Raw genomic sequence first — 230,686 nt, forward strand, 5'->3', positions numbered from 1 at the left:
GGCTACCAGGCCGTGGGCGAACACGGGAGCCACTGGCACCGGCTGCCCCTCCAATCCGGCTCCGCGCTCGACCCGTGCCAGGAGTTCGCGCGGGGCTCCTCGTAACGTGTTGTCGGCGTCAAAGAGCGCGTTCGCCCGGGCCCCCAGAATAAGGCGGAAGCGCCCGAGGGGTGCCGGTTGGGCGGGGACCGTGTTGAAGAGACGTAGGGAGGTGTCGCCGGTGGTGGCATCGACGTCGATCGCATAAAGTTCGATCCGCCGACTCGGATCAGTGGTGACACCTTCGATCTTCAGGCGATCTTGTGTCTCTTGGGGAAAGGTGACGCCCGGGTTCGCCGGATCGCGCGGCATAAGAGGTCCTTGAGTCCCGATGAGGGAACCCTCAACAAAGACATAGGCTGGATCGGCACCCGGTGCGGTGTAGATACCGACGTTGGCTTCGAGCGTGTGAACCGAGACATAGTCCCCAACCTGATCCCTCGCCAGCGTTCCGGAGAAGGTTACAAAATCACCATCTCTTAACGGTGCCTGCTTGCTAGGATCACAGGCGGGGCATGGCGGGATATCGAAGGCACCGGCCGGAGAACCAGGCAACCCGACGCCACCCATCACGAAGGTCGTAAGGGGTTTTCCGCCTCCACTGAGTGGACGGTTCGCGGCAGGACACTCAGTTGGAACCAAAGCCTGCTGGATGCACATGGGATACCCTGTTCCTGCATGAATCGTCGGATTGGCCTCATCGACCATGAAGCGCTCGTCTGCGTTGGGATCGGGCGGCGCATAGATGCCATGCGGGTCATTGATGCGAATTCGGGTGACGTTAGGGGGCGCAGCAGCGTCTGGATCGGCAACGAGATGAATCTCGCCCTGTGGGGTGATCTCCTTGATGAAGCCTGAGCCAGTGGCGAGGGAGTGCTGGGAAATCCAAACGAGCCCAGCGACGTATTGACCGTTCACGATATTCCCGACGACGGTCGCTTCGTACGAAGACAGCGGAGGCGGTGTGTCATTGAGCGCTAGACCGGAATTGGCACCAGGAGCTTTGGGATTGAGGTCGACGATGTCCTTTGCCGTCAGGTAACGCGCCGGCATCTGAATGATCAGGTTGGAGGGAAGGACCGCCTCCGCGCCATGAACTTTCATCTTGGCTGATGAAAGGGGATTGCTCATGTCGTCGACTGTGAAGCTCTCGATATGCCCAATTAGGGTGAACTGATGCGCCATCTGGGCCGAGGCAGCGCCGGACAGCAATGCGGTCGTTGCTGCGAGAACGAGCATCCTCATGGCGCTTCTCCTTGTGTGTCCGTCACATTTGGTGGCTCTGAGGGGGCGACTTTCAGGTAGATCGGGGGCTGGTCGGCCGCCTTGAGACGTCGCGATGCTACCTCGGTGCTGATCCCGTAGCGGCCGGGGCGCGGAAAGATCCACTCCGTTTCATAGCGGCCATCTCCGAGGTCAGCCGCCCATTTGCGAGCCTGCCACGATCCCGTCGACGAAAAAGCCAGAAGGCGCACGTCCTGCAGGTTACTCACCGGCTGATTGGTTTGCGCATCTATGATCCTGACAACAACCTTGCCGCGCTCCAGTGCTCGTGCGGATGGTGTGCCCACTATCTCGAGGCGGAGGTTCGGACTAAATCCCGGCTTAGCACCCGGCTCGGCCGGTTTTGCTTCGGCCGTAAAGCACGTCACAGCATCGGGCGTGTCGATCATCACAGGGACGTCGTACGTCCCGCCGAAGGGTAAAACGGCTGTCGTTTCATAGACGCCGGGCTCAGTCTCCCGAAAACCCCGCTCAAGGGTCAAGACTCCCTGGACGGTGGGTGAGTAGGTCGGAACCGTGCCCATCGGCGTGTTCATCCCCTCCATATAGTAGTAGGCGACTTTCTCCGCTGGATTAGCGATTAACGCACCATGGCCGTAGGATGTTACAAGACGTGCTCGCGCCGTCGCTTCCTGTCCGGTCATCGAACGCGAAGCCGACTGGACGTTCAGCGGCACGATCCTGCCACGGGTGAGTTCAGCGAGTTCAACCACTGTGAAATGGTCACCGGACAGACCGCGGATGTAGGCGTAATCGTGAGAGAACATAATTTCGACGGGCTGCCGCGCAACAGGCTTGCGGTCGACCAGAGCACCAGAGCCTGCTTCAATCAGCACCATTTCGTTGGCCTCCCGATCGAGGACCACGAGATGGGAACCGTCGGGCGTCGCCGCGAGCGAAAAGATGTGCCCACCTGTTTCAATACGTCCATGACGTTGCAGGCTTCCAGGCTCAAAAACCTCTATCGCCCCCGACCCGACCTTGGCTGCATAGAGGTTGTTGGCGGACCTCGAGTAGGTGAGCACATGCTCACCAGGTTCAAGACTTGTCTGGGCTTTCAAGCTCCGGTCAGCCAAATCTATGACCGACAGTGATTTATCCGATGTAGCCACATGGAGGTGCCTACCCTCCCTGATGCTCAGGGCGACCGGTCCCGATCCGACGGGAATAGGCGTGGGTGGCTCAGCATCTTGCGGGCCTGCGATCGCGACGGAGTTCGTTGCCGACAGGTAAACTGCAAAGCGCCCATCGGGAAGCGGCATAATGCTGGTCGGCAATGTCCCCTTGCCGAACTCCAGCAGGTTCACGACCTGAAAACTGCGCAAGTCAACGACAGCGACTGCACCGTAGATCGGGATACTGACAAAAAGCATTTGGCTGTCGGCTGAGAGCCCCCAATCCCCAGGCGCGCCAGGCAGCGGGATCACACTCTGCATCTGCGTGATCGTGAAATTCACCTGCGGATCAATGACGGCGATCGATCCGCTGCGATCAAGCACGAGGAGGCGGCTTGCGTTGAGATCGACATCCGGGCGGGCGGTAACGCGACCTTGCGTAAAGAGTTGCGCCTTCGCTTTACATGACATCTCTGCGGCAACCTGAGCATTACGCCTGAGCAGCATCCATCCGGCGACGGACTGCCCTGTGATCGGCTGGCCCGTTTTGGCATCAGTGATCCGCAGAACAGCCCGCGCCGGCCTGCCGGCGGTGACGCTCGAGCGATCATCCGAGATCAGATCGAACGATAACGTCATTCTCTCGACGCTTGCCGCTGACTTCGCCGCGTCGTGCGCTTCAGGGTCTATGCGGGATGTTGGGGCGTGACCACCATGTTCATGCGCACTCGGTTGGCTCGCGAGAACGATCTTAGCACCGGTCTCCCCGGCAATTTCCTGACCCGCTGTCACCCAAAGTTCCGCACCGATCAGATTGGAAAGGTCGGACTGGGCCGGGAGAGGAGCAAGCACAGGGCCGGCGGACAAGCCTGCCAGGATTGTCGCGATGATGGGGAGAGGAGAGAGCATTGGCCCACCTCACTCACATACCTGATAGCGCCCAGTTCGTTTATCCAGGACCAGGCCAGACACACACTGCGACGGGTTGAACACACGCATGATGCCCCACTGCCCGCCGCCGAAAGCGAATCCCATAGGCGTACGGTAGAGATAGTCGCCGCTTAGTTTTTGTTGCCCACCCGCACTCGCCAGCAACAAATTGTCGTGTCGCCCCGGCCCAACTGCATTAAGGACGCCAACGCGGTTTTGCGGGCCAGGATCGACCACCTGTACCGTCGAATCTTTGGCCCAGGGATAGTTGACCCAATCGTGGCCTGACACTGCAAAAGAGCCATTGCGCGGATGACCTGAGGGCTGTGCGATCCGGAATCGAACCGGGGTTCCGGTTGCTGCCGTGAAGAGAGGTGTTGAAGGATCACCATGGCCATGCTCGGGTTTGGATGACAGCACATTCACGAAGTTGTAATCCATCATGGATCCCGGATCAGCGGACGGATTCGCGTTCAGCCTCGACCAGAACGGCTCGAGCCGATAATTGAATGCTTTCTGGCCGGAATCCTCGGAATCATCGCCGTTGCGCAGGTTTCCGAGTGGCTCCCCACGATAGTGCACACTGACGTCGTTTTGGTAGAGCAGAACGAACTCTCGGAACGGGCGCTCGCTTGGTGTCGTAACGGTAGCCGCTGCATTGAGGCAGTTGCGCTTGCTGGCATCGTCAACTGTCGCTGCCCCTCGAAGAATATCGCAGTCCGTCCTCCAGATGGCCTCCTGTGGCTCGATGATCAGTGCGCCGATAGTGCCATGAGACGATCCCTTGATCACGTCAGCCAAGTTCTGCAGCCCAATCACACCGAATTCCACCGGTGTAAAAGTTGGTTTGCGGTCCTGCGGCTCCTTCTTCCAGTTGCCGGCGTACCACCGATAGGTAGCGCGGTTGTCCCACAGGTAGGTTCCGTCGGGAGCCGTGACGCTGGCATTGGAGCCGCAGAATTCAAGGCTAACGGATGCGTCACAGGGATAGGCTAAGCTCGACACGTTGGTTCCGACAGCAGAGCCGTCGTTGAGCACGGCGTTTCCTGCCACGAGTTGAGCATGTAAACCGACCGCACGGGATGTCCTGACATCGTTGAAGTTGAGCCCGTCGGTGATCGGAGGCATCATGTTCCAGCTCCAGTGAGCCGGATTTGACAAGTCCTCCTTATCCGCTCCGAGCATATTGGTCAGTTCGAGCTCGATGCATTCACCAGCCCGCGCCCGCAAGATCAGGGGCTCAGGGGTCTTAGCGCCCGATTTCAGGAGCACTAGGTCCGACTGATTTCGCGTCAGGACCGTTTGAGCTGGCGGCCGGGGAGCGTTGCCGATCGCAGGCTGCTGCAGGCTTTCGCTTGCAAGGACATAAATTATTGCACCCGGGTCATGAATATTGCGACGCTCGTGGTAGCGCAGAGAGCCATTCGAGGCGATGTCCCGCAGGCGCCATGCCTCGACTTGGAAAAAACGGCGCGGCAAGGTGGCATCACAGTTGCTCTGGCCGACATTGACCAAGCGATCGACTGCGCCGTTCGAAGGGAGCGGAGCCAGCGCGGGCAGTGGCTCGTCAGCGCCAACAACCCGCAGGATGCCCCATTGCCCATCCCACAAGTTATCACTCGCCGTCGTGCCGTAGAGGTGATCCTTCGTTCGTTGCGGTGACGGGTCTTCGATGTTGACGTTGAATTCAAAATGTTCGGAGATGCCGATGTGCTGTGCGGACCGGTAGCCGCTGTTTGTCGAACCCGGCACTGCAAGCCACTTCATGCCATTCATAAAGAAGATGTGGTTCTCTTCCTGTGCGCCTTGAATCAGTCGAACGTTAACGTCATCCCCTTCCTTCGCTGCCAAGATGGGCGTTGCCGGATCTCCATCCCTGCGAATGCCGGCCGGTTCGTTGCAATTATGGTCAGGCGTATCGACGCAATCGCGCTTGAGATACTGATCGAGGAAGATCCGACGGGTGTCATAGGGTAGATTGTCCGCAACGATCCGCTTGCGGATTTCAGAGTCATCGGCCGCATGGGCGTGGCTCGAAAACACATTCGCCAAGTCGGATCGATCGCAGAGTGTCGAGAGCACCCGGGTCGTGCAGGCATACTGCTCGCCATTTGGCTCCATGCCAGGTTCCGGCTGACACTCGTTTAAGCGTGGATCCCTTACGGCTCTCAGGGAGGCTTCGCAAGCGGCAATGCTTGCCCCATCGGAGGGATTGAAAGGCTTCAAGGACCACTTGCCCGGTGAGTTCTCGCGCCCGACCCGGAGAGGCACTGGCTCGTTGCGGTAGTTCATAAGCTGGCTGCCGGGATCGGAGACGGAGATCCCTTCAGGCCGTGGAAGCGATGAATTGAACACCATCTGAGGGAGGTCGTGATCGAGCCGTCCGGGGGGGTTGATTGGCTTGTTATGCGGCGGTGCCGTGTAGAGCAGCGAGTAGTCAGCGACCGCAACATTGTATTCGCGCGTTGAGACCGGGGGGCGCCCCGGCGCCGTCGGTTCGATGATATTGGCTGCGTACGATGTCGGGCCACCATCCGGACGACCGACAATTGGCTGGCCGTTCTCACCTTGCCCGCCGAACGGCTTGCCAGCGAGGGTCTGCCAGGCCGACCCGTTTGGTTCAACCACGAGAGCCGCATAGAGACCATGCTGCTGGTGGGAGCTCGGCCCGAAATGATCGTGGGTGAACACAGTGCGGATCGTGCGGTCGTGGCCGTCCTGGTTGAGAAGCGGATCCGCCCACCAGCGCTGAATGGTTGATTGAGCACCGCACCAGGGATGTGCGGCCAGTTCCTCTTCAGCCGTCTTCGGGTCAGCCGACAGCGTTTCCGGACATTGACCGCGGGTGTCGCCTGCAAGAGGTCCACCCGCACGGAAGAGGCGATGAGTGAGCGGCTTTAATTCCGCCGTGCCTTTGAACGCGTTGTTGGCGATGATACGTTCCCGGATTTCGTCAGGTGAGAACGTTCCGTCCTCGTAATTCCAGCCGTTTCCGGACCCGTCGGACGAGGTCACATCGAACTTCACGAGATGAATATGCTGGCCAATTGTGTCGGTCGGAGTGAACACTTGAAAATCATCAAGATTGAGGTTGGATGGAATCAGGTTCGTGGCTTCGAAGACAACGCATTCGCCTGAATTGGCCCGGAAGAAGAATGGTTCCGGCGCGCGTGTATGGTCGAGAATAGCCTTGGCATCCTGTTCCAGAGCAATGATGCGGGCCTGAGGATCGTGCCAGCCGTGCTTGTTTACCGGCATGTCGAACTGAAGATAGGTGGCACGATAACGTCGTTCTGGCGGCAGATCCATCCATTTCGATTGATCGTTCGGGTTGTCGTCCTTCCGACCGACATAGAAATTCTGCGGACAGGGATCGGCGAAGGGCGCCCCAGGCTTGGGAGCATACCCGTTCACCCGGAAAAGAATGCGGTTCTGTGGCGTGTCGCAGGTTCCATCGGCAAGGCACGTTGGATATCCCGTCTCAGGAACACCGAATTGGGATCGAGCTATCTTAACCGCATTTGACGCAATACCGTGATGAAAGTCCATCGCAGTCCGCTCTTCCGGCGTCCCGTCAAGGGGTAGCTTGCGAATCCAGGCCTTTGTCAATTTGGCGGCCAGAGAGAATAGTGATGGATCGGCGTTCTGCTCGCGGACACGCGATGCGACGCGATTCGTCTGCCCCATCGGATCGGCTTCTGGAATGCTCGTATCGAAGTATTTCCTTTCGAGGTCGGTTGGGTTTCCACTCGTGTCTTTTCCGAAGAGGGTGGTGCCGGTCTCACGCTCTCCTGCCATGACGACATGGCGCATGAGTGTTTGTGCAGGATCTCCGGCGTAAGCCGAGGGATCGATATCAAGCGGGGCCTGGGGAGGACGATGTCCCGCGATACCCGCGATATAGAACGGGTAACCCTGGAATCCGGAGGTCGGGAGAGGCGGGAGCGGGATGTCGGGCATCGGCACAACAGCTGGATTCGGCGTGCCGCCGGCAATCTCACCGTCTGGCAACCACCGGTCGCGAGTTCCTGCCTCGAAGACGTCGTGCGTGCGCCAGAGCTCCCACATGCCTTGGGCGAAGTGCGGATAGAGATGGCAGTGAAAGATGGAATCTCCCGGAGTCAGGTTCCGGTTGCCGGAACCGCCGTAATGAACTTCGTACGTAAAAGATGCTCCAGGAGAGATCGTTTGAGAGTCGAGATAAACCGAGTTGGGATCATGCCAGTCTTGCGTCCACTGGTGTGCGTGAAGATGAAAGACGTGGGTTTCCTTCGGTCCAGCGTGGAGGTTTCGGAACCGCACGGCGTCACCTAGATAGGAATGATGCACGTTGGACGGATCGTCCGGATACAGGGCACGAACAGCTCTATTGTTCTCATCTCGTTCGACAACAAGCGCAGGATCCCCCATAGCCCAGGAGGTGAGGAAGAACTCTTCAAGCTTGCACTCGGTGCAATTCCGAGCCGGACCCACACCAGCACGATTCGCAAGGACCATTGCTCCAAGACCGGCAGAGCCGTAATTGATGCCCATCCCGTCTTTGAGGGCGCTGATTGGGTTCTGTTCGTCATCAAGCTGATGAAAAGCCTGGATCGCCGTGATTTCGTCATGGAAGATGACTGTGAACTCGCGAAACGGAACACCGCAACTCGAGCCCGGGCTAGTGATGACACCGCAATTTTCGCCTTGCTCTCGCGGATCGATGATAGCGTTGATATCACTGTGGATCAGTTCCCACGCCGCATCCGGTGCGTCTGAAAGCTTAAGCATAGACAGGATCGGCACTCCCTGGGAATCGAGAGCACCATAGTTGATCTGAGGGGTACCATGCGCGGACGTGCCCGTGGTTGCCGACTTGAGTTGATCACCCGTCACTTGGGACCGATACCAGCTCGATCCTTGCGGTTCGACATTGATCGATCCAAATAGGCCCAGACCGAGCTGCCCGCCGTCTCCCTCCCCGCCGGCGGGTGCGGCCATTGAGTGGAGAAGGTAACCGCCCTCCTGTTTCGCGATCCAGGTATAGGTCCTGGTTTCCCCCGGTGCCGCGAGGGAGGAGAAATTGAAGCCCACATTCGTGCCATCGGACACCACTGAGCCGGACAGCTCCAAGCCATTGACGTGTATTGATGCTGAGCGCGTGGCAGGTTCGTCGGAGTCAATGGAGATGGTTCTGCCGGTTTCGGGATCAATGACATGCTCTTCCCCGTCCCGGCCGGGACTGAGGAGGTTCGTAAAGACAACCTTCAGGCAGTCTCCGGCATTCACGCGTAGAACGAGCGGTCTTGGGCGCTTGTCCGGTCGCAATCGGACATGACCGGCAAGACGGCGTTCATCGCTCGGGGAGCCAGGTTTCAGCGAAATTGGATCGCCGTCTCTGGGATGAGTGCTCCGCTCCATCTGGTCAGCGTTATCGGTCACTCGGGCTTCATCGTAGTCTTGACTTACAACAACATCGCGGCGCAGCGCGTAAAGCATGCCCCCAGGATTGAAGCTCCCAAACCTGTCATAGTAATAGACCTGCTCGAGTGCCACGACGTAGGCTGTGACAGTATTGTCGGGTTGGCAAACGACCTCGGACCGAGATGGGCCACTGGATACGCCTTTCTGAGATTGCCCAGCTGTAGCGGCGACCCCAGCTTCAAATGAGCTAAATCCAAATAGAAAGAGACTGCTGACAAGCAAAGGGAGAGAGCGACAGAACATGGAGAACTCTCCATTCTGGCCGAATAGCCCCGACGGAATCAGATTAATGATCTTGCGGTCCTATTTTGTGTATAGGGTCCGCTAAGTTATTGGTATTGTCAACGCGTGAATTAGCGCTTTTACTTTAGGATAGTTCCGGCAGGTGCGCGGCGGCACAGATGAGGGTCCTCGCGGGATCCGTTCCTCTTTGGACATCGGCATCACTAACCGAGCATAGCCATATCAGAGACGAGGTCAGTTGGCTTCGCAAACCCTCGCCATCGACAGAATTTCCGCGAGAGGGGCATGTAAACCCCTATACGGCGAGCCGATCAAACTGCTCGCCCAGCGACAGTTGAATCTTGCAGGCGTACTTCGCCTGCTGTTTGCGCATCATGTGCACCATCTCGATGCCGCCGAGGATCACACGGGCCGTGGCCGCGGATTGGAACCCGAGCATCGGCCGGATCCGCCGCTTGATCGCCCGGTGATCCTGCTCAATTCGATTGTTCAAGTAGCGGCTCTGCCGGACCCGGATCGGCTTCAGCTGGCGACTTGAGCGATCCTGCAGACGGCTCCCTGCATCACGCGACAGGATCTCCTCGCGATTGGTTTGACTGCTGTCGATCACAATCCTCTCAGGTCGGCCGTGCCGCTTAAGCGCCTTGCGCAGAAATCGCTTCGCGGCCGTGGGGCTGCGCCGCTCGCTGAACCAGAATTCGACAATATCGCCGTTGTTGCCGATTGCACGGTAGAGATACGGCCACTGGCCTCGGACTTCGCCGTAGTCTCATCAATGTGGCATCTGCCAGTCACGGCCCTTTTGCGCCGGTTAAAGCGCTCCAGCAATTCGGGCTAATAACGTATAACCCATCTGTGCACCGTCGCGTGGTCAACCGAGATGTCGCGCTCGGCACTCATCTCCTCGAGATTTCTCAGGCTCAGATTGTAGGCCAGATACCACCGCACACACAGCAGGATCACTGAGCGATCAAAATGTCTGCCCTTGAAGACGCTACTCTCCATCCCTAAAGCAAGGGAGCAGTAGGTAAAACTCTGTAACAAACGGTTCGCAACGAAACCGGAATGCCGCGTTGTCTTAACCAAGCGGATCGACGCCTTCGGTGATGTCACAATGCCTGGTACAAAAATCTGACACTAGCTAGGAGAGCTCGACTGTGGCGTTCTCCGACAAACCTCGCACGCGTCGGCCCCGATTCCATGATCTGCCAAAATCGCTTCGAAGGGCGCAGGCCTGTGGACTGCGTAGCCCTGGGCGAAAGTGATCCCTAAGGACGAGACCAATTCGAAGGCCGCCTGATCCTCGACAAACTCAGCAACCGTCTGCGCGCCGAGTTCTTGCGCAATCTGGTGAATGGATTTGACGATGTAGCGATCCACCGCATTCGTCGTCATGTTTCGAACGAAGCTTCCGTCGATTTTGACGATATCGACCGGGAATTGGCGCAGGTAGTTGAACGAACTCAGGCCAACGCCGAAATCATCCAGCGCAATCTGGCATCCCATCTCCCGCAGCCTACCGACTGTGGTGGCTGCCACGGCCATATTGCTGACCAAGGCCGTTTCCGTGATCTCGAAGACCAGGATCTCTGGCGCGACACCGGTATCTTCAAGAGTCTCAAGCACGTAAGCTACGAATGAAGTATCGCCGATCGAGGTTGCCGACAGGTTGAGGTGGATCTGGGTATCGCGCTCAAGGCAGCCTGCCCGTCCAATAAAGGTCAGCGCTTCCTGTACGACCCACCGGTCGATTGCCCCAATGAGATCATACCGTTCCGCTGCCGGTATAAAGACGGAGGGCGGGACGATCGACCCATCTCTGTCCACCATCCGCACCAGAACCTCATACCGTTCCTGGGTCGTATCCGCACACGCGACAATCCTCTGAGCAAACAGCCGCAACCGGCCCTCTTCTATGGCGAGTTTGATTCCGGCAGCGACAGCGATCTCGCGATGGCGTTCGACAGCTTCGCTCTGCTCGGGGCGGTATAGGCTGACCCGGTTCCGACCTGCCATCTTGGCCGTCAGGCAGGCGACATCCGCCTGAGCCAGGACAGCGCTTGGGGAAAGGGTGCTGGGCGTAATTTCGGTCACCCCGATGCTGGCCCCGACGCTATAGCTGCGACCATCCCAAGGGAACTGGATAGCACTGGCCGCGGTATGGAGGCCCTCAAGGATCACTGTCGCATCATCAAGGGAACAACCGAGCAGGATGATGCCAAACTCATCCCCGCCGAGCCGGCCGATGACATCGCCTTCGCGGAGGTAATTAGGCAAGGCTCCTGCCACACCCCGCAACAGGGCGTCACCGGCGACATGGCCGGCGGAATCGTTAATCATCTTCAGCCGGTCGAGATCCACAAAGGCCAGGGCATGCTTGACGCCGGTGTTACGGCTTTCCGCGAGAGCCTCTTCGAGCTTCTGCTCGAAGGCTGAGCGATTCAGAAGACCGGTTAGTTCGTCATGGGTTGCGTTGTATCTGAGCCGCTCCTCGGCCTCGCGCCGGGCTGTAATGTCCTGGTATTGCACGATCATGTAGGCGGGCTTGCCTGCCTCGTCCCGCAGGAGAGAGGCAGACCTGAGGACCCAGACTTCCGCACCATCTTTGCGCACCAAGCGCCGTTCGCTCTCGACGACGTCGATCTCTCCTCTCAAGAGCGGGCCATCATCTGGTGGATCGTCATCCGGAGGCGTCAGGTCGGCGGCCGTCTTGGACAGCATCTCCCCTTCGGAAAATCCGAACAGCCGACAAAAGGCCGAGTTGACCGTGAACACGGTTCCGTCGAGGTGCAGAAGCGCCGTTCCGATGCCCGCTCCCTTCATGGCCCCACGGAACAGTGCTTCGTTATGCAACGCCTCTTGGTGCGCGGCTCGCCTCCACCGGAACTCCCGCCGCAGGCTCAGAGCCAGGGCGATCATGGCCCCGGTCAAGGCTAGCACGATGCCGCCGATCGCCAGGGCTCGGCTCCACCAGGCGGCATAGACATCCTGCAGGGAGCGTCCTACGCTGATCGTCAAGGGGAAATCCCCGACTTGAGTGAACGTGTAGAGCCGCGGAACTCCATCGATTGGCGAGGAACTGGCCTCGAACGATCCTGAACGCACCTTCGGATAATGACGATAAAGCTCCGCCCCGCTCATATCCATGGCGAGATGCTTCTCGTTGAATGGCTCGCGCACGAGGACCTTTCTGTCCGCTCTCATGAGCGACATGGAGCCATTCGGTCCAAGGTCCATCCTACGGAACAGATCGATGAAGTAGTCCAGACCCAGGCCGACATACGCGACTCCAGCGAACCGGCCATCTGGGTAGGAGAGCCGCCGACTGAACACGAGGCCCCACCCAAGACCGACCGGGCTCTTGATGGGGAGCGAAATGTAGAGCCCTACATCCGGACGATCGCGATGAACGGTGAAGTACTGGTTCTGTGCGACGTTAATGATATCCGGATCCATGAAACGGGAGTGATACCGTAGCCTCCCGGTTTCATCGACGACGGCGATGGCGGCGAAGTATTGCGCCGTGGCAACCTGATCGAACAGCAACTGGCGCTGAAGATCAGAAGCCAGCCCAGCGAACCCGGGCTGATTGACCCGGTCGATAACCTTTTGGATCGTCAGATCGATGATCTCGATATTGCGGGAGATGTCGCGGCTCACCGACGCAACAAGATTGCCTGCAGCCGCCCTCGCCTGGTCAAAGGCGTTCCCCCGTTCATCGTAAACGAGGACCGCGCAGAACAAGTTGAAGACCGCGGCCAGAACCAGAACGTTCAGGACCGGGTTGCGAGCAAGCAGGTTCTTACACCAGGAAATGGAGATCACGAGGCAATTTCTTGGTGAGGGGCATCGGGCGGGACTTCAACGATATCTGTGTATTACAGGCCACAATCTGGCCCTGATCAGAATAAGCCAGAGAAGCCTCTGGAAATCCATTCGACAAAGGAACCGGGGTAGATGATCGTGCGAGGATCGCACCCGGTGAGAACCTAAGTCTGAATCCGCACCGAAGCTTTGACCCCTCGCAAGGGAAGCGCAACGCCTTGGTGAAGCGACACAAAACTGAAATCCGGCGGGGTCACAATCGGCGCCGATGATGACCCCGCCGACGCTACGAATTCGTTAGCAACATTGTGTGCGTGGCGGCAGTCGGCTCAAGGGTCCGTTTTCGATGCGGATTCACAGCAATCAACCGCGAACATCTCTTGGGGCAGACGGGGAGCGCCTTGATCGGCATCTCTGCCCGAGGCATAAATGACGGCACGATAGATGAGGACTGATATGTACCGCCGCCACCTTGCCGCACGAATGCGCAGGCCCGACCAGCAGGAGACTGGCCGGAGGGGGTAGCGTGCGCCTGATCGCCCGCGCGTAAGCGTCGGAACCCGAGCCCTCCCGCTGCTGGAGGGCTTTTTCGTGCCCCGGGACCCGACGCATTCACCGCGAACATACCCGAGGAGGGTACCATGGCGAAGGCACTCATCACCTCCGCATTGCCGTACATCAACGGCATCAAGCATCTCGGCAACCTGGCAGGCTCGCTGCTGCCCGCCGACATTCACGCCCGCTATCGCCGCCAGATCGGCGACGATGTCCTGTTCATCTGCGCCACCGACGAGCACGGCACCCCGGCCGAACTGGGGGCTGCCGAGGCCGGTCTCGAGGTCTGGGAATACTGTGATCGGCAGCATCTCATCCAGGCCGACATTTACCGCCGCCTGAACCTGTCGTTCGATCATTTCGGGCGCTCGTCCTCGCCTCAGAACCACGCTCTTACCCAGCATCTCTTCCAACGCCTTGAGGAGAATGGGTTTATCGAGGAGCGGGTTCTCCACCAGTTCTATTCGCACGAGGACGGCCGCTTCCTGCCGGACCGCTACGTCGTCGGCACCTGTCCGCACTGCGGATCCACGCGGGCGCGGGGAGACCAGTGCGAGAGCTGCACGAAGACCCTGGACCCGACCGATCTCATCAATCCCCGATCGGCCATTTCCGGCAGTACGGATCTCGAGGTTCGTCCCACTCGCCATCTCTTCCTGAATCAGACGGCCCTTGTTGAGGATCTCGAGCAATGGATCGCGACCAGGTCGGGGTGGCCAGCGCTCGTGACGTCAATCGCCCGGAAATGGCTCGACGAGGGTCTCCAGGACCGGTGCATCACCCGCGATCTCTCATGGGGTGTTCCGGTTCCGAAGCCCGGCTACGAGAGCAAGGTGTTCTATGTCTGGTTCGACGCGCCCATCGCCTACATTGCCACGGCCCAGGAATGGTCCGACTGCGATCCGGGGCAGCGCGACTGGCGGAAATGGTGGTGGCAGGCCGAGGATGTCGAGTATCTCCAATTCCTCGGCAAGGACAACGTGCCGTTCCATGCCGTGAGCTTTCCATGCACTCTGATCGGTTCAGGCGAGCCGTGGAAAACCGTCGATGTCATCAAGGGCGTGAACTGGCTCACCTTCGAAGGTGGCAAGTTCTCGACGAGCGAGCAGAGGGGCGTCTTCCTCGATCAGGCGCTCGATCTGCTGCCAGCGGACTACTGGCGCTGGTGGCTGGCGGCCAATGCTCCCGAGGGAACGACACGGACTTTGCCTTCGCCCGTTTCGTGCAGGACGTGAACAACGACCGTGCTGATAACTTCGGCAATCTGGTCAACCGGACGCTTGCCTTCGTCGTCTCCCGTTTCCAGGGGACGGTGCCCGAGGGCGGGGTCCCGTCCGAGCCGGAGAGCCGGTTGGAGCGGGAGTTGGAGCAGCATCTCAATGCCCTCAGGCACTACCACGCAAGCTGCTCCCTGCGGAAGGCGGCGGACGAGGTCCGGGCGATCTGGCGGCTTGCAAACGGCTATCTTGCGGCTCAGGCACCGTGGGTGACGTTCCGCACCGACCCCGAGCGGTGCCGGGTCGCGGTGAGGACGGCCATCAACCTCGTCGGGATCTGTGCCACGGTCGCTTGGCCATTCATTCCGAACGCGGCCGAGACGGTTCTGAGAGCCTTGGGCCGTCAACCAGGTGTTCCCGCTTGGCCCGAGCCGGTTGCCGCCTCTCTGCGTTCCGTCGGGACAGGACGTACGATCCAGGCGCCACCGCCCCTCTTCCGGAAGCTCACGCAGGACTGGGCCGAAGAGCAGCGGAACAGGTCCGGAGGAAGCGATAAAGATAGATAATGTCACGGGACTTCGTGCGCCCCGCGGTCCAATCAAAAGCCCGCTTCCGGCCCCAGGCTTGGCGTTGTGTCGGTCGGGTAGACGGGCTTGACGACGCAAAATCCCGTTCCTACCTTGATGAGCGCCAAGGCTCAGACGAGCTTGGCACACGGGCGCCGGCGGTGTCCGGCGCTCTCGGATCCATGTTGCTCTAAGAGGATGTGGCTATGAGAACTTTCGACTTCTCCCCCCTGTACCGCTCGACGGTCGGATTCGACCGCCTGTTTGACATGCTCGATCAGACCGCCCGGGTCGAGCCCATGACCAACTGGCCGCCTTACAATATCGAGAAAGTGGGCGACGACCAGTACCGGATCACCATGGCGGTGGCCGGTTTCTCCCCGGATGAGATCGAACTCACCCAGCACGGCTCCGCCCTCCGGGTGACGGGACACAAGGGTTCCGAGGAGGACAGGCAATATCTGCATCGCGGCATCGCCACCCGCGCCTTCAAGCAGACGTTCAACCTCGCTGACCACGTCAAGGTGACGGGCGCGAGCCTGGAGAACGGGCTGCTCACGGTCGACCTGGTGCGCGAGGTGCCGGAGGCCTTGAAGCCACGCCGGATCGAGATCGCCACGAACAATCAGCCTGTGATGGCGCAGGATAACGCGAAGCAGATCGAGCACGAACCACAGGGGACCAGGGCCGCGTAAGCGAGCTGGCAGCAAGAAGTAGCCTCGGGCGCCTCCTGCCCGAGGCTGGACTGTTGGCAGAACTCAGGAGGGATCGATGCAACAAACCTTCAGAGACGACATCGCGAGCGAGCTCACGTTTCCCCGTCACAGACCCAGCCGGTACTGTCAAGTTGGTGACGGGCGGGGTGTATGGCAGGATCGCGGGCATGAGCACGACACCCAATCCCTACCGCGGCTTCCGTTTTCTGGCCGAAATCATCAACCAGGCAGTTTGGCTCTATCACTGCTTCAGCCTGAGCCTGCGGGAGGTCGAGTTGATCCTCGCGGCACGAGGTATCGTAGTCAGCTACGAGACCATCCGCGAGTGGAGCCTGCGCTTTGGACGAGCCTATGCCAAGACCCTTAAGCGACGCCGGCCGAAGACCGGTGACAAATGGTTTCTGGACGAGGTGTTTGTCCGCATCCGAGGCAAACTGCACTACCTGTGGCGGGCGGTCGACCAGCACGGGAACGTGCTTGACGTTCTGGTCCAGAGCCGCCGTAACACGAGGGCGGCCAAGCGCTTCTTTCGAAAGCTGCTGAAGGGGTTGTGCTATGTGCCGAGGGTGATTGTGACGGATAAACTCGGATCCTATCGTGCCGCCAAACGCGAGATCCTGCCGGGCGTTGAACATCGGCAGAGCCGATACCAGAACAACCGTTGTGAGGTCTCGCACCAACCCACCCGACGGCGCGAACGTCACATGCGGCGGTTCAAGTCAGCCCGGCAGGCCCAGCAGTTTCTCTCTGTTCACACTCCGATCCACAATCACTTCCAACTCCGCCGCCATCGCCTCTCCGCCAGCGAGTATCGCGCTGCCCGGGATCGCGCCTTTGCCACATGGCGCGATGCGATGGGTGCTGCCCTGGCAGGCTAACGTAGGATGGCCTGACCGCAGTTCCCGGTAGCTTATTTCGTCAGCCTCAAGTTGACAGTACCGTGCTGCGGCAGGCAAATTAGATTTCAATGCCGCTTCATTGGGATCACCGGAGTCAGGTAACCCCAATGAGCCACCGATCGGGGCCCAATCCGCATGGAACGGAGAACCGCTGAGGCCGTAGTCTTCGGAAGGCGTGACAACTCCGAGCCGCAACCGTCTCCAAGGGTTCGCTCCGATGTGCTGGAGGGGTGCCGATGGCCCATCTTCCGAAGACGTTTCTGGCCGCGACAGGCCTTCTCGTGGTCACATGCACCCTTGCCGCGCTCTCCGATCCTCTACCGCCCGATGCCAGTTACCGACCACTTCCGGCGCTGCCCTTCTCGGCCGTGAAAACGGCGGACGAGGCGCAGAAGCCACAGGTCACGCAGCGGCAGAGCGATCTGCTCAACGAGCGCTACGATCTCTCCGATCGGCCCGTTCCGGGCATGATGATGTCCGGCGGCCGGAAGCCCGTCCAGGGCAGCGTGCGGGTTAAGCTTCCCGCCGGCGTCACGTGGGACAGCCTGGCCGGCATGGCCCCCGACCAGATCCGGCAGAGAGGCCTCCTGCCGGCGGGCTTCATGCCGCTGCCGCACGTCAAGCAGCCGACTGGCGGGCAGGTCTTCCCGCAGGCCCAGATCGATGAGATCGGCCGGCAGGAGGGGCGCAATCTGCGACGTTTCGACGTCGACTTCGACCTTCCGGATCGCTTCACGCCGGAGTTCCCGCCGCCGATCTTCCTCACGACGCATCCTGAGCTGGGCGACGTCTCACGGGGGCAATTGCTCACGATCAGGAACTACTATGAACTCATGGTCGGTGTGCTGACGCCGGTGCAGATCGAGGGGCTCCGTCTCCTGCTGACCCCATTCCCGCAGGAGGAGTTCAACCAGACCGAGGACCGCAAGGTCGCCGAGCAGAGTCTCGGCGTCACCTGTCTCGACTGCCATTCCAACTTCCACACCAACGCCGCATTCCATCAAACACCCGATGTCCGCCCGCAGGCGGCCCGCTTCCGCCTCGACACGGTCAGCCTTCGCGGGGTGTTCAACCAGCAGATCCACGGATCGAAGCGATCCTTGCGCTCGATCGAGGACTTCACCCAGTTCGAGCAGCGCACGGCCTACTTCAACGGCGACCATGTCAGCGCCCAACGCAAGGGGATCAACCGACCCGACCGTGTCGATCAGGTCCCGATGATGGCGCAGATGCAGAACATCATCGATTTTCCACCGGCCCCGAAGCTGGATCCGTTCGGGCGTCTCGATCCGGCCAAGGCGACCGAGCAGGAACTGGCGGGCGAGCAGGTCTTCTTCGGCAAGGGGCGTTGCGCCGAGTGCCATGTCGCCCAGACGTCGTTCATGGACAACAACATGCACGATCTCAAGCTGGAGCGGTTCTATCAAATCGGGCAGACGGTCAACGGCCTGGTGATGCTCCCCGATGGGCCGATCAAGACGATGACCCTGCGCGGTATCAAGGATTCCCCGCCGTATCTCCACGACGGGCGCTTGCCGACGCTCGCCGATACGGTCGAGTTCTTCAACCTGGTGCTCGGCGTGAAGCTGAGCCAGGCGGAAAAGGACAACCTGGTTGCCTATCTGATGACCTTGTGAGGGTCGGTGGCGATTACTGCCGACCGGCCGCGGCCCGCTCTTGCCTGGCCGAGCCTGGGAGAATCCCCGATGCGCCGTCTCGTTTCCGTCTCAATGCTCCTCCTGTTGCCCGTAGCTTCAGTCTGCGCTCAGACCGGCAATCCGGCCGGCATGCTGCCGGGTACGTCGCAGACGGCCCCGGGCACCCCTGCCCCTCGGCAGACCAACCAGCAGGATCGGCTGTTCGTCGATCAGGCATCCATCGGGGGCATGGTAGAGGTCGAGTTCGGCCGCATGGCGGAGCGCAAGAGCCAGAACGATGCCGTCAAGGACTTCGCCCGGCACATGGTCCAGGATCACATGAAGGCCAACGACCAACTGGCGGATCTCGCCAAACAGAGCGGTGTTCCTCGAGCCGGTTCGCTGGACGACGAGCACCGGGCGGTGCAGATGAACCTGGAGAAGCTGTCAGGCCATCCATTCGACCTCGCGTATGTCGACGGGCAGGTGCAGGACCATCAGAAAACCGCACAACTTCTCGAGTGGGAGATCGGGTCGGGAGAGGAGATGGCGCTCAAGCAATTTGCCTCCGAGACCCTGCCGATCATCCTCCATCATCTCCAGATGGCTCAGGATCTCAAGGCCCAGTTGGCAGGAGCCGGGTTGCAAGGGGTGTCTGCGAGCACCACGGATACGGGAGCACGTTCTGTTCAGCCGGGACAATAGCCAGCGGCCAAGTGACAGGCGTTCAAAGCAGCCATCGCGCGAACCAGTACGAGCCCCGGATTGGCACATTAATCCGGGCGGCGCGCCTGGTGCCGAACAACCACCAGAATAATAATTCTGAACATTAACGGCCTGAAGCGGTTGACGCGGTCATGGCGAGCCGGCCCGCAGGCCGGACCGTCGCATATGGCGCTAACGGAGAGCACCACGGACAAGGACGGCACCGTGGGCATCGCGAACCTTGCTGGCCGCACGCCGCCGCGTTGCCGCGATGCAACCCGGCCCCGTCCCTGACCAGATCCTTCCTGCACTCCATCGCCTGCAAAGGACTCCGACATGACCGACATCCATCACCCCGACACGCCGCGAAATCGCGGCGACCACGTGGCTCCCCACACGAGCCCGGTCACGCCGTCCGAGGACGCCCGCACCATCATGCTGGTGATGTCACGGTAACTTTTGGTCAGAGGCTTCTGCCCTACGAGCTGTGGCATGACCAAGCCCATCAGCTACAAGCGCCATCGTTTTCCACCCCAGATCATCGCCCATGCCGTTTGGTTGTACTTCCGGTTTCCTCTGAGCCTGCGGCTCGTGGAGGAAATGTTGCTGGAGCGCGGCATCGTCGTCTCCTATGAGACGATCCGGCGATGGGGCAAGAAGTTCGGTCCGGAGTATGCTCGGCGCCTCCGGCGCAAGCCGCCACGCCCGGCTGACATTTGGCACCTGGATGAAGTAGTCATCAGCATCGCGGGCAGGAAGCACTGGCTGTGGCGCGCCGTCGACCAGGACGGCTATGTCCTCGATGAAATTGTCCAGACGCGTCGGGACACCAAGGCGGCCAAGCGCCTGCTGACCCGGCTGATGAAGAAGCAGGGCATAGCGCCCAAGCGCATCATCACCGACAAGCTGTCCTCATACGGAGCGGCCAGGCGCCAAGTCATGCCGAGGGTCGAGCACCGATCCCACAAGGGCTTGAACAACAGGGCTGAGAATTCGCATCTCCCGCTGAGGAAGCGGGAGAGAATGATGCAGGGCTTTCGGTCTGTCGGAGGTTTGCAGCGGTTCACCTCGGTCTTTTCAGCTGCCAGAAACCTGTTCGTTCCGCCCCGCTCGCACCAGTCTGCCCTCGCCACCCACCTCCACCGCCTACAAGCCATGGCGGCATGGAAAGCCGTGGCGGGCGTGCTCGCCTGAAATCAACAACGCAGGGCTTATCGCGGGCTCCTCAGGTTACCGTGACATCACCCATGGCGCCGATGCATCGGGAGCGGTCCTGTTCCGCAAGAAGCTGCGGCGTCACCAGGTGCTCACCTTCTTTGCCGGCCAACCGTCCTGTACGGTGGCGATGGAGGCCTGCGGCAGCGCTCACCATTGGGCCCGCGAGATCGGCAAGCTGGGTCATCGTGTGCGACTGATCCCACCCGCTTATGTGAAGCCCTTTGTGAAGCGCCAGAAGAACGATGCGACGGATGCCGAGGCGATCTGCGAGGCGGCCCAGCGCCCGACCATGCGCTTTGTGGTGCCCAAGAGTGAGGAAGCCCAGGCTGCAGCTCTCGTGTTCCGGGCCCGCGATCTCCTATTGCGCCAGCAGACGCAGGTGATCAATGCCTTGCGTAGTCACTTAGCCGAGTTCGGCATCGTCGTAGCCAAAGGGCCGATCCATGTCGCTCAACTCGTGCAAGTTTTGGAGGATCCTGCCGAGCCGGTACCGGAGCTTGCTCGACCGAGACGGCAAGGTTGTTACTGAACGGTTACAGTGATGATGCGGCTGCAGTTGTAGCACTGCGGAGCTGAGCCGTATGAGGCGCATCCTCCTCGGACCTTGATCTGTCGCAAGAGGTTCGAGTATCCCATCGCCAAACGCTGAGGCAAAAGCCCATCGGTTGCGTGGCTGAGATTGAGATGGTGCCTGCTAGCTAAAAAGAGCGTCGATATCGTCCTGCGACTGGCGTTCCGGGTCGTCATCCATGGCGGGCCCATTCAAAAGTGCCTTGTCACCCTGTCTCTCTGGGAACGCGAACGCCCCCACGTCATGGAAGCTATCCAGGCCACCCCAGATCTGCACCATCTGGGTCACTCGCTCCTCGATGAAGCGCATCGAATGAACCACCTTGCTGATGCGCTGGCCGGTGATGTCCTGGAAGTTGCAGGCCTCAAAGATCGTGATCACCCTGTCATTGATTGCCTGGACCTTCTCGGCTGCGCCCTCTGACACGTGCGAAGCGAGAGCTCCGGACATTTCGAAGATCTCTTCGGCAGCGGTGAGAATGGTATTGGTCGCCGCTTCAGTGCCGCTGACCACGGCTCCGAGTTCGTCGGTGACGCTGGTCACTTCACCCACTCCGGGACTGACGGAGCGGAGGGTTGCGATTTCTTGCTTGGTACGCTGGATCGACTCGGAGATTGCATCCAGCTCTTCCTTCAGCTTGAGGGCCTCACGAAGGTCGCTCTTGATCTGATCGAGAAGCGCTTTGGATGCCCCGCTGTTCGGCTCAAGGGCTGCGTGAAGAGAGACAATGCCTCTCATGACCTCGGCATGCCGCCGGGCGGCGATCGATTCACGGGATTTGCCCAACTCGGCGACGGCTAACGGCTGGAACGAGGGACTGAGATTGGCTGACATAGGGTATTACTCGCCGAATACAGCGGAAATCTTGGCCTTGAGCGTCTCGGCGTTGAACGGCTTGACGATGTAGTTGTTGACGCCGGCCTGCTTGGCAGCAACCACGTTCTCCGTCTTGGCCTCGGCCGTGATCATGATGAACGGCAGGCTGTTCAACGCCTCGTCGGCCCGCACCTTCTGCAGCAGCTCGTAGCCGGTCATCGGGGCCATGTTCCAGTCGGAGATCACGAGGCCGTACTTCTTCTCCTTGAGCTTGTCAAAGGCTTCGGTCCCGTCCTTTGCCTCGTCGACATCGGTGAAGCCGATCTGCTTCAGGAGGTTTTTGATGATCCGGATCATCGTCTGGTAATCATCGACGACAAGCACGGGAATGGAAAGATCAAGCGCCACGATATCTGACCTTAAACCTTATTGAATTCGAGATTCGATTAGCTGGTTTCGCTAGGCGGCCTTCGCCTCTGTGGCGAAGTTCAGGGCTGCGTCGACATCCAGCACGATCAGCAGCCGGCCCTCGAGCTGGTAGACACCCTGTGATAGCTTGGCCCAGCGGGGCGAGAGATGGACCGGGTTGGGCTGCATGAGCGCGGGATCAAGCTTGAGCACCTCGCCGACATCGTCGACCAAGAGACCATAGGCTTCGCCCTTGTGCTCGAGGCCAACAGCCATGCGGCGCTCGCTGGCCAGGGCGTCCGGCAGTCCGAGACGGCGGCGCAGCGAGATGGCTGTCACAACTCGGCCGCGGAGGTTGAGGAGCCCCGCGATCTCTGGTGAGCCCAGCGGGACCGAGGCGATCTCGCTGGCGACGAACACATCATGGACGCGGTGAATCGGCAGGCCGAGCATCTGACCGGCCACCATGACCGTGGGGTACTCCATGCTCCCGAGAAGGGACGGTGAATCATCGGAGGCAGCGACTGTGGCGAGTTTCATGATCAGGCAGCCTTTGCAACAGCGTTGGTGAGTTCGGAGAGGGCCGAGAGCAGGCCACGGCGGTCGAACTTGGTGACGAGCTCCGCGACATCATGCTGACGGGCCAGGGCGATCTGCCGCGGATCCGGCTTCACGGTCAGGCCGATCACCGGAAGGTGCCCATAGCGGGAGGAGGCCCGGAGCTTGCCAATGAGATCGAACGCAGCGCCAGCCTCATCGATTTCGCTGACCATTACGTCGATCGCGACCCCGGAGGAGAGGACCTGCAGGGCTTCCGTCATCGTGCTTGCGGTATGCACCTTGTAGCCGGACGTCTTCAGGACAGGCACGAGCATATCGCGGAAGAACGCGGAGCCATCCATCAGCAGGAGGGATTGGGCCGCCCCCGAAGGCGCCGTTGAACGCAGCCAGGATTCCGTCACGAGCGGCAGGTAGTGGGCGACATTGACCACTTCGGTGGCACGGCCCCGGATCACGGCCGAGCCGATCAGGTCGGGACGGTCGGCAATAAGCTCGATGTTGAGGTGATCCTCGACAATGTCGACGATCTCCGCCACGGCTAGGCCAAGGGTGAGATCGCCGTCAGAGAACACGATCAGCGCCTGGGTGCCCTCGCGCTTGATCGACAGAGCCTCATCGCACGGGATGATCGGCATCAGCTTGCCGCGATACTGCAGCAAGGGCCGCCCGCCGTTCGACTCGATGGTCGTGGCATCGATGACTTCCAGACGGGTGACCAGGGACAAGGGCAGTGCCTTCAGAGCTGTACCGCCCCCCCGGAAGACGAGCATCGTTGTGGGTCCGTCTTCGTTTCGACCGCTTGAATCCTGGGCCACATCAATACCGAACTGGTCGCCGTCCTCACTCGAGCCGACCATTTTGGCGAGCCCGTTGGGATCGACGATCAGCACCACCGTTCCGTCGCCCAGGATGGTGTTGCCGGAGAACAGCTGGATGTGGCGCAGCTTCGAGGACATCGGCTTCACGACGATCTCCTCGGTGTGGAACACGCCATCGACCATGATGCCGAAGCGCTGACGCCCGACCTGGGTGACGACGATGAAGCCTTCGGTGGCGTCCTCGTCCGCGGCCAGTCCCATGACTTTCGCGAGCGGCACGATGGGCAGAAGGCGGTCACGCAGACGCAGGACGGGCGTGCCGTTGATGCGCTCAATCGCATTCTCGGAGCCGGTGCCGACCCGGACCAGTTCCTGCACGGCCACCTGGGGAATGGCGAAACGCTGGTCCGTGGAGGCGACGATCAGGGCCGCGACAATCGCCAGGGTCAGCGGGATCTTGATCGTGAAGGTGGTGCCCCTGCCCTGCTCCGAGCGGATGTCCACGGTCCCGCCGATCAATTCGATGTTGGTCTTGACCACATCCATGCCGACGCCGCGGCCGGACACCGCCGTCACCGCGGCCGCGGTGGAGAAGCCCGGATGGAAGATGAACCTGGCGACCTGGATGTCGCTCATGCGCTCCACTTCCGCCTCGCTGGCGATGCCACGCTCGACGGCCTTCTTGCGGATGGCCCCGTGATTGAGGCCCTTGCCATCGTCGGAGATCTCGATCGTGATCGAGCCGCCCTCGTGATAGGCGTTGAGGCGGATGGTGCCTTTCTCGGGCTTGCCAGCAGCCTTACGCTCGGCCGGGCTCTCGATGCCATGATCCGCCGAGTTGCGGACCATATGGGTGAGCGGGTCCTTGATGACCTCCAACACCTGCCGGTCGAGCTCGGTTTCGGCTCCCAGCATGACCAGATCGATCTTCTTATCGAGTTCGGTGGAGAGATCGCGCACCACGCGCGGCAGCTTCTGCCAGGCATTGCCGATCGGCTGCATGCGGGTCTTCATCACCCCGTCCTGCAACTCGGCGGTTACTTGTGACAGCCGCTGTAGCGGCACCTTGTAGCCGTGGTCCTCGGACGTCCGTCGGGAGATTTCGAGCAATTGGTTGCGGGTCAGCACCAGCTCGGACACCATAGTCATCAGGTGCTCGAGGGTGTCGACGCTGACGCGAATACTCTGTGCCTTGGCAGAGGCGTTCTCGCCCTCACTGGTCTCGGCGACATCGGTGGACGTCTTGGTGGCCACAGGCTGCTGGTCAGCCTGTGCGGGAGTGGGTTCAAGCTTCTTCGGGCCGGGCGCGTCCCGGAAGGCGCGTTCGAGTTCGTCCAGAGAGACTTCTCCGGGCTTCAGCGCCCGTTCCAAGACCTGATAGGTCATCGTGCCGACCGTCGAGACAGTTTCGGGACCAGGGGCCTCCTGGAAAGCGCGCTCCAGGTCATCAAGCGACACTTCGCCGGGTTTGAGTTCACGCTCCAGGACCTGAGAGGCCAGGGTGCCGACGCTCTGCGCCTTGGCGGCGACGGGAGTAGGATTAGGAGCACCCGGCTCCTGCGATGCCATCTTCTCCAGAGTGTTGATCAGATCGCGGTCTGACCCCTCCGGCTCGGTGCCATTCCGCTCCAGTTCGCCCAGGATTTCCTTGATGCGGTCGAGGGTGGCGAGGATCAGCGACACAGCCTCGGTCGTCACCGGCAGGCCATCCCGGAACTGGCCCATCAGGGTCTCGGCGGCGTGCGCCAGGGCTTCCAGGCGGGGCAGCCCCAGGAATCCGCAGGTTCCCTTGATGGTGTGGACCAGACGGAAGATGTTGCTCAGGATCGCCTGGTTGTTCGGGTCCTGCTCGAAGCGGACCATCTCCACGTCGACGGTTTCGAGGTGTTCGCTGGTCTCGGTGAGAAACTCAAGAAGGAGATCGTCCATAATAACGAGCAGCCTTTGTTACGCATGGTACCGGTTGGGGCACCGGGATACGGCGCCCCGTTGAATGGCTTAGGCGGCCTTGACGCCGGACAGGAAGGCATCGACCTCCTGGCCGAGGCTGTCCGAATGACGCGCCAGCTCCTGGGCGGCGCCAAGAACCTGTGAGGCCGCAGCCCCAGTCTCACCGGCCCCCTGACGCACATCGGCAATGTTGCCGGTGACCATCTCGGTGCCGCGGGCCGCCTCCTGCACGTTGCGGGCAATCTCGGAGGTGGCCGCGCCCTGCTCTTCCATGGCCGCCGCAATCACGGTCGAAATGTTCGACATCTCCGAGATTATCTTGGCGATGCTCTGAATCGCACCGACGGATTCGTGCGTGGCCTGCTGGATCGCGGCGATCTGGGCCGAGATCTCGTCGGTAGCCTTGGCGGTCTGGCTCGCCAGCTCCTTCACCTCTGATGCCACGACCGCGAAGCCCTTGCCGGCTTCACCGGCACGCGCCGCCTCAATGGTAGCATTGAGCGCCAGGAGATTGGTTTGACCGGCGATATTGTTGATCAGCTGGATCACGGTGCCGATCTTCTCGGCCGTGGAGGCGAGCGTCTGCACGGTGGTGTCGGTGCGCCGGGCCTCCTCGACCGCCTGGCTGGCAATCCGGGAGGATTCGGCCACCTGGCCGGCAATCTCGCGGATCGAGATGGACAACTCTTCCGTGGCAGCCGCCACGGTCTGCACGTTGGCCGAGGTCTGCTCGGCAGCCGAGGCCACGGTGACGGTCTGGCCGTTGGTCCGGTCGGCCACCTGCGCCATGGACTGTGCGGTCGCTTCCATTTCGGTCGCGGCAGAAGCCAGGCCTTGGGTGAGAGCCGAGACATTGGATTCGAACCGTTTGGTGAGTTGGTCGAGAACCTGAGCCCGGCGCATTTTTGCCTCAGCCTCCGTGGTGGCAGCTTCGTCGGCCGCCTTCTTGGCGATGAGCGCGTCCTTGAAGATCTGGACCGCACCGGCCATCGCGCCGATCTCGTCCTTGCGCTTGATGTCGGTGACTGCGACGCTCGTATCCCCCTGAGCAAGGGTCTTCATCGTTCCGGTCATGCGGACAATCGGAAGCGAGAGCGAGCGGGCAGCGAACCACGCTCCGATGAGCGCCAGGAGGAGAAAGCCCGCCCCCATCACCAGCATGAGCGTCCGCGCGTCCAGCGCCCCTGCAACCATGGCGTTACTCGGAACGGAGACCGACAGAACCCAATGGTCGGTCACACCGGGAAACGTGACCTTGATCACGGCCCGGTAGACATCTGCTCCCGACGCATCCTTCACGACCGTGTCCGCGATACCGTCCGCTCCCTCTCGCGAGAGCAGATCGGTGGTGATCTTGTCGTCAACCGGCTTGCTGACGAGGTTGGCGTCGGAGTTGGCGAGCCACCGATTTCCGGATCCGATCAGGCCAACGGTTCCGGCACCGAAGGGCCTCAGCTTCCCGATGACCTCGGAGATTTCCGTCAAGGCCATATCGGCCGTAATGACCCCGATCGGCTTATTGTGGCGGCGCACGACTGCGGCCACCGAGGACATCCGCACATCCTTTCCATTCACCGGAACCACGACGGCGGGGGTGATTACCGTGCGGTCTTCACGGAGAGTCTTGGTGTACCACTCCGCAATCGCGGCCAGGTCGGCCATCGAGGTGATTTCAAGGGCGACCTCGTGTTCCGACTTCCAGAAGAAATACGGAGCAAAACGTCCGGTCGCATCGGAGTATTTGTGGGTCTTGAACTCGTCGTCCCTGCCGTCGACGGCGTTCGGCTCGAAGACCAGCGTCATGCCGAGGAGGTTCGGCTGCGCCGCAACGGCTTTGGCCACGACCTCTCCGATCTGATCGCGATCAGGGTCGCCGCCGGAAGCTAGGGCCCCAATGGCCGCTGCCGAAACGGTCGCTGCCGAAACCGCGCGCCCAAACTGGGCCTGAATCTCGCCCTTGTATTGACGCAGGAGGGTACGGGCGGCTTCGGTCGCATCCGTCCGGCTCGAGTTCATCATGACCTGAGAACCGACGAATGTCAGCGTCGCGCAGGCTGCCACAAATCCCACGCCTGCCTGAAGTAGGACGCGGCTTCGAATTGAACGCAATGTGAGTGTCATTTTAAAATCTCCAAAGCCCGGTAGGGCAAATTCTTGATTAAGTGTCAGACGAGGAATTGGACGTCAGGATCGCCAACGCCCGGAATTCATCATCAGGCGGCCTTGACGCCGGACAGGAAGGCATCGACCTCCTGGCCGAGGCTGTCCGAATGACGCGCCAGCTCCTGGGCGGCGCCAAGAACCTGTGAGGCCGCAGCCCCAGTCTCACCGGCCCCCTGACGCACATCGGCAATGTTGCCGGTGACCATCTCGGTGCCGCGGGCCGCCTCCTGCACGTTGCGGGCAATCTCGGAGGTGGCCGCGCCCTGCTCTTCCATGGCCGCCGCAATCACGGTCGAAATGTTCGACATCTCCGAGATCGTCTTGGCGATGCTCTGAATCGCACCGACGGATTCGTGCGTGGCCTGCTGGATCGCGGCGATCTGGGCCGAGATCTCGTCGGTAGCCTTGGCGGTCTGGCTCGCCAGCTCCTTCACCTCTGATGCCACGACCGCGAAGCCCTTGCCGGCTTCACCGGCACGCGCCGCCTCAATGGTAGCATTGAGCGCCAGGAGATTGGTTTGACCGGCGATATTGTTGATCAGCTGGATCACGGTGCCGATCTTCTCGGCCGTGGAGGCGAGCGTCTGCACGGTGGTGTCGGTGCGCCGGGCTTCCTCGACCGCCTGGCTGGCAATCCGGGAGGATTCGGCCACCTGGCCGGCGATCTCGCGGATCGAGATCGAGAGCTCCTCAGTCGCGGCCGCCACGGTCTGCACGTTGGCCGAGGTCTGCTCCGCGGCAGAAGCCACGGTGACGGTCTGGTTGTTGGTCTGGTCGGCCACCTGCGCCATGGACTGTGCGGTCGCTTCCATTTCGGTCGCGGCAGAAGCCAGGCCTTGGGTGAGAGCCGAGACATTGGCCTCGAACCGCTTGGTGAGTTGGTCGAGAACCTGAGCCCGGCGCATTTTTGCCTCAGCCTCCGTGGTGGCAGCTTCGTCGGCAGCCTTCTTGGCGATCATGGCCTCTTTGAACACCTGAACGGCATCGGCAATGGTTCCAAGCTCGGTCTTCTCGCCGCGCATCGGAATGACCACAGAGAGGTCCCCTTCCGCGAGCCTGCCCATAGGGGTGGTGAGGAAGCTGATACCGGAGGAGATCGAACGGATAATCAGGAGGGCGATCCCAATAGATGCAAAGGCCGCAACAATGATGCCTCCGAGCACAAGCATACGGGTAAAGCTCTCCGTCTCCTCGGCCCGATCGCCGGCCGCCTCGGAGCCATTCACGTTCATGTCTACGATCTTAGCCAGTGTATCGGCTGCGGCGAACGCTAAGGGGCGAGCTTTCTGATTCCAGTATTCAATCGCCTTCTCAGTCTCGTTCTTACGCGAATGATTGAGCACAACCTGAGCTTCCGGGATAAAGCTCGCCCACTTCCGCGAGAACTCCTCGTAGAGGCTCTGCTCCTCTTTCGAGGCGGTTAACTTCTCGTAGGTTTGCCGGATCTCACTGATCGTTACAGTGAGTTTTTCAAGGTCAGCTTCGATCTGCGGGACGACCCTCTCGTCCGTGGTGGTAAGGTGGCGCAGAACAGCAGCACGGTAGTCGCTGGCTGCAGTGTTCAAAGCTCCCGCCCACCGTACGCTCGGGAGCCAACGATCCTTGATCTCGCTCATGCTGGCGCCCATGCCTTGAGTTCCATTGAGTGAGACGAGGCCAAGGACAAGGGTTACAATAGTGAGGAAGGAGAATGCTCCAATCAGCTTGGAGCGGATGGACAGGGAAGTGATGAGATTAGGATTGTTGGGAGTACGCATGGTTTTCTGTGGCCAGCCCGCAACGCCGCGGGAAGCTCATGTCCGACGACGTGAAGTATTCAGGCACGCCAGCAATCAGCCTTTAATATTAACAGATTGTAACCTTAGGAAAGCGCCTTCAGATGCTGAGCGGAATTAGCTCAATCACAAGCACAAGGACGACGCTCTCTGAGATTGTGAGCTGTTTTGGCTCAAGGCTAGTGCAGATCAGACTTATTGGCTAACCGAAGCCAGCCGGCAGGGTCGAACTCAACCCCTGCGGCAACCAAGGTCTTAGACAGCTTCGCGAGAGTCGATTCTGCTACATTGGAGCGGCCAGTGTTCTCCTCGATCCGCTTGATTGAGGACACTGAAACGCCGGACATCTCTGCCAGTTCACGGACCGACAAATTCAAGAGCCCTCGAGCAGCCCTCACCTGCGCTCCGGTAGGATAACCATTATGTGGGTGGCCTCCATTTGGATGATATCCCCCATTGCAGATGCCCGAGGTCGATCCAATCTCGCTCGAAACTCCAACCCACTCTCGTACGAGGCCATCTTCATCACGGACTGGAGCGGCGCGTGCCCGAAAAAACTTGTAGGTCGAATTTCTATCACGAATACGGTGGTCGCTGCTGAACTCCGTCGATGACTCAACCGCGCGCTGCCATGCCATGCGCGTGCGTTCCTGGTCTTCAGGATGAACCGCATTCAGCCAATTCAGCTCTGCTGCTTCCACAGCGGATCGTCCGACCCTTGAGCTCGGATTGCGACCACCAAGTCCGGTGACCTGTCCAAGAGCGTTAGCGAACCAGACCTTGCCTGAGATTAGTTCATACAGTGCCGTCTGACGCCGGAGCAGCTGCTCTAATTGCCCTCGAAGTAAGCGAGCTTCAGCTTCAACTTTCTTGTGCCGTCCGATTTCAAAGGAGACCCCGGTCAGGCTTACGGTACCGGTGAACGGATTGGGCACAAATGCTCCACGGATGCCAATCCAAGACGCCTGGCCGGATTTTCTCTTGAGCCGAAACTCATGTTCGAGTGGCGCCTTGTTTTCCGCAGCCAATTTCCACGTCGAAACGAGTTGCGCTCGGTCGTGAGGATGAACTTGGTCGAGCACATCTTTAAATGGAAGGACCTCAAGCCTGTAATCGGTCAAGCGGCCCATCCTGGTCAGGAGATCTGATTGTGGATCCCACTCCCAAATGGAAACATGCCCCGCTTCAAGAGCGGTCCGCAGCCGAGCTTCGCTTAGGCGCAGAGCGCGCTCGTGCTTACGTTGGTCGTCGATATCTGAGATTTTACCGACCCACTCCTTGATCGATCCATCCTCATTTCTCAATGGCACGCCAGCGGCATGAACCCAACGGTACTCGCCGTTGGTACGCCTGATGCGGAAACTGAGCTCTGCGGCGGTTCCGGCCCGAAGCGTTTCCTCCCAAACAGCTTTGACAGTTGCAATATCGTCCGCATGGATGGCATTGAGCCAACCAAAGCCCTGAATCTCATCCACGGTTTGACCCGTATATGACGACCAGAACGAGGCCTCTCTGATCGTACCATCAGGCGCAGCACTCCACTCCGCAACGGAAGTGGCACGGACGAGCGCGCTATATTTTTCCTCCCGATATCTGAGTTGACTCAGCGCTACGTACTTTTCGGTGACATCGATTGTCACTCCGGCAGCCCACGATGGCCGTCCGTCGGGAGCGGCAAAGATTTCTGCTTGGCAATATAACCAACGGGTCTCGCCATCGGCACGCAGGATCCGAAACTCCTGGTCCAGGTATTGTTCTGAATTTCGGTCGGGAGAATAGACAAGGCCGACGTGCGGACGATCCGCGGGATGAACCAAGCCCATAAAGAGCTGGAGATTAGGTTTGATGCTATGCGGCTCCAGTCCAAGCAGTCGGAAAATACCATCAGACCAAGTCATCAAGCCCGATTTGAAATCCCACTCCCAGTGGCCAATACGGCTATGCTTCACAATTCCAAGAATCCAACCAGCGATTCCGGCTGTGATTACATTCATAGTTGAATGGGAGCAATGGGGTGCGACGATAGGACTTGCCGCCCACAGTGTAGGCATTCGGGCTTAGGCTCAGGCATTGCCAAGTGATTGAGCGCAGAGGGCGTCAACGGCTCTGTGCTCTTATTCCGGCACTTCTCTATTCGGCGGTTTGAGGTCAAGCGCTTTCAGGCCTTCCACATTCCCGATGTTTGACGTCACTTGCGGGCCCTTGCTTCTCTTCGGGATCAGCTCTGTGGCTCTCCCAGTATGGGATCAGAAGAATGAGGCAGCCCAATCTGTTGCGCGTTCTGATCGCGCAAAACGCGACCGACACAAGGGTTCTGTTGCAGTTCCTGACGCAGGCTGATCGCGGTCCGGACGAGGTCTCAAGTTAGGCAGCGGCGCTGAACAGAGCAGCAATAAAGTCGTGCTGAGCGCCCATATCATTCGCTGGTGCGCTGACAACCTGTCCCTTGCGGATCATTGCCATAGCCTCATAGCCGGCAATCGTCCGCGAGGCGGACGTGAAGCTCTTGAAGCCCAGCCCTGGCCTGACGAGCCGCTTGATGCGCCGGTGATCCTGCTCGACGATATTATTCAGAAATTTCACCTGTCGGAGTTTGGCGAAACGCCAAAGCGTCCTCTCCTGCTTCATGGCTCTTGTCGCAATGGGGTAAGCGGCGTTCTTGTCGACCGTAATGGTCCGCGGATTAACCGTGTGGGGCTGCTTCAGCGCTTTCCGAAAGAAGCGTCTTGCCGCGGCGGCGTCCCGCTTAGGGGAGAGCAGGAAGTCGATGGTTTGTCCGCGAGCATCGACGGCGCGGTAGAGATACACCCACTTCCCCTTCACTCGGATATATGTTTCGTCGACCCGCCAGGAACCGTTCGTCATACGAAGATGCGGACGGATGCGCTTCTCCAACTCCGGTGCATAGGCCTGGATCCACCGAAACAGGGTGGTGTGATCGACCTGAACGCCTCGATCGGCGAACATGCGCTCCAGATCGCGGTAGCTGATCGGGAACTGCAGATACCAGCGCAGCGCCCACAGAATGATTTCCGCCGTAAACTGCCGACCCTTGAACGGGTTCTTGTTATTCTGCTTCACCGAAAACCCCCTCGCACCGCCCGCACGTCATAGTCCAGGCAAGAAGACCTTCAAAGCTGCAACAGAACCCTCTGGAGGCGGGCCGGGTGCACGGCCCCGCCTGGTGGTGGCCGCCCACATGATCAGCGCCACCGGCGGGCATGCGGACGCACCGGGCATGTTCCCCTGCCGCTGCCGCCTGGGCTTGTCGAGGGTCGCCGACTCGCCGGGCAGGATCCGAGAGCTCGTCCGCATGGAGCACGCGTTCGGCGGCGACTGGATCAAGACCATGAACACCGGCGGCTACATGAGTTTCGGCGATGACCCGGCCAAGGTGACGTGGTTCGAGGACGAGATGCAGTGCCTCGCGCAGACGGCCCAACAGCTCGATCTGCCCCTGGCTGTCCATACGGGCGCCGCGGAAGGGTGCAAGCAGGCCCTGCGCGCCGGGGCGCGCAGTGTGGAGCATTGCTACCTGATCGACGACGAGGGCATCGCGATGGCGGAGCAGGCCGGGGCGTTTCTCGTCCCCACCATGCAGATGACGCGCGAGGACAAGGAGCTGCTGCAAGCCGGGCAGTTGCCCCAACAGGCTGTCTGGAAGTTCCGCCGCGACGTGGATGCAATCGAGGCGGCGCAACAACGTATTGTCCGTAGCGCGGTGAAGGTCGCCTATGGCACGGACTGCGGCATGTTCCCGTTCAGCCATGGCATCCTCGAGTTTCAGGCGATGGTGGCCGCCGGGCTGTCGCCGGCGCGCGCGCTCAAGGCAGCGACCAGTGTTGCCGCCGAGCTTCTGCAGCGCGACGAGCTCGGGAGCCTCGCGCCGGGCAAGCAGGCGGACATTGTCGCCATGCCCGGTGATCCGCTGGCCGACATCTCGATCACGACGACGGTGGACTTCGTGATGAAGGCCAGCCGCGTCTATCGGCATGGATCCTACGACATCCTGCAATGAGCGTCCGGTGCTGAGCGCGACGTGGTCGAGGTGACGCAGGGCGCCTGCAGGAACTGCTCGGGCCGCCATCCGGCGCCGGCGATCCATCTATGGTCGCGCCGATAAGGTTATGCCGTATGGACAGTCGGAGGGAATAGCCGCGCTGAAGCAGGCGGGCGTTCCCGCCGTGTTGATCCTGCTTCCCAACGCCGGCCATAGCCCTGCCGACAAGTCAATCGGTGCTGGGCGGTGAGCGCCCGCCGTGAAGATGATGCGGCCCTACAGCAGAGGCGACAGAAGCCGGGCGACAGAGTCCCGCAATCGGAGCAACCCGGAGCGGCGCTGATACTCCGCCGGATCGAACTGCTAACAATCGCCGAGATCCCGTTCGAACGCAGCCTCCAGTTCCTGGGCGAGCCGCGCGTCGTAGATCACGGCGTTGAGCTCGTAGTTGATGCTGAAGCTGCGGATGTCGAGGTTGGCCGAGCCGATGGAGCAGACCTCGCCATCGATGCTGAGCGTCTTGGCATGCAGGTAGCCTTTCCCATACATGTGGACCCGGGCTCCGGCGGCCGCGACCTCGGCCAGGTAGGTGTTCGCGGCCCAGTACGGCGTCTGGTTCAGTCCTTCGCCGCGGTCGCTCACCATCACATCGACCACAATTCCGGCCAGTGCCGCCGCCCTGAGCGCCTCCGCGATGGTGGCATCAAGGATGAAGAAGGGCGTCTGCAGCCGCACGCGGTGCTGGGCCGCCATGATGATGGCGAAGTAGAGCTGGCGGATGGCGCGCCATTCCGAGTCCGGACCCGAGGTCAGGATCTGAACCGGCGCATAAGCGTCGCCTGCGCGTGGCTCCTCCGTTGTTGAGGGGGGCCCCTCATTCGCGAGCGATGGAAATCGGTCCGGCGTGAAGAGATCCTCGGCGGTCGCGTTGTACCAGTCGACGAGGAACACCACTTGCAGCACCGCCGCCGCCTCCCCCTCGAGGCGCACCTGGGTGTCGCGCCACCTGTCGAAGCTGGGGCCGCCGTCAAGATGCTCCTGACCGATGTTCATGCCGCCCGTGTAGCCGACCCGCCCGTCGATGACGGCAATCTTGCGGTGGTTGCGATAGGAGATCGTATGGAGCCAGTAAAGCGCCGACACGGGCGCCCATTGCACGCCGCCTCGGCTGAGCTCGCGTTTGTAGCGCCGGGTGAGGCGGAACAGGGATCCGAACGGGTCGTAGAGCAGGCGCACCTCGACGCCCTGGGCCACCCGCTCGATCAGGATCGCCTTGAGCTCGCGGGTGAACGCGTCGTCGGCCCAAGTGTAGAACTGCAGGTAGATGCTCCGCTGCGCCGTCCTCAGGTCCTCCATCAGGTGCGGGTAGAACGTAGACGCGTCCTGCTGGATGGCGACCCGGTTGCGCGTGGTCAGGACGGAATGGGAGTTGCGCCGCACTAGCGACATGAGCCGCCTGCGAACCGGGCTCTGCGTCTCGAGCCGGCTGATCTCGGCATCCTGCCCTGCGAGGAGCTGCTCGATCAGGGGAGCGGCGGTTCCGTGCAGGTTCTGACGCGCGAGCTTGCTCTGCCGACTGAACGCCTTGCGGTCGCGTCCGAACAGGACGTAGATGCCTAGTCCGATAATAGGCAAGGTCAGAAACAGCAGGATCCAGGCGAGTGTCGCCTGTGGGCGCCGGTTCTCCAGCAGGATGAAGATGCCGGTAAGAAGCGCATAGGCCGCGAAGAACCAGCCAATGGCCGCGGTCCAGGTCATTCCGTTCTCATTCTCCCACTGGGCAGCGGGCACAATCCCCTTTGCGGTCGCGGGTTGCCGGCGCAACGGGGCTTGCTCCAAGCAGCACGCGGAGACAACGCCGCGAACAAGGAAACGGTCGGAGCCGTTTCGACCGAGAGGACCCGGTGGTCGCCATCCGCCGCCCCGACGGCAAGGTCAAGCGGCTTCCTCAGCCTTGCGGCTTGTCCGGTTCGACAACCACGTTAGGCGGCTCGCCGCCAGGGTCGCTCCCGAGAACGTCGCGGAGCTCGCCCTCGGACGTTTCCGTGTGAAGCGTCCTGACCCGTGTCCTCGACCCGCCCTCGGCAGCCTCCTCGCTTGCGACGGTGGTGACCGCCGCCGGGTCAATGAGGCCGAGCTTGGCGGCATGATCCGCGATCGCCGAGCTGTCCGCGGCCAGAACGAGGCTGCTGCCGGCCGCCGCGACTGCCTTCGCCAGCTCCTCGATTTCCTTGATCCTCCTCGACCCGTGCGACACGTTGCGGATATAGACGGCAAGCACCCGGCCCGGGTTCTCGTCGACGACTTGGCGATAGCCCTCGGGATCCCGCTGCCCGCTGTCGCCGATTAGCACGAAGGGCAGCTCATGGTAGAGGGCGAGCATCCGACGGATCAACTCGCGCTTGTGGTCCTCGGCCCTGCGCGGCAGCGGACTCGTCCAGGAGACACCCCATTCGCGCAGGAACAGGATCGGGCCGACCGGAATGGCATGCCGGGTGAAGAACTCGTCGAGCACCTCGTAGATGCCCCATGGGGCACGCGAGACGTAAAGCATGGGGTTGGCCTCATCGCCGGAGGCGCCCGCGTGCAGGGCCCGGTAGAGGGCAGCAACCCCGGGGAAGGCCGTGCGGCTCTCGGCATCCTCGACGAACAGGCGCCAGAGCATCTTGAGCTTGTTCGCGACGCCCGTCTTCACGACAGTGTCGTCGATGTCGCTGATCACCACAAAGCGGTAGTGTTCCGGCGGAATGAACACCTGGCCCTCCGCCCGAACCGGAAGCGGGCGTTCGAGGATCAGATGCACGACGTGCCACAGACGGTTCGGGGGCGGCCGGTCACGGGGGCGAAGGTGGATGCGGAAGTAGCCATCTCGATCCGTAGAGACCTGCTGCTGCGTGCCGCCGAATTCAGCGGTGACGGCCACTCCGGGAACCGCACGGCGCGAGATGCGTCGGCCGATATCCCGCAGCTGATGGATCAGGGAATCGTCGGCGCCGCGATGGGGTCGGGACTGGCGGAATACACGGCCGATCATGAAGATCTCGTCTCGGGAGCCATAGCCCCGGTTGGTCTTCATCACGACGCCGTGCTCGCCCTGCGCAACGCGGACAGTCCGGGCGACGATCCTCAGGATCCGGGTGGCCGCCCGGTCCCACCTCGAGAACAGGCTATCCAGGCTCATGAGAGACGCCTTCCATCCGCACCGCCCCGGAGGGCCATAGTTCATCCGGCCGGTCCATGGCCGACCGCCCTCGCCTTTCGCCACCACTCCGCCCAGAGTTCCGGCATGACCTCGTCATTTCCACGGAAAAGAGCTGCGACGGTGTCCGCAACAGCGTCCTCCGCGTCCGACAAGACTGCGCGCCGGACCTCCAGCGCCCTGAGCGGATCCTCAGGGTTCTCGGGCACCAGCAGGGTCCGCCATCTCAGCCTCTCGGCAAGGTAGTCCCGGAAGATCGCCTCCGGGTCCCGCCCGCCGAAGTGTCCCGCCGGATAGGCAACGGCCAGGCCCGTCCACATCTCGACGAGAAGATCGATCATTCGTGCGATGGCCTCGTCGTGTTTATCCGCTGTGAGATTGTGAGGTTGCTTGCGCTCCTGCGCATAGGCGGCGGCAAGCCGCGTCGGCAGATCTCGCGCGAAGGCAGTGAGCTTGCTCCAGTCGATGACCTGTGAGTGTTCGGACGGTGAGCCTGGCATGGATTACTCCTGTTCGCGATGTTCAGCGGCCGGCGCCGTGCGGATCCAATCGGGCGAGGGTCTCACGGCCGCCGTCAGGAAGGCGGCACCCGCAGACAGCGCATCCTGACCGGGCGTGCCTCCCGAATCTCCTGCATCAGCCGCAGCCGGGGCGGCTACTTGGATCCCTGGTACGCGACCCGGAAGATCGTGCCGTTGGCGTCGTCGCTGACCAGCAGGGCGCCGTCACGCGCGACGGCGATACCGGCGGGCCGGCCCCAAACCGTTTTTGCATCCAGCACGAATCCGGTCATGAAGTCCTCGTACACGCCGGTCGGCTTTCCGTCCTTCATGCGGGCGCGGATTACCTTGTACCCGGTCCTTTCCTCCCGGTTCCAAGAGCCGTGCATCGTGGCGAAGGCATCGCCGCGGTACTCGGCCGGGAATGCGTCCGCGTCGTAGAAGACGAGCTGGAGCGTGGACGAATGCGCCTGGAGCAGGACATCGGGCACGAGCACCTTGTCCTTCAGGTCGGGGCGCTCACCGGCATGGGCCGGGTCCTCGTTGCCGCCCGTGTAGTACCACGGCCAGCCATAAAAGCCGCCCCTCTGCACGCTGGTCAGGAAATCGGGCACCAGATTGGCGCCGAGGTGATCGCGCTCATTGCCCGTGCACCACAAGGTGTCGCTGCCCGGCTGCACGGCCATGCCGGAGCAGTTGCGCAGGCCGGTCGCAAAATTGCGGACGCTCTCGCCTTCCGGGTCGAACACGCGCACCACGGCCCGGTTCTCTTCGTCGCCCCAGGCGGCGCCGACCCCGTGCGTCTTTTCGAACGCCTTGATCTCTTCAGGTGTCTTCTTCGGCATGTCGGGGGCGACATTGGTCGACGAGCCGATCGAAACGAAGAGGCGTTGGCCGTCGCGCGAGACCGCCAGGTCGCGCGTCCAGTGCCGCTTGGTCGGAATGTCGGGAATGATGACCTGGGCCGGCCCGGTCGCCCTGCGATCGCCGAGCCGGTACGGGAAGCGCACGACCTGGTTGGTCGCCCCCACATAGACATAGCGGGGCTCGGCCGGCGGATAGAACACGATGCCGAAGGGCTTCTGGATCCCCTCGGCGAAGACCTCGGGCTTTGCCGGCCCACCCTTGGCCGCGTCGGCAGAAAAGACCAGGACGCGTCCGCTGCCGCTCTCGGCCACGAAGATGTCGCCGTTTGGGGCGATCCGGATGACCCTGGGCTGGTTCAGATCCCGGGCGAACACCTGGACCTTGAAGCCCTCCGGCACGGCCGGCAGCTTGTCTTCCGGAGCCGGGACAACGTTGGCCATGTTCTCGAAGTCCGGTGCTTCGGGGTCGTTCTGGGCAAGGCTCGGCGGCGGCAGGTCGGTGGGCCTGATGTGCCGGCTGACGCCAGGGGCGTCCCTCTCCCAGGTGCCGAAGGCGTCGGCGCCGGTCCGCACCTCCTGGGCGTGTACAGGTGCCAGCAACGTGAACGCCAGTGGAAGACTCGTCAGGATCATCGGTGCGCGCATCACTGCCTCCCGAAAAGGCTCCCCGGCCCGGTGCTGACAAACGGGAACCATTAAACTTGGTTCCGCGATCGGCGCCACGCCATGAGGCCATCCCAGTTGGTAAGAACTGATATTTGGCGGCAGGTCCATTCTGGAACAGACCCTCTTCCGGCTTCGTTGACCGGTGGGCGTGGGAGATCAACTCACAGGCTCGATAGTGGCGGTTCCGCCGCTCCCCTTGCATGCCCTGGAGCATGACCATGAATCCGCACACAATTGCCAGGGCCGTGGTTCTTTGTGCAGTAGGCAGCTTTGCATATGCGCAGACCGCACCCACGACCACGTCTCCCGCCCAGCCCTCGACGGCTACGCAGCCGGGCGGGGCCTCGGGCATTCAGATGGGCGACGCCGCGCCTCCCGTGATTGTTCGTTTCGTGAGCATAAAGCCGGCCGATACTCTGTCCTCGAGGCTCGTCGGAACAACTGTCTACAACAATCAGAACGAATCGGTTGGTGAGATCGAGGATCTTGTCATCGAAAACGGAAAGACCATCACCGGGGTGGTTGTCAGCGCCGGCGGTTTCCTGGGGATGGGCGAGCACTACGTCCTGATCGAACCATCGAGCATTGTACTGAGCCAGAAGGACGGCTCGATGAAGGCTTTCATCAACACAACCAAAGAGACCCTGAAGGGCGCCCCGGCGTTCAACTATACGAAAAAGAAATCGTAAAGCTGGACGGGCCAGAGTGGCAGGCTGGCTCTATTCGTTTTCAACGGCGCCGTCGGCCCGCAAAGTCGAGGCGGCGCCGACGGCGGCGAGCTAAGATACCTATCGCTCCTCGGGCGCAACGAGCCGTCTGGTAAGCCACAAGCAGGCGCCGAAATAGACGACGCCTATGGGCGCCCACATAAGAAGTCCGGCGAGTTGCTGGTCATCGAGGGGGCAACTCCCATGGCGAAGTCTATGCACTTGCTGACCCGGCACCGGCTCAAGACGGTGCATGCGGTGCGGATGACCGCGGCGAGCCTCGCCGCCTTAGTCTTGGCCCACCCCCTTGGGCTTTCGGGAGGGCTCTGGGCCGTGATCACCGCGATCATTGTGACCCAGAGCAACGTCGGCAGCTCGCTCAAGGTCGCCTTCGACCAGTTTGTGGGATCGCTCATCAGTGCCGTTTACGCCACTGCCATCGTTCTCGCGATCGCACCGGATGATCTGCTCTCGAGCACGGTCGCATTGGTCCTCGCCCTGGCGCCAATGACAATCCTGGCGGCCTTCTCGGCGGGTTTTCGGATCGCGCCGATCACGGGTGCCATCATTCTCCTGGGGGGCGCGGGCTCGCCGGCGGGCCCGCTCGGGTTCGCGGCCGGCCGCATGATGGAGGTTGGCTTGGGGTGTGGGGTCGGGATCCTGGTCTCGGTCCTCATCGTACCCGCCCAGGCATCCCGCTTGGTTCTCGAGGCCGCCACCGAGATCGCAAATCTCATGGCCCGGGAACTCGAAGCGCTTGCGTCTGGGAGCAAGGCAAGCCAAGCGGAGGTCAGCCCTCTCGCCGTGAGGATCCGCGAAAGCTTACACCGCCTCGAGACATTGGTGGACGAGGCCACACGCGAAAGACGGAGTTTGCTGACCAATGCCCCTGACGAAGAGCCCCTGCTCCGGACGTTGGGACGATTGCGCCACGATCTTGGAATGCTTCGCCGCGCGGTGCGGGACTTGGGACGCGACCCGCTACCCGGGCGCGCGACCGAAGCCTGGCGATCCGCTGCGGAGGCCGGCGCCGCAAGCTTGAGGCAGGTCGGCCAGACGCTGACTGGCCCGCAACTCCCTGAGGACACCGGCAGTTTGGCCACGGCCGTGCGCGCCTACAGGGCCACTCTCGACGACATGCGACGGATAGGCCTGACGCGGTCATTGTCGACGGCGGCTCTCGGCCGACTCTTCGGGATCGGGTTCGCACTCGAGCAGTTTCGACGCGATTTGGACGACTTGATCGAGCGCTCCAGAGAGATTTCCGGCTCGCACAACGAGCCAGTACGGGATCGATGATCCGCAAGCGCGGCGCAATCCGTTTCACGGCCGGCCATCTCCGATCGGGACGGCTTCGGCCAGTGCCGCCTGGTGAGGGCGGCCCTCGGTGGGCACAATGAGCCGACTGGCGAGCCACAGGCAGGCGCCGAAATAGACGACGCCCATGGGCACCCACATCAGGAGCCCGGCGAGTTGCTGATCATCGAGGACGGTCAATCCCCACGGCTCCACCCGCCCTCCGTACCAGCCGTAGAGCGGCCGGGGTGCCAATGTGAGGAGAGCCCCCAGGAACGCGCCATGGATCAGCGTCGCGAAAGCCGCCGCCAGGGCGGCTCCGGCGCGCGTGCCTGACCGGGCGCCGAGAATGACGCGCCAGAACAGGAGCGCCGTGCCGAAGAACGAGGCGTGCTCCAGCGTGTGAAGCCATTCCCGCTCCACGGCCGCGTCGAACAGGGCCGGCGCATGCCAGATCCACAATGCCAGCCCGTGCAGTGTCGCCGCTGGAAGAGGATGCGAGAACCATTGCCCTGTCCTGGCGAGGGGTCGCCACGCCACGCTCGCCAGGTCTCCCCGGCTCCAGCCCGCCGGAAGCGCCCAGGCGAACGCCACCCCTGGCTTACCGAGGAGAAGGAGCAGCGGCGCGGCGGTGACCAGCAGGCCGTGCTGCATCATGTGCGCAGACAGTAGCGTTCCGCCGAGCCGGTCGAGCGGCGAGACAAGAGCAATGATGACGATTGCCTGACCGAGCATGAACGAGAGGACGTGCAGGCGCCCGATGCCGCGCCACCGGCCGGCTCGCGCCCAGAGCCGGCCCACGCCGCGTCCGTAAGCCCAGGACGAGGCGATCAGCAGCCCTACCACCAGCGGGTCGACGCTCCAAGAATGCCAGAAGGCCTCCGGTGGCACGGCGCCTGGGCCATGCGCCAGAACGGGACCGGCCCCTGCCGTGAGGACAAGAACGAGCACGGTCAAGCGCATACTGGCACCAGCAGGATCGGGAAGAACTGCAGCAGGACGGCGAACGACGCAATCGCGTCGCAGCCGATCGTGAACGACATCCGGAAGCGCTGAGCGGGTACGTCGCGCTGCTGTCGGTAGCGCCAGACCGCGTGCAGAACGAGGATGACGGCCGAGGCCGCCGTCACGAGTCCGAGGCCGGTGAGGAAGGCCGATTGGGCATCTGCGCTTGCTGCGCCGAGGCCCAGCACGCAAGCGACCGCCGCCGCGATGTAGATGACCAGGAAGTGAGCCGCCCACAGGAAGAACCCGAAAGCCGGATCAAGCAGCCAGACGAGGGTGCCCATCTTCGGGGGCCGCTCCGCCCCAGCGTCGAGATCAAGAGACGACATGGGGGAACCCCGCAACGAGGAAGAGCGCGAGACCGGTGACCGGCGCCGTGAGACGCCACCACACCAAGCAGATACGAAGAGTCAGACAGCGCCACGAGTCGATCATGCCGAGCGAGAGGCGGGCCACCGACCAGAGTGCCATGCCAGCACCGGAGAGGACGTGTAGGCCCATGGTGCCGAGCAGCGTCCACACCGCTGCGCCGTATGCGTGCCGTGTCGAGTCGATGCCGAGCCCCTGCAGCCACGCCCATCCCATCGCCACAGCTCCCATCGCGAGCGCCGCGGACGCAATGAGGCAGAGGCCTGTGGCGAGCCGACGATCACGCTGGTTCAACCGGTCTGCCGCCTCGAAGAGCACCCAGGCGGCCGCGACCGCCCCCGCGATCAGGCCAGGCGTAAGAAATCCCGGCATCTGCGACCCGTCGGGCGGCCAGATGGCGGGCCGCGCCGTCCAGAGGAAGAGATAGGCGAAGGCGAAGGACGCGATGACCGCCGCGTCCGAGATCAGCAGCACGATCATGCCCCACCAGCCGACGCTTTCGCTGCCGTTCGTGTAGAGCGGCAGTGCAACGCCCCGGCCGGCATCGGCTCTCGCCCGCGGGAGCGCCCGATCCATCGACCACAGCCAGTAGAGGAACGTCGCGGCTGCCACGACACCGAATACGAGACCCACCGTCGCGGACTTGAGGGTCGCCGCCGCGAGGGCGATAGCGGTCGTCAGGGCCGCCCCGAAGGCGGTCCATCCTGGCCCCGGCACGCGCAGGATTTGGACCGGCTCGGTGGTGATCGGCGCCGTGATCAGGGCTTCGCGCTCTCCCGCCGGCGCGTCCGGGAGGAAGCCCCGACCTGCGCTCTCCTCCTCCTTGAGACCCTTCTGCTCCCAGATCGGATAGCGCGAGTGGATTGGCACGATGCTGCGGAAGTTGTACGGCGGAATGGGGGCCAACCATTCGAGCGACGGCGCGCCCCAAGGGTTGATGCCGGCCTCCCGCCCCCACCGGAGGTGCCACACGAAGTCGATGAGCGCGACCAGCACGCCGGCCGCGAACACGAACCCAAACACCGAGGTGATCAGGTTCAGCCAGCTCAGGCCGAGATCGCCAGAATAGGTGTAGATGCGCCGCGGCATGCCGCGCAGGCCGGTGACGAACATGGGCAGGAAGGCGGCGTTGAAGCCAATGAACATCAGCCAGAAGGCCCATCGCCCGAGCCGTTCCGACAGCATCCGCCCCGTCACGGTCGGGGTCCAGTAGTAGAGCGCGGCGAAGAGCGGGAACACCATGCCGCCGATCAGCACGTAGTGGAAATGCGCCACGACGAAGTAGGTGTCGTGCACCTGCCAGTCATAGGGCACCGCCGCCACCATCACGCCCGTCAGGCCGCCGATTGTGAAGATGAGTAAGAAGCCGAGAATGAACAGCAGCGGCACGCGCAGCACCGGCTTGCCGTCCCACAGCGTCGCGATCCAGGCGAAGACCTGGATGCCCATTGGGATCGCGATGGCGGAGCTCGCAGCCGAGAAAAAGGCCAGCGACAGCAGCGGCAGCCCTGTGGCGTACATGTGGTGCACCCATAGCCCGAAGCTCAGGAACCCGACCGCAATCGCCGCCAGGGCCAGCCAGGTGTAGCCGACCAGCTTCGCCCGGGCGAAGGTCGGCAGCATCATCGAGACCATGCCGGCCGCCGGCAGGAAGATGATGTAGACCTCCGGGTGGCCGAAGAGCCAGAACAGGTGCTGCCAGAGCAGGGGATCGCCGCCCCTGGTGGCGTCGTAGAACGGCATGCCGAAGCCCCGCTCCAGTTCGAGCAAGGTGTCGGCGGCGATCATCGCCGGCATGCCGATCATGATCATCCCGGCCGTCACCAGTATGTACCAGGCGAAGATCGGCATCCGGCCGAGGGTCATGCCCGGGGCGCGGGTCTTGAGGATCCCGACGGAGAGCTCGACGGCCGCGGCGATCGCCGCGATCTCGACGAAGCCGAGCCCGAGGATCCAGACGTCCGTGTTGACGCCGGGCGAGTATTGGGGTCCGGTGAGCGGCGGGTACATGAACCAGCCGCCATCCGGCGCGATGTTGAAGAACAGGCTCGCGAACGTCAGCGCGCCGCCAATGGCATAGCACCAGTACCCGAGAGCCGAGAGCCGCGGGAACGGCATGTCCCGCGCGCCGATCATGCTCGGCAGGAGGAGCACGGCGACCGCCTCGACGATCGGCACCGCGAACAGGAACATCATCACGACGCCATGCATCGTGAAGAACTGGTTGTAGGTGGCGGCGTCGAGAAAGGTCATGCCCGGATAGGCGAGCTGGATGCGCATGAGGAGCGCGAGCACGCCGGCGCCGAAGAAGAACAGGAAGCCGGTCGCGACGTAGAGGGCGCCGATGTGGTTGTTGATGACCTCGGTGAAGAACCAGAATCGTCTTGGCTTGGCCCAAGCCGCCTGGAGGCGTTCCAGGCCGTCGTCTCCGCACGATTGTGGATAAAGCGGAGCACCGGGCGCAGGGCCAGGACTGCTCCTCGGCCTGGCTGCGGCGGCATCTGGCGTGGTCGTCATTTGAGCGACTCCAGGTAGGCCGCGAGGGCCCGCAATTGTGGCCCTTCGAGCTGATCGTAGGATGGCATGGCGTTGTCGGGCTTGAGGTGCTGGGCACTGACGATCCAGCCGGCGATGTTGCCGATGCCGCCAGGTAAAGTCCCGGCCCCGATGATGCGGCGCGAGCCGACCTGCGTGAGATCGGGGCCGAGCCGCCCCTCGGAGACGCCGCGCACGGCGTGGCAGGTGCCGCAGCCGAGATCGACGAAGAGGGCGCGGCCCTCGCGGAGCTGCGGCGTGGCCGGCTCCTGGGCGGGCTGCGCTGCCCCGGCCAGCCAGGTGTCGAACTCGGGCCTCGGCATGGCGACGACGTCGAGGAGCATGAGCGAATGCTGCAGGCCGCAATATTCGGCGCACTGGCCGCGGTAGATCCCGGGCCGGTCGGCCTGAATCACCATGCGGTTGACCCGGCCGGGGATCATGTCGGTCTTGCCGGCCAGGCTCGGGACCCAGAACGAGTGGATGACATCGTTGGCGCGCAGGAACAGCTCGACCGGCTCGCCAACCGGCAGGCGCAACTCGTTGGCCGAGGAGGCCGCCGACAAGCCGTCGGCCCGCCGGTACGACATGTCCCACCAGTAGAGGTGGCCGGTGACGTCGATCGAGAGCCGGTCTAGCGCCGTGGAGGCTCGCGTCTCATGACCGGTCGTCATGACGTATGGCACGAGGAACAGGAGCGTCACTCCTGGGAGGGCAACGCCGCCGCCCCAGAGGAAGAGGGTACGGTTCACCGGCCGCTCGCGCTGCCGCAGGAATGGGACCAGCATCAGCACCGCCACGAGCAGCGTGACCGCCGTCGCGCCGACATACATGATCATCCCAAGGAGATGGATCGAAGCGGCCGTTGGGCCGGCGGGGTCGAGCGCCGATTGTGGGCCGCTGCAGCCCGCCAGTAGCCCGACCGTCCAGGGCGGTAGGCCTCTTGCGAGCAGAGCCTTCGGGTTACTCCGCATCGGGCTGCTCCAGTGTGTAGAGGTACGCCGCGACGTCCCTGGCCTCGTCGAGCGTGAGCCCGACGTTCGGCATCCCGGTCGTGGCCAGGAGCGCGGGCGGGTCTTGCAGGAACGCCACCATCACGCCCGGCTTGTTCGGCAGTTGCCCGGCAATGAAGCCCCGTCGCGCCATGCCCGCGAGCGGCGGGCCGGCGACCCCCTTCGGGGTGCGGATGCCCGGGATGGCGTGGCAGGCGGCACAGCCGTAGGAACCGCTGGCAACGAGCGAGAACCCTCGCGCCGCGTCGCCGTCGTGCACGTGCTTGTTCTCCAGGTCCGCCGTCGCGGGCGCGTAGGTTGCAGACAGATCGCAGCCCGCGAGCCCGAGCCAGCCGAGGAGGACAAGGGAAAGCCGGATGCGCATGGCCTAAGCCTCCCCTCACTGCACGAGAGCGCCAGGATGCTTCAGGTATTGCTCGCGGATCGCCTTCGCCGACCAGTAGGCCAGGGCGCCAACCGTGCCGGTCACGTCCTTGCCCGCTTTCTGGGGAAAGGCGCAGGCCCCCTGAACGAAGAGGTTCGGCACGTCCCAGCTCTGCAGGTAGCGGTTCACCGCGCTCGTCGTCGGGTCCGTCCCCATCACCGCCCCGCCGGACGGGTGTGTCGTCTGGTAGGGAACGATCGAATAGGGGGCGAACCGGTAGCCCGGCGCGACGACCTCCCCGCCCATGAGCCTGCCGATCTCGACCGCCCGGTCGACCACGTAGCGGGACATCCTCAGGTCGTTCTCCGTGAAGTCGAAGGTGAGGCGCAGCAGCGGCTGGCCGTAGGCGTCGCGATAGGTCGGGTCGCGGCTCAGGTAGTTCCTTGGCGTCGGCATCGAGTTGCCCTCCGCCTCCAGCACGACCGTGTGATTGTAGTGCCGGCGGACCGCCTGCTTCCAGCCGAGGCCCCAGCGCGGGGTCCCAGGTGGCGCCGGGTGGTACTCGATCGGCCGCCCGCTATTGGTCCAGGCGGCGATGTAGGCGCCGCCCACGAAGCCGAGCCCCGTGTGATCGAAATTGTCGCCATTGAAGTCGTCGATCATCGTGCCGAGGGCGCCGGCGCCCATGAACGGGTTGATGTTGATGTCCTCGCGATAGAACACCGTCGCCGCGGCCTGGGTCTGGTAGGTGTAGTTCCGGCCGACCGTTCCCTCCCCGGTCGCCGGGTCGTAGGCCCGGCCGATGCCGGAGTTGAGCATGAGCTTCACGTTGTTGAGCGAGAAGGCGCAGAGGATCACGAGCTCGGCCGGCTGCTCGAACTGCTGCCCTTGGGCGTCCACGTAGAGCACGCCCGTGGCCCGCCGCCCGGTGTTGTCGAGGACGACCTTGGTGACGTGCGCGTTCGTCCGCAGCTCGAAATTGGGCTGTGCGAGGACCTTCGGCAGCAACACCGTCTGCGGACTCGCCTTGGCGAAGTGCTCGCAGCCGAAGCGCTCGCAGAAGCCGCAGATGTTGCAGGCCTGCAGCGCGAGCCCTTCCGGATTCGTGTAGGGGCGCGTCATGTTGCCCGACGGCGCCGGGAACGGCGTGTAGCCGAGCTCCAGCGCCGCGTTCGCGAACAACGCTCCCGCATAGGCAGGCTCCATTGGCGGCAGCGGGTACTCGCGCGAGCGCGGCCCCTCGAACGGATTGCCGCCCGGCTGGATCTGCCCGCGCAGATTGCCGGCCTTGCCGCCGACCCCGCACAGATACTCGAACCGATCGTAATGCGGCTCGATCTCCTCCCAGGTAATGCCCCAGTCCTGGATGGTGAGCTCGTCCGGGATCGCCGCCGCACCATAGCGCTCGGTGTAGTGGCTCCGCATGCGCAGCTCGGACGGGAGGTAGCGGAAGATCCTCGCATTCCAGTGCACGCCGGCGCCGCCGAGGCCGGTCCCCGGCAGGAAGGAGCCGAGCATGCGGATCGGCAGCGCCTCCTCGCCCGGGTGGTTGCGGAAGGTGAAGGTCTCGAGCGCCGCGTTCTGAAATCCCTCGTTGCGGATCGCATGGCGCAGCTCGTCGTGCATGGCGGGCGACTGCCAGTCCGGCACCGTGTCCCGCTGCGGGCCCCGCTCCAGCCCGACGATCGACAGGCCTTCCTGGCCCAGTTCCCTCGCCAGGATCGCTCCCGTGAACCCCATTCCAACCAGGACGACGTCGACGGGCTTGAGACGGGTTGCCATGACAGGTCTCGTTCAGGATCAGGGGTGGCGATCGAGAGACGCGGGCGCGGCGCCGTGGGCAGGCGCGGGGCCGTGCCCGTGCAGGCGCTGCGCATCCGCCATCGACAGCGGCTCGCGCCCGTAGCGCAGGCCGTGCTGGGTGTAGACGCCGAGATAGGCGGCGTAGACGCCCGGGAACCCGACCATGCGCCAGCCCACCATGTCGCGATTGCCGCCATAGGCGGGGTCCGAGAAGAAGCCCTCGATCGTATTGGCGAACAGCGTCTCAAAGAAGACGGCCGAAGGCACGCCGTCGAGGTCCACCTCGCCTGCCTCGAGACGGTGCAGGAATGCATCCTGCTCCTCACGCGTGGCTTGTTCAAACGATGCACCCGCCTCCTGCAACCGCCGGAGGATCGCACCGAGCGCCGTCCTGTAGACCTGCACCGGGGTCAGGCCAAGCTGATAGCCTTGGCTCGGCGTGCCCGGCTTGATCGGCCCCGCGAGAAACAAGTTCTGTCCCTGTCCGTAGGGTCCAGCGAGTTGCAGGTCGATATAGTTCGGCACCCCAGCCTCGCGGGCGCCGGGCCAATCCGGCTCCGGCGGGATCAGGCGATCGACGGCGGCCTCGATGAAGGCCGCCTCCTCGGGGGTGAAGAACCGATAGGCCGTGCGCCCATCGGCGGGCTGCGCCATGGGCGTCGAGACCAGGCCCGCGGAGAGCCCAAGGGCGCCACCGGCCTGAACGAGCGTGCGTCGGGTGATGTCGGTCATCAGCCTATCCTGGGTTCCGGCGTTGAGCGGTGGCCTCGCAACGCTGTCTCGGCGCGGCAGGTCCGATGATCTCGCAACGCATCGGGCCGGGCGCGATGGGAAGCATGCCGGGGCCGTAGAACGGATCCGCCGGAGGCTTGATCGGGAACATCACCGGGAGCGGTTGGATGGTCTCCCCCGTGCCGTCCGGCTGGGGACCGCTCGAACCGGGCGTGACGTCGCCCTTGGTGCCGGCGCCATTCTGAACCACATCCCCCTGCTGGGTTCCTTGCGACTGGGAGCCTTCGGCGGTCTGGGCGACAGCCGGGCCGGCCGCAGCAAGCACCGTGACGAGCACGACTGGGAGCAATGTTCGCATCACCGAACCTCCTGTCCAGAGTCGCTGTCTGCGCCCGTGGTGGCATGCTTTACCACAGGTGCAGACAGGCCGCTTCATGGCGAAATCCCCGCGACGTAGAGCGCGGCGGCGCGGATATCCTCGTCCGTCATGCGCCGCGCCACGGTACCCATCACGTCGTAGATGTCGTTGTGCCGCACGCCGTCGCGCCACAGCCGAAGCTGGGCATCCACATAGGAGGCCGGCTGCCCCAGGAGCGGCGGGTAGACCCGGTTCAATCCGCTCGCAGCGGGGCCGTGGCAGTTAGCGCAGGCTTGGATGCCCCGCTCAGCCGAGCCCTGGGCGTAGAGCATCGCTCCCCATTGGACGAGGCGCCCATCGGCTGCACTGGATGGCTCGACGGCTGCGGGCGCAGAGAGCTCCGCATAATAGAGCGCGGTGGACTGACGGTCGCCGGCCGTGAGTTGCTGGGCAATCGGGCTCATCGCCGGGTTGGGGCGCGCGCCTGACGCGTAATCGTCCAATTGCCTCGCGAGGTAGATGCGATCGAGGCCCGCGAGTCGCGGAAAGGCCCCGCCCGCGTCTCCTTGGCCCTGTAGCCCATGGCAGCTGAAGCAGGCGGCGCCAGCACCGCCCGGCCCACCGCCCACTACGATCATATGGCCGCGCGCCGCCGACACCTCCGCAGGGCTCGACCAGGCCAGGGTGGCGAGCAGAGCGCCAGCAGGGACGGCCAGGCCAAACACGGGGATGGGAAGAGCCAGCCGGCTGCGGAACGCGTTTGGTGCGCGATCTTGCGTTCGAGAAGGCAGTGATCGAGGAGATTCATCCATCACTGCGGCTCCAAGACGATGACCCTTTGGAGTGCGCACACCGCTCTGGCTCCGACGAGGCGCCCAACTCGCCGTGGGGCGTACGCCGTTCTGGGTCTGGCTCGGCACCGTGGCTGAGGGAAGCATCCGGTTCGTCCATGAACCCTCCGCATGATTCCGGGAGGATGTTGCGACGAACGATCCGCCCGATGGACGCAGGACCAGGAGAAGACTTTCGTGACGCGTTCGTCGGCGTTGGGGTCGGCAGGGCCGCAGCGCGGACATCTCATGGGCCGCAGGCGCCCAAGCTCGGTAGGGGCCGCGACAAGACTCACTGCAATCAGACCGACGCCAACAATGCATTCCTGACGTCGGCGTGACAGGATTGGCAGGATAATACGCGAACCTAGCTTCAGAGTTCCCTAAGGATTGCCTTTATTGTCAATGGAGTCATCGATGTTAAGCCAAGCCGTGACGATCGAAGCCGGAATCATCTCCACTTGAGGGTCCAAATACCCGCAGGGCGCCTGGCCGCGAGCGGTATTGCAGGGGCGGCTGCAGGACACGGATCTCGCCGTCGAGCGCGACGAGAAGCCTGTCCTTCTGAAGAAGGATCTCGGCTCGCGACACCTTCATGGCGCGCAGATCCCGGCCTGCGTCGATGAGCCCGAGGGCGGCCCGGAAGGCGAGCCGGATCAGGGCGACTCGGCCTTGCGCGCTGCCAACGTAGATGCAGAGCCGGCCACCATCCAGTCGCGCCCGTCGGCCGAAGGCACCCGTCTCGAGGCTATACTCGTTGTTTCCGATGAACACGCCCGAACTCCGGTATGGCTCGACCACACCCTCCGTGCGGATCGAGAACCGGCGCATGCGAAGGCGCTGCAATGCTCCCAAGCCGGCCAGGATCATGGCGCTCCACCTCGCCAGCCCCGTGTGGCGGCGCCAGCGCTCCCGCTCGAGGACCAGATAAGGATAGAGGCCGAGTGAGGAGTTATTGACGAAGATCTCGCCGTTAACTTCGCCCACGTCGATGTGACGGGTTGCTCCGGCTGCGATGAGCGCAACCGCATCGTCCACCGCAGTCGGAATGCCGAGATCCCGCGCGAAATGGTTCAGGGTGCCAAGCGGCAGGATCCCGAGCGGGACCTCGCTTCCGGCCAGTGCTTGGGCGACGGTGCGGATGCTGCCGTCGCCGCCGCCGACCACGACGGCATCAATCTCCCGGTTGTGGGCCTGCTGCGCGGCCCGCTTGGCCGCTGTATCCAGCTCGGGGCCGTGGAGGGTCTCCAGTATAGCGGTGATCCGATGCAGCCGGAAGGCAGCCGCCACGGCGTCAGCCAGGGCCGTGCCCCCTTGGGCCTGTAGCGTCCCGGCCGCGGCGTTGAGGAGCACGACAACCCTCAGGGGCGGTTGCATCGGGATGCCTTGTCCGCTGATCCGGACAGGCCAACGCGCCACGCCGACAAGCGGTTTCGCCTGCGGGCGGCTTCATGCAAGGCGTACTCCACCGGCCTTCGGAAGCAAAACGAGAGGAGGACACCAGCCAAGGGGGCGCCCTTCGGTTCCGAACTCTTACGGCAGGCTAAGGCTTGCTCCCCGTTACCCTGATCGGCTGGGACCGAATGGACCAGTCACCATTCTCGGCTGCAACGACAATCGCCAGGCGGGGCGTGTCTGCAGCCCAATCAGGGATCCTAATAATCATCTGCAAGGAACCGTCCGAAGAGGTTCTTGCGTTCTGGAGAACCTCATAGGCGGCCTGGGGCCGACTGGCCCCGATGACGACTGGGGTGTCCGGCGGCAAGCCTTGAGCCGAGATGTTCAGCGATCCACCGACCGCAGCCTCCGTCGGCGACACTGACAGAGAGCCATGCACGGTGTCCGCCCCAGAGTTGCGCAACTTCTGCTTAAAGCCCTCCAGCCGCTGACGGAGGTCCGGGTTCTTGTCGAGCAGTTCCCGGGCCGACGACCCAAGGCCGGTGGCGAAGTCCGACAGGGTGTCTGACAGGGTGCTTACGGCACCCCTCGCCAAGGAGCCAAGTTGCCCAAGCGCGTTTCCGGCCTCGGACTGCCCGTCCCCGCGCGCTCGCAGCTGCATCTCGACGCGCAGGTCGCGGGATCCTTCAATACGCGGGTTCAGGCGCATCACGCTGCGTTCAGGGACATCGCAGCGCTCCGCAATGCTGCTCAGGGTGTCGCCTCGCTGCACGGTGACGGTGTCGCCACAGCCAGGAGGTGGCGTCTGCGACACGGCGGGACCTGCCATGATGATCGCCACAGCCAGGAGCGCCGAACCACGTGCGCCCATGTTCACCTCCCGCTTTATCAGCTCTGACACCAAACCCGCTCCCATGTCTGGCGTTCCGGATAGGCAGGACGCATTCCCGAGCCGGGCCTATGGCTGGTGCTGTCATCCGATGGCAAGATCCATCTCCTCGGCTTCCGGTTGGACCGTGAGATGGCCTTCAGGGTGGCGCATTCTCTCGTGCCGCCTCCCCGATCCACCTGGACACAGTGCCGAGCCTGTGATGGATCCCGCCGGCGCAACCGAGGTTGTCACGTCATGGAGCGCACCCGCAACATTCTCGCCCTCCTGCGCGAACAGCTCTGGATCATCCCGCTGCTGCTCGGTGTCGCGGCGCTGGCCCTTGCCTACTGGCTTCTCTCCACCGAAGCCGACCTCCTGAAGTCATGGGACGCCAGCCGACTCCGGTGGCTGTATGGCGGCGATGCCGACACCGCACGCGGCCTCCTGTCGAGCCTGCTCTCCGGGCTGATGACGATGGCCTCTCTCCTCGTCTCCGTCACGTTCGTGATCCTGACGCTGGCGGCCAACTAGATCCTTGGCACAGAGGATTTGACAGGTTGGGGGTGGCGGAGGAGGGGCAGGCCTTCAGGGGCGACTAACACCTCAATGCTTCGCGCCATTCCGGGCTGACGGCGGATCAAGCCGGCCCGTTCCAAGGTCAGGATCATCTGGTGCACGGAAGGCGGGCTGACCTGGAAATGGCGCTGCATGTCGGTCTCGGCCGGAGGGCGGCCATGGACGCGCGTGTAGGCGTCGATGAAGGCCAAGTACTGGCCCTGCCGGTCGGTGAAGCTTTTCTCAGACATTGGCCACACGCTCGATTCAGTGGCTGATTCAGCTGGGCCTCTCATGCGGGAGGCCGAGATGAACATATGCTACCGGATTGAGCTGAGCGAGGTCGAGCGCACCCAACTCCAGGCGATGCTCAGCGGCGGCAAGCATGCGGCCCGAACGCTCAAGCGAGCGCAGATCCTGCTGGCGGCCGATGCCGGGGTCCCAGACGCGACGATTGCCCAGAGTGTCGCGGTGGGCGGCTCGACCGTGTATCGGACCAAGCGCCGCTTCGTGGAAGGCAACCTGGAGCGGGCGCTCAGTGAGGAGCCCCGTCCCGGCGCCGCCCGCAAGCTCTCAGGCCCGGAGGAGGCGCTGCTGGTGGCGACCGCCTGCGCCAAGCCGCCCGCGGGCCGCGCCCGCTGGACGCTGGAACTCTTGGCCGGCGAGATCGTGCGGCTCACTCACCATGAGCGCCTGTCGCGCGAGACGGTGCGCCGGCGTTTGGCGGAAAATGCGCTCAAGCCCTGGCAGCGGAAGATGTGGTGTGTTCCGAAAATTGATGGCGCCTACGTCGCCCGCATGGAGGATGTGCTTGATCTCTACGCCAAGCCGTCCGATCCGCAGCACCCGGTGGTGTGCTTCGATGAGAGCCCGATCCAGCTCATCGGCGAGACGCGCCCGCCGCTCCCGGCCACGCCCAGGCAGGTCGAGCGCGTCGATTACGAGTATCGCCGCTGTGGCACGGTGAACCTGTTCGTGATGGTGGATGCGCACCGGCCCTGGCGCAAAGTGACCGTCACGGATCGCCGGACGGCGACGGACTTTGCTGTGTGCATGCGCGAGCTTGTGGATGTCGATTTTCCGCAGGCCGAGCGGATCCGGGTCGTGATGGATAACTTGTCGACCCACACGCCCGGGGCGCTCTATGAGGCCTTTCCAGCCTCGGAAGCGCATCGTCTCCTGGGGCGGCTGGAGTTCCACTACACCCCCAAACACGCAAGCTGGTTGAACATGGTCGAAATCGAGATCGGGGTGCTCAAGGGCCAGTGCCTGGACCGGCGGATCGACACGCGCGAGGGGCTCGAGCGCGAAATCGCGGCTTGGGAGGACGAGCGGAACGCCGCCGGGGCTCGGGTCAGGTGGATGTTCACCACCGAAAACGCCCGTGCCAAAATGGGCCGTGCCTATCCTAAAATCGCCTCGCCCGAGCCACTCGCCAAAGGGTCATAATCACTGCGTCGAAGATCTAGCTCGGGTCGCGCCTGATCCCGACCTTCATGGCCGACCGGCAGCTCCAGGTCGTGCTCGGGCTCTTTCTCGGCACCATCCTGTACGTCCTGGTGGTGCTGCGCAGCCTCGACGAGGCCCAAGGCACCGAGGGCGTACCGCATCTTGCGGTGACGGTCGGCAGCGCCCTCACCATCGTGTGCCTGCTGGCCTTGCTGTTCTATGTCCACAAAGTTGCCCGCTCGATCATGGTGGACAACATCGTCGCGCAGGTGGCGCGCGACCTGCACCACAACATCCGCGACATGCTGCCGGAGGATGCCGGCGCGGCCGAGCGCAGCCTGCCCCACCTGACGCGGCCCGCCGCCGGAACCGTTTCCCTCGGCCGGAGCGGCTACATCCAGGTGGTTGACTACGACGCTCTCGTCGCCTTGGCCAGCCGCGAGCAGGCGCTGCTTCAGGTGACCGTGCGGGCGGGTCACTTCGTGCTGAGGAACGGCGGGCACGTGGTCGTGTACGCAGACCACCCCCTGGACACCAAAGCCGTCAAGGCCGTCCGGAGCGCCTTCGTGCTCGGGGAGGAACGTACCCCAGCGCAGGATCTGGAATACAGTCTGCGCCAGCTGGTCGAGATCGCCCTGCGGGCCCTCTCCCCCGCGATCAACGATCCCTTTACGGCCATTGCGGTGATCGACCGGCGCGGCGCGGCGCTGGAGGAGATCTTTGGGCGTTCGCTCCAGCCGGCGGTCTGGTGCGACAAGGAGGGTGAGGTGCGGGTCATCGCCCAGCGCTCGGATGCGCAGGGACTGACCGACGCGGCCTTCGATGCGATCCGCCAGGCCGCGAGCCGGATCCCCGCCGTGCTGATCCGCATGGCCGATGTGCTGGGCCAGCTTGCCCCGAGCCTCCGGTCTGAGACGATGAGGAAAGCCGTGGAACGGCAGCTCGGCAAGCTGGCGGAAACCGCCGGAGAGGCACCCTTGGCGTCCAGCGACCGGCAGGCCATCCTGAACCGCGTCGAGCAGGCCAGGAACGTCATCTCGGCCCGCCGCAAGGAGGGGGGCATCCACGTTCTTTGACTCGTGGACCGCCCGGGGCGTGAGTTCGGGGGCAGAGCTAGGCTCGGTTCGCACCAGCCATCGGGCTCACTCCTCCGTGGGCGTGGGTCCCCGTCTCCTACCGCCGGGGGAATCCGCCTCGCCGGGCACGGTTGTCTCCTCTCCCAGCACTTGCCGCACCCACAGCTTCTTCACCAGGATCATGAGCGTGACGGTGAGCGGGACCGCTAGGAAAACGCCGAGCAGACCAAATACGAGCCCAAACACCACGATCGCAAACAGCACGACCGCAGGCGGCAGGGACACAGCGCGTTGCTGAATGAACGGCGTGATCACGTTGCCCTCAAGCTGCTGGATTGCCACAACCGCCACAAGCGTCCACATCGCCGTGGTCAGGTCCGTGGCGAGCGCGAAGACCATGGCCGGGATGGCCCCCATGATGGGACCCAGATATGGGACGAAGTTGGTCACGCCGGCGATGATGCCCAGCGCCACTGGAGACGGCAGCCCAACCCACCAATACGCGAGGGCCGACGCTACCCCGACCAGGGTCATGGTCACGAGCTGCCCGCCGAACCAGAGCCGCAATGCATTGCCGCTCACATCCATGGCGTCGAGGATGCGGTCGTGCTGGCTCGGGGGCAGGAGCTGGATCGCGCCTCGCCGGTACAGCGTCGGATCGGCGGCCAGATAGATGGCGGCGACCACGACAAGCACGAGGTTGGCCAAGGCGCCGACCACGGAGGAACCGAGGCCGGCCAGCCGGGACAGGAGCCTGCCCGATCCTGACGCGAGGGCCTCCTCGATCCGCTCGGTTGCGTTGCTGATGTTCAGCCGCGCCGCGGCGGCATTAATGGCCTCCGGGAGCTTCTCGACCACCTGCGTGATCTGGCCGCCGATCTGGGCGCCGAACAGGCCAAGAAAGCCGATGACGAGAGCCGCGACCAGAACGACCGTGACGCTGAGGGACCAGCGCCGCGGGACCGGCGTGTACCGCGTCATCAGGTCGGCGAGAAAACTGAGGAGCACCGCCAGCAGGATCGCGGCGAAGATCAGCAACAGGATGTCCGAGATCAGCCAGAGGAAGTAGGCGAGCCCAATCACCAGCAGCGTGATCAGAACCCGTCGCGTGTAGTCCCAATCCCGATGAAAGCCGTCTTGGCCGAAGGTGGCCCATGCGGGTCGCATGGGACGTGGCGCTTTGCCAGGCACGACCGGTTCTGTCACGTTCCGGGCCTTTCCCCATTGAGGGTGCCTTCGAGCAGACGCTTCATCCGACACGAGGTTCCGCCGCCTGCACGCGTGGACGATCAGGGCGACGTGGCATCAGCCTTGGCTTTGGCGCCACCTGTATCCGCCGGGGACCTGCCTCTGCGGTGGTAGATCAGCTCCGTCGTGAGGAACACGAGGCTTCCCAGCCCAAGGGAAACGAGAAAATAGACGAAGCGGAACACCAGCAGCGGGCCGATCAGGTCCTGGTGCGGCAGAAGGTGCATCACGACGCTCTCGATGACACCAAGCCCACCCGGAACATGGCTCACGAGGGTCGTCGCGTTGGCGATAACATAGACTGACGCCACCCCGAGGTAGGGGATGTCCGCGACCGCTGCCAGCACTTGGTGCAGGCACGCGGCCACCAGGGCAAAATTGATGCACCGACGGCAACCTGCCCGGCCGCAAGCGAGGGCGACGGGATCTCGAGCGTCCAGTGATGGACAACCAGCGGCCTGCGCCGCACGGCGGCGAGGGCAAGATAGGCGAACGGGATGGCCAGACACCCAACGCCCAGCCCGACAACGAGGGGCCGGGCCAATCCGGTGATCTCCTGGGCCAGTTCACTCCGGATCAGGAGCGCTGCTCCGCCCAAGGTAGACAGCCCGAGTCCAACGGTGACGCCGCAAAACACGATCAACTTGGCAATCTGCCCCCGGGTCAGGCCCCAGCGCGCATAGAAGCGGTAGCGAATGGCGCCGCTGCTTAAGGCGGCAGAGCCGATGTTGTGCCCCAGCGACAGGCTGGTGAAGGAGGCGAGCGCCGCCCGGAAGTACGGCAGCGGTCGGTCGACATAATGCAACGCGAGATAGTCAAAGCGCGTCAGGGCGAAATAGCTGGCCGCCGCAAACCCGCCAGAGCTTAGGAGCCGCCATATGGGAACGGTTGTCACCGCAGCGGTGAGTTGGTTGAGACTGTAGCGGCTCAGGATGCGGTGGAGCAGGAATCCCGCAAGGGCGAAAACGCCGGCCAGGATCAGAGGCTTTGAGCCTCGCATATCCGTATTCCCTTCAGGGAGCGCAGGCCGGACAGCCTGTGGCGACCGTCAGAGGGTCAACGGCGCTGTCTCCCGCCCGGAGGCTGGCCGACAACCTTCAGGGTCCCGAGCTGTCAAACGCGGCGCCAAGACCGCCGATCCGTCACATTGCTGTCAAAGGTGGATACGCCCATGGGCGTGTCAGGCTTGGGTCTGCTGTGCCTTGGCCGCGACGATCCGAACCTTCAGCAGCAGGGGCAGGTGATCGGACGCGACCCGCGCCAGCGGCGTGCGCAGGATCTCGATGTCAACCGAACCGAAGAATTGACCCCTTGGGCGAATTGAAGGTTTGACCCCCTCTCATCGCTTTGTGTCTCCCTCAGTTTCGAGGGCTACTCCGGCCTTCTGCAGAAGGCCGGATCGGCGCTTTTCACGAAGCCGGTAGCTGTCGCCGCGGATGGTGATCACCGTCGAATGATGAAGCAGGCGATCCAATATCGCTGTCGCCACGACGGCGTCCCCAAAAACTGATCCCCATTCGCCCACGGAGCGATTGGAGGTGATCAGGATCGAGCCCCGCTCGTAGCGGCGCGACACCAGCTGGAAGAACAGATGCGCCGCATTGGCCTCAAACGGCAGATAGCCAAGTTCGTCGATGATCAGCAGTTTCGGCCGCGCCAAGATCGTCAGCTGCTTGTCGAGCAAGCCATCGTCATGGGCCTTGGCCAGCATTGCCACCAGCGTCGCGGCCGTGACGAACTGCACGCTATAGGTCTGCCGGATCGCCTCGCGTCCGAGAGCGACCGCCAGATGAGTTTTGCCGGTGCCCGGCGGCCCTAAAAGCAAGACCGCATCCCCATGCGCAATCCAGCGGCAGGTGGCCAACTCCCGGACCTGTCGCGGATCCAGCGACGGCTGCGCGTCGAAGTCAAAGCCGTCGAGCTCGCGCACGAACGGGAACTGGGCGATCTTGCTCGCCATGGCGATCCGCCGCTCGTCGCGCCGTGCGATCTCGCACCGGACCAGGAACGCTAGGGCCTCGCGCAAGGTCATGTCCGACCGGGCTGCTTCGTCCAGCAGCGTGTCGAGCTGGTCGCGGATCGCCGTCAGCTTGAGCCGATCGAGCATCGCCACCAGCGCCTCGTGATCGATGGCCGTCATCACCAGCCTCCTCCCACCAGCGCCTCATACTCGGCCAGCGGCCGCAGCAGGGCGGGCGGCACAACGATGTCCGTCGGCGCCGACCGCACCGGCCCCGCGGCGCCGACCACGCCGGCCAGATGCGCACGCTCGACAATCCGTTGGCGGCGGCCCCGGCACAGGGCATGATCGGCGACGACCTCGCCCGCATGACGCACGATCACGCGTCCGCCCAGCACCACGACCTGGACGCTCCCCGATCAGCCGCCAGGGCACCGAGTAGCTGTTCGTGTCCAGGTCGATCGCGCAGTCAGCCTGAACCTTGCGCACCAGATCCCGCAGCTGCCCGAACGGCGCCCGCCCGCCGAGGGGACGAAGTGCCCCGGCCTCGTCCGCAAAGCGCTCTGCCGGAGCCACGCCGGTGGTGCCATGCACCCGCTGATCAGCGACCTCACGCGTCCATCGATCCAGATGCGCCTCGAGGGCGGCCCAGCTCTCGAACCGGCGGCCGGCAATGGCATTCTTCTTGACGTAGCCGACCCCGCGCTCGTCCTTTCCCTTCGTGCGCGCCCGGTAGGGCGCACAGGCGCGGGGTGCAAATCCCCAGTAGCGGGCAAAGGCATGCAGCCGCCCATTGAACCGCACCTCCCGGGTGGCCGCATCGTGATGCTCGACGAGCGCCTTGGGATTGTCGAACAGCACTTCCGCTGGAACCCCGCCGAAGCGCAAAAAGGCGCCTTCCATGCCCTCGAACCAGTCCGCCTGGCGCTCCCGCAGTGAGGGACGGATATGCAGCCGGCGCGAGTAGCCAAGCGTTGCCACGAACAGGTGCAGCCGCACCCGCTCACCGCCGATCCACACCCGCGTGTCGCCGAAGTCGATCTGCATCTGCTGGCCCGGGGCCGTCTCAAACCGCACGGTTGCCCGCATCTGCGCCTTCAACTCCCGGCGCCAGCGCTGCACCCGCAGTTCCACCGAGCGAAGCCCGATGACGATGCCGTGCTCGCTCGCCAGTTCCTGGCGCACCACGTCGGCGTTGCCGCTATGCCGGAAGAAGCGCTCCCCCAGCCACTCATCCAGCCCGTCGAAAACAGTCCGGCGCACGGGCTTGCGGAAAACAACAGCCCCGCCCTGGCGCAGATAGCGCCGCACCGTATTGCGCGCGCACCCAAATTCTTTCGCCAGCCGCTTGGCACCCCAGCCAAGCCCATGCAGCCGCAGCATCGCAGCCACCTCCTCAGCCTGAAGCATCTCGTCTCCCCGCATCGTGCGCGACAATGCAGGATCCACTGAAACCCCAATCGACATCTATTCCTCCTTTGCCAAGGAGGGGTCAGGTCTTCCTTTCGTCAGGGGGTCAGTTTCTCAATTCGGACGACACTCGACCCGCATGACATCCACCATGTGGCTGACGAACACGTGGTCGAGCCGGAGCATCGGCAGCCGGGCCGGGAAGGTGGGCCGCGGCCGCTGGAGGTCGCCCAGCGTCTGGGCGTCCCGGAGACGCTGGGCGATCCGCCGATAGGCCCGCGACCGAGGCGGAGCGTTGAAGTCGCCGAGCAGGATCACCGGCTCCCGGCAGGCCGGGTGGCCGAGCCAGTCGGGCCCAAGGAGCGCATCGATCTGAAGCAGGCGTTCCGGGCCGCGCAACCCGAGGTGCGTGTTGATCACCTGCACCTGATGGCCGCCGGTCTGGACGGAGGCCCACAGGGCGCCCCGTGGTTCATGGAACGGGCCTCGCGAGTGGCCCGGAAGAGCTTCCGCCTTTACCAGGGTGGACGGCCGGACCGACAGGATCGCATCGCCGTATTTCTCGTCCATCACCTGTAGCGCCGGATGGAAGTGGACATGGTGGATGCCGAGCTCACGGGCAATCGCATGGGCCTGGTCAATGCCTCCGCTCCGGGCGCGACCGACATCCAGCTCCTGGAGCGCCACCATATCGGGCGAGCAGGAGGCGATGACCTCGGCGATGCGGGCTGGCGCCAGGCGGCCATCCGTGCCGAGACAACGGCGCACGTTGTAGGTCAGGATCCGTGACACTCTTCAGCAATAGCGCCTGGCTCTGTTCGTTCCGTCCCGCCCAGTCTCGTCACCGGTCACAACAGGGGCGAGAACAACCGCGCAATGGAGTCCCTGAACCGGATGGCCGCCCCGCGTTTCCGGTACTCCCCGGGGTCGAACTCAGTACAATGTGCGAGATCCTGGTGGAAGGCTTCCTCCAATTCCTTCGCCAACCTCTTACTGTAGAGCACGGCGTTGATCTCGTAGTTGATGCTGAAGCTGCGGATGTCGATGTTGGCCGACCCGATGGAGCAGACTTCCGAATCGACGCTAATCGTCTTGGCATGCAGGTAGCCCTTCTCATACAGGAACACCTTCACGCCGGCATTGAGGACATCGAGCACGAAGGTGTTGCCCGCCCAGCCGGGCACCGGATCGCCCGAGGGCCGCGCAGTCAGCATCACCTTGACGTCGACCCCGGACAGGGCCGCAGCGCTCAGCGCCTCGGCGAGGCTGGCGTCGAGGATGAAGTACGGCGACTGTAGATAGACGTGGCGCTGCGCCGTCACGATCATCGTGAAGTAGAGCTGCCGGATCGCTGCCCATTGCGAGTCCGGCCCCGAGGTCAGGATCTGCACCGGCACCTCGCCTTCCGCCGGCTCAGTCGCCTGCGGCGGGAAGTCGTCGGCGGAGAACAGGTTCTCTCTCACGGCATTGTACCAGTCCACCATGAACACGGCTTGCAGCAGCACCGCGCCCTCCCCTTCGATCCGCACCTGCGTGTCGCGCCAGGCATCGAACCCCTTGCCGCCATCGAGATGCTCTTGGCCGATGTTCATGCCGCCGGTGTAGCCAATGCTGCCGTCGATCACCGTGATCTTGCGATGATTGCGGTAGCTGATCGTATGAAACTGATACGGGGGCGAGGTCGGTGCTATCTCAGCCCCGGCCGCCCGTAGTTCCTGGATGTAGCCACGGCTCAGATGCGCCCGCGATCCGATGGGATCGTAGAGCAGGCGCACCCGGACGCCTGCCCTCGCCTTCTCGGTCAGGATCCGCTTCAGGATTTCGGTGAACGGATCCGAAGCCCAGATGAAATATTGCAGGTGGATCGAATGCCGGGCCGCCTTCATGTCCTCGATGAGGCTGGGATAGAACACGGCCGCATCCTGCTGGATCTGCACTCGGTTGCGCCGGCTGAGGCCCGAGCGGGAGTTTCGCCGCACGAGCATCATCAGCTTCCTGCGACTCGCTCTATGGCCCTCAAGGCGGGAGATCTCCGCGTCCTGGCGCTCCAGGATCGGCTCAAGGAGCGGATGGGCCTTGCCTTCAAGGTCCTGCATCAGGAGCTCGCGCCGCTTGCTGAAGGCCTTGCGGCCCCGACCGAACAACATGTAGACGACCAGCCCGATGCCGGGCAGGGTCAGGAACAGCAGCATCCAGGCCAAGGTCGCCTGCGGCCGCCGGTTCTCCAGCAGGAGGAAGATGCCGGTCAGCAGCGCATAGCCTGTAAAGAACCAGCCGATCGCAGTTGTCCAGGTCATTCGGCCGGCATCTCCTGTTGCCAACGATCGGGTGTTGCCCGCCTCCGCCACAGGGCGCCATCCTTCCTAGCTTGGCATCAACGCGCCAAGCAGGGGCAGGATTGAGGTCCTTATGCGGGATGTCCTCTCCGGTCAGCCCTTGCTTTTCCCACCTTTTGAGGTCTGTCCCTCTTCAGTGGATGTCCTGGTCGCCTCGCCACTGTGGCTGCGGCCCCGGCCTTGGACCTGAATTCGACGAGAACGCTGCTGCTGGGTGTTCTTCGGCACCGTGACTGTCAGGACGCCATTCTCGAAATCAGCCTTTACCTGCTCGGGATCGACCGTAAAGGGAAGCTGTAGGGTTCGCTGGAAGGTGCCGTAGGAGCGCTCCATGAAGTGGAAATTCTCCTTCTCGTCCTTATGCTCGAGCTTTTTCTCGCCTCGGATCATGAGCATATTGTCGTGGATATCGACATGGATGTCGTCCTCAGTGACGCCCGGCAGCTCGGCGGTGATGCGGATCTCGGTGTCGGTTTCGCTCACGTTGATCTGCGGAGCCATCACGCTGCCCGCCGCCCGCCGGCATGCCGCTGTGCAGAACGTCATCGAACAGGCGGTTCATTTCGCGGTGAAGGGACAGGAACGGGTCGCCGCCCATGGGGTCGCCTGTGCGGAAGGGGGTCAGCGGATTGCGCGCCATCGAACGATCTCCTCTCACGGTCGGGGTTGCCTATTCCTTATCGGTCTTATGGGATCCCGGGGCATCGTGATCGACCGGGGCCTCCCGGACGCCGGTGACGCCGGTCCAGGCGGGAGGGTCGCTTGCCGGAAACGACTCGCGGTCGGCCTCCTCAACGCGATCCGAACTGGGATCGGGCGCGCGAGTCGTTGTCGCGGGACGGGTCAAATGCGATGCCGGATCTCCGCGGACGATCACGCCGCCGATATCCTGCACTCGGCCCGCGAACGGCGACGAACCATTCTCGGTGATCTCGGCGACCAGCGCGACCTCACCGGGCTTCAACCGGCTCGTGATCTCCTGCCGAAACCCTGTGCGGTCGTCCTGAGCGATCAGATCCGCGGCCTGTCCGACCACGGCTCCTCCGATCGCCCCGATCACGGCCCCGGCCGGGCCGATCGCCAGGCCGGCAACGGCTCCGATCAGAGCCGTAACGGCGGTTCCGATGGGGCCCTCGTCGGCCAGCCGCCTGGCTTGCAGGCGTCCCGAGCGATCCTTTTCGACAACAGCCAGTCCGTCCAGGGCAATGCTCCCTTCGGCGTGGAGATCCTTCAGAATCCGGATCCCTTCGGCCGCCTGTGCTTCACCCGGAAAAACCATAGCAACCAATTCGCTCATCGCCTCTCTCGCTTTCTCTTGGCGTTGGCAAGCAGGCACCGAGCAGCGACCCGGAACAGCCCTGTTTTACTCGGCCGCCTCGTGCGCGCCGGGACGCTCCGATGGTTTTCGCTCGACCTCGACCGAAGTATCGGTCCGCTCAGATGCCTTTGCCTGCGGCTCGATCACGACCTTCCGCTGGGCGCCGTCCCAGCGGGCGAGCACCCGGTCGCCCTCGTGGACCTCGTTCGCCAGCATGGCGCGGGCAAGCTGCGTCTCCAGCTCCGAACGGATCAGGCGGCGAAGCTCGCGGGCGCCGAACTCCGGTCGGAAGCCCGCCGCAGCCAGATGATCGACGAGACTGCCGTCGATATCGAGATCGACGCCTTGGCCGTGGGCCGTGCGCCTCACCCGCTCCAGTTGCATCTCGACGATGGAGCGGATCTCACCGCGAGCCAGAGCGTGAAACACGATGATCTCGTCGATGCGGTTGATGAATTCCGGCCGGAAGTGACCGCGTAGGGCGTCCATCAGTTCGCGCTTGAGACGGGCTTGATCCTCCTCGGCCGTGCCACGAACATTGAGGTGGCGCTGGATGATGTCGGAGCCGAGATTGCTCGTCGCGATGATGACGGTGTTGGTGAAGTCCACCACCCGGCCCTTGCCGTCGGTGAGCCGTCCGTCATCGAAGACCTGCAGCAGCACGTTGTAGACGTCCGGATGCGCCTTCTCGATCTCGTCGAGCAGAACCACCGAGTATGGCCTGCGCCGAACCCTCTCGGTAAGCTGCCCGCCCTCCTCGTAGCCGACATAGCCGGGAGGGGCACCGATCAGGCGAGCCACCGCATGCCGCTCCATGTATTCGGACATGTCGAGGCGGATCATCGCGTCCTCCTCGCCGAAGACCGTCTCGGCAAGGGCCTTGGCGAGCTCGGTCTTGCCGACGCCGGTCGGGCCGAGGAACAGGAAGGTCGCGATGGGGCGGCTTCCCTCGCGCAGGCCCGCCCGCGCCAGGCGTACGGCGTCGCTCACGGCCCTGACGGCCTCCTCCTGACCGATCACACGCTGGTGCAAACGCTCCTCCATGTTCACGAGGCGCTGGCGTTCTTCCGTCGTAAGCTCGTTGACCGGAACCCCGGTGAGCTTCGACACCACCTGAGCGATGTGCTCGGTGCGCACCTCCGTCGAGGCCGAGCCGCGCTCGCGCCGCCACCGTTCGGTCGCGTCCTGAAGGTCCTTGTTGCGTGCATCGTGCTGAGCCTGGAGCTCCGAGGCGCGGTCGAACTGCTTGCGCGAGGCGGCATAGTCCTGCTCGCGCTTGAGCTGGCGCACCTCGGCCTCCAGCTCCTGCACGTCGACTGGCCGCGCGGTGGCCGAGATCTTCACCCGGGCGGCGGCCTGATCGATCAGGTCGATGGCCTTGTCGGGCAGGAAGCGTCCTGTGATGTAGCGGTCGGACAGCTCCGCCGCCGCGATGACCGCGTCGTCCGTAATCGTGACCTTGTGGTGCGCCTCGAGGGTATCGCGCAGGCCGCGCAGGATCATGATGGTCTGCGCCACCGTCGGCTCGGGCACGAAGACCGGCTGGAAGCGGCGCTCCAGAGCGGCATCCTTCTCGATGTGCTTCTGATACTCGTTCAGCGTCGTCGCGCCGATCAGGTTGAGCTCGCCGCGGGCGAGCGCCGGCTTGAACACGTTGGCGATGTCGAGGCCGCCTTCCCCACCCCCCTGGCCGGCGCCGACGATGGTATGAAGCTCGTCGATGAACAGGACCAGCTCGTCTTCGCGCTCGGTGACCTCCTTCAGGATCTGCTGCACACGCTCCTCGAACTCGCCGCGATACTTGGATCCGGCGACCATGGCGTTGATGGAGAGCTCGACCAGACGCTTGTCGCGCAGGCTCTCCGGCACTTCGCCTGCCACGATCCGCTGCGCGAGACCTTCGACGATGGCGGTCTTGCCGACGCCGGGCTCTCCGATCAACACCGGGTTGTTCTTCTTGCGCCGGGCCAGCACCTCGATGGTGGTCTCGATCTCCTGCGCGCGGCCGATCACCGGATCGAGCTTGCCATCGCGGGCGAGCTTGGTGAGATCGCGGGAATACTTGTCGAGATTGGGTGTGTTGGTAGGCGTCTCGACGCGGCCTTCTTCGGCGCCGCGGCCGACCACCTTGGTGACCTGCTGCCGGATGGCCTGCGGCGTGAGGCCGTAGCGGCGCAGCATGTCTGCGGCCAGGCCTTCCCCTTCCTCGGCCAGGCCGATCAGCAGATGCTCAGGGCCGACATAGGAGTGCCCCAGTTCAGCCGAGGCACGGAAGGCACGGGAGAGCGCGTCCTTCACGCGCGGCGACACGCCGATCTCACCCCCCTCCTGCGGCTCCGCTTTACCGTGCGGACTTTCCGCCACGATCTGATTGCGCAGATCGTCGAGCGAGACCTTGAACTGCTCCAGGATCGTGCGGACGACGTCGCTTTCAGTCAGTGCGAGCAGGAGGTGCTCCGTATCGACCTCGTGGCGCCCGAAGTCGGCCGCCCGACGGGCTGCCGATTGCAGGATCTCCTCCGCTTGTTCGGAGAGGCGCTCCGCGCCGCCGGTTGCGGAGCGTCGACCACCACCGCCCCGGCCAACCGGGATTGGGGTGCTGCCGGCGGAGCGTTCATCGAATTGATCGCTGCGGCTGCCGCCTCGATCTCCAAAGAAATCGTCGTTGAAGAAGTCGTCGAACAGGCTGCCGCGCCGGCCGAACAGGGACTCCAGCGGCGAGCTCGAGTGTTGCTGACGGGCCAAGCGACGGTAATCGATGTCGCACAGCTCCATGGTCTCACGGTGGCCGTTCCTGACCATCTGGGCCCGAACCGTGGCCGGCCGGATGCCGCAGATATCACAAATTCCATCAGCCATGGCTCATCTCCCGAGTTGCATTCCTCATTCGGCCGCTGCCGGGACACCGGCCGGGTTCTCTTCAAGGGCCGCCGCAACAGCATCGTCGACCCGCTCCAGCCAGATGAATTCGAGTCGGTTGCGGGCATCGTCCGGAATTTCTGCATAATCGCGACGGTTGCGCGCCGGCAGCATGACGCGGGTGAGGCCGGCGCCCGCGGCCGCAACCACCTTCTCCTTGATTCCGCCGACGGGGAGCACCAGTCCGCGCAGGCTGATCTCGCCGGTCATCGCCGTATCGCTCCGAACCGTACGGCTGGTCAGCAGCGAGACCAGGGCAATGACCATCGCAACCCCGGCGCTCGGACCGTCCTTCGGCGTCGCTCCGGCGGGAACGTGAATGTGGATGTCGCTTGCCGCAAAAATGGCCTCATCGATTCCAAGCGAACCGGCGCGGGTTTTGACAAGACTGAGCGCGGCCTGGGCGCTTTCGCGCATGACCTCGCCAAGCTGTCCGGTGAGGATCAGGTTGCCTTTGCCGGGCGTGCGGGTTGCCTCGATGAACAGGATGTCGCCGCCGACCGGCGTCCAGGCGAGGCCGGTGGCCACGCCCGGTACGCTGGTTCGCATGGCGACTTCATTCTCGAAGCGGGGCGGCCCGAGGATCGCCGGGACATCGTCCGCCGTGATGTGGACCCGCTCGGCGCTACCCTCGGCAACCCGAACGGCGGCATGTCGCAAAGCGGTACCGATCTCGCGTTCCAGATTGCGAACGCCCGCCTCGCGGGTGTAGCCCTGAATGATCCGGCGGAGCGCCTCGTCGTCAATCTCGGCCTGGTCGGGCCGGAGGCCATTCGCTCTGAGCTGGCGGCCGACGAGATAGCGCCGTGCGATCTGGAGCTTCTCCTCTTCCGTGTAGCCGGCAAGGCTGATGATTTCCATCCGGTCGCGCAGGGGGCCGGGGATGGTATCGAGCATGTTCGCCGTTGTGATGAAGGCCACATGGCTGAGGTCGAACGGGACTCCCAGGTAGTTGTCGCGGAACGTCGCATTCTGCTCAGGGTCGAGCACCTCCAGCATGGCGGCGGATGGGTCACCCTGAATGCCGCGCCCCATCTTGTCGATCTCGTCCAGCATCATCACGCAGTTGCGGGCTTTTGCCTTGCGGATGGCCTGGATGATGTTCCCTGGGAGAGCACCAATATAGGTCCGGCGATGGCCTCTGATTTCAGCTTCGTCATGGACGCCGCCGAGGCTCACCCGCACGAACGGGCGCTCCATGGCGCGCGCGATCGACTGTCCCAACGAGGTTTTGCCGACGCCGGGCGGGCCGACGAAACAAAGGATCGGCGCCTTGCCCTGCGGTGCGAGCTTGCGCACGGCAAGATATTCGATAATGCGGGCCTTGATCTTCTCAAGGTCATAATGATCGTCGTCGAGAACGCGCCGCGCCGCGGCGATGTCGATCGGTTTCTCGTCAGGCAACGCCCAAGGTAACTCGATCAGCCAGTCGAGATAGGTGCGAACCATCCCCGCCTCGGCAGCCGCTTCCGGCATCCGCTCGTAGCGGCGCAGCTCCTTGCGGGCCACCTCCTCGACCTCCGGTGGCATGTTCGCCTGGGCAATGGCATCGTTGAGTTCGGCGACCTCCTGGGACCGGCCGTCCCCCTCCCCGAGCTGGCGTTGGATCGCGGCCATCTGCTCGCGCAGGATGGCCTCGCGCTGACGTTCGTCAAATGCCGCCTGGGTCTGGCGCCCGATTTCCTGCGTCAGCCGCAAGACTTCGAGCCTTTGGGCCAAGAATCGGGACACCCTGTCCATCCGGGCGGCAAGGTCGATTGTCTCCAGGATTTCCTGCTTTTCATCCGGCCCGATATCGAGGTAGGCCGCAACGAGATCGCTCAGGGCGGATGGGGAGGTGGCGCCCTGAACGGCGCCGACCAGTTCCTGCGGGACCTGTGGCAGCAGCTGGAGGGCCTCCAGCGCCTGTTGGCGAAGATGAAGAAACCGCGCTTCGATCTCGGGCGTGTGAATCTCCGGCTCTTCGATCCGCTGGACGCGTGCGGCGAAGAAAGGCCTCTCACGCACGAACTCGATCACGCGAAAGCGCTGCTCGCCTTGCAGCACGACGTGGTGAGTGCCGTCGGGTGCATTGACGTAGCGCAGGATGTTCGCAACCGTGCCGGTGCGGTGAAGGTCGATCGCCGACGGTTCGGCACGTTCGGGGTCTCGCTGCATCAGAACCCCGACCTGACGCTCCTCGCGCATGGCCTGCTGTGCGGCAGCGATGGAGGGTTCGCGTCCGAGGACAAGCGGAAAGACCGTTCCGGGGAACAGGACCGTGTTGCGAACCGGAACGATGATCAGGACATCCGGCGGCAGGCTGGGCGCTGAAGCGGCTTCGGGAGCCGTGGAATGATCTGTCTCTGAGCCATTGGACATGGGCGTCTCTCCACGGGCTCAACTGGCCTTGAGAAGGCTGACGATCAGACAGCCGTTGGCGGCGCTGCGCTTGACCGCTGCATACCGTCCCGGCGGCAGGGGCACGCGCCGTTCGAAGCGGCCCTGAGGGAGTTCCAGTCGGTGGATGACGGCTGTCTGGAGCTGGGGCGGCAGGACGCGGTGACCGGCTACCCAAAGGGCTCCGTCCTCGATCACGGTTTCAACCTGATCGGGATCCACTCCGGGCAGAGCCACCAGGATCAGGACCTCGCGCTCCAGTTCCAGCACATCGGCTGGCGGCTCCCAGGCGGCTTGCCGCGCTGCCGGCCGGGGCTGAAAGATCTGCCGGTGCAGCCGCTCCGCACGGGTGAGGGCTGCAATAGCCTCCGACCACATCCAGCCTTGAGGATCGTCGTATCTCATCGCTACCTCCCGGCCTGACTTGGTTCCCCGTGGCCGGAATTGGGTTGGATCACGCGCGCACCAGCGGCGTGTCGACCAGATGCTCGACCAGAAACCAGGCCTCGAGTTCGTTGGTGCGGATCACCTCCGAGACGATCAGGTCGTTGGTGCCGTCATCCCCCTGCTCCGCCGTGCGCGCCGCGGCATCGTGAGCATCGATGAGGATCATCTCATGCGCCTCCAGCAGCCGCGACAGCATGGCGGGAACTTCCTCGCAGCCATTGGGCGCGCGTGGGATTCGAGTGATCTCCGCCACGTGCCGTGGGTCGCCCACGGCAATGCCGCCGAGGGTCTGGATCCGCTCGGCAACCTCGTCGATGAGCTTGACCTGCTCGCCGGCATGTTTGTCGAGCAAGAGATGCAACTGGTAGAACGTGGCGCCGCGCATGAGCCAGTGATGCTTCTTGTACAAGGCGTACAGGATCTGCGTGTCGGCGAGGATCTGGTTCAGCCGCTGGCACGAATACAGCCGGGCATCATAGGAAAGTCCGAGCGGGAATTGCCGCACGGTGCCGAACCCTTGGATCTCCCGGCCCTCCTGATGCAGCCAGGGCTGGCTGCTCTGGGGCGCTGACTCGGTTCCGGTTTTCCGCAAGCTCGCCATTGTCATTGTCCTTTCGGCGCAGGGATCATCCGTGTTGATGGACCCGGACGGGGATGGGCTACTCCCAGGTCCTGGGCCAACCGATGAAATGCAAGGTCCCGCGACACCATCGCTACGCCTGAGAGTAGGGCCGGACCGATGGCATCTTTGCTTGTTGGCTTACGTTGGGCTGGCCGCTGCGGATTGACTGGCTGTTCCCGAGAGGGCAGCCTGCAGCCGGGCCTCCTGCTCGGGTGAGAGCGACGTGCGCAGCACGTGGCCCTTGAACCGTGACAGCTCAGCCAAAGCCTTCTCGGGCTGGGCCTTCCGGACGAGGACAAAGAGAGCCGAGCTGTCCGGTTTGAGCGTCCCGGCCAATGATCTAATGAAGTCATCGTTGATGCCGTAGTCGATTGCAGAGCCCGACAGCGCCCCGGCTCCGGCTCCCGCCAAGCCGCCAATCGCGAAGCCCGCCAGCGGGTTGAGAAACAGCAGTCCCAGCAGCGTTCCCCAGAACCCGCCAGACAAAGCGCCCGATGCGGCTCCAGCGCCTACAAGATTGATGCTCTGCTTGAGCTGAACCTTGCCATCCGGCTGGCGGATAGCGACAACCGCGTCCTCGAGATCGATCAGGTACTCTTGCTGCAGACGCCTCAGTTCGGTCAGGACACGATCCGCTTCTTGCTGCGTGTCGAAACCGATCACCATGAGTTCCGCCATGGTCGAACTCCGTGTTTGAATGGCCAGCGAATCAAGCCGCGCCCGGACGGGGGTGTTCCACCCGGCCCTCGAAAAAATCCGAGCCCCCTCTTCCCATTGACCATGGGAATGCCGAAATCTTCGCCCGTAATCGCTCTGCCAGTCGGAGGCGGGATCATGCCGGATGGTGCGCGAACACGGCGGGCTGGTGCTGTGGATCCAACCCCGAACCGCGGACCAACGGGACCTCGCCCAGGCCGGCTTCAAAGCGGCCGGCGCGCGGGAGGTCCTGATCGAGGCGGAAAGCTGACCGTTAGTTCCGCAAAGGAGCCCGCCATGGGCTATGCAGGTTATGGCAACCACTCCGAGCCACCTCAGCCGCCGGACGCACCGCAGCAGAGCGCACCGGGTGAAGCGGCACCGGCCGCCAGTCCCGCTGAGCCGGGAAGCGCGGACCCGTTCCGTGACGTCGAGGCCGAACATGCCCGGTTCGCCAGGATCGAACCGGGCCTGACGCCGCCGTGGCACGAAACCAGTTCGCATCGCCGTGATGGCAATCCGGCCGTCTCGCCCGAAGCGATCCGCGAGATCTCGACCCCAGCGGAAGGCGCGGGACCGCTGCCCACTGAGGGCGATGACATCGATCCCGGATTGGGATGAGGCCAACCCGCAGCCGATGAGGAGATCGCCATGAGCAAGACTGGCAAGCGACCGGGTCCGGAGCAGCCGAACGTGCCGGCCGAATATCCCGATCCGAAAGCGGCCGATCGCCCGCCGCGCCCTGGTTCCGAAGATCGCCCGGGATTCGATCTCGGTGGTTCGGACGGTCGGGAAACGGCGGGGTCGGGGCTCGGACCCGGTGAAGATGCGTTCGAGGATCCCGCCAAGCGGGATCTGCCACGGCGTCCCCCTTCCGCCAAGGAGCATTGAGGTGTTCTGTCGACCGGGACAGTCAGCAGCCTAACGATTGAACGAAGCCTGCTGCCGCAGGACGACCAGCAGGTTCTCCGGATCCACGGAGCCGTCATAGCGCTGTGCTGCCGAACGTCTGGATCCGCTCGGCAATCTCATCGACCAGCTTGATCTGCTCGTCGGCATGCTTGTCGAGCAAGAGATGCCGCTGGTAGAAGGTGGCGCCGCGCATCAGCCAGTTCGGTGTTCCGTCCGAGCCAGTCCCCGAGAGAGGTCAAGAACGACAGCCTGAGAAAGCAGCCATTCTTTCGAAGCCGCTGTACGTCGGGCGGTGATTGATGAAGGGAGGGCTGGATGGCCCTCCTTTCCGTTGTTTGCTTCGATCAGTCGGCATCCCCAAAGGCCGGCGCCGACCAGCAAAGAGGCTCAGAGCGCCGAAGGCCCCCGGCGGCTAAGGCCAAGCTGCTGCTGCATCACAGAAGCGGCGTTGTAGCAGTGGAACGAGGTGACCTTGCCGTTCTCCAAATGGAAGACATCGCAGCACGGCACGTCGATTGTCCGACCTGTCGGAGCCAAGGTTCCCGAAGGAAGGCGCAACTCGCCCTTGTGCGTCCCCCGAATGGCAAGCTCGACAACGACGACGTTTCCTGCGACGTAGATCCTGAACAACTCGCGGTGGATGTCCGGGAAAGCGGCAGTAAGCGCGCCGATGTAGTCGCCCATGGCCTTGCCGCGGAGCGTTACCCCGGCGGGAATGTCGGTCGTGTATCCATCGTCGGAGAAGGTGGAAACGAACGTCTCCATGTTAAATCGGTCTCCTTCCGCGACGGCGTAGAGTTCACGGATGATCGTCTCGTTGTCACTCATTTCGTGTCCTTTGGGCAGTGGATTGTCGGTTTCTCGGCGACCCGATTGGACGTTCGCCGATGGTCACGGCGTTCGGTCTAAATCTGCGCTTGCCCACCATCGGCGAAGAGTTCGCTGCCGTTGACGAAGCTGCTGTCGTCGGAAGCGAGAAACAGCGCGGCGGCAGGTTCTTGAGCCGGGCGATCTCGTCCTTCAGGGCTTGGTTCTCAAGGCGCAGGTTGCTGTTGTCGAGGTGCAGTTGCTCGACCACCTGCTCCAGTCGATCGATCTTGCCGGCCATATCCGTGACGAGCAGGCGCAAGGCCTTCTGGGACAGGGGCTTGGCCGAACCACCGGGCGCGCTCATGCCTGGATTGAATCATGAATGCCGCCCCGGAGGAATCCCTGCCCCCCAATCTGCCCCGCGTACCTCAGTCGGGCTTGACGCATCCCTCCAAGGCCTTGATGGACAAACGCATTAATGATCCTGACCCTCTAGAGGACTTTCTGGCTCGACTCGATTGAGGGCGGAGTTCTAATCAATTTTCCAGGATTGTCGCGACGAGACGGGTCGGCCGCGACAATCTGTAAATAGTCAGGTGCCGACGCTTACCTGGTCATTCACCATCGTGACGCCGGGCGCCCGCCAAGCCGCTCGCTCGGCTTCCTGGCGCTCCGCCCACGAGCGAACCTGGCCGCGAAGCGTCACCGTGCCGCCATTCGCTTCAACGGTGACGTGGGAGGCATCGACTGTCGCGCTGCGCTTCAGCGCCTCCTCGATCCCTGTTTTCACATCCATGGCTGAGACGCGCGGCTTCATCGTGATTTGGTTGAGAACGCCCTTGGCTCCTCGGATGTGCCGGACCGCCGTTTCGGCACGTTCATGCTGGAAGTGCCACTCGGCCTCACCGGTCAGGGTGATCCATCCGTCTCTCACCGTGACCTTGATGTGATCTTTCCAGAATGGCAGCTGGGTCTCGATTGCGCTGACTGCGTCGCGCGCGATGTCCGGATCAGGCCGCTGATCGACCGACCGCAGACGTACTTCGATATCGTTAGCTAGGCCCTTGACGCCTTGGACGCGCTCGCTGTCGCGTTCAGCCTCATATTTCTGGCTGTAACTCGGCACATAGCCATTCAAGGCGACGACCCCATCCTTGACGGAAACCGTGATGTCGGTGGCGTCAATGTCTGGATCCCAACGCAGTTCGTTTTCGACGTCGCGCCGAATGTCGTTGTCGCTTTTCATTGGACTGATCCTTGTTCGCTGTGCCCGCACCGCGCAGACGAGAAGCAAGCGCCGAGGGACCGCGCCATCATAGACCGAGCGCATGGCTTGCTCCCTGACAAACGTCAGCTTCCGCCCAACCGGCCGTCGCGTCGTGCGGCTGGCCACGCGGGTGCAACAAAAAGGACGATTGACCGTACCAAAGCGTTGGAGTCAAAGGTTTTGGACCCATGGCTTGGAGCTCTCCAATGTCCACAGCAGGGGACCGCATTGATGAACTCGACCGCCACTTCGAAGAGGCGCTACATCATGTCGATCTTGGCCCGGTTAAGATTGATGGGCGGCTAGTTGATCTGGCCGTTCACCAGCTGATCTACGTCGAGGGGGACGCCGCAGATTTCTTCTTCCAGGTGGAGGCTGGGTGTGCGTGCACCTTCCGGTGTGATCACTACGGCCGCCGAGGCATTCAAGCCTTCCACCTTCGTAATGACGTGTTCGGACTCGAGGCGGGCGTCCGGCACCAATGGTCTGCCGAAGCATTGTCGCCGTGCCGATTAGTCCGTTGTGACCGCCGTCGCCTCGTCGGTCTGATGGACAGCGAGCCGGCCGCGGCGGCCGGGCTGTGGACCTGGCTTCTTTCCCGGCAGGAAGAAGCGTCCCTTCGGCTCACATCGCTGGCGCATGCCGACGGGGCGGTCCGCCTGATGTCGTTCCTCATCGACCTAGCCGCTCGATGCGGGCGGGATTCAGGTATCGAACTGCAAATGTCCCGAGATGACATCGCAGACTATCTTGGCCTCTCAAGCGAGACGGTCAGCCGTATTTTTACGCGGCTCCGTCGAGAGGGCGTGATCACAGTCGAAGGCCGCCATGTGGCGTGGCCCGGAAACAGGCCGCCCTCCGAGACCGTGAGAGGCGACTTCGAGCTTCATCCTGATTTCCATTCCGCGGCGGTGACCGTGCGCACACCCCGAGCCTCTGCGGCAAACCCGGACCGAAGCGCTGCCGACTGACGGGCTTTCGGATCGAGCCTTCCACAGCCGATGAGGAGATCACCATGAACACGAGTGGCAAGCGATCCGGCCCCGAGCAGCCGAACGTGCCGGCCGAGTATCCCGATCCGAAAGCAGCCGATCGCTCGCCCCGTCCCCCTTCCGCCAAGGAGCAGTGAGGTACTCGGTCGACGCCGAAAGCGCCTAGCGATCGTTCGATAGAGCTTGCTGCCGCAGGACGACCAGCAGGCTCTCCGGATCCACGGGACCGTCATAGCGCTGTCCGTTGACGAACAACGTCGGGGTCCCGTTGACACCGCTCCGGACGCCGCTGAGGAAATCCTCGCGAATGCGCTGAGCGTGGCTGCCTCCTAGGGCAGCCAACAAGTCGCGCTCCCCGAGGCCCAATTGCTCGCCATAGGCGACCAGGCTCGGATCATCGAGGGCACCCTGGTTCTCGAACAGCAAGTCGTGCATCGGCCAGAAACGCCCGGCAACCGCGGCTTCCTCGGCGATCGCGGCCGCGTGTTCCGCGTGCGGATGAACCTCGGTTAAAGGAAAGTTGCGGAACACGAAGCGCAGGTCATCGCCCATTTCGTTCTGCACCCGCTTGAGGATGCCATAGGCCATGCCACAGGCCGGGCATTCGTAGTCGCCGTACTCGACCAGCGTGACCGGCGCCGTTTCAGGCCCCTGTGTCTTGTCCTGTGGGCCGACAGGAGGTGTCAGATGGGCCATGTCAGTCCCTCCCGGGCTTGCTCAAGTGCTCGAGGGCCGTCAGGACCCCGTCGGCACCTGGATTGATTCCGACCGGCGACAGATAGTGCCAAGCAATGCGACCGGCACGGTCGATCACGAAGAGGGCGCGCTCGGAGGTCCCCTCGTGAAACCGGTAAGCCCCATAGCGGCGGGACACGGCTCCCTTGGGCTCGAAGTCGGCGAGAAGCGGAAAATGAAGCTTGCGCTCGCGTGCGAACGCAGCATGGCACCAAACCCCGTCAACGGAGATGCCCATCAACTCGGCGTCGTAGCGCCTGAACTCCGGCAGGACTTCGTTGAAGAGGGCCAGTTCATCGCCGCAGACCGGGCTCCAGTCGGCGGGGTAGAACGCGAGGATCACCGGGTGGCCGCTCAGTTCGGAGAGCGTCACCCACTGGTCCGGCGTCGAATGCAGCGTGAACTCAGGGGCCGGGTCGCCGACCTTCGGCATGGCATGTTCGCCATCCGCCGCAGCGTTGGACATCGTGAATTCTCCTTGCGCCGCCGCCACAGTGATCCAACCGCTTTGCGAGCTGTCGGTTCGGATGACGATTTGGCGCACATCCCAAACAGGCGCCACATGCCCCTGTAGGAAGGCCTTGTTGCGGTGCTCCCAATTGACAGTACGTCAGTTGACACTCATGAGAACGCCACAACGTGAGAGCCCTGAATTTAGGTTCGAAAATCGTTCCGCGTTTGCAGTCGAGGTGTCATAAAGGCCTTGCTTCATGGGGAATGGGCATGCGCTCGCTGGAAGACCAAGCCTTCCTGCTGCTTCTCGTTATCGTATCGATCGCCTTCGCCTGTGTCCTTTGGCCGTACTACGGCGCGGTTCTCTGGGGGCTTGTCGCGGCGATCGTGTTTATGCCGATCTACCGCCGCCTGTCACGCGCGCTCCGGCAGAAACGCAATCTCGCGGCTCTCACGACAGTCCTGGTCATCCTGATGTTGGTGATCTTGCCGCTGACGCTGATTATTCTTTCGCTCCTCCAGGAGGCATCCAGCGTGTACGCGAGGGTCCAGTCGGGAGAGCTCGACATTGGCCAGACTCTGAGGCAGGCCCAGAGCGCCCTGCCCGGGTGGGCAAACAACCTGTTGCACCGCTTCGGGCAACCGGAATTAGGTGACGCCGAGAGCAGATTGTCCACCGGTCTCGCCAGAGGCCTTCAGCTCCTCGCGGCTCAGGCCGTCGACATCGGCCAGAGCACCCTCAATTTCATCGTCGGCCTGGGCGTGATGCTCTATCTGCTGTTCTTCCTTCTGCGGGACGGGGACGAGTTGTCGAGGCGCATCATCGAAGCCGTGCCGCTGCGCCCTGAGCAGAGACGCACGCTTTTCCGCAAGTTCACCGTCGTCATCCGCGCCACGGTCAAGGGCGATATTCTCGTCGCGCTCGTGCAGGGCGCCCTCGGAGGGCTGATCTTCTGGCTGCTGGGCATTCCTGCCTCACTGCTGTGGGCGGTTCTGATGGCCTTCCTATCCCTGTTGCCCGCGTTCGGCGCCGGCCTTGTTTGGGCTCCGGTCGGAATCTACTTTCTGGCAACCGGGGCCGTGGCGCAGGGACTCATCCTGATTGCCTACGGCGTGCTCGTGATCGGTCTCGTTGACAACATCCTGCGTCCGATCCTCATCGGCAAGGACACCAAGATGCCCGACTACGTCGTGCTGATCTCGACTTTGGGCGGCCTGGCATCGTTTGGGTTCAACGGCTTCGTCCTTGGCCCCGTGATCGCGGCCATGTTCATCGCGGTGTGGGACATTTTTGGCGAGGCGCGACGGGATGACCCTGACGAGTGAGGTCCGGGAGAGGCGAATCACGGCCTTCCGCCCACCTCTCCAATATGGTTCAGCAGTTCAGCCGGATTCTCGTAGACCCGGGAGGCGTTCGCGCGAAATCGCTCCGGCATCCAACGGCAAAAACATCGATCCTTGGGGAATCCGGTCACCTCCTGCCGCTCAGACGAACACCGATGCACACCGATGCCAAGAGTCTGCGGCACCATCCGGACACGACTGGGCTGTTATTGGGAACCGAGATATTGGCTGATAGTTGGTCTGGCAACCTGCCTATGGAAGAGTTCCACCGGCCAGACAGCGGGCAGATTGCGATCCCTTACAGCTCGGGAGATTCACATGGCCAGCACAGCCGACCGCGATCCGCGGCACCACACCCAGAAGATGCAGACCCGCCTGCAGGAGACCATCGATCACTTGCGCGAGGACATCGGCAAGGTCGACGAGCCGCAGCTCAAGGCGATGTTCGAGACGGCGGCGGAGGTGCTCGGCGGGCTCAAGAAGGCCTTCAGCGACTACGAGAAGAAAAACGAGAAAGCCTGGCAAAGCTGAGCTACGTTCATGGGCCGAACGTGGAGCCATCGTAGCCCGGTCGCATGCGACCCTTGCGGGATTGACGGCCATTGCTCTCCCGATGCGCCTCGGTCGCAAAGGGCCATCCTTCAGGGCAAGTGAGTGAGTTCATTCCGGCTGAAGGATTATTTGCCGGTGCTCACCTGAAGCCCCGGGGGCATCCGTACATCATGGGACAGGCCGCTATTTCAGAATGGCCGGCGATCGGAACCGCAGTTTGCCGGATTCGTTTGACTGATCTGCATACCAGGGTTTGCGGTAATCCTCAGGTCTCTCGTAACAGATCTGAGGCTCAGGATATGGGTGAATGCAGCCATGATAGGAGAGATCTGATGGCTCGTCTTCTTCTGAGTGCCACGACCCTTGCGGCCTTTACCTTCGGCATCGCCGGGGCGATTGCACAGACCCGTTTGCCTCCGGTGCCGAATGCAAGCGGCTCGCAGGTCACGAACCCGAACACTTATCGTTCTTCGGCGCAGTATTACCGTCAACATCCGCAGGCGCTTCCTGCGACAGGTTCCGTGCGGAGGGCTCCGGTGCCGAACGCAAGTGGATCCCAAGTCACGAACCCGAACACCTATCGTTCTTCTGCACAGTATTACCGTCGGCACCCGCAGGCGCTTCCTGCGACGGGTTCCGTCCGGAGGCGGCCAGTGCCGAATGCGAGCGGATCCCAGGTCACGAACCCGAACACGTATCGCTAAGTTGGGCACTGCCATCGTCGACGTTTGAGCTCTTCTCAGAGCCGTAAGCTCGGCCTGGACCCTCGAACGGGAGTCCGGGCCGCTCGATGTCACACGCCAAGTCCTCCTCACCACGGCAGGTTACCATCAGCAGAGACAAAGCATTCCGTAACGGCGCCATCGCGTCGGTGGGCCATCAGCACAGGGGCTCGATAGATCTGGCATGGGATCTCCAGCTGTATGGCTGATATGCACGTTGGCGCCGTCTATTGCGTCAGCCAGAATACGCCGCCTCCAACGCCTCTTGCCCGCCCAAAGCCGCGATCAGTACCAGCGGGTTCCAGTAATCCTTGTACCGAATGATCTGACCCGCTTCGGTCGTCACAACACAGAGGTAGGTTTGATTGTAGGGTATACCCGTGCGGACGCCCTGCCCCTCGCACGAGCACTCGAGCAACACTGTTGGTCCGCTCTCGTAGACGGCGTGCAGGGTGATAGGGCCGAACTGGAGAATGGGCGCTAGCCTGGCGAAATGGGCCCCGATCGCATCCCTCCCCTTCACCCGCTTCGGGGTGCCGTTCGGAGCGAAGGGAAACTCAAACTCTGCGTCTGTGGCGAACATCGACATCAGATCGCTGGACGGCCGGATGCGGTCCTGCAACACGGCGCCGAGAAGGTCGAACAGAGAAGCGTACTTGCCCGTCATGGCAGGTCTCCTTATGGTCTCGGCTGCGTGAAAACGCTGACGGGCCGTTCCTTAGAGCAATTATATGTCTCGCAGGCGCCGACCGACCGGAAATCTTCACGGTTCAGTGCCTCCAGGCAAAGAGCTAGAGCGGGCCCCTTTTGTAAGACGTCGGCACGAGTTAATATCTCGAATGCAGATGCAAGCGGAGTTGTCCCTGGCCATCCGACGACAGCTGCGACCCAAGAACCAGGGAGGTCGCCATGGCAAATGAACCTGGCGTTCAGGGGCTCGAACCGATTGTCGTGCTACTGGTTGGCCTCTTTGGTGCATTGGCGGGCTGGGTGGTCGGTTACAGTCTCGATGGAATTGTCCAGGGCAGGCGCTTGCTTGCCATACTGGCGGCCATTTCGGCTGTCGTTCTCGTCACCATCCTGCGCCACGTATTGAGTGACTTGGTTCCTGCTCTAGCTCCTGTTAGACCCGCAGCGAGGCTACCTTGGCCTGTGTGGCTGAGCATCATTTTCTCTACCCTGATCGGCGCTCTCGCAGCCTACGACCTCTGCGAAGCCTCCGCGCTGACGTCGGGCTGGGTCGTGGGTTTTACCTCAGGTACGCTCGCCGCTGTCAGCATGGCGGTACTGATGATGCTGTATTTCTACAGGCACCCTGAAACCGGAATCGAATTCTAAGGCCACTCGAGCATGCCACCGGAGAGGGCTTGCGAATCAGTGCGGAACGCCCAGTGGTCCTAACGAGCGGCACCGCCGCCTCTCGAAGACCGCAGCACAAATTTACAGAATGGGCGAACCGAGTGGCGCCGGAAATCACCGTTCCAGGACGACCGCCCTTCCGTAAAGCGAAGAATGCCTCATGGTCCTCATCTTCGTGCCGGAACAGCCGTAGGTGCGGCTAGTTGTCTTGGCTGACCTTCCGTGGAGACGGGCGATGTGCAGGGATTGGCCGCATCATGGGCTTTCCGCCGGCGTGGTTATCGTATCCTGGGCAATGACGTTGGGAGGTCCGGCCATGGCCCAGCCCCTCCCTCTAAAGCCGGCCGACATGCCGAAGGTCGGCATGGTCGACGAGTGCTACCAGTCCTACAACGTCGAGATGCTGGAGGTCACCGGCGGCAAGTACTGGCGGCCCTACGGCCCGGCGCTCGAAGCCGCCCTGCGCCAGCCCGCCCCGGCCCCTGCGGCATCGAGCGGCGACACACCTGCCGGCATGAACCCGGCCTTGTACGAGTACCGGCCGCCCATCGACCTCACCAACCCGCGCCTGCGCAAGCTCGCCGCGGCGCTCGGGCCGGCTTATGTCCGGGTCAGCGGAACCTGGGCCAACACCACCTATTTCCCCGAGACGGAGCAAGCCCCGGCGACGCCCCCGGCTGGCTTCATGGGCGTCCTGACCCAGCAGCTGTGGAAGGGTGTGATCGACTTCGCCAAGGCGGTGGACGCGGAGATCGTCACGTCGTTCGCCACCGGGCAGGGAACCAGCGATGCCGCCGGTGTCTGGACGGCTGACCTGGCGAAGCGGTGGCTCGCCTTCACCTGCGCGGCCGGCGGCCGCATCGCGGCGGCGGAGTGGATGAACGAGCCGACGCTTGCCGCCATGGGTGGGGTCCCCCAGGGCTACGACGCGGCCGCGTATGGGCGCGACTTCGAGATCTTCCACGCCTTCGCCAGGCAGGCAGCGCCCGACATGCTGATCCTTGGTCCGGGCTCGGTGGGCGAGTCGACGGGTGACTGGGCTGTCGCTGCCGGCTATGGCAGCGACGTCCTGCTGAAGGCGCGCGACCTGATGGCCGCTATCCGACCTACCCACGTCGACGGGTTCTCGTATCACCATTATGGCGCCGTCTCACGGCGCTGCATCTCGACGGGGCGATGGACGCAGACCACGCCCGAGGCGGCCCTTACGGAGGACTGGCTCGGGCGCACCGACCAGACGCTCGCCTTCTACCGCCAAGTCCGAGACGAGTTCGAGCCCGGCAAGCCGTTTTGGCTGACGGAGACCGCCGACGCTGCCTGCGGCGGCAACCCGTGGGCCAACACCTTTCTCGACACCTTCCGCTACCTCGACCAGCTCGGCCGTCTCGCCAACCAGGACGTCAGGGTCGTGGCCCACAACACCTTGGTGGCGAGCGACTACGGCCTGCTGAACGACAAAACCCTGGAGCCGAAGCCCAACTATTGGGCCGCGCTGCTGTGGCGGCGGCTCATGGGCCCCACCGTGCTCGAGGCCGGCGTTCCCATCCACGAGGGGGCTCATGTCTACGCCCACTGCCTGCGTGGCACGCCGGGAGGCATCCTGGTGCTGGCGATCAACAACAGCCGAACGCAGCCGAGCGCGCTGGATATTCCGAAAGCGGCGGACGGCTACACGTTGACGGCACCACAGCTGGAATCTGCTCGTGTTCGGCTGAACGGTCAGGAGCTGAGGCTTGGAGCCCAGGACGAGTTCCCGGACCTGCAGGGCAGCCATATTCCGGCGGGGCGGGTGGAAATCGCGCCTGCGAGTATCGCCTTCCTAGCCGTTCCGGAGGCGGGAAATGCCGCCTGCAGCTAGGGGGTGTTTCGCCGCATATGGCTTGCGGAACCAGCGATAGCGATGGCGCGTTGGCGGCGATCATTGCTCGCGGAGGCGATCGATGGTCACGACGGTGCTGATCTGCGGCAAGATCTTCGACGGGCTCGACGACACGCTCGGTGGGCCCACGAAGATCCTGATCCAAGACGACGCGATCACCGAGCTCTCCAACTCGGTTGGTCGGCCGGCGGGTGCGCCAGTCATCGATCTCGGCAACAGAACGGTCGCTCCGGGCTTCATCGACACCCACGTTCACCTCTGCCTCGACGGTCTCAATCTCAAGCAGCAGACGATCCAGTGCTCCGCGGTCAAAGCCCTCGACGGCCTGCATCACGCTCAGCAATACATGCGCTACGGGTTCACCACTCTGCGGGATATGGGCACCTTGGACCCTGATTGGCCGACCACCAACCTGCGCGACGCCCTGGAGGCGGGCAAAGCGCACGGCCCCCGCCTGGTGGTGGCCCCCCACATGATCAGCGCCACTGGCGGGCACGCGGACGCACAGGGCATGTTCCCCTGCCGCTGCCGCCTCGGGTTGTCGAGGGTCGCCGACTCGCCGGGCAGGATCCGAGAGCTCGTCCGCATGGAGCACGCGTTCGGCGGCGACTGGATCAAGACCATGAACACCGGCGGCTACATGAGTTTCGGCGATGACCCGGCCAAGGTGACGTGGTTCGAGGACGAGATGCAGTGCCTCGCGCAGACGGCCCAACAGCTCGATCTGCCCCTGGCTGTCCATACGGGCGCCGCGGAAGGGTGCAAGCAGGCCCTGCGCGCCGGGGCGCGCAGTGTGGAGCATTGCTACCTGATCGACGACGAGGGCATCGCGATGGCGGAGCAGGCCGGGGCGTTTCTCGTCCCCACCATGCAGATGACGCGCGAGGACAAAGAGCTGCTGCAAGCTAGGACGCTGCCCCAACAGGCTGTCTGGAAGTTCCGCCGCGACGTGGATGCAATCGAGGCGGCGCAACAACGTATTGTCCGTAGCGCGGTGAAGGTCGCCTATGGCACGGACTGCGGCATGTTCCCGTTCAGCCATGGCATCCTCGAGTTTCAGGCGATGGTGGCCGCCGGGCTGTCGCCGGCGCGCGCGCTCAAGGCGGCCACCAGTGTTGCCGCCGAACTTCTGCAGCGCGACGAGCTGGGGATCCTCGCACCGGGCAAGCAGGCGGACATCGTCGCCATGCCCGGTGATCCGCTGGCCGACATCGCGGTCACGACGACGGTGGACTTCGTGATGAGGGCAGGCCGCGCGTATCGACACGGAACCTATGACATCCTGCAATAAGCGTCCGGCTGCGGGAACTGCTCGGCCGCGGCATCCAAGTTGGCGCAGAAATGGCGGAGAGCGTCATGACCACGTTCCAAGTCGGCCATCTGATCGGCAGCCTTGCCAGAGAGGCGATCAACCGCAAGCTTGCGGTGGCGCTCACGCGCCTTGCTCCGGAGCACCTTACGTTCAGCGAGATTCCGATCAAGGACCTGCCGCTGTACAGCTACGATTATGACGACGGGTATCCGCCGGTAGCCCGCGCCTACAAGGACACCATCGCGGCCGCCGATGCGGTGCTGTTCGTCACCCCTGAGTACAACCGCTCCATCCCCGGAGGCTTGAAGAACGCCATCGATTGGGCCAGCCGCCCCGACGGCCAGAACTCGTTTACCCGCAAGCCCTCGGCCGTGATCGGCACTTCACCAGGCGCGATCGGCACCGCCATTGCTCAGCAGCAGCTGCGGAGTGTCCTCAGCTTCTGCAATTCGCCGCAGATGAATGCGCCGGAGGCCTATATTCAGTTCAAGCTTGGCCTCATCACCGATGACGGCGGGGTCACGAATGAGTCCACGACCCAGTTCCTGCGGAACTACATGGCGGAGTTCCATCAGTTCATCGTGCGGGTCTACACCGCCCTGTCCCGTGACGCATGAGATGTCACCTGACACGGGGATTGCCAAGAAGCGAACACCCGTTACGGAGGCCTCCGCCTCGCCGTGGGCTCCCTTCCGGCACCGAGCCTACGCGGTAATCTGGACTGCGACGCTCATCGCCAACATCGGCTACTGGATGTACAGTGCGGCTTCCGGCTGGCTCATGACCAGCCTGGATGCGCACCCGCTGATGGTGTCGCTGGTCCAGGTCGCCGCCAGCCTGCCGATGTTTCTCTTCGCTCTCCCGGCTGGTGCCTTGGCCGACATCGTCGACCGGCGGCTGCTCTTGATTGGTGTCGAGATCGGGACCACGACGAGTGCTACCGCCCTTGCCGCACTCGTCTCATTCGACCTCGTGACACCAGCGTCGCTGTTGTTCTTTGTGTTCCTGGCTGGAACAGGCTCCGCCTTAGGAGCACCTGCATGGCAATCGGTCGTACCGCAGCTCGTCCCAATGGGAGACCTACCCGCCGCCGTGGCGGCCGACAGCGTCGGCATCAACATCAGCCGCGCCATCGGCCCGGCGCTCGGTGGCGCTCATATTGCGGTTAACGGGATTGCGACACCGTTCTGGGTGAACGCCATCGCCAACCTGGCGACCGTCGCAGCCTTGCTTTGGTGGCGCCCGCCACCGAGAATGGCAACCCACCTTCCGGCGGAGCGGTTCGCGAGTGCCATTCGCACAGGCTTCCGCTATTCGCGAAACAACCGGCCTCTACAGGCGACCCTGAAGCGAGCGGCAGGGTTCTTCGTGGTCGCGAGCGCGTACTGGGCGCTGCTTCCGCTCGTGGCCCGGGCCCAGATTGCCGGCGGACCGGAGCTTTACGGCCTTCTTCTCGGTGCAATCGGAGCTGGGGCCCTCGCGGGCGCATTCGCACTGTCCGGAATGAAGGCCAGACTTGGTCCAAATCGGATCGCTGCCTCGGGAACGCTCGGTACTGCGGTCGCTCTTCTGCTGTTCGGGCTGGCGCGCGAGCCCGTCATGGCAGCGGCGGCGAGCCTTATCGCCGGCCTCTCCTGGATCAGTGTCGTGGCAACCCTCAACGTGTCGGCCCAGATCGCCTTGCCGGACTGGGTGCGTGCCCGCGGGCTGGCGATCTATGTGACTGTCTTCTTTGGTGCGATGACGCTTGGCAGCATCATCTGGGGTGAACTCGCCGCGCATACGGGGCTTCCTCTCACGCTCTACATCGCGGCGGCCGGTGCCGTGCTGGCGGTTCTGCTGTCGTCGCGCTGGAGGTTGTTGACGGCGGCAGGGCTCGATCTCGCGCCCTCCATGCACTGGCCGCCGCCGGTGGTGGCCCATGAGATCGAAGGTGATCAGGGCCCGGTTCTGATTACCATCGAATACCGGATCCTGCCCGAAGACCGCGACGCATTCCTTTCGGTCATGGAGACACTATCCCGTGAGCGCAAGCGCGATGGCGCCTATGCCTGCGGGCTGTTTGAAGATGCCGCCCAGCCCGGACGCTTCGTGGAGACCTTCCTGGTCGAATCCTGGCTCGAACACTTGCGCCAGCACCAGCGCGTGACCAACGCGGACCGCAATCACGAAGAGAAGATCCTGCGGTTGACCCAGGGGACCCCACGGGTCACGCATCTGATTGCAGCCTCACCAGAGGCCGCAACCGCCCAAAAGCCGTGAACCGGGTTCAGTTTGACGCCCCTGCAATGTCCGCGGAGGCGGCCATGCCTGAGACCGAGACAGTCGAGAACCTCATCCTCGGCGGCGGCGAGCCGGGCAAGTACATGGCCTGGGAACTCGCGGCGCAAGGCCGCCGGACCATCGTCATCGAGCGCGGCCTGATTGGCGGATCGTGCCCGAACATCGCCTGTCTGCCGAGCAAGAACGTCATCCACAGCGCCAAGGTCGCCGACCTGCTCCACCACGCCTCCGCCTACGGCCTGCGGACCGGGCCAGTGGCCACCGACATGGAGGGCGTCCGCGAGCACAAGCGCGTGATGGTCGCGGGCTTGGTCGAGACCCATCGCAAGAAGTTTGCGGCCAACGGCCTCGACTTCATCCTCGGCGAGGGCCGCTTCGTCGCGCCGCGCACGGTCGAGGTGTCCCTGGAAGCGGGCGGGACACGGCGGATCGAGGCCGAGCGGGTCTTCCTCGACCTCGGCACGCACGCGTCCGTTCCCGACGTTCCGGGCCTGGCCAACGCATCCCCCATGACCCCGGACGAAATCCTCGAGCTCGGCCGCCTGCCCGAGCACCTGATCGTGCTAGGCGGCGGCTATGTCGGCGCGGAATTCGCGCAGGCCTTCCGCCGCTTCGGCAGCCGGGTGACCGTGGTCGAGCATGGGCCGCAGCTCATGGCGCGCGAGGATTCCGATGTCGCCGAGGCGGTCCGGGCGATCTTTGAGGAAGACGGTATCGAGGTGATCCTCGGCGCCGTGACGAAAGCCGTTTCTGACCATTCCGGCGACCGGGTACGTTTCCAGACCGGGACGCCACAGGGCGAACGGACGATCGAGGGCAGCGATGTCCTGGTGGCCGCCGGTCGCACGCCGAACACGCACGGGATCGGCCTTGAGCGTGCGGGCGTCGAACTCGACGCACGCGGCTATATCAAGGTCAACGAACGCCTCGAGACCACCGCGCCCGGCGTTTGGGCCATGGGCGAGTGCGCCGGCAGCCCGCAATTCACGCATGCGGCCTTCGACGACTTCCGGATCGTGCGCGACAACCTCCCGGGCGGCAAACGGTCGACGCGGGGCCGGCTCGTCCCCTACTGCATGTTCATCGATCCCGAACTCGGGCGGGTCGGCTTGAACGAGACCCAGGCGCGGCAGCAGGGCGTTGAGGTACGGGTGGTCACGTTGCCGATGACCTCAGTCCTGCGTGCCAAGACCCTCGGCGAAACGCGCGGCTTCCTGAAGGCCCTCATCGATGTGCACAGCGACCGCATTCTCGGCTTCACCATGCTGGGCAGCGGCGCGGGCGAGGTCATCGCCGTCGTGCAGACGGCGATGCTGGCCAGGCTCCCGTATACGGTCTTGCGTGATGCCATCTTCACCCACCCGACCATGGCCGAGGGCCTCAACGTCCTGTTCGGGAAGGTGCCAGCCCGGAAATCTCAATCTGGGGTGCCTGAGCGCATGTGAGAATGCTGGCTAAGGAATGTCGAATACCGGGACGGAGCTTCTCGGCTCTAGGCTCGAGTTTTTCATCGTCGTTCTGCCGGTGACCGCGCATGGGCTGGCGTATGCGAGAGCCGAAAGTGGCAGGGCCAAGGGCGCTGGCGACGTGGGCGCACTGTTTTGTGCCCAAATTCTGGTGAACACGCCGCTGGCGGACATCTTAAAGGCGCCATCGTCTGCAGGGCTCTGCCCCGGAAGCGTGAGGCTGTGTCGGCATCCCGACGAACCCAGTCCCCTTGGGCGCTTCCATTCATTCCGTTCCCTTCAACCCAGCCAACGTGGCGCCCGGTCTCATGAGCTCGTCGGGAGGGCCTTGTGCGATCAACCGTCCCTCCCCGATCACCAACACCCGATCGAACTGCCGGACGAGCCCCGTCAGCTGCATGCTCCAGAATACCGTGCGGGCTTGCCCGCGAACTTCCTCCCGCAATCCCTCGAACACCCGCGCGCGGGACCGGCCATCCAGAGTCGAGGTCGCATCGTTGAGGACGAGGAGGTCCGGGCGCTTCAACAGCGCGCGTGCCAACGAGGCCTTTTGCCGTTGCCCTGGAGATAGACGGGAGCCTCCTGCCCCGACGGGATAATCAAGCCCGACCTCAATCACGAGCGACCGCAGGTCGAGCTCATCCACAACCTGGCTGATCAAGGCTTGAATTCTCGAATGGGAGTCAGGGTCGCTCGCCGCACGCTTCCCGAAGAGAACGTTGTCTTCGATAGTGGCCGCAGCATTGAATTGGGCTGGGTCGAAGAATGCGACGGCATCCCGCAAGCTCAATGGCAGATTGCCCGCGAAGCTTTGGCGCGCTTGCACGATCCGTTGTTGGATGTTGTGGTCGATCGTTACGAACCGGTGATGGCCGACGACGACCCGGAGCGCCAGGGTCAGGAGACGTTCTCTGGTATGGGACGCCGGTGCCCGCGGCTCGACGCGATCCGCGCGCTCCAGGATAGCCCGGAGCGACGCCACATCGCCGGCGCTCGCAATGCCGAACTCCTTCATCAACTCGCGGTCAACCTGCCGTTCGGCGGACATCGCGACCATCGTCTTGGCGACATGCCAGCCGATCAGCATGAGATCTTGGGTCAGGCCCACCTGATCAAGCAGCCCACGGACATACGGTTGCCGAGCCAGGTTCGCCGTTTCGAAGGTGGATCCGAGAGGCAGGCCGAACAGAAGGTTCTCGGCAACCGAAGCTTGGGCGTTGTACCGAACGGCGGACCAGGTATCGATCAGGTGAGTGAGGCCACTGCGCACCAGCTCTTCGTTGAATCGGACCCGCGCCATGACCAGCTTGTCGGGAGCTTCAGGTGCATGGCGACTAGGGTCGAGGTGGCCGAGTAGCCCGAACCCATACACTTCGGCATCGAAGTCAACCCGCCGCAGGACCTCGACCATACGGGCCGCGAGTTCGGAGGGCCCGGCGATGCCCGCCTGTTCATAGTCGATCCAGTCCTCCTGCCGGCCGGGGCCTGGCCTGCTATCCGCCTTGGGATGTCGAAGGCCCATGAGCAGGGTATCCCGCAAGGGGCCGGGCAGGAGATAAGGCGTTGGGCCGCTGTAGCCGATGCGGCGCCCTGTGACGCTCATCGGCATCGCGTTGATATCGACAGACCCGAGTTCGATCCTCCCGGAGGTTGGGGCGTCCAGGCGCGCCAGCAGGGTCGCGAGTTCGAACCGCCCGCCGCTACCGGGACCGACGGCGGCGACCCAGCCGCCTTGGGGAATACCGAAATCGATGCCCTCAAGCCGTGTTGCTCCATCGGAGGTCCGATAGGACACACCGGCGACGGCGAGATCGCCGACAAGCGAGGGCAGGCTCGCCGGACGTTCGAGAAGGGTCTTCGAGCCGACCATCTCCGGCACTTCAAACTGCTCGACAACCTGCTGGTACTTGATCGCGACGTCCTGCTGGTCTTGGTAGAAGTCGAGGAGTTCCTTCCACGGGGCCGCGAGGTCCTTATGGGCAGCCAGAATCGCGACGAGGGCCCCGAAGGAGAGCCGGCCGACGATCACGAGATAGCCCCCGATCAAATAGAAGAAGAACGGCGTCAGCTGGTTGAGGAAGTTGTTGAGGAACTTGATGAGGAACTTTCTCCGATAGATCTCGTAGCGGATGTCGTAGATCTCACCGAGCTGGGTGAAAATATCTGCCAGTTGATAGGGCGCATAGTCGTTGGCGCGGATCTCGACGCGGGCTGCAATCGAGTCCCCGATGCGGTTGGAAAGATGACGGATGCGGCGCACCCGGCGGCGCCCGAGTTGCCGGACCTTCCGCTGCAGCTTTGGAATAACATAGGCCTGGGCAGGATAAAGTGAAACCGCGGCAAGCCCCAGAAGCGGGTCCTGGACGAACATGAAGGCGCCGATGGTCAGAAGGGTGCCGCCCTGGTAGATCGGAAGTGCGAAAGAGTCGCCGATGAAGCCCGCTACGGGCTCCAGTTCAGCCGTGATCATCGCGATGATCTCGCCGGCGGAGATCCGAGTGAAGTACGGCAGCGGAAAGCGCAGGGTGCGCAGGTACAGATCGTACCGGAGGCGGCGCAGCATGCGTTCGCCAAGCCGGCCCTTCATGACATTAATGTGGAACTTGAACCAGCCGTTGAGCACAACGAGGGCCAGGAAGATCAGGCACAGGGTCGCGAGATAGGCGATCCGGTCGAGTTCGATGCCGAGCACTACCTGGGGAAAGGCTCCTCCCGCGATGGCGTGATTGACAATTGTCTTCGGCAGTTCGAGCGTCAGATACAGGAACGGGAAGGACGCAAGCGTCAGCGCCACCACGATGACCTGATCCTTCAAACTGCGGCGCAGGATGAACCGATAGATCGTGGGATCGAGTGCGTCCTGCTCCCGCTCCGTCGTTGGCGAGTGACCGATGAGCTTCGTTAGGAAGGCCCAGCAACTGCGGGGCGTCGCCCCGGAAGCTTGAGGCTCTGTCATGATCGGCCTCCCGACAGCCGAAACAGTGTGCGCCTGGGCGCGGCTTTCCCAGTAGCCATGTCGTGCATCCATCTGCGCCGGGCAGTCACGATCATGACGAAGTAAAGCTAGCGGATAGCTGCCCATTGCAAACCCGGTCCTGAGGTCAGGATCCGGACTGGCACCTCTCCTTCCGTGGGCTCGATCACGACTGATTCTCCCCAGGTCCACAGGCTCGACCATTCCGGCTGCGCACGGGCGGCATGAGCGCCTCCTCGTTTAAGCCCGGTACAGAACCCTTCTGCCCTACGCCTCCCGGCAATCGCGGGAACAATCGGCCCAATCACCGCTTGTCAATGGGCATTGGTCCGGTGTGTTCATCAGCATCAATTCCCTTCGATCAAGGAGAGGCCGGTGAACGGACAGTCTTGGCTACGCTGACTGTGCAGGCGTGCTCCTGTTGAGCAGGACGATGGCATCCAGGGATCATTCATGAGCAGTGGCGATCCGGGGCGGACGAGTTCTTGCCCTATCTCGATGAACCGACGAGATCTCTTGTGGGCCTCGACCATAGTCGGGACCATGTCGATGGCGAGCCCTTCTGCGCTCGCTCAAGGCCGATCCAATCTCCCTCAGCCGCAGAATTCAACCACCCCTGGGCACGGCCTGCTCTATCCTCAGCGGAACGAAGCCCGCGACTTGATCGACCTCTCCGGGCTGTGGCAATTCCAGATGGACCCGCAGGGCGAAGGCGAGGCGCAGGGTTGGTTCCGGGCCCTGCCTGCCCCACGGGTAATCCCTGTGCCGTGCAGCTGGAACGACTTGTTCGACGATGCCCGGACTTATCTTGGGCTCGCATGGTACCGGACTGAGGTCTGGGTGCCGGCGGGCTGGCGTGGCCGGCGCGTGTACCTCCGCATCGGCTCGGCCACTTATGCCGCCAAGGTGTGGGTCAATGGCACGCTCGTGATGGAGCATCTCGGCGGCAGCCTGCCCTTTGCGGCCGAGATCACGGAACGGCTCGCCTGGGACCGGCCGAACATCATCGCCATCGCGGTCGAGAACGAGCCGCGGCCTGACCGCGTGCCGCCCGGGCCAGCCCCAGGCGGCGGCGGCGTGCTCGGCGTCGCCGGGGGGTTTCCGGGGACGACCTATGACTTCTTCCCCTATACCGGGCTGCACCGTCAGGTGTGGCTCTGCGCGGTCCCGGACGTCCACATCGACGATATCACCGCCGTGACGACGATCGAGGACACCGATGGCATCGTCAGCGTGACGGTCGCGGCCGCGGGTGATTATGCGGGCGAAGGTCAAGCGCGGCTCGGCGGGATTGAGGTCGATCTTGCGTTTCGCTCCGGCGCCGCCGAGGCCACCCTGCGCGTGCCTGCAGCCCGGTTCTGGAGCCCACAGGATCCGCACCTCTACCCGCTGACGGTCACGCTCACAGACAATCAGCGCGTCACCGACACCTACACCCTCGACATCGGCATCCGTACCGTTGCGGTGCGCGGCGATCAGCTTCTGCTCAACGGACAGCCGATCAAGCTCACCGGGTTCGGCAAGCATGAGGATTTCGCGCTCAGCGGCCGTGGCCTGAACCTGCCGATGTGGATCCGCGATTACGAGTTGCTGAGGTGGATTGGCGCCAACTCGTATCGCACGTCGCACTATCCCTATCCGGAAGAGGTGATGCAGCTCGCCGACCGCCTTGGCGTGCTGGTGATCAACGAGATCCCCGCCGTCGGCCTGAACTTCGCCGTCCCGGAGCCTCTGACGCAGCAGCGCCTCGCGCAGGCCCTGACGGAACTCCGGGAGCTGATCGCGCGCGACAAGAATCATCCGAGCACCCTGATGTGGAGCGTCGCGAACGAGCCGGTGGCGCGCCCGCCTAATGGGAATGAACCTCAGTCGCAACCGCAAAAGCAGGAAGCTATCGAGGCCGGCACGCAGTTCTTTCGCCGGCTCTACGAGGAGGCGTATCGGCTCGACGGGACACGCCCCGTCACGCTTGTTGGAGTCGGGGGCGGTCCGCGCGAATGGCATGAGCCCTTCGACGTGGTCTGCATCAATCGCTACTACGGATGGTATGCCCTCGGCGGGCAACTCGACAGAGCGGCGCAGGTCCTGGCCCGCGACCTTGACGAGTTGCATCAGGTATATGGCAAGCCGATCATCATCACCGAATTCGGCGCCGACACCCTGCCTGGCGTACACGCCGATCCGCCCGAGATGTGGTCTGAGGAATATCAGGTCGAGTTCCTGCGCCGCTACCTCGACGTCGCGGCGCAGCGTCCCTTCATGGCCGGGATGCACGTCTGGGCCTTCGCCGACTTCAAGACCACCCAGGGCGTCGGCCGCGCAGGGGGGATGAATCTGAAGGGCGTGTTCACCCGCGACCGTCGCCCCAAGATGGCGGCGCATTTCCTGCGCTCCCGCTGGGTCGGGGCGTGAGAGCCAGGCCAAGGCGTTACTCCTCCCTCGCGAGGGGGCAACCTTCGGCGCCGGTTCACACCGAAGCAATCCTGGATCGACTCGTGAGCCGCCCTTCATGTTTTAACACTACTTTGGCAGATGTGAGGAACCCGGCGGGCCTCGCTGACGTCTCTTCCTGAAGGATTATCCGCAGGAGGTCGTCATGAGCACCTCAGTGGCGTGGGAACACGAACTTCAATCCTGGCTTGAGCCCTTCCTCAAACCGCTGGGTCATCCAGCCCGCCGGCGCATGTGCCCGCTTTATGTGGCCGGGTTGATCGGACCGGGCGAACGCAAAAGCCTGCAGCCGATGGCGGCGCGGGTGGCCCCCGCCGACTACGATCAACTGCATCACTTTGTGGCCGTTGGCCCGTGGGACGAGGCGCCGCTGGAAGCCGAGCTGCTGGCCCAGGCCAATCGCCTCGTGGGGGGGCCCAAGGCGGTGCTGGTGATCGACGACACGGCGCTGCCCAAGAAGGGCACGCATTCGGTGGGGGTCAGCCCGCAATATGCCGGCGCTCTGGGCAAGAAAGCCAACTGCCAGAGCTTGGTCTCGCTCACGCTGGCCAAGGATGAGGTACCGCTCCCCATTGTCCTGCGGTTGTTTCTGCCGGAGACCTGGATCAAGGATCCGGACCGCCTGCAACAGGCCGGCGTGCCTGAGGCGCTCTGGACGGAGCGCTCGAAACCGGAGATCGCCTTGGCGGAACTGCGGCGGGTCCTGCAGGCCGGGGTGAGCTTTGGGGCCGTTCTGGCCGATGCCGGTTATGGCATCAGCGCGCCCTTCCGTCAGGCGCTCTCGGCGCTCGGGCTGCTCTGGGCGGTGGGAACCGTGCGCATTCAGAAGGTGTATCCGGCGGATGTGCAGATGATCACGCCGCCGCCGTCGCGCGGCCGACCCCGCACGAGACAGATCCCGGACCAGGAGGCGGTCACGGCGGAGGCGAGGCTGGCGACGGCGTCCTGGCGGCGGGTCACCTGGCGGCGCGGCACCAAAGAGCCGCTGCGGGCGAAGTTCGCTGCTGCGCGCGTGCGGGTCGCCGACGGACCGGCCGTGCACCTGCGCGGGCAGGCCACTCGGCATCTGCCGGGGGACGAAGTGTGGCTGGTGGGCGAGCACCGCGCGTCGGGCGAGCGCAAGTACTATCTGTCCAACCTGCCGCCGGACACGCCACTGAAGCAGCTCGCCTCTCTGATCAAAGCCCGCTGGGTGTGCGAGCAGGCGCACCAGCAGCTCAAGGAAGAGCTTGGGCTCGATCATTATGAGGGTCGCTCGTGGCGCGGGCTGCACCGGCACGCGCTGCTGACGCTGATCGCCTTTCTGTTCCTGCAGCATCTGCGGTTGCGGGCCGCCACGGGGGAAAAAAAGAAAAGCCAGCGGGCCACCACCGCAACCCAGCTTACCGGCCATCCGACGCCGGCTGCTTGATCATCTGGCACACGCCATGCAGCTGCGATGTCCGATCTACCGAACCCGCTTCACCCTCGGCTCACTGATGAAAGTGCCAAAGTAGTGTTAAGGTCCCGGTCCGCTGAGAGGACCGGTAACGGCATGCCTCTGCCGCTTGGCTGTCTCGACCGTCATGTCAGGAGCCAGTAATAGCTCACCTGATAGTAGTCGTGCAGGTTCTGCTCGCTCTCCCGATCTGGCCAGTCCTGGCCGCGATCTTGGGATAATCGCGGCGCACGCCGAAGCTGCTCGGCGGTAATCTGAGTACGGTATCCTCCCAAGCGGGGATCGTAATCGAGCGTGCTCCAAGGGACGGCATATTCGTCCGCGCCCACGCCAAAAAAGCCGCCGAACGACATCACTGCATAGGCCACACGGCCAGTGAGCTTATCGATCATGACCCGCTCGACAGTGCCAATGCGTTTGCCGCTCTGATCGTAAACGGCAGTTCCTTCCACCCGGTCGCTCTCGATCAGACGCTTGCCGGAGCGCTGACCGGGGTGGTCTCCTCTGCTCCGGGCACCAGATGGCGCACGCTCCTGGCTTCTGGCCAGACCTCCGATGATCCAGGCCAGCCCGAGGCCAACTGCTCCAACCGCCAGCAGCGAGATGAGCGGGGCTACAGTGAATTGGTGCTCGATGGACTGTGCGGCTCGTCGATAGTAGCGCTGGGCTTGGGGGTAGCGGTCGCCTGCGTGGCGGACATACCGCTGACCCTGATCGTAAGCCTCACGGGCAACATCGGAGGCACGGCCAGCAAGATCAGCGGCGGTGTTCGTCGCCTGATCGACCAAGCTTTCGGGCGAGCCTCCGCTTCCTTGAGGCTTCCCTTCGGCCATGCCTCTGTTGCCACCTGCTTGGTCTGGAGCCCTGGACTGCCCGATTCCAGCTTGCCCGGCTCCCGTTCCCTGTTTCTCGTTCATGATCACTCTCCTGTTGAGATGACGATCTGACTTGTTTGGGGTGACGGGTTTCCAACTCCTACGATCACCCTATCGTTCAACGTATCCTGAGACCCGGCTGGGATGAATCGGATGTACGGTCAATGACCGTATCGCTTCCTGGGTCTCGCTATGGCAGCTCCGCCAACGGGATTGAACCAAGCCGGGGAACGGCGGCCCGGCGCGTCGTTGAGATGGACAGGCACTATCTATCGACGCGACCGGAGAGGTACCCGCGCCGTGCCGCAACTCGGCCCGGCGGTACAGACTTCCCAGGCGATCCATCAGTTCGCCCCAGCGCTGCGAGCCGACCAGGGCCTTAGTCCCGCTATGGAATGCCTCGTACCAGAGGACGGCTTGCGCGGTGCTCGGGCTCAGGTTTGTGGCAACCGGGTGGATCGTCCCGTCCAGCGCGGTCGCGGCCTGGACGCCAGGAAGGCCACGGCCCAGGGTTTCCGGCAGGGTCGACAGATCGGCATGGATGACGATCTGGCCGGCGTCGATCATGCGGCCGACGATCCCCACCGACGCAACTACGGGTGACGGTGGCGCACACGGCGGCTGGCTCCATTTATGACGATGCGGCCTTTGTCGCGCTCCCGGAGGGGCGCGGTGGCCGCGCTGTTGCCGCGCGCCGGAACGGACCCAGGTTCCTGGCGTTGTAGGCGTAAGCACTTGGAGTCCCAGTTCCTGCGTCCGTTCCGAGAACCCGTTCGCTGGCCTTGCCGGCCATCGGAGCGGCATTCTGGGTAACGAGACGCGCCCTGACGGACGCTTTTCCGCATGAGGACTTTGCATCATGACTTCAGATCAAGCTCCTCATGAGGGGCCGCCGTAGGGGCGTCTCGCATGAGTCCTGGTTTCACAGCGAGCTGACGGCCGGCATTGCCGCATTCTCTTCGCAACAGTCCTGCGAAACGAAGGGAGCAAGCTCATGAATCGCCTTACGATCGCCGGGATCCTGTTCCTTTCGACACTCAGCGGCGTGGCCCTGGCACAGCACGCACCACCCTTCCCGGCTCCTGACCGGACTGCCGCAGAGGCCGTAAGCCATGCAAGCGCTACCACGCTGGAGCTGCGGACGACGACGCCCCTGATGCAAAACTGGTCGTTCGTTCAGGATGACAGCCTGACCGACGACGAAGCCCTGGCCTCCAAGGCGGTCCAATGGCAAACCGTCAACCTTCCCCATACCTGGAATGCCGAAGCCGCCACCCCCGGCCCTCATCCACCCTACAAGCGTGGTCTCGGCTGGTATCGGATTGAGTTCGACACGCCGGCGGAAGGCACACGCAAGTGGCTCGAATTCGGCGCTGCCAGCCTCGTCGCCGATGTCTGGCTCAACGGACACAAGCTCGGTCAGCACAAGGGCGGGTTCACCGCCTTCCGGTTCGACGTCACGGACACCCTGGCCCCAAGCGGCAAGAATACCCTGCTCGTCAAGGTGGACAACAGCCAGCCCATCTCGGATGACGATGTGACGGCCATCCCTCCGCTGGCGGGCGATTTCATCATGTATGGCGGCCTGTATCGCTACGTCTCGCTGGTGTCGACCATCGATCCGGTGCATTTCTCTCTGGAGGACATGGGCGGTCCTAGTGTCTATGCGACCACGACTTCCATCGCCGGCGGCAATGCTACCGTCAATGTGCGCGCCAAGCTCAAGAGCGATGCCAAGGCGGACGCCGACTACAGCGTTCGCGTGTCCCTTCTGGATGCGGATGGCCGCGTCGCTCAGACGTCGCAGCAAACGGTCGTGCTACAGGCCGGTGGCAACCTCACGGTTCCCCAAGTCCTTCTGGTGAACCGCCCCCACCTGTGGCAGGGCACCGAAGATCCCTACCAGTACAAGCTCGTGGCCGAGTTGCTCCGGGAAGACGGCCAAGCCATCGACCGCGTCGTTCAGGATTTCGGCATCCGCGAGATGCGCTTCGATCCCAGGGAAGGCTTCTTCCTGAACGGTAGACACGTTCCGCTACACGGGGTCGCCATCCATCAGGAGATGTACGGCAAAGGCTGGGCCATTTCTCCCCGCGACATCGATGACACGCTGGCAATGGTGAAGGAGATCGGCGCCAACACCATCCGCCTCGCCCACTACCCCTATGGCCGGAACATGCTCGAAAGCCTCGACCGCATGGGACTGGTCGCCTGGGCGGAACTGCCTGTCGGATTATCCACCACGACCGAGGGAATGCAGGCCGTCATGGTCGGGAGCGGAACCACCTCGGTCTGCCCCCACAAGGATGCCTCGGACGCCTTCCGGGCCAGCGCGCGGCAGCAGTTGCAGGAGATGATCCGCCAGCAGTTCAATCACGCCGCGATTGCCATCTGGGCACTGGGCAACGAAACCACCTTCACGCACAAGGACTGCGCCGAGCCCTGGTATGACAATATCAGTCCGGTGTTCCGAGAATTGCAGACCCTGGCTAAGGACGAGGACCCGCAGCGTGTCACGGCCTATGCGGACAATGTCGCCCAGGAGCAGCCCCCCGTGAACGGCAACTACATCGACTTGGGCGGCATTACCGACCTGTGGGCCCGGAACCAGTATCCCCTCTGGTATTCGGGCCCGGTCGCGCGGCTCACCGACATCCTCGACGCCATTCGTGTCCGCTATCCCGACCAGCCCATCGGGATCAGCGAATACGGCGCCGGCGCGGCGTTGACCCACCACACCGACAATGTCATGGGCGGCCCGGCCGAGGTCAACAACACGGGCGAGCCGATCGTCTATCAGCCGGAGGAGTATGCGAGCTCCGTGCATGAGCAGGACTATGCCAAGATCCTGTCCACCGAATATCTCTTTGCCAGCTATGTCTGGAACATGTTCGACTTCGCCACCCCGCTCCGCAACGAGGGCGATATCCAAGACGTCAACACCAAGGGTCTCGTCAGCTTTGACCGCAAGACCCGGAAGGACCCGTTCTACTTCTACAAGGCGAACTGGAGCCCCGATCTCGTGACCTACATCACAGGCCGCCGCTACACCAACCGCGCCTACCCGGTCGCCGACATCAAGGTCTACAGCAACGCCGACGCAGTCGCGCTTTCGATCAACGGCAAGGCCGTCGGGGCGATGAAACAGGATCAATGCCTGCAGAAGACATGCGTGTTCAAGAACGTCAAACTGGAACAGGGCTCTAACGAGGTGGCGGCCGTTGGCCGCCGTGGCAGCACTTCGGCCAGCGACTCGGTCGAATGGTCGCTGAACACACGAGACATCAACATCGCAGCCGGCCAGTTGACGACCGGGTTCACGTCCGACGGACGGGTCGTCGCAACTGCCGTCAACGTCGCCACCGACCCGGCGGCGACCGGGTCCACATCGGCTTCCACAGCAGGCGATCTCTTCGGCTCCGACAACTTCTTCATCGGTGGCGAGGGCGATTGGCTCGTCCCGAAAGGACTCGGTCCGCCAACCGACACGACCCCTGTCCAGGGGACGAACGATCCGCAGCTGTTCAAGAATTTCCGTCGCGGCAGCTTCAGTTATTTCATTCCGCTCGATGACGGCGACTACACGGTCGAGCTTGGTTTCCTCGAGCCCGACAAGGGCAAAGCGATCGGAGAGCGCATCTTCGACGTCGTCGCGAATGGCGAGACCAAGCTCGAGAACTTCGACGTCCTGAAGGCCGCCAAAGGCGAGTATCGCACGGTCGTCAACGAGTCCTTCACGACGGGGGTCTCCCATGGATATCTCAAGCTTGATTTCACTCCGCGCCTGGGTGAGGCCGTTGTCTCGAACATCAGGATCCGGAAGCACTAGCGGCGGATCCAGGTTCCGGTTCCTCCCTAGAGGGACATCTCAGGCTCGAATTCGGGCCGCTGCCCGGCCCGTCAGGTCGTGATGTCGAACATCGTGATCGAGGGATCGCGCGTGAGCATGGCCGGAGGGAAATGATGACGAGGTACGCACTCATCCCGCTATTGGCACTCCTTGGGCAGACAGGCCATGCCTCCGCAGCCTCCGTCCCGGTGGCGCCGGCCGAGTTGCCGCGCATCGCCACCGTGGACGAGCGCTACCAGTCCTACAACGTCGAGATGGCGGAGGTCATCGGCGGGCAGTTCTGGTTGCCATACGAGCGGATTGCCGCCCTGCCCAAGCTGCCGGCCGATACGATGACGGGCGCAACGAACCAGATGTCGCGAGCCGATTTTTACGCCAGGCTGAAGGGGCCGCTGCCGCCGATCGACCTGTCCGATGCGCGCCTGTGCAAGCTTGCCGCGGCTCTTGGGCCGGCCTATGTGCGGGTCAGCGGCAACGTTGCGGACGGCGTGAATTTCCAGGATTCTGACGCGCCAGCGCCGGCCACCCCGCCAGAAGGATTCGAGGGTATCCTGACGCGGCCGCGGTGGAAAGGCGTGGTGGATTTCGCTCACGCCGTGAACGCGCAGATCGTGACGTCCTTTGCCATCACGAAGGGCACGCGCGACGCGAGCGGCCGCTGGACGCCGGACCAAGCCCGCAAGTTGATCGACTACACCAAGGCTGTCGGCGGCACCATCGCGGCGGCCGAGTTCTTCAACGAACCCACGCTCGGGCCTCAAGGAATCGGCGGACTGCCGCCCGGCTACGACGCCGCGGACTTCGCGCGCGACTTCGCCGTCTTCCGGCCATTCGCCAAATCCACGGCCCCCGGCATGCTGATCCTTGGCCCCAGCGCGACCGGAGAAGGCCCGGTCAAGCTCCTCTCGGGCGATCTGATCCACTCGGAAGACCTGCTCTCTGCGACGCCACGGCCGGAATTCGACGGCTTCTCCTACCATGCCTATGCGGCGAGCTCCCTGCGCTGCAAGGCCCCGGGGAAGCTCACCACGACCGCCGACGCGGCCCTGACGGAGGAATGGCTCTCGCGCACCGAGCTGACATACGAGTTCTATGCCGGGCTGCGCGACCGCTTTCAGCCCGGCAAGCCGATCTGGGTGACCGAAACCAGCGAATCCTCTTGCGGGGGCGATCCCTGGGCAAAGACCTTCCTCGATAGCTTCCGCTACCTCGACCAGCTCGGCCGATTGGCAAGGCATGGCGTCCACACGGTCATGCACAATACCCTGGCCGTGAGCGACTATGCCCTGATCGATCGCGACACGATGGAGCCGCGCCCAAACTATTGGGCGGCCCTCCTGTGGCGCCGGCTGATGGGCTCGACCGTGCTCGACACGGGCGTGCCCCTGCGCGAGGGGCTGCATCTCTACGCCCAATGCCTGCCGGGCCAGAGCGGAGGCGTGACGCTGCTCGCCATCAACAACAGCCGCACCCAGCCCGAATCGATCGACCTGCCGACGGCGGCCGAACGCTACACGCTGACCGCACACAAATTGGAGGACGAGCAGGTGCAACTGAACGGTCACCCGGTCGAGTTGCAGGCGAATGGCGAACTGCCGGAACTGCAAGGGCAGCATGTTCCGGCCGGGCCTATGGATCTCGCGCCGGTGAGCATCACCTTTCTGACCGTGATCGGTGCGGGAAACGCGAGCTGCCGGTAGAAGGGAGCGGGGTCTGTCCCTGCTCTTCCCTCGCCGCCTTGCCTATGACCTGTGGGTGGTGGTCGATGCTTGGAGGCGATGAACATGAGCGGATCGAGGCATATCGTGAGAGCCCTGACACTTGCCCTGGCCCTGCCCATTCTCGGCTGGATCACCCCGGTCTCAGGTATGTCAAACGTGGCCGCGATTGATGCCGGGCGGCGTTGGTGCAGGGATCATGAATATTGCGAATTATGATCTTTGATGCCGCGCCCTATGTGGCCGCCGCCCTGGAACGGACGGATTTCGGGCGTGCGCATTCAAGCATGCGATTGAGAATGGCGCAGCCGATGGCGATCTCGGACTGCTGGGCGCCGAAGGACCGCGCCCTCAGCCGTCTGCCGATGATGGTTTTGTATCAGCCGATCGCGGTCTCAACCAGAGACCGCTTGCCGTAGCCGGTGACGGCTTGCCACTTCATCCGGCCGTCTGCGGTAATCGCTGCAATATGCCGGTCTCGTTGACTGGAAGGCTTGGTGTCCGACCCTTCTACCGCGCTGGCGCGCGGCGGAACGACCACGGCAGCATCGGCGCTGTGCTTCACGACGGCGTCGTAGGTCCGGTTGCCGTCATAGGCGCCGTCGGCGGTAAACTGCCCGATCGGCGCCGCGATCTGATCGAGCAACTGCTCCACCTGCGAGGCGTCACCGCTGTCCTGGTCAGTCATAACGTGGGCGATGATCTCGCCGCTGTCGGCGTCCAGCGCCAGATGCAGCCTGCGCCAGCTTCGCCGGGCCCTGGCGCCGTGCTTCTCCTCCAGCCACTGGCCGGCGCCGTAGACTTGGAGCCCGGTGCTGTCGATGAGGACGTGAACAGGCCATTCTCCTGGAGGCCAACGCCGCTGCCGTCCTTCCGGTGATTGCCAGGTCCGTGCCCGACGGCTCAGCGTCGTGTGATCGGGTACGGCGAGATCCAGCCCCATCAGCTGCAGCACCGATGCCAGTAAGCCCTCGGTCTGGCGCAGCCGCAGGCCGAATACCAGGCCCAGCGTCAGGGCGGTCTCGATCGCCAGATCGGAATAACGCGGCTGACCGCCGCGGGTCGTGCGCTTCGCCGCGTGCCAAGACGATAGCGCCTCCGCGGTCATCCACAGCGTCAGGCTGCCACGCCGGCGAAGACCTGCCTCATATTCCGCCCAGTTCGCCACTTTGAACTTCATCTTGCCGATACGATGGCGGCGGGCGGCATTGTGTTTGAAGGGCATGGCTGGGACAGACCGGCTATTTTGATCACCTCTTGACTACATCCAGTCCGCTAAACGATCCGTGCACCAACGCCATCCACAAGCACATTGGGGCATGGGCGCGCAGGGATGATCCGCCGCCTCTCTGGAAAATTTGATCTTGTGCAGGACAGGCTTGATCTCAGGGAAGGCTGTCAATACCGAGATGAGAGCGGCGCGCTTCAGCCTAATCTCCAGGGGAGAGCAGCATGAAATCGATCCTACTATCGTGGCAGCTCTGGGCGCTGTTGTCCGCAGCCTTCGCGGCCCTAACCGCGATCTTCGCCAAAGTTGGCGTCGAAAACGTCAATTCTGACTTCGCGACGTTCATCCGGACCATCGTGATCCTGTGCACGCTGGGCGCGATCTTGGTCGGGACGGGCCAATGGCAGCCGCTCGGATCCGTGTCCGGCCGCAGCTATCTGTTCCTCGTGCTGTCGGGACTGGCGACCGGTGGATCGTGGATCTGCTACTTCCGAGCCCTCAAGCTCGGCGATGCCGCCCGCGTGGCACCGATAGACAAGCTCAGCGTCGTGCTCGTCGCCCTATTCGGCGTGGCCTTCCTCGGCGAGCGCCTGTCCCTACCGAACTGGCTCGGCGTCGCCCTTATCGGGGCAGGTGCCATTCTCGTGGCCTACAGGGGCTGAGCGGCTCAAACCAACCGCCTGTCAGATGCAGACTCCGATTACAACGGTCGAAAGCGGGATCAGAACTGAAAGACGCTCGTAAGGCTCGGCCGCCGGCTTTGCCTATGACATGGCCGTCGCGGGTGCCGCGAGGCCGAGGAGACACGGGGCCAGAACAAGATCTGCTCCTGTTGACACGATTAGATAGAACAGAACCGCAACCTCATCGATAAGGCCTGCGGATTGAACGCTCAAAGCGAAGCAGGGGGACACTCACGTCGATCGGGTACCCACTTGTAACTCTTGCATTCACTCACTTTCCCGAACCTATCTGGACGACACTTTAGGGACCGGTACCCTCCTCTCTCACCTTTCGCCCCTGAATCACGGCTCACAGGCCGAGATTCCACCTGCCTTCAGCCATGGCCGAGGCCTTTCGCGCGGTTGGCGCATCCACGTTCTTGCTACGTACTCTGCTGCCGCGTGTTCGGGAACAATTCTTGTTCCGGCCCCAGCATCTCTGAGTACGGTCATTCCGTCTGGTTTTTCCTGAGTGTCAGGGTGAGGACGCGGCTAAGAAGGTCCATGGCGCCCTCAAAAAGGTCTTGTTACGATGACAAGTTCAGAGGTTGACGGGCTCTTAGCTGACCATTGATCTTTTGGGCGTATGTCGCGTCTCGAAGTTTTCTCAGCTTCAAAGGCTCGACAGACCCATGCAAAAAGCTCCAAGCAGAAGAGAAGCCAGGAAGATGCTGCTTTGCTGGTCGATTAACCGGCTCGGCCTGCTCTCTGGCACATCCTTATGCCTTTGGGGCCTCTTCTACTGTATGGGTTAAGCGCGCACCTCAGCAGCCGCAGCCTTTCAGCCAGCACCTCATCCGCAGCCGGTCTGGGAGCCACAATCTTTTAACCTGTCGTTAAACCATCGGAGTGTCTTTGCTGCCGGGGGCTGAAGCAAAGAACAAGGATTCATTATGACCTTCAAAATTGGCTTTGCTGCCGTTGCGGTGGCGGCGTTTATCGGCCTGAGCGGGACTGCTTTGCAGGCTGCGCCGGTCTCACATCACTCCACCCTGACGACGGACACTGGCCTCGTTCCGGTTCAGTATCGTCATGGCGAGCGTCGCTTTGGGCCTCCTCGCCGCGTCTGCAAATGGGAGACGGTGACGAAGCGCGTCCATGGTCGCATTATCCGTGAGCGTATTGAGCGCTGCAGGATTGTGCGCCGCTAATTCAAAGGGCTCTTCGGAGCCCTTTTCCTTGGAGCATCGGACGCAAAAGTGGGAACCGGCTTTGCGTCCGATGCTATAGCCGACCTTTCCGCTGCGGTGCCGTGGGACGAAGTCTGTAGCCAGCCCCTTCAGTCTTGGCATCTCACACCTTCCCGGAGGGCCGGAGCATCGACGTCGTGGCCGATCACGGGCAGCGCCTTTATGAACAGCAAGCTAGGTGTGACCGATGCCCTCAGCCTTCCCCTTCAGAGCCAATCCGGGTGCGGTTGCGCCCTTCCTGCTTGGCGGCGTAAAGGCCGCGGTCCGCCCGGCGCAGGATCGAGCTGCGGTCATCCTCCGGCAGGGCCTCGGTCACGCCCGCACTGAAGGTGCACGGCAGTTCGCGCCTACTGTGCGCCAGGACCGCCGGAGGGAAGCCGTCCCGGATGCGGTCGATGATCCGCACGGCATCATCGAGCCGAACCTCCGGCAGCAGCAGCAGGAACTTCTCCCCGCCGGTTCGGCCCAGATGATCCTGTGCCGGCCCCCTCTCCCGGCAGGACCGCGCGAAATGCTCCAAGACGGCATCCCCCGCTTCATGCCCGTACGCATCGTTGATGGCCTTGAAGTGATCGATGTCGATCACCGCAATGCACAAGCCGGATCTCGTTCCCTCGTTGGCGGCGAGTGATTCATCGAGCAGGCCTAGGATATGGTGGCGGTTGGGCAGATCCGTGAGCTGATCGGTCCGCGATGCCGTGAGCGCCGCCTCACGGGCCTGCCGCAGAGACTTCTCGTTGTGCTTCAGGGCGGTGATGTCAGCGCCGACCGACAGCACCCAGCCGTTCGGCAGGACCGTGTGATCGATCCAGAACCAGCGGCCATCCACCAGATCGGTTTCGAAGGACTTACGCGACAGGCCCCGTCGCCGCAGCAGGGTTCGGGCAAGGAAGGCCTCAACATCGCCGCAGTCGATCCGAACGCCACATCCGTTCCGGTGTGCGTGGCGCGGGATCGCGGTGAAGGTGAAAGGCCCCTCATAGTCGCCGAGGAACATGCCTTGATAGGTCTTGTTGGCGTAGCGGAGCTTGTCCTCAGCATCCAAGATGGACACCGCCTGCCCACTTTCTGTCAGGGCCTCCACCAGGCAACGGAGGGCTTCTTCATCAGGTTCAAACGGAGGTGAGGGCATTGAAATTCTAAGTCGAAAAAACGTCAGATGGCGAGCGAGTGCCAAGCTGCAAGCTGAACGTCGACTGAGGGCTCCCTTTGTGGCTTCAGCAAAGGAGCGGCATGATTGGCTCGGGCAGTGTTGTAACGAAGGAGGTTTCCGCAGGTGTGATGGCCGCTGGTGTACCCTGCAAAGTCATCAGGGAGATCGCCGAAAATGACAGAACGGGTTTCCGGCTCTAGCAGGATCTGGGGACGTCGGCTTTGACCGTGAAGCGCAGGCGGTGCAAATCGTCGTTGCGCCTCCGTGGGAGCTTCCGAGGGGTTCCTCTAGGAAGGGTCCAGCGACAGATGATCTGCCACCCCACCCCGGCCTTCGATCGTCGCTTTGAAGACCCCACCGGATGCATGAACCTTCCTCCTCTGGGGCGACCGAGAGAACTGCTGCGCCTTCCGGGTCGCGTCCGCGCAGGCCCGCGCGGACAGCGCTCGCCTGATCTCGCGGGTATACCTGTGCCCTCGGCCGCGCATGGTGCCGCCGAAGCCGCATCCGCTCGGGGCGGCAAGATCGCCGTGGCGTATCGCGGCTCGGGAAGGGGGGACGCGTTCGGCATGGGACCGTTCACGGTGTCAACTCCCTGGCTTTGTGCAGCCCATTGCCGCAACAGCGTTCTTGCGGGCGGGGCACTCCGACACGAAGGCCGTAGGCTCCCCAATGGAAGCCCCATCAATCCTTGGCATTTTGAACCCTGCCCTTAGGCCGCTTGCAGGGCAGCGGGTCGAGCTCACGACGGCCGGTGGCCACCGACACCCGCCAGACGCAGCCTGACTTGGCATCGACCCGAAGGATGAAACTGATCGTATTGACTGTGTTTCAGCGTGCAATGTTGGCTCTGACGCAGTGTGGGTGCACCGGTCGTCGTGAATTGTCATTCAACTCCAATCAATCTGGCTTGTAGGAGGTCAAGATGGCCTCTGCCGTACATTTGGCGCTTCATGAGCTTGAGTTTCGTAATCTGGCCTTCGGTCTGGCCGTTCGACCACGTTAGCGTGATCGCCGCACGAACGGCAGCCTCATCTTTGGCGATGCCATTGGCAAACGAGGCCACAAGGCTCTGGCGGGCTCGGGCAATCCATGCGGTAAGGTCAGCCTCGCGGCCACTCCGGATCAGGGTCTGGAACTCCGCGATCGTCTCTCTGGCATTGACGAGGGCTGGCACGCCACTCTCGATGGCTGCGATGGTCACGGTCTCCGTCTTGGAGAGCATGTCTCGCCCCGCCCTCATCAGCCGGGCAATGGTTCTGGCGGATGGGATGCGCTGAAGCTGTTCGTCTCCAATCCGGTCAGCCCGACGGCCGCGGGTCGTCCATTCCCCCACCACGCGCAGCGACCCGCGAAAGCCGCTGGCCCGCAAGGTGGACATGTGGGGGCACAATGTCGCCTACACTTCGGGCCCTTGTTGCACTGTCGCTGATTGGGTTTTCTCGCAGCCAGAGGAACTCCTCTCACGGGCATGCCCGAGATCGATCCCTATGCCCCCAGGGCGGGCTTAGAGTCCTCCCATCATCATGTCGAGAGCCGCCTGTACAGCCGGAACAGAGGCAAGGGCGTAGAACAGGTAAAATCCATTAAACCGTACGGCCGTATCCGCGGCCTTGTCTTGGAAGCCTGGCGGATGCGGCTCGGCGGGACGAAGTGGACGCTCGAATTCCCATTGGTCCGGCTGAATGAAGTCGGGAACCGGGCAAACCTCGGGCACGGCACAGATGATCTCGGGAAACTCCCGGTTCCTGAAAAGATTGTAGGCGCGCTCCTGTGCCCCGGCCAGGGCTGTAGCAGTCTTGTGGGCAGACGTCATGGCATGCTTTCGTGAGATTGTTGCTGCGTTCACGGAGTTGCTGGAGCTGAAATTGCGGTACCACACCAGGTACCGTCCTGTGGCGTTCTGAAGGGGCAGACTGGTCAGGTTGGTTCACGCTCAGGGGAAAGCTCGCTTCTGCGAATGTCCGCAATAGGGCAAGTGTGTGAAAAGGACGTGGCTCTCCCTGCCGCAGTGATGCGCAAGAGCGTTCGTGCATGGAGGCACAATGGAGCTGAAAGAGCCACTCCATCACAGAGTTCGATTGGTATGCTGGTATACGGAGGCTACTCGGATACCGCCATGCTATGCATCAGCACAGAAGGGTAACCCTTGGGGTGGGAAGCGCAACGCCTTGGTTTAGCAACACAAAACAATCTGCAGTGGTGTCATTTTGCCTTTACCTTTGAGATTCGACGCGTTGGGTGTCGAAAAGCGACATTCTTTGCCCTTAAAGGCGAGATGCCGATCAGGTTTGTTCGCTGCTCTTTGATCCCTGCGGGTGAACGCGGTGCTGTATCTGGTGCGATACGATCGACCGTGGCGAGCAAACGGGCTTTCTTGTGATAGGTCCGGAGCAAGGCGACCTTGGCGAACTCTGGCAGGTCCCGCTCCATCTCCATTGCAGCCCGCCCCTGTAAACGCTGTCTCACTTTTAGGGGAGAAATCTCGATTTTATAGGCAAGATCTCACATCTAGCGGCAAAGGATTGCCATTGATTTTGTTGAGTTCCTTATCTCGCCTTTCGGGGCAAAGCGACAGTCGGCGAAGGAGTAGATTTGGCGAGTGAGCATACATTCGACATGCAATTTGAGTGCGAAGATTGCATACGGCGTGTCAGAATGTCGCGTCATGCGAGCTCGGCTTACCCCGGTTTCAACTTTCCAGGGTAAATCTCCGCGCTAGTTCTCCGATGGGAAGCGCCCCGACGGTTTGCTCTCAAGCATTTCGAGGAGGCCCGAGCATGAACCTTGCATCGGCAGCCTTGGTTTCGTCTTTTGCTCTTTCATGCCTGGGCACCACTGCAGCCTTTGCGAATTGTGCCGAGGATCTGACCCGAATTCAGACGAACGTCGAGACAACCGCTTCGGATCTCCAGGCGCGCTTGAATCCGCTTGTAACGGAGGCGCAAGCGAAGGCGAAAGCGATGGATTTTGCAGGCTGCGAGGCTGCGATGTCCCAAGCCCTTCGGATTCTCCAGTTACCTGGGCTGCCGCCTGTACAACTATCGACCCCGATGGCGAGCGCCACCGAGCCTCCACATCCAAACCAACCTTCCGGAGCCGCAGCTTTGCCGGCCAAGGCTGCATCGGATGCAAAGCCCGGACCAGAAGCAACCGCTGCGGGTCGGGTGGTTCAGTCGCAGCCACCGCAAGTGCAGGCTGCAGACCGAAAACGGCCCCAGCAGACATCCCATCAGCCACAAGTCGCGGGCACGCAGTTACAGAACAGATCAATGCCTCAGGTTGGCCAATCCGGCGCGCCAGATTCTCAGCCAGATTCTCAAGAGCATCCGTATTTTCTCTCGTCACGTGAGCTGATCGGCACTGATGTGGTGGATCGCGACAACACGGGCCGCACCCTGGGCCGCGTCGACAGTCTTATTATCGACCTCGCCTCCGGCCGGACGCTCTATGTGACGTTGAAACCCGATAGCTTTCTCGGGTGGGAACGAGACCGGATCGTCGTGCCCTACAACGTCGTGGCGTTCAGCGGGCGATGGGACCGCCCGACCCTTCGGGTGCCGGCCAGCAAAATCGAGAATGCGCCACAGGTCCGGGAGCGGGACCTCTATAACCTTGTGAATGATCCGGATTGGCGCCGAGCGGTTGCCGACTATTTCGGAAGTGCTTTAAGCGAGAGTACATCAGGTCCGGGGGGCGCCGGACAGGCCGGTGTCAAGGTGACGGGCCCCCGTCAACCTGCCACGGGCACGCCTGCCGGCGGACCGTCGGCGCCCTCCAACTCGGCAGGGGCCATTTCAGACGTGAAGGCCCAACCCGGCGAGGGGGCAACCGGTCCCACAGCCAGTCCGGGCAGTGCTGCGGCGGCGGCCCCATCGGCGGCCTTGGAGCCGGCTCCCGCCGGAACCGGCGGCCCCGATCCGACGCGCGGCCAAGCTCTGGCGCAGCGCGCCTGTGCGGCCTGCCATACCCTCAACCAGGGCGGAGCCACGCGCGTCGGACCCAATCTGTTCGGCGTCACGGCGCGGCCGATCGCCAGCGTTGCTGGCTACAATTACTCGAACGCGCTGAAAGCCCATCAGGGCAACTGGGACGCGTCCGCTATCGACGCCTTCCTCAAGAATCCGCGCGGCTATGCCCCTGGTACCTACATGACGTTTGCGGGGATCAGCTCTGATCGCGACCGCCGGGACATCGTCGCTTACCTCGAGAGCCTCAAGGCCGGAGCCTCGAAATGACCAATCCATCCGACGAGAGGCCGATCAAGCCGTCACGCCGCCGCTTTCTCATCGCAGCCTCGGCCACCGCGCTCGCCCCCGAAATTGCCGGTCTCGCCAGCGCTCAATCTCCGGCACAGGTTTCTGGCACCCAGGACGCCCCTGCCCCGCAAGGCCCAGCCTCACAGCCTGAGCTAACTCCGTCCGCTGGGCTCGAGGGTTATCAGTTTCTGACACAGCCCGACGTCGAGGCCCTTACGGCGATGGTGAATCGGCTGATCCCAGCCGATGAGTTCGGGCCCGGAGGCGTCGAGGCCGGTGTCGTGACCTTCATTGACCGGCAACTGGGCGGACAATTCGGTGCTGCCGCACGCTGGTACATGCAAGGTCCATGGGCGGAGGGCTCGCCCTCGCAAGGGTGGCAACTTGCACTCACGCCCGCCGAGATCTATCGCACCGGCTTCCGGTCGCTCGACCGATGGTGCTTGGGCAGCAAGGGCAAACGGTTCGCCGAACTCGCCGCCAACGATCAGGACGAGGTTCTAACACTCCTGCAGAGTGGCAAGATCGAACTTAATGGCATCCCTTCGGCAAGTTTTTTTCAGATCCTCTGGCAGAACACGGTCGAGGGCTACCTCGGCGATCCGCTCTACGGAGGAAATCGCGACATGGCGGCGTGGCGGATGATTCACTTTCCCGGCTCGAACCCCGTCCTGACACCCGCGGTGGATCTCAACGGCGAACTGTACGAAACCGATCCAATTTCCATTGGCCCATAACCGGGAGGACCTCATGACACGCGTGATGCCCCATGTGGATGTCGTGATCGTCGGGATGGGCTGGACCGGGGGCATTGCGGCCCGGGAACTTGCCGACACAGGGCTGCGGATTGTCGGTCTCGAGAGGGGACGTTTCCGCGATACGATTCCCGATTTCACCGCCCCTAATGCTTTGGATGAGATCAAATGGAATTCGCGCGGCGAGATGTTTCAGGATCTGTCGCGGGAGACGCTCACTTTTCGGAACAATTCCGGCGATACCGCACTGCCGATGCGCCGGCTCGGTGCCTTCCTGTTGGGGGACGGATTGGGCGGCGCCGGTGTGCATTGGAATGGCCAGCACTGGCGTTTCCAACCCGCCGACTTCCAGATGAGGAGTCACAACGAGGCGCGCTACGGCAAACATTTTGTCGACCCTGAGCTCACCATTCAGGACTGGGGCGTGACCTATGATGAACTGGAGCCCTATTACGACAAGTTCGAGTATGTTTGCGGCACATCCGGCAAGGCTGGGAACTTGAAGGGTAACCTGCAAGCGGGCGGCAATCCTTTCGAGGCACCGCGCTCTCGGGACTATCCGACACCACCCTTGAAGCAGGGCTACGGCCCGCGGCTCTTCGCTGAGGCGGCCCGGAGCCTTGGCTACAAGCCATTTCCGCAACCGGCATCGAATATGAGCCAGGACTCCTACACGACGCCGGATGGCGTCGAGATGGGTCCCTGCACGTATTGCGGTTTTTGCGAACGGTACGGCTGCTACAACTGGTCCAAGGCCAGTCCCTTCAACACGGTCCTGCCGGTTGCCCTCAGGAATCCGAACTTCGAACTCCGCTGCAACAGTCATGTGACCCGGGTCGACCTCTCTCCCGATCGCAAGGTGGCGCGCGGCGTGACCTATTACGATGTGGCCGGCCGGGAGACGTTTCAGCCCGCGGATCTCGTACTGCTGTGTGCTTTCCAGATTCACAACGTGCGCCTGATGCTCGTATCGGGAATCGGCCAGCCCTACGACCCGAGAACGGGACAAGGCTCGGTCGGAAAGAACTTCGCCTACCAGACGATGGCTTATGTCTACCCGTTCTTTGCGGATAAGCGTATGAATTCCTTTGCTGGAGCCGGCGCGATGGGAATGACCATCGACGAATTCAACGCCGACAATTTTGATCATGGCCCGCATGGTTTCATTGGCGGCGGTTATATTCTGGCGCAGACGACCGGTGCTCGCCCGATCCAGCAGACGGTCCTACCGGACGGAACGCCGACATGGGGCTCTGGTTGGAAAAGAGCACTGCACGATTGGTACGATCGCTCGTTGACGATCCAAGCACACGGTGGCAGTACGGCGCGGCGTGAGAACTACATCGATCTCGACCCGACCTATCGCGATGTCTATGGTACGCCGCTGGCGCGTGTCACGTTCGACTTCCCGCAGAACGACCTCAAGATGCGCCGTTTTTTGACCGACAAGCTGACAGAGATCGCGCGAGCGATGAAACCAACCCAGATCAAGGTTTCCTTGCCACCCGTTCCATTCAGCATCGTGCCCTATCAGACGACCCATATCACAGGTGGGGCGATCACCGGCGAGGCTCGGGACAACTCCGCCGTCAACACCTATCTCCAGAGCTGGGATGTGCCCAACGTCTTTGTTCACGGGGCCAACTGTTTTCCTCAGAACGCCGGCTACAATCCAACCAACACTCTCGCGGCCATGACCTATCGGTCGATGGCGGCTGTGAAATCGAAATACCTCAATAATCCAGGTCAACTGATCTGATAGCGCTGGATCCAACAGGTCTTCTTCAGGGCGCGAGCGCCCTGGCCCCGGCTTCAGCGATTTGCTGATCGTGGACTGGCGTATCGGCTGATACACCGATCGCTCCAACGATGGCGCCATCCGCCATCAGGGGTAGCCCCCCTTGCATCTGCACGAAACCAGGCGCGGTCACGGCGGCGGTGCGGCCCTTGTTGATCGCCTCCTCGAGCACTTGTGTCGGCTTTCGGTAGATGGCCGCAGACCGCGCCTTGCCGGGCGCCAGTTCGATGCTGGCGAGCATTGGCGCCTTGTCCATGCGCACGAGCAGAATCAGCCAGCCCGCGTCGTCAACGACCGCAATGACGCCTGGAGCGTTGTTACGCTGCGCTTCCGCTTCAGCGGCCGCGACGACGCGGCGCGCCGCCTCAAGGGTAAGAACCTTCTTTTGCGGCAGCTGCCCCTCCACTGCATCTGCTTCCACGAGGCCAAATGCGAGCGTGGCCAATAGGGCTACGCTGCCAAAGGCTAAGCTGTCGGCCGCTGTCATCGCGTTCTCCAATCCTGCCAGATAGTCCTTCGCCGCGAGCGGCACCGTCTCTGTCGCCTTAAGATGATTCCTTCCTATCCCTGATTATGGATTTTGTTGGGGCAAGGACTGGCGACGCAGGCCGGGCAGACTGCCACCGAGGGGTTAGTGAGCTGATGGCAAGGCAGATCTGCTATTCTGATACATTGCCTTTCAGAGAGCCGCGAATAGAATGGTTAGAACGATTGGTCTGGAGGATCTGTCGCAAGAATTTGTTTCAGGGTTTCAGCTACTGGGGTAGAGGTCTCAGTGGCGGAGAACACAGTGTTCAAGGGCGGGCATTTTGATCGCTCGGTGATCCTCCTGTGCGTCCGGTGGTACTTGGCCTACAATCTCAGCTTGCGCAACCTCGAGGAAATGATGGCCGAACGCGGTGTCTCCGTCGACCATGCCACGATCCATTGCTGGACATTCCGATACGCGCCTGAACTGCTGGAGCGCTTCAATCAACGCAAGAGAGCCGTCACAGGCCGACGGCACATCGACGAGACCTATGGGTTCCGTCGCGAATCCGTGCAAGGGCGAGAAGATAGCAGGTGCCTTGTGATCCGCTCATGCGGCGAGCAGATCAAACTGCTCGGCCAATGAAGGATTCGGATGGCAGGCATCCTTCGCCTGTCCCTTTCGCATCATGTGAATCATCTCGATCCCGCTCAGGATGGCGCGAGCGCTGTTCATGGACTTGAACCCGAGCATCGGCCGGATCCGCCGCTTGATCCCGCGATGATCCTGCTCAATTCTATTGTTCAAATAGCGGCTCTGGCAGATCCTGATCGGCTTCAGTTGGCGTCGAGACCGATCCGTGAGCCGGCTTGTTGCCTCACAGGACAAGATCGCCTCGCGGTTGGTCTGTCTACCATCGATCACAATGTTCTCAGGGCGGCCATGCCGCTTAAGCGCCTTGCGGAGGAAGCGTTTGGCTCCGGTCAGATTGCGCCGCTTGCTGAACCAGAACTCGACCGTGTCGCCATTGCTGTCGATAGCACGATAGAGATACCGCCATTGGCAACGGACTTTGCTGTATGTCTCGTCAATGTGCCACTTTCCCGTGACGGCCCTCTTACGCCGATTGAACGGCTCCAGCAGCAGCGGCACATAGTGAACCACCCAGCGACCCACCGTGGCGTGGTCGATGGAGATGCGGCGCTCGGCCATCATCTCCTCAAGATTTCACAGGCTCAGATTGTAGGCCAGGTACCATCGGACGCACAACAGGATCATCGAGCGATCGAAGTGACGGCTTTTGAACATGGTGTACCTTCGGAACGTGTAGGAGGCGTAAGCCGAACTGAGTTACTGAACGGTTTGCGACGTGTGTGGACGCCCGGCGAAACGCAAGAGGAATCTTCGGATTTGATGCAGCGCGTGGTCAGGGCTGACGTGTGTGCGGCCTTTTCTGCGGCCATTCAGACGCCGCGGGCCCAGATGGGAGTTCGCGGATCAGGTCCAATTCGGAGCCACGCGCTCAAGGCGCTCGTCGCAAAGCTGGTTTTCCGAATTCCGTCTCAGTGACCGTTGCGCCATCTCTCTCCTTCGACCTTCCTACGCCCCAACAGCCTCACAGACGCAACGACTTATGCCGCCGCGGCTGGAGCCTGATAAACCCCGCCACTCGCCATCAGGGCCCAGACAATGCGAGCCATCTTGTTGGCGAGCGCCACCCGTACCAGCATCACCGGCTTGCGGGCCACCATGCGCGCGATCCACGAGCCTGCCGGAGTCGCCCGCCTGAGCGGGGACGAGTTCGCGATCATCTTGCCCGACGTCCAGAGCGAGGACGATGTTGCGGTCGTAGCCACCGCTATTCAAGGTCGCATGCAGCAGCCGCTCCGGCTCAGCACCGGCGCGCAGGAGTCCCGCACCAGCATCGGGGGCCATCTCGGGTGCGCCCGAGGCAAGCGCGGACGAGCTTTTGAAGCAAGCCGACCTCGCGCTTTATAGCTGCAAGGCTGCCGGACGAGGTCTGTTCGCGATGTTCAGGCCGGCCATGCGCGACGAGGCGCAGAAAAGGGCCTCGGCTCTGGAGGTGGCCCGCCAGGCGGTCGTCCACGACTGGATCGTGCCGTTCTACCAGCCGAAGGAGGTGCTCCTGCGCTGGCGCCATTCCCGCACGGGGATCCAGACTCCTGAAACGCTTGCACCCGCCTTTGATGATCCGGAACTCGGCATTGCCATTGGCTCTCGTATCCTCTCGTGCGTGATCAGCGACATGCGTTGCTGGCTCGATGCCGGTCTCACCGTCGGCCGGATCTCGATCAATGCCTCTTCCGCCGAGTTGCGGCGCGATGACTATGCCCAAAGGGTGCTCGGTCACTTGAGAGCGGCAGGCATTCCGCCGAGCCAGTTTGGGGTGGAGGTGACTGAGACCGTGTTCCTCGACCACAATGCCGGGAATGTTCAAAAGGCGCTGCATGCCTTGAGCGAAGGCGGGATCTCGATCGCCCTTGACGATTTCGGCACAGGCTATGCCTCGCCGTCGCACCTGAAGCAGTTTCCGGTCAACGTCATCAAGATTGATCGCTCGTTCGTGAGCGACTTGGCAGCAGGCACAGGGGATGCGGCGATTGTCAAAGCCGTCCTGAGCCTTGGCCAGGGCCTCGGCCTCAGAGTGATTGCCGAGGGCATCGAAACCGCTGCGCAGGCGTCATTTCTCCGAGAGCTCGGCTGCGATCTAGGGCAAGGCTATCACTTCGGACGCGCTATGCCGGCACAGGATGTCCCCCAGTTCATCGCATCATGGGCGCCCATTGCAGGTCAGATGACAGAAGGGCCAGTGACACGGGGCATGGCCCCAGAGATGGACGCCTAACCGGGTGGTCATTAATCGCTCGAGAAGGGCCCATCGGGGCATGCCCCTCCCCCATTTGGTGGAGGACAACCTTCGCTGTCCTCGCCTAACCTTTCCGGCTTGAGGTCCAGTGCTTCGGTTGCGTCGATCAAAGGCTCCGCCCCGACAAGGTTCACGTGCCTCAACAACGGTCCCAGCATGCTCGATTGCTGCGCTCCGTCGCGCGGGCAGAAGGAACAGGCCTGAGCAAGCCTGATCTCGCTTGAGGGGGGATTCTGCGCTGTCAGACGCGCCGCTTGCGCTCAGGAGGCTGCCTTGACCCCGTCCAAACCACTGTCCGACAAAGCCACCAATCCATCGCACAAGGGTTCCCTGGGGATTGCCGGCCTGACGGTGCATCTCATGGGGTCCGTTCTTGGTGCAGGCATTCTCATTCTGCCGGGTGCCGCGCTTCACATGGCCGGGCCGGCATCCATCGCCGCCTGGGCCGGCCTGATCGCATTCTCCTACGCCTTCGCCTGGACCCTCGTCCGCTTATCGGTCGAGAACCAGGATTGCCACGGCCTTGCGCTCTTCGCCCGCAGAGCGTTCGGAATGCCATGGGAGCGATCCGTCGGGCTCCTTCTGGCGCTTGCCGTCATCACGATGCCGCCAACCTATGCCATCGCCGCCGCTCAGTACCTTGCTGCCCTCGACCTCGTGCCGCCCCATTGGCCACCTCAACTGATCGGTATCGGGGTGGTCCTCCTGGGAGTTGGGCTGAACCTCGTTGGCTTGCGTCTCGGAACCCGTGTCCAGATCATTCTTGTGAGCAGCATCGCCGCCATGCTGCTCACGGCGGTCGCAGCAGCCCTTCCGGCCGCCAATCCAGCTCACCTGGTTCCCTTCGCTCCCAACGGGTGGGCGGCCGTCGGCACGGCGATGGCGCTTTGCTTCTTTAGTGTGCTTGGATGGGAAAATGCCGCTCCTTTGTATCGGGAGGTGTGGGACCCAGAGCGAACTCTGCCCCGAGCGGTTCTGCTTGCTGTCACCCTGGTCGGCGCGCTCTATCTGGCCCTGACGGCAACGATTGCCCTCACCGTTCACTGGACCGACGAAGCAAGCCTGGCATCCCCGGTGTCAATCATGCTCGCCACCACCATTGGAACATTTGGCCGCCGTGGTGGCGACCTGGTTGCCCTGGTACTTCTCTTCGTCTGTGCCAATGCGTGGCACCTCACGTTGACGCGTCTCCTCCATGCGTTTTCCTGCAACCGGATGCTGCCGGTCTGGTGCTCGCGCGTCAGTGCCTCCAGCGGTGCGCCGGTGCGGATTTGCCTCTTGGCAGCGGCAGCATACGTTGTTTTCCTGGTCGGTTCCTGGGGCTTTGATGTGTTCGCACCAACAGTCATGGGATTGACGAGTGCCATGTTCCTCGTGGTCTATGCCGTGACGCTTCTTGCAGCCTGGAGGCTTCTCAAGCCGCCTTCGGAACGGGCGATCGCAGTCCTGTCGCTCACGGCGGTTGTCCTGATGATGGTGTGCTATTCCGCTGTCGTGGCCCCTGTTGCACTGGGGTTTCTGACCTCCCTCGTAACCTTTGCCTGGACCGGCAGGAGGCACACCTCTGAACACCGGCCGTCCTTGCGTTCAACCTGAGCGCTCGAAGATGGCTCATTCGGCAATGGTACATCACCCGATATCCTCCAGATTCGGATCGAACCGAAACAGATCCCGGGACCGCAGCCGCGCGATGCCTGATCCTCCCCATTGGGTGAAGGGCGAAGCGCTTGGCTCGCGTTAGGGTGGTGAGGCTGTGCGTGATGGGGACGGGGTGTAGAATCCTGGACTTGATGTGACGGACGGTGTCAGAGCGAGTTGCACTCTGGCAGCTTGAATGATGACTTGGAGCTCCGGCTGGCCCTCAAGCCCTGCGCCTGCGGCGCACCGCGAGGCGGCTGCGGGGCTTGACCGTCCGCCTTGCCCAAGCCGAGAACAACCATGCCAGAATGGCGGATTCTGAACTCGGCTTCTTCGTGCAGAACACGACTTGGTTCGACACTGTCCGACAGGTTAAATCCTGACTTTCACACCCCGCCTATCAATAGAGCTTAACTCAAAGGCCCTATGCGCTTCCTTCCTCAGGTCTCTCAAGGGTCGCAAGACGTTCCACCAGAGCCGCTAGTTCCGCCTGGTGGCCGATCCCAGCCTTGGCGAACACCTGCCTCAGGTGGGTGATGACGGTCGACGGCTTGACACCAAGCCGCTCCGCGGCAGCCGCCACACCGTGACCGCCGGCGATCTCAAGCGCGACCCGAGCCTCGCGGGGGGTCAGATCGTAGATCGCCCGCAGCCACTCGGCACTGTTCGGCTCGGGCGCGCGGTCCGGATCAGTGATCAGGAGCAGGACCAGCGGGCGCGATCGGCCCAGCACGTCCAGGATTGTCGGCGCCGCTACCGGAACGATGGCCAGCCCGAGAGGCGCCCTATCTGTTCGCTGCAGGCGCACCGAACCACCCGTGAGCGCCTCGCCCAAGACCCCTCCCGCACCCCCGATCCGTCGTCGCAGGGTGGTCGTGTCGGATACGGTGGCCGCGCACAGGCCCTCGCGGCCGAGGCGAAGGCCGTCGCCTCGAGCGAGGATCGCTTCCGCACTCTGATTTGCAAACACCGGTCGCGCATCACCCGTGACGAGCAGCGCACCAATACGAAGGTGCTGAAGCGCTGCCGTGAGACCGTTTCCGCGGTGCTGCGCCTCTGCCAAGCGCCGTTGGACGCGAAGAGCGCGCGCGACGTGGGGCGCCAACAATGTCAGGTTTCTCAGTTCCTGCTTCTCGAATGGCCGCAACTCCGGGCGTGTCACGGTCATCACGATCGTCATACTCCTGTCTCGTTGGAGGAGAACGCCCGCGGCCTCCCGAATGCCGTTGGGGGCCGCCCACTCGCTATAGATCGTGGTGCGCTGCATCTCCTCTTTCGGGAGCACCATTCGGTCGCAGAGCACGGTGCCCGGAGCGGCTGCCATGACCGCCGGGACCAGCGGGTCGATGCTGCCGAAGTGATCCGTGTAGGCGTGCGCTGCCGCGGGATCGACGCCCATGACCGCCATTTCAAGTCGGCGCGTCAGAGAGGGAGCCGTGAAGAATATCGTGCCGTTACCCCCTCCGGACACCGCGATGCGGCCCACCAATCCGGGCCAGAGCGCAGGCTCGAGGCTCGCTTCATAAAGGTCGCCGATCAGATCGGGGAGCGTGTCGCGTCCAAGTGGCATGGTCAGCTGCTGGCATTTCCGCTGGAAGCCCGTCCGCTTCTAAGAGGCCCTGAAGAGTTCCGAAGCGGCATCGGCTCGGCACTAGGAAGAGTAGCAGGACAGATCCAGACCGTCAGGCATGCCTTCGGTAGCGTCTCCTTTTGAGAGGATGGGCGACAGCTCACCGGCCCACGAACCGCACCTGGGTCGAAAGCCTCTCAGAGAGAGCATAAGGAATTGTGGGGTACTCTGTCATGGGTCTGTTCCAAGCGCCGCTCTTGCAACACGTTGACGTTGGTGTCGAATAAGACTGCCCTCAAGCGCTTCATACGCTCCCCCACGAAACCTCATGCTCTCCTAGCGGGAGGCCTCTCCTGGATGGCGGCGGGAGGCGTGCGCGCACAGCAGGAGGCGCCCACTGCCAAATCGTCGAATCCGGTCGTCATCCGCGACGTCAACACCTTTAATGGCGTGGACGGTCAGTTGAAGTCCGGCAGCGCCCTCGTCTCGGATCGCAAGATCAAGCAGATCGCCGCGGGCGCTGCCACGCCGGGGATGTCACATCAACCGAGTATAGTTGTTGGGCTGCCCGACGAGGTGAGCTTTTGCACAGCCCAAGCCGTTGATTTCCCTGGGCGCGAGATTTTACCTGACAAGTACAGGGTAGTATTCGCCCCTAATGTGACATCTCCTCAACGGATGCTTCTGCCATTCCTCAGAGATCTCCTTAGCAATGCCAAATGTTGGCACTCACCTGTCTCCCAGGAGGCGGCATGCTATTCGAGCTTGATGCGGATGGTCTTGACGCCGTCCTCGACCGAGACGTCCAGGACCTTCGGCTCGGTCCTGAACGGAATGATGCTGATCCTGCCGTTACGCTCCAGATACGCCCGCTTGATCTTCGAGGGGTCCGGGTCGTCGGCATGAAGCCGAAGGGCCTCCTGCAGATCGTTCTCCGACAGCTTGGCCTTCCGCATCCCGTCCTCCTGGATCTCGCCATCCTTGATCAGCAGGCAGGGCTCCCCTTTCACCAGCGCCCCAAGCGAGGTGTGGACCGCTAGGGTCGCGAACAGCCAGTGCAAGGCAAGCAGCGCGGCGCTCGCCGCGACCGTGGGCAGGAAGGGGGCCGAGCCGTTGATCGCCCGGCTCATGATCGAGCCGAGCATAATGGCGACAATGACGTCGAAGGCGCTGGCCTTGCTCAGGAAGCGCTTGCTCGCCAGCTGCGCCAGAACCAGCATGATGGCGTAGATGGCAAGGGCGCGTAGCGCCATCTGCCCGGAGTTGACATCCCCCACATCGAGACCCAGGCCCAGAAGGAGCTGGACCTCGTCCACGATGGTCCGGACCATAATGCGCCTCCCTTCCCCGCAGTCTTGCGTTTGACCTATCGCGGCTGATCCGGCCCGTTGGCGTCATGATCCCCATTGCGATACTTGACCTCGCGCGTGCCGAACATGTCGAGATCGAACGGGCAGCGGTCGTCGCCGATCTCGTGCCGTACCAGCGCATGCAGCTTGGTGAGGATGCGCTGCACGAGCGCCGGATCGTGCCTCGGATGATCGGAGTGGGCGAGGTTCTCCAGTTCGCCGGGGTCGCTCTCCAGATCGTAGAGCGCGACATCGGCGCCGGCATAGAGTTCATCGAGCGTGGCGGGATTGGCGTATTCCTGAGGGCTGAACCAGCGCACGAGCTTGTGGCGGCCATCGGACACGGCGCGGAAATACGCCCGCCGCGAGAAGTCCGGAGCCCCATACACCCGCCCCGCCTCGTGCATGCGCGCCCTGCGATCCTCCTCCTCATTCTGCTCGTTCGAAGGCTCGCTTGCCGTGCTGGTCAACAGTTTCAGTGCGCCCGAGACCGACCATTGGTTGTCGAGCGCGTTGAGCCCGTCCCAGCAGAACAGGGCCCCGTCTCCGGGCGTCCGGGCACTGCCGCGCGGGCCGTCCTGGTCTGGCTCGAGCATCACCGCCTTGAGGCTGCGCCCCTTGAGATGGGGGTAGCGGCTTTGGATCTCCTCGTTGCTGAGGCCGGCAAAGGCCAGCAGCGTCGGGGCGAGATCGAGGTGCGAGCCGACCGCCGCCGTGCGCTGTCCCCGTGGCCCGCCCGGCGCACAGACCGTCAGGTTGACGACGGCCGCCTCGTCGAAGGGGATGTTGGCTTTCTGCGTGAGCCGATGCGCGCCGTTCATCTCGCCATGGTCGCCGGTGAAGATCACCACGGTGTTGTCCCAGAGATGCAGCCGGTCGAGGGCCGCGACCACCTGATTGAACTGTGCGTCCGCCAAGCGCATGCAGTTGACGAGGTAGTTGCGGTGCTTGATCCAGAGATCCCGGCGGTCGTCCGGGATACGGCCGTAGTTCAGATCGACATATTCCTTGTAATACCGCACACCCGGCGGCTGCAGCGCGTAATCGTCCTCGAAGTTGTCCGGCAGGGTGACATCCCACTCCTGCTCGAACCAGCCGAGCTGCTGCACCGTGGTCTGGACCCCGGCCACCAATCCTTCGGGATCCGGCTGCTGGCTGGGGTCGGCCTGGAGGTACATCACATCGTGCGGGTTAACGAGACTGCACACCAAGAGCCAGGGCCGGTCGAGCCGGGCAGCCCTGTGCTCGAGCCAGTCCACCGTCTCAAACGTGGCCGTCCCGTCGAGCTGTTGTCCCTCCAGCGGCGCGCCGAACATGTCGCCCCATTGCTGGTAGTCGGAGAAGCCGTAGCGCTCCAGGCCATCCTCGCGGTGGGGCACCTCGGACAGGTGCCACTTGCCCTTGAAGGCGGTGTGGTAGCCTTGGTCGCGCAGCATGTGGCCGATGGTCGGGATCGCATGCGTGAGCTCGCCGGTCCAGGCGAAGTTGGTGTTGTCCCACAGGCCGGTGTGGATGGCGTGGACGCCGGTCCACATGGTGGCGCGCGAGGGCGTGCAGATCGGCACGGTGCAGTATTGGTGGTCGAAGCTCACGCCCTGCGCCTCCAGGCGCCGCATCGCCGGCAACGCCGCCGCGTCCGGCACCTGCATGTGGGTCTGCCACTGGTCCATGCACAGGACCAGGATGTTCGGCCGGGTTTCGGACTGTGTGTGCCTCTGGGGGGCGTTGAGCTGCGCGGCAGTGTCCTTGGTGACCATCATGCTCCCTCCTGCATCGTGGCCGCGGATCCTGCCAGACGGCCTGACGGCAAATTCGGTCCCTGACGATGCGAGAACTCGCCTTTAGACGAGCGGCGCCTTCCGGCGCGCCACCGTGCCCCAGGGCTCCGTCCCAGCATGCCTCGTCTGACGCCTGCCCAACGCCCATGCGGCGGGCAACAGGGCGGCCATGGACACAATCGACGTGACACCACCATGATGAGGATGTCCGGATCGCCAAAACTCTGTGTGGCGACCACCGTCGCTGCTGCCATATTGCGTTGCGCCGTGGCGAGCGCGATCACATCTCGGTTGCTGGCGTCGCTGCCGCTGATCAGATAGTCCAGGGCGAAGGCACCGCCGATGACGAGAAACGCCGCCGCGATGGCGCCCGTGCCGAAAACGCCCAGAATGGCCATGAAGTTGACGAGGAAGGTCATCGTGACCAGCACCACCAGCGCTATGCTCGATGCGATGTTTGAAATCGGTTGCAGGGCGTCTGCAATGCGCTGGAAAGAGGCATCGATGAAGAGACCGGCGCCGAGCGGCAGGAGCATGGTCAGGATGAGCGGCACGGCGATGGCAGTGGCGCTCACTGTAGCGCCGGGGACAACAAACGGGACCACGATGGGCATGGAGAGGATGGTGCCCACCAGCAGCAGCACCAGCACTCCGGCTCCAAATGCCGTGTCGCCGTTGGCGAGCTGTGTCAGCTTGATCAGGAATGGGGCGTCGGCCGCCGTGGCTACCGGCATCAGGCCGATCTGCGCCGCCTGATCGAGCGGCAGGAGCCGCGCCACGGCATAGGCCAACAGTGGAACCAAGACGAAGTTGGCAACAAGCGTCAGGAGCACGCTGCGCAGATCGCGGAGCGGGTCGATGATATCCCGAACGCTGTAGCTGAAGCCAACAGAGAGCATGCTGCTGACGCTGAAGACCAGCACCGCGACATTCAAAAGACTCGGGAGCAGCTCGGCCATGACGCCTCACCAGGCGATCGCGCTCCGGTAAGAACAGCGTTGGCGCAAGCCGGTTCCGTGTGTCACAGGGCTCGACGCTGGCACGGCCGTGCTTAGCTCCTCACTCCGAACCGCGGGCGCCGGAACAGCAGCAGGTGTGGTCCGTCGTCTTGGCTCACCTTCTATGGCGACGGGCGATGCGCAGGGGCTGGCCACATGGGGTGTCCACGAGCGTCCCCTCGCGTTCCTTGTGGCAGCCCTGGGCAGCCCGGCCATGGCACAATCCGTTCGTTAAACGGACAGGAGCTAAGGCTCAGGGCCCAGGACGAACTTCCGGACCTGCGCGGCAGCCGCGTTCCGGCAGGACGGATTGAGCTCGCGCCTGCGAGCATCTCCTTCCTGGCCGTCTCGGAGGTGAGCAATCCGAGTTGCCGATAGGGCTGGTCAGAACAGTCAGACCTGTCAAAGTCGTCATCAAGGAGCCATCCAAAACTAACCAGGCGGAGACGGAAGATGAGATCTCTCCATTCCCATTGGGACAAGGCCGTGGGACGGGATCAGGTTTATCCCAAATGGGCCTACTTCATTGTGGGAACCGGCCTTCTTGTGCTGGGTGCCCTTGGCGTCGCCAACCTGTTTATCGACGCGGCACCGCCGGTCCGCTTCATCGGCGCCATGGTAGCGCTTGGTGCCGTGGCCCAACTCCTCCACGCGATGCTGGTGACGGGATGGAGCGGCTTTTACGCTTGGCTGTTCAGCGGCGCCCTGTACGGAGCCGCCGGCATCATCGCCTTCTACGATCCTTTGCTGGCGTCCCTGCCCTTGACCATTGGCCTGCTGCTCGCGCTGAGTGTGGCCGGGCTTCTGCGTGTCCGGACCCGCCCCCGGCTTCGGCCGGAGGCGGGATGGCGATGGCTGGCCCTGTCCGGCGGCCTCACCATCGTGGCAGGTGTGGTGATCGCTATCGGTTGGCCCATAGACCATGCCGTGCTGCTCGCCACAGTGCTCGCGGCTGACCTCATCGCCCAGGGCATCGCGGCGGTCGCCTTCGGGGCGGCGATCAAGTCGAAGTCCTGAGGCTCGAAGCCGCGCGATGCGAAGCCCGCATCCACCGGCGACCGGGAGGGACAATCCGGCATCTACCCGCTGGCGGATCAGCTGTGGGATGGTTCCAAGCGGTCGCCAACCCGTTCATAGGAGATCACCATGACCACGTTCAAAGTCGGCTATCTGATCGGCAGCCTCGCGAAGGAATCGATCAACCGCAAGCTCGCCCAGGCGCTGATCCGCTTGGCCCCCGAGCACCTCACGTTCACCGAGGTTCCGATCAAGGACCTGCCGCTGTACAGCTACGATTATGACGACGAGTATCCGCCCGTGGCCCGGGCGTTCAAGGACGCCATCGCGGCCGTCGATGCGGTGCTGTTCGTCACCCCTGAGTACAACCGCTCGATCCCGGGCGCGCTCAAGAACGCCATTGACTGGGCCAGCCGCCCCTACGGTCAGAATTCCTTCACCCGCAAGCCCTCGGCCGTGATCGGCACCTCACCCGGGTCGATTGGCACCGCCATCGCGCAGCAGCATCTGCGGAGTGTCCTCAGCTTCTGCAACTCGCCGCAGATGAACGCGCCGGAGGCCTACATTCAGTTCACGCACGAGCTCATCACGGATGACGGCGACGTGACGAACGAGGCCACGGCCGAGTTCCTGAAGCACTACATGACGGAGTTCCACCAGTTCATCGTGCGGGTCTACACCGCCCTGCCAAAGGACGCCTGACTTTCCCGGCATGGCCCGTCACTCTGGTCGGGCCCGCCGCCATTGCAGGTAGGACGTGACCGTTCGCATCACCGACGGGATCGGGGCGGCGGTGCTCAGGCGCAGCACGTCGGCATCGTGAATCGGCTATTGCGGACGACCACTCTTTGGCACTTTGATGCCGGTGAGCAGGGGGCGTCCACATGGGGTAATCGCGGGAGCGAGTCGCCCTGAATAACAGTCACGCTCATGGAAGTCGGTGGCTGTTCCCCGATAAGATGGAACAACGGGCTCACGACCGGAAGCCGGGCCCAAGCATCGAATGGAGAACAGCCATGGACGACTATATCGGGCTCGACGTGTCGATGAAAGAGACGGCGGTGTCGATCCGCCGAGGCGGTAAGCGCATCTGGCGCGGCAAGTGCCCCTCAGATCCCAAGCTGATTGCTGACCTGATCCGCAAGCGCGCCCCATCCGCCAAACGCGTGATCTTTGAGACCGGCCCGTTGTCCGTGTGGTTCTATCACGCGCTTTGCGCCGAGGGGCTGCCGGCAATCTGTATCGATGCTCGTCATGTCAAGGCAGCCCTCGACATGGCCGCCAACAAGACAGATGCCAACGATGCCGATGGTCTTGCTCATCTGGCCGAGGTGGGCTTCTTCCGCGAGGTGCGGGTGAAGGGCTTCGACAGCATGCTGACCCGCACGCTGGTGGCAGCCCGCACCCGGATTCCAGATCCGCGGCCTCATGAAGACCTTCGGCTTGGTCGTTCCCGCGGGCAAGGGCAGCACGTTCGAGACGAATGTCCGCAGTCTTCTGGTTGGTCAGAACGGGCTCGCTGCCATTGTGCTGCCGATGCTGGAGGCATGGCGCGGCCAGCGCATCCGAGCCATGGAACTCGGACGTCAGCTCGTGGCCGGGGCGCGTCAGAACCAAGCCTGTCGCATCCTCATGTCGATCCCAGGCGTCGGCGCGATCACTGCAATATCCTTCGCGACCGCCATTGTGGATCCGGACAACTTCAAGCGATCCCGTTCTGTGGGTGCCTGGTTGGGCCTGACTACCCGACGCTACCAGTCGGGCGAGGTCGACTATGACGGCCACATCTCCCGCCGAGGCGATCGCCAGGTGCGGGGGCTTCTGTTTGAGGCCGCAACGGTCATCCTGACCCGCAGCTCGGCCGAGAGCGGCTTGCGGAGATGGGGCCTCACGCTCCGGGAGCGGGTCGGCTTCAAACGGGCAACCGTTGCTGTGGCGAGGAAACTGGCGGTCATCATGCATGCGATGCTCAAGACCGGCTCCTTCTTCGACCGGAGCATCGGCGCAACGGCTTGATCACTTGAGGATTGCGCTCAGTCTCTGAGCGCGCTGAGACGTCCCTGCCGGGACGTGGGGAAGCTCCATCATGCGGCGACCGCTGTCGACCGCGAAGACGACCCTGCTCCCGGCACACGCTCACGCGGCGCGCCTATGATCCGCTTGGGTCGAGCTCTCCTTGGTCTCCCTCGACTCTGATCCCAGTGTCGAGCCGGTGAGGTTTTGGAAAACTACTTGCAAAATGGCCCGCGATTAGACGACCCCATCAGCTTGGCAACGGGCCGGTGCCTCTGGCAGTGTCTCGAGCATGGCACTCACCTAAGCTCCACCTCAGCCCGAACGTGCGGCGTGCCGGTTAATCTAATACCGTGGAAAAAGTGTCGATCCTTCTAGCCGTCTGCGGACTTTGTCGGCATGCATTATGATGGTTCAATGGCTGTTGAGGCGTTCGCGCTCCGGAACGGATGATGCCCCTCCGGGTTAAAGTACAAGTACCAAAAACTCCAGTCTTGCGTCTGGTTTAGGCTCTACCCTTGAGCGTAGAAGCGCCGGGTCAGGGCCATGGAATGGCAGCGTCTCCTCCTGCAGCCGTTCCATGCGTCGGCTGGAGAAACCTCATGAAGTGCATGTGGATCATCAAGGCGCTGATCCTTGCAATTATCAGCTCTGCGGCAATAGCCCAGGACACCCCGCACCCGGCATCAAATCCCAACGCAGGCACGAGTGCGACAGACCTGAGAATAACCTCCAGTCTTCAGCAAGGCTGGAAGTTCATCCAGGACGATCAGCTGTCCGACGATGCGGCCCTGGCGTCGACAGCCGCCAATTGGGAAACCGTGAATCTGCCTCACACCTGGAATGCCGAAGCCGCCGGCACCAGCGCGGGTCAACCCTACAAGCGCGGCCTCGGATGGTACCGGCTCGAGTTCGACACCCCAGCGGCGGGCGCCCGCCACTGGCTGGAATTTGGTGCCGCAAGTCTCGTCGCCGATGTTTGGCTGAACGGGCACAAGCTCGGTCGGCATCAGGGCGGCTTCACCCAGTTTCGGTTTGATGTCACGAACATCCTCGTGCCCGCCGGCCGGAACGTTCTGCTCGTGAAGGTCGACAACAGCCAACCGACCTCCGACAACGATATCACGGCCATTCCGCCGCTGGGGGGTGATTTCATCATGTATGGCGGCCTGTACCGCCACGTTGCTCTCGTTTCCACCCGCGAGCCGGTTCACTTCGATCTCGCCGATATGGGTGGCCCTGGCGTCTACGCCACCACGAACGCCATTTCCGGCAATAGCGCGACGATCAATGTGCGTGCTAAGCTGAAGAGTGACGCCACGGAGGACGGCGATTACATCGTCCGCGCCTCCTTGCTCGAGGCCGATGGGCGCGTTGCCGAAAGCATGCAGGAAACCCTGTCGCTACGGGCAGGCTCCAACCCCGCCGTAACCCGGAATCTGCAGCTGGAGCAAGCTCACCTGTGGCAAGGTGTCGAGGATCCTTACCAATACAAGCTCGTCGCCGAGCTGGCGCGGGCAGACGGCCAGGTCATTGATCGGGTCGTCCAGGACTTCGGCGTTCGCGAGATTTACATTGATCCCAACCACGGGTTCTTCCTGAACGGCAAGCATGTGCCCCTGCGCGGGGTCGCCATGCACCAGGAGACCTACGGCAAGGGCTGGGCCCAGTCCCCGCACGACATCGACACGTCGCTGGCGCTGGTGAAGGAAATCGGCGCCAATACGGTTCGGCTCGGGCACTACCCGTTCGACCGCTACACGCTTGAAAGCCTCAACCGGATGGGATTGGTCGCCTGGGCCGAGCTCCCCGTTGGCATTGGCGTCACCACGGAAGTGAAGATCTCGTCGGCATCATCCGGCCGATCAGTGTGCCCCCGCCGGGACGCCTCAGCCGCTTTCCGGGCCAGTGCCCGGCAACAACTGCGCGAGATGATCCGCCAGCAGTACAACCATGCTGCCGTGGCCGTGTGGTCCCTTGGCAACGAGACGACCTTCATGCACCGGGAGTGCACCGAACCTTGGCACGATAACCTCACCCCAGTGTTCGAGGAACTTCAGGCGCTGGCCAAGCAGGAAGATTCCAGCCGGTCCACAGCCTATGCCGACTTCACCTCGACGGACACCCCTCCCGTCAATGGTTCGTACATCGACCTTGGCGGGATTACCGACGTCTGGGCCATCAACAAGTACCAGCTTTGGTACGGGGGCGACGTTCCGCGCCTTGCGACCATTCTCGATGCCTTGCGGGGGCGGTTTCCGGATCAGCCCATCGGCATCAGCGAGTATGGCGCCGGGGCGGCGGTTACTCATCACACCGACAACGTTCATGGCGGCCCAGTCGAGACCAACAATCCCGGGATGGTGCCCGTCGTCTACCAGCCGGAGGAATATTCCGGCTACGTTCACGAGCAGAACTACGCCCTGATCCTGAGCCGGAACTATCTGTGGGCGACCTATGTCTGGAATATGTTCGATTTCGGCAGCGATCTTCGCAATGAAGGCGATGTGAAAAATGTCAACACCAAGGGCCTGGTGAGCTTCGACCGCAAGACCAGGAAGGACCCGTTCTTCTTCTACAAGGCGAACTGGAGCAGCGAGCCTGTCACCTACATCACGAGCCGGCGCTACACGAGCCGCGCTTATCCGGTCACCGACGTCAAGGTCTACAGCAACGCCGACTCAGTCGAGCTGTCGGTCAATGACATGGTGGTCGGCACATTGCGGCAGGACCAATGCCTGCTAAAGGCGTGCGTGTTCAGGAACGTCACGTTGCGACCGGGCACCAACAAAGTGGTGGTCGTCGGCCGCCACGGAGGGGCAACGGTCAGCGATTCCGTTGATTGGTCGTTCAACGGAACCGGCATCCACATCGCCGCCGGGCAGATTGCCACCGGGTTCAGGTCGGCGTCGGGCGAACTCTTCGGCTCGGACAACTTCTTCATCGGCGGTCGTGGAGGCTGGCTCGTTCCAAAGAACGGCGACGTGCCGGAGGATCTCACCCCTGTGCGCGGAAGCGAGAGTCCAGCCCTGTTCAAGAATTACCGCTCCGGCACCTTCAGCTATTACATCCCGCTGGACAATGGGCCCTACACCATCACCCTGGGCTTCCTTGAGCCTGATCGCACGACTGAGCCCAGGCAGCGTCTCTTTGATGTGATCGCCAACGGCGTGACCCAGATTGACAACTTCGATGTTCTGCAAACCGCGGGTGCCTATCGCACTGTCGTCAACAGAACCTTCACGACGACAGTTGTCGACGGACATCTCAAGCTCGACTTCGTTCCGGAGCGCGGGGACGCGATCGTTTCGAACTTCGTCATCAAGCCTTCGGAGGCTGCAACGGGCTCCCTCGGGGCGCTGCCCCATCAATGACGACGCTCTAGGTCCCACCCTTGTCTGGAGACGATGATGATGAGAGGGCCAAAGGGATATGCGATGGTTCTTGCAGTTGCCTTGGCGCTGCCTGTTGTCGGCTGGACCGGCGCTGCGGCCCCTGCTCCAAGCGGAAGCGCCCTCGATGCAGGCCAGGTGAGGGCCACCATCACGCGGGTGGGCGATTGGCAATTGGCTCATCCCGTCGAATACGGCACCCTTCACTGGGCGGTTGCTCCGCTCCTCGACGGGTTGATCGACACGAGTCTGACGACCGGCGATCCGAAATACCTCGCGGCCGTCATCCGGGCTGGCACGCGCGAAGGCTGGCGACTGGGACCAAACACCTATCACGCCGACGATCTGGCGGCCGGGCATGCCTGGATGCGCATCTACCTGATGGACCCGACACGAACCGAGCGGCTCGAACCCTTCAAGCGACGAATCGACGAGATCCTGGCAAACCCGATCACCGAGAATTTTACCTTCAGCCAAGAGCCGCAGACACCCGGCGTCAGCAACACCGATCGCTGGACCTGGATCGACGCGCTCTACATGGCACCACCGGCATTCGCGCTCCTCGCTCAAGCGACCAAGGACGAGCGCTATCTGCAGTTCGTCGATCGTGGATTCAAGCCTGTCTACGATACCCTGTTCGATCCGCAGGCGAAGTTGTTCTATCGCGATGACCGCTTTATCAACCGGCGCACCGCGAATGGTCAAAAGATCTTCTGGAGCCGCGGCAACGGATGGGTGTTCGCCGGTCTGCCCCTTCTGCTCGATGCGATGCCGGCCGATTATCAAAATCGAAATTTCTACACCAACCTCTTCAAGGAGATGGCGCCGGCGATCCTTGCGGCCCAGCAGCCCGACGGGCTCTGGTATCCGAACCTCGCGGACCCGAAGCAGATTCCACTTGGAGAGACGAGCGGGAGCGCCCTGTTCGTCTTCGGCATGGCCTGGGGCATCCGTCACGGACTTCTTGACCCCGCCACCTATTGGCCTGCCGTCGAGCGGGGATGGAATGGGCTGTTGACGCAGATCAACACCGTTGGCGCAGTCGGCGGGGTGCAGCCGATCGGCGCCGAACCGGAAGGATTTGGGCTGGATTCCCGTGTCGCCTACGGCACCGGCGGCGTCCTGATGGCCGGGTCGGAAATCCTCCGCGCACTCGGGGAGGATGCGAAGACCGACTCCGCGAAGCTGATCGAGCAGGCCGACGCAACGCTCGTCGGTGTGCCCGATCTCTCGCGGCGAGGCCTCAAATTCAACTCGCCGCTCTTCGACCGGACCTACGCCGTGGACGTGCTCACCAAGATCGCCGAACCGGTGCTCGATGCGCTGAGCAAAGGCGAATTGAAGAAGCGTATGCCGGTCCATCCTTGGGAGGAGAACAACGCGGCCTGGACCCATTACGAAGCCTTCGCCCGCACCCTCGCCGGGATCGCCCCGTGGCTGGAAGTGGGGCCCGACGACACCCCCGAAGGCCGCCGACGCGCCCGCTTCATCGGCCTCGCACGGCAGTCATTGATCAACGCCACTGACCCCGCATCGCCCGACTTCCTGAACTTCGGCACCATACCTGATCAACCCCTGGTGGAGTCCGGCTATCTCGCCTCCGCGCTGCTGGCCGCGCCCCACCAGCTCTGGGATTTTCTCGACGCCGACCAGAAGGCCAATGTCCTCGATGCGCTTCGCACGTCGCGCAACATCAAACTGGAGCACAACAACAACTGGTACCTGTATCCCGCGATCATCGAAGCTGCCCTCTGGCAGTTCGATGGGGATGCGGATCTCAGGCGGATCGAAATCGCCGTCACGAAGTTCGTCGATGACTGGTATCTGGGCGATGGTGTCTATGGCGACGGCCCGCAATTCCATCTGGACTACTACAACAGCTACGTCATTCATCCCATGCTGCTGCAGGTTCTGCGCGTCGCCAGGGCCAAGCACCACGACGTCTCGCGGTTCCTGCCGGTCTCCGAGGACCGCGGCCGCCGCTACGCGGAGATCTTGGAGCGACTGATCTCGCCCGAAGGCACCTTTCCGGTGATGGGCCGCTCTTCCGCCTATCGCTTCGCGGCTTTCTACCAGCTGGCCGACACGGCGCTCAACAAGGATCTTCCGGATCGTGTCGACGCGGGTGCCGTGCGCGCGGGCCTGACGAACGTGATCATGCGTATGGTCGAAGCTCCAGGAACCTTCGACAGGGAGGGCTGGCTCAACCTGGGCGCGGTCGGTTCCCAGCCTAGCCTTCGCGAAGACTACAATTCTACCGGCTCCCTTTACATCTGTCTGACCGGACTGGTTCATCTCGGCTTGCCGGCCGACGACCCGTTCTGGACGGCTCCTCCGGCCGCCTGGACGCAGCGGCGCATCTGGGCCGGCGAAGACGTCCCACGCGACCGTGCGCTGCAAGGCCCGGACGGCGCGGCGAACACAGAGAGCACCGAAGGCAAGGACGATCGATAGATCAGGGCCATCGGCGAGATGAAATCGTCTTCGATCGATGAGCTACAGGAGATCCATATCATGTCGAGGTTGCGAATGATCGCCATTCTGGCATCGACCCTGGGGCTTGCGGCGGTGCCCGCAGGCGCGGCCACTTTCGTCTATGTCGGCAATGCGGAGAGCCAGGACATCAGCGTTCTGGAGCTCAAGGCCGGTGGTGACCTGACGCCGGTCGCGACCATCCCGATCCCCGGTCCGGCCGAGCCTGGCGACACGACGCCGCTGGCCGTCAGCCCGAACCAGCGATTCCTTTACGCCGGCCTGCGCAACGAACCTTATTCGGTCGCGACCTTTTCGATCGATGCAAGGACCGGGAGGCCGACCTATGTCGGCAGCGGGCCGCTCGCGAACTCGATGGCCTATATCGCGACCGACCGGTCCGGGCGCTTCCTGCTAAGCGCATCCTCCCAGGGCAACGAAGTCACCGTCAGCGCGATCGGGCCAAACAGTGTCGTCGAAGAGACGCAGCAGACCGTCCCGACCAGGCCCAACGCCCATTGCATTCTCGCCGACCCTGCGAACCGCTTCGTCCTGCATACGAGCCTGGGCGGCGATGTCATCTACCAGGAGAAGTTCGATGCGATGTCGGGCCGGCTGACGCCCAACGACCCTCCGACCCGGAGCGTCAAGGCGCAATCGGGCCCGCGCCATCTCATCTTCTCGCCGAACGGCAAATTCGTCTATCTCGTCAGCGAGCTCGACGGGTCCATCGACGTGTTTCCCTACGATGCCGCGGCCGGCATCTTGAACAAGGAGATCCAGATTGCCAGCTCGCTGCCGAAAGGCTTCTCGGGCAAACCCTGGGCGGCTGATATCCACATCACGCCTGACGGAAGGTTTCTCTACGTGTCTGAGCGAACCTCGAGCACGCTGGCGGCGTTTCGCGTTGATCCTGAGAACGGCACGCTGACATCGATCGGTTCATATCCCACGGCGGAGCAGCCGCGCGCCTTCGGCATCGATCCGTCGGGCCGGTACCTCCTGGCGGTCGGCCAGCTGTCCAACAGCCTGGAGAGCTATTCGATCGATCAGGCGAACGGGACTCTTACCAGGCTCAAGGACTATCCCATGGGCAAAAACCCGAACTGGGTCTCGTTTATCTCCCTGCCCTGACAAGCAGCGATATCGGGAACAGGCACTGTGGGGCTGAGGCGGAACAATCGTTTTCCCCGTTCTGATGGAGGTCGATGATGAACTACTTGATCGCACCCATTGTTATCACAGCGCTCGTCATTGGGACTGGCGTCATGGCTCAACAGGCGCCCCAGCCAAGCGCTCCTGCGCCACGGCCCGCGGCGCAGCCGTGTCTGAACGACCTCACTGCGTTCGGCGAACGGATGGACAAGGACGGTTTCTGGCTCAACGGCTATGGCTATCGCTGGGCCTATGGCAACCCGCCGGCGGTCGTTGCCCCATGGGGCACGCTGACCGAGTTCGGGATCGATGCGCCACGGTTCCAAATCCAGACCCTCTACAGCACGGCAAGCGTGCTGGCGCGGCGGGGCAATGAACAGGCTTGTCAGACGGTGCTGAGCGAGCTCGGGGCTGTTTATGATCAACGCGTCGCGCAGCTGCGCCAAGCCGGCATCGAGCCTGGGCAGGTAATCTCCTGGCGCCAGCGTCTCCTCCTCGAAGCTCAGCCCGTGACGCAGCTCGGCCGCGCGCTCAGCATCGACGACCTCTCCGGCGCCGACGTGCGCAATCTCCAAGACGAGCGACTCGGCAGCATCAACGACATGGTCCTGAACCCGAACACGGGGGCCGTCTCGCATGTGGTCATCGCCCGGGGCGGTTTCCTGGGCATAGGGCGCGACTACATCGCGGTGCCCTGGCAGTACTTCCGCGCGACTCCGGGCCTGAATGTGCTCGTCCTCAATGTGTCCCGCGATGTCATCGAGAACGCTCCGCAAGTAGAGCCGAACATGGGGCCGGCAGCGTTCGAGCAGGTTCGGCCTCAGATCGATCAATACTGGCAGCAGCACGTTCGCAGCTGACAAAGGAGGCCACCATATCCTGTGTCTCCATCCGCAATGAGCGGCGTGGGTTCTGTCGCAAATCCGAAACAAGGGCGAGAAAGTAGCAGATTCACCGGGCTGCCCTTATGCGGCGAGCAGGCGAAACTGCTCCGCGAGCGACAGCTGCTTCCTGTAGGCATATTTCGCCTGCTGTTTACGCATCATGTGGATCAACTCGATGCCCCTTAAGATCACCCGGGCACTGTCAGCCGACTTGAAGCCGAGCATGGGACGAACGCGGCGTTTGACGGCGCGGTGATCCTGCTCGATGCGGTTGTTGAGGTATTGACTCTGCCTGACCCGGATCGGCTTGAGCCTGCATCCTGACCGGTCCAGCAGCCGGCTCTCGGCATCACACGACAGGATGGCCTCTCGATTGGTCGTACGCATCCGGGCAGGGCCGCCTTGTGGGATTGAGGCACATGGAAGACCACTGGCTCTATCGACGTCGATATGGACGGTGTTGTAGCCATGGACATTATCAGGGATCGTGGGCCGGTCAGCCGCCTGGATGTGGTCGACACTGGCCGTCGTCGCCGGTTCAGCGATGAAGCAAAGCTTGCGATTGTGGCCGAGAGCTATCGCGGGCCAAAGCAGGTCTCGGCCACGGCGCGCCGGCACGGGATCACCCGCTTTCAATTGAACAGCTGGCGCAAGGCTCACAGAGAAGGACGGCTTGGCGCTGGTTCCTGGGAGGGGTTTGTGCCCGCCCTGGTCGTTCCGGACGCTCGCACGCCCTTGGAGCCTTCCGTGCCGACGACGCCGGTCCAGCATCCCCCACGCGGCCTCGGTCGGATGGACGTTGTCACCGCGAACGGGCGGCATGTGATCGTCGACCGGGATGTCGACGTCGATGCGCTGCTGCGGATCATCCGGGGCCTCGAGGCGCTGCGATGATCCCCATCCCAACCGGCGTTCGGGTCTGGCTGGCGACGGGCTATACCGATATGAGACGGGGCTTTCCATCGTTGGCCCTGCAGGTGCAGGAAGTCTTAAAACATGACCCGCTCAGTGGTCATTTATTTTGCTTCCGGGGCCGCAGAGGCGATCTGATCAAAGTGATTTGGCACGATTCCCAGGGGGCATGCCTGTTTACGAAGCGCCTCGAGCGCGGCCGGTTCATCTGGCCGTCAGCCGCCGATGGCGTGGTGACAATCTCGCCGGCGCAGCTGTCTTATTTGCTGTCCGGAATCGACTGGCGTGCCCCTCAGGAAACCTGGCGTCCGACACGGGTCGGGTAGCATTATTTGATTGAAAAGACAGGGAAATTCTGATCGAATGGTGTCATGCCTTCAAAGCCTGACGATCGTCCAGAAGACCTTGCAAGCGCCTATCTGGCGCTGCTGTCCGAGCGTGAGGTGTTGCAGGCTGAACGGGATGTCGTTGTCGCCGAGAGGGACAGGGCTGTGGCGCAAGCCGCCAAGGCCCAAGCCCTGTTGTCCGACAGCGAGGCCCTGATCGCCCGTCTGGAACTGGCGATCGAAAAGCTGAAGCGCGAACTGCGCGGCCAGCGCTCCGAGCGCGCGGCGCGGCTGATCGACCAGCTGGAATTGCAACTCGAAGAACTGGTGATGGCCGCGACCGAGGATGAGGTTGCGGCACAGGCCGCCGCCAGGAACTCAAACGGGCGCTCTTTTGTGCGCAGGCGGCCAGTCCGAAAGCCCTGGCCGGAGGATATCGAGCGCGAACGCGTGGTGCTTGATCCCCCGGCGACCTGTGCCTGCTGCGGTGGCTCGCGCCTGGCGAAACTGGGCGAGGACATCACCGAGACGCTGGAGGAGATCCCGCGTCGGTTCAAGGTGATCGAGACGGTGCGGGAAAAGTTCAGCTGCCGGGACTGTGAGGCGATCAGCCAGCCGCCGGCGCCGTTCCATGCCACGCCGCGCGGCTTCATCGGCCCTCATCTGCTGGCGACGATCCTCTTCGACAAGTTTGGCATGCACAGTCCGCTCAATCGCCAGAGCGCCCGGTTTACATGCGAAGGCATCGCGTTGTCGACCTCGACACTGGCCGATCAGGTTGGGTTTGGAACCTCCGCTCTCAGGCCGGTCTTCGATCTGATCGAGAAGCATGTCTTTGCGGCCAAGCGCCTTCACGGCGACGATACGACCATCCCTATCCGAGCCAAAAGCAAGTGCACGACCGGACGGATCTGGACTTACGTGCGGGACGACCAGCCGTTTGGTGGGCCTGCGCCGCCAGCCGCGGTCTACTACGCCTCAGGTGACCGCCGCGGCGAACATCCGCAGAAACACCTGGCCGGGTATGGCGGCATTCTGCAGAGTGACTGTTACAATGGCTTCGAGCCGATCAGTGTTGCCGAACAGAAAACAGTGCCGATTACCTTTGCCTTCTGCCACGCGCATGCGCGACGGAAATTCTTTGAACTGGCCGATATCGAGAAAAGGGCTCGGGATCGCAAAAGAAACGGCAAGCCGATCTCCCCGATCGCGTTGGAGGCCGTCAAGCGGTTCGACGCGCTGTTTGACGTCGAGCGTCAGATCAACGGCTTGAGCGCCGCGGAACGACTGGCGGTGCGGCAGGAGAAAAGCAAGCCGCTGTTTGATGACATGCACGAGTGGCTGAAGCGGGAGCGTGCCACGCTCACCCGATCGTCCGAGGTGATCGGCGCCATCGACTACATGCTGAAGCGCTGGGATGGCTTTGCCCGCTTCCTGGAGGATGGCCGGGCTTGTCTGACGAACAATGTCGCCGAACGGGCCTTGAGAGGGATCGCCGTAGGGCGCCGCAACTGGACCTTCGCCGGTTCCCAGCGCGGGGCGGATCGTGCCGCCGTCATGCTCACCCTCATCACGACCTGTCGTCTCAACGATGTCGATCCAAAAGCCTGGCTCGCCGACGTGCTGGCCCGGATCGCCGATCTTCCTGTCGCCCGCCTGCACGAATTGCTTCCCTGGGAATGGAAAAGTCGACGGCTGGCCGAGAACCCGGCTTCTCAGTTGGCCGCGTGACAGAAAAGGGACCGACGAGTGGGATATCGCAACTCAACGCTGTACACGCTGAAATACGTGGCTGACATGCTCGGTGAAGACGAGGACTTCCTGCACGAGTGCTCCATCGAGATGTTCCCGGAAGACGGCCGCCTCAGTGCCTACGACACCTACCCAGCCTCCGAATTGACAGAGCACATTGTCCTCTTCACCGAGGATGGCATCGAGAACCTCAAGTACATCATCGAGGCTCGCAGGACCGTCGCATCACAAAAAGCCGCCCCTTAAACCTGCACCAACGTTAGCCACGATCCCATCGACGCGCGAGGCCTGATCCTGCGGTCTTCCTCGGATGCGTACGATTGGTCTGGCTGCCGTCGATGACAATCCTCTCAGGCCGGCTGTGCTGCTTGAGCGCCTTGCGCAGAAACCGCTTGGCTGCGGTGAGATTGCGCCGCTCGCTGAAGCGGAATTCCACAGTGTCACCATTGCTGTCGATGGCGCGTACAGGTACGTCCATCGCCCGCGCACCTTGATATACGTCCCATCCACATGCCATCTTTTTGTGACCGGGCGCTTGTGCCGCTTGAATTGCTCCAGCAGGAGCGGCGCGTAGTGACCGTCCAGCGATGAATGGTCGTGTGGTTAACGGAGATGCCCCGCTCAGCCATCATCTCCTCAAGATCGCACAGGCTCAGGCTGTAGGCCAGATACCAGCGGACGCACAGGAGGATTACCGAGCGATCGAAGTGCGGCCTTTGAACATTGTTCACCTCCGGAGTGCGTCGGGGCGTGCGCCGAACTGAGTTACTGAAGGGTTTGCAACAGATCCCCCTCAAGTGGTGCTCTTCAACACCCCCACTGTGGCACACCGAGGCCGTTGGGAGCGTCTATCACATCTTGCGCTGCCCCCTATCCGAACAGGCACGTATCTGAGGAGTTACTTGACAGCCCCCAATGCCAGTGAAAGCATCTTGTGTAATAAAGGGTGACCGCCGTGCCTTCAGCGAAAGCCATTGGATTTTGGGCTGGTCGGGTGCCGCTTCTGACGGCAGGCGCCGTGCTTTTACCGTCGGCGCTGGCGTTCGGGCAACAGGCAGCAACCGCGCCCCCGAGCTGGCTCACCCAGAGCACGATGACCGACGACTGGTTGGGCTGGCGCTCCAGTCTTGAAGCCGTGGGCATTACCCCGAGTGCCCATTTCATTACCGAGAGTGCGGCCAATCCAGTCGGCGGGAAGTTCTCGGCGATCCGCTATGCGCAGCAGATCGACTTCGGCGCCGTGTTCGACCTTGGCCGCCTTGCCGGCCTTGATGATGGCAAGATCCAGGTTGTCTTGACGGACCGCGCGGGCCGCAGCCTGTCTGCCGACGCGATTGGCAATTTCTTCCCTGTCCAGGAGATCTATGGAGCGGGCCAGAACTTCCGGCTGGCCGAACTGAACTACCAGCAGAGCCTGTTCGACAACAGCATCCGCTACAAGCTTGGGTGGTCGCCGGTGGGCGACGATTTTGCGACGAGCCCATACTATTGCTATTTCACGAACAACGCGGTCTGCGGCAAGCCGCCCGTGCTGGCGGCCGACAGTGGCGCGCACAACTTCCCGGTTGGGCAATGGGGCGCCAACATCAAGGTCTTCCCGAGGCCGGAACTGTACGGGGCAACTGGCATCTACCAGGTGAATCCCAATGCAGGAAATAGCAGCCAGGGATTTAATCTGAGCTTCAACAGCACCGGCGCGTTTGTGCCGATCGAGTTCGGCTGGCTCCCAAAAAAGGGTCCTGGCGGCCTGCCCGGCGAATACAAGATCGGTGGCTACTTCAACACGTCCAAATCGCCCGACGTGCTCCGTGACGTGACCGGACGTTCCGCCGGGCTCACCGGCTTGCCCTTCGACGAACATAATGGACGCTGGGGTGGGTATGTGCTTGCAACGCAGATGGTCTACCTTGAAAGACCCGATTCCAAGCGTGGGCTGACGCTGTTCGGTGCGGCTGTACTGAATGATCCCCAAACCGCCCATTTCAGCCACTCGCTGGAGTTTGGCGCCGTCTATCAGGGCACGTTTCCGCACCGCGATGACGACTACATCGGGCTCGTCTTTGCCTATGGCGCGGTGAACAAACGCCTCACGGAATTCCAGATCGATCGGAACATCGTAGACCCGGGGTCCACCGCCATCCAGAGGTACGAGGCCCTGATCGAGGTCGACTACAACGCCCAGATCACGCCGTGGCTCTCGCTCCGCCCGAACCTGCAATACGTGATCAATCCGGGCGGCACCGGCAAGATACCGAATGCGTTTGTCGTCGGCCTGCACACGCAGGTGACATTCTGAGTGCAACGGCGCCGGTCGCGCCCGCTGTCTTCCGCCGGGCCGTCGCACGAGCGTTCACCGAACCCCCGGCTGACCCAGACGGAGTGATGACGTGCGGTGCCAGGAAAGGAAATGCACCATTCACCACAGACAGTACTCGTTGACCCACCTTGCCGTCTGCCAGTCATCGCGCTCATCCGAGAAGCCCCGCATGTGGGCGGGAGCGCCTTCGATCCCGCGGCTGACACCGTGAAGGAGCGCCGCTGCTATATAGCGTCACATGCTGTGGCTTCGGTCACAGCAGCTAAAACTATGTAGCGCCATTTCCGCGCCGCAGCCTCCCGAAGCGGATACCCTGCGCACGCAGCGCCTACTCGACTGTCACTGCGGTCGACCGCCGGACATCGCTGTCATCTTGCTTCAGCCGACCGCTCGCGAGGCAACAGCCTATCGGCCCTCGACGGAAAATGCATAGAACTTGTTGTTGTCGCCGTCATACGGCAATCCGATCACCTTCGTCTGATAGCCAGATCCCCAGTAAACCGTTCCGTTGACGATCGATGCGCCAGACGCGACCGCACCGCCACTGGCGAACTTCCACAGCACGGCACCGGTATCCGCGTCGAGCGCGTACATGTTGTCGCCGCTGCCGGCCATCGATCCGGCGTAGACGACGCCGTTGGCGACAGACATCGCACAGGTATCGATGGCCTGCTGCGGATCGGCGGTTCGCCAGACGACCTTGCCGGTTGCGGCGTCGATCGCTGCCCATAGACCACCCTTCGTCGTTGCCTGGGACCCGTCCTCTCCCGTGACGCTGACCGGCAGGTGGTCCCCGTTGCCGATGGAGACGTAGATGCGCCTGCCGTCGGCGGCGGTACCCCACATCATGCCGCCTTTCCGGCTGCCCGGACCGACTTCTGTCTTCCACAGCACCTTGCCTGTCTGGGGGTCCAATGCCCAATAGATGCCGCTCTTTTGACCGGCTCCGAGCAATGTCCTGGGTTGGCCGTCGCTGATCGCGGTGTACAGATTCGGGCCGGCAGCAAAGTCGTAGTCCGGACCATCCTCCTTGTCGAAATTGGTCGACAGGTCGCCGGTCAATGTCGGGGTCGACCAGGTGATCTGCCCGGTCTTCAGATCAAGGGCGACGATGCTGTCGATGCGATTGTCGGCCGCGCCCGGCGTACAATTCTCGCGTTCGGGAGCGCGGCAAACACCGGTCGGAACCGTATAGTTGTTCCCCGTCGTGACATAGAGCAGCCCGGTATCATGATCGACGACCGGCGTACTGCTCCAGACCGCACCGCCGGTATAGCCTTGTGGCACCATATAGGTCTTCCACAGAAGCTTGCCCGTTTTGGCATCTAGGGCCACGACGCTGCCGCGGAACGTGATCGGAACCTGGTAGGCCTCGTCCCGGGAGGAGGTCCCGACATAGACGACGCCCTCGTCCACGACCGGTGAGGAGGTGATGATGGCTTCCGGGTCCTCTTCCACCTTGGTACGCCAGAGGGGTTGCCCGGTGCGGGCATCGATGCCCAGCATGAAAGCACCGGTCCGGTTATGGGCGGTTTGCACCCCTTGACCGGTGATCAGCGTTCCCTCCCAGTACGCCGGTGTGGTGCGCGAGACATCTCCAGCAATGCCGCTGTAGAGGCTGATCTCGTTGCTCCAGCGAACCTTGCCGTCAGACGCGTCGATGGCCCATAACATGCCGCCATAGTCGGGGACATACACGGTCCCTTCGATCACTGCGGGCGTGGTGGTGACGTTGCCCTTGGTCGCGAGAACCCAACGGGTGGCGAGCTTCCCGACGTTGGAGGGCCCAATACCCCGCTCATTCGGTGCATTTCGCGTGTCGTGCGGGTTCTGCCCCGCGTTCGGCCAATCGGCGGCGGCATTCTGGGCCGCGGCCGACCCGGGATGCGCCGCTATCGCAAGCCCAGCAATTACACCGAGGCGGGCGATGGTGGCTCCCCACCGTCCTGCTTGTGCTCGGATGCCGCATGCGTTTGGCATGTTGACCTCTCCCAAAGATCTGCCGCCCTCAATGCAGGTGGATTGGTTGCGCCAATTCCTCAATGTACAAATCTCGACGGGCCCGCAGTTCGAGTGACATAAATTGGTCGTCCACAAAGGCATTCGTATGGCCACCTTCAAGGCGGGAGGGCGTGTAGAATCCTGGACTTGATTTGACGGACAGTGTCAGAGCCAGTTGCACTCTGGCAGCTTGAATGATGGCGTGGTTTCCGGCGGGACCTCAAGCCCTGCGCCTGCAGCACGCCGCGCAGCGGCTTCGGGGCTTGACCACCCGCCATTCCCAAGCAGGGAGCAACCATGCCAGAATGGCCGCTTCTGAACTCGGCTTCCTCGTGCAGAACATGACTTGGCTCGACACTGTCCGACAGGTCAAATCCTAACTTTCACAGTTTTTAGGGGCACCGTCAGGTTAACGCGTCGGTGACTGGATGCTGGCATAGACGAGCTATGACCTCGTCACGTCCCCCTCGCTACGCCCGCCATCGTTTCCCTGTAGAAGTGATCAGCCATGCCGTCTGGTTGTACTTCCGCTTTCCCCTCAGCCTGCGCATGGTCGAGGAGATGCTGACCGCCCGAGGCATCCTGGTCAATCACGAGACCGTCCGGCAGTGGGCGATGAAGTTCGGCCAGGGTTTTGCCAATCAGAACCGCCGCCGCCTTCCGACACCCGGAGACAAGTGGCATTTGGACGAGGTGGCGATCAGGATTGCAGGCCGGAAGCACTGGCTCTGGCGAGCGGTCGATCAACATGGGATCGTGCTTGATATTCTGGTTCAGAGCCGCCGCAATGCCAAAGCGGCCAAGCGAGAGGTCATCCCTGGCGTCGAGCATCGGCAGCATAAAGGCCTAAACAACCGCGCAGAGAGCAGAGAACAGCCATCAGCCCACCCGCCGGCGCGAGCGCATCATGAACGATTCAAGTCAGCCGGGCAGGCCCAGCGCTTCCTTTCAGTTCATGATCAGGTGGCCAATCTCTTCCGCCGTCCTGCCAACACCAACGCCGCCGATCAGCGCATGTCCCGAGCTCACGCCTTCCGGGTCTGGGCCGAAGTTTCGGGCGTCGCTCCTGGGGCCTGATCTGAGGCTCGGGAGCGGCGGCTCCATCTCTAGCGGTTAACCTGACGATGCCCTTTTGCTGTTCTCGCTTCAGCCATCTCATGCCGATACGGCCGATTGGCCCAGCTACAATCGGACGCTGACCTCGGAGCGTTATGCATCCCTAAACGATATCAGCAGCCAGAACGTCTCCCGGCTCCAGGTTCTCTGCACCTACGATACCGGCCAGATGACCAGCTTCCAGCCGGGCCTGATTCAGGTCGGGGATGCTCTTTATGGCGCCACCGAGATGGATACCTTCGCCATTGACCCGAACACCTGCCACGAGAAGTGGCGCGTCCACGAAACTTACACCTCCGCCAACGTGCTTCAGGTCAATCGCGGCGTCGCCTTCCTGGACGGTCGGCTCTTCCGCGGGACGAATGATGGACGGGTGCTCGCTTATGACGCGAAGTCCGGCAAGCGCCTGTGGGAGGTCGCCATTGCCAACCCGAAGCTCGGAGAATCCGTTCCGGCGGCACCGATCGCCTGGGAGGGTCTCGTCTTTGTCGGCAACGCCGGCGGCGACAACAAGGGCGTGAAGGGCCGGATGTACGCCATCGAGGCTGCGACCGGTAAGATCGTGTGGGAGTTCTTCCTCGTTCCCAAGGAGTCGACCGACCTGACGCGCGGTCCGGCAGCCCCCGGAGCACCATCAGGGCTCCAAGAAACCTGGAAGACCGCCCAAGGGTTTCCGATCACCGGTGGCGCCACCTGGACGTCCTATACCTTGGATGCCGACACTGGCCTGCTTTACGTTCCGGGCGGCAACCCGGCACCGGACTTCGTCAAGCAGACCCGCGATGGCGACAATCTCCTGACCGGCTCGATCGTAGTGCTGGATGCCAGGACCGGCGCCTACAAGCGCCACATCCAGCTGGTGCCGCGCGACTTCCACGACTGGGACGTTTCCACGGCGCCGGTCCTGTTCACGAGCCGCGCCAAGCGCCGGCTCATGGCAGTCGCACCCAAGGACGGTCACCTGTACGGCTACGATCTGCAATCGGGCGATCGCCTCTACCGGCTTCCGAGAACCACAATCTTCAACCCTGAGGCGCCGCTGACGCCGGAGGGGACCCGGTTCTGTCCGGGCAGCCAGGGTGGAGCGGAATGGAACGGCCCAGCCTATGATCCTCAGACCAACAGCATCATCACGGGCGAGGTCGACTGGTGCGCCACTGTGAAGACCGCCGGAAGCGATGCGTTGCAGAGTGTTGCCCTCGGGCAGCCCTGGAGTGGCATGGCGACCTCCGACCCGGCCGAAGGCTTCGGCAAGATGGATCCGCCGTCGCAGTGGGCCGGCTGGTTGACCGCAACCGATGCCGATACCGGCGCAGCCCAGTGGCAGGTCAAGACGCCCTATCCGTTGCTCGGCGGGGTGACGCCGACCGCAGGCGGGCTGGTGCTGTTCGGCGACATGGGCGGCACGTTCTACGCGGTCGACGCCAGGACTGGAAAGGAGCTGTGGTCGCAAAAGATCGGCGGGGCCATTGGCGGCGGCGTCATCACCTACGATACCGGCGCCGGCCAGAAAATCGCCGTGGCAGCGGGCATGACCTCGCCGATCTGGCCGACGGACAAGGTGACAGGGACAGTCGTGATCCTGGGCGTTCGCTAGCACCTCCTCATTGAGGTTGCGCAGACAGGCTATCACCGTTCCTCCGGGCCAGATCGACCGTCATGCGCACGATTTGCGGCGATATGGATCAATCGCCGCTGGTCCTCGCACCTGCACAGTCCAGGGCTGGAAGACTATCGCTTGTCATTCCTACCCTCCTGCCCAGGGCCCTTTGATCGCCTCGGCGTTGGGCGGGAAGGGACGGGGCGCATGCTGGATCGTGATCCAGTGGTCCGTGGTGAACGCCTCGACGCCCCATCTTCCGTTGAAGCGGCCAATGCCGGAATTCTTCTCGCCGCCGAACGGGTTGAACGGCAGATCGTTCACCGGCTGATCGTTGACGTGGGTCATGCCCGCCTTCACGTGCCGGGCAAAGCGCACACCGCGCTCGATGTCTTGCGTGAAGACGCAGCTGGATAAACCGTAGTCGGTGTCGTTCGCGATCGAGAGGGCGTCCCGCTCCCCCTGAGCCCGGATGACGGGGGCGATGGGCCCGAACAGCTCCTCACGCGCCAGCGGCATCTCGTTCGTGACATCCGCGAAGACATGCGGCGGCAGGACGAGGCCCTCGGGCTCGCCTCCTGCCATTTGGCGGGCGCCGGCACCCTGGGCCTCCTTGATCCGTTCCTGCAGGCCCTGGAGCTGGCGCTGGTTGATGATCGGTCCGACCACCGTATCAGGCTGATCCGGGTCGCCGACACGCAGCCCCCTCACCCGTTCGGCAAAGCGGTCGAGGAACGGCTCATAGACCGCCGCGTCCACAATGAAGCGGTTAACGATCATGCAGATCTGGCCCTGGTGCAGGAACTTGCCGAAGACCGCAGCCTCGACAGCCTGATCGAGATCGGCGTCGTTCAGGATCACGAACGGGCTGTTCCCGCCGAGCTCGAGATCGACCCGCTTCAGGATCGAGGCTTCCGCGGCGAGCCGGGCCACACCCCGTCCCACCGGCGTGGAGCCGGTGAACGAGATGACCCGTGGGATCGGGTGCTGGACGAAGGCGTCGCCGATCTCGCTGCCCGCCCCGACGACCACGCTCAGCACCCCCGGCGGGAGGCCGGCCTCCTCGAAGATCCGGGCCAGCAGCAGCCCGCCCGTCACCGGTGTGTCGCTCGCGGGCTTGACCACGACGGCGTTGCCGACGGCGAGCGCCGGGGCCAGGGATCGGTTGGTCAGCTGCATCGGCCAGTTCCAGGGGCTGATCACACCCACGACGCCGACCGGCTTGCGGTAGACCCGGCTTTCCTTGCCGGCGACATCGGCGGGGAGGATCCGGCCCTCGACGAGGTAAGGCAGGGCAGCAGCCTCCAGCATGACGGCGTGAACCGCCTCCCACTCGAGCGAGGCCTTGATCCGGGTGCTGCCCGACTCGCGGATGAGCCAGTCAATGATCTCGTCCCGACGGACCTCCATGGCGACTGCGGCCCGGCGCAGCACCTCGGCCCGCTCGCCGGGGAGGCGGCCAGCCCACGCGGGCTGGGCGTTGGCCGCACTGATGTAGGCCTCGTCGAGATCATCCTGGTTGGCTTGCGGGATCTCCGCCACCACATCGCCGGTGTACGGATTCAGGTCACGATTGACCTTATCCGATCGGCCCTTCCGCCAGATGCCGCCGATCGGGACACTGTCGAAGTCCGGATAAGGACGCGCCTGCGCCAGCTTCTGCTGAAAAGTCATCGTTCTCCCTCACCTTGATCGGGCGAACCAGGAGCCCCTGGGACACCGCGCGAGCCGATCGGATCGTCGTGCCGGAAGGGATTGTCTGAAGCCTGCCTCGGGGACGATAGCCGATCCAGATCGAAGACAGGAAATGGCGTGGTCTGCATCGTGCCCGCGCCGACGGGCGCAACCGCTTCACAAATGCCATGTGAGCGACCGTCCTCGACGCCCTGCTCCGGTTCGGGCTCTATCGGTGCCAAACGGGGACGCGGGCGGCGAGTTCCCCGGTCGGCCATCAGATCGTCGGCTTGCCGGAAATTGTTTCAGGGCTGGAGCTTGCCGGCCCCTTCCTGCCCTCTAGAACCAGGATGCGTATGCGTCATCGGCAAACTGCCTGGGCAGAGACAATCAAAACGCCCGGCCTTGCGTCCGATACGGCTGTGTTGTTGCGTTGGTGATGCGTGTGGCTTGCACGGAGACTGCAATGCTCGCCTCCAGCCAATCGCCGCTCCCTCAGATCACGACCATGGCGATATCCGCTGTCGCTTCCTTAGTCATGACTGCACCGGTATACGCCCAATCCGACGGGCGGTGGCGGGATGGGGAACAGGTGTATGTCAAGGTCTGCGGCTATTGCCACGAGACCGGCGTCGGACCCGTGCTCAAGGGCCGAGATCTGCCGGCCGAGACATTTGTGCTCATGGCCCGGCACGGGCTCTCGGCGATGCCGGCGTTCCGGGCCTCCGAGATCGACGATCAAACCTTGCAGGCGCTCGGCGAGTATCTGGCCAAGGCGCCCGCCCCCAAGGCTGATGGAGGCAAGCCATGACAATGGGTCGCCGCCCGGTTCTGCAGGGGCTTGCCGCGACGGGTCTTGCGGCTGTCGTCCCGGACATTCCCGGTGCCACTGCCTTGCCCGGCACGGAATGGGACGAGAAACAGCCTGATGCCGCACTTCCGTGGATCATCGTCCTGTCAGCGGGCCAGTTTGATGATGCCTTCCTAGCCGGCATAGGTCAAACAAGCGTTCCTGATGCAGACGTGACCGTTCTGCGCATTTCCGACCTCGGATCACCGGATCTCTCGTGCCTGCAGGCCATGTTGACCGCAGGTCGGCGGCAAACACTGGTCGGGCTTGTGGACGATGGCCTCGCGGCCATCATCGTCGAGAGCGCGCGAATGGCCGGTGCGCGAGGCAGATGGCTGGGCCAGCATGTGATCACCGCAGAGAAAACGAGCCATCGGCTGTTGACGCCTGCCGGCGAATGCGCCGCACGGTTCGGTGAGGCGCTCAGTGCCTGCGGGAGCCGTTACTCCATCAGCCGCCAAAACCTGTCGGTCGGTGAGGCGACGCAATTCTCGACGACGTTCGCCTCGGCCCCTGGTCAGGATGCCACTCAGTGGGCCTTCGCGCTTGGCCGGATGGTCGCGATGGCACATGGACGGGAGCCGATGCCTCTCGGCGAGTCTCGCCCTGAGGCTATCGCCGGCCGGATGGAATCCGGTCCGAGCCGTGCTGCTGAAAGCTTCGTCTCGTTGGCCTTCGATCTGTGAGAGGAGCTTGCCATGGCCGATCGCCAGTACGTTGCTCTGCCGCAGAACGTCGAACAAGCCGAGTTCACGACGGCCGTCCGGAAGTTCACCGAGATTCTTGGGGCGGACAATGTCCTTACGGCCGAGGAGCAGCTTCTCCCCTACATGAAGATCATGATGCCGGTGGACGAGGCGCAGCATGCCCCATCGGCCGCCCTGATCGCGACCGAGGTCGAGCAGATCCAGAGGATCGTTCGCGTCTGCAACGAACACAAAATCCCGATCTGGCCGATCTCAACCGGCAAAAACCTCGGCTACGGCTCAGCGCCGCCGGGAAGCCGTGGGCAGGTCGTGCTCGACTTGAAGCGGATGAACAGGATCATCGACGTGGATCCGGTCCTCTGTACGGCTCTCGTCGAGCCCGGCGTCACCTATCAGCAACTCTACGACTACATTCACGAACGCAAGTACCCGCTCTGGCTCAGCATGCCGGCGCCGTCCGCCATCGTCGGCCCGGTCGGCAACACGCTAGACCGGGGCGTCGGCTATACGCCGTATGGCGAGCACTTCATGTTCCAGTGCGGCATGGAAGTCATTCTCCCCAACGGCGACATCCTCCGGACCGGGATGGGCGGGATCCCCAACTCGAACACCTGGCAGGTGTTCAAATGGGGCTATGGCCCCTATCTCGACGGGATCTTCACGCAGTCGAATTTCGGCGTCGTGACCAAGCTCGGCTTCTGGCTCATGCCGGCGCCGGACGTCTATAAGCCCTTCGCCATCAGCTATCCCGACGAGGCCGACATCGTGTCTCTCGTCGATGCGTTCCGCCCGCTCCGGATCGCCGGCATCGTCCCGAACGCGATGGTGTTCGTCGGCACGTTGTACGAGGCGTCGGCAACGGTCCGGCGATCCCAGTACTACACCCAGAAAGGCGCCACCCCTGCGGAGATCATCCGCCGGATCCGTCAGGAGCATAACATCGGCGCCTGGACGGCCTATGGCGCCCTTTACGGCACCAAGGAGCAGGTCGACGTGAGCTGGAAGATCGTCACCGATGTGGTCAGGGCCACCGGAAAAGGGACGATCATCACCGAGGAGGACGCCGGAAATAATCCGGCCTTCCGCTATCGGGCGGACTTGAGTCGGGGCAACATGACCCTGCGTGAGTTCGGGCTGTACAACTGGCGCGGCGGCGGCGGCTCCATGTGGTTTGCGCCCGTGAGTCAGGCCAGGGGCTCGGAAACCCTCAAGCAGGTCCAGATGGCCACCTCCATCCTGAACAAGCACGGGCTCGACTATGTCGGAGAGTTCATCGTCGGCGGACGCGACATGCACCACATCATTGATGTGCTGTTCGATCGGACCGACCCGGACGAGATGAAGGCTGCTCACACCTGTTTCGGCGAGTTGCTGGATGAGTTCAACCGGGCGGGGTACGGCGTGTATCGGGTCAACACCGCCTTCATGGACAAGGTCGCCGAGAGCTATGGGCCGGTGCAGCGGCAGGTCCACCAAGCGCTGAAGCGGGCGCTCGACCCCAACGGCATCGTTGCGCCGGGCAAATCCGGCATCTGGGTTTGACGAACCTCGGCACTCCAGTCACCGGAGGTGATCCATGCCCGACGCCACTTCTTCACCGTTCAGGGCGGCCGTCGTCCGGCAGAAGGGCGGCCCCTTCCAGGTCGAAGAGATCCGGCGCGGCGACCTTCGCTTCACATGCAGGGCCGCTTCCCGTTCGACAAGCTCGTGAGGTTCTATCCCTTCGAGCAGATCAACGAGGCTGCGGAGGACAGCGAGAAGCGCGGCACGATCAAGCCGATCATTCGCATCGCGGAATAGGCTGGTTCGAACACCCGCTCCCCTCGATCGACGACCGCCCAAGAGTCGTTTCACCGTCGAACTTAGGAGCTTTCCATGACCACGTTCAAAGTCGGCTATCTGATCGGCAGCCTCGCGAAGGAATCGATCAACCGCAAGCTCGCCCAGGCGCTGATCCGCTTGGCCCCCGAGCACCTCACGTTCACCGAGGTTCCGATCAGGGACCTGCCGCTGTACAGCTACGATTATGACGACGAGTATCCGCCCGTGGCCCGGGCGTTCAAGGACGCCATCGCGGCCGTCGATGCGGTGCTGTTCGTGCCCCCTGAGTACAACCGCTCGATCCCAGGCGCGCTCAAGAACGCCATTGACTGGGCCAGCCGCCCCTACGGTCAGAATTCCTTCACCCGCAAGCCCTCGGCCGTGATCGGCACCTCGCCCGGGTCGATTGGCACCGCCATCGCACAGCAGCATCTGCGCAGCGTGCTCAGCTTCTGCAACTCGCCGCAAATGAACGCGCCGGAGGCCTATATCCAATTCAAGCCCGAGCTCATCACGGATGACGGCGACGTGACGAACGAGGCCACGGCCGAGTTCCTGAAGAACTACATGGCCGCGTTCTACCAGTTCATCGTGCGGGTCTACACCGCCCTGCCCCGCGACGCCTGAGATACTCCCGGCAGGGTTGGTCACTCTGGCTTGGCTCATCGCCCCGTAGGTGGAGAGCACGAGGTTCTGTGGGGCCATGATGGAGCGATTGTGGGTCGTTCTCATTGACAGCTGGGTAACCGTGTTGAAATGGCGGGCTCTAAAACTGACTTATCCCTGGCTTTCCCGACGGTCCTTATGCTCCCGGCGACTGGCCAACCTATCACGACGCGTAGGTCATCAGGCCCGCGAAGCCCTCATCCATGTGGTCTTGATGATGACAATGGAAAAAGGTCGGACCGGGGTCATCGGCGACAACGTCGATCTCCGCCTGCGAGAAGCGCGGCAGGCTGATCGTGTCCTTCATCAGGCCCGACATGGCCTTGTCGCCGACCTTCGTCACCTCGAACGTGTGCCGGTGCAGATGCACCGGATGCTCGTCACCGCTATGGTTGTCCAGGACCAAGCGGTAGCGTCTGCCTTCCTGAACGGTGAAGAGCGGATTGGTCTCGGGCCATGACCTGCCGTTGATCGTCCAACGGTTGTAGCCGCCCCGGCCGCCGGGGATCTTCTCGAATTTCAGGGTGATCGTCTCGTCGGGCGGGGCGGCGGCGTCCTTGCGAGCGAAGACCGCATAGTCCCAGGCGGCTTTCGGCGGCTTGATCCACTGCGGCTCGCCGCTCCGGTCCGCATACTCGACGACGATGCCCATGCCCATGTCGCGGTCGTCGTCCTCGGTCGATCCGAGCACCCACACGCCGGGATTGTTCATCTCCACGATGACGTCGGCCCGCTCCGCGACGTCGAGCTTCAGCACGTCGACGGTAGCCTGTGTCGGGACAGGATTGCCGTCGAGCGCGATGACCTGGAAGCGATGACCGGGCAGCGCGAGTGAGACGGCCATGGTGGGATTCGCATTGAGGATGCGAAACAGCACCCGCTCGCCTTGGCGCACGCGGACAGGCTCGCCCTGCCCGAGCATGCGGTCCCCGAGCGTCGCGGCGTGGTACATGACCTCGAGCCCGTTGTCCGGCGGCGGCCCCTTGCGCCGATCCTGCATACTGACCCACTCTCCTTGCCACGTATGGGAGGCCAGCAGCACCTCCTGGTCGTAGCGGCCAGGATCGCCCACGGCAGGCTCCACGATCATGAAGCCGAACTCGCCCGCATAGGTGCTCCTGGACAGGTCGGTCATGGCCCTCGCGTGGCTGTGGTACCAGCGCGTGCCGGCGGGCCTCGGCGTGAACGCGTAGGTGTGTGACTGACCAGCCGGGATGATCGGCGATCCCTCCTCGGCCGCACCGTCCTGCTCGGACGGCAGGTACAGCCCGTGCCAGTGGATCAGGTTGGGATAGCCGGAGTCGTTGATGACGTTGATCGTGACCGGCCTGCCCTCCCGCAGCCGGAGCGCCGGACCGGGGATCAAGCCGTTGTAGGCGGTCGTCCGAATGACCTTCCCGGGTGCGATCTCATGCGAGATGGGCGCGATCCGGATCGTGTGATCGGCCTCCCGCGGCGTCTGGGCCTGCACGGCGGCGTGGCGCGTGAGGCCAAGGCCGGCGGGAACCAGAAGGCCGCCCGCAAGCGCGAGGCCCGCCCCGCCTGCGACTTCGAGGAACTGCCGCCTGCCGGAATCGAAACCGTGCCGCATGGTCCATTCCTTTCGGCCGTACGCATGAGGTGAATTGTCCCCTATGGCTTTTCGGGCAATTCCGCTGGGACGATCGAACGCACTTTCTATCTCGACGGGTCTCAGGTGCCCTGGGCGGGAGGGTATCGGATTTGCCAACGTCGCTTGATCCGTCGCACCCGGCTTTGCCTGTCGCTTCAAAGCGCCGCGACCACTCCTCCGGCGACGGCGCTCAGGACCACCACCAGCCACGGCGGCGTCTTCCACATGAACAGCAGCAGGAATGCGGTGCCACTTTTCGCATTCCGGCCCGGAACTGGAGTATGATGTGGTTGCCACTCCCAAGTTGCCCAGGGTTCCTGGTGGCCTGCTGTGCATGACTCGAGGTCTCCATCGTTCGCGGGAGAGTGCGATGAAAACGAAGTTCCTTGTCATAGTCTTTCCTGATGAGGCGAAGGCCGCCACAGGGGTCCGCGCGCTCAATGACCTTCACGCGCAGGGTAGCCTCACCCTCTATGCCCTGAGCGTCGTCACCAGGGAGTCTGACGGGAAGCTGAGCGTCAAGGAGTCGGTCGGCTCTGGTCCCATCGGAATGACCACCGGTGCATTAGTCGGCGGACTGCTTGGACTGCTTGGCGGGCCCGTTGGAGCCGCTGTCGGTCTCGCTGGCGGCGCCGTGCTCGGCGGCTGGCACGATCTCTTTCATCTTGGGGTGAGTTCGGACTTTGTTCGCACGATTGCTGGAAAGCTGACGCCCGATACGACCGCCGTGATCGCGGATGTCGACGAGGATTGGGTTGCGCCAACCGACGTGCGGATGCAGGAGATCGGCGGCACTGTCATGCGGGAGACACGCACCGATTTCGAGGACGAGCAGCTTGCCAGGCAAGCCACAATCCGCAGGGCGGAATTGACACAATTGAAGGAGGAATTCCAGCACGCCACGGGAGCAGCCAGGAGAGCCGTTGAAGCTCGCCTTGCCGAGATCCGCACGAAGCTGAAGGAGATCGCCGACCAGGCCGAGGCGCGGCAGAATAACCTTGAGCAGGAGACCAGGGCCAGGATCACTGCTTTGGAGGAACAGGCCGCGACCGCGAAAGCAGATGCCAAAGCACGGCTCGAGAAACGGATCGCCGAGACACGTGCGGAACGTGCGGAGAGGGGCGCCAAGTTGAGGCATGCGTGGGAGCTGACCAAGGAAGCGCTCAGACCCTGAGTGGAAATGTGCCTCACCAGCCGACAGGAGTTCTTCATCTCTTCGGGCTTCGCGTCACGGACAACCATGGAGCACCGGAAGATCGCGCCGGCCCAGTTCGGGGCTGCGGTCCTGCCCGGCATGCCAAGGGTCGGGATCGATCAGCACCGGCGGCGGCCCTGCATCAAATCTGCTCGCGCTGGCGAAATAAAACCGCAGTTTTGAGAAAGGGTGGTCCCCAACCGTGGAAAACGGTTACGCCGGAATGGCGAGCGGGCGATGGAGCTGAAGGATACGCACCACGAGCCCATCCGTCTCCCCGAACGGCGGGCTGACCCTTCCGGCACCCATGAGACGTGTTCGACGCTGGCGATGAACTATCATTAGGAGATCATGATGGCGGAACACATCACTCCAAAAGGCGCATCCTCGGTTCTGGCCGACCTGGGAAAATTGCTGCCCGATCTGGAGGCGCTGTACAAGGACATCCATTCCCATCCCGAACTGTCGATGCGGGAGACCCGGACGGCCGGCATCGCGGCGGATCGGCTCAAGAAGACCGGCTATGAGGTGACGACCGGGGTCGGCAGGACCGGTGTCGTGGGCCTGCTCCGCAATGGCGACGGCCCGACCGTGATGCTGCGCGCCGACATGGATGCGCTCCCGATCGCCGAGAACACCGGCCTCCCCTATGCCAGCAAGATCATGGCGACGGACGCCGATGGGAACACCGTGCCGGTCGGGCATATGTGCGGCCACGACATGCATGTCACCTGGCTGGTCGGCGCGGCGACCTTGCTGTCGCAGGCGCGTCATGCCTGGCACGGCACGCTGATGCCCGTCTTCCAGCCCGGCGAGGAAACCGCCCAAGGCGCGCAGGCGATGATCGACGATGGCCTGCTCGAACGCTTCCCGATGCCGGAGGTCGTGCTGGGCCAGCACGTCATGGTCGGTCCCGCCGGTTTCGTCGCCGGAAGTGCCGGCCCGATCACCTCGGCGGCCGACAGCCTGCAGATCCGCCTGTTCGGGCGCGGTGCGCATGGGTCGATGCCGCAAGCCAGCATCGATCCCATCGTGATGGCGGCGTCCGTCGTCCTGCGGCTTCAGACCATCGTGTCCCGCGAGGTCGCCGCCATCGAGGCGGCCGTGGTGACGATCGGCGTCTTGCAGGCCGGCACGAAGGAGAACGTCATTCCCGACGATGCGCTCATCAAGCTCAATGTGCGGACCTTCGATCCCGGGGTGCGCAAGCGCGTGCTCGAGGCGATCGAGCGAATCGTCAATGCCGAGGCCGAAGCCTCGGGCGCCCCGCGCAAGCCGGAGATCACCCCGCTCGACCGCTATCCGCTGAATGTGAACGACAAGGCGGCAAGCGAACGCATCGCCGAGGCTTTCCGCGCCTATTTCTCGCCCGACCGGGTCCGGCATACCGGCCCTGCCCCGGCCAGCGAGGATTTCGGCTGCTTCGGCACCGCATGGCAGGTGCCGTCGGTGTTCTGGTTCGTCGGCGGCACGGATCCGGCGACCTACGCAAAGGCCAAGGCTGCGGGCAAGCTGAACGACCTGCCGGTCAATCACAGCCCGCAATTCGCGCCGGTCGTGCACCCGACCTTGGAAACGGGCATCGAGGCGCTGGTCGTCGGCGCGCTGGCCTGGCTTGGCCCAGACAAGAACTGAAGGATATGAGTCAGGAATGGCTGCAACGTCCTGGTTCCCGCTGACGCCGGCATGATCACCATTGATGTTTTTGTGCGCATTCTTGACCTTATCGGCACCTTCGTGTTTGCGATCAGCGGCGCGGTGGCGGCGGTTGACCGCCGCCTCGATGTTTTCGGCATTCTGGTCCTGTCTTTCGTGGCCGGAAACTTCGGCGGCATCACCCGCGACGTGCTGATCGGCGCGGTGCCGCCGGCGGCCCTCACGGACGGGCTGTATCTCCTGGTTTCGGTCCTGGCCGGGCTGATCACCTTCTTCTGGTATACCGGGGTCGACAGGCTCCGCAGCCCTGTCCTGCTGTTTGATGCGGTCGGCCTCTCGCTCTTTGCGGTCACGGGCGCTCACAAGGCGCTCGCGTTCGGGCTGAACCCGGTCATGGCCGCCCTTCTCGGCATGCTGACCGGGATCGGCGGCGGCATGCTGCGCGATGTCCTTCTCACCGAGATCCCGCAGGTCCTGCGTTCCGACATCTACGCTGTCGCGGCCCTCGCCGGCGCCTCCATCGTCGTCCTTGGGAACAGGCTCGGTCTCCCTTACGGCGTCTCGGCTCTGGCTGGAGCGGCGTTGTGCTTCGGCCTTCGCTTCATGGCGATCCGGCATGGCTGGCACCTGCCGGTCGCCCATCTCTCCGCCCGGAAGCGCGCCGAGGCAGACCCTTCGGAGGACGAGAAGGAGTCCTGAACCGCTGTCCCATCGATAAGGGCTCATCTGCTCTCAAGGGTGTCGTCAAAACATCACGGATGCTTCAGCAAGGTGCGGATGCACGAGACTCTGAGCTCAGGTGGAGGGCGGACGCACGCGTGAGATGGAGTCAGCCGGGCTCGGCAGTTTTGCCTTTGGGCACGGTGACCAGGATCGAAAGGACCGCAGCAGCCAACATCACCAGATTTGCCAGCAGTGCAAAGAACGCCGCCTCGCGCGACGCCAGGTTTTCCTGCCTGCCTTCGAACGTGATCACGCCCTCGATCCAGCGAATGGCCTCGTTATGGCCGGCAATCGCAGTGTAAATCGTGGAAGAAATGGCAACGCCGAAGGACGCGCCGAGCGACGAGGCCATCTTGTAGATGCCCGAGCCCGCGCCCGTCTGATCTGCGGGCAGGTTCGACAGCGCCGCATCGGTCGAGGGTGTGGCATAGAACGCGAGACCAAGCCCAAAGAGCGAGAAGGCAATCACAGCCAGCACCGTATAAGGGCCCAGCATCAGATTGGTCGGCATCAGGAGCACAATCGACAGACCGACGATATAGCTGCCCCACAGCATCGGTTCGCGCGGGCCGAAGCGTTGCAGCAGCTTTTCACCAACGCGAATAAACACCAGAATTGTGATGGCGTAGCCAATGGTCAGCAGACCGGCCCTTTGCGCGGTCATTGAGCCCCCCTGCTGCAGCAGCAGCATCGCGACCATGACGATCCCTGACGTTGCATTCAACAACAGGTTCGAGATGGTGGCCCCGGTATAGGTCAGGTTCCGGAACAGGCCAAACTGCACGAAAGCATGGGGGTTGCCGCTCTCAACCCTGTAGAAGGCCAGGCCAAAGACCACGGCTGCGGCCAGCAGACCCAGAGAGGCAGGGCTGGTCCAGCCAAACTGTGCGCCCTGGGTCGCAAAGACCTGCAGCGCAACCATCGCGACCATGAATGTCAGCACGCCCGTAAGGTCGAATTGATACCCCTCTTTCGAAGGCGCCTTACTTTCGGGGGTCCCGCGCACCATCAGCATGCCGATCAGCGAGACGACAGCGCCCATGATGAAGATCCAGCGCCAGCCCACGTTCTCGGCCATCAGCCCGCCAAACAGCGCCGCAAAGCCCGAGCCTCCCCAAGACCCCATCGACCACAGCGAGATCGCGCGCTGGCGCTCCGCGCCATCCCAATAGGCCTTCACCAGCGCCAACGAGGATGGCATGACAAATGCCCCGGACAGGCCCTGGCAAACCCGGCCCAGCATCAGGAACGTGCCGCCCATGGCCCCGGATGGCGCCAGTCCGACCAGCAGCGAGCCGACGATTGAGAAACCAAAGCCCAGCATTAATATCCTGACGCGGCCGACCCTGTCGGCGAGACCGCCGATGACGACGATGAAGATTCCCGAAAACAGCGCCGTGATCGACACGGCAATGTTCATGAACGACTGACCGACCTGCAGGTCGGCGGCCATGTCGGGAGCGATGTTCAGCGTCGTCTGGGCAAACAGCCAGAATCCCAGTACGCCCAGGATGATGCCAAACAGTAGCCTGTCGTTGCCGCGGTATGCTTCTGTCGTTTGGTTCATCAAAGCCTCCCGTGCCCAGTCAGTGTTCGAGCCAGGGCGGAAATGGCTGTCTGGCACCAAGTCAAGGCGTCTTTGGCATCAGAGTGCCATGCATTGCATGCTGACCCTACAGCGATGAGAGGCCATCGCTGAGAAGTGATGCGATTGGTCCTGTTCCCCACTGAGATGGTGCCGTCGACCTCATCCAGGTGCCAAATGTCGCGGCGGCTTGACTGTCTCGCGCCTGAGACGGCCAGCGTATGCTGGCCCGAACTCCAGCGCCACCGGCGGACCGTCCCATAAGAGGCGATAAGGCCCCGCTCGAGGAGCATCTCCTCGGCGAGCCGCAGGCTCAGAGGGAACCGGAACAACCAGATCGCGTGGGTGATGATCTCCGGCTGTCACTTTGCCTTCAACTTTGAGATTCGTCGCGTTGGGTGTCGAAAAGCGCCATTCTTTGCCCTCAAAGGCGCGATGCCGACAGGTTTGTTCGCTGCTCTTTGATCCCTGCGTGTGAACGCGGTTCTGTATCTGGCGCGCGATACGATCGACGATGGCGAGCAAACGGGCTTCCTTGTGATAGGTCCGGAGCAAGGCGACCTTGGCGAACTCTGTCAGGTCCCGTTCCATCGCCATCGCAGCCCGCCCCTGTAAACGCTGTCTCACTGTTAGGGGAAAAAATCTCGATTTTATAGGCAAAATCTCACATTTAGAGCGTGGTGGGATTAATTGGGTCCATATCCTGCATTGGCGAGGTAGTTGTTGCACTCCTGCGGGGTGACGGTGTCGAGGATCTGGCCGATGGCCGCACTGATGGCATCAGCGGTGTGCGGGTTGGCTTTGCGCAGCAGGTGCTTGATCTTGGCGAAGAGCTGCTCGATCGGGTTGAGATCGGGGGAGTATTTGGGCAGCAGGAACAGCTTGGCTCCGGCGGCCCGCACGGCCGCGCGCACGCCGGGGCTGCGGTGGCTGCCGAGGTTGTCCAGGACCACGAGATCGCCAGGCTGGAGCGTGGGCACCAGGACGGTGGTGACGTAAAGCAGGAAGCGCTCGCGGTTGATCGGCCCATCCAGCAGCCAGGGCGCCTCGATCCGATCCTGGCGCAGGGCCGCCAGAAAGGTCTGGGTCTTCCAGTGCCCATAAGCGGCCTGGGCTTGGAGCCTCTGGCCGCGCGGTCCCCAGCCGCGCAGGGGCGTCAGGTTGGTCCGGGTCCAGGTCTCATCGATGAAGACCAAGCGGGCGGGGTCGACGAGGTGACGCCCCTGCAGCCAGCGCACCCGTTTGCGGGCGACATCGGGCCGATCCTGCTCGCTGGCACGCAGGCTTTTTTTGAAGCTGAGCTTTTCGGCGTGCACGAACTCCCAGACCGAGTGATGGTCGACCTTGAGCCCGCGCGCGGCCAACTCGGCGACCAGGCCGCGCAACGTGAAATCGCCGGCGCGACAGCGCTGCAGGAGCCAGTCGCGATGCTCGCCGCGCAGGGTCCGGGGCTTGCATCCCCCCACCCGGTCCGGCTCAAGACGACCGCTGTCCCGGAAGCGGCGCACCCAGGTAATCACGGTGCTGACCCCAACCCCAAACCGCGCCGCCGCCCGCCGGCGCGACAGCCCCTCGCTCTCAACCGCACGCACAACACGTTCACGAAGATCAACCGAAAGGGCTCTGGGCATCGACCTCTCCTTACATGCTCCAGAACCAACCCAATCCCACAACAAAAGCCCCGAAAGCCACACGCGACTCTACGTCATCCCACCACGCTCTAGACGCAGCAGAGGAGCAGTTCCGGGAAAGCTGCCCGGAAAAGCCCGCCGAACTCCACGTGCAGAAGATGGACTGGATCCTCAACATGCCCCACATGCCAGGCGATACCTTCGAGATGGAGAAGGATGGAAAGCGGATCCTAGTTTACACTCAAGAGGCCGTAGAGAAGCTTCGCTCCGCTCCTCGCACAATGCAGGATTGGTCGAATTGCACCGGGGACAATGAGACGGGAGTTCGGGCTGGTAGGAAACCTGATCCTAAGGCACAGGCACGAGCGGATGGAATCGTAGCGGCTTGGGACCGATACTATGATGCCGTTCAGGATGCTCGGGCACAGAGCGGCTATGCAGAAGCTCGCGAAACCGTCGCTGAGCTGGTGGAGGCTTTAAGGGACCTCGATGAGCGTGTTGCTAGGACCCGAGCCTACACCCTCCACGGGATGCTCGTGAAGGCCAAGATGGTTGTGGATGATCCGGCTTACGAAGGGATTGAAGACCAGATTGAGAACGCCTTGCAGGCCCGCGAGTCCACCGGGCACTTTATGGGGCTCTCTCTTGTTCGTGACATCCTGCACATGAACCAGGGCAAGGCATAGGGCATTTATTAAGGATCTGTAGGCATTCTTTCCTCGGATCGTCTCGCGCAGGGCGATCCGCCCCCCTTGAAACCCTGCTCTCGCCCGAGCGGGGTTTCTTTTTCTACTCAGGAACGAAAGCGGTATGTTCACTCACGCGCAAGTTTGGGCCGCTATTGACGCGGTTGCAGAGGCCCAGGGCATATCAGCGTCTGCGCTTGCAAAGCGCGCTGGTTTAGATGCGACTGCATTCAACCCCTCGAAGCGGACAAGCCCTAGTGGCCGCCCCCGGTGGCCATCAACTGAGACACTCTCGCGGCTCCTTGGAGCCGCAGAAATGGATCTCAGAGCATTTGCGGATCTCGTCGAGACACTGCCGGAGTGAACGCTTGGGTTCTTCCTAGGCATTGTTGGTAGACAGTGTAGGGCCTCATCGATCCAACACGCGGAACAGCAATGCGCTGTTTACCTCATGCTGCTAAACCCAAGTCAGGCTATGTTGGCGTACCGAGCCTCCAAAGAGAAGCCCCATTCGGCTCTGCCCTGGGCGGGATTTCTATTTTGTCTCTGATGCATTATCGCGCCGTAAACGCAACCTTTGACCTGTTCCAGCGTAGAATAATAGGAAAATTAACAGTTCTATTGGCGCGGCTCACACACTGCTGGCATGACCTTGGATCCCAAAACATTAGCCGCCGCCTTTGTCCTGCTCTCAACGGTGTTGGGTGTCCTGCTGCTCTTCGCCTGGACACATAACCGTAAGATCCAAGCGCTGGCGTGGTGGGGATCTACCTTCTGCCTGATTCCCATAGGGATCGGCATGGCCACCCTCGGAAATGGGGTGCCAAGCCATCTCAACTTGCTGGTTGCGAACGCTTTGATGACCTTCGGCTACGGCGCTCTCTACGCTGGATGCAGGAACTTCAACGGCCGCCCGCGCACGATACCTTTCACTGCCATTGGTCCTATCCTCTGGATAGTTGTTTTCCCGTTCATTCACGAGACGCTGAGTGCCCGGCTTGTCGTTCTGTCCCTTATTACGGGCGGATACGCGGCACTGGCAGGGCGGGAGCTTTCCAGGCATGCCCCTCAGCAACTAGCCTCGCAGCGGGCGGCCGTCTTCCTCCTGTACAGCTTGGCGGCCTTCAATCTCTTTCGGGCGATGCTTGGATTGTCCCTGGGCTCGCTCTTCGGGATCAACACCCTTGCCAGTCGCTGGTCAGCGGAACTGGCGCTGTTTCTGGTGGTCTATGCACCGACACTTGCCTTTGTCTTCTTGGCTATGGCCAAGGAGCGCATCGAACTCGACCAGAAGCGAACCGAAGAAGCCTTGCGCGAGGGCGAGGAGCATTATCGCTATTCGGTTGCATTGAACCCGCAAATTCCCTGGACGGCAGATCCGCAAGGGAACTTTCTCGAACTCTCTCCCCGATGGCGGGACTTGACAGGAAGGCCTATCACATCAGCGTCTGATCCTGAGTGGGCAAAGTCAGTGTATCCTGACGATGTCGCCCCTGTCAGGCAGAGGTGGGCCCATTCACTTGCCACGGGTCAGCCGTTTGACCAAGAATGCCGCGTGCGCCTTGCCGACGGAAGCTACCGTTGGGTCCGGGTCAGAGCCACGCCGCGGTTCGCAGACAATGGCGCTGTGATCCGCTGGTATGGTTCGGTTGAGGACATCCATGACCGCAAGCTCGCCGAGGAGCAGCTCCATTGGGCAGCCTATCATGATGACCTCACGGGCCTGGCCAACCGCAGACTCTTCCTCAAGCATCTCCAACAGGCGCTCGACCAGGCGGCAGGATCGCGGCACAGTGTGGGTCTGCTGGTCATGGATCTCGACCACCTTCAAACCATCAATGACAGGTTTGGCCACGATGCCGGGGATGCGCTCTTGCGGGAGTTCACCATCCGGCTGCGCGATATCGTGCGCACCACCGACACGGTCGCTCGCCTGGGCGGCGATGAGTTTGCCGTCATCCTGACCGATGTTCCTGGCGAGGAGTGTGTCGCGACCACTGCCGGCGCCATTCTGGCCCGCATGCGGGAGCCGTTGCGGTACAACGGCAGAACTCTCGACTGCCGCACCAGCATCGGGGGCGCCGTCGCCGTCGGGCCAGAGATGACCGTTGAAGAGCTTCAGAAGCAGGCGGATCTCGCCTTGTACCGCTGCAAAGCCGACGGGCGTGGCACGTTCAAGATGTTCCGGCCCGACATGCGTGAGGAGGTACAGAAAATTGCCTCAGCTCTGGAAATCGCGCGCCGAGCGTTAGAGCGCGATTGGATCGAGCCCTTCTACCAGCCAAAAGTGGAACTCGCCTCAGGGAGGCTTGCCGGCTTTGAGGCGCTCTTGCGCTGGCGCCACCCCCGAACGGGAGTGCAATCACCCGATATCCTTGCCCCCGCCTTTGATGATCCGGAACTCGGCATCGCCATCGCTCATCGCATGCTCTCCTGCGTGGTCCGTGACATGCGCCGTTGGCTCGATGCAGGCCTCGACATCGGCCGCGTCTCGATCAATGCCTCGTCCGCCGATTTCCGCCGCGATGATTATGCCACACGGGTGCTCGACCACCTGCGGGAGGCCGGCATTCCACCGAGCCGTTTTGGAATAGAGGTGACTGAGACCGTGTTCCTCGACCGCCATATCGAGCATGCCCGGAGAACACTGCGGGCATTGAATGAAGGGGGAATTTCGATTGCGCTGGATGATTTCGGCACGGGCTATGCTTCGCTGTCGCACCTCAAGCAGTTCCCGGCCCATGTTCTCAAGATTGACCGCTCGTTCGTGAGCAACCTGGAGACGGATGAGGGGGATGCAGCCATTGTCAAAGCCGTCGTGAGCCTTGGTCAGAGCCTCGGCATCAGGGTGGTTGCCGAGGGCGTTGAAACCAGTGCGCAGGCGTCATTCCTCCGGGAACACGGCTGTGATTTGGGACAGGGCTACCTCTTCGGACGTCCGATGCCTGCTGAGGGCGTCCCGCAGTTCATTGCGGCATGGAACGGGGATGGGGGCCGAGATTAGAGGCAAGTGATTCAGTGCAGTGATCTGAAACGGAGTTGACAGTGTAGCTCTGCCGGCATCTCAGGCCTGCAAAGCAGAGCCTCTTTCGGCCCTGCCCCGGGCGGGGTTTCTTTGTGTAGACTATGCAGCCTGCTTGATGGACATGCGGCGACATCCTTGCAGCCGTGAAACCATGCGGCGTATATGGGCTTGGACCCGAGCCGCCTGAGCCTCTTTAATCAAAGTCACGCCATTGCTTGAAGCGGCCATCGTCCTTGTACCCGTTGCTAAACAGCCTCAACAACGCTCCTGCCGAGCTTCTGTTCCTCAGAACAATCATCCTAAATTTCAGAGTCTGTGGATCACCTTTCCACATGGGGCATCCGTTGCGAACGGTGCTGAGTGACAAGCCGCCGTGGGTGCAGGTTCCCTCTTACCTTTCCTCGGCCGGATTAAGCATTCGGTCTAAGCGCTGTAAGCATTCGGTCTAATCGCTGTAGGACGCCTCAATACGGCCCCAGGCCTAGACGTCAATATAGCGACCGGTCCCGAGACCCTATGGTACTGGCCCCTTAGAGCGCCCAACCGCATCGATTGGCGCTCTTTCTTTGCGGGTAAGGGTTTTTGCACGCCGTAGCGGATTTGCAGTCCTCTGCGTAACCGCTCTAAAGCCCATCACCTTCATCCAGTTCCATAAAGGTGCTTATCGGAAATTCGTGCACCAGGGGCGGGTCCGGCCTAATCAGGGGCCTTTCGCGAGGATGTGACACGGGCGAGTTCCTCGCGGATCAGCCGAGCCGTCTTAGGGCCAATGCCGTCGAACTGTTCAAGCCAGTCGGCCACCGCCCTCAGCTTGTTCAATGTTTTGATGTTTTCTCGACGCAACACATACCAAGCTCTGGGGGGCAGCATGAGGTCGCCAATCAACCCTCGGCAGTTTCCATTCTCATCGACACGAGGCATGGAGTTCACTTTACCTCCGGTCCGTCGCGACGGTCCTGAAACGTTGGTCGCAGGACCCGCACTCACGTTACACCTCGGGGCCATCCCTCTGCGCCGGCAAGGTGAGGTAGTGAAACAGGGCTAATCCGGCGGACGACTGTTCTAAGATGCGACACTCCATTTACTTCCTGCTGCTACACACGAGACAGGCTGCGTTGCGCATCAAGCCTCCAAAGAGAACCCCGTTCGGCTCTACCCCGGACGGGGTTTCTGCTCCTGCACGCTCGCAGGCTGGAATCCGATGGACGCTCTTCAGGCTTCGTAGACCACCGAAAGATGTATCCAAGGCAGTGTCGCGTAGACGAACAAAGTAAGTGTGAGCGCACCGGCCGAAACTATGCTGAGCCTTCTCTCAATCCGGGCGAGCCGGGCCTCGATATCGCTCAACTGGGCTTGAGGATCGATGATGGGGCTGCTCATGGCGCTCCCCTCTCTGCGAGTTCGGTCCCGAATGGGTCGAAAAAGAGAAAGCTCACTCCGTCAGAGGCTAGCCAGCAGAAGGCTTGCCCCGATGAACCCGCTCAAGGATGCAGCGAATAGGAACGATGCCCGCCGAAGTGATGGGGTATCGGCCGCGGTTGCTGGAGCAATAGGGGCATTATCCAGAGAAACGTTAAAAGCATTGTTCTGTTTCATGATCCTATCCTGACTGTAAAAGCTCGATCTCATGATGCCAAAACACAGGCAATGTTAGTGGGTTCGATAACATATGTTATCGGAATGTTTCGATTGCCATCCTTGCTCCACATCGTTGCAACTGATGTGAGCCTTGAGAGCTAGCGACACAACTATCCGTTGGTGAACTAGACGTTTTCTCCGCGGCATCCTAGCGTTCGCCAAAACGCGGGAGGAGCGAATGCGGAGGTTCTATATTTACAATAACTGGAGAAGGGACCGGGGCCGCATTCACAAGGCAGAGTGCTCGCATTGCAACGATGGGCGCGGGTAGCGTCCCGGGACGTGGTGTAAGAGCGAGCCACCTGTGAGGTGGTCATCGCCAGTCTTCGGTTAGAGTGCGGGTTGCGACACCTGACCCTGACCCCGGAGACGACGATGACCGACGAGAGAATGGCCCTGATCGAGCTGATCGAAAAGGGGGCCGATGCCGATCTGATCCGCGACATGCTCGCCTTTGCGGCCGAGCGCCTGATGACCCTGGAGGTGGAGGCGCTCACCGGAGCTCCCGCCGGGGTGCGCAGCCCCGAGCGTCTCAACCACCGCAACGGCTATCGTGAGCGGGCCTGGGACACCCGGGCCGGCCGGATCGATCTTGCCATCCCCAGGCTACGCAAGGGTTCCTACTTTCCGGCCTTCCTCGAGCCGCGCCGCACCGCCGAGAAGGCGCTCACAGCGGTGATCCAGGAGGCCTACGTTCATGGCATCTCGACCCGCTCTGTCGACGATCTCGTCAAGGCCATGGGCGCGTCCGGCATCTCGAAGAGCCAGGTCAGCCGCCTGTGCGAGGAGATCGACGAGCGGGTGAACGCCTTCCTGGCCCGGTCGATCGAGGGCGAGTGGCCGTATCTCTGGATCGACGCCACCTACCTGAAGACGCGAGAGGCCGGCCGGATCGTCTCCACGGCCGTGATACTGGCCGTGGGCGTCAATGCCGATGGCCGGCGCGAGGTGCTGGGCATTGCCACCGGCGCCTCGGAGGCCGAACCGTTCTGGACCGCCTTCCTGCGCTCTCTCGCCGACCGCGGCCTGCGCGGCGTGAAGCTGGTGATTGCCGACGATCACAAGGGGCTGCGGGCGGCGGCCACTCGGGTCTTCCATGCCTCGCTCCAGCGCTGTCGGGTGCATTGGATGCGCAACGCCATGGCGCACATCGCCCCGAAGCAGCGCCCGGCCGTGGTGGCGATGCTCAAGACCATCTTCGCCCAGGACACGGCCGAGGCGGCCAGAGAGCAATGGACCTCGGTGGCCGATACCCTGCGTGAGCGCTGCCCCAAGCTGGTCGAGCTGATGGACCGCTCGCGCGAGGAGGTGCTGGTCTACATGAGCTTTCCGCGCGAGCACTGGGCCCAGATTGCCTCGACCAACCCGCTCGAGCGGCTCAACGGCGAGATCAAACGACGTGCGGATGTGGTCGGCATCTTTCCCAATGACCGGGCCGTGATCCGTCTCGTGGGAGCCTTGATGATGGAGCAGAATGACGAATGGGCGGTGAGCCGACGCTACATGTCGCTGGAAAGTCTGAGCCCGTTGAGCGATGATCCGGTTCGCAGGCTGTCGGCCGTGACCGCCTGAGCAACCCGGCTCAGCCGAAGACTGGCGCTCTTACACCACGCTACGGGACACGATCCTGCTCGTCCGCGGCCGCTTCGTGGGGCGGAGTTGGACGATCTGTTCCGCGCCTATTCGGCCACTCGTCGTGAAGAAAGCTCGCTTAAGTCATGACAGATCAAAGCCGTTCGTTGGAAGCATGTCGGGTGTCCCGCTGGACGAAAGGCCGTGCCTTTCCGTCGCTCAGCGCGGGCCCCGAGCGGTGGGCGACTTCCGGAAGGGCGTGCTGATGCCATCGCCGGTATCAGCAGTTCCGCCCCGAAGCTGAATTGAGCTTGCCTGATCCGCTGGATTTCCGCCAAAGCGATCTCAGGCGTGGAGGGCTCCGTCCACGGCGCCTTGGGCACGCCGGTCCGCCGCAGGCGCTGCGGATCGTTGGTCCATGTCGGGCAAGACAGGGGCAAGCCGATCGGGATCGGCACCTCCTCGTTGGCGAGGTCAATAAGACCAAGGTCTGGCAATTCGCCTTCGAGATGCTCGAGGGCAGTGAAAGTCCGACACGCGTTGACATTCCCTGCTGCCTGGGTCCGACTCTACGGGCACGTTTGCTCTGGATCCGTGTGCTCGAGGCGCGACCGTGCCGGCGAGAGGCGAAGCTGTGCTCCTGCCACAAGCAGGTCTGCGGTTGCGAAAAGATGGCAGCGTACCGGGACAGATCCCGTCCGAGGTCTCGGTCAACGTCCTTGCCGCATCAGGAGCCGCTGAAGCCCAGCCACGGCTCCAGTGCTTCGAAGGTCTCATCCATGGCATAGGCGGCCGTCATCGGCAGCGAGATGTGCCCGTAGCGCAGGGATATCTGACGCTCCGCCGCTTCTTCTCCAGCCTTTGCGATGGCCGCGACATAGAGGGCGGACGCAAGCCCGCTGCGGTCAGCGCCGCCTTGGCAGTGGATCAGGACCGGCTTCTCCGACTTTTCCATCAGCGCGATCAGCTCCTGGGCGCGGTGCTGGTCGAGCGGCTTGCGCGCCGACATCCCGAAATCGTAGTGGGCGAGACCCAGAGCCTTGGCTGCAGCCACCTCGGCATCATACCAATCTGCGCCGGAATTGCTGCCTCGCAGATTGATAATCGACCGGATCCGGTGTTCTTTGATGTACCCTGCCAGGGCCTCAGGTGTCGGCTGCGCGGATCTGTAGACCTCTCCCGCGATGACCGGATGAAAGTTTCCGCTGAGCTGGAGGTATCCAAGACCCGCTCCTAGTACAACACCTAGCCCTACCATGCTGATCGCCGCTCGGTTCAACCAACGGGCATGGCTCCTCCGCAATTTTCGGTTCATTATCTCACCTCCAATCCACATTGTAGAGCGCCAAGGCCGATCTCTGTTCATTATGATCCGGCCAAGACAAAAGTGCGAGCGCGGCTTCCGGTGCTGTCCGCACCCCGAACCGCAGTAACCGCTCGGGGCAGAACAGCGGTGAGCTCCCTAGCCCGAGCACCATCGCCGTCCCTGGGGCGGCGCCCACAACCGGGATTGCCTCCGAGAAGGTAACCAGGGAGGCGACGAGCGTCGCGAACGATGGATGGTGTTCCACGACACCAAGGAAGGATTGGATCAGAGCATCAAGCGAGGTCATGAACACCCCCGAGGCTAGTGGAAATGGGAGACTGGCCCGAAGCGGATTTCAACCTTGAGCCCGGGCTGATTGTCGTGGAGGGAGAGCGCGCCCCGGTGCAGGTCTACGACGGCCGCCGCCAAGCTCAAACCTAGGCCGTTCCCGGGCGTCGTGCGGCTGCGCTCCAGGCGGTAGAACCGGCGCAGGACGGCCTCACGTTCGCTGGCCGGAATTCCAGGTCCGTTGTCTGTGACGGCAGCGATAGCGCTGCCGTCAGGGTCGGTCGACAGACTCACCGCGACATCCGTGCCAACCGGCGTGTGGCAAAGGGCGTTTTCCACCAGATTGGCAATGAGTTGGACGATAAGCTCGCGGTCGCCTGGGACAACGATTCCGGCGGTGATCGTCGCGATCAGGCGGCGTCCACTATCCTCGGCTGCCGGCTCATAGGCTTCGACCACGGTTTGCAGGGCGTCGGACAGGTCGACGGGGCGGAACGCTGCCCGCCGCGCTCCCGCTTCAATCTGCGCAATGCGCAGCAGGGCTGAGAACGTTTGGAGGAGACCGTCGGCCTCGCCAATGGCGCGATCCACGGCCTCTTGATAACTGTCCATCGTCCTGGCGCGCGCCCGGGCGTCCTCCAGCCCCTGCCGCAGGCGCGCCAGCGGCGTGCGCAGGTCATGGGCGATGTCGTTTGAGACCTGTCGCAGGTTTTCCATCAGGCCGGCGATGCGATCGAGCATGACGTTCAAGGTTATGGCGAGCCGGTCGAAATCGTCACCAGAGCCCGTCAGAGCAATGCGCCGGGAGAGGTCCCCTGCGATGATGGCGTTGGCCGTGCGGGCGACGGCATCGACACGCCGCAGCAACGCCTGCGCAATCAGCGCGCCGGCGCCAAGGGCAAGCACAATTCCAATGAGCAGCGCCCAGGTGAATTGGGTCAGCAGGGAGTCCTCGACTCCATCGATCCAAGTGATGTCGGACGCCACCGACAGGAGTAGACCGCTTCTCAGGCGCTCCGTCAGCACCAGGACATCGCCATCAAAGGGCACCTCCCGCGCGACGCCATCCGCGGTTTCGAACTCTGTCCAGCCCGGCTTCCGAATATCGAGCCAACGTTCACCGGAGAGATAATTCCCCTCGGCGGATGCCAATCGGTAGGCGAAGCGGCGCTGGAGATCTTGGGTCGAGCGGGTTTGGAGCGCCGCCGCACCGGCCTGTTCCACGAGTGGCGCAAGGTCGGCCATATCGCGCTCAATGCCTCCCCGGACCTGCCCCTCGAGGGCGCCCTTGACGGTCGAATAGATGCCAAAGCCGAGAATGAGAATCGAGACGAGCACGATCGTCGCGGCAACGGCCGCCAGCCGGAACCCCGTTCCCATCGTGACACTACGCAGCCGCACGCAAACGATATCCCGAACCACGGACCGTCTCGATCAATTCCGCCTCGAAGCCCTTGTCGACCTTGGATCGCAGGCGGCTGACATGCGTTTCGACGATATTGGTCTTGGGATCGAAGTGGAATTCCCAGACGTTCTCGAGCAGCATGGTGCGGGTCACAACACGATCGGCGTTGCGGATCAGGTACTCCAGCAGCCGGAATTCACGCGGCTGCAGGTCGATCTCACGCCCAGCCCGGCGCACCTTGCGCCCGATGAGATCCATCTCGAGATCCGCGATCTTGAGCACGGTTTCGATCTGCGCCATCGGCGGCCTTCGGGCGAGCGCGTTGACGCGGGCCAGGAGTTCGGCAAAGGCGAAAGGCTTGACAAGATAGTCATCGCCGCCGGCTTCGAGACCCTCGACCCGATCACCCACTCCGCCCAGGGTGGTGAGGAACAACACCGGGGTCCTGACGCCGGCGCCGCGCACCGTCTTGACGACACCGAGCCCGTCCAGTCCCGGGAGCATGCGGTCCACGATCATGACATCATAGGCCTCCGCGGCCGCCAGGAAGAGACCGTCGCGGCCATTCGCGGCCAGATCAACGACATGCCCGTGCTCCTCGAGGCCTCGGCGGAGGTAGGCTCCAGTTTCGTTGTCATCCTCGATTACGAGAATCTTCATGCAGCGGCTCTCTCCTGTCGAGCACATATCTGTGTTACGCCCGGCATCATCGCCAGTGGAGGCTTCGGATCAGGAGCCGGTTCATCAGAACCATAGATACCGCAAGGCTCCAGCAAGCAGAATACCCGCGAGGGGGTGTTTGTCCTGGCCGCCCTCCGCCACGGTACTCCCGACCCCGTAACGCCGACCCGGGAGCACAGGCGCTCGACGGTGGCGAGCGGACATCGCCCCCACCGAGACGCGGCGCCAGCGCAACGGCGTCACCCAGGACGATCGGTGAGCGCGGCAACGTCGCCTTGGTTGGGCGCGAGACCGGAACGCCGCCATGCGTTGGTGTGGCCCGGCCGAGGGCGTTGGGTGCTTTGGCTGGAGCGGTCATTGAAGCCATCCGCGAGGGAACAAGCGGGTGGAGGGAAGCCCGACTGTAGTGTTTAGATTCTTCAACGGCTCATTGAACCCAGGCGAAGCGTCCGGCCTCGTCTGGGCAGTGCGTGGGCGATGGAATTCTGAAGCCTAGTGCAAGATCGGCAGGGGCCGCCAAGCACCCATGATAAGCACGACAACAGCCATGAATTCGCCCTCATCAAGCTTATGGCACCCGTAGCTGGCCACCACCGAGCCGCTCGCGTATGAATCGATCTCCACCCTGAAGGGTGGAACATGCGAGGAAACGTCCCGGAGCACTTCAGTCAGGCGCGCTTCAAGGGTGCCGATCTGCCCCAGCCGGATGGTCCGGGAAGCCTCGACCCGGTCTAGACGCAACGCGCCTGGAATAGGTGCGGATAACCCTTTCCTCGATCCGTTCACGGCAGACGTCCTGGTTCGCCGCAGCGATCACAATCTCACAAGCTTCGGACATCCCGTCCCCATTCTAGAACTTGTAATTCAGGCCGGCGCGCACCACACCGAAATCGTCGCGACCCGAGCTGGTGCTGGAGATGGCTGGCGTCCCGAGCGCAGACGTGTTCTTTGAGCCATTGCCGAGGCTGACGTAAAGTGCTTCTACCTTCGCCGTCCAATTGTTGGTGAGGGCATACTCGAGGCCGCCACCGAGCGTGTAACCAACCTCGGTGCCACGGTTGCCGGCGAGAGGCCCCCAGCTGCGGCTTCCGACATCGCCATAGGCGAAGCCGCCGGTTCCGTAGACGAGGAACCGGTCGAACGCATAGCCGAGCCGGCCGCGCACTGTGCCAAAATAGTTTCCACCCGAGCTGCTGCCAGACAGCGCGGCCGGCGAACCTCCGACGTAGGTAGTCTTGTTGCCGAGGTCGGCGTATTGCAGGTCGGTCTCCAGGCCAACCACGAGGCCGGTTCCCGGCACGAGCTGATAATTGTAGCCGATCTGGCCACCGCCGACAAAGCCGCCGTTCGATCCCTTGCTGCTCAACGTATCAGCAGAGCCAAGGTAGGTTTGGTTGCGGTTGCTCCAACCATAACCGCCGTTCACGCCGGCGTAGAAGCCACTCCAAGTGAACAGCGGGGCGGGATTGTAGACGGGGGCCGGGGCATACTGGCGCGCGGGCAGATCGGCTGCCAGAGCAGCTGACGCTCCAACCACGAGAGATGCGGCGGTGGTGACGAGAACGCGGGAAAGCTTGCGCATGATGTTCGCCATTTCTGGATTCGAGGAAACTGCAACGTCCATCGTGGAAGTTCGCAGGAGCAGCATGTCTCCTGAAAGGAGGCCCTGGCATCGCGAGTGGATGCCGGGACCCGAGTGACTCTTCTCTGCGGATGTTGCTGGTGCCTGCCGGGGCGGACGCGAGGCAGCCGCCCCGGCAGGGCCTGGACGGTGGTGGGGTTCAAAACGGTATCCACATTCCAAGGCCACGCTTTTGTGGCTGGGTCGACGTTCGGGCTGTATGGCCGCAACTATACGGATCTGTAATGTTCCCTAACGAACCGTGAGGCTGCGCTGGCGTCCGTCGTCTGTGTTATCGGGTGCGGATGCGCCATGAGCCGGCGCGACGTGGCATGGCCAAGGTCGTAGCGTCGTACATTCCGGAATAGGGATGCAGAGCCTTGCTGCACGGTTCTCCTGGGCCTGTCATCCGCCTTCTATACGAAATTGTATACGGGCAGTCAGAGGCGGCTCATCCGCTGGTCGGTAGCTTGGTTGGAGACGCGCTCCGGATGAACGAGCGCAGATTCTCCCGAGGGCGCTTCAGTCTCGCCTGAGTCACTCGTTTCCCCGCAAATAGGTTGCGTCCGACGCCGCCGCTACCGCGGCAAGTGAGGTTACATGATACTTGATCGCTCCCACGAACCTGCGCCTGCCGGCAAGCACGCCGCAAGAGCGGTCAGCAAGGTAGCCGCCGTCACCCTTGCGTTCTGGATCATGAAGATCCTCGCGACGACGCTGGGCGAGACGGCGGGCGACTTTCTGTCCATGACGCTGGACCTCGGCTACTACGTTTCGCTGGCGATCACTTTCGGACTACTGGCCGTCGTTCTCGTCGCGCAGATCCGCTCAACGACCTATCACCCTGTTCTCTTCTGGACAGCGATCGTGGCGACGACAACCGCCGGGACCGAAGTCTCCGACATGATGGACCGCTCACTGGGCCTAGGCTACCTTTGGGGGTCGGTGCTGCTCGTCAGTGGCCTCGCTGCGACGCTCGCGGTGTGGTGGTGGCGGGATCGGGACTTGCGGGTCTATCCGATCAGACGGCGAGATACAGAAACCATGTTCTGGATCGCCGTGGTCTTCTCCAACAGTCTCGGCACTGCATTCGGTGACTTCCTGACCAGCACCATTGGCCTCAGCTACATCGAAGGAGCCTTGGTGACCGCCGGCGTCATCGGCGTCGTTGCCGTCCTCCACTATGCAACCCGACTGAGCCACGTGCTGCTCTTCTGGGTCGCTTTCATCTTCACGCGTCCCTTCGGGGCGACGTTCGGCGACTTGTTGACGAAGCCGACGAATAGCGGCGGCTTGAGCCTGCCGCGCGAATTCGCGTCGCTCGTCACACTGGCTTTGCTCGCCCTCGTGCTTTTTCTGTCGACGCAACCTGCCGAGAGAGTGCAACGGCAATCAGTCGAGACGCAGTGATGATGTCGCTGGCAGCTCTTTCCCCAGTCTCCATCTCGACGGCAGCGGCGCAGACAAGGTCGAGGCTCATCAATGCCGGGCACCGCATCCCATCTTCATGGATTCATTGGGGTTGGATGCTCGCGAGTTCCATCGTGTTGCCTGTGAACAGCGGGGCCGGATGTGCTGACCACGGGAGCCAAACAACCCGACGCGAATGATCGTCAGGGCCGGATCCAGCCCCTTTCGATGGGAGCGGAAAACACGCATCGATAGAGCGGCTCGGCCAAGCGAGGCACGATCGTACGGCGGACCCACGCGTGGAGCGGCGCGACCGCCAGGATTCCGGCCGCCGCCACCGGAACCGCCCCCAGCATGTCAAAAGGAAAGTGGACGCCGAGGAACAGGCGCGACCATGCCACCGGCACGGCCAGCAGCAAAACGAGGCGACCGGCCCAACGTTCGTGGGTCCACGCCAGGAGCCCGATCCCGATCGCGACGAGAAACGTGAGGTGATCGCTCGGGAAGGAACTGTCCGCGGCGTGTGGGATCAGGGTGTGCCCAATCGGAACGGCGAACGGACGTGGATGGGGCCAGATCAGTGCGATGGCTTGGTTCAAGGCAAGAGCCACCTCGGCGCCGAGCACAGCAAGCAACAAGCCGCTGCGGCTGTCGCGGGTGCCCCAAAGCCACAGCGCGGCCAGCAGCACCGGAACCAGAAAGATCGCCCATTGGCCAAAGGCGAGCGCCATCACGACCAGTCCGGAGGGCGGGTGCTCAGCGGCGTTTAGGGCGAGAAAAAGCGCGTCGTTCCAAGCTTCCATTGCAGTCAATCCTCCGCCAGCAATCCAGTTAGCTCCTTGGCGCGCCAGAAAGGTCATTGAAGCGGCCAGGTCCAACAGAGCCACTCCTCAGCCCCTGACCGATCGGCTTGCGCGCAAGCGCGTCCAGACGAACCAGCCGAAGGGGACCAGGAGAGCGATGCCCACGACGAGGTCGAACTTGTGGAACAGGGAACGTAGGGCCGGGTCGCTGTTCCAACGCTCGCCTAGGCGCGCGCCGACATAGGCAAGGCCGAGGCACCATGGCCACGATCCCAAGAACGTGTAGACCTGAAACTTGAGCATGGGCATGCGCCCGACCCCGGCCGGCAGCGCGATGAAGGTCCTGATGATCGGCAGAAGACGCCCCACGAAGACCGCCATGCTGCCGAAGCGGGCAAAGAAGCGCTCGGCCCTTTGCATTTCGCCAGGGCGAATGAGGACATAGCGTCCCCACCGCTCGACCGCGTTGCGCCCGCCCCACGCTCCGATGAGATAGGCGACGGTGGAGCCAACATTGCAGCCGATGGCCCCGGCGGTCGCGACGCCGATCAGGTTGAACCGTCCGGCGGCCACGAGCGACCCGGCAAAGGGCATGATAATCTCGGACGGCAGAGGGATGCAGGCTGACTCGATCGCCATCAAGGCGACAACTCCCAGATAGCCCGCGGCCGAGATCACAGAGACGATCCAGGATGCGAGTGCTGTGACAACATGCTCAATCATCGGGCGAATGGCCTCTTCTGGTTTGGGTCGGCAAGCTGGTTGGTGAGCGTCATGGCAGTCTGAACAGGCGGAAGCCGCTTGCGTTCCGGTGCCTGAGGACAGCCTGCCGTCGATGCTTCGCAACGCCTAGCCCCCGCGCAGCATTTCAAGGTCCGGCTGCTCCGAGCGGGATGCAACCGTCAGGACCGCGGCGGCGCTTGAGGCCAGAGCCGCGATCACGGTCACACCGAGATAGAGCCAGGGAATGAACAGCGCCTCTGGCGGCGGGTCGAAGACGCCGGCGAGGATCGTGACCAGCACCTGGGCAAGACCCAGCCCAGTCGCCAACCCAAGGGCCGCGCCGCCAACCACGACAAGGAGGCCCTCGCTCCAGAGAAAGGCCCGCAGATGGCGTGGCTTGGCCCCAAGCGCGGTCATCACCGCGAAGTTCCGGCGCCGTTCGGACAGCCCGAGGGCGAGGACAAGACCCGTGATGCCGGCGATCATCAGGATCGCGAAGACAAGTTCGATCCCGGTCAGGCCATGCAGGTCGACGGCGGTCAGGTTGGAACTGATGATCGCCTGGGTCTCGCCCAAGGTCGTCACCGCCGCACCCGGAATGGCGGCGGCGACCAGCCGCGCGGCCGTGGCCACCGCCTCAGGATCGGTCGCCGCCCGCATCAGAACGACCTCGGCCGCACTGCTTCCTGTCGCCTCGGCGACATAGCTCGCGTTGGCGACGAGGAACGAGTCCTTGGGTGCGGTCGGGAATTCACGCGCGATGCCGACGAAGCGGAAGGGAACGACGTGATACTGGTGATCCTGGGCACTCTGGAGACGCAGGTTGATGGTGTCGCCGGGCTGGAGCTGGAAGTCGGACACGGTCTCCTCGGAGACGAGGACCCCATCACGTGTCTGCCGGAGCAGCTCCAGGGTGCTCCGCGCATCATGGTTTCCGAAATAGGCATCGACGAGCGTCGTCGCGTTGCCGATCTGCACGGGATTGATCCCGAAGATGTCCTGAAGATCGCTGCCCACATAGGCGAAGCGGTGCATCATCGGTTCGGCAGCCGCGACGCCGGGAATGCGGCGCAGATCCGCAAGAAGAGTGCCGGCCGGCCTGGCCTGCGTGGCCGTCACGGTTACATCGGCCCCGTTCGTCAACTGCGCGTCGACCTGGGATTGGGCATTATAGGTCGTGTTGAACACCGCCGTGGAGGTCGCGAAGGCGAAGGCAAGGGCGACCAGGGCCACGCCGCGCGCGATCCGGAGGCGCTGGCGCGAGAGCGAGGACGAAACGACAGGCGCCAGTCCGGCAGCGAGGGGCGCGACCGCCCAGCGGATGGCTGCGCGCCCGGGCCCGAGAGCAAACCGGCTTAGGCGCATCCAAAGAAGGCCGACGCCGAGCCACAGCAGGGCTGGCGCCAGGAACGCATCATAATGGACTGAGACCTGTGTCACCCCCTCCGTCGCCAGAACGATGGTGTAGCCCGTGCTCGCCATCCGCCAGACCAGCAGGCCTCCCACCACGAGGAACCCGACATCCAGATATAGGCGCTCCCAGAGCGGGCGAGCCGTCCTCGTGACTTCGGCTTGCGCTGCGGAAACGGTTGAACCGGACGCGTCCCGCCACGCCGGCACGACGAACGCGGCGGCCGCGAAGGCGAGTCCGATAACCGCTGCGAGAATCAGCCAGACCAGGACCTGCCCCAGGTCGCTCTTGGGCCACCAGGCCATCACGGACAGCAGCGTGAGGGCAATTCCTAGCCCGATACCGATTGTTCCCAGGATCGCTGCCTCAATGCCGGCCAGACGGACGAGTTGGATCACGGAGGCCCCGCGGATGCGCAGGAGCGCCTGCTCCCGCCGGCGTCGGTCGGCTCCGGAGGTTGCGATGGCCACGGTGAACAGGATCGCCAGCACGATACCCGGAGCTCCGAGGAAGAGGAACAGAACCTGGGCGTAGAGCGCGTCCTCGCGGGCGGTGTCGAGCGCTGCCGCGAGGTTGTCGCCGACGGCCGCGCTCCCGGCGACGCGAGCCTCAAGATGGTTCGCCATCCGCTGCACCTGCACGAAGGCCGTACTTGGATCCGGCAGCAGCCGCGTATGGTCGAGGCGCACGTGGAGTTCGATCCGCACCGTGTCGGGGCGCGCCGTTTGCTGGGGTGCGACCATCGCAGCCCACTGCGCCATTGGGACGATCAGGACGTTGTCGGGCGGCGCCAGGGGCGCCGTGCCCTTCGGCACGCCAACAGCCTGGAACACCGCGTCGGCATTCGGCAACGCCACGACACCGGCCACGGGCACCGGTACGGCAGGGGCCCCGATCCGCTCGATCGTGACGGTATCGCCTGGGCCAACGTGCAGATTCGCCGCAGTCTGCTGCGCGATCAGAACCCCGTCCCAGGTGCCGAGCAGGAGCCGGATCTGGTCGGGGAAGCGGTCGCGATACTCCGGCGCGATGCCGAGCACCTTGCCCGGCCCCGTCTTCTGCGTCGTCTCTCCGGTCACGGCCGAGAAGCCAGCTGCGTCCGCATAGCCCACCGTCTGGAGCACCCTGGGAGACGCGGCGGCGTCGATCTCCTTGCTGATGGTCGACGGATCGACCCCGGGAGCAACAAGGACCTGCCAGTCGACCGGCACGCTCGCCACGGCATGTGCAGTCATGGTTCCCGAGGCGGAGGTGATGAAGGCGCCGAGGACGCCCAGGAGCGCGACTGTCAACGCGAGCCCCACGGCTGCCCCGATGGTCCGTCCGGAGCGCTCGGCCCAGATCCGTTTCAGCCATAGCCCCATCATGCGACAGCGTCCGCGCCTTTGATGTGGAGGTGACCGTGCTCCATGAACCAGGTCAGGCCCATGCGGCCGGCGACGCTGCGGTCGTGGGTCGCGAGAACCAGCGCCGCACCGGTGCGATCCAGAGATCGGAGCAGCACGTCGATGACGTGACCGGCCGTTGTCCGATCCAACTGGCCGGTTGGTTCATCCGCCAGGACGAGCTGGGGGCTGATGGCGAGGGCACGGGCGATCGCGACCCGCTGTGCCTGTCCCCCGGAGAGCTCGTCCGGCAACCGGTCCGCCAGTGCGGCCAGCTCAACCGCGTCGAGGGCCGCAAGAGCCGCATCGCCTGCACTCTTCCCGGCCAGCAGGAGTGGCAATTCGACGTTCTCCAGCACGTTCAGGGTTCCCACGAGAGCCGGGGCCTGAAAAACCATGCCGATTCTTTCCGGACGCAGGGTTTCACGCGGCCCGAGGGCCGGCCAGCACAGTGCACCTGCGCTCGGCGCGTCGAGGCCGCCCATGAGATGCAGCAGGGTCGACTTGCCGCTGCCAGACGCGCCGACGAGCGCGATGCGGTCGCCGGCCCGCACGGTGAAGGAGGCCGGCAGCACGGCGTCGACGCCGCGCTCGCCCTGCCGAAAGTGTCTGGCAACGCCTTTCGCGACGACCAGGGGCTCACTCATCGACCACCCTTCCGTCCTGAAGATGAATGACCCGATCGGCCCGCCGTGCCAGGAACTCGCTATGGGTGGCGACCAGGACCGCCAAACCAGCCTCGCGTTGGCGATCGAGCAGATCGAGGATGCGCAACTCGGCCTCGGTGTCGACCTCGCCCGTCGGTTCGTCGGCAAGAAGGATCTGCGGCGCGTTGGCCAGGGCGACGGCCAGACCGGCCCTGGCCGCCTCGCCCCCGGAGAGCTGGCCGGGATAGGCTTGCCGACGATCGTCCAGGCCAACCTCGGTGAGGAGCGCGGCAACTCGCCCTTCATCGACGCGGCCGGCAAGCCGCATCGGCAGGCGCACGTTGTCGGCGGCGCTCAGGCCGGAGAGCAGGTTGCCGGTTTGCAGCAGGATGCCGATGCCGCGGGCTCGCCGCCGTGCACGTTCGGCTTCGGGCAGCCGCGTCAGGCGCTGGCCGAGCAGTTCGACATGTCCGCCGTCAGGCTCATCAAGACCGGCAAGGCAGGCGAGCAAGGTCGACTTGCCGCTTCCGGACGGACCCACCAGGGCCAGGAATTCGCCTTCCCGCAGCACGAGGCTGACGCCGCGCAGCGCGAGCGTCTCGGATTCCTGGGTGTGGAAGAACCGGTACAAGTCGTCCGCTTTGAGGACAGGGGCTGTCATTGCCAGCGGAAGCTCTTCGCCATCAATTGCCATTGGTCGGCGTTGTCGGCGCCGTAGGGAGCCGACATCGTCAGGGTGGCGAGCTTGCCGTCCTTCCAGAAAAAGTAGCGTTCGTTCTCGAGCCGAATGGCCTTGTTGGTGACCGGGTTTGGATCTGAGTTCGATGCATAGGCAACGGCGACGGCCTCTCCAGCCGGCAGTTTCTCCGCCTTGACATGGGTGACTTTGACGGCTCGTCCGCTGCTTTCCAGGGACGCGACTTGAGTTTGCTTGACGCTCGCAACCGTCGGCGGCGCTGCCTCGGGCGCGACGGCAACGGCGACGGTGCCGTATTTGTCGCTGAAGGTGACCCCCTCGCCCGCGTCCCTGCGGGCCCAGCCCTCAGGGACCTTGATCGAAAAGCCCAAAGGCGAGCGGTATTCGATGAAGACCTGGTCGTCAGGGATGTCGCCCGGCGGGTTCTTTTCGGGCGGAGCGGGCTTTTCCACCACGGGCAGTGGCTTGTCACGCCCTTGGGCCGCAGCCGGGACTGCGCTCAGCGCGATGGCCGGGAGCAGCGTTGTTGCTATGAGCCAGGCGGGATAGGTTCGCATGATCGTTCCTTTCCTAGGGTCCGGACGAGCTCTCACGGAGCCGCTTGAGGCCGGCACGGATGCCGGGTTGCAAGCTGGAACCGATGATGCCGCGGCGTGCTATCGCGCGGCGCCGGGCGCTTCGATGACGTGCCCGTCCATGGCGTCGACGCTGACCTCGCCGGGCTTGCCGCTGCCCTGGCTGATGTCGAAGGAGTAGCGGAGGCGGCCGCCCTCCTGCTCGAGTTCCTCCTTCAGGATCTGACCCGGATGGGCCTTGAGGGCGATGTCGCGGGCCTGAGCGGAGGTGATCTTCGCCTTCGCAGCGTTGGCGGGCGCAGCTTCTGCTCCACCAGGAGCACCGCCGAGCACCGTGCCGGCAGCGAGGGCGAGGACGAATAGTGTCTTGGTCACTGACATACGAAGCTCCTGATCAATGACGCAAAATCCACAGAACAGAGGTTGCCTACGGACCATGCGTGCTTACAGCGCCCGTTTTACAGCGGGGCCCTTTGCGGGCCCATGTCCCGAACTATACAAAGTCCCAATCCTCAGACGGTCCCCGTGGGCCGGACGGATGAGGGTCGTATGACCATGCGATGAAGTACGCTATGGGAAGCAAGTCTCACGCGGCGTTGGATGATCCCCTCCGTCGTGCCCCCTCTCAGCTGTCGGCGGCCTCCCGCTCTCCTTCAATCTGACCGCGTCGTTGAAGCCAGGCGGCCAGTGTCCAGCAGAAGATGGCCCAGGCAGAGCCGACAGCCCAGCCAGCAAGCACATCGGTTGGATAATGGACCCCGAGATAGAGGCGGCTACAGCCGACCAGCAGGGTCAGCAGGATTGCGGTGGACATGACGTAGACCTTGCCAGGGCGGCGTGCCTCGACACGGGCCAGGAGCGCGCCTAGGGTCAGGTAAGTCACGGCCGAGAGCATGGCGTGGCTACTTGGAAAGCTTGCTGTGTAGACGTCGACCGAATGGGCGATGAAGTCGGGCCGCGGCCGTGCGAATGCATGCTTGAAGAGGTTGCTCAGCATCATCCCGCCGCCGACGGAGGCGAGCACCAAGAGGGTGGCTGCGCGCTTGTTCAAAACAAACAGGTAGCCCGCAACAGCGACCGTGATCAGGGCCAGGATGGTGATGCTTCCCAGAGCCGTGAGATCTTTCATCATGATCTCAAGCCAGAGCGGCCCGATGGGATTGGCGGGATCGGTGGGATCCCGCAGGGCCAGAAGGATGGCCTTGTCGAAGCCAAGGGTCTCGCCCTCCAGAACCTCCGAAGCGAGCGCGAGAAAGGATCCGGCTAAGCCGGCGGCAATCAGAATTGCCGCGAGGGGCAGGAGTTCGCGATGACGTGCAGCGGAGGCTTTCAATACGGTTAGGATGGAGCGGTTTTCAAGGTTCATGATCCTACCAACGCATGACTCCGCCGTTCCGACGCGGCTGGGCAATCCTTTCGTCGAACCCGCAAGGCACGGCCAGGTGCCATTGCGCGCTACGAGCTGGCGCCAAAGGGCAATTTGGAGATTGAGGCCGGGCCAGTACGAGGATGACGGTTCCGGCTGTCTGAGGATTTCAGCAAAATGGCCGGGTGCCTCCAACACTGGTGTGGCAAGGCTCAGAAGGCTGCCCCGAAAGACGACATCGAAGCGCCGTATTGCGAGGCGGCTCGAGCCGCCACGACAATGACTCCCTATAGCGGTCGGTCTGGTCGCGCCCAAACCGCGCGGCCACGCGGCAGGCCGCGCACTCGCACCGGAACGGCTCGGAGCTCGCGAGCACGTCATTCAGGGCCTGATGGAGATGGTCGACCTCCTGGCGAGCATGTTGGCCAGGCAGCCCCATGAGCTGTCGGGAAGGCAACAGCAGCGCTTCGCCCTCGCGCGGGTGCTGACCCGCTATCCCCTGGTGATGCCGCTCGACGAACCGTTCTCGGCGCTGGATCCCGGCTTGAGGGAGAACAGGCGTAAGGCGACCGCGGAGGCGCTGCGCGCGACCGGAAGCACCACGATCCTCGTTGCGCACGATCAGGCTGAAGCGCTGTCATTCGCCGACCAGATTGCCGTGCTGCGGGAGGACAGGCTGGCTGAAGCTGGTTCTCCCACTGATCTGTGTTTGCAGCCGCGTCGACGAGAGACGGCACTGTTCCTGGGCGATGCGATCATGTTGCGGGCCGAGCGGGAGGGTGGCCCATTGTAGCCTCGACTGCTTGGCAGCCGATCCCCAGGATCGGTGTGGAGAGACCGAGATCATGCTTTGGCCGGAACAGCTCAGGCTGACCGAGATGACGTTGCAAGAGGCCGCGGACTGGCGCAGCGGCTATGGCCAAGTGACCAGCATCGAATTCGGCGGCGCGAGTTGTCTCGTTTGCGTCAGCCTCGATCATCCCGGAAGACACAGCGCATCATCCGACGAATCTACCCTTCTCAGAAGCGCCGGGATGGGTTTGCGCCCGGCCGGCTCGTTTGTACAATTTTGCCGTGAGCGCAAAGGCTCACGTGCTTGAGTAGAAAATCAACGCAGAACGTGGGATCGAACGAGCTTCTTCGATCAAGCTGACCTGGGAAAGAGAGCGGGCCTTACCCTTTGTAGGCCACGAGGATGGCTCCCGTCGCGATGAAGGCGATACCGAACCAGTTCGGCATGGACAGGTGTTCACCCAGAAAGGCCACCCCAAACAGGGCTACGAGAACGACGCTCAACTTGTCGATGGGTGCGACCCGCGCGGCATCCCCGACCTTCAGGGCGCGGAAGTAGCAGATCCATGATGCGCCGGTGGCCAAACCGGAGAGGACTAGGAACAGATAGCTGCGTCCCGAGATTGAGCCGGGCGATTGCCACTGCCCCGTCGCGAGCAGGATCCCGCCGAGTGCAAACAAGATCACAATGGTGCGGATGAAGGTGGCGAAGTCCGAGTTGATGGTCTCGATGCCGACCTTAGCGAAGATGGCCGTCAGGGCGGCGAAAGTGGCGGAGAGGATGGCCCAGAATTGCCATGAAGCGAGAGGATTACTCATAGGTTGGCTTCCCAATATCCAGAGCTAATGCCGCAGTTCGGCGCTGGCGATATTCGATGTCGTCGGACCTGACAAATCGCGTGCGCCTCATTTATCTTCGGGCTAGCGGCCGCCTGCACCATGGAGGCAATCGCACAGCGGCTACCCCATATCCGCAATCATGCAGCCGGCGCTCAATACGCCTGGTTCACAATAACGGTCGGGTCAACTCCATTGATGAGAACCCTTCAGAAAAGAAGCAACGCGATGGGGATGGTACCAGCATCCTGGAAATACTCGACAGCCTCGAAAGCAGGCTTGGCGACGAAGAAGATGAGGCCGTCGCCAAATGTCGAATAGATCCGGCGTGTCGAAACCGTCAGAGTAGCCTGATCGCGATACAAGCGCGGTGCCGGCCAGAACCTTGGAACGCGAGAGCAATATATTCGGTAGGTTTCGCCGAAAGTCCCTTCCAAGAATCGCTCTTCACGACGGATGACGACGTGGAACGCTCCAGCGCATGCGATAAAGAAGAATGCAGTCAGGATCAGACTGCCAGTCTGTGCCCCAACGCCGGCCGCGGCGATGGAGGAAAAAACATATAGGGGGTTGCGCGTAACCGAGTACGGACCGAACTCGACGATCTCGACTGATTTCCGGCCACCAATATACAGAGTGCACCACATCCTGCCGACAATGCCGATGACAATCAGGCTAAGGCCAATCGCCTCGACCAGATCATGGCGTTCCTGGCCGCCTGCGGAACGTACGAACAGAAGAATCATGAATGCGATGATGATGAGTATACCAAGAACGACTCTTCTGAAGAACTGGAAGTGACTTAGACTCAATACGGCCTCCGACGATTGATGTTGCGTACTCATGCGCAATCGAGAGCAGAATGAAACGGCGGTTGCTTGCACTTCGACAAGTTTATTGCAAGTCCAGCTGGAGAGCATGGGACAACGTGGAGCCGTTTGGTAACGGATTAGCCGCACAAAGTCTTCATCTGGGTAAAGCAACGTAGTATCGCAGGGCAGGGTCGCTTCACGGTTTGCCTGGTTGCCGCCGATGATGATCCGCGTAGGACGGCCCTATCGCTTAAGCGCCTTGCGCAGGAACCCCTTGGCAGCAGTCAGATTACGCGCTCGCCGAACCAAAACTCGACTGTATCTCCGTTGCTTTCAATGGGGCGGTAGAGATACGTTCAAGGCACCTTGTTGCGTGAATGGGCGGGTTGGTAACCGCTGTGGGGTAGCGTAGGGGCCGAATCGCCTTCTGACCCAAGATTTTGATCGTGCCATTCAAAGCCAGTGCCGCTCGCCGTTACCGCATTCCGAAGCAACGGCGCCGGGTCACGAACTGAGCGGAGTATGACGCCAGCCTGCGCCAGCGCGGAAGCCTCACCGTCTGGGTCACCGAGGACGCGATTGTTGCATGGCGGGCCGAGCCGCGCACAGCACGAGGCGGCCAACCGCATTGCTCCCCTCTGGCGATCTGAACAGCGCTGCCACTACGGGCGGTATTTCGGCTGGCACTGTGCCAGCCCGAAGGGCAGATAGGCTCGATCCTCCAACTCCTCGGTCTGGATCTGGCGGTGCCGAATCCTGGCGAAAGCTGCACATCGGGATCGACGCGGAAACTGGACAGATGCTCGCTTCAGAGCTGACGGCCAACGAAGTCGACGATGGATCGCAGATCGAACCGTTACTCAACCAAATCACGAGCTCCCTCGTGTCTCTGACCGGCGATGGAGCTTACGATCAGGCCGGCGTCTACGGTACTGTCGACCAGTGCCATCCTGAGGCCCAGGTGGTTGTTCCGCCGCGATCAACCGCGGTGCCGAGCGACATGGCTGAGGGCACTCCAAGCCAGCGCGACCGGCACCTCCAAAGCATTGCCGAGCATGGCCGTATCGGCTGGCAGAAGAGGTCCTGGTACACTCACCGTGCCCTGGTGGAGACCGTTATTAGCCGCATTAAACGAGGGATTGGAGATGTCCTGCAATTGCGGACGGACCGGTGTCACACGTCCGAGGTCGCCATCGCGGTTTATGCCCTGAGCCGCATGCTCGAGCTTTGATGCCCGAAGCTCGTCCGCATTGCTTAAGCGAAGACGTGGGGCGGGTGGAGTGCATTCACCAACCGATCTATGCAACACAGCCCCTTGAGACCCGTTCGGCGACGGGTCCGGTCTTGCTGATTCCCGTTGGGGAAGAAGCGTGATCCGTACATTAAGTAGATGACGAGTGGCGGTGTTGCCCCGCAGTTTGGAGTCATCTTCGGGTCAAAGTACAACGAGCAGCTGATGTAATGGAGGTCAGCTTCTCGCTGCACAAGTGACCAATCCGTTCCTTCCGAAAAGTGCCAGATCCAGCCCTTTAGACTGAACCGTCACAGTGCTGAGATGGCCCCTCCGGCGACGGCACTCAGGACCGCCACCAGCCATGGCGGCGTCTTCCACATGAACAACGGCAGGAACGCGGTCGCGGCCAGGGCGAAGTCGGACGGGCCGAGGATCCCCGCCGTCCAGACCGGATGATACAGCGCGGCCAGGAGCGGGCCAACAACCGCCGCATTGACGCCCTTCAGCGCTGCCTGCGCCATTGGCCATGGCGCCAAGATCCGCGCCGATGTTGATGACGTTGGCGATCAGCAGCAGCTCGATGCCCTGAAGCCGCCTGAGCCAGGGGCTCGTCCATCTTGTCCGACATGCCACGTCTACGATCGCGCTGCCGGAAACAACTGCCCGACAAGCTTGATCGTTGCATTGTGCATTCCCCTCTTGACGGACGCCCTTGTCAGGGGCATTGGCACTCTAACTGCACGGTTCGTCCCACGACAGCCGAGCGGCCCATAGGAACCCGAACCCCATGCCCAGCGACAGTCACAGTCGATCTTATTGGCCGTCAACGGCGGCCCGGGACTGATCGCTTCAGGATCAGGCTCACCCGGGCTCGGCCGCTGACGGCGGACCGAACCTAAAGGTGAGCCATGTCGACCTTCCTCGACAAGCGCCGCGATGTCTTCCCGCCGTTCGCGGCGGGAGTCCGGCGCGCCCTGCCCAACATTTACGATCTCGTCTTTCTCCTGCTGCTCGGCGCGGGCCTCGTCGTGCTCGCCCGCGGGGCCCACGAAATGGCCCAGCCGCTCGCGCAGCTCGACGTTTCGCCCGTCAGCCTCGATCTCGCCAACCTGCCCGACTATGCGGCGCGAACGACGCTGCGAATGGTCGTCGCGATCCTGTTGTCGCTGCTGTTCACGTTCACAATCGCGACCTGGGCGGCCAAGAGCCGGCGCGCCGAACTGGTCATCGTGCCGGCGCTCGACATCCTGCAATCCGTGCCGGTGCTCGGTTTCCTGACCTTCACGGTCACCTTCTTCCTGGGCCTGTTCCCCGGCAGCCTGCTCGGGGCCGAGGCGGCGGCGATCTTCGCCATCTTCACCAGCCAGGCCTGGAACATGGCCTTCTCGTTCTATCAGTCGCTTCGCACCGTGCCGAAGGATCTCGATGAGGTCAGCCTTCATTTCCGCCTGTCCGGCTGGATGCGGTTCTGGCGGCTCGAGGTGCCCTTCGCCATGCCGGGCCTGATCTGGAACACCATGATGTCGATGTCGGGCGGTTGGTTTTTCGTCGTCGCCTCCGAGGCGATTACGGTCGGCGACACCACCATCAAGCTGCCCGGCATCGGCTCGTGGCTGGCGCTCGCCATCGAGCGGCGGGACATCGCGGCGGTCGCCTGGGCGGTGCTCGCCATGGGCATCGTCATCCTGCTCTACGATCAGCTCGTCTTCCGCCCGATCGTCGCCTGGGCCGACAAGTTCCGGTTCGAGCAGACCGCGGCCCAACAGCGCCCGCGCTCGTGGGTCTACGACCTCGTGCGCCGGACGCGGCTCGTGAAGCGGGCGGGAGCGCCCGTGCGCTGGTTGGCCGACCGGCTCATGCGGGCCACGGCCCGGACGAAGCGGACGTGGACCCGGCAGGAGGTCGGCCAGCCGGTTGGGCGCTTGCAGGACACGGCCTGGCTGGTCGTCGTGCTCGCCGGCACGCTCTGGGCTGCCTGGACGATCTTCGCCTATGTGCGCGCCACCCTCGGCCCGTCCGACCTCTGGGAAGCAGTCGTCGACGGAGGCGTCACCATGATCCGCGTTTTGATCCTGATCCTCATCGCGTCGCTGGTCTGGGTGCCGGTCGGCGTCTGGATCGGCCTGCGGCCGGCCTGGGCGCAGCGCGTGCAGCCGGTCGCCCAGTTCCTGGCGGCCTTTCCGGCCAACGTTCTGTTTCCGATCTTCGTGGTCCTGATTGCCACCAAGGCTCTCGATCCGAACATCTGGCTGTCGCCGCTGATGGTGCTCGGGACGCAGTGGTACATCCTGTTCAACGTCATCGCCGGGGCCAGCGCCTTCCCGACCGACCTGCGCGAAGCTGCAACCCTCTTCCGCCTGCGCCGGTGGCAGTGGTGGCGCAAGGCGATCCTGCCCGGGATCTTCCCCTACTATGTGACCGGCGCCCTGACGGCGTCAGGCGGCTCCTGGAACGCCAGCATCGTGGCCGAGGTCGCAAGCTGGGGCGACACCCGGCTCGAGGCCGCCGGGCTCGGCAGCTTCATCGCCCGCGCGACCGAGGCGGGCGACTATCCGCGCGTGGTGCTCGGCGTCGCCGTGATGAGCCTGTTCGTCGTCATCTTCAACCGCCTGCTCTGGCGCCCGCTCTACGTCTATGCCGAGCGTCGGCTTCGTCTCGATTGAGGGAGATCGCATCATGCATGCCCCCACCAACTCAAATGCCGCCCTCGTCGAGGTCCGCCATCTCAAGCATCTCTACCACAAGGGCGGTGCGAGCGACCTGCTGGTCCTCGACGATGTCGACCTGACCCTGCGGGAGGGCGAGATCGTCGCGCTGCTCGGCCGCTCGGGCTCGGGCAAGTCGACGCTGCTGCGCATCATCGCCGGCCTGCTGCCCCCGAGCGCCGGCACGGTCGCCATCGGAGGGCGGCCCGTCGACGGCCCTGCGCCCGAGGTCGCGATGGTGTTTCAGTCCTTCGCGCTGTTTCCCTGGCTGACCGTGCTGGAGAACGTCGAGATCGGCCTGGAGGCGCAAGGCCTGCCCGCCGAGGAGCGGCGCAAGCGCGCGCTGGCGGCGATCGATCTGATCGGCCTCGACGGCTTCGAGAGCGCCTACCCGAAGGAGCTGTCCGGCGGCATGCGCCAGCGGGTGGGCCTTGCCCGCGCCCTCGTCGTGCACCCGCAGGTGCTGCTGATGGACGAGCCGTTCTCGGCACTCGACGTGCTCACCGCCGAGACCCTGCGGACCGACCTGCTCGAGCTGTGGACCGAGGGCCGCATGCCGATCGAGGCGATCCTGATGGTCACGCACAACATCGAGGAGGCTGTGCTGATGTGCGACCGCATCCTGGTGTTCTCGTCCAATCCGGGGCGGATCGTGGCCGAAATCACGGTCGAGCTGCCGCAGCCGCGCAACCGGCTCGACCCGGAATTCCGGGCGCTGGTGGACGACATCTACGGCCGCATGACGGCCCGTGCGCCGGCGGCTCCGGCCCGGGAAGGCCTGCCCTCGGGTAGTGGCATTGGCCTGATCCTGCCGGGGGGCTCGACCAACCGGCTCGCCGGCCTGATGGAGGCACTCGTGACGCCTCCCTTCGACGGCGAGGCCGACCTGCCCCGGCTGGCCGAGGAGCTCGGGCTGGAGGTCGACGAGCTGTTTCCGATCGCCGAGGCGCTCCAGCTCCTGCGGTTCGCCGAGATGGAAGAAGGCGATATTCGATTGACGGACGCCGGCCGGCGCTTCGTCGAGCTCGACGTCGACGGCCGCAAGCGGCTCTTTGCCCAGCATCTGATCAGCTACGTCCCCCTGGCCGCCCATATCAAGCGGATCCTCGATGAGAGACCGAGCCACCGGGCGCCGGCGATCCGGTTCCAGGACGAACTGGAGGACCACATGTCGGAGGACTATGCCCAGGATACGCTGCGCGCCGTGACATCCTGGGCCCGCTATGCCGAGGTGTTCGCTTATGACGAGGCGACGGGGGCCTTCAGTCTGGAGAACCCGAGCTGAGCGCGCGGGTGGGCTTATACGAACTGGAGTATGGTGAAGGCCAGCAGGGAGAATACCAGCGCTTCGTCCCAGTAGGTCAGGGTCGAGGCATCCAGCCGTTGTCGGTGGGCGAACGCGAGGCCGATGCTCAGCGGTCCCGACAGGAGGAGAAGGGAGAGAAGGGCCCGCCAGAACCCATACTGTCCAAATGCCTGCGCTCCTGCAAAGGCGAGAAGGATCAGGAGCTTGAGGGCGAAGCGTCGCGCCACGAAGCGGGAGGCCGGATCGAGGCGCCTCCACAAGCGATAAAGGTTCATCGCAGGAGCCCGCGTTCCAAGGAGGCCGAAGCGCTTCAGGACTGGTCGTTTGGTCGGGCCACAGCGGCCAATTTCCCGGCGCCGGCCCGTCATTGTCTCTTGCCGGTTGCGCAATCAATGTGGACTTCCGGACTTTGGGCCGGGATCACCCGGAGAGGAAGTCCTTCGGGAGCGTTGGACACCTCCCGCAGGATCTTCAGCCTGATAGCCGCCTGGAACTGCGTCCGCTCCCGCGCTGGCACCAGGAACGCCCCTTGCCCGCCGATGACGCAGTCCCGGTAGTAGCGCTCAAGGTCGGGGGTAAAATAGGCGTAGCTTGGTGGCTTGAGCATGATCGGCAGGCCGTTAACGACAAGGCCCTTGGCGACAGCCTCATCCCGCGCGGCGGTGACCGGTCTGCCGTCATTGTTGGACCCGTCTCCCGAGACATCGATCACCCGCCGTGTGGCCGCAAGGCCGCTGGCTGCGATCAACTGCGAGGCGCGGTCGACCGCCCCCGAGATCGAGGTGGAGCGTTCGCGATGCACGGGAACGCGCGCGATTTGGTCGGCAAAGGCCAGGATGCCCTCGGGATTGTCGAGCACCGTCCAGGGTAGCACCACCCACTGATCGCGCCACCCCGACCACTCCATGTAGGTGACGGCGATGCGGCCGATGACGCCGTCGCGGATGGCCTTTTGGACGAGCGGGTCGCGGAAAGCCTCGGCGTAGCCCTCACGCTGGAGCTCTTGTTCGTCCGCATCCATCGAGGCGGAGACGTCGACCGCGATGACGAGGGCGAGGTCGACCTCGGTCTGCGCTCGCGCGGGCATCGATCCGACAGATACGCCGAACAGGGCCAAGCTAACCAGAACGGACCGGAACCACCCCATCGCGTGTCCTCCATACGCCCTCCGAAGCTGCCAGGGAGTTGGACGTTTACAATGCGGCAGACCGTACAGCGATGACCCTACTGCACGTTTCCCTGCGCTGCCTTGACTTAGCGCAAGGCAACGCCGCCGCAGATATGATGCGGTGGAGAGGTCCAGGCCAGTTCCTGACCGGGTTCGTCCCCGTCCGGGGCAGCGGTTCGGAGACAAGCCATGCTGCGCGATATCCTGGTGCATGTCGATGGGAGCGACGCCGGGCGCCGCCAGGTTAGGTTCGCCGTCGAGTTGGCCGGTCGTACGGGCGCCCGGCTGTCGGGCCTGCACGTGACCCCACCGCCTGACGTGCCTCCGCTATACAAGCCGAGCCTCATCGACAAGGTTGCCGAAGCGATGTCCGCGGACCTCGCCTCACGGGCCCGTGCAGCCGCCGCGGCGTTCCGGGAGGAGGCCATCGCGATGTTGCCGGACACCACTTGGTCCGAGGCGTCCGGCAACATCGCGGAGGGCATCAGCGCTCACGCCCGCTATGCCGATCTGGTCATCGTGGGCCAGTCCGAATGGCAACGTCCGCCCGAGGCCCATCCGCTGCCCGTCGCCCATTCGGTCGTGCAGCACTGCGGCCGCCCCGTGCTGGTCGTGCCGGCCCTGGCGCCATTCAGCGTGTTCGCGCGGGCGGCCGTGGCCTGGGACGGCAGCCGCGAGGCGGTCAGGGCGGTCCACGATGCCTTGCCGCTTCTCCACCTGTCGCAATCGGTGAGGATCGTCTCCATCGTCGGCGCTGCGGTCGAACCGGACGAGGCGGATATCGAGAACCTGTACGCGCATCTGGGCCGGCATGGCATCCGCGCCGAGGGCGAGATCTTCCGCGTCACGTCGGCTGCCGAACACAAGGCCCTCAAGGATCAGGCCGAGCACGGACACTATGACCTGTTGGTGATGGGCGCGTATTCGCATCCCCTATGGCTCGAGTTCATCTTCGGCGGCGCGACCCGATCGATGCTCATGGCGTCCTCAATCCCGATCCTCGTCTCGCATTAGGGATGGACGCTCCATGCGATACCAGTCCAAGCCCCCGCACCTCCCGGAGATCATCGGAACGGCCGTGCACCGCTTGAGAGAGCATCCCCTCGCGCGGATCGGACCTGGCCTGATCACCGGGGTTGCCGACGACGATCCGAGCGGCATTGCAACCTATTCCCAGGCGGGCGCACAGTTCGGCCTCAACATGCTGTGGACGATGCCGCTGGCCTTCCCGCTGATGGCGGCCATCCAGTCGATGTGCGCGCTCATCGGCCGGGTGACTGGAAAGGGCCTCGCTGCCAATATCAAGGCTGCCTTCCCGCCGATCGTGCTTCGCGGCATCGTGCTGCTGCTCCTGGTCGCCAACACGATCAATATCGCCGCCGATGTCGCGGCCATGGGCGAGGTGGCCGAACTCGTCACCGGGTTCAGCCGTCACCTCATGACGGTGGTGTTCGTGCTGGCGACCCTGGCCCTTCAGGTCTTCGTTCCCTATCACCGCTATGTCTTCTTCCTGAAGTGGCTGACTCTCTCGCTGCTGGCCTATGCCGCCGTGCTCTTCACCGTGCACGTCCCCTGGGGCGAGGTTGCATTGCGCACGGTCTGGCCATCGTTCACCCCGAATGCCGCTGCCGCGACCATGGTGGTCGGGGTCTTCGGCACCACGATCAGCCCGTACCTGTTCTTCTGGCAGGCCTCCGAGGAGGTCGAGGACATGCGGGGCACTGCGCCTCTCCTGCGTGATCCGCAGGCCGCCTCCCGAGAGTTGCGCCGCATCCGATGGGATACCTGGAGCGGCATGCTCTATTCCGACGCCACGGCGTACTTCATCATTCTGGCCACTGCGGTCACCCTCCACGTGGCCGGCGTGACGGATATCGAGACCGCAGCGCAGGCTGCGGGCGCATTGCGGCCCTTGGCCGGCGATTTCGCGTTCGTGCTGTTTGCCCTCGGGATCCTGGGCGTCGGGCTGATCGGCGTGCCGGTTCTCGCGGGCTCGGCGGCCTACGCGGTGTGCGAGGCCATGGACTGGAAGTGGGGCCTCGAGCGCAAGGCCACCGACGCACGCGGCTTCTATGGCGTCATTGCCGTCAGCGTGCTCGCCGGGCTCGTCATCCAGTACTCACCGCTCAGCCCCATGAAAGCGCTCTTCTGGAGCGCGGTGATCAACGGTGTCGTGGCCGTGCCCCTGATGGTGGTGATCATCATGCTGGTATCGCGGAAGTCGGTGATGGGCACCTTCACCGCGAGCCGCGGAATTGTCATCCTCGGCTGGATCGCCACTGGCGTCATGGGAGCTGCCGCAGTGATGATGATGATGCCTGGCTAGTGCCAGGCATCGGGTTCTGAACCATGGAACCGCTACGATCATGGCCCTCGCGGCTGCTTGGATGCGCGCAAGAGCCGATCCATTCATGGCCTTTGATCCATCGCCCCCACTCCGAACGAATGCGATCGGGGCGATGGGCAGGGCGCAGGCGGAAGATCGGTGCAAGGCGTCAGATACCGGTCTTTCCGGAAGCGAGGTAGGGATGGAAGACTGGTTCGAGCCGATCCTGCGGCTTGCGGCCGCCACGGTCGCGGGAGCCATCGTCGGGATCAACCGCGACCTGTACGGCAAGCCGACCGGAGTTCGCCTGCATGCTCTCGTGACCATTGGAAGCGCCCTTCTGGTGATGCTCCCCGCGGCCTACGATCCCAACAGCCAGGACCCGGCGGCCGCGAGCCGGATCATTCAGGGCATCGTCGGCGGTATCGGGTTTCTCGGCGCAGGCGTCATCCTGCGCGCGACCACGGGCGAGCGCGTCTATCACATCACCACAGCCGCGACGATCTGGGTCACGGCGGCCCTGGGCATCGCCTGCGGCCTGGGAGCCTGGCGGCTTGCCCTTCTGGCCGCGGTGCTCGTGCTGCTGGTCCTCACAGGCGGCCTGGCGCTGGATCGCCGGCTCCACAGACGGAGCACAACGGACGACTTGGACGAGGCAGCCTCGCGGCCTGAACCGTGAGCTTCCGCACCAGACCGCCCGCCCGGGCTCCTACGTTCGCCGGGCACCGCCTCGGATGCTTGATAGGATGGAGCTTGAAAAACGCGCCCCTCGGTCTGCCAACGGGGGAACCTCACATCGATTCCCGGTGCGACCCGCTGTATACTTGGAGCTGCGGCTGGCGATGCGGCGATGGAGCGAGTGATGCCGGATACAGCCAATGAAGATCTGAACTCGTGGCCGACGCCGCTGAGCGCGCCAACTGATGTCCGCGCCGACGGCGGGGCGCTGCCCGCCCTTGTCCAATACGGCGTGGCCCTGTTGCTGGTGGCGGCCGCCACCCTTATCGCCTTCGCTGCGGATCACGTGGTCGCCGCCCCGAGCCTCCCGCTGATCTTCGTCATCCCGGTGGTCATCGCGGCAACCCGCCTCGGTTGGGGACCGTCAGTGGCCGCCGTCGTGGCGAGCGTCCTGTCATTCGATTTCTTCTTCACGCAGCCCTACTTCACCCTCCGGATGACAGAGCCGTCCGAGATCTGGGCGGCCATGCTTCTGCTGGTGACCTGCACCATCGTGAGCGCCGTGGCAGGCCAGTCGAGGCGGAGGGCGCTTGAAGCACGGCGCGCGGCAGACCAGGCCCAGGCGCTCCAGGCCCTCGCCCATGTGATCATTGGCAATCGATCGCAGAAGGAGGTCATCGAGGCGGCCGCGATCGCGCTGAGCCGCATCTTTGCGGCACCCGCGGTCATCTTCTCGGAAACGGAGGGACACCTTCGTGCGGAAGCCACTGCGGGCGGCGCGGTGGTTTCCGAAGTCGAGACCAAGGCGGCGGAAAATGCCTTGAAAGCCCGGTCGCATTTTCGGGGCGAGACTTACCCCAATGACGACTCCAGGTTGGACTTCTGGCCCTGCATCACGCCGACCGCCCATCGATACGTGTTGGGTGTGGACTTCACGAACTCGGTCTTTGAGCGGCCTCCCGATCCCGAGCGGTTCATCGACATCGTGGGCGCCTACGTCGCGTCCCTGCGGCGAGGCTATTCCGTGATCTCGCGATAGGCGATTGGGACCGTCAACCACGCGGCTCTTGCGGGGCGGGTCAGTTCCTCCTGACGGCCACTCTGGCCGCCCCTGCGGGAGAGCGGCCACTAGTGAGACCTGTGCGCGGGTGGCCTCGACCCATTGCTGCTTGGATGATTCAATGGAGCCGTTGGACAGGACGGGAGCGGTCCCATGGCACGCCGTCAGATTGGGCAGGAAGTCTTCGCGTTTGTCGTAGATCCGATCCCTCACCACCGCTCGTCTCTGGACCGGCTGTCAGGGCTCATTGATTGGCCCTCTGTTGATCGCCATCTGGTCGATATCTACACCGCTGCCAAAGGCGAACCCGCCTGGCCACCGCTGGCCCTGCTCCGGGCCCTGCTGTTGGCCATCTGGTATGACCTCTCCGATGTCAGGCTGGCCGAGGCACTGGAGGACCGCGCCTCGTTCCGGCGCTTCTGTGGGTTCGCGGCTCATGAGCCTACGCCGGAGCGCACCGCCTTCGTGCGGCTCCGGCACCAACTCGTGCAGCGAGGTCTCGACAAGATTCTGTTCGATGAGATCACCCGCCAGCTGAAAGCCCAAGCCATCACGGTCAAGAACGGCACGCTGGTGGACGCAACCGTGATTTCCCCAGCAAGCTACCGGGATGAGGAGGCTGCCTGGGCGGGCCACAAGCGGCGCAGGGCGATCCACGGCTTCAAAGCCCATGTGGCAGCGGATGCCGGCACGGCCCTCGTCGAGGAGTTGACCGTTACGCCCGGCAACACCAATGATGGGCGTGCTGGCAGCTCGGTCCTGCCGGATGACCCTGGCGACGTTTATGCCGACAGCGCCTACCGCGGAACCGCTTTTGCGTCTGCCGTGCAGAGCAAAGGCGGATGCCCGCGTGTGATCCAGACGGGCGTGTGGGGCCGGCCCGGGGGCAATGCCTTACGCAAGCTGCGGGCGTGGAACCATCATGTTCACCATGTGCGCTGCCGGATCGAGAAAATCTTTGGCACCTGGAAGCGCAGTTACGGGCTCCGACGCATGCGCTGGTTGGGACTGGCGAAAGCCGCTCTGCAGGTCAGGCTGACTGCGATGGCTTACAATCTCAAACGGACGGCAGTGACTCTGATGCTGGAAACCGCCTGATCAAAGGCGAAGTGCGTGCTTGAACACCCCTAAGGCCAGGACCGCGCGGTAACTCCGCCGGTTCGGGAGGGGCGAGGTGGATGGCATCGCTCACAGTCTATCAAGGTCGCCATTTTGCCACCCGCGCACAGGTCTCCTAACAGGCCAAGTCGTTGATTTCACTAGAAATTAGGAATTATGCGCAAAAGTAGGAAGATATTGTTGCCCAAACTTCGCCTTATTTGATATTTAATCCCGATTTGCCAGTGCAACGGCAAATAAAAAATCAAACCGGAACATATAACGGGCAGACGATCTATGTTTAGATTCACGTTATCCAAGCAATTGACGTTTGGTCAATCGAGCGGCGAGCGTCCATTTCACAGCTTATCCATCTGCCGCTAATTTTTAATCGATAATTTTCTTCATTCACCCGAACACTCACCCTCAATCTTGGAATTGCAGCGGCTCGCCGGCCCGTTGTTTGGCTCGTCTGTTCCCATGCAGTGCGCGTGTTCAGACGCCGAAAAACAGCGACCCAGCGGATCGATAGCCAGGACACCGATCGGTCCTTTGATGGGCCAAGCGGACGCCCGGCTGCCCTTGCAGGACCACTCCCACCTTGGAGGCGCCTTCTGCGCTTCCTGAGCGTGTCTCCGCACGCCCACAGCAACAAGAATCGGAAAAACACGTATGGCAAACCAATTGTTTTCGACCGGGTTTGAAGGCTCGGTGTCCCTGGCCCCGATGCAGGTGAACAGCAACACCGAGGCACTGCAGGGCCTGCAGAACGCCGGCACCGTCTGGGGCCGTGCCCCGACCATCCAGATGCTCTCAGGTGCCGGCAACTACAACAGCGTGTTCTCCAACGCCATCACGACCACCACCGGTCATGACGGCAATCAGACCCGCGCCCTGCATCTCGGCGTCAACTCGCGTCCGGCCGACTACACCCAGTCGCCGCTGCTGTTCCAGCCGACCTCCGAGCCCGGCGACTTCTACATGAGCGCCTGGATGAAGCTGCCCGACAATCTCTGGTCCAAGCTCGGCGCCGGCGGCTGGACAGCGGCCCTGCCCGAATGGAAGTCTGATGGCGACTTCCGTGTGGTCAACACCATCCAGGCGATGGACAACGGCAAGCTCGCCTGGAACATGAAGTGGGACTCCAATGCCAACGGCAACGTGCCGCTGCAGACCTTCTGGGAGGGCACCAACACCAGCGTGGCCGTGCCGCAGGGCGAGTGGTTCAAGGTCGAGATGTTCACCCACCGTGGCAACTCCGATGGCCGCGTCTGGCTGAAGATTAACGGCGAGACCGTATTCGACCATACCGGCGACAACATCGGCGTCAACAACGCTCCCATCAACCGCATCTTCCTGGGCAACCCGTACTCCAACAAGCCCATCGACGTCTGGCTCGATGACGTCCAGATCTGGGACGGCGTCCCCTCCGGAAACACAGGCACCCCTGCGCCCACGCCGACCCCCACGCCGACCCCGACTCCCACTCCTACGCCTACTCCGCCCCCCACGCCGACGACCGGCAAGACGATCATCGGCACGGCTGGAAACGACAAGCTCATTGGCACCGCCGGCAATGACGTCTTTTACGGCCGGGGTGGCAACGACATTATGACCGGCGGCGGCGGGCGCGACACTTTCGTGTTCGACAGCAAGACGGTCAAAGCGGGTGGGATCGCCACGATCACGGACTTCACCCCGGGTCAGGACATCATCGATCTCGGCTTCGCATTCTCGGCATTGACGAGCGGCACGCTGAAGGCCAGCGAGTTCCGGATCGGCACGAAGGCGCTGACTCGCGACGACCACATTATCTACAACAAGACGACGGGCGCGCTGTACTACGATCCCGACGGAAGCGGACCGGCCGCGCAAATCCAGTTTGCGAAGCTCGCTCCCAATCTCAACCTCAGCCACAACGACTTCTTCGTCTACTCCGGAAACACAGGCACCCCGGCTCCCACTCCTACGCCTACTCCGCCCCCCACGCCGACGACCGGCAAGACGATCATCGGCACGGCTGGAAACGACAAGCTCATTGGCACCGCCGGCAATGACGTCTTTTACGGCCGGGGTGGCAACGACATTATGACCGGCGGCGGCGGGCGCGACACTTTCGTGTTCGACAGCAAGACGGTCAAAGCGGGTGGGATCGCCACGATCACGGACTTCACCCCGGGTCAGGACATCATCGATCTCGGCTTCGCATTCTCGGCATTGACGAGCGGCACGCTGAAGGCCAGCGAGTTCCGGATCGGCACGAAGGCGCTGACTCGCGACGATCACATTATCTACAACAAGACGACGGGCGCGCTGTACTACGATCCCGACGGAAGCGGACCGGCCGCGCAAATCCAGTTTGCGAAGCTCGCTCCCAATCTCAATCTCAGCCACAACGACTTCTTCGTCTACTAAGGGCATTCAAGACGGGAGATTGTTGAGGTCTGGCGAAATGAGTCCGCGGAGTAGCGTATCCGGGCTCTCGCCGGGCCCCAACGGGGCCCGCCTTCCCCATCCACGGATTCTGCCGGCGCGGCTGAGAAAAACTCACCGCGCCGGCACGAAACATCGCGTCCCGCAGACACATCTCCCGCTTCCGGCGCACGAGCCGCAAGCGACGATCTGAAGAAGCCGTGGACTACATGCGGCTGAATTGCCGAGTGTTTATCGCCGAACCGGCAACCCGGCGGATGAGGGATGCATAGCTCCCGCTGATTGCCGTCCAACCCAATTGTTGAAGAAGAGCACCGCGGGTTCTCCCGCAAAGTGTGTGGTGGCGGGGTAGCTTGGCAGGAGGTGTGAGGATTCCTCCAGCATGGACCTTTCCCCTGCAGGTAGCGCCATGTCCAAACGTCTTTTACCGCTCGTCCCTGATGGTCTGAGCGTGCTTCAGGTGCTGTCCAGCCCTGACAGCCTCACCATTGTCACCACGCCGCGGCCGAGGCTGGCTGTCTGCCCAGTCTGCCAGCGGCCCTCCCGCCGCCGGCACGGCGTCTACGAGCGCGCCTTGGCCGACCTGCCGTGGCAGGGCCGCGCGGTGCGGTTGCTCGTGAGGGTCGGCCGGTTTCGCTGTGCTAACCCAGCTTGCACGCGCCGCACCTTCAGCGAGCCTCTGTCCACTGTTGCCGCCGCCTATGCTCACCGCTCCCGACGCCTCGGGGTTCTGTTCCAACTCCTGACGCAGGTCAAACGAAGGCTGGACACGACGCAGGCTACGCGGCTACGCCGAACAGGGTAGCAATGAAGTCGCGCTGCGCGCCCATGTCATTTGCCGGTGCGTTTACAAACTGTCCCTTGCGGACCATCGCCATGATCTCGTATCCCGCAATTGTTCGGGAGGCCGTCACGAAGCTCTTAAAGCCGAGCCCGGGTCTGACCAGTCGCTTGATGTGCCGGTGATCCTGTTCAACGATGTTGTTCAGGAACTTCACCTGCCGGAGTTTAGCAAACCGCCAGAGCTCTCCGGCACGTTTCATCGCCTTCGTCGCTACAGGATAGGCGGCATTCTTGTCGACTGTGATGGTTCGCGGATTAACTGTATGCGGCTGCTTCAGCGCTTTCCGGACGAACCACCGTGCTGCAGCCGCATCCCGCCTGGGGGAGAGCAAGAAATCGATGCTTTGCAAACGAGCATCAACGGCACGGTAGAGATACACCCACTCTCCCTTCACCCGAATGTAGATACCGTCTGAGCCGTCAAGTCTGGTGAGCGACCGGAAATCGGTAATCATCTCTGCTCCTAAGCACACCAAAGCAAATGTGAACCAGCTTGCGCATGGCAGCGCCTAAAGTCGACATCTTCGCCTTCCCGCGCTCGAGCAGCCGCTGTTGCTGAGCTTTGATATCCGAGTTCACCTTCGTGGCAACGACAGCGGCTGCAGATTCCGACGCAATCCGTCCATGTGTACCGACTTGAAGTCGTCCACGGTTCCGATTTGATCCCGTCCACCCTTCCGAACTGAAGCCGTCCACCCTTCCGATTTGATCCCGTCCAGGGATCAGGCGGAAGAACCGTGCTGCACCGGGTCATCCGATTGGGGCATTTCGACCTCTCCACAGAGAGGAACGCGATGCCGGCAAACAGAGAGATGACCATGCGACAGATGCGGCAAGTTCTGCGTCTTCATGCGAGCGGGACCAGCGATCGGGAGATCGGCCGGACCGTTGGCGCGGCGCGCTCCACCGTGCGAGACGCGATCAAGCGGGCCAAGGCGGCCGAGCTGGCCTGGCCGCTGCCAGACGACCTGACCGACGCGGCCCTGGAGGAGACGCTGTTCGCCCGGGCGGGCGCCCGGATCGGCACGCGACGTCGTCCCGAGCCGGATTGGGCAAGTCTGGTGCAGGAGTTGAAGCGGCCGGGCGTCAGCATCGCCATCCTGCACGAGGAGTATCTGGCGGACCATCCGGGCGGCTACGGCTACTCGCGTTTCTGCGACCTGTTCCGCTCCTTCGAGCGCCGCCTGACGCCGACCATGCGCCAGCATCACGTTGCCGGCGACAAGGTGTTCGTGGATTACTCGGGCAAGAAGCTGCCGATCGTCGATCCGCTCACCGGCGAGATCCGCCACGCCGAGATCTTCGTCGCCGTGCTCGGCGCCTCCAACCTGACCTATGCCGAAGCCACCTGGACCCAGACCCTGCCGGATTGGATCGAGGCCCATGTGCGGATGTTCCGGTTTCATGGCGGCGTGACCAAGCTCATCGTCCCGGACAACCTGAAGAGCGGCGTCCACAAGGCCTCGTTCTACGATCCCGAGATCAACCGCAGCTACGGCAAGATGGCGGCCCATTACGAGGTCGGAATTCTCCCCACCCGACCACGGCGCCCGAAGGATAAGGCCAAAGTTGAGGCCGGCGTGCGCTTCGCGCAGTTCTACATTCTCGGCCGCCTGCGGAACCGCACCTTCTTCTCGCTCCAGGAAGCCAACGCGGCGATCGCTGAGGCGGTCGAGCGCATGAACAGCGTGCCCATGCGCCGTCTCGGCGTCAGCCGGCGACAGTTGTTCGAGACCATCGAGAAGCCGGTTCTCGCACCCCTGCCGGCGGAGGACTACGTCTTCGCGCAATGGCAGCTCGCCCGGGTCGGGCTCGACTATCACATCGAGGTCGAGGGTTTCTTCTATTCGGTGCCGTTCGGCCTCATCGGCCAGCAGGTCGAGGTGCGCGTCACCCAGCGCACGGTCGAGGCCTTCCACAAGGGCGGACGCGTCGCGGCCCACGCGCGGCGTTACGCAGGACGGGCGCATGGCACAAGTGCCGAGCACATGCCGAGTTCGCATCGCCGCTATGCCGCCTGGTCGCCCGAGCGCTTCCGCGCCTGGGCCGCCGCGATCGGCCCGAACACTGAGATGCTGATTGCGGCGATCCTGGCCGCGCGGCGTCACCCTGAGCAGGGCTTTCGCACCTGCATTGGCGTGCTCCAGCACATGCGCGGCATCCCGAAGGAGCGCGTCGAGGCAGTCGCCGAACGGGCTCTGACGATCCGGGCGCTAACCTACAAGAGCATCGTCTCGCTCCTCGACACCTACCGCGAGCGTGCTCCCGCCAAGGCCGCCGACACTCCCGTCATCACCCACCCCAATGTCCGCGGACCGGGGTATTTCCACTAACAGGAGACCAACCATGTTGACCCATCCCACCCTCGACCAGCTCCATGACCTTGGCCTGCACGGCATGGCCAAAGGCTTCAAGGCGCTCAGCGCCACCCCTGAGGCCGATGCGCTCGGCCATGCGGAATGGCTCGGCCTGATCCTCGATCACGAGGTGACGCAACGCCGGCAGAAGCGCTTCGAGGCTCGCGCCAAGGCGGCCAAACTGCGTCATCCCGCCAGCGTCGAGGATGTCGACTTCCGAACCGCCCGCGGTCTCGACCGAGCGCTCTTTCTCAAGCTGGCATCCTGCGACTGGATCCGGGAACGGCGCAATCTTCTGATCACCGGACCGTGCGGGGTCGGCAAGAGTTGGCTCGCCTGTGCCCTCGCACACCGCGCCTGTCGGGACGATCTCTCGGTTCTGTATCACCGCGTGCCGCGCCTGTTTGCGGCGCTCGAGCTCGCCCGCAACGACGGCCGCTACTCTCGCCTGTTGCGCACGATTGCTCGGGCCAAGCTGCTGGTGCTGGACGATTGGGGCCCTGAGCCGCTCACCGGCGAGCAGCAGCGCGACCTGCTCGAGATCGTTGAGGACCGCTACGATGCTGGTTCGTTGCTGATCACCAGTCAGGTGCCGGTCGAGAAATGGTACGAGATGATCGGCAGCATTCCGACCCTTGCCGACGCCATCCTCGACCGGGTCGTCCACAACGCCTATCGCATCAATCTCACAGGCGAGAGCCTGCGAAAGACCCACCGCGCCGAACTCGACGCTTGACCAGGACAACCACCTAAACCACCATCCATCACTGACCCGGATATCGGCACCAAGGTGGACGACTTCACCTCGGAACCATGGACGGCTTGAAATCGGAATGCCTGGACGGCTTCAGATTGGAGAAAGTGGACGGCTTCGTCGGAATCCGCAGCGGCCATGTAGAGTGCGGAGCGCAGCCGGGAGTTGCCAGCTTTCGAGAGCCGCGGCCGCCCCCGAACACTCCGGCCGGACTGCCGCTCGATCGGTATTAGGCCAAGGAAGGCAGCTGCCTGACGAGCCGTCTCAAATGAGTGGCTGCGCAGCAGCGGCAGCATCCGCATGGCAGTCTTTGGGCCCACAGCCGGTATGGTGCGTAGTCGCTTCAGATCGGCCTGGAGATCCTCATGAACGGCAAAATGCGCGGTGATCGCCTGCTGCAGGAGCTTACACTTCACGGCCTGATCCTCATCTGAGGGTCGTTCCCCGCCAGGCCTCGAGCGCTTGAGACGGGCTCCAGGGGACATCGACGGCCGTTCGCTTGAGGAATTCCTGGTTGTACTGGGCTGCATGGGCGCGCATGGCCTCGATCTGGCGCTCGCTGTCGGCCCGCGGGCACTGCGCCCTGTCATAGGCGATACCAGCTGCTGCCAGGGCGGTTCCGAAGGCGGCCGCGATGGCATCGTGCGCCGCATCCGTGGTGAAAGATCGCGACAGATAGACCTTGCGCGCCGCGTCCGCGGGTGCGAGGCAGTAGCGCCACTCGGCATGAGCCGCCGACGTTGCGAATGTCACGAGGCTGCCGACCGCAAGCCGCCAGAAAATCGCCATGTCCCCTCCGCTGCCTCCGTGTCTGATCGCTCAGTTCGAAGGCATATTGCACGGCGCCGCCCACAGGAAAAGTTTGGCGCTTCGCCGCACCCGACGCCTCTGAGACTGCCAGACCGCCATCACGGGCCTCCACGAACCCACGGAGGTACTGTCGCAAACCCATTGGTAACTCAGTTCGGCTTATGCCTCCGGCAAGCTCCGGAGTTGCATCATGTTCAAAGGTCGTCACTTTGATCGCTCGGTGATCCTGCTGTGCGTGAGGTGGTATCTGGCCTACGGCCTCAGCCTCCGAAATCTGGAAGAGATGATGGCTGAGCGCGGCATCTCCGTTGACCACGCTACGGTCGGCCGCTGGGTGATCCGTTGCTCGCCCGAACTGCTGGAGCGCTTCAACTCACGCAAGCGGCCCGTCAGCAGGAGATGGCATGTCGACGAAACCTACGTCAAAGTCCGTGGGCGCTGGATGTATCGCTACCGGGCCATCGACAGCAGCGGCGACACGGTTGAATTCTGGTTCAGCGACCGGCGCAATCTGGCCGCGGCCAAACGGTTCCTGCGCAAGGCGCTCACGCGGCATGGTCGGCCAGAGCGGATTGTGATTGACGGCAGCCAGACGAACCGGGAAGTAATCCTGTCCTGTGCCACAACCGACCGGCTGCAGGACAGATCGAGACGTCAGCTTAAGCCGATCCGCATTCGGCAAAGCACCTACCTCAATAATCGTATTGAGCAGGATCATCGGGCCATCAAGCGGCGGATCCACCCGATGATGGGTTTCAAATCCATGAATAGCGCTCGCGCTGTGCTGGGCGGCATCGAGATGGTGCATATGATGAGAAAGGGACAGGCGAAATACGCCTGTAGTCAGCAGCTACCGCTCGCGGAGCAGTTCGAGCGACTCGCTGCATAAGCGGCGGCGGACCTCACTGGGGTTTTTCAGTTCGCTGTCAGAGATTGCGACAGAACCGCGGCCGCGCGTGCGGCAGTCACGCCACCGGGGTCAAATGGTCAGACCAGATCACTCAAGCTCGTGAAGTGTCAATTGTTCGACAGAGACCATCTCGAACTCTTGCACGCCTGATCGATTGGAGCCGCGTGATAGGTCACGACGACTGCTGCACCAAAGCTGCATCAGAGCTAAACTTGGAAGCCAATTGACAGAGATGGCGCCCAACGGGTGGAGCGGGCAGCGGCTATAGGCGATGGATTGCGTCTCCATCCCTACTGCGCGTCAGCGGTTTCCAGCAGGAGGCCCCGTAACAAACCCCTTTAATGAGCCTCCTGAAGATCATTTATCATAGAGAGGTATCGACCCTCCCGAGGAGATGCGCGGTGGAACCTCTGCAAAGGAGTTGCTTCGCAGTGCTCGACGCCGCCACTCTAAACCAGCCACTCCATGAGCAGGGATGCGAGCCAGAGAAAGACCGCAAAGCCGATCACATCCTGGAATGCCGTTTCGAATGGACCCGCGGTTGTTGCGGGATCGAAACCCAACCGCTTGGAGATCATCGGAATAATCGTTCCCATTACGCCGGCCGTCATCATGGAGCAGGTCAGAGCGCCGCCGATCACGATCCCGAACGGCAGATGTTGCGACCAAACCGCTCCGACGATGCCGAGAGCCAGCCCACAGACCAATGCCATGAGAAAAGTCGTCGCGCTTTCCTTTCGCAGCGCGCTCCATCGGTCTTTGATCGACACATGACCCGTATCGAGCCCACGGACTGTGATGGCTGCGGCCTGTAGTCCCACATTCCCTGAAATCGCGGAAATTACCGGCATGAACGAGGCAAGCAGAATGACCTCTTTCAACACGCCGTCAAAGTAGGAGATCACGCCACCTGCCAGAAGCTCGATGACCATGGTTCCGAGAAGCCATGGAACACGCCGCTTGCTCGCCTGCATCGGGGTAAGGTTCTTCATTTCCTCAGCGTCCGTCGAGACGGCCTTGGAATACAGACGATTGAGCCTCGTCACGACGACCTGCATGAGATCATCGGCTGGAACAACGCCAAGGAGTTCACTCTCTGCACCCACCACGGGAACGGCAAGGAACTCGAATTTCGAAAGAACGCGGGCAACGTCGATCACTTCATCATCAGGACTTACGACGACGAGCTCCGTTGCCATGATGTCTCTTATGCGTTCATGGCGCTCCGCCATCGTCAGGTCTCGAATGGAAATGGCTCCGACAAGCCGCTCGACTTGTCTGTTGCCGACGGCGCGGTGCTCGATGACATACAAGTCGTCCGGGATGTCGATGCTCGGATCCGTCTCCCGAATGGCGGCAATGGCGTCCTGCGCAGTCATATCAGGACGTAGACGCACAAACTGGCCGGTCATGAGGCGGCCGGCTGTGCCGTCACGGTACCGCAGACGATCCTCCGTTTCCTTGGCGCCAGAAGGCGTTCGCGACCGTTGCAGTGCGAGATAGGCCTGGGAGTATTCGCGCGGTGCCCGTGAGGCAACGATCGCGGCCTGCCGGCGTGGCAGGCGCGAGAGCAGGTTCAGGAAATCCTGAACGGACAGACGCTCGATCAATTGTTTCGTCAGCTCCGGCGCCGACTTCGCCAGGACCTCAGCCGCACAATCGTGGTCGAGATGGTCGAACAGGTTGCAGGCGTGGTCAGAGTCGACGTTCTCGAGGGCAAGCGCGACATGTTCGGCCTTTTCCTCACAGAGGGCTTGCTTGAGCAGCTGAGAGGCTTCTCCGTCTTGGAGAAGAATAGGTTTAACGCGATCGATCAGCTCCTGCCAGTCCTGTGCGGCCATGATGTTCTCCCGGCGGAGTGTCTACGAACCTCCGCTACAAGCTTGGCTTCAAGCGTCAAGAACGCTTGTTCAGTGGAACTGGTTCCTTTCCGCTGGAGCGACCATGGATGGATAGTCCCAGATAAGGACTTCAGTGCGATGCCCGGTTGAGCGGTCGAACAATTCATTGGTTCGGCCTGGTGGGCCCGGTGCTCTGTGGAGGCGATGCAGGGATGTCGAACTGGTCAGCTTTTGACATCGCGGGCCTTCTTCATGGAGAGCCCAGCGCCAATCATACGATGCTCCTGCCTGGGACCCATTTGGCGTCCGAACCGAAGGGATGCCGAGGGCCGTTGCTGTGAGCGGACTGGGAAAGAACGGTGCCGAGCCCGATGGCGGTGAGCCCCCATCCTGCCATGCGCCATGACTGACGAGTGCGATCGAAACCGCACTCCCGAGAAGGGCAAGGCGTTCTGGGAGGAGATCGGGAGCCCCGCGCGACAGACGGCCCGCAACCCATGTGCAGAGAGCCAGAAACAGCACGACGCTAGCCGCTCCGAGTTCAGCCCATATCTGCAGGAGGTTGTCGTGCGGATGTCCGGCCGCCAGGAGTTGCGGCAGCTCCTGGGCGATTTCCGGAGTTACCGGATCCCGGCCTAGGCGCGAGGTGGTCCCTAATCCCGTTCCCATGAGGAGGCCGTGCTCCACAAGAGCCCCAAAGCTCTTCCAGATGTCAAGCCGCACGCGAGAATGGACGCTCGCCATCCATTCGATCATCTGGGTCGGAGGGACGGCGTCCACGATCCGCCCGAATACCGGTTGGATCAGCATCCAGACCGCTACCAGACCGATCACTACCGCTAGCACGCGTCGGGGGCCTAGAACGTGAGCGCAAAGACCAAGGCCCGGCAGCCAGAACCATCTTTGACGCACCACTGCTGGAAACCACCACTGTCATGGCGAGCAGGCCTCCGAGTGCGATTGAGACGGAGGGCTGTTCCTGTGAGCGCCAGAAGCTCTCGAGAGGCCAATCCAGAAGCGGGAGCGTCACCGCGGGGCGGTTGAGCGCAAAGGGGACCTCCAGGCCGCCCGAGAGATGCCGCAGGGGATAGGCGAGCTTCAGCTCTGCGACGATCAGGATGGCGGCCGCGACAAACGCGTCTGTGAGAGGGTGCATTGACGCCCGCGGGGCTCGACCGGAGACCACGATCGCTATCGCGGCGATGGCTGAGATGGGAACCAATCCTTCAACCAGGTTCCGAAAAGATAGGGCCCGGTTGTGGCTCCAGGTTAGTGACAGCCCCGACCAGATCAGGACAAGAGCACCAATCAGTCCCGCTGGCCGTGATCCTCGATCTCTTTGCCCTACCAGGAACTGGCCCTGCAGGCGTTGCGCAAAGCCTTGGCGATCCGGCGACCGGAAAGGGGTTGATCCATCAAGCGGGCCGCGGCAGCGCAATACCGCGCCACCGCCTTCCAAGCCGAGTTGAGGAAGCACGGCATTCGGATCGCGATGTCCGGAAAGGGGGACTGCTTCGACTGTGAGAATATCAGAGCCGCTCGGCGGACCTGACCCTTGTTATGATTGATCGCGTGTCATTGCGTTGACGTGTCGGCCTTTCGGGTGGCACCTGACGGTCTGCTGTCGCGTGACTTGATAGGAGCTTGAGGGAACTCGTCCCATCACAGTCCTGTCCGCCCGCAGGATCTCGCCAGGGCCTCACCCACGGAGGACCAGGAATGCAAGACATCGATCCTGCCGAGATCATCATCGGCATTGATACCCACAAAGAGGCCCATGCTGCTGCCGCCATCAACGGATTGGGGGCTCGCCTTGGCGCAATGACCTTGCCGGCTAGCCGTAGAGGCTATCAGGAGCTGGAGACCAGGGCTCGTTCGTTCGGCTCTGTCCGAGCCTTCGGGATCGAAGGGACTGGATCTTATGGGGCAGGCTTGTCACGCTTCCTGCAGGAGAGAGGCCATCGCACCATCGAGGTCAACCGCCCCGATCGCTAGATCCGACATCAGCATGGCAAGACGGACCCGCTCGATGCCGAGAACGCGGCCCGCGCCGTTCTCAGTGGCCAGGCAAGGGCGGCTCCCAAGTCGGGCACCAGCTCACCCGAAATGATCCGTCACCTCAAGGTGACACGTGATACCGCCATGAAGAGCCGCACCCAAGCGATGGTCACTCTCAAGACGATTGTCACCGACGCTCCCACGGCCTTGCGCGAGAGCCTTGAGGGCCTCACCGGCACGATGGCGCTCATCCGGCATTTGGCGGCTTTGCGGCCAGGAGCGATGACAGACCCGACCGCCTCCGCCAAAGCGGCCTTACGCGCTCTGGCCCGGCGCTGGCTGATGCTCGATGCTGAGATCAAGAGCCACGATGCAGCTCTCGATACGTTGACCGCGGAGGGCAAGGGCAAGTTGCAGATCATTCGCTGCCTTAAGCGCTTTGTTGCACGGGAGATCTTCGGCTATCTCTGCCGCACCAGCAGGCTTCCCACGGCACTCTCTCCAGCCTCTTGACCTCTATAGGAGCATCAATGCAGTTGTCCGGATCGTCTTCAAGACCTTGAAATCCGAGCTGGTCTGGCGCACCGCCTTCCAGGCCAAGAAGGCGAACTGCCGTTACAGCGACGGCTTTTACAACCCGGTCCGGCGTCCCTCGACCCTCGCCTGTCTCAATCCGGTTCAGTTCGCGAAGATGGCCGAACAGACTGCAAAACACTCTCCACCAAACCGAAGCAAATCCACGGTTTCACACCATCACTTTGAGGGCCTGCCGCTGCGCGACTTCGCGAGCGGCAGGCCCGTTACGGCATCTAGGTTATAGCAAGGTCCCGCTCAGGATTACAGCGGCAATCCCAAAGTAGATTACGATCCCCGTCACATCGACCAATGTAGCCACGAAGGGAGCTGAGGCGCTCGCGGGGTCGAAACCAACACGCTGCAGCATGAACGGTAGCATTGATCCCGCCATCGAGCCGAAGGTCACGATCCCGATCAGCGCTGCGCTGATAGTCAGGGCGATCAACATCCAATGGTCGCCATAGTCATAGAAGCCGAGCCATTGCCACAGTGCAATCCGAGTGGCGCCGACGGCACCCAGGACCGTTCCAAGGAGTAGGCCAGTCGGTAGTTCCCGCAAGGCAACTCGCCACCAGTCGTTCAGTCGCAGCTCCCTCAATGCAAGAGCACGGATCAGCAGTGAGGTGGCCTGCGAGCCCGAGTTTCCCCCCGAACTCATGATGAGTGGAATGAAGAGGGTCAGCACGAGAGCCTTCTCGAGTTCATGCTCGAAAGTCTGCATAACCGACGCCGTAAGCATTTCGGAGAGAAACAGCACACACAGCCAACCCGCCCGCTTTCGAATCATCTGCCAAAAGCCGATGCGCAGATAGGGTTCGTCCAAAGCTACCATGCCACCGAACCGTTGTACCTCTTCGGTCGTTCGCCGGATCATCGTATCGATGACATCGTCCACGGTGACGATGCCACGAATGTGGCCCCTGGCGTCGACCACCGGCACGGCGAGGAGGTCATATTTGGCGATCAGGCGCGTGACCTCATCCCGGCTAGCCATCGGTGACACGGTGATGGGCTTGCGCATTGGAGCGGCGGTGAGGACGTTGGCGTGCGGATCACCTGCGATCAAGCGACGAAGGGAGACAGCATTGACCAGCGTGTGCTTGTGTGAATCAAGTACATAAACCGCATAAACCGTTTCGCGGGTGCGCTCGACCATTCGGATGTGATGCAGCACCTGGGCAATGGTCCAGTTTGAAGGCGCGCTGACGAACTCGGTCGTCATGAGCGATCCGGCACTGTCCTCCGGATAGTGGAGCAGGTGCTGTAGTGAGGTGCGGGTTTCTCGATCAAGCAGGCGAAGCAATTCGGAGCGGTCCGGATCCTCCAGGTTGTGCAGCGCATCGGCGGCGCGGTCGGCGGACATGCCGGCGAGCATCGAAACTGCTTGATGGCGCGGCAGGACCATGACGATTTGTGCTACATTGGATAGACTTGGCTGATCGAGGACCTCTATGGCTCGGTCGAACGGCAGACAGGAGAGAATTTCCGCTGCGTCGTCGATGGAGAGGTCATTGAGCACATCGACGACATCCGCGGCCCGCAGGCCGGCAATCTTGGCCGTAACGGAGACGAGATCGAGAGCCGCATCTTCAGAGGCGATGACGAGATTTTCCATGGTTCACCCGAGGGGCCGATCCGCCGTCGACCGGCCCCGGTGAACTGATCTCAAGCGATCAGACGCCGATAGCCGGTGACGGCATGTAAGATCGACCGTAACTGTCGCTTGGCATAGGGATAATGGTTCCTGTGACCCGCATATCCTGCCCAGGGCACGATGTGCGGCTGCGGCACAGATGGCCCAGTTCGCCGCATCCGTCAACCTGTGAAGGGGCACGCGAGATTCCCGCCACTTGCACCCTCAACCGGAGCGTCTACTGGCGCGAGGATCAAGTAAAGAAGCCAAACGTGCTGAAAAAACATGTTTGTCTTCCGGGCGCTTCCGAAGCGTCAGGCCAAGCTTGCTGTGGAGTGTGATCGGTGATCTGCCCAGGAGACCGCCGTCCAATAGAATCGCGTCACGCATGGCAGAACGGAAGTAAAGCCGTGGCTCTAAGACGCAGGAAAGTCCCTGACCGATGGCTGGATCGATTTAAGTGCTGCCGGATCGAGGGGCCGCATCGACGCATGATCGCCGGGCCCTGCACCCTCGCGGTGCCCGCCCCTGGGCCGGATTTAGGAGTCTGGTCATCTGGCATTCAGTTTCGCCAGCCTACGGTCGCACCGCGCGATGTATGGAGGTCTTCGATGTTGGCATGGGGCGCCGGTGTCATCCTCGTCCTCTCTGTTGTGACGGCCGGACCTTTCCGGGCGAGCGTCCCGTTCTGGCTTCAATCCGGGGCCGAACTCACGGGGGTCATCTGCCTCTTTGGCTTGATCTGCATGTTTGAGGCGGGCGGAGCGAATGCCAATCGCTTCGACTCCGGTCCGTGACGGGCCGCCAGCTGCCTGCATCAGGTGAGATATGCGGGGTTGGTGCAGTGAGACACTCGGCTCCAGCGATAAGAAGGATCGCGGCTGGTTTCGTCAGCAAATCCCAAGAGACCTGTGTTCCGGCCGCGATGATGTCGCCAGCAGGGGCTATCACAATGTAGACCAAGACGACTTCGACCAGGGGAGCCATCATGGCGACACCGTCGAATTCTGGTTCGGCGATCGGCACAACCTCACGGCTGCGAAGCGATTTCTGCGCAAGGCGCTCAAGCAGCACGGCCGGCGCGAGCGGATCGTCACCGACGGCAGCCAGATCAATCGTGAAGCCATCCTGTCGTGTGATACCGAGGACCTTCTGAAGGATCATTCAAGACGTCGGCTCAAGCCGATCCGGATCCGGCAAAGTGCCTACTTGAACAATCACATCGAGGACGATCACCGGACCATCAAGAGGCGGATCCGACCCATGCTCGGGTTCAAGACAGCGGCATCCGCTCGAGCGATCCCGGGCGGGATCGAGATGGTCCACATGATGCGCAAAGGACGGGCGACGTACGTCCGCAGTTTGCCGCTGTCCCTCGCCAAGCCGTTCAACATCCTGGCTGCGTGAGGATTGCGGATTGCATAGCTCTCTTACTGTCCTCACCGAAAATGCGCGACAGAGCCGCTCGAAGCCAGTCCCGATCAGCAGGTTTCCCTCACCGATCCCGACGCCCGCGCCATGCCGACGCGCACCGATCCACGCAGGGTCGTAGGCTACGACGCCCAGGCCCTCGTCTTGATTGAGTGACGATATCGGCACATGGTCGGCACTGAGACTATAGCGACGGTTATGCCTTGTTGTTGAAACGTCCTAGGATCAAACTTTCCACGCGCTCTGCGAGTTTCAACACCTGCGCACCATGGCGGTCCATGATGCGGAGCGAAGCCATGGCCGCTGGTATGGCAACGACGACTGAACCGACCATGTCCAGTGGATAATGAACTCCGACGTATATTCTCGACCAGGCAACAATAAGCCCCGCGGCACAAGCGATCCACGCCGCCTGCCTGCGCCGCACCATGAATAGGACCGCAGCGCATACGGCAAAGGCAAGTCCGTGATTGCTTGGAAAGGAAGAATTGGCCCGATGCTCGACGAGCGCATGACCGAGACCGACCATGAATGGCCGTGGCCGGACGATGAGGAGTCCCACGGTGGAGCTCATCATTATAGCGACCCCGAGTGCCACACAGAGCGCGATGCTGGTCAGCCGATTGCGCTGCCCGCCAAACACCCACAACCCGCCGAGGAAAAATGGAATTAAAAGGATTAGAAAATGGGTGGCAAAGATTGCCAGTGCGACAATCGTAGCGTCCGGAGTAGGCCCTGCGTTCAGGCGCAGAAACAGGTCATTGTCGAATTGAAGCATTGCTGCCCTTTCTCCCAATCACCATGGCCCTTATCCGCCCGATCATGATTTGCGCTCACTGAACAATATGACCGAGGCAGATAGCAAGCTTTCCGATCCGATGCCAGAGGCTGCGTTCTAAGATACCAAGTCGTTCCGCGGCCCTTACCTGGACTCAATTGAGCGACAAATAGGCCGCTCTGGACGAGCGGCCTCTCGCAGCATTTTGGACTGTGCTCTCAGGCAGCAGGTTTCGTCCGCCCACGCTTGGCCGGGGCTTTTGCGGGAGCGCCTGTTACGGCATCAGCCGCAGCCGCCTTTGCCCGCGCGGCGTTCGAGCGCTTCTGACCCAGGCCGATGCTCCGTGCCAATTCAGATCGCTTGGCCGCATAAGCCGGAGCGACCATCGGGTAATCGCGCGGCAGACCCCACTTTTCCCGGTAGGCTTCGGGGGTCAGGCCCAGTTTGCCAAGGTGCCGCTTGAGCGACTTATACTGCTTTCCGTCCTCCAGGCTGATCAGGAAATCCGGCGTCACAGATCTCTTGATGGGAACGGCTGGCGTTGGCTTCGCTTCTTCCTGCTTGGCAGCAGGCTGGCCAATGCTCTGGATCGCGGCATGGACACTTCCGATGAGGCTCGGAAGTTCAGAGGTCGGGACAGAGTTGTGGCTGACGAAGGCCGACACAATATCAGCCGCAAGCTCGATATAGTTCGGGGGCGTTGAATTAGTAGACATTAGAACAGCCTTTGATTGAGGTGCTCGCAGGAGCAGTGTCCTCATGTACACACCCGGAAACTTCCGGTAGGACGTGGGTGGCACCTATCGCTGGCGCAAGCCGAATGCAAGGAGTTTCGTTGCAAACCCTGCGACAGGTCACATGCGAGCTGGATCCGACCTCGGGTCAAGCTGCAGCACTAAGCAAAGCCGCAATGAAGTCACTCTGGGCCTTGATGTCGTTCGCTGGCGCACTCGCCACTTGGCCCTTGTGGAGCATCGTCATGACCTCTATGCGGCTGTCCCAAAGCCTTGCGGAACTACCGCCGGGCGGCAGCTGCATCCCGCCTGCGGGAGAGCAGAAAGTCGATGGTCTGCCCGGCAGCATCGACGGCACGGTAAAGATAGACCCATTCACCCTTCACCCGAATGTAAGTCTCATCCACCGGCCAGGAGCCGCTCGTCATGCGCAGATGTTGGCGGACGCGCTTATCGATCTCGGGAGCGTAAGCCTGGATCCAACGAAACAGGGTGGTGTGATCCGCCTGAACACCACGGTCGGAGAGCATGCATGCAAGATCACGATAGCTGATCGGGAAACGCAGGTACCAGCGGACTGCCCATAAGATGATCTCCGCCGTGAACTGCCGCCCCATGAACAGGTTCTTGACCCCTTGCTTCACGGTCAGCCCCTCTCACCCCTCCTGTCGGAGCTCAGGCCGAGCGAGCTTCAAAGCGGCAACAAAACCTTCGTGGGTCCTGTCTTCTCTTCGGGATCAGCTCTCGGGCTCCCCACGATGAGATCAGAAGAATGAGGCCGTCCAATCTGCCGCGCGTTCTGATCGTGCCAAGCGCGCCCGCCGGAAAGGGCTGCTGCCGCAAACTCGACGAGATCATCGCAGAATCTTCATGGAATCCTACGCAATGCAGCTAGGAGCATGTCATAGGCCGCATTTGCCGTTCAGGCCATAACCAGTGCGCTGAAGCCATGGCGAGAGAGACAAGAGCAACATCGGCCTCCTTATTGTACGACCCTGCGTCAGACGCGGTGCCTTGAGCGTGCGGCCCTGGCAGCTCCGCCCAAACTGATAAGACATCCCGGGATCGCCACGCTCTGGTCCTCAGTCCGAGATATTCGGAAGTGACAGATCCGGTGTGATGTCTGGAATAAGCCGCTGAAGCTGCTGCTCAACCTGCTCGTTGGACACAGAAGGATCCGTGGGTGCCGACTGGGGCGACGCGCCCAAATGCACCAAGCCCGGTACGGCAACAGTCACCGCGACCACAAGGGCGTGGACGGCCAGATAAGGTACGAGGGCGCGCATGAGTGGCCAAGTCCGCACCGGATCGGCCATCGCGCTGCGGGCCATCATCACGGCATAGCCCAATGGTGGCAGGAGGAAGCTCGCCTGCAAGGTGAGGATCGCCAACACCGAGACCCAAACAGCATCGCTCGTACGCATCAGGAGCCCGGGCATGACGATCGGCACGACAACGAAGATGATCTCGAACGCGTCGAGGACAAAGGCGGACGCCGCGAGGATGGCAAGCACGACGAGGGTGGCTCCTAGTTCGCCTCCCGGCAGGTCTGCGATTAAGCGTGACAGGAGGTGGTCAGTGCCGAGACTGCGCAGGACCAATGTGAAGGTGGTCGCGGCAAGCAGCAGCGCAAACAGCGCGCCGGTCAGTGCGAGGGTCTCGGCCAGAACCTTGGCGAGGGCCGCTCCATCCAGGCGGCGCACCAGCAGCCCGCTCAGCAGGAGTACCGTTGCTCCGAGAGCCGCCGCCTCGACCGCGTAAAACAACCCCGCCGCCACGCCCCCGAGGATGCCGACGATGAAGCAGCATGATAGAATGGACACGATGAGGTCGGTCCGACTCGCTTTGGCTGATACAGGCTTGCCTCTCCGCCTGATCCACGTCGTCGCGATCACGCACAGGGCAACGAAGAGGATCGCCGATCCCAAGACGCCTCGGAAGATATCCTGGGTGTTGATGATACGCTCCGAGCGCCCCATCGCGTTTGACGCGATGGTATGGGCCCCCATCATGGCGTCGCCCAGCAGGATCAGAACGAGCGACGGGGGTACGACGACCCCGAGTGTGCTCGCCACGGCAACGGTGGCAAGCCCCTCGACGGGCTCTACTCCATGTCGCAGGAGCCGAGGATAGACGGCACGCGACAGCATCGTGACACTCGCGGCTACCGAGCCGTTCATCGGCGCGAGCAGGGCCCCCAGTCCCAACGCCACGATCGACGGGCCGGCGGGCGTGCCGCGGGTCAACCGCAGACCCGTGCGGAAGAGGGTCTCGGCCAGCGGCAGACGATTCAGCAGGGCCCCGATGAAGACGAAGAGCGGCAAAGCCTGAAGAAGATCGTTCTCCAAAAGGCCGACCAGGCGACCAGGAAGCGCCGTCAGGAGTGCGCCGTCCCCGCCAGTTGCCGCGGCAATCGCACCGAGGCCCGCGGCACCGATCAGCACGAGAAAGGCCGGCAGGCCGGTCAGAACAAGCATTGCTCCCACAAACGGCAGCAGTGCCAGACCGATCCAACTCATGAGCGGAACCGGCCTTGCGCTGTGATCGTCACGACCGCCTGGAGCAGAACTAAGCCGGCCAGCAGCAGGACCGCGAGCTTGATGAGGAAGTAGCCCGGATTGCCGGTCTCGGGGAAGGCCTCGAGCCCTGCCAGGGAAGCCCAGACCATGGGCCAGCCCGCCACAAGGATCAAAATGGCCCACGGGACCAGCACCAGGGCTGCGCCCATCCTGGCGATGCGCTGGCGCGTCTCGGGACGATAGTGACGGGCATGAGCATCGGCGGCGAGGTGGACACGGGCGCGGGTCGCGGCCGTGACGGCGATGGCGATCATCAGCGCGAAGAGCCACTGCCCGAGATCGTTGGCCTGACGTGAATAGGCCTTGATGCCATCGCGCAACGGCCATTGCAGGAAGAGCAGAATCATGACCGGTAGCACGAGCCACCGCCCAGCCGAGACCACACGTCCGATACCGCGATCGAGAAAGCGTAGAACCATATGGCCTCCGAGGGGCGGGAAACAGAACATAGGGAGCGATCGTCGCTTGGTGAACCGGATCAGCTTGCGCAGACTAGATGGACTTGATACCGCCCGGCAACTGTCCAGACCTGCCGATTACCACTCGATTAACCGATTTTTCGCCATTTAATCACCGATCTGCGGCGGGCTTGGAGAGAGGAGCTGGGCCCTGATCTGAGTGATCTGAACAATACAGCAAGCAAGCATTCATATCGCATTCACTGCGACACCGTTAAACCTGATCTCAAATCAGGGCCCAACATCATTGCCCTCAATCTGTTCTGGAGATCTAACATGTGTAAGATAGCTACTCTTGCAGCAGTGGGCTTTGTGGCTCTTGGCGCCCTTTCTGCCTCGGATGCTGAGGCTCGCAATGGCCGTCGTGGTGCGGCTCTTGCGGCGGGTGCCGTTGGTCTTGCTGCCGGCGCCATCATCGCTGGGACCACGTCGCAGGCTTATGCGGCTCCCGCTTACGGTTATGCCGCACCGGTCCAGTCCTACAGCTACGATGAGGGGTACTACACCGCGCCGGCTTACACGGAGCGGCGGGTCGTCCGCTACTATGAGGAGCCGCGGCCGGTCTACCGCACCCGTCGCGTGGTTCGAACCTATGACTACGGCTATGCTCCTGAGAGCACCCGTACGGTCACCTACAGCTACGGCTCGCCCCACTACAGCTCTGGCTACTATGGCGGCTGGTAGGCACGACTGAGTTTCGTACAAAGGGCGGTCGCAATGGCCGCCCTTTTTCAGTGTGCCGAGCATGTTCGACAGCTCGGAGGTGCAAGTCCTCTACCCAGCCTGATGACGGCGAAGGGTTAGCAAAGGGCAAGGGCGTCGTCGTGAGGCGGGGTCTGAAGGAAGCGTGGAGCAAAACCGCGACCTGATGAACAAGAACCGGATATGAGGCCGCCGCGGCCGGACGAGCAGGCTGAAGACTGCGAAGTCCAGGGTCATCAAAGACCGAGGCGGTAAATCCGGCAGGTGTGCGGGGAAGGCGGTCGAACTTACCTCGGGAGATCTCCACCATGTCCGGTCATCCGGACTGAGCGGGTCGCAAGGCCCGTGACCGTGGCGGAGAGGTCAGCAGACGGCATAGTAGGTCGCAAGACCGAAGGCCTGAACGTTAGAGAGGGCAAGTAGAGCAGGTGTCTCGACGGACCAAGCGGCAGCAAAACCAACTTGAGTTGGCTTTCGGCGAGGCGGCAGAGGGTGAAACCCCGAGCCCGCTTGCTGGAGGAGCCGAAGTCCTGTCGGCGGCACCCGCCCCCGAAAGCCCAGTGATCCCGGTAGGATCAATGATGGGGAGGATTGTCGCTCGCGACAACCTGAAGAAGGCGCTGGCCCAGGTCAGACGCAATAAGGGCGCGCCCGGCGTCGACGGCATGACTGTCGACGATCTGGCCGCCTACCTGAAAGACCACTGGCCCGAGATCAGGGCTCAACTTCTCAACGGCACCTACCAGCCGCAGCCGGTACGGCGCGTCGAAATTCCGAAGGCATCGGGAGGCACTAGAGGCCTCGGCATTCCGTCGGTGCTCGACCGCTTCCTCCAGCAGGCGGTGATGCAGGTGCTGCAAGAGGATTGGGACCCGACCTTCTCGTCGTCGAGTTACGGGTTCCGGCCCGGACGCTCGGCACATCAGGCCGTGGCTGCCGCTCAGCAGTTCATCGCTGACGGCTGCCACACCGTCGTCGATCTCGATTTGGAGAAATTCTTCGATCGGGTGAACCATGACATCCTGATGGGACTGGTGGCCAAACGGGTGCAGGATCGGCAACTGCTCCGGCTCATCCGCCGTTATTTGACGGCAGGTGTGCTCGTGGGTGGCATGGTCGATCCGATGGATGAGGGAGTCCCGCAAGGGGGTCCGCTCTCGCCGCTGCTTTCAAACCTGATGCTCGATGTGCTCGACAAGGAGCTGGAACGGCGCGGCCACCGGTTCGCAAGATACGCCGACGATTGCAACATTTATGTCCGCAGTCCTCGCGCAGGCGAACGGGTCATGGCCAGCGTCACCCGGTTCCTCGAACGGCGCCTTACGCTGAAGGTGAACACGGCCAAGAGCGCTGTCGCTTCTCCAACCGAGCGAAAGTTCCTCGGCTTCAGCTTCGTGGACCAGGGCCGATTCCGGCGGTGCATCGCGCCGCAGGCGCTGGTCAGGTTCAAGGGGCGGGTGCGGGAACTCACGGCACGGTCGGGTGGGCGCAGCCTCGCGCAGATCATCCCGGAGCTATCGCGCTATCTCGTTGGATGGCGCGGCTACTTCGGCTTCTGCGAGACTCCAACGGCGTTGCGGCACCTGGATAAATGGATCAGGCGACGGCTTCGCGCTATCGTCTGGAAGCAGTGGAAGTACGGGACTACCCGCTTTGCGGAACTGCGCCGCCACGGGATCGGAAAGGATCTGGCGGCGAAAGCCGCCGGCAGTCCCCACGGTGTCTGGCGGCTCAGCAACAGCCCTGCGCTCTCCTTTGCCTTCCCCAACGCTTACTTCAGAGACCTCGGTCTTGCCTCCGTCTATGCCCGCCGAGCCGAGTAATCTAGCGAACCGCCGTATACGGACCCGTTTGTACGGTGGTGTGGGAGGGGAGGAACCGCGAGGTTCCCCCCTATCCCGATTTCCGGGCAAAGCGTCGCCTCAACTAGCAACATAGGTTGGTGGCGGGTTCCGTCGCGAACGGTTTGTTTCAGAGTTTCAGCTACTGGTGCCTTGCTTTGGGGATGAAGAGTAGCGTGTTCAAGGGCAGACGTTTTGATCGCTCAGTGATCCTACTGTGTGCGGTGGTATCTGGCCTACAATCTGAGCCTGAGAAGTCTTGAGGAGATGATGGCCGAGCGCGGCATCTCGGTCGATCATGCAACCATTCACAGATGGGTCGTGCGCTACTCTCCCAAGCTGCTGGAGCGGTTCAATCAGCGGAAGCGGCCCGTCACTGGCAAATGGCACCTCGACGAAACCGACATCAAAGTTCGAGGTCAGTGGAAATATCTCTACCGGGCCATCGATAACAACGGCGACACGGTTGAATTTTGGTTCAGCGAGCGGCGCAGTCTGGCCGCTGCCAGACGCTTCCTGAGCAACTCCCTCAAGCGCCAGGGTAGACCCGAGCGGATTGTGATCGACGGAAGCCAAACGAACCGCGAGGCAATCGTGTCCTGTGACGCGACGAGCCGGCTCCAGGATAGGTCCGGGTGCAAGCTGAAACCGATCAGGATCAGGCAGAGTCAGTATCTCAATAACCGCATCGAGCAGGATCACCGCGCCATCAAGCGGCGGGTTCATCCGATGATGGGGTTCAAATCCATGAATAACGCTCGCGCTGTGCTGAGTGGCATCGAAATGGTGCACATAATGCGCAAACAGCAGGCGAAGTATGCCTGCAATCTGCGGCTGCCTGTCGTCGAGCAGTTCAACATCCTGGCTCCGTGAGACCACTGGCGGGAATAACTCTCCTTTTGTGCCTACCGAGAATTCGCGACAGAACCTTTCGTCGACCATCCGGAGTCTGAGCGGGAATCGGAAATACAGCCACCCGGCGTAACTGATCACTTCCGCAGGAAAGCGGTGGCGGGCATAGTGAGGTTCGCGAGGAGGTTTCATGCCCTCGGCTATGCCCGCTGTCGGTCACTGCCGGATTAACTTGACAGTTCCAACATGGCATCCGGATCTCGATGTCCGGGAAAGGACTCTGTCATGATAATTCGGTGGTCGAGACCTTCTTCAAGACCTTGAAGTCCGAATTGGTCTGGCGCACGGTGTTCCAGACCAGAGCCGAGGCCAAGCAGGCGATTGGCCGTTACATCGACGGCTTCCACAATCCCGTCCAGCGTCATTCGACGCTCGACTACGTCAGTCCGGATCAGTTCGAAAGGCTGGCCGGATAGCTACCAAACCGCTCTCCGCAAATGCGGAGCAAGACCATAGAGCGAGCGCAGCTCGAACGCATATGTCAGTTCCAAGCCGAAAGTAAGCTGGTTCCGTGATCCGAGGCGGGTCGTTATCGGGCTTGCCCCTGCGTCGCCGATGAGACGATTATAGCGCTGGAATACGGTCGTCCTCCACCGATCCGACCAGTCGTAGTTCAGCGCGGCTTCCAGTCCGATGGATTTCACGCCGCCATGAGCACTGAAGGCTGGCAGCATTCCGTTTCGAAGGGCGCCCGCCGGGCTGATGCCGAATTCCCTCTCCATAGTGTTGTTGTCCGCCAGTGACGCGCGTGGACCGCCCGAGACCGTGAATGCCCCAAACTTCTGGATGAGATCAGTCGAAAGATCAGCCACGAAGCCGTCGTGACGATGCAGCCCGTGACGAACTTCGAGACGCATGCGAAGACGGTCCTGAATGGGCCAATACTCGACGAATGTGCCGGCTTCAATGGCCCATGGGTAGTTTCTGAGACCGGACAGGCGGCTGTCGTCTTGCACAGACCGACCCGACCTAAGGTTAACTACCGGGCCAACCTTCCAACCCGACGTGCTGAAGAGTGTATAATCGAGACTGTCGTCCGGAGCGCTGAACTCCTCAGGCTCATCGGCATGCCGAAAACCCACGGACGGGAATCCCGACAGGCCGTAAGCACTGGCCCCTTCGTACTTCGGGCTGACAATTCCCGTTCCGGTCAGAGTGACGATCCATGCCGACGAAGCTTCGGCTGCCGGTGTCTGGATGAGCATGTCCTGAGCTTCGACGGAGGCCGTTGACAGCACCAATGCGAAACACGCCTGTGCGGCGACCGGCAACACGCGCTTCGACGACCGGCCGACATTCGGGCCTGGATGCACCACTAACATTCGCGCTCACTCAACATGATGGCCAATCTTGATCGCAAGCTTCTTGATGCGGTGCCAGAGGCTTCGCTCCGAAATTCCAAGGCGCTCCGCTGCCCTTACCTGCACTCCATTCGTTTCCTTCAGCGCCTCGATGATATAGTTTCTTTCAATCCGCGCGAGTTCGGCGTCGAGATCATTCGGCAGCCCGACTTCCGGGGCACATTTACTATTCCCTTCAACGACATAATGAGAAAGATCGGAAACGTCGATCGTGTTGCCGCGTGCGACGATGACGGCGCGCTGCACGCAATTCTGCAATTCACGAACGTTCCCAGGCCACGAATATCCCGCCATCGCGGCTTCCGCCGACGGCGTGAAGCCGATGAGTCGCTTACCCATGTCCGCCGCAAAGGAGTTGAGGAACTGACGAGCCAGCAGAAGAATATCACCCGGCCGCTCCCGCAGGGGCGGGAGTGCTATTGGGAAGATGTTGAGACGGTAATACAAATCCGCCCTGAACTCCTGCGCGTCTATCAGCCGCCTCAAGTCCTTATGCGTCGCGGCGATGATCCGGACGTCGACATGAACGGACTTGTTCGACCCAATGGGTTCGAATGTCTGCTCCTGAATGGCGCGCAGAACCTTCGCCTGGATCGAGAGAGGCATGTCGCCGATCTCGTCCAGGAAGAGCGTTCCCTTGTCTGCGGCCGCAAAGCGGCCTTCCCGGGTTGCCAGAGCGCCGGTGAACGCACCTTTCACATGCCCAAAAAGCTCGCTCTCCAGCAGGTTCTCGGGAATTGCGGCACAATTCACTGCCACGAATGGCCTCAGGCGGCGAGGACTGTTGTAGTGGATCGCCCGGGCGACGAGTTCCTTGCCGGTGCCACTCTCTCCCTCGAGCAGGACCGTTGCCCGGCTCTCGCACACTTCGGTGATCTGGCGCAGGACGTTTCGGAATGACGCACTCTCTCCTGCAAGGTGGTCGAAGCTATACTTTTCTTCCAGCTCCGTTCGGAGACGCCGGTTGTCTTCCAGGGCCTCGCCAAGCTTGAGCGCCCTTTCGATCGTCGCAATCACGTCATCGATTTCGAACGGCTTCGAGATGTAGTCGTAGGCACCTTGCTTCACGAGGTCGACCGCATCGCGCACGGATGCGTATGCGGTCGTGATGATGACCGGTATCTCCGGCCTCAACACCTGGAGCCGTCGAAGCAGGTCGTGCCCGCCCAGACTAGGCATCCGAAGGTCGGTCAGCACAAGACTCACATCCGAGGAATTCAACACTCCCAGTGCCTCATTTACGGATCCAACCGCCTGCCCGTCGAACCCTCGCTCGGCGAGAGCAGCCGACACGACCTCGGCGAGCCGGACTTCGTCGTCAACGACCAGAACAAATGGTCTCATCGGCATGCTCCAACTCGGGTAAAGGTAGTTCCACGATGAAGGTCGTTCCTTGGCCGGGCGCGCTGGCGCAAGTGAGGGAGCCGCCATGCTCCTCAACGGCAGCCTTGGCCTGGGCCAAGCCCAACCCGGTTCCCTTGGCCTTTGTCGTGAAGAATGGGTCGAAGATCCGCCCCACGACCTCGGGCGAAATGCCGCCCCCGTCATCCTCGAGCTTGAGCTCCAGGGCATGAGGTCGCCGGTTCATCGTAGCCGTTAACGTGCCCCCGCCTTCCGTTGCGTCCATGGCGTTCAAAATGAGGTTCAGCACGGTCTGATAGAGGCGATCCGGATCCCCGAACACTTTCGCACTGCCGTCCGGCCCCGAGATCGTCCAGGTCAGACCCCGTCGGGCCAGCTCCGGAGCGGCGAAGTCGATGGCCCGCTCCACGACGTCCCTCCGGAAGTCGATCAGACTCTTCTGCAATTCCTTCGGCCGCGCGAAATCGAGCATGTCGCGGACAAGCCGATCGATGCGGGAGACTTCATCGAGCACGAATTCAATGAGACGATCTTCCGATGCGTTGAGAGCCGATTTCATACGAACCAATTGGCTGGATGTCTTAATGATTCCCAGTGGGTTGCGGATCTCATGCGCAAGCACTGCGGCGGCCTCTCCAAGAGTGGCAAGCTGTTCGCGCTTGCGCATGGCCCCTTCCATGCTCCGCAGGCGGTCGAGCTGTTCGTTCATTAGATTAAAACCCGCCGCCAGTTCCGCGAGTTCACGCCCTCCGCTCTCCTGGACGCGGCTTCTGTAATCACCGGTCGCGACGGCGCGGACGCCCTTGGTTAGGGCTTGGAGCGGACGGGAAATGCGCTCCGCGACCAGGGTCCCAACAAGCATGGAAAACAGCCCCGCGATCCCGGCGAGGGCAAGAAAGTATTGCCATTCCGTGAGATTCTCGAACATGGCGGCCATTCCTGACACCTGACAGGCGACGATGGCCACGAGTTGACCCTGCGCGTCGCGCAAAGCCGCAAAGGCAGTCGCAGGGCGTTCCTGCGTCGTGGCAGACGAGACTGCGACTTGCGCGCCTTGTAGAAGGGATTGCAGGACCCCCGTAGGGACCTCGAATGGTGGCCAGGCCTGGCCCGACCGGACTGCGAATGTGCCATTGGAACTGACGACAGGAATCCGGATCTCCAGCGTCTTACTTGCTTGCGAAGCTGCAAAGAACGCCTCGTCGATTGTATTTGCAACAAACACGAAGTGCCTCTTCCCGGAGTTCGAGAAAACCCGGACGGCTCCTCCAACAATGGTCTCGCTGCCATTGACCTGGACGCGATAGAGCGACTTGCTCGCCTCCTTCGGCGGCGGGCTGAGAAATGTGAATTGACCGAATGTGTACTCACTCCGTCCATCTTCATCGTAGATCTGGACGTAATCATAACCGACGGACGCCAGGAGATCGGCAAACGGCTCTACGAAGTCTCCAAGCCTTTGGGAATCGAACGTCTTTCGGTTCTCCAGGGTGGACACGATGATCGCGGCCGACTTGTCTGCCTCGTTCTTAGCCTCCTCGGCATCCAATGCCAAAAAATGGGCCGCTTCCTCCAGCCAGCGTTCGACGTTGTGCTGGAAGGCCGCCGAAATGACCTTTGCCGCGAAATAGCTGGCTCCGAAAACCGGAGGGGCGCTGACTAGAAGAAATGCGAAAACCAAGCGCCATCGCAGCGAAGAAAGCCGTAGGCCGATCATGGTAGGTGCCGTTCAGCGTTCACCACAGCGCCCCGGGGCCGCCGTACGCCGCCATGTAACCGTCTCGCCGAGAGTTTTAATGCCCAGGTACCCAGTCACCTTCAGGACATCGGGTTGGTCCAACTGGGCTTCGGCATCGTAGGACCTTCCGTCTTCCGGATCGTAAATGCGGCCTTGGCTCCAAGTCCCATCGGACTGCGGCTTGAGGGCGATTATGATCTGGAGGTTGCAGATCAGGCGTGAGCGGAGGCTCGTATCCGGGTTGTTGTCGTCGAGGACGGGACGGCCACTCTTGTCATGGGGGGACTTGAGCCAGATCACCCGTCCGCATCGCGCACTACCGCAGGCCGAGATCTCGATGGCACTCTCACCGTCCTCCGGCATCCAGATCCCCGTTATGTCACGGGTTGGTGTCGCTGCGCTTATGGACGTCAGACCGGTGCTGAGGAGAAGTACAACCAGCCCGCCCCAAATTGCCATGGATTTCGTGATAGACCGATGATCCTCTAAAAAGGTGGAATCAAAGACACCCTTTAGCATTGAAATAAGTCCCCGCAAGTCTTGGTGGTTCAGGTCTGGAAAGTAATCGTGGAGACCCGCAGCAACGTGCTGCGGCCCGGGATTAGCCACTTTGGGTCGCTTGATATTCTCTCATCCTACGGCACCGGAATGGGGCAAGGGCTCAATGGCACGAGCCTGCTCCATGTAGCGTCGCGTGCGGGGCAGGGCATGAGCCGACTTGGCAAGCTGAATCTGAAACACGACGAGATTCTCGTGCCAGAACGAGCACTCAGCCGCCGCAAGGTAAAATTCCCACATGCGGCAAAACCGTTCGTCATACAGGGCTGCGGCTTCCTTCCTCCGCGCCTGAAACCGCTTGCTCCACTCGCGCAGTGTCAATGCATAGTGAAAGCGCATCACCTCGACATCGGTGATGACGAGACCAGCCTTTTCGATGGGAGAAACGATCTCGGACAGAGAGGGTATGTCGCCGCCCGGGAAGATGTATTTGTCGAGCCACGGCGTGACGAAGCCTGGCGCTTCCGAGAACCCGATCGTATGCAGGAGCATGACGCCGCGGGGGGCGAGGAGCCGCGCAACGTGCTCGAAGAAGGTGCCGTAGAAGCCCGCACCGACATGCTCGAACATGCCGACCGAGACGATGCGGTCGAAAGGACCCTCAACCGAGCGATAATCCTTCAGTTCGAAGCGGACCTGGTGCGCAAGGCCCGCTTGTGCCGCGCGAGCCTGCGCGATGGCGAGTTGTTCTGTGGACAGTGTTACACCCGTTACCTCTAGCGGCGCAGTGCTTCGGGCTGCCTGTATCGCCAAGCCTCCCCAGCCGCTACCGATATCGAGGACGGTCTGGCCCGGACGTAGGCACAGCTTGGCCACGATGCGGCGTTTCTTCTCGGCCTGTGCTTCCTCAAGCGTGGCCCCGTTATCCACGAAATAAGCGCAACTATACTGCATATCCTCATCGAGGAAGAGACGAAACAGGCGGCTGTCGAGGTCGTAGTGATGCGCGACGTTGCGGCGCGCTCGCGACGGCAGGTTCGTGCGTACCGCGCGCCGTACCGAGAAGCGGATCCGGTCTACGATGCGGGAGATGAATCCTTGCTGCTGCCCTTCCGCATTAGCATAGAGCAGCTTCAGAACGTCAAAAATTGCTCCCCGTTCGACCACGAACCGTCCGTCCATGTAGAGTTCTCCGAAACGGAGATCCGGATCGAGCACCATTGCCCGCTCAGCTGCGGCGTCCGTGAAGCGCACGGCAAGCGATGGGCCGGCGCCGTCGCCAAACTGCTCCTGGCGGCCGGAGGTGAACGTAACCGTGAGATTGCCCTCGCGAACCATGTCACGCAAGACCCTGACCAGTATGCGCTCCATGGCTACTCTTCCCTCCCGACGGCGTAAGTCGCGTGGACGTCCCCACCCGTAGGCAGAGCGATCACGCTCAGGATAGGCTCGAGACCCACCCGCTGAAGTGTTCGAATGGTGAGCACGCGTCTAATCCTCCTCCGTCCCAATGATCGCCACCCCGACCACGATCAGTGCGATGCCGCTCCACCGCAGCAGTCCGAACTGTTCTTGGAACAGGAGGACGGACGCAGCCGTGACCGTGACGTAGATCACGGCGGTCAGTGGAAAGCCGAGGCTCAGCGGAATGCGATCGAGGACTATCATCCAGGAGGCGAATGCACCAATATATCCCACAGCTCCTGCGAGCGTCCAGGGATTGGTGATGGCGGACATGACCCAGTCGATGCCAAAATCCATGGAGCCAAGGTGATCCCCCGCCGCCTTGAGGGCGACCTGCGCCAGCGTCTCTGAGACAACCAGCCCACTCCAGGCCAGGATGGAAGATACCGTGAGATGAGGCTGGAGAACGGATGCGCGGTCTCTCATCGGGCCTGCTCCATGAGCTTTGCAATCACCGGGTCGAACCGGTCGAGCCGCACGAGCCTGGCCACCAGGCCCAGCACATGGTTTGCAAATGTGTTGCGGTGGCGGAAATAAAGCCAGTTGACGGAAAGATGGGATCCCAGCCGGACCTTGGGCGCGTAGAACGACTGGCCGCTCTGATAGACAGACAGGCCACGCTCGCTGCATAGGGCGACGTTGTGGAGCCAACTGACAAAATAGAGGCTGTGCTGCCGAACGGCGCCGTGATCCATGCCGACATACTTGTCGATCAGCCGGCCCTTGCCCTGAAAGACGAGGTTGAACGCAACGAGGTCATCGCCGGCCCAGTAGAGGATCATCGTGGCGGTCGTCCGCATTCTTGCGAGCACAGAGTTGAAATACGCGGGTGGCAGACGCTCGAACGTGAGATCCCCACGCGCGAAGGTCTGCTCGTAAAGGTCCGCGATCCGCGGGAGCACGTCGTCGACCGACTGGCGATGCTCGATCCGAAGTTTGGCGTCCCGCAGCTTCCGGCGCATGTCCTTGCGTGTCGCGCGGTTCAGAGTCGCCAGATAGGCGTCGAGCCCTCCGGCCGGCACGGCAAGGGTCGCGGTCGGCAGGCCTGGCATGCGCTGGAACCCCCGCTCGGTCAGCGCACACTGCCACGGCGCAAGCCGCGCGTCGGGAACGTCCTTGACACCGAGGAGGCTGCACCCCTCGTTCGCGGCCATATCCTCGAAGGCGGCGAGCAAGGCTCGCACGAGGGCTAGCTTGCGTTCGTCGACGACCTCCGGGGCGAAACCGAGATGGCATGTCTCGGCCACAGGCGAGCCCAGCGAGGCCAGGCGCGGCGCCAGAACAGCCGGCAGGGCCGCGGTGAGCGCCGCGAACGCACGTTTCATCCGGCCCGGCGGGACCGTCGTGTCTAGGCGATACTCGGTGAGGAACGCCGGCACCAGGGCAAGTGGCACGCCGGCTTCCAGGATCGCGAGATAGCGCCATTGGAAGCCGGGTGGGCCCGCGTCCTCGATGGCCTTGTAGAACGCCCAGCCTTCCGGGTCGCCCGGAAAGCAGCGATCCCATGCGATCGGATCGATCGCGTCGATGGATTCGAAGACCTGCGGACGAAGCGCAGATGGCCTCATCGGCGGGCTGTCCTGAGGGGCATGACATTCTCGTTTTTCGCAACCCGCAGACGCCGTTGGCGGCCCATGAAGTCGATCGTCCGGCCGACGAGCTGGTCACGGTCACGGTCGAGCGTGATCATATGATAGCTGTTCTCGAGGACCACCTTTTCGACGTCGCCGCCGATCCGGCTCGCCACATAGTTGGCGTTGTGCAAGCTGGTCATGTCGTCGTGCCGGGCGTGAACGACAAGCGCCGGGGTCCGGACGGACGGGAGCACGCGTTTCACCTCGGCGATCAGCCGGTGAAGCTCGACAAGGCTGCGGCCCGGGGTGGTAGCGTTTCCGCTGCTCGCGCTGTCGCCACCCAGCATGGCGCGGGCAATCCGTTCCCGGATCCGGTCATCCTTCAGGCCGTAGGGCGGCGCCTCAACGAAGCGGACCCACTTCGCGAAGCCCAGCGCGAGGGCCGGCTTCACCAGCACCCTTGTCTTCGGGATCGCCCACCCGTCGTAGAACAGCGTCGTGGAGTACAGCGCAAGGCCGGCTACCTCCCCCAGACGGTCCGCAGCCAGCTTGATCGAGAGCAGCGCGCCCATCGACAGTCCACCCACGTAGACCGTCTCGTGTTTCGCTCGGAGCCGGTCAAAGGCAGTTTCGACGCTGCGGCTCCAGTCGCGCCAGCCCGTCCTTACGAGGTCAGCCTCGTCGCCACAATGGCCGGCGAGTTGCACACCATACACAGTGTAGCCGCCCCGTGCGATTGCCTTGCCGATTCCCTTCATTTCGGAAGGCGTACCCGTCAGGCCATGGACCAGCAGCAGGGCCACGGGTCCGCCTTCGAATGTGAAGCTGTTGTCGGTGATCATGTTGGATCCTTCTCAGGCACTGAGGCAAACCAGCGCGACGCCCAGGGTGATGACTGAGGCCCCCAGCCAGCGTCGATTCGAGACGGGCTCGCCAAGCACCGCACGGCTCGCCAGGAGCACGCCGCAATAGGAAAGGGCCGCCAAGGGAAAGGCGATGCTCAGCGGCGCCAGGGAGAGCACGCCAAGCCACATCCCAAGTTCGACCGCATACGCCGCAACCCCTAGGACGATGGCCGGGCTCGCAAGGACCTTTCGCCACACGGGACCTTCGGGCGCTCGCGAAAGGCCCATCTTGAAGGCGATCTGACCGGCGACCTCGAGAAGGATCGTGGCGGCCATCAGGATGATCAGCACCGGCGTCACAGGATGGCCGCGAGGAGGTTTAGAAGGCGGGAATTGGTCGCATCATTGATGGCGGTGCCTACCGGCGCGTCGTTTGGCTGATCAATCCAGGCCTCGAGCCGTTTCGCCGGATGGCGGTGGCGGCGCGGGGCGTACTCCCCGCAGACGTCCACGCCGGCAATGGGCGCATGGCGCGCCAGCGCAGACAGAGCCTCTTCCAGGTAGGCCAACGGCATGGCGCCCTGGTCCCAGTTCGTCGCGGCCTCCGTCGGCCCAAGCACATCCTTGTCGATGCTGATCCACAGGGTCTCGCCCGCGATCCGCCGGACCAGATCTTCCACGAAGCCGGGCCACGTGCTCCCGGCCAGACCGTTCCAATACAGCTTGCGACCTTCGGTTCGGTGCCCGGGAACTCCACGGACACCGCGCCCTAGGATAGCGGGCGACCTGGACCAGGGGTGAAGTTCGAGGCGGCCATTCTGAAGAGCCTGGATCCAGGCAGTGCGACCGCCCAGCCGCGTGAGGTCGTCACTACAGCACCCGATCGTGATCACCTTTCGGACGTGGGCGAGCACCAGCGCCGCGTTGACCCAGGAACCGCAGTGGCGACGCGGAAAGCTCCATGCGCCGTCCGGATGGTTGTCGAAGTGAATGACCGTCACGGGACGATCGGCACGTTCAATGAGGGCGGGCGTGAGATGATGGAAGTCCCCGGATCCAGTCATGAATACATCGGTCGCGCCCGATTGGGATTGCGGCAGTCGGGCACGGAAGCCGTCAAAGTCGGCCTCCCAGGCCCACAGCCGCAGGGCCGGGCCGAGATCTAGAAGGTCGATGCGCCGCGCCTGCGCCGTGGCCAGACGGTCGCGGACGGCGGGCTGGGCCGTGAGGGTTGCGTCGGTGTCAAGAACCGTCAGGATCATCGCCATGAGGCGCGGTTCCAAATGCGGTCAGCCATGGGGCTCACGCGGCATCCCGGAATGCACCGAGTTCGGCGAGGCCATCAGCCACCTCGGCGAAGCTTTCGAATGCCCGGTGCGGGAGGTTGTGGGCCCGGCAATGCGCCAGCAAGGTCGAGGGTGTGCCGCCAATGCTCTTTGCGAACACGAAATCGACCCGCTCGGCGAGGCAGATGTCCGAGCGGCCGTCACCCACTAGGACAGTCAGGCTATCGCGCGCCTCGGAAGCGGCGGCACATTTGCAATTCGCGGCCTGGACCCGGCACGTGTCAGCAGCGTGCGGGCACTCGAGCGCCCACCCTCCCGTGGCCGAGTGCACAAGCCGGTTGGCCCTGACCTCGAGTGACAGGTCCTCGCGCTTCAGGATGCGGTCGATGGCGTGATCGAGCCCGTCACTGACGACCGTCACATGGATGCGACGCTCCTGGCAGAGGCGGACGAAGCCCGGGAACGTCGGATCGATCGGCAGCCGGTCGAGCAACGCATTCACATCGTCCAGCCCGGCACGCAACAGTGCGACCTGCCGGCGCATGCACTCGTCCGAACCGATCCGGCCTGCTTTCCAGGCCTCCTCGACCGTCTCCCATTCCGGGTCGGCAAAGGCGGTAAGGAGAGCGTCCGTTACGTCATCGAGGGCAATGGTGCCGTCGAAGTCGCAGAGTACCCGAAAATTTGTGTTCATGGATTCAGTCAGGAGAGAGAAGGAACCTTGGCCGCCTTTATGCAAGAACCGTGCCATTCTAATGCCCGGTATGATTTCCTTGCTTTTCCTGGAATTCTTCGTGGCGGATGATCGTCCCCACAATTGCCGAGCTACACATTTTGGAGCTCTCTCCCTTTCTGCGAGCGTCCTGGCCTGCGGACTTCACCTGGCCTCACGCTCTTGCCTTCCGTTACGGCTCTGGTCCACGGAGGCGGATCTGTCGGCAAACGGCCTGCTGGAGCAGTTCCGGGACGGAGCGTGAGGCCGGGCTTCACTGCACCACCGTTACACTCCGCAATGGCTGAGCACCTGCCATTCATCAAGCCGCCGGATCCGTCAGACCGATGCTGTGCCGCCGCCTCTGTTCCTCGCTGTTCGAGGTCGGCAGCGGCGCAGTCACTTACGGCACATCAGATGGCCGACGCGAGCTCGCATGCGACGTCCCGGGCAGCCTCCAAGGTTGCATCGATGTCCTCTTGGGTATGCGCGGCCGAGACGAAGAGATTTTCGTAGGCACCCGGGTGGAACAGAACGCCGCGGGAGAGCATGCCGCGCCACCACCGATCGAAAAGTTGCTGGTCCGCGAACCGCTCCGCGTCACGGTAGTTCCTGATCGGCCGGGTCGTAAACCAGACCTGCATCAGGGCGCCGATCCCGACGACGTGGGCCGGCAGCCCTGCTTTTCCCAGGACATCCTGAAGCCCGTACCGCAGGCGGTCAGATATGGCGTCGAGCGCGTCGTAAAAGCCCGGCGCGGCGAGTTCGTCGAGCGTCGCGTTGGCGGCTGCAACGGCGATGCCGTTCGCCGTGTAGGTGCCGGCCATGGAGACCCGTCCATCGTCGACCAGCGCCATGATGTCACGGCGCCCACCGAGCGCCGCGACCGGGAAGCCACCGCCTAGCCCCTTGGCGAAAACGGAGAGATCCGGCGTGATCCTCAGGCGGGCTTGGGCGCCACCGATCGACAGGCGGAACCCTGTGATAACCTCGTCGAAAATCAGCACGATCCCAGCCTTTTCAGTCATCGCGCGTATGGCTTCGAGATAGCCGGGCTCCGGCAGGATGCAGCCCGTATTGCACATGACGGGCTCGGTCAGGACAGCGGCGATCTCATTACCATGAGTATGAATGGCCGTCTTCAACGCATCGGGATCGTTCCAGGGCAATATGATGAGGTTGGCTTCGACACCAGCGGGCAGGCCGGGGCCCTGCGGCACCGGGCGCGGCTGACGATCCGGCCCCGCCTTCTCGATCGCTGGATGTTTGCTCCAATACACGGCGTCAGAGAAGCCGTGATACATGCCCTCAAAACGAATGATCTTGTTCCGCCCAGTGAATGCGCGCGCGAGGCGGGTGGCGTAGAGCACGGCCTCGGTGCCAGTGTTACACAGGCGCACCTGGTCCACGGAGGGAACCGCGTCCACGATTTTCTGCGCGAGAACTGCCTCGTCGGCCGTCGGCAGCGCGAAGACCGTTCCACGCTGCTGAATGAAGTCGACGACGGCCTGCGTGACGGCCGGAGGCCTGTGACCGAGGAGCATCGGGCCAAGGCCAAGCAGGTAGTCGATATACACGTTTCCGTCGACGTCCTGGACCTGTGAGCCGGAACCCTTCTCAACGAACAGCGGATAGGGGGTCCAGCCAGACCACTGGGCCCGGGCCGTGCTGTTGACACCACCCGGGATGAGCCGGCGGGCGGTCTGGAACAGAGCGCCGCTGGTCTCGGTCGCCGTCGTCTGGATCTGCATAAAATTCATTTAAGCTCTCGTGTTTGGGCGGTCTCGCCAGACGGCGAGCCGAAGCGGAGCCAAGACGATGCGCCCGGCCAGGAAACCGGGCACACTGCAAGCGACGGCTCCACGTCGCCACAGCAGGAAGATGCGCGCATCAAGCACCCGCTGAAGCAAGATCCGTGCCGACCAAGGCAGAAAAGGCAAATGGTGGAAAAGACTAGGGGAATCGGCCCGATTGGAAAATCTCGAGCGGCTTTTCGGCTACATTTTTTGGAGTTGCTCTCCGGAATGAAGGGGGACTGCCGAGCCCATCCTGGGAACATCGGCTACCGCAGATCAAGGCTACCGCACTTTATGCGGCCCAACGGCAGGTTCGCGTAAATCGGCCGGCTGAGGGGACCGAAAGGCCACTCATGAAACCTGTACGCGGGTGGGCTCGACCCTTGGCCCTTCGGGTGATGCAATCGGGCTGCTGGGTAGGACGGGAGTGGTCCCATGGCACGCCGTCAGATCGGACAGGAAGTCTTCACGTTTGTCGCCGATCCCATCTTCCATCGCGGCTCTCTGGATCGGCTGTGTGGGCCGATCGACTGGTCCTTGCTGGATCGAGACTTGGCCGACATCTATGCCCGCTGCCAAGGGCGAACCTGCCTGGCCACCGCTGGCCCTGTTCCGGGCCCTGCTGCTGGCGGTCTGGTACGACTTGTCGGATGTGAAGCTTTCTGAGGCGCTGGAGGATCGAGCCTCGTTCCGGCGCTTCTGCGGGTTCGCCGCCCACGAGCCGACGCCAGAGCGCACCGCCTTCGTGCGGTTCCGGCGGGAACTCGGGCAGCGCGGTCCCGACAAGGTGCTGTTCGATGAGGTGACGCGCGAACTCAAAGCCCAAGCCATCACCATCAAGACAGGCACGCTGGTGGATGCAACTGTGATCGCTTCGGCCACTCACCGGGATGAGGAGGCTTCCTGGGCCGGGCACAAGCGGCGCAAGGCGATCCGCGGCTTCAAGGCCCATGTGGCGGCAGATGCCGATACGGCCCTCGTGGAGGCATTGGCCGTTACCCCCGGCAACGTCAACGACGGGCGGACCGGCAGCACGGTGCTGCCGGATCACCCTGGCGATGTTGACGCGGACAGCGCCTACCGTGGAACAGTTTTTGCCTCCGCCGTGCAGAGCAAAGGCGGATGCCCGTGTGTGGTCCAGACGGGCGTGTGGGGCCGGCCCGGGGGCAATGCCTTACGCAAGTTGCGGGCGTGGAACCATCACGTCCAGCACGTGCGCTGCCGGATTGAGAAGATCTTCGGAACCTGGAAGCGCAGCTATGGCTTGCGCCGCATGCGTTGGACGGGACTGGCGAAAGCGGCCCTGCAGGTCAGATTGACGGCCAGCGCCTACAACCTGAAACGGACGGCGGTGATCCTGATGCCGGAGATAACCTGATCGAAACCGAAGTGCGCGCTCAAGCCCCCCTGAGGCGCGCACCGGGCGTTGACGCCGTCGGTCCGGGAAAGCGAGGTCGAAGGCATCGCTCACGGTCCAGCGAGGTCGCGATTTCGCTACCCGCACATAGGTCTCCTGGATGTTTGATCCCGGGGTTTGATGGCGCGATATTATCCTTGGAATGGAGGGACGCGCATGGGCCAAGTTCTCCATGGGAGCGCCACAACGACAGAGGCGATCCGTCGCGCAATACAAAATAGTCAAGCGAGCTTGAGAGCCCTGGCGGTCGCCCCGGCGGGAGATATGACCATCGTAGTCGACCGCGCCCGACTGGTAGCGCCTAGTGGTCAGGCCCAACCAGGCGCCGATTCGAAGGCTCGGGCGCGGGACTGGTGACGATCAGCGGCGTTAGAGTTCGCGGGATGACGGAAGAGGTTGGCGATCTGATATGAACTGAGAGAAAGCGCTGGGCCTGCCCAGCTGACTTGAAGCGTTTCATGATGCGCTCGCGTCGTCGGACGGGTTGATGGCTGTTCTCCGCTCTGTTGGCCAAGTCTTTGTGTTGTCGGTGCTCCACACTGGGCATGACCGTCTTTCTCGCCGCTGCATAACTGGCGAGTTTGTCCGTGATCATCACGCGAGGCGTTCTACCCTGCTCCTTGAGCAATTTTCGCAGCAGGCGCTTCGCGGCTTTTGTGTCGCGACGGCTCTGGACTAGGGTGTCGAGCACGAACCCGTTCTGATCTACCGCCCGCCAGAGCCAATGCTTTTCACCGGCAATGGTGATGACGACCTCGTCCAGGTGCTATTTGTCGCCAGGCGCGGGCCGACGCCGACGGATCTGGTTGGCAAAGTCCTAGCCGAATTTCAGCGCCCACTGCCGTAGGGGATTCTGTTGCAGCTTTGAAGGTCTCCTTGCCTGGACTATGACGTGCGGGCGGTGCGAGGGGGGCGCTGTGAAGCAGAATAACAAGAACCCGTTTAAGGGTCGGCAGTTTACGGCGGAGATGTTCCTCTGGGCGGTGCGCTGGTATCTGCAGTTCCCGATCAGCTACCGCGATCTTGAGCGCATGTTCTCCGATCGAGGCGTTCAGGTCGATCACACCACCCTGTTTCGGTAGATCCAGGCCTATGCACCGGAGTTGGAGAGGCGCATCCGTCCG

The 230,686-nt window shown here is 62.9% G+C and carries 184 protein-coding genes and 27 pseudogenes (2 of these 211 running past the window's edge); 92 read left to right on the forward strand and 119 right to left on the reverse strand.

Annotated elements, in window-relative coordinates; all coding sequences use genetic code 11:
• The 5 genes and pseudogenes from RE429_RS30265 to RE429_RS30285 form a co-directional block, all read right to left on the reverse strand.
• On the reverse strand, positions 1-1,284 hold the 5' portion of the coding sequence (locus RE429_RS30265) for a hypothetical protein (protein ID WP_414475997.1). Its footprint begins 231 nt before the window's first position; the window shows 1,284 of its 1,515 coding nt (coding positions 1-1,284); its start codon is at positions 1,282-1,284; its stop codon lies beyond the left edge, outside the window.
• Complete coding sequence (locus RE429_RS30270) at positions 1,281-3,347, reverse strand: YncE family protein (protein WP_414475998.1); 2,067 nt, start codon at positions 3,345-3,347, stop codon at positions 1,281-1,283. The genes RE429_RS30265 and RE429_RS30270 overlap by 4 nt, the downstream gene beginning before the upstream one ends.
• Before the next feature lie 9 nt (positions 3,348-3,356).
• On the reverse strand, positions 3,357-8,903 hold the full coding sequence (locus tag RE429_RS30275; protein WP_414475999.1) for a multicopper oxidase domain-containing protein: 5,547 nt from the start codon (positions 8,901-8,903) through the stop codon (positions 3,357-3,359).
• 466 nt (positions 8,904-9,369) lie between these two features.
• Positions 9,370-10,079: pseudogene (locus RE429_RS30280) on the reverse strand (IS6 family transposase).
• 132 nt (positions 10,080-10,211) lie between these two features.
• On the reverse strand, positions 10,212-12,899 hold the full coding sequence (locus tag RE429_RS30285) for an EAL domain-containing protein (RefSeq protein ID WP_414476000.1): 2,688 nt from the start codon (positions 12,897-12,899) through the stop codon (positions 10,212-10,214).
• A 641-nt stretch (positions 12,900-13,540) separates the two neighbouring features.
• Between RE429_RS30285 and metG the strand changes: the two are divergent.
• From metG to RE429_RS30320, 7 genes and pseudogenes are all read left to right on the forward strand, one after another.
• Positions 13,541-15,237: pseudogene (gene metG, locus RE429_RS30290) on the forward strand (methionine--tRNA ligase).
• 206 nt (positions 15,238-15,443) lie between these two features.
• Positions 15,444-15,932, forward strand: a complete 489-nt coding sequence (locus RE429_RS30295; RefSeq protein ID WP_414476001.1) for an Hsp20 family protein — start codon at positions 15,444-15,446, stop codon at positions 15,930-15,932.
• Between the two features lie 188 nt (positions 15,933-16,120).
• The gene (locus tag RE429_RS30300) at positions 16,121-16,831 is read left to right on the forward strand and encodes an IS6 family transposase (protein ID WP_414476002.1); all 711 of its coding nucleotides are present in this window, start codon (positions 16,121-16,123) and stop codon (positions 16,829-16,831) included.
• Between the two features lie 257 nt (positions 16,832-17,088).
• Positions 17,089-18,489, forward strand: a complete 1,401-nt coding sequence (locus RE429_RS30305; RefSeq protein ID WP_414476003.1) for a cytochrome B6 — start codon at positions 17,089-17,091, stop codon at positions 18,487-18,489.
• 69 nt (positions 18,490-18,558) lie between these two features.
• Entirely contained in the window at positions 18,559-19,194 is a 636-nt protein-coding gene (locus RE429_RS30310) for a DUF4142 domain-containing protein (RefSeq protein WP_414476004.1), read from the forward strand.
• 492 nt (positions 19,195-19,686) lie between these two features.
• Positions 19,687-20,388: an IS6 family transposase gene (locus RE429_RS30315; protein WP_414476005.1), complete on the forward strand. Its 702-nt coding sequence runs from the start codon at positions 19,687-19,689 to the stop codon at positions 20,386-20,388.
• A gap of 1 nt (position 20,389) precedes the next feature.
• Positions 20,390-20,917: pseudogene (locus tag RE429_RS30320) on the forward strand (IS110 family transposase); the annotation flags it as partial.
• 189 nt (positions 20,918-21,106) lie between these two features.
• Here the strand turns inward: RE429_RS30320 and RE429_RS30325 are convergent.
• The 8 genes from RE429_RS30325 to RE429_RS30360 form a co-directional block, all read right to left on the reverse strand.
• Positions 21,107-21,817 carry a protein phosphatase CheZ gene (locus RE429_RS30325; protein ID WP_414476006.1) on the reverse strand — a complete coding sequence of 237 codons (711 nt, stop codon included), beginning with the start codon at positions 21,815-21,817 and terminating at the stop codon, positions 21,107-21,109.
• A gap of 6 nt (positions 21,818-21,823) precedes the next feature.
• A complete protein-coding gene (locus tag RE429_RS30330; RefSeq protein ID WP_414476007.1) occupies positions 21,824-22,207 on the reverse strand; it encodes a response regulator in 384 nt (127 codons plus the stop codon).
• A gap of 51 nt (positions 22,208-22,258) precedes the next feature.
• On the reverse strand, positions 22,259-22,747 hold the full coding sequence (locus RE429_RS30335) for a chemotaxis protein CheW (RefSeq protein WP_414476008.1): 489 nt from the start codon (positions 22,745-22,747) through the stop codon (positions 22,259-22,261).
• A 2-nt stretch (positions 22,748-22,749) separates the two neighbouring features.
• Positions 22,750-25,515 (reverse strand): chemotaxis protein CheW, encoded by a 2,766-nt coding sequence (locus tag RE429_RS30340; protein ID WP_414476009.1) that lies wholly within the window; start codon positions 25,513-25,515, stop codon positions 22,750-22,752.
• A 69-nt stretch (positions 25,516-25,584) separates the two neighbouring features.
• A complete protein-coding gene (locus RE429_RS30345; RefSeq protein WP_414476010.1) occupies positions 25,585-27,657 on the reverse strand; it encodes a methyl-accepting chemotaxis protein in 2,073 nt (690 codons plus the stop codon).
• Between the two features lie 92 nt (positions 27,658-27,749).
• Complete coding sequence (locus RE429_RS30350; RefSeq protein WP_414476011.1) at positions 27,750-29,456, reverse strand: methyl-accepting chemotaxis protein; 1,707 nt, start codon at positions 29,454-29,456, stop codon at positions 27,750-27,752.
• A 197-nt stretch (positions 29,457-29,653) separates the two neighbouring features.
• Entirely contained in the window at positions 29,654-31,423 is a 1,770-nt protein-coding gene (locus RE429_RS30355; RefSeq protein ID WP_414476013.1) for a PAS domain-containing protein, read from the reverse strand.
• A 415-nt stretch (positions 31,424-31,838) separates the two neighbouring features.
• Positions 31,839-32,555, reverse strand: coding sequence for an IS6 family transposase (locus RE429_RS30360; protein WP_414476014.1), 717 nt, complete (start codon positions 32,553-32,555; stop codon positions 31,839-31,841).
• Positions 32,556-32,673: 118 nt separating this feature from the next.
• Between RE429_RS30360 and RE429_RS30365 the strand changes: the two genes are divergently transcribed.
• Positions 32,674-33,492, forward strand: a complete 819-nt coding sequence (locus tag RE429_RS30365) for an amidohydrolase family protein (protein WP_414476015.1) — start codon at positions 32,674-32,676, stop codon at positions 33,490-33,492.
• Between the two features lie 345 nt (positions 33,493-33,837).
• Here RE429_RS30365 and cls (RE429_RS30370) read toward each other — a convergent pair whose 3' ends face one another.
• The 4 genes from cls (RE429_RS30370) to RE429_RS30385 form a co-directional block, all read right to left on the reverse strand.
• Positions 33,838-35,232, reverse strand: a complete 1,395-nt coding sequence (gene cls, locus RE429_RS30370; protein WP_414476016.1) for a cardiolipin synthase — start codon at positions 35,230-35,232, stop codon at positions 33,838-33,840.
• 190 nt (positions 35,233-35,422) lie between these two features.
• Entirely contained in the window at positions 35,423-36,655 is a 1,233-nt protein-coding gene (locus RE429_RS30375) for an App1 family protein (protein WP_414476017.1), read from the reverse strand.
• Between the two features lie 41 nt (positions 36,656-36,696).
• Positions 36,697-37,173 (reverse strand): hypothetical protein, encoded by a 477-nt coding sequence (locus RE429_RS30380; RefSeq protein WP_414476018.1) that lies wholly within the window; start codon positions 37,171-37,173, stop codon positions 36,697-36,699.
• A gap of 155 nt (positions 37,174-37,328) precedes the next feature.
• A complete protein-coding gene (locus RE429_RS30385) occupies positions 37,329-38,684 on the reverse strand; it encodes a PQQ-dependent sugar dehydrogenase (protein WP_414476019.1) in 1,356 nt (451 codons plus the stop codon).
• 239 nt (positions 38,685-38,923) lie between these two features.
• Here RE429_RS30385 and RE429_RS30390 point away from each other — a divergent pair, with 239 nt between their 5' ends.
• Positions 38,924-39,394 carry a PRC-barrel domain-containing protein gene (locus RE429_RS30390; protein WP_414476020.1) on the forward strand — a complete coding sequence of 157 codons (471 nt, stop codon included), beginning with the start codon at positions 38,924-38,926 and terminating at the stop codon, positions 39,392-39,394.
• A 222-nt stretch (positions 39,395-39,616) separates the two neighbouring features.
• A complete protein-coding gene (locus RE429_RS30395; RefSeq protein ID WP_414476021.1) occupies positions 39,617-40,711 on the forward strand; it encodes an FUSC family protein in 1,095 nt (364 codons plus the stop codon).
• A 24-nt stretch (positions 40,712-40,735) separates the two neighbouring features.
• Here the strand turns inward: RE429_RS30395 and RE429_RS30400 are convergent, their stop codons facing one another.
• The 11 genes from RE429_RS30400 to RE429_RS30450 all read right to left on the reverse strand — a co-directional run bounded on the left by RE429_RS30400 (position 40,736) and on the right by RE429_RS30450 (position 51,986).
• A complete protein-coding gene (locus RE429_RS30400) occupies positions 40,736-41,671 on the reverse strand; it encodes a cytochrome c oxidase assembly protein (RefSeq protein ID WP_414476022.1) in 936 nt (311 codons plus the stop codon).
• The gene (locus RE429_RS30405; RefSeq protein ID WP_414476023.1) at positions 41,662-41,997 is read right to left on the reverse strand and encodes a hypothetical protein; all 336 of its coding nucleotides are present in this window, start codon (positions 41,995-41,997) and stop codon (positions 41,662-41,664) included. Before RE429_RS30405 ends, RE429_RS30400 begins: the two co-directional genes overlap by 10 nt.
• Before the next feature lie 31 nt (positions 41,998-42,028).
• Complete coding sequence (ctaD, locus tag RE429_RS30410; RefSeq protein ID WP_414476024.1) at positions 42,029-44,599, reverse strand: cytochrome c oxidase subunit I; 2,571 nt, start codon at positions 44,597-44,599, stop codon at positions 42,029-42,031.
• Positions 44,596-45,591, reverse strand: coding sequence for a cytochrome c oxidase subunit II (gene coxB / locus RE429_RS30415; protein WP_414476025.1), 996 nt, complete (start codon positions 45,589-45,591; stop codon positions 44,596-44,598). The genes ctaD and coxB overlap by 4 nt, the downstream gene beginning before the upstream one ends.
• On the reverse strand, positions 45,581-45,994 hold the full coding sequence (locus RE429_RS30420) for a c-type cytochrome (protein WP_414476026.1): 414 nt from the start codon (positions 45,992-45,994) through the stop codon (positions 45,581-45,583). Before RE429_RS30420 ends, coxB begins: the two co-directional genes overlap by 11 nt.
• A gap of 15 nt (positions 45,995-46,009) precedes the next feature.
• On the reverse strand, positions 46,010-47,776 hold the full coding sequence (locus RE429_RS30425) for a GMC family oxidoreductase (RefSeq protein ID WP_414476027.1): 1,767 nt from the start codon (positions 47,774-47,776) through the stop codon (positions 46,010-46,012).
• Positions 47,777-47,794: 18 nt separating this feature from the next.
• Complete coding sequence (locus tag RE429_RS30430; protein ID WP_414476028.1) at positions 47,795-48,529, reverse strand: gluconate 2-dehydrogenase subunit 3 family protein; 735 nt, start codon at positions 48,527-48,529, stop codon at positions 47,795-47,797.
• 4 nt (positions 48,530-48,533) lie between these two features.
• Entirely contained in the window at positions 48,534-48,887 is a 354-nt protein-coding gene (locus RE429_RS30435; protein WP_414476029.1) for a hypothetical protein, read from the reverse strand.
• Between the two features lie 74 nt (positions 48,888-48,961).
• Positions 48,962-49,612 carry a c-type cytochrome gene (locus RE429_RS30440; RefSeq protein ID WP_414476030.1) on the reverse strand — a complete coding sequence of 217 codons (651 nt, stop codon included), beginning with the start codon at positions 49,610-49,612 and terminating at the stop codon, positions 48,962-48,964.
• Between the two features lie 525 nt (positions 49,613-50,137).
• Complete coding sequence (locus RE429_RS30445) at positions 50,138-51,094, reverse strand: diacylglycerol/lipid kinase family protein (RefSeq protein ID WP_414476031.1); 957 nt, start codon at positions 51,092-51,094, stop codon at positions 50,138-50,140.
• Positions 51,095-51,260: 166 nt separating this feature from the next.
• Entirely contained in the window at positions 51,261-51,986 is a 726-nt protein-coding gene (locus RE429_RS30450; protein WP_414476032.1) for a LysM peptidoglycan-binding domain-containing protein, read from the reverse strand.
• 255 nt (positions 51,987-52,241) lie between these two features.
• Between RE429_RS30450 and RE429_RS30455 the strand changes: the two genes are divergently transcribed.
• Entirely contained in the window at positions 52,242-52,517 is a 276-nt protein-coding gene (locus RE429_RS30455; RefSeq protein WP_414476033.1) for a DUF2254 family protein, read from the forward strand.
• On the opposite strand, the gene RE429_RS30460 is transcribed toward RE429_RS30455, so the two are convergent.
• Complete coding sequence (locus RE429_RS30460; RefSeq protein ID WP_414476034.1) at positions 52,514-52,792, reverse strand: LexA family protein; 279 nt, start codon at positions 52,790-52,792, stop codon at positions 52,514-52,516. The two genes, RE429_RS30455 and RE429_RS30460, sit on opposite strands and share 4 nt — an antisense overlap.
• 58 nt (positions 52,793-52,850) lie before the next feature.
• Between RE429_RS30460 and RE429_RS30465 the strand changes: the two genes are divergently transcribed.
• Positions 52,851-53,990, forward strand: a complete 1,140-nt coding sequence (locus RE429_RS30465; RefSeq protein ID WP_414476035.1) for an IS630 family transposase — start codon at positions 52,851-52,853, stop codon at positions 53,988-53,990.
• A gap of 47 nt (positions 53,991-54,037) precedes the next feature.
• On the forward strand, positions 54,038-55,066 hold the full coding sequence (locus RE429_RS30470; RefSeq protein ID WP_414476036.1) for a DUF2254 domain-containing protein: 1,029 nt from the start codon (positions 54,038-54,040) through the stop codon (positions 55,064-55,066).
• Positions 55,067-55,132: 66 nt separating this feature from the next.
• On the opposite strand, the gene RE429_RS30475 is transcribed toward RE429_RS30470, so the two are convergent.
• The 3 genes from RE429_RS30475 to RE429_RS30485 all read right to left on the reverse strand — a co-directional run bounded on the left by RE429_RS30475 (position 55,133) and on the right by RE429_RS30485 (position 57,314).
• Positions 55,133-56,233 (reverse strand): AI-2E family transporter, encoded by a 1,101-nt coding sequence (locus tag RE429_RS30475; protein WP_414476037.1) that lies wholly within the window; start codon positions 56,231-56,233, stop codon positions 55,133-55,135.
• Positions 56,234-56,355: 122 nt separating this feature from the next.
• Entirely contained in the window at positions 56,356-56,586 is a 231-nt protein-coding gene (locus RE429_RS30480) for a hypothetical protein (protein ID WP_414476038.1), read from the reverse strand.
• The gene (locus RE429_RS30485) at positions 56,583-57,314 is read right to left on the reverse strand and encodes a lysylphosphatidylglycerol synthase transmembrane domain-containing protein (protein WP_414476039.1); all 732 of its coding nucleotides are present in this window, start codon (positions 57,312-57,314) and stop codon (positions 56,583-56,585) included. Before RE429_RS30485 ends, RE429_RS30480 begins: the two co-directional genes overlap by 4 nt.
• A 171-nt stretch (positions 57,315-57,485) precedes the next feature.
• Here RE429_RS30485 and RE429_RS30490 point away from each other — a divergent pair, with 171 nt between their 5' ends.
• Complete coding sequence (locus RE429_RS30490; protein WP_414476040.1) at positions 57,486-57,638, forward strand: hypothetical protein; 153 nt, start codon at positions 57,486-57,488, stop codon at positions 57,636-57,638.
• Between the two features lie 15 nt (positions 57,639-57,653).
• Here RE429_RS30490 and istB (RE429_RS30495) read toward each other — a convergent pair whose 3' ends face one another.
• From istB (RE429_RS30495) to RE429_RS30545, 11 genes and pseudogenes are all read right to left on the reverse strand, one after another.
• Positions 57,654-58,454, reverse strand: a complete 801-nt coding sequence (gene istB, locus RE429_RS30495) for an IS21-like element helper ATPase IstB (RefSeq protein ID WP_414471376.1) — start codon at positions 58,452-58,454, stop codon at positions 57,654-57,656.
• Positions 58,454-59,741: pseudogene (gene istA / locus RE429_RS30500) on the reverse strand (IS21 family transposase). The gene istB (RE429_RS30495) and the pseudogene istA (RE429_RS30500) overlap by 1 nt, the downstream one beginning before the upstream one ends.
• A gap of 57 nt (positions 59,742-59,798) precedes the next feature.
• On the reverse strand, positions 59,799-60,476 hold the full coding sequence (locus RE429_RS30505) for an endonuclease/exonuclease/phosphatase family protein (protein WP_414476041.1): 678 nt from the start codon (positions 60,474-60,476) through the stop codon (positions 59,799-59,801).
• 56 nt (positions 60,477-60,532) lie between these two features.
• Positions 60,533-61,981 (reverse strand): cardiolipin synthase, encoded by a 1,449-nt coding sequence (cls, locus tag RE429_RS30510; protein ID WP_414476042.1) that lies wholly within the window; start codon positions 61,979-61,981, stop codon positions 60,533-60,535.
• 132 nt (positions 61,982-62,113) lie between these two features.
• On the reverse strand, positions 62,114-62,521 hold the full coding sequence (locus RE429_RS30515) for an Hsp20/alpha crystallin family protein (RefSeq protein ID WP_414476043.1): 408 nt from the start codon (positions 62,519-62,521) through the stop codon (positions 62,114-62,116).
• 169 nt (positions 62,522-62,690) lie between these two features.
• Complete coding sequence (locus RE429_RS30520) at positions 62,691-63,317, reverse strand: DUF1269 domain-containing protein (RefSeq protein WP_414476044.1); 627 nt, start codon at positions 63,315-63,317, stop codon at positions 62,691-62,693.
• Between the two features lie 66 nt (positions 63,318-63,383).
• On the reverse strand, positions 63,384-66,197 hold the full coding sequence (locus RE429_RS30525) for an ATP-dependent Clp protease ATP-binding subunit (RefSeq protein ID WP_414476045.1): 2,814 nt from the start codon (positions 66,195-66,197) through the stop codon (positions 63,384-63,386).
• Between the two features lie 24 nt (positions 66,198-66,221).
• Complete coding sequence (gene lon / locus RE429_RS30530; RefSeq protein ID WP_414476046.1) at positions 66,222-68,618, reverse strand: endopeptidase La; 2,397 nt, start codon at positions 68,616-68,618, stop codon at positions 66,222-66,224.
• An 18-nt stretch (positions 68,619-68,636) separates the two neighbouring features.
• On the reverse strand, positions 68,637-69,041 hold the full coding sequence (locus tag RE429_RS30535; protein ID WP_414476047.1) for an Hsp20/alpha crystallin family protein: 405 nt from the start codon (positions 69,039-69,041) through the stop codon (positions 68,637-68,639).
• A 49-nt stretch (positions 69,042-69,090) separates the two neighbouring features.
• Positions 69,091-69,690 carry a Dps family protein gene (locus RE429_RS30540; protein WP_414476049.1) on the reverse strand — a complete coding sequence of 200 codons (600 nt, stop codon included), beginning with the start codon at positions 69,688-69,690 and terminating at the stop codon, positions 69,091-69,093.
• A gap of 153 nt (positions 69,691-69,843) precedes the next feature.
• Positions 69,844-70,383: a DUF1269 domain-containing protein gene (locus tag RE429_RS30545; protein ID WP_414476050.1), complete on the reverse strand. Its 540-nt coding sequence runs from the start codon at positions 70,381-70,383 to the stop codon at positions 69,844-69,846.
• Between the two features lie 163 nt (positions 70,384-70,546).
• Here RE429_RS30545 and RE429_RS30550 point away from each other — a divergent pair, with 163 nt between their 5' ends.
• From RE429_RS30550 to RE429_RS30560, 3 genes are read left to right on the forward strand one after another with little or no spacing between them, the layout of a single operon-like run.
• Complete coding sequence (locus tag RE429_RS30550) at positions 70,547-70,672, forward strand: hypothetical protein (RefSeq protein ID WP_414476051.1); 126 nt, start codon at positions 70,547-70,549, stop codon at positions 70,670-70,672.
• A gap of 26 nt (positions 70,673-70,698) precedes the next feature.
• The gene (locus RE429_RS30555) at positions 70,699-71,022 is read left to right on the forward strand and encodes a hypothetical protein (protein WP_414476052.1); all 324 of its coding nucleotides are present in this window, start codon (positions 70,699-70,701) and stop codon (positions 71,020-71,022) included.
• 30 nt (positions 71,023-71,052) lie between these two features.
• Positions 71,053-71,292 (forward strand): hypothetical protein, encoded by a 240-nt coding sequence (locus RE429_RS30560; protein ID WP_414476053.1) that lies wholly within the window; start codon positions 71,053-71,055, stop codon positions 71,290-71,292.
• A 97-nt stretch (positions 71,293-71,389) separates the two neighbouring features.
• On the opposite strand, the pseudogene RE429_RS30565 reads toward RE429_RS30560, so the two are convergent.
• The 4 genes and pseudogenes from RE429_RS30565 to RE429_RS30580 all read right to left on the reverse strand — a co-directional run.
• Positions 71,390-71,515: pseudogene (locus RE429_RS30565) on the reverse strand (ferritin-like domain-containing protein); the annotation flags it as partial.
• Positions 71,516-71,700: 185 nt separating this feature from the next.
• Positions 71,701-72,141: a nuclear transport factor 2 family protein gene (locus RE429_RS30570; protein WP_414476054.1), complete on the reverse strand. Its 441-nt coding sequence runs from the start codon at positions 72,139-72,141 to the stop codon at positions 71,701-71,703.
• A gap of 77 nt (positions 72,142-72,218) precedes the next feature.
• Positions 72,219-72,338 (reverse strand): annotated as a pseudogene (locus RE429_RS30575) (oxidoreductase); the annotation flags it as partial.
• A gap of 377 nt (positions 72,339-72,715) precedes the next feature.
• Positions 72,716-73,369: a BON domain-containing protein gene (locus tag RE429_RS30580; protein ID WP_414476055.1), complete on the reverse strand. Its 654-nt coding sequence runs from the start codon at positions 73,367-73,369 to the stop codon at positions 72,716-72,718.
• 227 nt (positions 73,370-73,596) lie between these two features.
• Here RE429_RS30580 and RE429_RS30585 point away from each other — a divergent pair, with 227 nt between their 5' ends.
• Positions 73,597-74,361: a Crp/Fnr family transcriptional regulator gene (locus tag RE429_RS30585; protein WP_414476056.1), complete on the forward strand. Its 765-nt coding sequence runs from the start codon at positions 73,597-73,599 to the stop codon at positions 74,359-74,361.
• Between the two features lie 183 nt (positions 74,362-74,544).
• Here the strand turns inward: RE429_RS30585 and RE429_RS30590 are convergent, their stop codons facing one another.
• Positions 74,545-75,078 (reverse strand): DsbA family protein, encoded by a 534-nt coding sequence (locus RE429_RS30590; protein WP_414476057.1) that lies wholly within the window; start codon positions 75,076-75,078, stop codon positions 74,545-74,547.
• A 1-nt stretch (position 75,079) separates the two neighbouring features.
• Positions 75,080-75,583 (reverse strand): redoxin domain-containing protein, encoded by a 504-nt coding sequence (locus RE429_RS30595; protein ID WP_414476059.1) that lies wholly within the window; start codon positions 75,581-75,583, stop codon positions 75,080-75,082.
• A gap of 257 nt (positions 75,584-75,840) precedes the next feature.
• Between RE429_RS30595 and RE429_RS30600 the strand changes: the two genes are divergently transcribed.
• The 3 genes from RE429_RS30600 (at position 75,841) to RE429_RS30610 (ending at position 78,170) form a co-directional block, all read left to right on the forward strand.
• The gene (locus tag RE429_RS30600) at positions 75,841-76,896 is read left to right on the forward strand and encodes an AI-2E family transporter (protein WP_414476060.1); all 1,056 of its coding nucleotides are present in this window, start codon (positions 75,841-75,843) and stop codon (positions 76,894-76,896) included.
• Between the two features lie 336 nt (positions 76,897-77,232).
• On the forward strand, positions 77,233-77,445 hold the full coding sequence (locus RE429_RS30605) for a hypothetical protein (protein WP_414476061.1): 213 nt from the start codon (positions 77,233-77,235) through the stop codon (positions 77,443-77,445).
• A gap of 353 nt (positions 77,446-77,798) precedes the next feature.
• Positions 77,799-78,170 carry a hypothetical protein gene (locus tag RE429_RS30610; RefSeq protein ID WP_414476062.1) on the forward strand — a complete coding sequence of 124 codons (372 nt, stop codon included), beginning with the start codon at positions 77,799-77,801 and terminating at the stop codon, positions 78,168-78,170.
• A 253-nt stretch (positions 78,171-78,423) separates the two neighbouring features.
• Here the strand turns inward: RE429_RS30610 and RE429_RS30615 are convergent, their stop codons facing one another.
• Positions 78,424-78,855 carry a nuclear transport factor 2 family protein gene (locus tag RE429_RS30615; RefSeq protein WP_414476063.1) on the reverse strand — a complete coding sequence of 144 codons (432 nt, stop codon included), beginning with the start codon at positions 78,853-78,855 and terminating at the stop codon, positions 78,424-78,426.
• A gap of 242 nt (positions 78,856-79,097) precedes the next feature.
• Between RE429_RS30615 and RE429_RS30620 the strand changes: the two genes are divergently transcribed.
• From RE429_RS30620 to RE429_RS30645, 6 genes are all read left to right on the forward strand, one after another.
• Complete coding sequence (locus RE429_RS30620) at positions 79,098-79,526, forward strand: hypothetical protein (protein WP_414476064.1); 429 nt, start codon at positions 79,098-79,100, stop codon at positions 79,524-79,526.
• A gap of 337 nt (positions 79,527-79,863) precedes the next feature.
• On the forward strand, positions 79,864-81,405 hold the full coding sequence (locus tag RE429_RS30625; RefSeq protein ID WP_414476065.1) for a hypothetical protein: 1,542 nt from the start codon (positions 79,864-79,866) through the stop codon (positions 81,403-81,405).
• Positions 81,406-81,487: 82 nt separating this feature from the next.
• Entirely contained in the window at positions 81,488-82,717 is a 1,230-nt protein-coding gene (locus RE429_RS30630) for an amidohydrolase family protein (RefSeq protein WP_414476066.1), read from the forward strand.
• A 65-nt stretch (positions 82,718-82,782) separates the two neighbouring features.
• Positions 82,783-83,355, forward strand: a complete 573-nt coding sequence (locus RE429_RS30635) for an NADPH-dependent FMN reductase (RefSeq protein WP_414476067.1) — start codon at positions 82,783-82,785, stop codon at positions 83,353-83,355.
• Between the two features lies 1 nt (position 83,356).
• On the forward strand, positions 83,357-85,000 hold the full coding sequence (locus RE429_RS30640; protein ID WP_414476068.1) for an MFS transporter: 1,644 nt from the start codon (positions 83,357-83,359) through the stop codon (positions 84,998-85,000).
• Positions 85,001-85,044: 44 nt separating this feature from the next.
• Positions 85,045-86,466 (forward strand): mercuric reductase, encoded by a 1,422-nt coding sequence (locus tag RE429_RS30645; RefSeq protein WP_414476069.1) that lies wholly within the window; start codon positions 85,045-85,047, stop codon positions 86,464-86,466.
• 286 nt (positions 86,467-86,752) lie between these two features.
• Here the strand turns inward: RE429_RS30645 and RE429_RS30650 are convergent, their stop codons facing one another.
• Positions 86,753-89,443 carry an ABC transporter transmembrane domain-containing protein gene (locus tag RE429_RS30650; protein WP_414476070.1) on the reverse strand — a complete coding sequence of 897 codons (2,691 nt, stop codon included), beginning with the start codon at positions 89,441-89,443 and terminating at the stop codon, positions 86,753-86,755.
• Between the two features lie 678 nt (positions 89,444-90,121).
• On the opposite strand from RE429_RS30650, the gene uidA reads away from it, so the two are divergent.
• Together uidA and RE429_RS30660 are read left to right on the forward strand one after the other, a co-directional pair.
• Complete coding sequence (gene uidA / locus RE429_RS30655; protein ID WP_414476071.1) at positions 90,122-91,873, forward strand: beta-glucuronidase; 1,752 nt, start codon at positions 90,122-90,124, stop codon at positions 91,871-91,873.
• Positions 91,874-92,057: 184 nt separating this feature from the next.
• Positions 92,058-93,323, forward strand: coding sequence for an IS701 family transposase (locus RE429_RS30660; RefSeq protein ID WP_414476072.1), 1,266 nt, complete (start codon positions 92,058-92,060; stop codon positions 93,321-93,323).
• Between the two features lie 152 nt (positions 93,324-93,475).
• On the opposite strand, the gene RE429_RS30665 is transcribed toward RE429_RS30660, so the two are convergent.
• Positions 93,476-94,267 (reverse strand): PRC-barrel domain-containing protein, encoded by a 792-nt coding sequence (locus tag RE429_RS30665; RefSeq protein ID WP_414476073.1) that lies wholly within the window; start codon positions 94,265-94,267, stop codon positions 93,476-93,478.
• 69 nt (positions 94,268-94,336) lie between these two features.
• Complete coding sequence (locus RE429_RS30670) at positions 94,337-94,792, reverse strand: hypothetical protein (protein WP_414476074.1); 456 nt, start codon at positions 94,790-94,792, stop codon at positions 94,337-94,339.
• A gap of 427 nt (positions 94,793-95,219) precedes the next feature.
• Here RE429_RS30670 and RE429_RS30675 point away from each other — a divergent pair, with 427 nt between their 5' ends.
• A complete protein-coding gene (locus RE429_RS30675; RefSeq protein WP_414476075.1) occupies positions 95,220-98,054 on the forward strand; it encodes a glycoside hydrolase family 2 TIM barrel-domain containing protein in 2,835 nt (944 codons plus the stop codon).
• Between the two features lie 131 nt (positions 98,055-98,185).
• Positions 98,186-99,775, forward strand: coding sequence for a hypothetical protein (locus tag RE429_RS30680; protein WP_414476076.1), 1,590 nt, complete (start codon positions 98,186-98,188; stop codon positions 99,773-99,775).
• A gap of 253 nt (positions 99,776-100,028) precedes the next feature.
• Here the strand turns inward: RE429_RS30680 and RE429_RS30685 are convergent.
• Positions 100,029-101,018, reverse strand: a pseudogene (locus RE429_RS30685) (IS5 family transposase).
• Positions 101,019-101,245: 227 nt separating this feature from the next.
• On the opposite strand from RE429_RS30685, the gene RE429_RS30690 reads away from it, so the two are divergent.
• On the forward strand, positions 101,246-101,683 hold the full coding sequence (locus RE429_RS30690; RefSeq protein ID WP_414476077.1) for an EamA family transporter: 438 nt from the start codon (positions 101,246-101,248) through the stop codon (positions 101,681-101,683).
• A 953-nt stretch (positions 101,684-102,636) separates the two neighbouring features.
• Positions 102,637-102,894: a hypothetical protein gene (locus tag RE429_RS30695; RefSeq protein ID WP_414476078.1), complete on the forward strand. Its 258-nt coding sequence runs from the start codon at positions 102,637-102,639 to the stop codon at positions 102,892-102,894.
• Positions 102,895-103,126: 232 nt separating this feature from the next.
• Here RE429_RS30695 and RE429_RS30700 read toward each other — a convergent pair whose 3' ends face one another.
• Positions 103,127-103,987: a GGDEF domain-containing protein gene (locus tag RE429_RS30700; protein ID WP_414476079.1), complete on the reverse strand. Its 861-nt coding sequence runs from the start codon at positions 103,985-103,987 to the stop codon at positions 103,127-103,129.
• A gap of 179 nt (positions 103,988-104,166) precedes the next feature.
• On the opposite strand from RE429_RS30700, the pseudogene RE429_RS30705 reads away from it, so the two are divergent.
• Positions 104,167-104,286: pseudogene (locus RE429_RS30705) on the forward strand (sugar O-acetyltransferase); the annotation flags it as partial.
• A gap of 686 nt (positions 104,287-104,972) precedes the next feature.
• On the opposite strand, the pseudogene RE429_RS30710 reads toward RE429_RS30705, so the two are convergent.
• Positions 104,973-105,455 (reverse strand): annotated as a pseudogene (locus tag RE429_RS30710) (transposase); the annotation flags it as partial.
• A gap of 138 nt (positions 105,456-105,593) precedes the next feature.
• Positions 105,594-105,902: a hypothetical protein gene (locus RE429_RS30715; RefSeq protein ID WP_414476080.1), complete on the reverse strand. Its 309-nt coding sequence runs from the start codon at positions 105,900-105,902 to the stop codon at positions 105,594-105,596.
• Between the two features lie 1,456 nt (positions 105,903-107,358).
• Between RE429_RS30715 and RE429_RS30720 the strand changes: the two genes are divergently transcribed.
• From RE429_RS30720 to RE429_RS30730, 3 genes are read left to right on the forward strand one after another with little or no spacing between them, the layout of a single operon-like run.
• Positions 107,359-108,324 (forward strand): c-type cytochrome, encoded by a 966-nt coding sequence (locus RE429_RS30720; protein ID WP_414476082.1) that lies wholly within the window; start codon positions 107,359-107,361, stop codon positions 108,322-108,324.
• Positions 108,321-109,082: a gluconate 2-dehydrogenase subunit 3 family protein gene (locus RE429_RS30725; protein ID WP_414476083.1), complete on the forward strand. Its 762-nt coding sequence runs from the start codon at positions 108,321-108,323 to the stop codon at positions 109,080-109,082. Before RE429_RS30720 ends, RE429_RS30725 begins: the two co-directional genes overlap by 4 nt.
• Before the next feature lie 13 nt (positions 109,083-109,095).
• A complete protein-coding gene (locus tag RE429_RS30730; protein ID WP_414476084.1) occupies positions 109,096-110,859 on the forward strand; it encodes a GMC family oxidoreductase in 1,764 nt (587 codons plus the stop codon).
• A 25-nt stretch (positions 110,860-110,884) separates the two neighbouring features.
• Here the strand turns inward: RE429_RS30730 and RE429_RS30735 are convergent, their stop codons facing one another.
• Positions 110,885-111,385 carry a GlcG/HbpS family heme-binding protein gene (locus tag RE429_RS30735; RefSeq protein ID WP_414476085.1) on the reverse strand — a complete coding sequence of 167 codons (501 nt, stop codon included), beginning with the start codon at positions 111,383-111,385 and terminating at the stop codon, positions 110,885-110,887.
• 303 nt (positions 111,386-111,688) lie between these two features.
• Here RE429_RS30735 and RE429_RS30740 point away from each other — a divergent pair.
• Positions 111,689-111,919: pseudogene (locus RE429_RS30740) on the forward strand (IS6 family transposase); the annotation flags it as partial.
• Between the two features lie 57 nt (positions 111,920-111,976).
• Here RE429_RS30740 and RE429_RS30745 read toward each other — a convergent pair.
• Both RE429_RS30745 and RE429_RS30750 read right to left on the reverse strand, forming a co-directional pair.
• A pseudogene (locus RE429_RS30745) lies at positions 111,977-112,675 on the reverse strand (IS6 family transposase).
• Between the two features lie 323 nt (positions 112,676-112,998).
• Positions 112,999-113,139: pseudogene (locus RE429_RS30750) on the reverse strand (IS110 family transposase); the annotation flags it as partial.
• Between RE429_RS30750 and RE429_RS30755 the strand changes: the two are divergent.
• From RE429_RS30755 to RE429_RS30765, 3 genes are all read left to right on the forward strand, one after another.
• Entirely contained in the window at positions 113,117-113,365 is a 249-nt protein-coding gene (locus tag RE429_RS30755) for a diguanylate cyclase domain-containing protein (RefSeq protein WP_414476086.1), read from the forward strand. The pseudogene RE429_RS30750 and the gene RE429_RS30755 overlap by 23 nt on opposite strands.
• Positions 113,337-114,233, forward strand: coding sequence for a putative bifunctional diguanylate cyclase/phosphodiesterase (locus RE429_RS30760; protein ID WP_414476087.1), 897 nt, complete (start codon positions 113,337-113,339; stop codon positions 114,231-114,233). The genes RE429_RS30755 and RE429_RS30760 overlap by 29 nt, the downstream gene beginning before the upstream one ends.
• A 294-nt stretch (positions 114,234-114,527) precedes the next feature.
• Positions 114,528-115,850 (forward strand): APC family permease, encoded by a 1,323-nt coding sequence (locus RE429_RS30765; RefSeq protein ID WP_414476089.1) that lies wholly within the window; start codon positions 114,528-114,530, stop codon positions 115,848-115,850.
• Positions 115,851-116,316: 466 nt separating this feature from the next.
• Here the strand turns inward: RE429_RS30765 and RE429_RS30770 are convergent, their stop codons facing one another.
• From RE429_RS30770 to RE429_RS30785, 4 genes are all read right to left on the reverse strand, one after another.
• Positions 116,317-117,462 (reverse strand): helix-turn-helix transcriptional regulator, encoded by a 1,146-nt coding sequence (locus RE429_RS30770; RefSeq protein ID WP_414476090.1) that lies wholly within the window; start codon positions 117,460-117,462, stop codon positions 116,317-116,319.
• Between the two features lie 755 nt (positions 117,463-118,217).
• Positions 118,218-118,793 (reverse strand): DUF421 domain-containing protein, encoded by a 576-nt coding sequence (locus tag RE429_RS30775; protein ID WP_414476091.1) that lies wholly within the window; start codon positions 118,791-118,793, stop codon positions 118,218-118,220.
• Positions 118,794-118,828: 35 nt separating this feature from the next.
• Positions 118,829-120,571: a sulfatase-like hydrolase/transferase gene (locus tag RE429_RS30780; RefSeq protein WP_414476092.1), complete on the reverse strand. Its 1,743-nt coding sequence runs from the start codon at positions 120,569-120,571 to the stop codon at positions 118,829-118,831.
• Positions 120,568-121,548 carry a bile acid:sodium symporter family protein gene (locus RE429_RS30785; RefSeq protein WP_414476093.1) on the reverse strand — a complete coding sequence of 327 codons (981 nt, stop codon included), beginning with the start codon at positions 121,546-121,548 and terminating at the stop codon, positions 120,568-120,570. Before RE429_RS30785 ends, RE429_RS30780 begins: the two co-directional genes overlap by 4 nt.
• A gap of 492 nt (positions 121,549-122,040) precedes the next feature.
• Between RE429_RS30785 and RE429_RS30790 the strand changes: the two genes are divergently transcribed.
• The 7 genes and pseudogenes from RE429_RS30790 (at position 122,041) to RE429_RS30820 (ending at position 132,496) form a co-directional block, all read left to right on the forward strand.
• Positions 122,041-122,604: an HdeD family acid-resistance protein gene (locus RE429_RS30790; protein ID WP_414476094.1), complete on the forward strand. Its 564-nt coding sequence runs from the start codon at positions 122,041-122,043 to the stop codon at positions 122,602-122,604.
• A 129-nt stretch (positions 122,605-122,733) separates the two neighbouring features.
• A complete protein-coding gene (locus RE429_RS30795; RefSeq protein WP_414476095.1) occupies positions 122,734-123,306 on the forward strand; it encodes an NADPH-dependent FMN reductase in 573 nt (190 codons plus the stop codon).
• 314 nt (positions 123,307-123,620) lie between these two features.
• Positions 123,621-124,620, forward strand: a pseudogene (locus tag RE429_RS30800) (IS110 family transposase).
• A 599-nt stretch (positions 124,621-125,219) separates the two neighbouring features.
• The gene (locus RE429_RS30805; RefSeq protein ID WP_414476096.1) at positions 125,220-127,991 is read left to right on the forward strand and encodes a glycoside hydrolase family 2 TIM barrel-domain containing protein; all 2,772 of its coding nucleotides are present in this window, start codon (positions 125,220-125,222) and stop codon (positions 127,989-127,991) included.
• A gap of 63 nt (positions 127,992-128,054) precedes the next feature.
• The gene (locus RE429_RS30810; RefSeq protein WP_414476097.1) at positions 128,055-130,463 is read left to right on the forward strand and encodes a DUF2264 domain-containing protein; all 2,409 of its coding nucleotides are present in this window, start codon (positions 128,055-128,057) and stop codon (positions 130,461-130,463) included.
• 60 nt (positions 130,464-130,523) lie between these two features.
• On the forward strand, positions 130,524-131,615 hold the full coding sequence (locus RE429_RS30815; protein WP_414476098.1) for a lactonase family protein: 1,092 nt from the start codon (positions 130,524-130,526) through the stop codon (positions 131,613-131,615).
• Between the two features lie 77 nt (positions 131,616-131,692).
• Positions 131,693-132,496: a PRC-barrel domain-containing protein gene (locus RE429_RS30820; protein WP_414476100.1), complete on the forward strand. Its 804-nt coding sequence runs from the start codon at positions 131,693-131,695 to the stop codon at positions 132,494-132,496.
• A 105-nt stretch (positions 132,497-132,601) separates the two neighbouring features.
• On the opposite strand, the pseudogene RE429_RS30825 reads toward RE429_RS30820, so the two are convergent.
• Positions 132,602-132,898 (reverse strand): annotated as a pseudogene (locus RE429_RS30825) (DDE-type integrase/transposase/recombinase); the annotation flags it as partial.
• Positions 132,899-132,988: 90 nt separating this feature from the next.
• Between RE429_RS30825 and tnpA the strand changes: the two are divergent.
• From tnpA to RE429_RS30845, 4 genes are read left to right on the forward strand one after another with little or no spacing between them, the layout of a single operon-like run.
• Positions 132,989-133,414, forward strand: coding sequence for an IS66-like element accessory protein TnpA (gene tnpA / locus RE429_RS30830; protein ID WP_414476486.1), 426 nt, complete (start codon positions 132,989-132,991; stop codon positions 133,412-133,414).
• Positions 133,411-133,758, forward strand: a complete 348-nt coding sequence (gene tnpB, locus RE429_RS30835) for an IS66 family insertion sequence element accessory protein TnpB (protein WP_414470660.1) — start codon at positions 133,411-133,413, stop codon at positions 133,756-133,758. Before tnpA ends, tnpB begins: the two co-directional genes overlap by 4 nt.
• Positions 133,759-133,803: 45 nt before the next feature.
• Positions 133,804-135,489 (forward strand): IS66 family transposase, encoded by a 1,686-nt coding sequence (gene tnpC / locus RE429_RS30840; RefSeq protein WP_414476101.1) that lies wholly within the window; start codon positions 133,804-133,806, stop codon positions 135,487-135,489.
• Positions 135,490-135,507: 18 nt separating this feature from the next.
• On the forward strand, positions 135,508-135,756 hold the full coding sequence (locus tag RE429_RS30845) for a hypothetical protein (protein WP_414476102.1): 249 nt from the start codon (positions 135,508-135,510) through the stop codon (positions 135,754-135,756).
• Between the two features lie 70 nt (positions 135,757-135,826).
• On the opposite strand, the pseudogene RE429_RS30850 reads toward RE429_RS30845, so the two are convergent.
• Positions 135,827-136,234, reverse strand: a pseudogene (locus RE429_RS30850) (IS6 family transposase); the annotation flags it as partial.
• 231 nt (positions 136,235-136,465) lie between these two features.
• Between RE429_RS30850 and RE429_RS30855 the strand changes: the two are divergent.
• Entirely contained in the window at positions 136,466-137,806 is a 1,341-nt protein-coding gene (locus RE429_RS30855) for a carbohydrate porin (RefSeq protein ID WP_414476103.1), read from the forward strand.
• A gap of 426 nt (positions 137,807-138,232) precedes the next feature.
• On the opposite strand, the gene RE429_RS30860 is transcribed toward RE429_RS30855, so the two are convergent.
• Complete coding sequence (locus RE429_RS30860; protein ID WP_414476104.1) at positions 138,233-139,807, reverse strand: PQQ-binding-like beta-propeller repeat protein; 1,575 nt, start codon at positions 139,805-139,807, stop codon at positions 138,233-138,235.
• A gap of 468 nt (positions 139,808-140,275) precedes the next feature.
• Here RE429_RS30860 and RE429_RS30865 point away from each other — a divergent pair.
• Together RE429_RS30865 and RE429_RS30870 are read left to right on the forward strand one after the other, a co-directional pair.
• Positions 140,276-140,905 (forward strand): annotated as a pseudogene (locus tag RE429_RS30865) (IS6 family transposase).
• Between the two features lie 55 nt (positions 140,906-140,960).
• Positions 140,961-142,541: a pyrroloquinoline quinone-dependent dehydrogenase gene (locus tag RE429_RS30870; protein ID WP_414476105.1), complete on the forward strand. Its 1,581-nt coding sequence runs from the start codon at positions 140,961-140,963 to the stop codon at positions 142,539-142,541.
• Positions 142,542-142,691: 150 nt separating this feature from the next.
• Here the strand turns inward: RE429_RS30870 and RE429_RS30875 are convergent, their stop codons facing one another.
• Positions 142,692-144,218: an aldehyde dehydrogenase family protein gene (locus tag RE429_RS30875; RefSeq protein ID WP_414476106.1), complete on the reverse strand. Its 1,527-nt coding sequence runs from the start codon at positions 144,216-144,218 to the stop codon at positions 142,692-142,694.
• A gap of 466 nt (positions 144,219-144,684) precedes the next feature.
• Here RE429_RS30875 and RE429_RS30880 point away from each other — a divergent pair, with 466 nt between their 5' ends.
• From RE429_RS30880 to RE429_RS30900, 5 genes and pseudogenes are all read left to right on the forward strand, one after another.
• Complete coding sequence (locus RE429_RS30880; RefSeq protein WP_414476107.1) at positions 144,685-145,029, forward strand: c-type cytochrome; 345 nt, start codon at positions 144,685-144,687, stop codon at positions 145,027-145,029.
• Positions 145,030-145,112: 83 nt separating this feature from the next.
• Positions 145,113-145,754, forward strand: coding sequence for a hypothetical protein (locus RE429_RS30885; protein ID WP_414476108.1), 642 nt, complete (start codon positions 145,113-145,115; stop codon positions 145,752-145,754).
• 12 nt (positions 145,755-145,766) lie between these two features.
• Positions 145,767-147,317 carry an FAD-binding oxidoreductase gene (locus tag RE429_RS30890; protein ID WP_414476109.1) on the forward strand — a complete coding sequence of 517 codons (1,551 nt, stop codon included), beginning with the start codon at positions 145,767-145,769 and terminating at the stop codon, positions 147,315-147,317.
• A gap of 129 nt (positions 147,318-147,446) precedes the next feature.
• Positions 147,447-147,575, forward strand: a pseudogene (locus tag RE429_RS30895) (NAD(P)-dependent alcohol dehydrogenase); the annotation flags it as partial.
• Positions 147,576-147,650: 75 nt separating this feature from the next.
• Positions 147,651-148,223 (forward strand): NADPH-dependent FMN reductase, encoded by a 573-nt coding sequence (locus RE429_RS30900; RefSeq protein ID WP_414476110.1) that lies wholly within the window; start codon positions 147,651-147,653, stop codon positions 148,221-148,223.
• A 202-nt stretch (positions 148,224-148,425) separates the two neighbouring features.
• On the opposite strand, the gene RE429_RS30905 is transcribed toward RE429_RS30900, so the two are convergent.
• The gene (locus RE429_RS30905) at positions 148,426-149,853 is read right to left on the reverse strand and encodes a multicopper oxidase family protein (protein ID WP_414476111.1); all 1,428 of its coding nucleotides are present in this window, start codon (positions 149,851-149,853) and stop codon (positions 148,426-148,428) included.
• Between the two features lie 307 nt (positions 149,854-150,160).
• Here RE429_RS30905 and RE429_RS30910 point away from each other — a divergent pair, with 307 nt between their 5' ends.
• The 3 genes from RE429_RS30910 to RE429_RS30920 all read left to right on the forward strand — a co-directional run bounded on the left by RE429_RS30910 (position 150,161) and on the right by RE429_RS30920 (position 153,424).
• Complete coding sequence (locus tag RE429_RS30910; protein ID WP_414476112.1) at positions 150,161-151,048, forward strand: DUF1269 domain-containing protein; 888 nt, start codon at positions 150,161-150,163, stop codon at positions 151,046-151,048.
• 375 nt (positions 151,049-151,423) lie between these two features.
• Entirely contained in the window at positions 151,424-152,704 is a 1,281-nt protein-coding gene (locus RE429_RS30915) for a M20 family metallopeptidase (protein ID WP_414476494.1), read from the forward strand.
• A 51-nt stretch (positions 152,705-152,755) separates the two neighbouring features.
• Positions 152,756-153,424 (forward strand): trimeric intracellular cation channel family protein, encoded by a 669-nt coding sequence (locus RE429_RS30920; RefSeq protein WP_414476113.1) that lies wholly within the window; start codon positions 152,756-152,758, stop codon positions 153,422-153,424.
• A 130-nt stretch (positions 153,425-153,554) separates the two neighbouring features.
• Here RE429_RS30920 and RE429_RS30925 read toward each other — a convergent pair whose 3' ends face one another.
• The 3 genes and pseudogenes from RE429_RS30925 to RE429_RS30935 form a co-directional block, all read right to left on the reverse strand.
• Positions 153,555-155,015 carry an MFS transporter gene (locus RE429_RS30925; RefSeq protein WP_414476114.1) on the reverse strand — a complete coding sequence of 487 codons (1,461 nt, stop codon included), beginning with the start codon at positions 155,013-155,015 and terminating at the stop codon, positions 153,555-153,557.
• A gap of 149 nt (positions 155,016-155,164) precedes the next feature.
• A pseudogene (locus tag RE429_RS30930) lies at positions 155,165-155,386 on the reverse strand (IS6 family transposase); the annotation flags it as partial.
• 333 nt (positions 155,387-155,719) lie between these two features.
• Positions 155,720-156,664: an IS630 family transposase gene (locus tag RE429_RS30935; RefSeq protein ID WP_414476115.1), complete on the reverse strand. Its 945-nt coding sequence runs from the start codon at positions 156,662-156,664 to the stop codon at positions 155,720-155,722.
• Between the two features lie 14 nt (positions 156,665-156,678).
• Between RE429_RS30935 and RE429_RS30940 the strand changes: the two genes are divergently transcribed.
• Positions 156,679-157,350, forward strand: a complete 672-nt coding sequence (locus tag RE429_RS30940) for a hypothetical protein (protein WP_414476116.1) — start codon at positions 156,679-156,681, stop codon at positions 157,348-157,350.
• A 646-nt stretch (positions 157,351-157,996) separates the two neighbouring features.
• Entirely contained in the window at positions 157,997-160,354 is a 2,358-nt protein-coding gene (locus RE429_RS30945; RefSeq protein ID WP_414476117.1) for a putative bifunctional diguanylate cyclase/phosphodiesterase, read from the forward strand.
• Between the two features lie 717 nt (positions 160,355-161,071).
• Here RE429_RS30945 and RE429_RS30950 read toward each other — a convergent pair.
• From RE429_RS30950 to RE429_RS30960, 3 genes are all read right to left on the reverse strand, one after another.
• The gene (locus tag RE429_RS30950; RefSeq protein ID WP_414476118.1) at positions 161,072-161,296 is read right to left on the reverse strand and encodes a hypothetical protein; all 225 of its coding nucleotides are present in this window, start codon (positions 161,294-161,296) and stop codon (positions 161,072-161,074) included.
• Between the two features lie 291 nt (positions 161,297-161,587).
• Positions 161,588-161,755 carry a hypothetical protein gene (locus RE429_RS30955; protein WP_414476119.1) on the reverse strand — a complete coding sequence of 56 codons (168 nt, stop codon included), beginning with the start codon at positions 161,753-161,755 and terminating at the stop codon, positions 161,588-161,590.
• Positions 161,756-161,815: 60 nt separating this feature from the next.
• On the reverse strand, positions 161,816-161,971 hold the full coding sequence (locus RE429_RS30960; protein ID WP_414476120.1) for a hypothetical protein: 156 nt from the start codon (positions 161,969-161,971) through the stop codon (positions 161,816-161,818).
• A gap of 417 nt (positions 161,972-162,388) precedes the next feature.
• On the opposite strand from RE429_RS30960, the gene RE429_RS30965 reads away from it, so the two are divergent.
• On the forward strand, positions 162,389-163,585 hold the full coding sequence (locus RE429_RS30965) for an IS256 family transposase (RefSeq protein ID WP_414476121.1): 1,197 nt from the start codon (positions 162,389-162,391) through the stop codon (positions 163,583-163,585).
• A gap of 727 nt (positions 163,586-164,312) precedes the next feature.
• Here the strand turns inward: RE429_RS30965 and RE429_RS30970 are convergent.
• The 5 genes from RE429_RS30970 to RE429_RS30990 form a co-directional block, all read right to left on the reverse strand.
• Positions 164,313-164,951, reverse strand: coding sequence for a tyrosine-protein phosphatase (locus tag RE429_RS30970; RefSeq protein ID WP_414476122.1), 639 nt, complete (start codon positions 164,949-164,951; stop codon positions 164,313-164,315).
• On the reverse strand, positions 164,905-165,198 hold the full coding sequence (locus tag RE429_RS30975; protein ID WP_414476502.1) for a hypothetical protein: 294 nt from the start codon (positions 165,196-165,198) through the stop codon (positions 164,905-164,907). The genes RE429_RS30970 and RE429_RS30975 overlap by 47 nt, the downstream gene beginning before the upstream one ends.
• Positions 165,199-165,212: 14 nt before the next feature.
• Complete coding sequence (locus RE429_RS30980; protein WP_414476123.1) at positions 165,213-166,580, reverse strand: ATP-binding protein; 1,368 nt, start codon at positions 166,578-166,580, stop codon at positions 165,213-165,215.
• Positions 166,567-167,244, reverse strand: a complete 678-nt coding sequence (locus tag RE429_RS30985) for a winged helix-turn-helix domain-containing protein (RefSeq protein WP_370437799.1) — start codon at positions 167,242-167,244, stop codon at positions 166,567-166,569. Before RE429_RS30985 ends, RE429_RS30980 begins: the two co-directional genes overlap by 14 nt.
• An 871-nt stretch (positions 167,245-168,115) precedes the next feature.
• Positions 168,116-168,847 (reverse strand): outer membrane protein, encoded by a 732-nt coding sequence (locus tag RE429_RS30990; protein ID WP_414476495.1) that lies wholly within the window; start codon positions 168,845-168,847, stop codon positions 168,116-168,118.
• A 639-nt stretch (positions 168,848-169,486) separates the two neighbouring features.
• Here RE429_RS30990 and RE429_RS30995 point away from each other — a divergent pair.
• Positions 169,487-170,296, forward strand: coding sequence for a hypothetical protein (locus RE429_RS30995; RefSeq protein ID WP_414476124.1), 810 nt, complete (start codon positions 169,487-169,489; stop codon positions 170,294-170,296).
• 203 nt (positions 170,297-170,499) lie between these two features.
• Here the strand turns inward: RE429_RS30995 and RE429_RS31000 are convergent, their stop codons facing one another.
• The 8 genes from RE429_RS31000 to RE429_RS31035 form a co-directional block, all read right to left on the reverse strand.
• A complete protein-coding gene (locus tag RE429_RS31000) occupies positions 170,500-171,174 on the reverse strand; it encodes a phosphatase PAP2 family protein (RefSeq protein ID WP_414476125.1) in 675 nt (224 codons plus the stop codon).
• A gap of 12 nt (positions 171,175-171,186) precedes the next feature.
• Positions 171,187-171,822, reverse strand: a complete 636-nt coding sequence (locus RE429_RS31005; RefSeq protein ID WP_414476126.1) for a DedA family protein — start codon at positions 171,820-171,822, stop codon at positions 171,187-171,189.
• Between the two features lie 126 nt (positions 171,823-171,948).
• Positions 171,949-174,600 (reverse strand): FtsX-like permease family protein, encoded by a 2,652-nt coding sequence (locus tag RE429_RS31010; protein WP_414476127.1) that lies wholly within the window; start codon positions 174,598-174,600, stop codon positions 171,949-171,951.
• A complete protein-coding gene (locus RE429_RS31015) occupies positions 174,597-175,265 on the reverse strand; it encodes an ABC transporter ATP-binding protein (protein WP_414476128.1) in 669 nt (222 codons plus the stop codon). The genes RE429_RS31010 and RE429_RS31015 overlap by 4 nt, the downstream gene beginning before the upstream one ends.
• Positions 175,258-175,926 (reverse strand): ABC transporter ATP-binding protein, encoded by a 669-nt coding sequence (locus RE429_RS31020; protein WP_414476129.1) that lies wholly within the window; start codon positions 175,924-175,926, stop codon positions 175,258-175,260. The genes RE429_RS31015 and RE429_RS31020 overlap by 8 nt, the downstream gene beginning before the upstream one ends.
• Positions 175,923-176,519, reverse strand: a complete 597-nt coding sequence (locus tag RE429_RS31025) for a hypothetical protein (RefSeq protein WP_414476130.1) — start codon at positions 176,517-176,519, stop codon at positions 175,923-175,925. Before RE429_RS31025 ends, RE429_RS31020 begins: the two co-directional genes overlap by 4 nt.
• Before the next feature lie 99 nt (positions 176,520-176,618).
• The gene (locus RE429_RS31030; RefSeq protein ID WP_414476131.1) at positions 176,619-176,918 is read right to left on the reverse strand and encodes a PepSY domain-containing protein; all 300 of its coding nucleotides are present in this window, start codon (positions 176,916-176,918) and stop codon (positions 176,619-176,621) included.
• Between the two features lie 244 nt (positions 176,919-177,162).
• Entirely contained in the window at positions 177,163-177,903 is a 741-nt protein-coding gene (locus RE429_RS31035; protein WP_414476132.1) for a phosphatase PAP2 family protein, read from the reverse strand.
• Positions 177,904-178,294: 391 nt separating this feature from the next.
• On the opposite strand from RE429_RS31035, the gene RE429_RS31040 reads away from it, so the two are divergent.
• Complete coding sequence (locus RE429_RS31040) at positions 178,295-178,696, forward strand: ATP-binding cassette domain-containing protein (protein WP_414476133.1); 402 nt, start codon at positions 178,295-178,297, stop codon at positions 178,694-178,696.
• A 380-nt stretch (positions 178,697-179,076) separates the two neighbouring features.
• Here RE429_RS31040 and RE429_RS31045 read toward each other — a convergent pair whose 3' ends face one another.
• From RE429_RS31045 to RE429_RS31055, 3 genes and pseudogenes are all read right to left on the reverse strand, one after another.
• Entirely contained in the window at positions 179,077-179,514 is a 438-nt protein-coding gene (locus RE429_RS31045) for an EamA family transporter (protein ID WP_414476134.1), read from the reverse strand.
• Between the two features lie 227 nt (positions 179,515-179,741).
• Positions 179,742-180,377, reverse strand: coding sequence for a methyltransferase family protein (locus RE429_RS31050; protein WP_414476135.1), 636 nt, complete (start codon positions 180,375-180,377; stop codon positions 179,742-179,744).
• Positions 180,378-180,521: 144 nt separating this feature from the next.
• A pseudogene (locus RE429_RS31055) lies at positions 180,522-180,697 on the reverse strand (DDE-type integrase/transposase/recombinase); the annotation flags it as partial.
• A 233-nt stretch (positions 180,698-180,930) separates the two neighbouring features.
• On the opposite strand from RE429_RS31055, the gene RE429_RS31060 reads away from it, so the two are divergent.
• Positions 180,931-181,575, forward strand: coding sequence for a transposase (locus tag RE429_RS31060; protein ID WP_414476136.1), 645 nt, complete (start codon positions 180,931-180,933; stop codon positions 181,573-181,575).
• A 311-nt stretch (positions 181,576-181,886) separates the two neighbouring features.
• Here the strand turns inward: RE429_RS31060 and RE429_RS31065 are convergent, their stop codons facing one another.
• A complete protein-coding gene (locus RE429_RS31065) occupies positions 181,887-182,114 on the reverse strand; it encodes a chromate transporter (protein ID WP_414476137.1) in 228 nt (75 codons plus the stop codon).
• A gap of 372 nt (positions 182,115-182,486) precedes the next feature.
• Between RE429_RS31065 and RE429_RS31070 the strand changes: the two genes are divergently transcribed.
• Together RE429_RS31070 and RE429_RS31075 are read left to right on the forward strand one after the other, a co-directional pair.
• Positions 182,487-184,241, forward strand: coding sequence for an ABC transporter permease (locus RE429_RS31070; RefSeq protein ID WP_414476138.1), 1,755 nt, complete (start codon positions 182,487-182,489; stop codon positions 184,239-184,241).
• A 13-nt stretch (positions 184,242-184,254) separates the two neighbouring features.
• On the forward strand, positions 184,255-185,568 hold the full coding sequence (locus RE429_RS31075; protein ID WP_414476139.1) for an AAA-associated domain-containing protein: 1,314 nt from the start codon (positions 184,255-184,257) through the stop codon (positions 185,566-185,568).
• A gap of 14 nt (positions 185,569-185,582) precedes the next feature.
• On the opposite strand, the gene RE429_RS31080 is transcribed toward RE429_RS31075, so the two are convergent.
• Both RE429_RS31080 and RE429_RS31085 read right to left on the reverse strand, forming a co-directional pair.
• The gene (locus tag RE429_RS31080) at positions 185,583-185,864 is read right to left on the reverse strand and encodes a hypothetical protein (RefSeq protein ID WP_414476140.1); all 282 of its coding nucleotides are present in this window, start codon (positions 185,862-185,864) and stop codon (positions 185,583-185,585) included.
• Between the two features lie 89 nt (positions 185,865-185,953).
• Positions 185,954-186,736 (reverse strand): DUF1194 domain-containing protein, encoded by a 783-nt coding sequence (locus RE429_RS31085; RefSeq protein WP_414476141.1) that lies wholly within the window; start codon positions 186,734-186,736, stop codon positions 185,954-185,956.
• Positions 186,737-186,946: 210 nt separating this feature from the next.
• Between RE429_RS31085 and RE429_RS31090 the strand changes: the two genes are divergently transcribed.
• The 7 genes from RE429_RS31090 (at position 186,947) to RE429_RS31120 (ending at position 195,157) form a co-directional block, all read left to right on the forward strand.
• Positions 186,947-187,771: a universal stress protein gene (locus RE429_RS31090; RefSeq protein WP_414476142.1), complete on the forward strand. Its 825-nt coding sequence runs from the start codon at positions 186,947-186,949 to the stop codon at positions 187,769-187,771.
• A 13-nt stretch (positions 187,772-187,784) separates the two neighbouring features.
• Positions 187,785-189,083, forward strand: a complete 1,299-nt coding sequence (locus tag RE429_RS31095) for an NRAMP family divalent metal transporter (RefSeq protein ID WP_414476143.1) — start codon at positions 187,785-187,787, stop codon at positions 189,081-189,083.
• 202 nt (positions 189,084-189,285) lie between these two features.
• Entirely contained in the window at positions 189,286-189,762 is a 477-nt protein-coding gene (locus RE429_RS31100) for an MgtC/SapB family protein (protein ID WP_414476144.1), read from the forward strand.
• Between the two features lie 183 nt (positions 189,763-189,945).
• A complete protein-coding gene (locus RE429_RS31105) occupies positions 189,946-190,800 on the forward strand; it encodes a DUF4118 domain-containing protein (RefSeq protein ID WP_414476145.1) in 855 nt (284 codons plus the stop codon).
• Between the two features lie 174 nt (positions 190,801-190,974).
• Entirely contained in the window at positions 190,975-191,919 is a 945-nt protein-coding gene (locus tag RE429_RS31110; protein WP_414476146.1) for an IS5 family transposase, read from the forward strand.
• Positions 191,920-192,591: 672 nt separating this feature from the next.
• Positions 192,592-194,334, forward strand: coding sequence for a hypothetical protein (locus tag RE429_RS31115; protein ID WP_414476147.1), 1,743 nt, complete (start codon positions 192,592-192,594; stop codon positions 194,332-194,334).
• A gap of 427 nt (positions 194,335-194,761) precedes the next feature.
• Positions 194,762-195,157 (forward strand): transposase family protein, encoded by a 396-nt coding sequence (locus RE429_RS31120; protein WP_414476148.1) that lies wholly within the window; start codon positions 194,762-194,764, stop codon positions 195,155-195,157.
• Here the strand turns inward: RE429_RS31120 and RE429_RS31125 are convergent.
• Positions 195,132-195,650 (reverse strand): IS6 family transposase, encoded by a 519-nt coding sequence (locus tag RE429_RS31125; protein ID WP_414476149.1) that lies wholly within the window; start codon positions 195,648-195,650, stop codon positions 195,132-195,134. The genes RE429_RS31120 and RE429_RS31125 overlap by 26 nt on opposite strands.
• Positions 195,651-195,989: 339 nt before the next feature.
• Here RE429_RS31125 and istA (RE429_RS31130) point away from each other — a divergent pair, with 339 nt between their 5' ends.
• Both istA (RE429_RS31130) and istB (RE429_RS31135) read left to right on the forward strand, forming a co-directional pair.
• Positions 195,990-197,528: an IS21 family transposase gene (gene istA, locus RE429_RS31130; protein ID WP_414476150.1), complete on the forward strand. Its 1,539-nt coding sequence runs from the start codon at positions 195,990-195,992 to the stop codon at positions 197,526-197,528.
• Between the two features lie 13 nt (positions 197,529-197,541).
• Positions 197,542-198,288: an IS21-like element helper ATPase IstB gene (istB, locus tag RE429_RS31135; protein WP_203274802.1), complete on the forward strand. Its 747-nt coding sequence runs from the start codon at positions 197,542-197,544 to the stop codon at positions 198,286-198,288.
• Here the strand turns inward: istB (RE429_RS31135) and RE429_RS31140 are convergent.
• Positions 198,225-198,836: a transposase gene (locus RE429_RS31140; protein WP_414476151.1), complete on the reverse strand. Its 612-nt coding sequence runs from the start codon at positions 198,834-198,836 to the stop codon at positions 198,225-198,227. The two genes, istB (RE429_RS31135) and RE429_RS31140, sit on opposite strands and share 64 nt — an antisense overlap.
• Positions 198,733-199,095 carry a hypothetical protein gene (locus RE429_RS31145; RefSeq protein ID WP_414476152.1) on the reverse strand — a complete coding sequence of 121 codons (363 nt, stop codon included), beginning with the start codon at positions 199,093-199,095 and terminating at the stop codon, positions 198,733-198,735. Before RE429_RS31145 ends, RE429_RS31140 begins: the two co-directional genes overlap by 104 nt.
• A 211-nt stretch (positions 199,096-199,306) precedes the next feature.
• Here RE429_RS31145 and RE429_RS31150 point away from each other — a divergent pair, with 211 nt between their 5' ends.
• Entirely contained in the window at positions 199,307-200,005 is a 699-nt protein-coding gene (locus RE429_RS31150; RefSeq protein ID WP_414476153.1) for an IS6 family transposase, read from the forward strand.
• 470 nt (positions 200,006-200,475) lie between these two features.
• On the opposite strand, the gene mgtE (RE429_RS31155) is transcribed toward RE429_RS31150, so the two are convergent.
• Positions 200,476-201,867, reverse strand: a complete 1,392-nt coding sequence (gene mgtE, locus RE429_RS31155; RefSeq protein WP_414476154.1) for a magnesium transporter — start codon at positions 201,865-201,867, stop codon at positions 200,476-200,478.
• Between the two features lie 69 nt (positions 201,868-201,936).
• The gene (locus RE429_RS31160) at positions 201,937-202,782 is read right to left on the reverse strand and encodes an O-antigen ligase family protein (protein WP_414476155.1); all 846 of its coding nucleotides are present in this window, start codon (positions 202,780-202,782) and stop codon (positions 201,937-201,939) included.
• A 430-nt stretch (positions 202,783-203,212) separates the two neighbouring features.
• Between RE429_RS31160 and RE429_RS31165 the strand changes: the two are divergent.
• From RE429_RS31165 to RE429_RS31180, 4 genes and pseudogenes are all read left to right on the forward strand, one after another.
• A pseudogene (locus tag RE429_RS31165) lies at positions 203,213-203,386 on the forward strand (IS3 family transposase); the annotation flags it as partial.
• A 200-nt stretch (positions 203,387-203,586) separates the two neighbouring features.
• Positions 203,587-203,862, forward strand: a complete 276-nt coding sequence (locus tag RE429_RS31170) for an IS110 family transposase (protein ID WP_414476156.1) — start codon at positions 203,587-203,589, stop codon at positions 203,860-203,862.
• A gap of 147 nt (positions 203,863-204,009) precedes the next feature.
• A complete protein-coding gene (locus tag RE429_RS31175) occupies positions 204,010-204,378 on the forward strand; it encodes a hypothetical protein (RefSeq protein WP_414476157.1) in 369 nt (122 codons plus the stop codon).
• A 16-nt stretch (positions 204,379-204,394) separates the two neighbouring features.
• Positions 204,395-204,550 (forward strand): annotated as a pseudogene (locus RE429_RS31180) (IS3 family transposase); the annotation flags it as partial.
• Positions 204,551-204,679: 129 nt separating this feature from the next.
• On the opposite strand, the gene mgtE (RE429_RS31185) reads toward RE429_RS31180, so the two are convergent.
• Complete coding sequence (gene mgtE / locus RE429_RS31185) at positions 204,680-206,056, reverse strand: magnesium transporter (RefSeq protein ID WP_414476158.1); 1,377 nt, start codon at positions 206,054-206,056, stop codon at positions 204,680-204,682.
• Positions 206,057-207,061: 1,005 nt separating this feature from the next.
• On the opposite strand from mgtE (RE429_RS31185), the pseudogene RE429_RS31190 reads away from it, so the two are divergent.
• Positions 207,062-207,481, forward strand: a pseudogene (locus tag RE429_RS31190) (DDE-type integrase/transposase/recombinase); the annotation flags it as partial.
• Between the two features lie 220 nt (positions 207,482-207,701).
• On the opposite strand, the gene RE429_RS31195 reads toward RE429_RS31190, so the two are convergent.
• The 5 genes and pseudogenes from RE429_RS31195 to RE429_RS31215 all read right to left on the reverse strand — a co-directional run bounded on the left by RE429_RS31195 (position 207,702) and on the right by RE429_RS31215 (position 212,015).
• Positions 207,702-208,283 carry an undecaprenyl-diphosphatase gene (locus RE429_RS31195; protein WP_414476159.1) on the reverse strand — a complete coding sequence of 194 codons (582 nt, stop codon included), beginning with the start codon at positions 208,281-208,283 and terminating at the stop codon, positions 207,702-207,704.
• A 218-nt stretch (positions 208,284-208,501) separates the two neighbouring features.
• Complete coding sequence (locus RE429_RS31200) at positions 208,502-208,999, reverse strand: MucR family transcriptional regulator (RefSeq protein WP_414476496.1); 498 nt, start codon at positions 208,997-208,999, stop codon at positions 208,502-208,504.
• A 302-nt stretch (positions 209,000-209,301) separates the two neighbouring features.
• Positions 209,302-209,634 (reverse strand): annotated as a pseudogene (locus RE429_RS31205) (IS6 family transposase); the annotation flags it as partial.
• A gap of 465 nt (positions 209,635-210,099) precedes the next feature.
• Positions 210,100-211,536 (reverse strand): TRAP transporter large permease subunit, encoded by a 1,437-nt coding sequence (locus RE429_RS31210; protein ID WP_414476160.1) that lies wholly within the window; start codon positions 211,534-211,536, stop codon positions 210,100-210,102.
• Entirely contained in the window at positions 211,533-212,015 is a 483-nt protein-coding gene (locus tag RE429_RS31215; RefSeq protein ID WP_414476161.1) for a TRAP transporter small permease subunit, read from the reverse strand. Before RE429_RS31215 ends, RE429_RS31210 begins: the two co-directional genes overlap by 4 nt.
• Before the next feature lie 315 nt (positions 212,016-212,330).
• Here RE429_RS31215 and RE429_RS31220 point away from each other — a divergent pair, with 315 nt between their 5' ends.
• From RE429_RS31220 to RE429_RS31230, 3 genes are all read left to right on the forward strand, one after another.
• Positions 212,331-212,738, forward strand: a complete 408-nt coding sequence (locus tag RE429_RS31220) for a hypothetical protein (protein WP_414476162.1) — start codon at positions 212,331-212,333, stop codon at positions 212,736-212,738.
• A gap of 599 nt (positions 212,739-213,337) precedes the next feature.
• The gene (ltrA, locus tag RE429_RS31225; protein ID WP_414476497.1) at positions 213,338-214,579 is read left to right on the forward strand and encodes a group II intron reverse transcriptase/maturase; all 1,242 of its coding nucleotides are present in this window, start codon (positions 213,338-213,340) and stop codon (positions 214,577-214,579) included.
• Between the two features lie 194 nt (positions 214,580-214,773).
• Positions 214,774-215,470 (forward strand): IS6 family transposase gene (locus tag RE429_RS31230; RefSeq protein WP_414476498.1). Its coding sequence is split into 2 segments (ribosomal slippage): positions 214,774-214,814 and positions 214,813-215,470, totalling 699 coding nucleotides; the frame shifts between segments, so codons are not numbered across the junction.
• Positions 215,471-215,527: 57 nt separating this feature from the next.
• Here the strand turns inward: RE429_RS31230 and RE429_RS31235 are convergent.
• Positions 215,528-215,641, reverse strand: a pseudogene (locus RE429_RS31235) (IS6 family transposase); the annotation flags it as partial.
• Positions 215,642-215,694: 53 nt separating this feature from the next.
• Between RE429_RS31235 and RE429_RS31240 the strand changes: the two are divergent.
• A pseudogene (locus tag RE429_RS31240) lies at positions 215,695-215,925 on the forward strand (IS3 family transposase); the annotation flags it as partial.
• Here RE429_RS31240 and RE429_RS31245 read toward each other — a convergent pair.
• The 12 genes from RE429_RS31245 to RE429_RS31300 all read right to left on the reverse strand — a co-directional run bounded on the left by RE429_RS31245 (position 215,926) and on the right by RE429_RS31300 (position 228,109).
• The gene (locus RE429_RS31245; protein ID WP_414476163.1) at positions 215,926-216,831 is read right to left on the reverse strand and encodes a MipA/OmpV family protein; all 906 of its coding nucleotides are present in this window, start codon (positions 216,829-216,831) and stop codon (positions 215,926-215,928) included.
• Positions 216,832-216,837: 6 nt separating this feature from the next.
• Positions 216,838-218,214, reverse strand: coding sequence for a sigma-54-dependent transcriptional regulator (locus tag RE429_RS31250; RefSeq protein WP_414476499.1), 1,377 nt, complete (start codon positions 218,212-218,214; stop codon positions 216,838-216,840).
• Positions 218,189-219,949, reverse strand: a complete 1,761-nt coding sequence (locus RE429_RS31255; protein ID WP_414476164.1) for a sensor histidine kinase — start codon at positions 219,947-219,949, stop codon at positions 218,189-218,191. The genes RE429_RS31250 and RE429_RS31255 overlap by 26 nt, the downstream gene beginning before the upstream one ends.
• 12 nt (positions 219,950-219,961) lie before the next feature.
• A complete protein-coding gene (locus tag RE429_RS31260; RefSeq protein WP_414476165.1) occupies positions 219,962-220,489 on the reverse strand; it encodes a DUF2147 domain-containing protein in 528 nt (175 codons plus the stop codon).
• 111 nt (positions 220,490-220,600) lie between these two features.
• Positions 220,601-221,689, reverse strand: coding sequence for a class I SAM-dependent methyltransferase (locus RE429_RS31265; protein WP_414476166.1), 1,089 nt, complete (start codon positions 221,687-221,689; stop codon positions 220,601-220,603).
• A gap of 270 nt (positions 221,690-221,959) precedes the next feature.
• The gene (locus RE429_RS31270) at positions 221,960-222,358 is read right to left on the reverse strand and encodes a DMT family transporter (protein ID WP_414476167.1); all 399 of its coding nucleotides are present in this window, start codon (positions 222,356-222,358) and stop codon (positions 221,960-221,962) included.
• Positions 222,355-223,500 carry a GNAT family N-acetyltransferase gene (locus tag RE429_RS31275; RefSeq protein ID WP_414476168.1) on the reverse strand — a complete coding sequence of 382 codons (1,146 nt, stop codon included), beginning with the start codon at positions 223,498-223,500 and terminating at the stop codon, positions 222,355-222,357. The genes RE429_RS31270 and RE429_RS31275 overlap by 4 nt, the downstream gene beginning before the upstream one ends.
• Positions 223,497-224,348: an alpha/beta hydrolase gene (locus tag RE429_RS31280; RefSeq protein ID WP_414476169.1), complete on the reverse strand. Its 852-nt coding sequence runs from the start codon at positions 224,346-224,348 to the stop codon at positions 223,497-223,499. Before RE429_RS31280 ends, RE429_RS31275 begins: the two co-directional genes overlap by 4 nt.
• A 12-nt stretch (positions 224,349-224,360) precedes the next feature.
• Positions 224,361-224,687: an EamA family transporter gene (locus RE429_RS31285; protein WP_414476170.1), complete on the reverse strand. Its 327-nt coding sequence runs from the start codon at positions 224,685-224,687 to the stop codon at positions 224,361-224,363.
• A gap of 20 nt (positions 224,688-224,707) precedes the next feature.
• On the reverse strand, positions 224,708-225,619 hold the full coding sequence (locus tag RE429_RS31290; RefSeq protein ID WP_414476171.1) for a hypothetical protein: 912 nt from the start codon (positions 225,617-225,619) through the stop codon (positions 224,708-224,710).
• 34 nt (positions 225,620-225,653) lie between these two features.
• Complete coding sequence (locus RE429_RS31295; RefSeq protein WP_414476172.1) at positions 225,654-226,331, reverse strand: MtnX-like HAD-IB family phosphatase; 678 nt, start codon at positions 226,329-226,331, stop codon at positions 225,654-225,656.
• A 431-nt stretch (positions 226,332-226,762) separates the two neighbouring features.
• On the reverse strand, positions 226,763-228,109 hold the full coding sequence (locus tag RE429_RS31300) for an aspartate aminotransferase family protein (protein ID WP_414476173.1): 1,347 nt from the start codon (positions 228,107-228,109) through the stop codon (positions 226,763-226,765).
• A 601-nt stretch (positions 228,110-228,710) separates the two neighbouring features.
• Here RE429_RS31300 and RE429_RS31305 point away from each other — a divergent pair.
• Entirely contained in the window at positions 228,711-229,523 is an 813-nt protein-coding gene (locus tag RE429_RS31305) for an IS5 family transposase (protein WP_414476174.1), read from the forward strand.
• Between the two features lie 347 nt (positions 229,524-229,870).
• On the opposite strand, the pseudogene RE429_RS31310 reads toward RE429_RS31305, so the two are convergent.
• Positions 229,871-230,484 (reverse strand): annotated as a pseudogene (locus tag RE429_RS31310) (IS6 family transposase); the annotation flags it as partial.
• Between RE429_RS31310 and RE429_RS31315 the strand changes: the two are divergent.
• A pseudogene (locus RE429_RS31315) lies at positions 230,450-230,686 on the forward strand (IS6 family transposase) (it continues 510 nt past the right edge of the window). The pseudogenes RE429_RS31310 and RE429_RS31315 overlap by 35 nt on opposite strands.

Origin of the sequence: Microvirga sp. M2, assembly GCF_047497095.1 — a bacterium.
Lineage (GTDB): Bacteria > Pseudomonadota > Alphaproteobacteria > Rhizobiales > Beijerinckiaceae > Microvirga.

What these genes read in the sequence shown, in the direction of transcription:
- RE429_RS30270 (WP_414475998.1), bottom strand. Translation starts at nt 3,347, where the DNA reads ATGCTCTCTCCTCTCCCCATCATCGCGACAATCCTGGCAGGCTTGTCC.
- RE429_RS30295 (WP_414476001.1), top strand. Translation starts at nt 15,444, where the DNA reads ATGAGAACTTTCGACTTCTCCCCCCTGTACCGCTCGACGGTCGGATTC.
- RE429_RS30300 (WP_414476002.1), top strand. Translation starts at nt 16,121, where the DNA reads ATGAGCACGACACCCAATCCCTACCGCGGCTTCCGTTTTCTGGCCGAA.
- RE429_RS30305 (WP_414476003.1), top strand. Translation starts at nt 17,089, where the DNA reads ATGGCCCATCTTCCGAAGACGTTTCTGGCCGCGACAGGCCTTCTCGTG.
- RE429_RS30310 (WP_414476004.1), top strand. Translation starts at nt 18,559, where the DNA reads ATGCGCCGTCTCGTTTCCGTCTCAATGCTCCTCCTGTTGCCCGTAGCT.
- RE429_RS30315 (WP_414476005.1), top strand. Translation starts at nt 19,687, where the DNA reads ATGACCAAGCCCATCAGCTACAAGCGCCATCGTTTTCCACCCCAGATC.
- RE429_RS30325 (WP_414476006.1), bottom strand. Translation starts at nt 21,817, where the DNA reads ATGTCAGCCAATCTCAGTCCCTCGTTCCAGCCGTTAGCCGTCGCCGAG.
- RE429_RS30335 (WP_414476008.1), bottom strand. Translation starts at nt 22,747, where the DNA reads ATGAAACTCGCCACAGTCGCTGCCTCCGATGATTCACCGTCCCTTCTC.
- RE429_RS30340 (WP_414476009.1), bottom strand. Translation starts at nt 25,515, where the DNA reads ATGGACGATCTCCTTCTTGAGTTTCTCACCGAGACCAGCGAACACCTC.
- RE429_RS30345 (WP_414476010.1), bottom strand. Translation starts at nt 27,657, where the DNA reads ATGACACTCACATTGCGTTCAATTCGAAGCCGCGTCCTACTTCAGGCA.
- RE429_RS30350 (WP_414476011.1), bottom strand. Translation starts at nt 29,456, where the DNA reads ATGCGTACTCCCAACAATCCTAATCTCATCACTTCCCTGTCCATCCGC.
- RE429_RS30365 (WP_414476015.1), top strand. Translation starts at nt 32,674, where the DNA reads ATGATCAGCGCCACCGGCGGGCATGCGGACGCACCGGGCATGTTCCCC.
- cls (WP_414476016.1), bottom strand. Translation starts at nt 35,232, where the DNA reads ATGACCTGGACCGCGGCCATTGGCTGGTTCTTCGCGGCCTATGCGCTT.
- RE429_RS30375 (WP_414476017.1), bottom strand. Translation starts at nt 36,655, where the DNA reads ATGAGCCTGGATAGCCTGTTCTCGAGGTGGGACCGGGCGGCCACCCGG.
- RE429_RS30380 (WP_414476018.1), bottom strand. Translation starts at nt 37,173, where the DNA reads ATGCCAGGCTCACCGTCCGAACACTCACAGGTCATCGACTGGAGCAAG.
- RE429_RS30385 (WP_414476019.1), bottom strand. Translation starts at nt 38,684, where the DNA reads ATGCGCGCACCGATGATCCTGACGAGTCTTCCACTGGCGTTCACGTTG.
- RE429_RS30390 (WP_414476020.1), top strand. Translation starts at nt 38,924, where the DNA reads ATGAATCCGCACACAATTGCCAGGGCCGTGGTTCTTTGTGCAGTAGGC.
- RE429_RS30395 (WP_414476021.1), top strand. Translation starts at nt 39,617, where the DNA reads ATGGCGAAGTCTATGCACTTGCTGACCCGGCACCGGCTCAAGACGGTG.
- RE429_RS30400 (WP_414476022.1), bottom strand. Translation starts at nt 41,671, where the DNA reads ATGCGCTTGACCGTGCTCGTTCTTGTCCTCACGGCAGGGGCCGGTCCC.
- RE429_RS30405 (WP_414476023.1), bottom strand. Translation starts at nt 41,997, where the DNA reads ATGGGCACCCTCGTCTGGCTGCTTGATCCGGCTTTCGGGTTCTTCCTG.
- ctaD (WP_414476024.1), bottom strand. Translation starts at nt 44,599, where the DNA reads ATGACGACCACGCCAGATGCCGCCGCAGCCAGGCCGAGGAGCAGTCCT.
- coxB (WP_414476025.1), bottom strand. Translation starts at nt 45,591, where the DNA reads ATGCGGAGTAACCCGAAGGCTCTGCTCGCAAGAGGCCTACCGCCCTGG.
- RE429_RS30420 (WP_414476026.1), bottom strand. Translation starts at nt 45,994, where the DNA reads ATGCGCATCCGGCTTTCCCTTGTCCTCCTCGGCTGGCTCGGGCTCGCG.
- RE429_RS30425 (WP_414476027.1), bottom strand. Translation starts at nt 47,776, where the DNA reads ATGGCAACCCGTCTCAAGCCCGTCGACGTCGTCCTGGTTGGAATGGGG.
- RE429_RS30430 (WP_414476028.1), bottom strand. Translation starts at nt 48,529, where the DNA reads ATGACCGACATCACCCGACGCACGCTCGTTCAGGCCGGTGGCGCCCTT.
- RE429_RS30435 (WP_414476029.1), bottom strand. Translation starts at nt 48,887, where the DNA reads ATGCGAACATTGCTCCCAGTCGTGCTCGTCACGGTGCTTGCTGCGGCC.
- RE429_RS30445 (WP_414476031.1), bottom strand. Translation starts at nt 51,094, where the DNA reads ATGCAACCGCCCCTGAGGGTTGTCGTGCTCCTCAACGCCGCGGCCGGG.
- RE429_RS30450 (WP_414476032.1), bottom strand. Translation starts at nt 51,986, where the DNA reads ATGGGCGCACGTGGTTCGGCGCTCCTGGCTGTGGCGATCATCATGGCA.
- RE429_RS30455 (WP_414476033.1), top strand. Translation starts at nt 52,242, where the DNA reads ATGGAGCGCACCCGCAACATTCTCGCCCTCCTGCGCGAACAGCTCTGG.
- RE429_RS30460 (WP_414476034.1), bottom strand. Translation starts at nt 52,792, where the DNA reads ATGTCTGAGAAAAGCTTCACCGACCGGCAGGGCCAGTACTTGGCCTTC.
- RE429_RS30465 (WP_414476035.1), top strand. Translation starts at nt 52,851, where the DNA reads ATGAACATATGCTACCGGATTGAGCTGAGCGAGGTCGAGCGCACCCAA.
- RE429_RS30470 (WP_414476036.1), top strand. Translation starts at nt 54,038, where the DNA reads ATGGCCGACCGGCAGCTCCAGGTCGTGCTCGGGCTCTTTCTCGGCACC.
- RE429_RS30475 (WP_414476037.1), bottom strand. Translation starts at nt 56,233, where the DNA reads ATGCGACCCGCATGGGCCACCTTCGGCCAAGACGGCTTTCATCGGGAT.
- RE429_RS30485 (WP_414476039.1), bottom strand. Translation starts at nt 57,314, where the DNA reads ATGCGAGGCTCAAAGCCTCTGATCCTGGCCGGCGTTTTCGCCCTTGCG.
- RE429_RS30490 (WP_414476040.1), top strand. Translation starts at nt 57,486, where the DNA reads ATGGGCGTGTCAGGCTTGGGTCTGCTGTGCCTTGGCCGCGACGATCCG.
- istB (WP_414471376.1), bottom strand. Translation starts at nt 58,454, where the DNA reads ATGACGGCCATCGATCACGAGGCGCTGGTGGCGATGCTCGATCGGCTC.
- cls (WP_414476042.1), bottom strand. Translation starts at nt 61,981, where the DNA reads ATGACCTGGACAACTGCGATCGGCTGGTTCTTTACAGGCTATGCGCTG.
- RE429_RS30515 (WP_414476043.1), bottom strand. Translation starts at nt 62,521, where the DNA reads ATGGCTCCGCAGATCAACGTGAGCGAAACCGACACCGAGATCCGCATC.
- RE429_RS30520 (WP_414476044.1), bottom strand. Translation starts at nt 63,317, where the DNA reads ATGAGCGAATTGGTTGCTATGGTTTTTCCGGGTGAAGCACAGGCGGCC.
- RE429_RS30525 (WP_414476045.1), bottom strand. Translation starts at nt 66,197, where the DNA reads ATGGCTGATGGAATTTGTGATATCTGCGGCATCCGGCCGGCCACGGTT.
- lon (WP_414476046.1), bottom strand. Translation starts at nt 68,618, where the DNA reads ATGTCCAATGGCTCAGAGACAGATCATTCCACGGCTCCCGAAGCCGCT.
- RE429_RS30535 (WP_414476047.1), bottom strand. Translation starts at nt 69,041, where the DNA reads ATGAGATACGACGATCCTCAAGGCTGGATGTGGTCGGAGGCTATTGCA.
- RE429_RS30540 (WP_414476049.1), bottom strand. Translation starts at nt 69,690, where the DNA reads ATGACAATGGCGAGCTTGCGGAAAACCGGAACCGAGTCAGCGCCCCAG.
- RE429_RS30545 (WP_414476050.1), bottom strand. Translation starts at nt 70,383, where the DNA reads ATGGCGGAACTCATGGTGATCGGTTTCGACACGCAGCAAGAAGCGGAT.
- RE429_RS30550 (WP_414476051.1), top strand. Translation starts at nt 70,547, where the DNA reads ATGGTGCGCGAACACGGCGGGCTGGTGCTGTGGATCCAACCCCGAACC.
- RE429_RS30555 (WP_414476052.1), top strand. Translation starts at nt 70,699, where the DNA reads ATGGGCTATGCAGGTTATGGCAACCACTCCGAGCCACCTCAGCCGCCG.
- RE429_RS30560 (WP_414476053.1), top strand. Translation starts at nt 71,053, where the DNA reads ATGAGCAAGACTGGCAAGCGACCGGGTCCGGAGCAGCCGAACGTGCCG.
- RE429_RS30570 (WP_414476054.1), bottom strand. Translation starts at nt 72,141, where the DNA reads ATGAGTGACAACGAGACGATCATCCGTGAACTCTACGCCGTCGCGGAA.
- RE429_RS30580 (WP_414476055.1), bottom strand. Translation starts at nt 73,369, where the DNA reads ATGAAAAGCGACAACGACATTCGGCGCGACGTCGAAAACGAACTGCGT.
- RE429_RS30585 (WP_414476056.1), top strand. Translation starts at nt 73,597, where the DNA reads ATGTCCACAGCAGGGGACCGCATTGATGAACTCGACCGCCACTTCGAA.
- RE429_RS30590 (WP_414476057.1), bottom strand. Translation starts at nt 75,078, where the DNA reads ATGGCCCATCTGACACCTCCTGTCGGCCCACAGGACAAGACACAGGGG.
- RE429_RS30595 (WP_414476059.1), bottom strand. Translation starts at nt 75,583, where the DNA reads ATGTCCAACGCTGCGGCGGATGGCGAACATGCCATGCCGAAGGTCGGC.
- RE429_RS30600 (WP_414476060.1), top strand. Translation starts at nt 75,841, where the DNA reads ATGCGCTCGCTGGAAGACCAAGCCTTCCTGCTGCTTCTCGTTATCGTA.
- RE429_RS30605 (WP_414476061.1), top strand. Translation starts at nt 77,233, where the DNA reads ATGGCCAGCACAGCCGACCGCGATCCGCGGCACCACACCCAGAAGATG.
- RE429_RS30610 (WP_414476062.1), top strand. Translation starts at nt 77,799, where the DNA reads ATGGCTCGTCTTCTTCTGAGTGCCACGACCCTTGCGGCCTTTACCTTC.
- RE429_RS30615 (WP_414476063.1), bottom strand. Translation starts at nt 78,855, where the DNA reads ATGACGGGCAAGTACGCTTCTCTGTTCGACCTTCTCGGCGCCGTGTTG.
- RE429_RS30620 (WP_414476064.1), top strand. Translation starts at nt 79,098, where the DNA reads ATGGCAAATGAACCTGGCGTTCAGGGGCTCGAACCGATTGTCGTGCTA.
- RE429_RS30625 (WP_414476065.1), top strand. Translation starts at nt 79,864, where the DNA reads ATGGCCCAGCCCCTCCCTCTAAAGCCGGCCGACATGCCGAAGGTCGGC.
- RE429_RS30630 (WP_414476066.1), top strand. Translation starts at nt 81,488, where the DNA reads ATGGTCACGACGGTGCTGATCTGCGGCAAGATCTTCGACGGGCTCGAC.
- RE429_RS30635 (WP_414476067.1), top strand. Translation starts at nt 82,783, where the DNA reads ATGACCACGTTCCAAGTCGGCCATCTGATCGGCAGCCTTGCCAGAGAG.
- RE429_RS30640 (WP_414476068.1), top strand. Translation starts at nt 83,357, where the DNA reads ATGTCACCTGACACGGGGATTGCCAAGAAGCGAACACCCGTTACGGAG.
- RE429_RS30645 (WP_414476069.1), top strand. Translation starts at nt 85,045, where the DNA reads ATGCCTGAGACCGAGACAGTCGAGAACCTCATCCTCGGCGGCGGCGAG.
- RE429_RS30650 (WP_414476070.1), bottom strand. Translation starts at nt 89,443, where the DNA reads ATGACAGAGCCTCAAGCTTCCGGGGCGACGCCCCGCAGTTGCTGGGCC.
- RE429_RS30660 (WP_414476072.1), top strand. Translation starts at nt 92,058, where the DNA reads ATGAGCACCTCAGTGGCGTGGGAACACGAACTTCAATCCTGGCTTGAG.
- RE429_RS30665 (WP_414476073.1), bottom strand. Translation starts at nt 94,267, where the DNA reads ATGAACGAGAAACAGGGAACGGGAGCCGGGCAAGCTGGAATCGGGCAG.
- RE429_RS30670 (WP_414476074.1), bottom strand. Translation starts at nt 94,792, where the DNA reads ATGATCGACGCCGGCCAGATCGTCATCCATGCCGATCTGTCGACCCTG.
- RE429_RS30675 (WP_414476075.1), top strand. Translation starts at nt 95,220, where the DNA reads ATGAATCGCCTTACGATCGCCGGGATCCTGTTCCTTTCGACACTCAGC.
- RE429_RS30680 (WP_414476076.1), top strand. Translation starts at nt 98,186, where the DNA reads ATGATGACGAGGTACGCACTCATCCCGCTATTGGCACTCCTTGGGCAG.
- RE429_RS30690 (WP_414476077.1), top strand. Translation starts at nt 101,246, where the DNA reads ATGAAATCGATCCTACTATCGTGGCAGCTCTGGGCGCTGTTGTCCGCA.
- RE429_RS30695 (WP_414476078.1), top strand. Translation starts at nt 102,637, where the DNA reads ATGACCTTCAAAATTGGCTTTGCTGCCGTTGCGGTGGCGGCGTTTATC.
- RE429_RS30715 (WP_414476080.1), bottom strand. Translation starts at nt 105,902, where the DNA reads ATGACGTCTGCCCACAAGACTGCTACAGCCCTGGCCGGGGCACAGGAG.
- RE429_RS30720 (WP_414476082.1), top strand. Translation starts at nt 107,359, where the DNA reads ATGCCTCAGGTTGGCCAATCCGGCGCGCCAGATTCTCAGCCAGATTCT.
- RE429_RS30725 (WP_414476083.1), top strand. Translation starts at nt 108,321, where the DNA reads ATGACCAATCCATCCGACGAGAGGCCGATCAAGCCGTCACGCCGCCGC.
- RE429_RS30730 (WP_414476084.1), top strand. Translation starts at nt 109,096, where the DNA reads ATGACACGCGTGATGCCCCATGTGGATGTCGTGATCGTCGGGATGGGC.
- RE429_RS30735 (WP_414476085.1), bottom strand. Translation starts at nt 111,385, where the DNA reads ATGACAGCGGCCGACAGCTTAGCCTTTGGCAGCGTAGCCCTATTGGCC.
- RE429_RS30755 (WP_414476086.1), top strand. Translation starts at nt 113,117, where the DNA reads ATGCGCGCGATCCACGAGCCTGCCGGAGTCGCCCGCCTGAGCGGGGAC.
- RE429_RS30770 (WP_414476090.1), bottom strand. Translation starts at nt 117,462, where the DNA reads ATGCCACTTGGACGCGACACGCTCCCCGATCTGATCGGCGACCTTTAT.
- RE429_RS30775 (WP_414476091.1), bottom strand. Translation starts at nt 118,793, where the DNA reads ATGGTCCGGACCATCGTGGACGAGGTCCAGCTCCTTCTGGGCCTGGGT.
- RE429_RS30780 (WP_414476092.1), bottom strand. Translation starts at nt 120,571, where the DNA reads ATGATGGTCACCAAGGACACTGCCGCGCAGCTCAACGCCCCCCAGAGG.
- RE429_RS30785 (WP_414476093.1), bottom strand. Translation starts at nt 121,548, where the DNA reads ATGGCCGAGCTGCTCCCGAGTCTTTTGAATGTCGCGGTGCTGGTCTTC.
- RE429_RS30790 (WP_414476094.1), top strand. Translation starts at nt 122,041, where the DNA reads ATGAGATCTCTCCATTCCCATTGGGACAAGGCCGTGGGACGGGATCAG.
- RE429_RS30795 (WP_414476095.1), top strand. Translation starts at nt 122,734, where the DNA reads ATGACCACGTTCAAAGTCGGCTATCTGATCGGCAGCCTCGCGAAGGAA.
- RE429_RS30805 (WP_414476096.1), top strand. Translation starts at nt 125,220, where the DNA reads ATGAAGTGCATGTGGATCATCAAGGCGCTGATCCTTGCAATTATCAGC.
- RE429_RS30810 (WP_414476097.1), top strand. Translation starts at nt 128,055, where the DNA reads ATGGTTCTTGCAGTTGCCTTGGCGCTGCCTGTTGTCGGCTGGACCGGC.
- RE429_RS30815 (WP_414476098.1), top strand. Translation starts at nt 130,524, where the DNA reads ATGTCGAGGTTGCGAATGATCGCCATTCTGGCATCGACCCTGGGGCTT.
- RE429_RS30820 (WP_414476100.1), top strand. Translation starts at nt 131,693, where the DNA reads ATGAACTACTTGATCGCACCCATTGTTATCACAGCGCTCGTCATTGGG.
- tnpA (WP_414476486.1), top strand. Translation starts at nt 132,989, where the DNA reads ATGGACATTATCAGGGATCGTGGGCCGGTCAGCCGCCTGGATGTGGTC.
- tnpB (WP_414470660.1), top strand. Translation starts at nt 133,411, where the DNA reads ATGATCCCCATCCCAACCGGCGTTCGGGTCTGGCTGGCGACGGGCTAT.
- tnpC (WP_414476101.1), top strand. Translation starts at nt 133,804, where the DNA reads ATGCCTTCAAAGCCTGACGATCGTCCAGAAGACCTTGCAAGCGCCTAT.
- RE429_RS30860 (WP_414476104.1), bottom strand. Translation starts at nt 139,807, where the DNA reads ATGCCAAACGCATGCGGCATCCGAGCACAAGCAGGACGGTGGGGAGCC.
- RE429_RS30875 (WP_414476106.1), bottom strand. Translation starts at nt 144,218, where the DNA reads ATGACTTTTCAGCAGAAGCTGGCGCAGGCGCGTCCTTATCCGGACTTC.
- RE429_RS30880 (WP_414476107.1), top strand. Translation starts at nt 144,685, where the DNA reads ATGCTCGCCTCCAGCCAATCGCCGCTCCCTCAGATCACGACCATGGCG.
- RE429_RS30890 (WP_414476109.1), top strand. Translation starts at nt 145,767, where the DNA reads ATGGCCGATCGCCAGTACGTTGCTCTGCCGCAGAACGTCGAACAAGCC.
- RE429_RS30900 (WP_414476110.1), top strand. Translation starts at nt 147,651, where the DNA reads ATGACCACGTTCAAAGTCGGCTATCTGATCGGCAGCCTCGCGAAGGAA.
- RE429_RS30905 (WP_414476111.1), bottom strand. Translation starts at nt 149,853, where the DNA reads ATGCGGCACGGTTTCGATTCCGGCAGGCGGCAGTTCCTCGAAGTCGCA.
- RE429_RS30915 (WP_414476494.1), top strand. Translation starts at nt 151,424, where the DNA reads ATGGCGGAACACATCACTCCAAAAGGCGCATCCTCGGTTCTGGCCGAC.
- RE429_RS30920 (WP_414476113.1), top strand. Translation starts at nt 152,756, where the DNA reads ATGATCACCATTGATGTTTTTGTGCGCATTCTTGACCTTATCGGCACC.
- RE429_RS30925 (WP_414476114.1), bottom strand. Translation starts at nt 155,015, where the DNA reads ATGAACCAAACGACAGAAGCATACCGCGGCAACGACAGGCTACTGTTT.
- RE429_RS30935 (WP_414476115.1), bottom strand. Translation starts at nt 156,664, where the DNA reads ATGCCCAGAGCCCTTTCGGTTGATCTTCGTGAACGTGTTGTGCGTGCG.
- RE429_RS30940 (WP_414476116.1), top strand. Translation starts at nt 156,679, where the DNA reads ATGCTCCAGAACCAACCCAATCCCACAACAAAAGCCCCGAAAGCCACA.
- RE429_RS30945 (WP_414476117.1), top strand. Translation starts at nt 157,997, where the DNA reads ATGACCTTGGATCCCAAAACATTAGCCGCCGCCTTTGTCCTGCTCTCA.
- RE429_RS30950 (WP_414476118.1), bottom strand. Translation starts at nt 161,296, where the DNA reads ATGCCTCGTGTCGATGAGAATGGAAACTGCCGAGGGTTGATTGGCGAC.
- RE429_RS30955 (WP_414476119.1), bottom strand. Translation starts at nt 161,755, where the DNA reads ATGAGCAGCCCCATCATCGATCCTCAAGCCCAGTTGAGCGATATCGAG.
- RE429_RS30960 (WP_414476120.1), bottom strand. Translation starts at nt 161,971, where the DNA reads ATGAAACAGAACAATGCTTTTAACGTTTCTCTGGATAATGCCCCTATT.
- RE429_RS30965 (WP_414476121.1), top strand. Translation starts at nt 162,389, where the DNA reads ATGACCGACGAGAGAATGGCCCTGATCGAGCTGATCGAAAAGGGGGCC.
- RE429_RS30970 (WP_414476122.1), bottom strand. Translation starts at nt 164,951, where the DNA reads ATGAACAGAGATCGGCCTTGGCGCTCTACAATGTGGATTGGAGGTGAG.
- RE429_RS30975 (WP_414476502.1), bottom strand. Translation starts at nt 165,198, where the DNA reads ATGACCTCGCTTGATGCTCTGATCCAATCCTTCCTTGGTGTCGTGGAA.
- RE429_RS30985 (WP_370437799.1), bottom strand. Translation starts at nt 167,244, where the DNA reads ATGAAGATTCTCGTAATCGAGGATGACAACGAAACTGGAGCCTACCTC.
- RE429_RS30990 (WP_414476495.1), bottom strand. Translation starts at nt 168,847, where the DNA reads ATGCGCAAGCTTTCCCGCGTTCTCGTCACCACCGCCGCATCTCTCGTG.
- RE429_RS30995 (WP_414476124.1), top strand. Translation starts at nt 169,487, where the DNA reads ATGATACTTGATCGCTCCCACGAACCTGCGCCTGCCGGCAAGCACGCC.
- RE429_RS31005 (WP_414476126.1), bottom strand. Translation starts at nt 171,822, where the DNA reads ATGATTGAGCATGTTGTCACAGCACTCGCATCCTGGATCGTCTCTGTG.
- RE429_RS31010 (WP_414476127.1), bottom strand. Translation starts at nt 174,600, where the DNA reads ATGATGGGGCTATGGCTGAAACGGATCTGGGCCGAGCGCTCCGGACGG.
- RE429_RS31015 (WP_414476128.1), bottom strand. Translation starts at nt 175,265, where the DNA reads ATGAGTGAGCCCCTGGTCGTCGCGAAAGGCGTTGCCAGACACTTTCGG.
- RE429_RS31020 (WP_414476129.1), bottom strand. Translation starts at nt 175,926, where the DNA reads ATGACAGCCCCTGTCCTCAAAGCGGACGACTTGTACCGGTTCTTCCAC.
- RE429_RS31025 (WP_414476130.1), bottom strand. Translation starts at nt 176,519, where the DNA reads ATGCGAACCTATCCCGCCTGGCTCATAGCAACAACGCTGCTCCCGGCC.
- RE429_RS31030 (WP_414476131.1), bottom strand. Translation starts at nt 176,918, where the DNA reads ATGTCAGTGACCAAGACACTATTCGTCCTCGCCCTCGCTGCCGGCACG.
- RE429_RS31035 (WP_414476132.1), bottom strand. Translation starts at nt 177,903, where the DNA reads ATGAACCTTGAAAACCGCTCCATCCTAACCGTATTGAAAGCCTCCGCT.
- RE429_RS31040 (WP_414476133.1), top strand. Translation starts at nt 178,295, where the DNA reads ATGGAGATGGTCGACCTCCTGGCGAGCATGTTGGCCAGGCAGCCCCAT.
- RE429_RS31045 (WP_414476134.1), bottom strand. Translation starts at nt 179,514, where the DNA reads ATGAGTAATCCTCTCGCTTCATGGCAATTCTGGGCCATCCTCTCCGCC.
- RE429_RS31050 (WP_414476135.1), bottom strand. Translation starts at nt 180,377, where the DNA reads ATGAGTACGCAACATCAATCGTCGGAGGCCGTATTGAGTCTAAGTCAC.
- RE429_RS31060 (WP_414476136.1), top strand. Translation starts at nt 180,931, where the DNA reads ATGGCGGGCCGAGCCGCGCACAGCACGAGGCGGCCAACCGCATTGCTC.
- RE429_RS31070 (WP_414476138.1), top strand. Translation starts at nt 182,487, where the DNA reads ATGTCGACCTTCCTCGACAAGCGCCGCGATGTCTTCCCGCCGTTCGCG.
- RE429_RS31075 (WP_414476139.1), top strand. Translation starts at nt 184,255, where the DNA reads ATGCATGCCCCCACCAACTCAAATGCCGCCCTCGTCGAGGTCCGCCAT.
- RE429_RS31080 (WP_414476140.1), bottom strand. Translation starts at nt 185,864, where the DNA reads ATGAACCTTTATCGCTTGTGGAGGCGCCTCGATCCGGCCTCCCGCTTC.
- RE429_RS31085 (WP_414476141.1), bottom strand. Translation starts at nt 186,736, where the DNA reads ATGGGGTGGTTCCGGTCCGTTCTGGTTAGCTTGGCCCTGTTCGGCGTA.
- RE429_RS31090 (WP_414476142.1), top strand. Translation starts at nt 186,947, where the DNA reads ATGCTGCGCGATATCCTGGTGCATGTCGATGGGAGCGACGCCGGGCGC.
- RE429_RS31095 (WP_414476143.1), top strand. Translation starts at nt 187,785, where the DNA reads ATGCGATACCAGTCCAAGCCCCCGCACCTCCCGGAGATCATCGGAACG.
- RE429_RS31100 (WP_414476144.1), top strand. Translation starts at nt 189,286, where the DNA reads ATGGAAGACTGGTTCGAGCCGATCCTGCGGCTTGCGGCCGCCACGGTC.
- RE429_RS31105 (WP_414476145.1), top strand. Translation starts at nt 189,946, where the DNA reads ATGCCGGATACAGCCAATGAAGATCTGAACTCGTGGCCGACGCCGCTG.
- RE429_RS31110 (WP_414476146.1), top strand. Translation starts at nt 190,975, where the DNA reads ATGGCACGCCGTCAGATTGGGCAGGAAGTCTTCGCGTTTGTCGTAGAT.
- RE429_RS31115 (WP_414476147.1), top strand. Translation starts at nt 192,592, where the DNA reads ATGGCAAACCAATTGTTTTCGACCGGGTTTGAAGGCTCGGTGTCCCTG.
- RE429_RS31120 (WP_414476148.1), top strand. Translation starts at nt 194,762, where the DNA reads ATGTCCAAACGTCTTTTACCGCTCGTCCCTGATGGTCTGAGCGTGCTT.
- RE429_RS31125 (WP_414476149.1), bottom strand. Translation starts at nt 195,650, where the DNA reads ATGATTACCGATTTCCGGTCGCTCACCAGACTTGACGGCTCAGACGGT.
- istA (WP_414476150.1), top strand. Translation starts at nt 195,990, where the DNA reads ATGCCGGCAAACAGAGAGATGACCATGCGACAGATGCGGCAAGTTCTG.
- istB (WP_203274802.1), top strand. Translation starts at nt 197,542, where the DNA reads ATGTTGACCCATCCCACCCTCGACCAGCTCCATGACCTTGGCCTGCAC.
- RE429_RS31140 (WP_414476151.1), bottom strand. Translation starts at nt 198,836, where the DNA reads ATGCAGCCCAGTACAACCAGGAATTCCTCAAGCGAACGGCCGTCGATG.
- RE429_RS31145 (WP_414476152.1), bottom strand. Translation starts at nt 199,095, where the DNA reads ATGGCGATTTTCTGGCGGCTTGCGGTCGGCAGCCTCGTGACATTCGCA.
- RE429_RS31150 (WP_414476153.1), top strand. Translation starts at nt 199,307, where the DNA reads ATGTTCAAAGGTCGTCACTTTGATCGCTCGGTGATCCTGCTGTGCGTG.
- mgtE (WP_414476154.1), bottom strand. Translation starts at nt 201,867, where the DNA reads ATGGCCGCACAGGACTGGCAGGAGCTGATCGATCGCGTTAAACCTATT.
- RE429_RS31170 (WP_414476156.1), top strand. Translation starts at nt 203,587, where the DNA reads ATGCAAGACATCGATCCTGCCGAGATCATCATCGGCATTGATACCCAC.
- RE429_RS31175 (WP_414476157.1), top strand. Translation starts at nt 204,010, where the DNA reads ATGAAGAGCCGCACCCAAGCGATGGTCACTCTCAAGACGATTGTCACC.
- mgtE (WP_414476158.1), bottom strand. Translation starts at nt 206,056, where the DNA reads ATGGAAAATCTCGTCATCGCCTCTGAAGATGCGGCTCTCGATCTCGTC.
- RE429_RS31195 (WP_414476159.1), bottom strand. Translation starts at nt 208,283, where the DNA reads ATGCTTCAATTCGACAATGACCTGTTTCTGCGCCTGAACGCAGGGCCT.
- RE429_RS31200 (WP_414476496.1), bottom strand. Translation starts at nt 208,999, where the DNA reads ATGTCTACTAATTCAACGCCCCCGAACTATATCGAGCTTGCGGCTGAT.
- RE429_RS31210 (WP_414476160.1), bottom strand. Translation starts at nt 211,536, where the DNA reads ATGAGTTGGATCGGTCTGGCACTGCTGCCGTTTGTGGGAGCAATGCTT.
- RE429_RS31215 (WP_414476161.1), bottom strand. Translation starts at nt 212,015, where the DNA reads ATGGTTCTACGCTTTCTCGATCGCGGTATCGGACGTGTGGTCTCGGCT.
- RE429_RS31220 (WP_414476162.1), top strand. Translation starts at nt 212,331, where the DNA reads ATGTGTAAGATAGCTACTCTTGCAGCAGTGGGCTTTGTGGCTCTTGGC.
- ltrA (WP_414476497.1), top strand. Translation starts at nt 213,338, where the DNA reads ATGGGGAGGATTGTCGCTCGCGACAACCTGAAGAAGGCGCTGGCCCAG.
- RE429_RS31245 (WP_414476163.1), bottom strand. Translation starts at nt 216,831, where the DNA reads ATGTTAGTGGTGCATCCAGGCCCGAATGTCGGCCGGTCGTCGAAGCGC.
- RE429_RS31250 (WP_414476499.1), bottom strand. Translation starts at nt 218,214, where the DNA reads ATGAGACCATTTGTTCTGGTCGTTGACGACGAAGTCCGGCTCGCCGAG.
- RE429_RS31255 (WP_414476164.1), bottom strand. Translation starts at nt 219,949, where the DNA reads ATGATCGGCCTACGGCTTTCTTCGCTGCGATGGCGCTTGGTTTTCGCA.
- RE429_RS31260 (WP_414476165.1), bottom strand. Translation starts at nt 220,489, where the DNA reads ATGCTAAAGGGTGTCTTTGATTCCACCTTTTTAGAGGATCATCGGTCT.
- RE429_RS31265 (WP_414476166.1), bottom strand. Translation starts at nt 221,689, where the DNA reads ATGGTGCTCGATCCGGATCTCCGTTTCGGAGAACTCTACATGGACGGA.
- RE429_RS31270 (WP_414476167.1), bottom strand. Translation starts at nt 222,358, where the DNA reads ATGAGAGACCGCGCATCCGTTCTCCAGCCTCATCTCACGGTATCTTCC.
- RE429_RS31275 (WP_414476168.1), bottom strand. Translation starts at nt 223,500, where the DNA reads ATGAGGCCATCTGCGCTTCGTCCGCAGGTCTTCGAATCCATCGACGCG.
- RE429_RS31280 (WP_414476169.1), bottom strand. Translation starts at nt 224,348, where the DNA reads ATGATCACCGACAACAGCTTCACATTCGAAGGCGGACCCGTGGCCCTG.
- RE429_RS31285 (WP_414476170.1), bottom strand. Translation starts at nt 224,687, where the DNA reads ATGGCCGCCACGATCCTTCTCGAGGTCGCCGGTCAGATCGCCTTCAAG.
- RE429_RS31290 (WP_414476171.1), bottom strand. Translation starts at nt 225,619, where the DNA reads ATGGCGATGATCCTGACGGTTCTTGACACCGACGCAACCCTCACGGCC.
- RE429_RS31295 (WP_414476172.1), bottom strand. Translation starts at nt 226,331, where the DNA reads ATGAACACAAATTTTCGGGTACTCTGCGACTTCGACGGCACCATTGCC.
- RE429_RS31300 (WP_414476173.1), bottom strand. Translation starts at nt 228,109, where the DNA reads ATGAATTTTATGCAGATCCAGACGACGGCGACCGAGACCAGCGGCGCT.
- RE429_RS31305 (WP_414476174.1), top strand. Translation starts at nt 228,711, where the DNA reads ATGCCCGCTGCCAAGGGCGAACCTGCCTGGCCACCGCTGGCCCTGTTC.